At 72.1% G+C, this 229,247-nt stretch carries 201 protein-coding genes, 3 tRNA genes, 1 pseudogene and 1 riboswitch (1 of these 206 only partly in view); of the genes and pseudogenes, 84 read left to right on the top strand and 121 right to left on the bottom strand.

The features are described 5' to 3' along the window. Positions 1-79: 79 nt before the first annotated feature. From OG259_RS25520 to OG259_RS25510, 3 genes are all read right to left on the bottom strand, one after another. Positions 80-1,624, bottom strand: a complete 1,545-nt coding sequence (locus OG259_RS25520; RefSeq protein ID WP_328944385.1) for a DUF5719 family protein — start codon at positions 1,622-1,624, stop codon at positions 80-82. Further along, a complete protein-coding gene (locus OG259_RS25515) occupies positions 1,621-5,346 on the bottom strand; it encodes a glycosyltransferase family 2 protein (protein WP_328944384.1) in 3,726 nt (1,241 codons plus the stop codon). Before OG259_RS25515 ends, OG259_RS25520 begins: the two co-directional genes overlap by 4 nt. 264 nt (positions 5,347-5,610) lie before the next feature. Then, complete coding sequence (locus OG259_RS25510; RefSeq protein ID WP_015033978.1) at positions 5,611-5,874, bottom strand: WhiB family transcriptional regulator; 264 nt, start codon at positions 5,872-5,874, stop codon at positions 5,611-5,613. A 699-nt stretch (positions 5,875-6,573) separates the two neighbouring features. Here OG259_RS25510 and OG259_RS25505 point away from each other — a divergent pair. Genes OG259_RS25505 through OG259_RS25495 form a run of 3 tightly spaced genes read left to right on the top strand, consistent with a single transcriptional unit; the run spans position 6,574 to position 9,384 of the window. After that, positions 6,574-7,098: a cysteine dioxygenase gene (locus tag OG259_RS25505; RefSeq protein WP_328944383.1), complete on the top strand. Its 525-nt coding sequence runs from the start codon at positions 6,574-6,576 to the stop codon at positions 7,096-7,098. Between the two features lie 13 nt (positions 7,099-7,111). After that, the gene (gene cofD / locus OG259_RS25500; RefSeq protein ID WP_328944382.1) at positions 7,112-8,065 is read left to right on the top strand and encodes a 2-phospho-L-lactate transferase; all 954 of its coding nucleotides are present in this window, start codon (positions 7,112-7,114) and stop codon (positions 8,063-8,065) included. Then, positions 8,062-9,384 (top strand): coenzyme F420-0:L-glutamate ligase, encoded by a 1,323-nt coding sequence (locus OG259_RS25495; protein ID WP_328944381.1) that lies wholly within the window; start codon positions 8,062-8,064, stop codon positions 9,382-9,384. The genes cofD and OG259_RS25495 overlap by 4 nt, the downstream gene beginning before the upstream one ends. 44 nt (positions 9,385-9,428) lie before the next feature. Here OG259_RS25495 and OG259_RS25490 read toward each other — a convergent pair whose 3' ends face one another. From OG259_RS25490 to OG259_RS25480, 3 genes are all read right to left on the bottom strand, one after another. Continuing rightward, positions 9,429-10,400: a DNA-3-methyladenine glycosylase family protein gene (locus OG259_RS25490; RefSeq protein ID WP_328944380.1), complete on the bottom strand. Its 972-nt coding sequence runs from the start codon at positions 10,398-10,400 to the stop codon at positions 9,429-9,431. Between the two features lie 50 nt (positions 10,401-10,450). Continuing rightward, positions 10,451-11,533, bottom strand: a complete 1,083-nt coding sequence (locus OG259_RS25485; protein WP_328944379.1) for an NDP-sugar synthase — start codon at positions 11,531-11,533, stop codon at positions 10,451-10,453. Positions 11,534-11,637: 104 nt separating this feature from the next. Then, positions 11,638-13,128 carry a peptidoglycan recognition protein family protein gene (locus OG259_RS25480; RefSeq protein WP_328944378.1) on the bottom strand — a complete coding sequence of 497 codons (1,491 nt, stop codon included), beginning with the start codon at positions 13,126-13,128 and terminating at the stop codon, positions 11,638-11,640. A 137-nt stretch (positions 13,129-13,265) separates the two neighbouring features. On the opposite strand from OG259_RS25480, the gene OG259_RS25475 reads away from it, so the two are divergent. The 4 genes from OG259_RS25475 to OG259_RS25460 all read left to right on the top strand — a co-directional run bounded on the left by OG259_RS25475 (position 13,266) and on the right by OG259_RS25460 (position 19,300). Beyond that, the gene (locus tag OG259_RS25475; RefSeq protein WP_328944377.1) at positions 13,266-14,018 is read left to right on the top strand and encodes a TIGR03089 family protein; all 753 of its coding nucleotides are present in this window, start codon (positions 13,266-13,268) and stop codon (positions 14,016-14,018) included. A gap of 219 nt (positions 14,019-14,237) precedes the next feature. After that, positions 14,238-15,446 (top strand): LCP family protein, encoded by a 1,209-nt coding sequence (locus tag OG259_RS25470; RefSeq protein WP_328944376.1) that lies wholly within the window; start codon positions 14,238-14,240, stop codon positions 15,444-15,446. Positions 15,447-15,713: 267 nt separating this feature from the next. Next, positions 15,714-17,465 (top strand): LCP family protein, encoded by a 1,752-nt coding sequence (locus tag OG259_RS25465; RefSeq protein ID WP_328944375.1) that lies wholly within the window; start codon positions 15,714-15,716, stop codon positions 17,463-17,465. Positions 17,466-17,515: 50 nt separating this feature from the next. Beyond that, the gene (locus tag OG259_RS25460) at positions 17,516-19,300 is read left to right on the top strand and encodes an LCP family protein (RefSeq protein WP_328944374.1); all 1,785 of its coding nucleotides are present in this window, start codon (positions 17,516-17,518) and stop codon (positions 19,298-19,300) included. Between the two features lie 72 nt (positions 19,301-19,372). Here the strand turns inward: OG259_RS25460 and OG259_RS25455 are convergent, their stop codons facing one another. After that, the gene (locus OG259_RS25455) at positions 19,373-20,392 is read right to left on the bottom strand and encodes a glycosyltransferase family 2 protein (RefSeq protein ID WP_328944373.1); all 1,020 of its coding nucleotides are present in this window, start codon (positions 20,390-20,392) and stop codon (positions 19,373-19,375) included. Between the two features lie 170 nt (positions 20,393-20,562). On the opposite strand from OG259_RS25455, the gene OG259_RS25450 reads away from it, so the two are divergent. Beyond that, positions 20,563-22,035, top strand: a complete 1,473-nt coding sequence (locus tag OG259_RS25450) for an LCP family protein (protein WP_443052012.1) — start codon at positions 20,563-20,565, stop codon at positions 22,033-22,035. Continuing rightward, positions 22,032-23,528 (top strand): MFS transporter, encoded by a 1,497-nt coding sequence (locus OG259_RS25445; RefSeq protein ID WP_328944372.1) that lies wholly within the window; start codon positions 22,032-22,034, stop codon positions 23,526-23,528. The genes OG259_RS25450 and OG259_RS25445 overlap by 4 nt, the downstream gene beginning before the upstream one ends. Here OG259_RS25445 and OG259_RS25440 read toward each other — a convergent pair. After that, the gene (locus OG259_RS25440; RefSeq protein WP_328944371.1) at positions 23,516-24,049 is read right to left on the bottom strand and encodes an acyl-CoA thioesterase; all 534 of its coding nucleotides are present in this window, start codon (positions 24,047-24,049) and stop codon (positions 23,516-23,518) included. The genes OG259_RS25445 and OG259_RS25440 overlap by 13 nt on opposite strands. Positions 24,050-24,179: 130 nt before the next feature. On the opposite strand from OG259_RS25440, the gene OG259_RS25435 reads away from it, so the two are divergent. Next, entirely contained in the window at positions 24,180-25,442 is a 1,263-nt protein-coding gene (locus OG259_RS25435) for an LCP family protein (RefSeq protein WP_328944370.1), read from the top strand. A gap of 79 nt (positions 25,443-25,521) precedes the next feature. Here the strand turns inward: OG259_RS25435 and OG259_RS25430 are convergent, their stop codons facing one another. After that, positions 25,522-26,700, bottom strand: coding sequence for an acyl-CoA dehydrogenase family protein (locus tag OG259_RS25430; RefSeq protein WP_328944369.1), 1,179 nt, complete (start codon positions 26,698-26,700; stop codon positions 25,522-25,524). A 120-nt stretch (positions 26,701-26,820) separates the two neighbouring features. On the opposite strand from OG259_RS25430, the gene OG259_RS25425 reads away from it, so the two are divergent. Beyond that, positions 26,821-28,146 carry a UDP-glucose dehydrogenase family protein gene (locus OG259_RS25425; RefSeq protein ID WP_328944368.1) on the top strand — a complete coding sequence of 442 codons (1,326 nt, stop codon included), beginning with the start codon at positions 26,821-26,823 and terminating at the stop codon, positions 28,144-28,146. A 112-nt stretch (positions 28,147-28,258) separates the two neighbouring features. On the opposite strand, the gene OG259_RS25420 is transcribed toward OG259_RS25425, so the two are convergent. The 4 genes from OG259_RS25420 to OG259_RS25405 all read right to left on the bottom strand — a co-directional run bounded on the left by OG259_RS25420 (position 28,259) and on the right by OG259_RS25405 (position 32,251). Beyond that, on the bottom strand, positions 28,259-29,182 hold the full coding sequence (locus OG259_RS25420; protein ID WP_328944367.1) for a membrane dipeptidase: 924 nt from the start codon (positions 29,180-29,182) through the stop codon (positions 28,259-28,261). A gap of 149 nt (positions 29,183-29,331) precedes the next feature. After that, on the bottom strand, positions 29,332-30,558 hold the full coding sequence (locus tag OG259_RS25415; RefSeq protein WP_328944366.1) for a dipeptidase: 1,227 nt from the start codon (positions 30,556-30,558) through the stop codon (positions 29,332-29,334). Beyond that, positions 30,555-31,052, bottom strand: coding sequence for a 5-(carboxyamino)imidazole ribonucleotide mutase (purE, locus tag OG259_RS25410; RefSeq protein WP_328947171.1), 498 nt, complete (start codon positions 31,050-31,052; stop codon positions 30,555-30,557). Before purE ends, OG259_RS25415 begins: the two co-directional genes overlap by 4 nt. 59 nt (positions 31,053-31,111) lie before the next feature. Next, positions 31,112-32,251: a 5-(carboxyamino)imidazole ribonucleotide synthase gene (locus tag OG259_RS25405; protein WP_328944365.1), complete on the bottom strand. Its 1,140-nt coding sequence runs from the start codon at positions 32,249-32,251 to the stop codon at positions 31,112-31,114. Between the two features lie 188 nt (positions 32,252-32,439). Between OG259_RS25405 and OG259_RS25400 the strand changes: the two genes are divergently transcribed. After that, entirely contained in the window at positions 32,440-32,955 is a 516-nt protein-coding gene (locus tag OG259_RS25400; protein WP_328944364.1) for a GtrA family protein, read from the top strand. A 22-nt stretch (positions 32,956-32,977) separates the two neighbouring features. Here the strand turns inward: OG259_RS25400 and OG259_RS25395 are convergent, their stop codons facing one another. Beyond that, complete coding sequence (locus OG259_RS25395; protein ID WP_328944363.1) at positions 32,978-34,249, bottom strand: ATP-binding protein; 1,272 nt, start codon at positions 34,247-34,249, stop codon at positions 32,978-32,980. 108 nt (positions 34,250-34,357) lie between these two features. Beyond that, complete coding sequence (locus OG259_RS25390) at positions 34,358-35,035, bottom strand: response regulator transcription factor (RefSeq protein WP_030315177.1); 678 nt, start codon at positions 35,033-35,035, stop codon at positions 34,358-34,360. 427 nt (positions 35,036-35,462) lie between these two features. Here OG259_RS25390 and OG259_RS25385 point away from each other — a divergent pair, with 427 nt between their 5' ends. Next, positions 35,463-36,983: a peptide MFS transporter gene (locus OG259_RS25385; RefSeq protein ID WP_328944362.1), complete on the top strand. Its 1,521-nt coding sequence runs from the start codon at positions 35,463-35,465 to the stop codon at positions 36,981-36,983. 77 nt (positions 36,984-37,060) lie between these two features. On the opposite strand, the gene OG259_RS25380 is transcribed toward OG259_RS25385, so the two are convergent. From OG259_RS25380 to OG259_RS25355, 6 genes are all read right to left on the bottom strand, one after another. Then, on the bottom strand, positions 37,061-38,524 hold the full coding sequence (locus OG259_RS25380) for a hypothetical protein (RefSeq protein WP_328944361.1): 1,464 nt from the start codon (positions 38,522-38,524) through the stop codon (positions 37,061-37,063). Between the two features lie 14 nt (positions 38,525-38,538). Next, on the bottom strand, positions 38,539-39,603 hold the full coding sequence (locus OG259_RS25375) for a hypothetical protein (protein ID WP_328944360.1): 1,065 nt from the start codon (positions 39,601-39,603) through the stop codon (positions 38,539-38,541). Further along, a complete protein-coding gene (locus tag OG259_RS25370; protein ID WP_443052011.1) occupies positions 39,600-40,394 on the bottom strand; it encodes a COG1470 family protein in 795 nt (264 codons plus the stop codon). The genes OG259_RS25375 and OG259_RS25370 overlap by 4 nt, the downstream gene beginning before the upstream one ends. A 26-nt stretch (positions 40,395-40,420) precedes the next feature. Continuing rightward, positions 40,421-41,116 (bottom strand): peptidase, encoded by a 696-nt coding sequence (locus OG259_RS25365; protein WP_328944358.1) that lies wholly within the window; start codon positions 41,114-41,116, stop codon positions 40,421-40,423. A gap of 100 nt (positions 41,117-41,216) precedes the next feature. Then, positions 41,217-41,636, bottom strand: a complete 420-nt coding sequence (locus OG259_RS25360) for an ATP-binding protein (RefSeq protein ID WP_266892583.1) — start codon at positions 41,634-41,636, stop codon at positions 41,217-41,219. Between the two features lie 89 nt (positions 41,637-41,725). Continuing rightward, on the bottom strand, positions 41,726-42,094 hold the full coding sequence (locus tag OG259_RS25355) for an STAS domain-containing protein (RefSeq protein WP_266892584.1): 369 nt from the start codon (positions 42,092-42,094) through the stop codon (positions 41,726-41,728). Positions 42,095-42,315: 221 nt separating this feature from the next. Between OG259_RS25355 and OG259_RS25350 the strand changes: the two genes are divergently transcribed. From OG259_RS25350 to OG259_RS25340, 3 genes are all read left to right on the top strand, one after another. Then, complete coding sequence (locus OG259_RS25350) at positions 42,316-43,272, top strand: RNA polymerase sigma factor SigF (protein ID WP_328944357.1); 957 nt, start codon at positions 42,316-42,318, stop codon at positions 43,270-43,272. Positions 43,273-43,441: 169 nt separating this feature from the next. After that, the gene (locus OG259_RS25345) at positions 43,442-44,635 is read left to right on the top strand and encodes a DegT/DnrJ/EryC1/StrS family aminotransferase (protein WP_328944356.1); all 1,194 of its coding nucleotides are present in this window, start codon (positions 43,442-43,444) and stop codon (positions 44,633-44,635) included. Beyond that, positions 44,632-46,812 (top strand): lipopolysaccharide biosynthesis protein, encoded by a 2,181-nt coding sequence (locus tag OG259_RS25340; protein ID WP_443052010.1) that lies wholly within the window; start codon positions 44,632-44,634, stop codon positions 46,810-46,812. The genes OG259_RS25345 and OG259_RS25340 overlap by 4 nt, the downstream gene beginning before the upstream one ends. A gap of 4 nt (positions 46,813-46,816) precedes the next feature. On the opposite strand, the gene OG259_RS25335 is transcribed toward OG259_RS25340, so the two are convergent. The 6 genes from OG259_RS25335 to OG259_RS25310 all read right to left on the bottom strand — a co-directional run bounded on the left by OG259_RS25335 (position 46,817) and on the right by OG259_RS25310 (position 53,741). Further along, on the bottom strand, positions 46,817-47,878 hold the full coding sequence (locus OG259_RS25335) for a glycosyl hydrolase (protein WP_328944355.1): 1,062 nt from the start codon (positions 47,876-47,878) through the stop codon (positions 46,817-46,819). Then, positions 47,875-48,333, bottom strand: a complete 459-nt coding sequence (locus OG259_RS25330; protein ID WP_328944354.1) for a hypothetical protein — start codon at positions 48,331-48,333, stop codon at positions 47,875-47,877. The genes OG259_RS25335 and OG259_RS25330 overlap by 4 nt, the downstream gene beginning before the upstream one ends. A 78-nt stretch (positions 48,334-48,411) precedes the next feature. Then, complete coding sequence (locus OG259_RS25325; RefSeq protein ID WP_328944353.1) at positions 48,412-50,364, bottom strand: hypothetical protein; 1,953 nt, start codon at positions 50,362-50,364, stop codon at positions 48,412-48,414. A 117-nt stretch (positions 50,365-50,481) separates the two neighbouring features. Next, a complete protein-coding gene (locus tag OG259_RS25320) occupies positions 50,482-51,291 on the bottom strand; it encodes a polysaccharide deacetylase family protein (RefSeq protein ID WP_328944352.1) in 810 nt (269 codons plus the stop codon). Then, positions 51,288-52,577 carry a glycosyltransferase gene (locus OG259_RS25315; protein WP_328944351.1) on the bottom strand — a complete coding sequence of 430 codons (1,290 nt, stop codon included), beginning with the start codon at positions 52,575-52,577 and terminating at the stop codon, positions 51,288-51,290. Before OG259_RS25315 ends, OG259_RS25320 begins: the two co-directional genes overlap by 4 nt. An 81-nt stretch (positions 52,578-52,658) precedes the next feature. After that, complete coding sequence (locus OG259_RS25310; RefSeq protein WP_328944350.1) at positions 52,659-53,741, bottom strand: GNAT family N-acetyltransferase; 1,083 nt, start codon at positions 53,739-53,741, stop codon at positions 52,659-52,661. A 124-nt stretch (positions 53,742-53,865) separates the two neighbouring features. Here OG259_RS25310 and OG259_RS25305 point away from each other — a divergent pair, with 124 nt between their 5' ends. The 4 genes and pseudogenes from OG259_RS25305 to OG259_RS25290 all read left to right on the top strand — a co-directional run bounded on the left by OG259_RS25305 (position 53,866) and on the right by OG259_RS25290 (position 55,426). Then, positions 53,866-54,561 (top strand): phosphotransferase, encoded by a 696-nt coding sequence (locus OG259_RS25305; RefSeq protein ID WP_328944349.1) that lies wholly within the window; start codon positions 53,866-53,868, stop codon positions 54,559-54,561. Beyond that, positions 54,539-54,864 (top strand): annotated as a pseudogene (locus tag OG259_RS25300) (hypothetical protein); the annotation flags it as partial. The gene OG259_RS25305 and the pseudogene OG259_RS25300, both read left to right, overlap by 23 nt. A 23-nt stretch (positions 54,865-54,887) precedes the next feature. Further along, positions 54,888-55,013, top strand: a complete 126-nt coding sequence (locus tag OG259_RS25295) for a hypothetical protein (protein ID WP_328944348.1) — start codon at positions 54,888-54,890, stop codon at positions 55,011-55,013. Beyond that, positions 55,010-55,426, top strand: a complete 417-nt coding sequence (locus tag OG259_RS25290; protein ID WP_328944347.1) for a VOC family protein — start codon at positions 55,010-55,012, stop codon at positions 55,424-55,426. Before OG259_RS25295 ends, OG259_RS25290 begins: the two co-directional genes overlap by 4 nt. Here OG259_RS25290 and OG259_RS25285 read toward each other — a convergent pair. From OG259_RS25285 to hutU, 6 genes are all read right to left on the bottom strand, one after another. Further along, positions 55,386-56,024 (bottom strand): LysE family translocator, encoded by a 639-nt coding sequence (locus OG259_RS25285; RefSeq protein WP_328944346.1) that lies wholly within the window; start codon positions 56,022-56,024, stop codon positions 55,386-55,388. The genes OG259_RS25290 and OG259_RS25285 overlap by 41 nt on opposite strands. Before the next feature lie 46 nt (positions 56,025-56,070). Continuing rightward, positions 56,071-56,856 carry a hypothetical protein gene (locus OG259_RS25280; RefSeq protein WP_328944345.1) on the bottom strand — a complete coding sequence of 262 codons (786 nt, stop codon included), beginning with the start codon at positions 56,854-56,856 and terminating at the stop codon, positions 56,071-56,073. A gap of 108 nt (positions 56,857-56,964) precedes the next feature. After that, entirely contained in the window at positions 56,965-58,248 is a 1,284-nt protein-coding gene (hutI, locus tag OG259_RS25275; protein ID WP_328944344.1) for an imidazolonepropionase, read from the bottom strand. A 26-nt stretch (positions 58,249-58,274) separates the two neighbouring features. After that, positions 58,275-59,615 (bottom strand): formimidoylglutamate deiminase, encoded by a 1,341-nt coding sequence (locus tag OG259_RS25270; RefSeq protein ID WP_328944343.1) that lies wholly within the window; start codon positions 59,613-59,615, stop codon positions 58,275-58,277. Continuing rightward, positions 59,606-60,808 carry an allantoate amidohydrolase gene (locus tag OG259_RS25265; RefSeq protein WP_328947169.1) on the bottom strand — a complete coding sequence of 401 codons (1,203 nt, stop codon included), beginning with the start codon at positions 60,806-60,808 and terminating at the stop codon, positions 59,606-59,608. Before OG259_RS25265 ends, OG259_RS25270 begins: the two co-directional genes overlap by 10 nt. A gap of 17 nt (positions 60,809-60,825) precedes the next feature. Next, the gene (hutU, locus tag OG259_RS25260) at positions 60,826-62,490 is read right to left on the bottom strand and encodes a urocanate hydratase (RefSeq protein WP_328944342.1); all 1,665 of its coding nucleotides are present in this window, start codon (positions 62,488-62,490) and stop codon (positions 60,826-60,828) included. Positions 62,491-62,593: 103 nt separating this feature from the next. Here hutU and OG259_RS25255 point away from each other — a divergent pair, with 103 nt between their 5' ends. The 6 genes from OG259_RS25255 to OG259_RS25230 all read left to right on the top strand — a co-directional run bounded on the left by OG259_RS25255 (position 62,594) and on the right by OG259_RS25230 (position 66,689). Next, positions 62,594-63,934, top strand: a complete 1,341-nt coding sequence (locus tag OG259_RS25255) for a diaminopimelate decarboxylase (protein WP_328944341.1) — start codon at positions 62,594-62,596, stop codon at positions 63,932-63,934. Between the two features lie 32 nt (positions 63,935-63,966). Continuing rightward, complete coding sequence (locus tag OG259_RS25250; protein ID WP_328944340.1) at positions 63,967-64,452, top strand: SRPBCC family protein; 486 nt, start codon at positions 63,967-63,969, stop codon at positions 64,450-64,452. Positions 64,453-64,603: 151 nt separating this feature from the next. Further along, a complete protein-coding gene (locus OG259_RS25245) occupies positions 64,604-64,996 on the top strand; it encodes a hypothetical protein (RefSeq protein WP_328944339.1) in 393 nt (130 codons plus the stop codon). Then, positions 64,993-65,787, top strand: coding sequence for a transcriptional regulator (locus OG259_RS25240; RefSeq protein ID WP_328944338.1), 795 nt, complete (start codon positions 64,993-64,995; stop codon positions 65,785-65,787). Before OG259_RS25245 ends, OG259_RS25240 begins: the two co-directional genes overlap by 4 nt. A 41-nt stretch (positions 65,788-65,828) precedes the next feature. Further along, on the top strand, positions 65,829-66,221 hold the full coding sequence (locus tag OG259_RS25235) for a roadblock/LC7 domain-containing protein (protein ID WP_030315243.1): 393 nt from the start codon (positions 65,829-65,831) through the stop codon (positions 66,219-66,221). 96 nt (positions 66,222-66,317) lie between these two features. Next, the gene (locus tag OG259_RS25230; protein ID WP_328944337.1) at positions 66,318-66,689 is read left to right on the top strand and encodes a hypothetical protein; all 372 of its coding nucleotides are present in this window, start codon (positions 66,318-66,320) and stop codon (positions 66,687-66,689) included. A gap of 23 nt (positions 66,690-66,712) precedes the next feature. Here OG259_RS25230 and OG259_RS25225 read toward each other — a convergent pair whose 3' ends face one another. From OG259_RS25225 to OG259_RS25200, 6 genes are all read right to left on the bottom strand, one after another. Further along, entirely contained in the window at positions 66,713-67,558 is an 846-nt protein-coding gene (locus OG259_RS25225) for a MurR/RpiR family transcriptional regulator (protein WP_328944336.1), read from the bottom strand. Positions 67,559-67,638: 80 nt separating this feature from the next. Continuing rightward, positions 67,639-68,346 carry an ABC transporter ATP-binding protein gene (locus OG259_RS25220; RefSeq protein ID WP_328944335.1) on the bottom strand — a complete coding sequence of 236 codons (708 nt, stop codon included), beginning with the start codon at positions 68,344-68,346 and terminating at the stop codon, positions 67,639-67,641. A gap of 255 nt (positions 68,347-68,601) precedes the next feature. Further along, on the bottom strand, positions 68,602-69,207 hold the full coding sequence (locus OG259_RS25215; protein ID WP_328944334.1) for an SMI1/KNR4 family protein: 606 nt from the start codon (positions 69,205-69,207) through the stop codon (positions 68,602-68,604). A 123-nt stretch (positions 69,208-69,330) separates the two neighbouring features. Beyond that, complete coding sequence (locus OG259_RS25210) at positions 69,331-69,816, bottom strand: hypothetical protein (protein WP_328944333.1); 486 nt, start codon at positions 69,814-69,816, stop codon at positions 69,331-69,333. A gap of 12 nt (positions 69,817-69,828) precedes the next feature. Further along, entirely contained in the window at positions 69,829-73,872 is a 4,044-nt protein-coding gene (locus tag OG259_RS25205; RefSeq protein ID WP_328944332.1) for a golvesin C-terminal-like domain-containing protein, read from the bottom strand. Between the two features lie 435 nt (positions 73,873-74,307). Then, positions 74,308-75,696 carry a cystathionine beta-synthase gene (locus OG259_RS25200; protein WP_328944331.1) on the bottom strand — a complete coding sequence of 463 codons (1,389 nt, stop codon included), beginning with the start codon at positions 75,694-75,696 and terminating at the stop codon, positions 74,308-74,310. Positions 75,697-75,851: 155 nt separating this feature from the next. Here OG259_RS25200 and OG259_RS25195 point away from each other — a divergent pair, with 155 nt between their 5' ends. The 3 genes from OG259_RS25195 to OG259_RS25185 all read left to right on the top strand — a co-directional run bounded on the left by OG259_RS25195 (position 75,852) and on the right by OG259_RS25185 (position 79,306). Further along, entirely contained in the window at positions 75,852-76,874 is a 1,023-nt protein-coding gene (locus tag OG259_RS25195) for an SGNH/GDSL hydrolase family protein (RefSeq protein WP_328947168.1), read from the top strand. Positions 76,875-76,985: 111 nt separating this feature from the next. Then, positions 76,986-78,206 carry an acetyl-CoA C-acetyltransferase gene (locus tag OG259_RS25190; protein ID WP_328944330.1) on the top strand — a complete coding sequence of 407 codons (1,221 nt, stop codon included), beginning with the start codon at positions 76,986-76,988 and terminating at the stop codon, positions 78,204-78,206. Between the two features lie 257 nt (positions 78,207-78,463). Then, a complete protein-coding gene (locus OG259_RS25185) occupies positions 78,464-79,306 on the top strand; it encodes a hypothetical protein (protein ID WP_328944329.1) in 843 nt (280 codons plus the stop codon). Between the two features lie 15 nt (positions 79,307-79,321). Here the strand turns inward: OG259_RS25185 and OG259_RS25180 are convergent, their stop codons facing one another. Continuing rightward, positions 79,322-79,651, bottom strand: coding sequence for a hypothetical protein (locus OG259_RS25180; RefSeq protein WP_328944328.1), 330 nt, complete (start codon positions 79,649-79,651; stop codon positions 79,322-79,324). Between the two features lie 112 nt (positions 79,652-79,763). Between OG259_RS25180 and OG259_RS25175 the strand changes: the two genes are divergently transcribed. After that, positions 79,764-79,994 (top strand): DUF4287 domain-containing protein, encoded by a 231-nt coding sequence (locus tag OG259_RS25175; protein ID WP_328944327.1) that lies wholly within the window; start codon positions 79,764-79,766, stop codon positions 79,992-79,994. 88 nt (positions 79,995-80,082) lie between these two features. Here OG259_RS25175 and OG259_RS25170 read toward each other — a convergent pair whose 3' ends face one another. Together OG259_RS25170 and OG259_RS25165 are read right to left on the bottom strand one after the other, a co-directional pair. Next, on the bottom strand, positions 80,083-80,985 hold the full coding sequence (locus OG259_RS25170; protein ID WP_328944326.1) for a Bax inhibitor-1/YccA family protein: 903 nt from the start codon (positions 80,983-80,985) through the stop codon (positions 80,083-80,085). 188 nt (positions 80,986-81,173) lie between these two features. Beyond that, a tRNA-Leu gene (locus tag OG259_RS25165) sits at positions 81,174-81,258 on the bottom strand. Between the two features lie 375 nt (positions 81,259-81,633). Here OG259_RS25165 and OG259_RS25160 point away from each other — a divergent pair. After that, positions 81,634-82,404, top strand: coding sequence for an ABC transporter ATP-binding protein (locus tag OG259_RS25160; protein WP_229313737.1), 771 nt, complete (start codon positions 81,634-81,636; stop codon positions 82,402-82,404). Positions 82,405-82,457: 53 nt separating this feature from the next. Next, complete coding sequence (locus tag OG259_RS25155; RefSeq protein WP_328944325.1) at positions 82,458-84,989, top strand: ABC transporter permease; 2,532 nt, start codon at positions 82,458-82,460, stop codon at positions 84,987-84,989. A 62-nt stretch (positions 84,990-85,051) separates the two neighbouring features. Here the strand turns inward: OG259_RS25155 and OG259_RS25150 are convergent, their stop codons facing one another. From OG259_RS25150 to OG259_RS25110, 9 genes are all read right to left on the bottom strand, one after another. Then, positions 85,052-86,362 (bottom strand): cyclopropane-fatty-acyl-phospholipid synthase family protein, encoded by a 1,311-nt coding sequence (locus OG259_RS25150; protein WP_328944324.1) that lies wholly within the window; start codon positions 86,360-86,362, stop codon positions 85,052-85,054. A gap of 192 nt (positions 86,363-86,554) precedes the next feature. Continuing rightward, positions 86,555-87,934, bottom strand: a complete 1,380-nt coding sequence (locus tag OG259_RS25145; protein WP_015034097.1) for an NAD(P)/FAD-dependent oxidoreductase — start codon at positions 87,932-87,934, stop codon at positions 86,555-86,557. A 369-nt stretch (positions 87,935-88,303) separates the two neighbouring features. Next, complete coding sequence (locus tag OG259_RS25140) at positions 88,304-89,218, bottom strand: Ppx/GppA phosphatase family protein (RefSeq protein WP_328944323.1); 915 nt, start codon at positions 89,216-89,218, stop codon at positions 88,304-88,306. After that, a complete protein-coding gene (locus OG259_RS25135) occupies positions 89,215-89,754 on the bottom strand; it encodes a DUF501 domain-containing protein (RefSeq protein WP_266892652.1) in 540 nt (179 codons plus the stop codon). Before OG259_RS25135 ends, OG259_RS25140 begins: the two co-directional genes overlap by 4 nt. Positions 89,755-89,795: 41 nt before the next feature. Then, the gene (locus OG259_RS25130) at positions 89,796-90,266 is read right to left on the bottom strand and encodes an FtsB family cell division protein (protein ID WP_015034100.1); all 471 of its coding nucleotides are present in this window, start codon (positions 90,264-90,266) and stop codon (positions 89,796-89,798) included. 90 nt (positions 90,267-90,356) lie between these two features. Next, positions 90,357-91,643, bottom strand: a complete 1,287-nt coding sequence (gene eno / locus OG259_RS25125; protein ID WP_266892655.1) for a phosphopyruvate hydratase — start codon at positions 91,641-91,643, stop codon at positions 90,357-90,359. Positions 91,644-91,975: 332 nt separating this feature from the next. Continuing rightward, entirely contained in the window at positions 91,976-92,701 is a 726-nt protein-coding gene (locus tag OG259_RS25120) for a transglycosylase family protein (protein WP_328944322.1), read from the bottom strand. 3 nt (positions 92,702-92,704) lie between these two features. Continuing rightward, positions 92,705-92,878: riboswitch (cyclic di-AMP (ydaO/yuaA leader) on the bottom strand. Between the two features lie 258 nt (positions 92,879-93,136). Beyond that, positions 93,137-94,255, bottom strand: coding sequence for a transglycosylase family protein (locus OG259_RS25115; RefSeq protein ID WP_328944321.1), 1,119 nt, complete (start codon positions 94,253-94,255; stop codon positions 93,137-93,139). A gap of 150 nt (positions 94,256-94,405) precedes the next feature. After that, the gene (locus tag OG259_RS25110) at positions 94,406-95,761 is read right to left on the bottom strand and encodes a cytochrome P450 family protein (RefSeq protein WP_328944320.1); all 1,356 of its coding nucleotides are present in this window, start codon (positions 95,759-95,761) and stop codon (positions 94,406-94,408) included. Between the two features lie 95 nt (positions 95,762-95,856). Between OG259_RS25110 and OG259_RS25105 the strand changes: the two genes are divergently transcribed. Next, positions 95,857-97,056, top strand: coding sequence for a globin domain-containing protein (locus OG259_RS25105; protein ID WP_328944319.1), 1,200 nt, complete (start codon positions 95,857-95,859; stop codon positions 97,054-97,056). 89 nt (positions 97,057-97,145) lie between these two features. On the opposite strand, the gene OG259_RS25100 is transcribed toward OG259_RS25105, so the two are convergent. From OG259_RS25100 to OG259_RS25090, 3 genes are all read right to left on the bottom strand, one after another. Next, positions 97,146-98,111 (bottom strand): nucleoside triphosphate pyrophosphohydrolase, encoded by a 966-nt coding sequence (locus OG259_RS25100; RefSeq protein WP_328944318.1) that lies wholly within the window; start codon positions 98,109-98,111, stop codon positions 97,146-97,148. Between the two features lie 19 nt (positions 98,112-98,130). Beyond that, on the bottom strand, positions 98,131-98,775 hold the full coding sequence (locus OG259_RS25095) for a SurA N-terminal domain-containing protein (protein WP_328944317.1): 645 nt from the start codon (positions 98,773-98,775) through the stop codon (positions 98,131-98,133). Positions 98,776-98,855: 80 nt separating this feature from the next. After that, the gene (locus OG259_RS25090; protein ID WP_328944316.1) at positions 98,856-99,875 is read right to left on the bottom strand and encodes a glycosyltransferase family 2 protein; all 1,020 of its coding nucleotides are present in this window, start codon (positions 99,873-99,875) and stop codon (positions 98,856-98,858) included. A gap of 126 nt (positions 99,876-100,001) precedes the next feature. Here OG259_RS25090 and OG259_RS25085 point away from each other — a divergent pair, with 126 nt between their 5' ends. Further along, complete coding sequence (locus OG259_RS25085) at positions 100,002-102,407, top strand: YfhO family protein (RefSeq protein WP_328944315.1); 2,406 nt, start codon at positions 100,002-100,004, stop codon at positions 102,405-102,407. Here the strand turns inward: OG259_RS25085 and OG259_RS25080 are convergent. The 5 genes from OG259_RS25080 to OG259_RS25060 form a co-directional block, all read right to left on the bottom strand. Next, complete coding sequence (locus OG259_RS25080) at positions 102,397-102,885, bottom strand: hypothetical protein (RefSeq protein ID WP_328944314.1); 489 nt, start codon at positions 102,883-102,885, stop codon at positions 102,397-102,399. The genes OG259_RS25085 and OG259_RS25080 overlap by 11 nt on opposite strands. Positions 102,886-102,940: 55 nt before the next feature. After that, on the bottom strand, positions 102,941-103,495 hold the full coding sequence (locus tag OG259_RS25075) for a GNAT family N-acetyltransferase (protein WP_328944313.1): 555 nt from the start codon (positions 103,493-103,495) through the stop codon (positions 102,941-102,943). Further along, on the bottom strand, positions 103,492-104,226 hold the full coding sequence (locus tag OG259_RS25070) for a DUF2625 domain-containing protein (RefSeq protein WP_328944312.1): 735 nt from the start codon (positions 104,224-104,226) through the stop codon (positions 103,492-103,494). The genes OG259_RS25075 and OG259_RS25070 overlap by 4 nt, the downstream gene beginning before the upstream one ends. 131 nt (positions 104,227-104,357) lie before the next feature. Further along, positions 104,358-105,389, bottom strand: a complete 1,032-nt coding sequence (locus OG259_RS25065) for an AraC family transcriptional regulator (protein ID WP_328944311.1) — start codon at positions 105,387-105,389, stop codon at positions 104,358-104,360. Positions 105,390-105,709: 320 nt separating this feature from the next. After that, positions 105,710-106,336, bottom strand: a complete 627-nt coding sequence (locus OG259_RS25060; protein ID WP_328944310.1) for a TetR/AcrR family transcriptional regulator — start codon at positions 106,334-106,336, stop codon at positions 105,710-105,712. A 111-nt stretch (positions 106,337-106,447) separates the two neighbouring features. Between OG259_RS25060 and OG259_RS25055 the strand changes: the two genes are divergently transcribed. Next, complete coding sequence (locus tag OG259_RS25055) at positions 106,448-106,870, top strand: VOC family protein (RefSeq protein ID WP_328944309.1); 423 nt, start codon at positions 106,448-106,450, stop codon at positions 106,868-106,870. Between the two features lie 34 nt (positions 106,871-106,904). Here the strand turns inward: OG259_RS25055 and OG259_RS25050 are convergent, their stop codons facing one another. Next, positions 106,905-107,324 (bottom strand): PPOX class F420-dependent oxidoreductase, encoded by a 420-nt coding sequence (locus tag OG259_RS25050; protein ID WP_328944308.1) that lies wholly within the window; start codon positions 107,322-107,324, stop codon positions 106,905-106,907. Between the two features lie 392 nt (positions 107,325-107,716). On the opposite strand from OG259_RS25050, the gene OG259_RS25045 reads away from it, so the two are divergent. The 6 genes from OG259_RS25045 to OG259_RS25020 all read left to right on the top strand — a co-directional run bounded on the left by OG259_RS25045 (position 107,717) and on the right by OG259_RS25020 (position 115,141). Then, on the top strand, positions 107,717-108,409 hold the full coding sequence (locus tag OG259_RS25045) for an ABC transporter ATP-binding protein (RefSeq protein WP_328944307.1): 693 nt from the start codon (positions 107,717-107,719) through the stop codon (positions 108,407-108,409). Then, a complete protein-coding gene (locus OG259_RS25040) occupies positions 108,406-110,685 on the top strand; it encodes an ABC transporter permease (RefSeq protein ID WP_328944306.1) in 2,280 nt (759 codons plus the stop codon). The genes OG259_RS25045 and OG259_RS25040 overlap by 4 nt, the downstream gene beginning before the upstream one ends. 633 nt (positions 110,686-111,318) lie before the next feature. After that, on the top strand, positions 111,319-113,412 hold the full coding sequence (locus OG259_RS25035; RefSeq protein WP_328944305.1) for an eCIS core domain-containing protein: 2,094 nt from the start codon (positions 111,319-111,321) through the stop codon (positions 113,410-113,412). A 165-nt stretch (positions 113,413-113,577) separates the two neighbouring features. After that, on the top strand, positions 113,578-113,985 hold the full coding sequence (locus OG259_RS25030; RefSeq protein ID WP_328944304.1) for a hypothetical protein: 408 nt from the start codon (positions 113,578-113,580) through the stop codon (positions 113,983-113,985). A gap of 128 nt (positions 113,986-114,113) precedes the next feature. Continuing rightward, positions 114,114-114,791, top strand: coding sequence for an RNA polymerase sigma factor (locus OG259_RS25025; RefSeq protein WP_443052141.1), 678 nt, complete (start codon positions 114,114-114,116; stop codon positions 114,789-114,791). Next, positions 114,788-115,141, top strand: coding sequence for a hypothetical protein (locus tag OG259_RS25020; protein WP_328944302.1), 354 nt, complete (start codon positions 114,788-114,790; stop codon positions 115,139-115,141). Before OG259_RS25025 ends, OG259_RS25020 begins: the two co-directional genes overlap by 4 nt. Positions 115,142-115,214: 73 nt before the next feature. Here OG259_RS25020 and OG259_RS25015 read toward each other — a convergent pair whose 3' ends face one another. From OG259_RS25015 to OG259_RS25000, 4 genes are all read right to left on the bottom strand, one after another. Further along, a complete protein-coding gene (locus OG259_RS25015) occupies positions 115,215-115,613 on the bottom strand; it encodes an LppU/SCO3897 family protein (protein ID WP_266892696.1) in 399 nt (132 codons plus the stop codon). 121 nt (positions 115,614-115,734) lie between these two features. Then, positions 115,735-117,342 (bottom strand): protein kinase domain-containing protein, encoded by a 1,608-nt coding sequence (locus tag OG259_RS25010; protein ID WP_328944301.1) that lies wholly within the window; start codon positions 117,340-117,342, stop codon positions 115,735-115,737. After that, positions 117,339-117,941 (bottom strand): hypothetical protein, encoded by a 603-nt coding sequence (locus tag OG259_RS25005; RefSeq protein ID WP_328944300.1) that lies wholly within the window; start codon positions 117,939-117,941, stop codon positions 117,339-117,341. The genes OG259_RS25010 and OG259_RS25005 overlap by 4 nt, the downstream gene beginning before the upstream one ends. A gap of 152 nt (positions 117,942-118,093) precedes the next feature. Next, positions 118,094-120,280 carry an N-6 DNA methylase gene (locus tag OG259_RS25000; protein ID WP_443052140.1) on the bottom strand — a complete coding sequence of 729 codons (2,187 nt, stop codon included), beginning with the start codon at positions 120,278-120,280 and terminating at the stop codon, positions 118,094-118,096. A 225-nt stretch (positions 120,281-120,505) separates the two neighbouring features. Here OG259_RS25000 and OG259_RS24995 point away from each other — a divergent pair, with 225 nt between their 5' ends. Together OG259_RS24995 and OG259_RS24990 are read left to right on the top strand one after the other, a co-directional pair. After that, positions 120,506-121,312, top strand: coding sequence for a DUF4190 domain-containing protein (locus OG259_RS24995; protein ID WP_328944298.1), 807 nt, complete (start codon positions 120,506-120,508; stop codon positions 121,310-121,312). A 61-nt stretch (positions 121,313-121,373) separates the two neighbouring features. Then, complete coding sequence (locus OG259_RS24990) at positions 121,374-122,135, top strand: hypothetical protein (RefSeq protein ID WP_328944297.1); 762 nt, start codon at positions 121,374-121,376, stop codon at positions 122,133-122,135. Between the two features lie 120 nt (positions 122,136-122,255). Here the strand turns inward: OG259_RS24990 and OG259_RS24985 are convergent, their stop codons facing one another. From OG259_RS24985 to OG259_RS24975, 3 genes are all read right to left on the bottom strand, one after another. Further along, positions 122,256-123,002, bottom strand: coding sequence for an N-acetyltransferase (locus OG259_RS24985; RefSeq protein WP_328944296.1), 747 nt, complete (start codon positions 123,000-123,002; stop codon positions 122,256-122,258). A gap of 60 nt (positions 123,003-123,062) precedes the next feature. Further along, positions 123,063-123,749 carry an HNH endonuclease family protein gene (locus OG259_RS24980; protein ID WP_328944295.1) on the bottom strand — a complete coding sequence of 229 codons (687 nt, stop codon included), beginning with the start codon at positions 123,747-123,749 and terminating at the stop codon, positions 123,063-123,065. 86 nt (positions 123,750-123,835) lie between these two features. After that, a complete protein-coding gene (locus OG259_RS24975; RefSeq protein ID WP_328947167.1) occupies positions 123,836-124,690 on the bottom strand; it encodes an SCO6745 family protein in 855 nt (284 codons plus the stop codon). Positions 124,691-124,814: 124 nt separating this feature from the next. Between OG259_RS24975 and OG259_RS24970 the strand changes: the two genes are divergently transcribed. Both OG259_RS24970 and OG259_RS24965 read left to right on the top strand, forming a co-directional pair. Further along, positions 124,815-125,408, top strand: coding sequence for a TetR/AcrR family transcriptional regulator (locus OG259_RS24970; protein ID WP_328944294.1), 594 nt, complete (start codon positions 124,815-124,817; stop codon positions 125,406-125,408). Between the two features lie 29 nt (positions 125,409-125,437). After that, a complete protein-coding gene (locus tag OG259_RS24965) occupies positions 125,438-126,703 on the top strand; it encodes an SGNH/GDSL hydrolase family protein (RefSeq protein ID WP_328944293.1) in 1,266 nt (421 codons plus the stop codon). Between the two features lie 42 nt (positions 126,704-126,745). Here OG259_RS24965 and mfd read toward each other — a convergent pair whose 3' ends face one another. From mfd to OG259_RS24950, 3 genes are all read right to left on the bottom strand, one after another. Then, positions 126,746-130,285 carry a transcription-repair coupling factor gene (gene mfd, locus OG259_RS24960; RefSeq protein ID WP_328944292.1) on the bottom strand — a complete coding sequence of 1,180 codons (3,540 nt, stop codon included), beginning with the start codon at positions 130,283-130,285 and terminating at the stop codon, positions 126,746-126,748. Positions 130,286-130,536: 251 nt separating this feature from the next. Then, entirely contained in the window at positions 130,537-133,110 is a 2,574-nt protein-coding gene (locus tag OG259_RS24955) for an ABC transporter permease (RefSeq protein ID WP_328944291.1), read from the bottom strand. Beyond that, positions 133,107-133,895: an ABC transporter ATP-binding protein gene (locus OG259_RS24950; RefSeq protein WP_055601397.1), complete on the bottom strand. Its 789-nt coding sequence runs from the start codon at positions 133,893-133,895 to the stop codon at positions 133,107-133,109. The genes OG259_RS24955 and OG259_RS24950 overlap by 4 nt, the downstream gene beginning before the upstream one ends. 202 nt (positions 133,896-134,097) lie before the next feature. Here OG259_RS24950 and OG259_RS24945 point away from each other — a divergent pair, with 202 nt between their 5' ends. Continuing rightward, complete coding sequence (locus OG259_RS24945) at positions 134,098-135,657, top strand: MFS transporter (RefSeq protein WP_328944290.1); 1,560 nt, start codon at positions 134,098-134,100, stop codon at positions 135,655-135,657. A 321-nt stretch (positions 135,658-135,978) separates the two neighbouring features. On the opposite strand, the gene OG259_RS24935 is transcribed toward OG259_RS24945, so the two are convergent. Beyond that, positions 135,979-136,167, bottom strand: coding sequence for a DUF397 domain-containing protein (locus OG259_RS24935; RefSeq protein ID WP_328944289.1), 189 nt, complete (start codon positions 136,165-136,167; stop codon positions 135,979-135,981). Next, complete coding sequence (locus tag OG259_RS24930) at positions 136,164-137,039, bottom strand: helix-turn-helix domain-containing protein (protein ID WP_328944288.1); 876 nt, start codon at positions 137,037-137,039, stop codon at positions 136,164-136,166. Before OG259_RS24930 ends, OG259_RS24935 begins: the two co-directional genes overlap by 4 nt. A gap of 103 nt (positions 137,040-137,142) precedes the next feature. On the opposite strand from OG259_RS24930, the gene OG259_RS24925 reads away from it, so the two are divergent. Further along, positions 137,143-137,643, top strand: a complete 501-nt coding sequence (locus OG259_RS24925; RefSeq protein WP_328944287.1) for an ATP-binding protein — start codon at positions 137,143-137,145, stop codon at positions 137,641-137,643. Here OG259_RS24925 and OG259_RS24920 read toward each other — a convergent pair. From OG259_RS24920 to OG259_RS24910, 3 genes are all read right to left on the bottom strand, one after another. Beyond that, complete coding sequence (locus tag OG259_RS24920) at positions 137,640-139,910, bottom strand: N-acetylmuramoyl-L-alanine amidase (protein WP_328944286.1); 2,271 nt, start codon at positions 139,908-139,910, stop codon at positions 137,640-137,642. The two genes, OG259_RS24925 and OG259_RS24920, sit on opposite strands and share 4 nt — an antisense overlap. A gap of 70 nt (positions 139,911-139,980) precedes the next feature. After that, positions 139,981-140,364, bottom strand: coding sequence for a VOC family protein (locus OG259_RS24915; protein WP_328944285.1), 384 nt, complete (start codon positions 140,362-140,364; stop codon positions 139,981-139,983). Next, the gene (locus OG259_RS24910) at positions 140,358-141,131 is read right to left on the bottom strand and encodes an MmyB family transcriptional regulator (RefSeq protein WP_328944284.1); all 774 of its coding nucleotides are present in this window, start codon (positions 141,129-141,131) and stop codon (positions 140,358-140,360) included. Before OG259_RS24910 ends, OG259_RS24915 begins: the two co-directional genes overlap by 7 nt. Before the next feature lie 220 nt (positions 141,132-141,351). Here OG259_RS24910 and OG259_RS24905 point away from each other — a divergent pair, with 220 nt between their 5' ends. Next, complete coding sequence (locus OG259_RS24905) at positions 141,352-141,729, top strand: peptidase inhibitor family I36 protein (protein WP_328944283.1); 378 nt, start codon at positions 141,352-141,354, stop codon at positions 141,727-141,729. Between the two features lie 96 nt (positions 141,730-141,825). Here the strand turns inward: OG259_RS24905 and OG259_RS24900 are convergent, their stop codons facing one another. From OG259_RS24900 to OG259_RS24890, 3 genes are all read right to left on the bottom strand, one after another. Continuing rightward, positions 141,826-142,752 carry a cellulose-binding protein gene (locus OG259_RS24900; RefSeq protein ID WP_328944282.1) on the bottom strand — a complete coding sequence of 309 codons (927 nt, stop codon included), beginning with the start codon at positions 142,750-142,752 and terminating at the stop codon, positions 141,826-141,828. 158 nt (positions 142,753-142,910) lie between these two features. Beyond that, positions 142,911-145,481 carry an SUKH-4 family immunity protein gene (locus OG259_RS24895; RefSeq protein WP_328944281.1) on the bottom strand — a complete coding sequence of 857 codons (2,571 nt, stop codon included), beginning with the start codon at positions 145,479-145,481 and terminating at the stop codon, positions 142,911-142,913. Positions 145,482-145,488: 7 nt separating this feature from the next. Continuing rightward, on the bottom strand, positions 145,489-146,487 hold the full coding sequence (locus tag OG259_RS24890) for an SMI1/KNR4 family protein (protein ID WP_328944280.1): 999 nt from the start codon (positions 146,485-146,487) through the stop codon (positions 145,489-145,491). Between the two features lie 268 nt (positions 146,488-146,755). Here OG259_RS24890 and OG259_RS24885 point away from each other — a divergent pair, with 268 nt between their 5' ends. Together OG259_RS24885 and OG259_RS24880 are read left to right on the top strand one after the other, a co-directional pair. Next, complete coding sequence (locus OG259_RS24885; RefSeq protein WP_328944279.1) at positions 146,756-147,268, top strand: YwqJ-related putative deaminase; 513 nt, start codon at positions 146,756-146,758, stop codon at positions 147,266-147,268. Positions 147,269-147,278: 10 nt separating this feature from the next. Continuing rightward, a complete protein-coding gene (locus tag OG259_RS24880; RefSeq protein WP_266892741.1) occupies positions 147,279-147,770 on the top strand; it encodes an SUKH-3 domain-containing protein in 492 nt (163 codons plus the stop codon). A gap of 3 nt (positions 147,771-147,773) precedes the next feature. Here the strand turns inward: OG259_RS24880 and OG259_RS24875 are convergent, their stop codons facing one another. Then, complete coding sequence (locus tag OG259_RS24875) at positions 147,774-149,096, bottom strand: sensor histidine kinase (protein WP_328944278.1); 1,323 nt, start codon at positions 149,094-149,096, stop codon at positions 147,774-147,776. A gap of 129 nt (positions 149,097-149,225) precedes the next feature. Here OG259_RS24875 and OG259_RS24870 point away from each other — a divergent pair, with 129 nt between their 5' ends. The 8 genes from OG259_RS24870 to OG259_RS24835 all read left to right on the top strand — a co-directional run bounded on the left by OG259_RS24870 (position 149,226) and on the right by OG259_RS24835 (position 155,840). Next, positions 149,226-150,083, top strand: a complete 858-nt coding sequence (locus tag OG259_RS24870; protein WP_328944277.1) for a hypothetical protein — start codon at positions 149,226-149,228, stop codon at positions 150,081-150,083. 29 nt (positions 150,084-150,112) lie between these two features. Further along, positions 150,113-150,184 (top strand) — tRNA-Gln (locus OG259_RS24865). A gap of 109 nt (positions 150,185-150,293) precedes the next feature. Beyond that, the gene (glmU, locus tag OG259_RS24860) at positions 150,294-151,742 is read left to right on the top strand and encodes a bifunctional UDP-N-acetylglucosamine diphosphorylase/glucosamine-1-phosphate N-acetyltransferase GlmU (RefSeq protein WP_328944276.1); all 1,449 of its coding nucleotides are present in this window, start codon (positions 150,294-150,296) and stop codon (positions 151,740-151,742) included. 121 nt (positions 151,743-151,863) lie between these two features. Next, positions 151,864-152,838, top strand: a complete 975-nt coding sequence (locus tag OG259_RS24855) for a ribose-phosphate diphosphokinase (protein WP_266892749.1) — start codon at positions 151,864-151,866, stop codon at positions 152,836-152,838. 255 nt (positions 152,839-153,093) lie between these two features. After that, positions 153,094-153,681 carry a 50S ribosomal protein L25/general stress protein Ctc gene (locus OG259_RS24850; protein WP_328944275.1) on the top strand — a complete coding sequence of 196 codons (588 nt, stop codon included), beginning with the start codon at positions 153,094-153,096 and terminating at the stop codon, positions 153,679-153,681. A 116-nt stretch (positions 153,682-153,797) separates the two neighbouring features. After that, the gene (pth, locus tag OG259_RS24845) at positions 153,798-154,394 is read left to right on the top strand and encodes an aminoacyl-tRNA hydrolase (protein WP_328944274.1); all 597 of its coding nucleotides are present in this window, start codon (positions 153,798-153,800) and stop codon (positions 154,392-154,394) included. A 42-nt stretch (positions 154,395-154,436) separates the two neighbouring features. Then, the gene (locus OG259_RS24840; RefSeq protein WP_328944273.1) at positions 154,437-154,880 is read left to right on the top strand and encodes a hypothetical protein; all 444 of its coding nucleotides are present in this window, start codon (positions 154,437-154,439) and stop codon (positions 154,878-154,880) included. A gap of 192 nt (positions 154,881-155,072) precedes the next feature. Then, a complete protein-coding gene (locus tag OG259_RS24835; RefSeq protein ID WP_328944272.1) occupies positions 155,073-155,840 on the top strand; it encodes an LPXTG cell wall anchor domain-containing protein in 768 nt (255 codons plus the stop codon). 70 nt (positions 155,841-155,910) lie between these two features. On the opposite strand, the gene ppc is transcribed toward OG259_RS24835, so the two are convergent. Beyond that, entirely contained in the window at positions 155,911-158,640 is a 2,730-nt protein-coding gene (ppc, locus tag OG259_RS24830) for a phosphoenolpyruvate carboxylase (protein WP_328944271.1), read from the bottom strand. Between the two features lie 250 nt (positions 158,641-158,890). On the opposite strand from ppc, the gene OG259_RS24825 reads away from it, so the two are divergent. From OG259_RS24825 to OG259_RS24810, 4 genes are all read left to right on the top strand, one after another. Further along, positions 158,891-159,862 carry an acyl-CoA desaturase gene (locus tag OG259_RS24825; RefSeq protein ID WP_328944270.1) on the top strand — a complete coding sequence of 324 codons (972 nt, stop codon included), beginning with the start codon at positions 158,891-158,893 and terminating at the stop codon, positions 159,860-159,862. After that, entirely contained in the window at positions 159,862-160,545 is a 684-nt protein-coding gene (locus OG259_RS24820) for a TetR/AcrR family transcriptional regulator (protein WP_030315379.1), read from the top strand. Before OG259_RS24825 ends, OG259_RS24820 begins: the two co-directional genes overlap by 1 nt. Before the next feature lie 213 nt (positions 160,546-160,758). Then, on the top strand, positions 160,759-162,462 hold the full coding sequence (locus tag OG259_RS24815; protein WP_328944269.1) for an FG-GAP repeat domain-containing protein: 1,704 nt from the start codon (positions 160,759-160,761) through the stop codon (positions 162,460-162,462). A 215-nt stretch (positions 162,463-162,677) separates the two neighbouring features. Next, positions 162,678-164,402: an FG-GAP-like repeat-containing protein gene (locus OG259_RS24810; protein ID WP_328944268.1), complete on the top strand. Its 1,725-nt coding sequence runs from the start codon at positions 162,678-162,680 to the stop codon at positions 164,400-164,402. A gap of 72 nt (positions 164,403-164,474) precedes the next feature. Here the strand turns inward: OG259_RS24810 and OG259_RS24805 are convergent, their stop codons facing one another. Continuing rightward, positions 164,475-165,326 carry a trans-aconitate 2-methyltransferase gene (locus OG259_RS24805; RefSeq protein WP_328944267.1) on the bottom strand — a complete coding sequence of 284 codons (852 nt, stop codon included), beginning with the start codon at positions 165,324-165,326 and terminating at the stop codon, positions 164,475-164,477. A gap of 163 nt (positions 165,327-165,489) precedes the next feature. Between OG259_RS24805 and OG259_RS24800 the strand changes: the two genes are divergently transcribed. Continuing rightward, complete coding sequence (locus OG259_RS24800) at positions 165,490-165,987, top strand: MarR family winged helix-turn-helix transcriptional regulator (RefSeq protein ID WP_328944266.1); 498 nt, start codon at positions 165,490-165,492, stop codon at positions 165,985-165,987. Here OG259_RS24800 and OG259_RS24795 read toward each other — a convergent pair. The 8 genes from OG259_RS24795 to OG259_RS24760 form a co-directional block, all read right to left on the bottom strand. Continuing rightward, a complete protein-coding gene (locus OG259_RS24795) occupies positions 165,946-166,773 on the bottom strand; it encodes a LuxR C-terminal-related transcriptional regulator (RefSeq protein WP_443052009.1) in 828 nt (275 codons plus the stop codon). The genes OG259_RS24800 and OG259_RS24795 overlap by 42 nt on opposite strands. Before the next feature lie 265 nt (positions 166,774-167,038). Further along, a complete protein-coding gene (gene galK / locus OG259_RS24790) occupies positions 167,039-168,178 on the bottom strand; it encodes a galactokinase (protein WP_266892775.1) in 1,140 nt (379 codons plus the stop codon). Next, positions 168,175-169,173 carry a UDP-glucose 4-epimerase GalE gene (gene galE, locus OG259_RS24785; RefSeq protein WP_328944264.1) on the bottom strand — a complete coding sequence of 333 codons (999 nt, stop codon included), beginning with the start codon at positions 169,171-169,173 and terminating at the stop codon, positions 168,175-168,177. The genes galK and galE overlap by 4 nt, the downstream gene beginning before the upstream one ends. Further along, positions 169,170-170,213, bottom strand: a complete 1,044-nt coding sequence (galT, locus tag OG259_RS24780) for a galactose-1-phosphate uridylyltransferase (protein WP_328944263.1) — start codon at positions 170,211-170,213, stop codon at positions 169,170-169,172. Before galT ends, galE begins: the two co-directional genes overlap by 4 nt. A 134-nt stretch (positions 170,214-170,347) precedes the next feature. Further along, the gene (locus OG259_RS24775; RefSeq protein WP_266900801.1) at positions 170,348-171,031 is read right to left on the bottom strand and encodes a response regulator transcription factor; all 684 of its coding nucleotides are present in this window, start codon (positions 171,029-171,031) and stop codon (positions 170,348-170,350) included. A gap of 160 nt (positions 171,032-171,191) precedes the next feature. Further along, positions 171,192-173,069 (bottom strand): outer membrane protein assembly factor BamB family protein, encoded by a 1,878-nt coding sequence (locus tag OG259_RS24770; protein WP_328944262.1) that lies wholly within the window; start codon positions 173,067-173,069, stop codon positions 171,192-171,194. Between the two features lie 13 nt (positions 173,070-173,082). Further along, positions 173,083-174,966: an outer membrane protein assembly factor BamB family protein gene (locus OG259_RS24765; RefSeq protein ID WP_328944261.1), complete on the bottom strand. Its 1,884-nt coding sequence runs from the start codon at positions 174,964-174,966 to the stop codon at positions 173,083-173,085. 112 nt (positions 174,967-175,078) lie between these two features. Further along, on the bottom strand, positions 175,079-176,884 hold the full coding sequence (locus OG259_RS24760) for an ABC-F family ATP-binding cassette domain-containing protein (RefSeq protein ID WP_328944260.1): 1,806 nt from the start codon (positions 176,882-176,884) through the stop codon (positions 175,079-175,081). A 91-nt stretch (positions 176,885-176,975) separates the two neighbouring features. On the opposite strand from OG259_RS24760, the gene OG259_RS24755 reads away from it, so the two are divergent. Further along, positions 176,976-177,263: a hypothetical protein gene (locus OG259_RS24755; RefSeq protein ID WP_328944259.1), complete on the top strand. Its 288-nt coding sequence runs from the start codon at positions 176,976-176,978 to the stop codon at positions 177,261-177,263. After that, a complete protein-coding gene (locus tag OG259_RS24750) occupies positions 177,260-177,652 on the top strand; it encodes a hypothetical protein (protein ID WP_328944258.1) in 393 nt (130 codons plus the stop codon). Before OG259_RS24755 ends, OG259_RS24750 begins: the two co-directional genes overlap by 4 nt. A 9-nt stretch (positions 177,653-177,661) precedes the next feature. On the opposite strand, the gene OG259_RS24745 is transcribed toward OG259_RS24750, so the two are convergent. Continuing rightward, on the bottom strand, positions 177,662-178,957 hold the full coding sequence (locus OG259_RS24745) for an acyltransferase family protein (RefSeq protein WP_328944257.1): 1,296 nt from the start codon (positions 178,955-178,957) through the stop codon (positions 177,662-177,664). A 300-nt stretch (positions 178,958-179,257) separates the two neighbouring features. Here OG259_RS24745 and OG259_RS24740 point away from each other — a divergent pair, with 300 nt between their 5' ends. After that, a complete protein-coding gene (locus OG259_RS24740; RefSeq protein WP_328944256.1) occupies positions 179,258-180,232 on the top strand; it encodes a hypothetical protein in 975 nt (324 codons plus the stop codon). 17 nt (positions 180,233-180,249) lie between these two features. Here the strand turns inward: OG259_RS24740 and OG259_RS24735 are convergent, their stop codons facing one another. The 6 genes from OG259_RS24735 to rsmI form a co-directional block, all read right to left on the bottom strand. After that, a complete protein-coding gene (locus tag OG259_RS24735; RefSeq protein ID WP_328944255.1) occupies positions 180,250-181,155 on the bottom strand; it encodes a 4-(cytidine 5'-diphospho)-2-C-methyl-D-erythritol kinase in 906 nt (301 codons plus the stop codon). Next, on the bottom strand, positions 181,152-182,024 hold the full coding sequence (rsmA, locus tag OG259_RS24730; RefSeq protein ID WP_328944254.1) for a 16S rRNA (adenine(1518)-N(6)/adenine(1519)-N(6))-dimethyltransferase RsmA: 873 nt from the start codon (positions 182,022-182,024) through the stop codon (positions 181,152-181,154). Before rsmA ends, OG259_RS24735 begins: the two co-directional genes overlap by 4 nt. Positions 182,025-182,096: 72 nt before the next feature. Beyond that, positions 182,097-183,377, bottom strand: coding sequence for a ubiquitin-like domain-containing protein (locus OG259_RS24725; protein WP_328944253.1), 1,281 nt, complete (start codon positions 183,375-183,377; stop codon positions 182,097-182,099). A gap of 143 nt (positions 183,378-183,520) precedes the next feature. Further along, positions 183,521-184,390: a TatD family hydrolase gene (locus OG259_RS24720; protein ID WP_328944252.1), complete on the bottom strand. Its 870-nt coding sequence runs from the start codon at positions 184,388-184,390 to the stop codon at positions 183,521-183,523. A 73-nt stretch (positions 184,391-184,463) separates the two neighbouring features. Next, the gene (locus OG259_RS24715) at positions 184,464-184,883 is read right to left on the bottom strand and encodes a hypothetical protein (protein ID WP_328944251.1); all 420 of its coding nucleotides are present in this window, start codon (positions 184,881-184,883) and stop codon (positions 184,464-184,466) included. A 139-nt stretch (positions 184,884-185,022) separates the two neighbouring features. After that, the gene (rsmI, locus tag OG259_RS24710) at positions 185,023-185,910 is read right to left on the bottom strand and encodes a 16S rRNA (cytidine(1402)-2'-O)-methyltransferase (protein ID WP_266892807.1); all 888 of its coding nucleotides are present in this window, start codon (positions 185,908-185,910) and stop codon (positions 185,023-185,025) included. A gap of 52 nt (positions 185,911-185,962) precedes the next feature. On the opposite strand from rsmI, the gene OG259_RS24705 reads away from it, so the two are divergent. From OG259_RS24705 to OG259_RS24675, 7 genes are all read left to right on the top strand, one after another. Then, the gene (locus OG259_RS24705; protein WP_328944250.1) at positions 185,963-187,717 is read left to right on the top strand and encodes a dolichyl-phosphate-mannose--protein mannosyltransferase; all 1,755 of its coding nucleotides are present in this window, start codon (positions 185,963-185,965) and stop codon (positions 187,715-187,717) included. Between the two features lie 282 nt (positions 187,718-187,999). Further along, positions 188,000-188,923, top strand: coding sequence for a serine hydrolase (locus tag OG259_RS24700; protein WP_328944249.1), 924 nt, complete (start codon positions 188,000-188,002; stop codon positions 188,921-188,923). A 98-nt stretch (positions 188,924-189,021) separates the two neighbouring features. Continuing rightward, complete coding sequence (locus OG259_RS24695) at positions 189,022-190,668, top strand: penicillin-binding transpeptidase domain-containing protein (protein ID WP_328944248.1); 1,647 nt, start codon at positions 189,022-189,024, stop codon at positions 190,666-190,668. 73 nt (positions 190,669-190,741) lie between these two features. After that, complete coding sequence (locus OG259_RS24690; RefSeq protein ID WP_328944247.1) at positions 190,742-191,236, top strand: YbaK/EbsC family protein; 495 nt, start codon at positions 190,742-190,744, stop codon at positions 191,234-191,236. Then, positions 191,233-192,084, top strand: a complete 852-nt coding sequence (locus tag OG259_RS24685) for a DMT family transporter (protein WP_328944246.1) — start codon at positions 191,233-191,235, stop codon at positions 192,082-192,084. Before OG259_RS24690 ends, OG259_RS24685 begins: the two co-directional genes overlap by 4 nt. Before the next feature lie 142 nt (positions 192,085-192,226). Further along, entirely contained in the window at positions 192,227-192,634 is a 408-nt protein-coding gene (locus OG259_RS24680; protein ID WP_328944245.1) for a nuclear transport factor 2 family protein, read from the top strand. Between the two features lie 112 nt (positions 192,635-192,746). Next, complete coding sequence (locus OG259_RS24675) at positions 192,747-193,664, top strand: alpha/beta hydrolase family esterase (RefSeq protein WP_328944244.1); 918 nt, start codon at positions 192,747-192,749, stop codon at positions 193,662-193,664. A gap of 42 nt (positions 193,665-193,706) precedes the next feature. Here the strand turns inward: OG259_RS24675 and OG259_RS24670 are convergent, their stop codons facing one another. Continuing rightward, positions 193,707-194,222, bottom strand: coding sequence for a hypothetical protein (locus tag OG259_RS24670; RefSeq protein ID WP_328944243.1), 516 nt, complete (start codon positions 194,220-194,222; stop codon positions 193,707-193,709). Positions 194,223-194,267: 45 nt separating this feature from the next. Then, positions 194,268-195,050, bottom strand: coding sequence for an SDR family NAD(P)-dependent oxidoreductase (locus OG259_RS24665; protein ID WP_328944242.1), 783 nt, complete (start codon positions 195,048-195,050; stop codon positions 194,268-194,270). A gap of 196 nt (positions 195,051-195,246) precedes the next feature. Here OG259_RS24665 and OG259_RS24660 point away from each other — a divergent pair, with 196 nt between their 5' ends. Then, entirely contained in the window at positions 195,247-195,984 is a 738-nt protein-coding gene (locus OG259_RS24660) for a 2OG-Fe dioxygenase family protein (RefSeq protein WP_328944241.1), read from the top strand. Positions 195,985-196,093: 109 nt separating this feature from the next. After that, the gene (locus OG259_RS24655; RefSeq protein WP_266892825.1) at positions 196,094-196,711 is read left to right on the top strand and encodes a LysE family translocator; all 618 of its coding nucleotides are present in this window, start codon (positions 196,094-196,096) and stop codon (positions 196,709-196,711) included. A 17-nt stretch (positions 196,712-196,728) separates the two neighbouring features. Here OG259_RS24655 and OG259_RS24650 read toward each other — a convergent pair whose 3' ends face one another. The 6 genes from OG259_RS24650 to OG259_RS24625 all read right to left on the bottom strand — a co-directional run bounded on the left by OG259_RS24650 (position 196,729) and on the right by OG259_RS24625 (position 202,268). Then, positions 196,729-197,223 (bottom strand): YbaK/EbsC family protein, encoded by a 495-nt coding sequence (locus OG259_RS24650; RefSeq protein WP_266892827.1) that lies wholly within the window; start codon positions 197,221-197,223, stop codon positions 196,729-196,731. Positions 197,224-197,249: 26 nt separating this feature from the next. Further along, positions 197,250-198,314: a helix-turn-helix domain-containing protein gene (locus tag OG259_RS24645; protein WP_328944240.1), complete on the bottom strand. Its 1,065-nt coding sequence runs from the start codon at positions 198,312-198,314 to the stop codon at positions 197,250-197,252. Between the two features lie 133 nt (positions 198,315-198,447). Beyond that, positions 198,448-199,638 carry a serine hydrolase domain-containing protein gene (locus OG259_RS24640; RefSeq protein WP_328944239.1) on the bottom strand — a complete coding sequence of 397 codons (1,191 nt, stop codon included), beginning with the start codon at positions 199,636-199,638 and terminating at the stop codon, positions 198,448-198,450. 59 nt (positions 199,639-199,697) lie between these two features. Next, positions 199,698-200,447, bottom strand: a complete 750-nt coding sequence (locus OG259_RS24635) for an energy-coupling factor ABC transporter ATP-binding protein (protein ID WP_266892833.1) — start codon at positions 200,445-200,447, stop codon at positions 199,698-199,700. Next, complete coding sequence (gene cbiQ / locus OG259_RS24630) at positions 200,444-201,205, bottom strand: cobalt ECF transporter T component CbiQ (protein WP_328944238.1); 762 nt, start codon at positions 201,203-201,205, stop codon at positions 200,444-200,446. Before cbiQ ends, OG259_RS24635 begins: the two co-directional genes overlap by 4 nt. Position 201,206: 1 nt before the next feature. Beyond that, complete coding sequence (locus OG259_RS24625; protein WP_328944237.1) at positions 201,207-202,268, bottom strand: energy-coupling factor ABC transporter permease; 1,062 nt, start codon at positions 202,266-202,268, stop codon at positions 201,207-201,209. A gap of 135 nt (positions 202,269-202,403) precedes the next feature. Here OG259_RS24625 and OG259_RS24620 point away from each other — a divergent pair, with 135 nt between their 5' ends. After that, complete coding sequence (locus tag OG259_RS24620; RefSeq protein ID WP_328944236.1) at positions 202,404-202,814, top strand: SsgA family sporulation/cell division regulator; 411 nt, start codon at positions 202,404-202,406, stop codon at positions 202,812-202,814. 27 nt (positions 202,815-202,841) lie between these two features. Here OG259_RS24620 and OG259_RS24615 read toward each other — a convergent pair whose 3' ends face one another. Both OG259_RS24615 and OG259_RS24610 read right to left on the bottom strand, forming a co-directional pair. Further along, the gene (locus OG259_RS24615) at positions 202,842-205,046 is read right to left on the bottom strand and encodes an MMPL family transporter (protein ID WP_328944235.1); all 2,205 of its coding nucleotides are present in this window, start codon (positions 205,044-205,046) and stop codon (positions 202,842-202,844) included. A 128-nt stretch (positions 205,047-205,174) separates the two neighbouring features. After that, positions 205,175-205,747 carry a TetR/AcrR family transcriptional regulator gene (locus OG259_RS24610; protein WP_328944234.1) on the bottom strand — a complete coding sequence of 191 codons (573 nt, stop codon included), beginning with the start codon at positions 205,745-205,747 and terminating at the stop codon, positions 205,175-205,177. 175 nt (positions 205,748-205,922) lie between these two features. Between OG259_RS24610 and OG259_RS24605 the strand changes: the two genes are divergently transcribed. After that, a complete protein-coding gene (locus OG259_RS24605; protein WP_328944233.1) occupies positions 205,923-209,255 on the top strand; it encodes a S41 family peptidase in 3,333 nt (1,110 codons plus the stop codon). 121 nt (positions 209,256-209,376) lie between these two features. On the opposite strand, the gene OG259_RS24600 is transcribed toward OG259_RS24605, so the two are convergent. Continuing rightward, positions 209,377-209,883 carry a GNAT family N-acetyltransferase gene (locus OG259_RS24600; RefSeq protein ID WP_328944232.1) on the bottom strand — a complete coding sequence of 169 codons (507 nt, stop codon included), beginning with the start codon at positions 209,881-209,883 and terminating at the stop codon, positions 209,377-209,379. A gap of 141 nt (positions 209,884-210,024) precedes the next feature. Between OG259_RS24600 and OG259_RS24595 the strand changes: the two genes are divergently transcribed. Continuing rightward, positions 210,025-211,161 (top strand): hypothetical protein, encoded by a 1,137-nt coding sequence (locus OG259_RS24595; RefSeq protein WP_328944231.1) that lies wholly within the window; start codon positions 210,025-210,027, stop codon positions 211,159-211,161. Between the two features lie 78 nt (positions 211,162-211,239). Here OG259_RS24595 and OG259_RS24590 read toward each other — a convergent pair whose 3' ends face one another. The 4 genes from OG259_RS24590 to OG259_RS24575 form a co-directional block, all read right to left on the bottom strand. Continuing rightward, entirely contained in the window at positions 211,240-211,425 is a 186-nt protein-coding gene (locus OG259_RS24590; RefSeq protein ID WP_266892851.1) for a hypothetical protein, read from the bottom strand. Positions 211,426-211,580: 155 nt separating this feature from the next. Then, the gene (locus OG259_RS24585; RefSeq protein ID WP_328944230.1) at positions 211,581-212,471 is read right to left on the bottom strand and encodes an SDR family oxidoreductase; all 891 of its coding nucleotides are present in this window, start codon (positions 212,469-212,471) and stop codon (positions 211,581-211,583) included. Continuing rightward, complete coding sequence (locus tag OG259_RS24580) at positions 212,468-213,373, bottom strand: alpha/beta fold hydrolase (protein ID WP_328944229.1); 906 nt, start codon at positions 213,371-213,373, stop codon at positions 212,468-212,470. The genes OG259_RS24585 and OG259_RS24580 overlap by 4 nt, the downstream gene beginning before the upstream one ends. Next, complete coding sequence (locus OG259_RS24575; RefSeq protein ID WP_328944228.1) at positions 213,370-214,905, bottom strand: flavin-containing monooxygenase; 1,536 nt, start codon at positions 214,903-214,905, stop codon at positions 213,370-213,372. The genes OG259_RS24580 and OG259_RS24575 overlap by 4 nt, the downstream gene beginning before the upstream one ends. Before the next feature lie 284 nt (positions 214,906-215,189). On the opposite strand from OG259_RS24575, the gene OG259_RS24570 reads away from it, so the two are divergent. The 5 genes from OG259_RS24570 (at position 215,190) to OG259_RS24550 (ending at position 219,831) form a co-directional block, all read left to right on the top strand. Continuing rightward, entirely contained in the window at positions 215,190-215,828 is a 639-nt protein-coding gene (locus tag OG259_RS24570; protein ID WP_328947166.1) for a MerR family transcriptional regulator, read from the top strand. A gap of 85 nt (positions 215,829-215,913) precedes the next feature. After that, positions 215,914-216,534: a hypothetical protein gene (locus OG259_RS24565; protein ID WP_328944227.1), complete on the top strand. Its 621-nt coding sequence runs from the start codon at positions 215,914-215,916 to the stop codon at positions 216,532-216,534. A 2-nt stretch (positions 216,535-216,536) separates the two neighbouring features. Then, positions 216,537-217,823 (top strand): peptidoglycan-binding domain-containing protein, encoded by a 1,287-nt coding sequence (locus OG259_RS24560; protein ID WP_328944226.1) that lies wholly within the window; start codon positions 216,537-216,539, stop codon positions 217,821-217,823. After that, on the top strand, positions 217,820-218,530 hold the full coding sequence (locus tag OG259_RS24555; protein WP_328944225.1) for an ABC transporter ATP-binding protein: 711 nt from the start codon (positions 217,820-217,822) through the stop codon (positions 218,528-218,530). Before OG259_RS24560 ends, OG259_RS24555 begins: the two co-directional genes overlap by 4 nt. Continuing rightward, the gene (locus OG259_RS24550) at positions 218,527-219,831 is read left to right on the top strand and encodes an ABC transporter permease (RefSeq protein WP_328944224.1); all 1,305 of its coding nucleotides are present in this window, start codon (positions 218,527-218,529) and stop codon (positions 219,829-219,831) included. The genes OG259_RS24555 and OG259_RS24550 overlap by 4 nt, the downstream gene beginning before the upstream one ends. A gap of 49 nt (positions 219,832-219,880) precedes the next feature. On the opposite strand, the gene OG259_RS24545 is transcribed toward OG259_RS24550, so the two are convergent. The 3 genes from OG259_RS24545 to OG259_RS24535 form a co-directional block, all read right to left on the bottom strand. Next, positions 219,881-221,614, bottom strand: a complete 1,734-nt coding sequence (locus OG259_RS24545) for a sensor histidine kinase (RefSeq protein ID WP_328944223.1) — start codon at positions 221,612-221,614, stop codon at positions 219,881-219,883. Next, positions 221,611-222,366: a response regulator transcription factor gene (locus OG259_RS24540; protein WP_328944222.1), complete on the bottom strand. Its 756-nt coding sequence runs from the start codon at positions 222,364-222,366 to the stop codon at positions 221,611-221,613. Before OG259_RS24540 ends, OG259_RS24545 begins: the two co-directional genes overlap by 4 nt. Before the next feature lie 69 nt (positions 222,367-222,435). Then, the gene (locus OG259_RS24535; RefSeq protein ID WP_328944221.1) at positions 222,436-223,239 is read right to left on the bottom strand and encodes an exodeoxyribonuclease III; all 804 of its coding nucleotides are present in this window, start codon (positions 223,237-223,239) and stop codon (positions 222,436-222,438) included. Positions 223,240-223,289: 50 nt separating this feature from the next. On the opposite strand from OG259_RS24535, the gene OG259_RS24530 reads away from it, so the two are divergent. Further along, a complete protein-coding gene (locus OG259_RS24530; RefSeq protein ID WP_328944220.1) occupies positions 223,290-223,769 on the top strand; it encodes a GNAT family N-acetyltransferase in 480 nt (159 codons plus the stop codon). Positions 223,770-223,864: 95 nt separating this feature from the next. On the opposite strand, the gene OG259_RS24525 is transcribed toward OG259_RS24530, so the two are convergent. The 7 genes from OG259_RS24525 to galU form a co-directional block, all read right to left on the bottom strand. Next, a tRNA-Ala gene (locus OG259_RS24525) sits at positions 223,865-223,938 on the bottom strand. Between the two features lie 93 nt (positions 223,939-224,031). After that, positions 224,032-225,060 carry a divisome protein SepX/GlpR gene (gene sepX, locus OG259_RS24520; protein ID WP_328944219.1) on the bottom strand — a complete coding sequence of 343 codons (1,029 nt, stop codon included), beginning with the start codon at positions 225,058-225,060 and terminating at the stop codon, positions 224,032-224,034. A 137-nt stretch (positions 225,061-225,197) separates the two neighbouring features. Beyond that, entirely contained in the window at positions 225,198-225,809 is a 612-nt protein-coding gene (locus tag OG259_RS24515) for a GNAT family N-acetyltransferase (RefSeq protein ID WP_328944218.1), read from the bottom strand. Continuing rightward, a complete protein-coding gene (locus OG259_RS24510; protein ID WP_443052007.1) occupies positions 225,806-226,381 on the bottom strand; it encodes a MogA/MoaB family molybdenum cofactor biosynthesis protein in 576 nt (191 codons plus the stop codon). The genes OG259_RS24515 and OG259_RS24510 overlap by 4 nt, the downstream gene beginning before the upstream one ends. Further along, positions 226,378-226,863 carry a cyclic pyranopterin monophosphate synthase MoaC gene (gene moaC, locus OG259_RS24505; RefSeq protein WP_055600182.1) on the bottom strand — a complete coding sequence of 162 codons (486 nt, stop codon included), beginning with the start codon at positions 226,861-226,863 and terminating at the stop codon, positions 226,378-226,380. Before moaC ends, OG259_RS24510 begins: the two co-directional genes overlap by 4 nt. 57 nt (positions 226,864-226,920) lie before the next feature. Next, a complete protein-coding gene (glp, locus tag OG259_RS24500; protein WP_328947164.1) occupies positions 226,921-228,189 on the bottom strand; it encodes a molybdotransferase-like divisome protein Glp in 1,269 nt (422 codons plus the stop codon). A 184-nt stretch (positions 228,190-228,373) separates the two neighbouring features. Then, a protein-coding gene (galU, locus tag OG259_RS24495) for a UTP--glucose-1-phosphate uridylyltransferase GalU (protein WP_266892873.1) crosses the window boundary here: on the bottom strand, positions 228,374-229,247 show its 3' portion. 38 nt of this gene lie beyond the right edge of the window; 874 of the gene's 912 nt are visible here — the last part of the coding sequence; the start codon falls outside the window, past its right edge; it ends in the stop codon at positions 228,374-228,376.

Genomic DNA, 229,247 nt, shown 5'->3' with positions numbered 1-229,247 from the left:
GGATTGCTCCTTCGTGCGGGCGTGAGGACTGCTTCCCTCGTGCGGGCGGGGCCGGTACCCCGCCCGTGTCGCCGCGCGCCTAGTCCAGGACTCCCAGGTCCTGGTGGGCCGACGGGACCTCGACCGTGCCCCGGTCGTCGGTGAAGGTCTGGATCGTGAACATCGGGGTGCCGTCCAGCGGCACCGCGAGCGTCCGGGCCGCGTACACCTTGCCGCCCGAGACCGGTTCGACGGTCAGCGCGTAGGACCCCTTGAGACCCCCGGGGACCAGGTCGGTGAGGGCGGTCGTCGTGCCCCCCTTGACCGTGACCGTCTTCGACACGGGCGTCCCGCCGCCGGAACCGGCCGAGGCCGTGACCTTGACCTGCGCGTCGGCGCCGGGGGGAACGGTCAGGGCGAGCGTCGTGCCCTTGGCGCGGTTGTCGGCGACCGTCGCACGGGCGGCGATCGCCGGGGTCGCCGGTACGAAGGCGATCTCGGTGTCGTCGCCCTTGCCGCGGACCACCCGGAGGGCGGCCACGACCGGCGTGGGCTTCTTCGGGTCGCTCGGGGTGAGGAGCAGCGAGCCCACCTGGCCGCGGGTGAGGTCCGGGAGTTCGGCGGAGGCCGTCATCCCCGACTTCACGTGGAGGGAGCCGGCGCTCACCGGGACGATCGTGCCGTCCTTGGAGACCAGCTGGATCTTCAGGTCGGCGTCGTCCTCGCCCGGGACGAAGGCCACCAGGCGTACGGAGGTGGCGTCGGCCGGGATGCCGGGGAGCACGGCGGTGCTCGCCGGGTCGGCCGAGGCCGCGAGCCAGTCGCTGCCGAGCTTGTCGTCGGCGGAGCCGATGGCCGCGCCGACGCGTCCGCTGCGGGTGGTGACGTGGACAGTGACGGACTGCTGTGCGGCGGCGGCCGTGAGGGTGGAGAGCAGGACCGGGACGGTGGAGTGGGCGGGGACCGGGATGCCCTCGGTGAACTGGGACTTGAGGACGCCCTCGGGGCCGTACAGCTCGATGTCGGCGACGGCGGCCGTGTCGTCCGGGTTGGTGAGGTGGACGTAGTCCTGGCGTTCCTTGGCGGTGGAGGCCGCCGGGAACCAGAAGTCGGTGTCGGGGGCGCCGCAGGTGAGGCCGAGGAGGCCGCGTGCGCCGCCCGCCGGGACGACGGTGGTCTGCTGGACGGTCCAGCCGGGGGCGAGGGTGCCGGTGGCCGAGCCGGTGAGGGCGGGGGCGGTGGCGCCGTTCGCCTCGGCGGTGACGGGCTTGCCGGGGGCGGTGACGGTGGCCGGGGCCTTGGGGGCCTTGGGCTTCTTGCCGCCCTTGGCGGCGCCGCCGGAGGCCGTCGCGCTCGCGGCGGGGCGTAGCTGGGCGAGGGGGGTGGTGGGCTTCCCGGCCGTGCCGGCGCCGCCCTTCGCCGTGCCGGTACCGCTGCTGACCGGGGTGTACGAGGTGTAGAGGGTCTCGGCCACCTCGGAGGTGCTGGGCACCGGGCAGGCCAGGCCGGCGCGCTCGACCGGCAGCCGGGTGGGCGCCTTGGCCTCGGGGGCGGCGGTGCCGCCGGGGGCGGTCAGGGACGCGAAGCCGGTGACGGCGGCGAGGGCCGTGGCGCCCGCGATCAGGGAGAGGGTCGTGCGCTTCACTGGTTGCTGCTCCCGTCGGGACGCTGCTCGGTCTCGTGGCCCTGGGGGTGCCCGTAGCCGTAGGTGTACGGGTCGTACTGCTGCTGTTCGTAACCCTGCTGGTCGTACTGCTGCGGCTGCGGCTGCTGCGGGTCGTACTGCTGCTGGTCGTAGCCCTGTTCGGCGTACGGCTGCTGCTGGTCGTACTGCTGCGGCTGCTGTTCGTAGCCCTGCTGGGGGTATGCGTACGGCTGCTGCTGGTACGGGTCGGCCGCGTACTCCTGGTAGTAGCCCTGGTCTCCCTGGTCGGCGTACGCCTGGGGCTGGGGCTGCTCCTGGGCCTGGGCGTAGGCCGGGTCGTAGCCGCCGTTCCATTCCTGGGGCTCGTACGCCTGCTGCTCGGGGATCGGGGCGGGGGCGGGCTCCGGTTCGGGAACGGTCCCGGCGGCTTCCGCGCCCTCGGCCTCCGCCTCGGCGGCGGCGCGCAGACGGCGGGCCCGGCGGCCGTCGCCCTCGGTGGCCTGGGCGGGGATCGCGAGCTCCTCCTCGGGCAGGTCGTCGTCGATCTCGCGGCGGCGACCGGGCAGGGCGAGGACGAGCAGGACGACGGCGAGGCCTGCCTGGGCCCAGATCCACGCGGTGTGGGTGAGCGGCTGGTCGTACGTGAGGTCGAGGCGGCCGGCCGTGGCGGGGAGTTCGAAGCCCTGGGCCCAGCCGTCGACGGTGGTGCGGGTCAGCTCCTTGCCGTCGAGGGTGGCGGTCCAGCCCTCGTCGGCGCGGTCGGCGATGCGCAGGACGCGGCCGGTGGGGCCGGCCGGGATGTCGGTGTGCGCCTCGACGGGGCCGGCGGCGACGGCGACGGGGGCGGTCGGCGTCTTGGAGTCCGCGGTCCCCTGCGTCGTGCCTTCCGCGGTCTTCGCCGTCGGCGGGACGATCATGATGCGGGCGATCTCGCGGTCCACGCGCCAGAGCGCGCTGCCGTCGAGCTGGCTGAGGCGGCTGAGGCCGGGGGTGGAGTCGAGGACGCGGCTCATCTGGCGCGGTGCCCCGTCCCGTACGAGGACGTAGCGGATCGCGTAGCCGCTGAGCTCCTGGGTCTGGTCGGCGCCGGAGCCCGCGACCAGGTGGGCGACGACGTCGTCGAGGCGCGGGTCGGCCTCTGCGGTCGCGGTGAGTTCGCCGTCGCCGAGGCGGGCGCCGGAGCCGCGGACCAGGGTGTAGGCGACCTCGCCGGGCGAGGTGCCGCCGAGGACGAGGGTGCGGGGCTGGTCGCGGGTGCCGGACTCCTCGGCGACGAACGCCGGGACCTGGACCGGGTCGCGCCGGGTCAGCGGGCCGTCGGCGCCGCCGATCATCCAGCCGACGGCGGCGACGGCGGGGCCGAGGGCGCAGCCGAGGGCGATGAGGGCGGCGACGGGCTGGCGCCAGCCGAAGCCGTGGGCGGCGACGCGTGTGCGGCCGCCCTCGGCGCCGATCATGCCGGCGGCGATGAGGGCGGCGCCGTAGACGAGGGTGGCGGGTCCGGCCCAGCCGGTGCCGCCCGCGCCGTTGGACAGGGCGGCGAAGAGGAGGCCGGCGAGGCCGGCGGCCCAGGCGGCGCGGACCGCGAGCTGTCGCTCCTCGCGCAGGAGTCCGGCCAGGCCGGCGAGGACGAGGCCGGCCAGGAGGAGGCCGCCGGTGGTGCCGGGGCCGCCGGGGCTGGTGGCGAGCAGGTCGAGCGCGGTGGCCGTGCCCGTACGGACGTCGAGGCCGGCCTCGCGCAGGAACGCGGCCGGGTCGGTGAGCAGGGTCAGCGACCAGGGCGCGAGGACGAGGAGCGGGGTGCCGACGGCGGCCAGGAAGCGCAGCCCGTACGCGGTGATGTCGGAGCGGCGGACGACGAGCACGCCGAGGCCGAGGAGGACGGCGAGCGGCCAGACGACCGGGGTGAACGCGGTCGCGAAGGTCAGCAGGAAGGTGTACGCCCAGGTGGCGCGCCAGCTGCCCCGGTCGGGCCGGTTGAAGCCGTGGGCGGCGACGGCGGCGCGGGCCGTCAGCGGCAGCAGGATCGCGAGGACGGCGGTGCCGAGCCGGCCGGTGGCGAGGGCCCCGGTGGCGGCGGGCAGGAAGGCGTACGCGATGGCGCCCCACGCGCGCAGGAGCCGGGATTCGACGATGCCGCGGGCGGCGAAGTACGCGGTGAAGCCGGCGAGCGGGACCGAGCAGACGAGCAGCAGGGTCAGCGCGGTGGAGGTGGAGCCGAGGAACAGCGCGGAGAGCGCGGCCAGGACGGCGAGGTAGGGCGGGGCGGTCTGGGTGCCGCCGGTGCCGAGGGCGTGCCAGGAGTCGGCGTACCGCGACCAGAGTGCGGAGACGGTGTCGGGCGCGGGCAGCAGGGCGCCGCCGGCGAGGGAGCCGCCGGCGAAGAGGTTGCGGCAGGCGACCAGGGAGACGACGAGCAGCAGGGCGAAGAGGACCGGGCCCGGCTTGCGGGCGATCTTCTTGAGCCGGGCGAACTGCTCGATCTCCAGGTAGTCGGCGTCGTCGCCACCGGGTCCCGACTCGACGACGCCGCGGCGGGAGCCGCCGGAGTCGGCCTCGGAGCCGCCGAAGTCGGCGGTGAGCTGTTCGACGGCGGCGCGGACGGTGGCGCCGGGCGGCGGGAACAGCGGGCGGAGTTCGCTCGCCGGGACGACGGGGTTCTTGCGCCGCTTGCGGGCGGCGAGGATCTTCTCGGGGCGCAGCAGGGTGGCGAGGAGGCCCATGACCTCGTCGACGGCCTGGCCGGGGACCTTGCCGACGAGATAGGCGAGGGTGCGGAGCAGGGTGCTGACGACGAGGCGTGCGAAGACGTACGGGAGGGCGGCGCCGCGGGTGTTGACCAGGAGGGTGTAGACGGCGCCGGCCTTGTCGACGCGGTGCGGGTTGGCGGCGGTGCGGCCGGCGCAGTCGACGGTGCGGCGCTCGCGGGCGGAGGCCTCGGCGTGCCGGAGGACGGCGTCGGGGGCGATCAGGACGCGATGGCCGGCGGAGTGGGCGCGCCAGCACAGGTCGACGTCGTCGCGCATGAGGGGCAGACGGCGGTCGAAGCCGCCGAGCTCCTCGAAGACGTCGCGGCGGACGAGCATGCCGGCGGTGGAGACGGAGAGGACGGAGCGGACCTGGTCGTGCTGGCCCTGGTCCTGCTCGCGGCGGTCGAGTCCGGTCCAGCGGCGGCCGCTGCGGGCGATGGAGACGCCAGTCTCCAGGAGCTGCTTCCGGTCGTACCAGCCGCGCAGCTTGGGGCCGATGACGGCGGCGTCCGCGTCGGAGTCGGCGACGCGCAGGAGTTCGGCGAGGGCGCCGGGCTCGGGGGCGCAGTCGTCGTGGAGGAGCCAGAGCCACTGGACCGGTTCGCCGTGCGGGAGTTCGGGGAGGTCGTAGGCCTCGTCGTTCCAGCTGCGGCTGACCGGGTCCCAGCCGCTGGGGCGCTTCAGATAGGCGAGGTCCTCGGGTCCGAGCTCGGGCGCGGTGCGGGCGGCCTCCTCGACGGCGGCACCGAAGCCGGTGCGGCGCGCGAGGTGCAGGACGCGGTCGGCGCCGATGGCGTCGGCGAGGAGCTGCGCCGAGTCGTCGGCGCTGCCGGTGTCGGCCGCGACCACGTTCTGCACGGGGCGTTCCTGGGCGAGCAGCCCGGCGAGGGCGTCCGGCAGCCAGCGGGCGCCGTCGTGGGTGACGAGCACGGCGGTGACGACGTGTCGCGGAAACTCAGGAGTTGAGGACATCGAGCTACGGGCCCTCCGGCCGGGGTCGCCCGCGGGGGGCGTGGGGAGCGTCTCGGACGGAGGCCCACACTAACGGCTGCACGCGGAGCGGTCCGCCGCCCTGTGGACAGAGCGGGAGGAACGGGCCTGCTTGCCGTGGACGGTGGGGGCGGGGCGGTTTCGCGCCGGGGCACGCGAAACGGTCCGCCGCCTGTGGGTGAACCACAGGGGGCGGACCGTTCGTCGTGGTGTGGCGTGCGCGGGGCCCGGCCGGCTTCGCGCGGCTCAGACGGCGGCCTTCTTCAGGCGGCGTCGCTCGCGCTCGGAGAGGCCTCCCCAGATGCCGAACCGCTCGTCGTTCTGCAGGGCGTATTCGAGGCATTCGGAGCGGACCTCGCAGGCGAGGCAGACCTTCTTGGCCTCGCGGGTCGAGCCGCCCTTCTCGGGAAAGAAGGACTCGGGATCGGTCTGGGCGCACAGCGCGCGCTCCTGCCAGCCGAGTTCTTCGTCCGCGTCCTCGACCAGCAGTTCCTGGAACAACTCGGTCATGTGCGCCCCTCGTCTGTTCTGTGCGTCCCCGTGGTGTTGCCGTTGCGAACCCGGCCGAACGACACGAGTGAAATTACAAGTTCGTGCTCTGCGCGAGTCAAGCCGAGATCTGCTATTGGGCCTCGTATTCACTCTGCGGAACCAAGCCTATGCGGAAAGTGTTCAAATCACCAAAAAACGAGACACATGCCACCGGCCTGGGTGCACCGTGCGCGGCCCTCACGAGAGAGGACGTCCGAGACTTGGATCTTGTTGCGATCCAGCCATGGAAGCGATCCGGATCACAGTCCGATCACGGACCGGCCGGAGTCCACGTGGTGACCGAGCGTGGTCGATCACGCGGGCGCCGCCATGTTTACGGGCACGGTTGAAGCGCCATCTCTCCTGGTCCGCGGCTGAACAAACCTTTCTCCGCGCCATGTAACCGGATGAGGTGAAACATTACCCCCAAATCGGGCATTGGGTTGACAGTCGGGTGCCGTTCCGGCCACCTTTGGTGGCATGCCAGCGACCGCAGCGCTCTCCGCGACCCACAGCCGTGGGTTCCGCAGCGCTGTCCAGGCGCGCTGTTGCTGTTGCTGTCCCAGCTGTTGATGCCGTAGAGCTCCAGCTTTTCTCCCAGCGTCACCCTGCGTCACTCGCGTCACCTCTTCTCCGTGACCCCACCGCTTCTGTTTCTGCTGAGGAACCACCCCACCCATGAACATGGACAGCGACCTTCAGATCGCCGGCGACATCCTCGAGGTCCCGCACCTCCTCCAGCCCGAGCGCGCCCACCCCGAGACGGTGGCCGAGTTCGCCGGCCTCGCGCGCTCGATCGCCGACGACCGCGCCCAGTGGGCCCCGTACGTCGAGTACGACGCCACGACCCGCTGGTACCACCGGCTGCGCACCGGCCCCGGCTACGAGGTGTGGCTGCTCTCCTGGGTGCCCGGCCAGGGCAGCGGGCGCCACGACCACGGGCTCTCCTCCGGCGTACTGACCGTCCTGGAGGGCGAGTTGACGGAGCGTACGGACCGGGGCGCACGGACGCTCACGCCGGGCGCCGAGCGGGTCTTCGCGCCCGGGTACGTCCACGAGGTCGTCAACGACTCCCTCGAACCGGCCGTCAGCCTGCACGTCTACTTCCCGGGCCTCACCGAGATGCCCATGCACGAGTCGCTCCAGGCGCAGTGCGCCCCGGCCACCGCCGCCCCTGTCACCGCGGGTGTCGTCGTCGCCTGAGAGACTGCTGTGCATGCGCATTGTGGTTCTGGCCGGCGGCATCGGTGGTGCCCGTTTCCTTCGCGGCCTCAAGCAGGCCGCGCCGGACGCGGAGATCACGGTCATCGGCAACACCGGTGACGACATCCATCTCTTCGGGCTGAAGGTCTGCCCCGACCTGGACACGGTGATGTACACCCTCGGCGGTGGCATCAACGAGGAGCAGGGCTGGGGCAGGCTCGACGAGTCCTTCACCGTCAAGGAGGAGCTCGCGGCGTACGGCGTCGGACCCGAGTGGTTCGGCCTCGGCGACCGGGACTTCGCCACGCACATCGTCCGTACGCAGATGCTCGGCGCGGGCTACCCGCTGAGCGCCGTCACCGAGGCGCTGTGCGCCCGCTGGCAGCCGGGCGTTCGCCTCCTCCCCATGTCCGACGACCGCGTCGAGACGCATGTGGCGATCGAGGTCGACGGCGAGCAGCGCGCGGTGCACTTCCAGGAGTACTGGGTGAAGCTGCGCGCCTCCGTGGACGCCAAGGCGATCGTGCCGGTCGGCGCGGAGGCCGCGAAGCCGGCGCCGGGCGTCCTCGAGGCCGTCGCCGAGGCGGACGTCATCCTCTTCCCGCCGTCCAACCCCGTGGTGAGCGTCGGCACGATCCTGGCGGTGCCCGGGATCCGTGAGGCGATCGTCGCGGCCGAGGTGCCCGTCGTGGGCCTCTCCCCCATCGTCGGCGACGCGCCCGTGCGCGGCATGGCCGACAAGGTCCTGGCCGCGGTCGGCGTGGAGTCCACGGCGGCCGCGGTCGCCCGGAACTACGGTTCCGAGCTCGTCGACGGCTGGCTCGTCGACACCGTCGACGCGGGCGCGGTCGCGGACGTCGAGGCGGCGGGCATCCGCTGCCGGGCGGTCCCGCTGATGATGACCGACGTCGAGGCGACGGCCGCGATGGCGCGGGAGGCCCTGGCGCTCGCCGAGGAGCTGCGGTGACGTCGTCGGTGGACCCCGTGGAGGCTTCCTCGTACCGGGTCTGGGCGCTGCCCGGGCTCCCCGAGGTGACGGCCGGGGACGACCTGGCCAAGCTGATCGCCTCCGTCTCGCCCGAACTCGTCGACGGGGACGTCCTTCTCGTCACCTCCAAGATCGTGAGCAAGGCCGAGGGACGGGTGGTCGCCGCCGACGACCGCGAGGAGGCCATCGACGCCGAGACGGTACGGGTGGTGGCGCGGCGCGGGACCCTGCGCATCGTCGAGAACCGGCAGGGGCTCGTCATGGCCGCCGCCGGGGTCGATGCCTCCAACACACCCGCCGGGACCGTGCTGTTGCTCCCCGAGGACCCCGACGCCTCGGCGCGGCGCATCCGTTCGGGGCTGCGCGAGGCGCTCGGCGTCGACGTGGGCGTCGTCGTCACGGACACCTTCGGGCGGCCCTGGCGCGCCGGGCTCACCGACGTGGCGATCGGCGCGGCGGGGGTGCGGGTCCTCGACGATCTGCGCGGCGGGACCGACGCGTTCGGCAATCCGCTGAGCGCGACCGTGGTCGCCACCGCCGACGAACTCGCGGCCGCGGGCGACCTGGTGAAGGGCAAGGCGGCCGGTCTTCCGGTCGCCGTCGTGCGCGGCCTTCCGCACGTGGTGGGCGGGGACGAGGAGCCGGGGGCACGGGCGCTGGTGCGCTCCGCCGCGGACGACATGTTCCGGCTCGGCACCTCGGAGGCCGTACGGGAGGCGGTGACGCTGCGGCGGACCGTACGGGAGTTCACGGCGGAGCCGGTCGACCCGGGCGCGGTACGGCGGGCGGTCGCGGCGGCCGTGACGGCGCCGGCCCCGCACCACACCACGCCGTGGCGGTTCGTGCTCCTGGAGTCGGCGGGGTCGCGGGTACGGCTGCTCGACGCGATGCGCGACGCGTGGATCGCGGACCTGCGGCGGGACGGCAAGTCCGAGGAATCCGTCGCGAAGCGGGTCCGGCGCGGGGACGTCCTGCGCAACGCGCCGTACCTGGCGGTGCCCTGCCTCGTCATGGACGGCTCGCACCACTACGGCGACCCGCGCCGGGACGCGGCCGAGCGCGAGATGTTCGTGGTCGCGGCGGGCGCGGGCGTCCAGAACTTCCTGGTCGCGCTCGCCGGTGAGCGGCTGGGCTCGGCCTGGGTGTCCTCGACGATGTTCTGCCGGGACGTCGTACGGGAGGTCCTCGACCTGCCCGATACGTGGGACCCGCTGGGCGCGGTGGCGATCGGGCATCCGGCGTCGCCGCCCAGGGAGCGGGCGGCGCGGCCGGCTGCGGAGTTCGTCGCGGTGCGGTGAGCCTGCGGCGGGGGGCGTTCCGTGGTGCGGTCGGCCTTGTCGTACTAGAGCGCCGTGATGTCGCCCGGGGTCATGCGGGGTGCCCTGCGGGGCGGTACGCGGCCGCTGAGGAGGATCAGGCGGGCCGCTCGGTGGCGCTGGCCCGCGTAGGGGGCCAGGAGGTCCAGCATCGCCTCGTCGTCGGTCGTACGGTCGCCGGCGAGGGCCCAGCCGATGATGCCGGGGAGGTGGAGGTCGCCGGTGGTGACCTCGTCGGGGGCGCCGTTGCTCCGCTGGATCGTCTCCGCGCTCGTCCAGGGGCCGATGCCGGGGATCAGTTCCAGCCGCCTGCGGGCCGCCGGCGGGTCCATGTGCGCGGCCTCCTCCAGGCGCGCGGCCACCCGGGCGGCGCGGACGATGGTGGCCGAGCGCTTGCCGTCGACGTTCGCGCGGTGCCACTCCCAGGACGGGATCTGTGTCCACGTACGCGCGTCCGGCATCACGTACATGCCGTCCGGGACGGTCTCCGGGCCCGGCGCGGGCTCGCCGTACTTCCGTACGAGCAGCCGCCACGACCGGTAGGCCTCGTCCGCTGTGACCTTCTGCTCCAGGACGGACGGGATCAGCGACTCCATGACCAGACCCGTGCGGGTCAGGCGGAGGCCCTGGCGGCGACGGTGGGTGGCGAGGACCAGCTTGTGGCGGGGGACGAAGGCGGTGGGGTCGTCCTCGGCGCCGAGCAGCGCGGGGGCGTTGTCCAGGAGCCAGTGCGCGCCCGCGCCCCAGGCCTCGGCCTCGGGCCGGCCGTCGCGGACGGTGAGGCGGATCGTGCCGGGGCCGTCGGGGGTGCGGCTGGCCCGCCAGACGGAGCCGTCGGGGGTGACGCGGAAGGTGGGGTCGGCGGGGCCGCGGCGGAGGGGGCCGAGGGTGAGGCCCAGGTCCAGGGGGGCGGTGCCGTCCTGGCGGGGTACGGGGGTGTGGCCGCCGCGGACTGTGCTGCGCGTGGTGGGGGTGGGGGGTGTGAAGCGGCCGGCCATGCTCCGAGCGTAGCCGCCCGCTCCGTGTGCCCCGGGTGCCTCCGCGGGGGCTACTGGTCCGAGGAGAAGCGGACTGCGCCTGCGGGGAGGGTTGCTTCGCACCAGATTCTTATGCCGTCGCGGAGTTCGTTGTCCGGGCCCACCTGGGCGCCGTCGCCAATGACCGCGCCCGTCAGGACCGTGCGGGCGCCGATGCGGGCGCCCGCGCCTATCAGGGAGTCGGTGATCACCGCCCCCGGCTCGACGACCGCGCCGGCCAGGAGCGTGGAGCCCGTGATCCGGGCTCCCTCGCCGACCACCGCGTCCGCGCCGACGACCGTGCCGCCGGTCAGCTTGGCGTCCGGGGCGACGCGGGCCGACGGCAGGACCAGGCGGTCGCCGCAGCGGCCCGGGACGGCCGGGGAGGGGGCGCGGCCCAGGACCAGGTCGGCGGAGCCGCGGACGAAGGCCTGCGGGGTGCCGAGGTCCAGCCAGTACGTGGAGTCGACCATGCCCTGGAGGTGGGCGCCGGAGGCGAGGAGCTCCGGGAAGGTCTCGCGTTCGACCGAGACGGGGCGGCCGGTGGGGATCGTGTCGATGACCGAGCGGCGGAAGACGTACGCGCCCGCGTTGATCTGGTCGGTGACGATCTCCTCGGGCGTCTGCGGCTTCTCCAGGAAGGCCGTGACGCGGCCGGTGGAGTCCGTGGGGACCAGGCCGAAGGCGCGCGGGTCCTCGACCCGGGTGAGGTGGAGCGAGACGTCCGCGCCCGAGGAGGAGTGGGTGGCGACGAGGGCCTGGATGTCCAGGCCCGTCAGGATGTCCCCGTTGAAGATCAGAACCGGGTCGTCGGGGCCCGAACGCAGCCGCGAGGCGACGTTGCGTATCGCGCCGCCGGTGCCGAGCGGCTCCTCCTCGGTGACGTACTCCAGGCTCAGGCCGAGCGCGGAGCCGTCACCGAAGTGCGGCTCGAAGACCTCGGCCAGGTAGGAGGTGGCGAGCACGATGTGCTCGACGCCGGCGGCGCGGGCGCGGGCCAGCTGGTGCGTCAGGAAGGGGACGCCCGCCGCCGGAACCATGGGCTTGGGCGTGTTGACCGTGAGGGGTCGCAGCCTTGTTCCCTTGCCACCGACCAGGAGGATCGCTTCTGTCACCTTGTCGTCTCTGCTTCCTGTTCGGGGCCGGTCAGCTCGCCCGTCTCGGTCGTCCGTGCGATATGACCGGTCAGTTTAGGCAGATGGTTGCCCCGATGACCCCATCAGCTCCTCCCCTGGTACTTCGCCGAGCTCGTGCGGGCCGTTCCGAGCTTGCCGTACAGCCGTGCTCCGGGGCACTCCGTCGCGAACCCGTCGCGGTGTCCCGCGATGGCGTTGAACTTGACCGTGCTGCCCTTCTTGTACAGGTTTCCGCCACCGGAGACGAGGTAGGCCGCCCCCTTCGGATTGACCCCGTGGAGCCCGAGTTTCCAGGCCGTCAGACGGGCGACGGCGGTCACCACGGCGGCCGGCGGGGCGCTCTTGGTGAAGGTGCCGAGGACGGCGATGCCCATGCTGTTGGTGTTGAACCCGAGGGTGTGCGCGCCGAGGACGGGCTTCGCCACTCCCCCGGCCCGGCCTTCGTAGATGTTTCCGCACTTGTCGACGGCGAAGTTGTAGCCGAAGTCTCGCCATCCACTGCTCTGGACGTGGTAGCGGTAGATACTGCGCAGAACGGAGGGCGCCTGGCCGCAGGTGTAGTTGTTGCCGGTCGCGCTGTGATGGACGAAGGCCGCCTTGATCGTCTTGGTGTAGACGAAGCCCTTCTCGCGGATCCGCTCGTCCGCGCCCCAGCCCTTACGGGTGATGATCTTGGGGCGGGGGCCGATGTACGGCTTCGCGGCGGCCGCGGGCGCCTGGGCCTCGGCGGGGGCCTGCGGTTCGGCGGGGGCCTTCGCCTCCTGCGACCTCGGCAGGTACGGGAGTGTGAGCTCGGTCGCTTCCTTCGACAGGGCCGGGATCCAGGCCGCGCCGTAGGGGGCGAGCTGGGCGTTGACGCCGCTGACGGCCGCCTCCGCCGCGCCCAGTCCGGTCAGGGCGAGCGAGGCCGTCGCCGTACGCGTCGCGGTCATGGTCGCGGTCATGGCCGTGGTGGTGGTGGTCGTGGTGGTGGTGGCCGCCGTCTCGGTGGTGGCCTCCGTCTCGGTGGCCTCCGCCGGGGGCTCGCCCGGGTCGACCAGTTCGAGCCGCAGGCCCGTGGGGAGCGGCTCCTCCCCTCGCACCCGGATCTCCACGCCGTCCGAGTCGCCCACCCACAGCGGGGCCGTGGAGCCCTTGAGCGCGCGGCCGGCGCCCTCCGCGGTGTCCGGGTCGGCCCCGTGCTCCTCGTTGTGGGTCTCCACGTCCTGCCAGTCCGACCAGGCGTCGCCGCCGGTGGCCCGGGTGCGGACCTGCACGACGCCGTGCAGGGCGGCCGTCGGGTCGTCCCACACGACGCCGACGAGCGAGAAGGGCCTGACGTCGCGTCGGGTGAGTCCCTGGGCGCCGGTGTCGTCCGTCCCGCCGCCCAGGGCCCGGTCGCTGTCGCCCCATGGCTCCAGCGGCAGGGACTGGGTGGCGCCGGGCACTTCGGGCGCGGGTGGCTGTGCGGAAGCCGCTGGTGGCAGCCCGAGCGCCGAAGGCACCGCGGCCGCCGCGGGTGCGGCGAGAGAGACCGGCAGGGCGAGGACCGTCGCGCAGGTCACGGCGATCGAGGAGGCGAGTGAGGCACGCATAGGCCGATCGTGCGTACCCCGGGGCCGTTCCGCGCGTCGGGAACACGCCCGGAAACTGACACCTCGTCGGGCCGACCGGTGGACGGCGTCACCGGTACGGCGGACCCCCGTGCGGCGGCGCGCGTACGCTGTCCGGCGTGAACGCCAGCGACCGCACCCCCGCCGACCTGCTGCGATCCGCGCTCGCCGCGGACCCCGCCCGCCCCTTGGTCACCTTCTACGACGACGCCACCGGTGAGCGGGTGGAATTGTCCGTCGCCACCTTCGCCAATTGGGTGGCCAAGACGGCGAATCTGCTCCAGGGCGAACTGTCCGCCGCGCCGGGCGACCGGCTCGCGCTGCTGCTGCCCGCGCACTGGCAGACCGCCGTCTGGCTGCTCGCCTGCTCGTCCGTGGGGGTGACCGTGGAGCTCGGCGGCGACCCGGCCGACGCGGACCTCGTGGTCGCGGGGCCGGACGCCCTGGAGGCGGGTCTCGCCTGCTCCGGGGAGCGGATCGCGCTCTCCCTCGCCCCGCTGGGCCGCCGGTTCCCGGCCGCGCCCGCCGGGTACGCGGACTACGCGGTCGAGGTCCCGAGCCAGGGCGACCGGTTCGCCCCGTTCGTACCGGTGGATCCGGACGCTCCCGCGCTCGTCGTCGACGGTGCGGAACGCAGCGGCGCGCAGCTCGTGGACCAGGCCCGCGCGGACGCGGAGGCCCTCGGCCTCGCCCCCGGCGCACGGCTGCTCTCCGGACTCGGTTACGGGGACTGGAAGGGCGTCTCGACCGGCCTGTACGCCCCTCTCGCGTCCGGCGGCTCGGTGGTCCTCTGCCGGAACCTGGACCAGCTCGCCCCCGAGTCCCTCGCCAAGCGCGTGGAGAGCGAGCGAGTGACGGTCACCGCGGCCTGACGGGCCCGGCGTCCGCCCGACAGCCGTCCGTCTCGTCCCGACCCGACCCGTTCGGCCTACAGACGCGCCGAGTCCCCGGGTCCCCGCGCCCCGTCCGGTACATGATCGGCCGGGGGGAGTCGACTCCTTCCGCACAACCATGCGTGGGGTTCGGCCGTCTCCTTCTACGACCGGCGGCCGCCCGGCGCGCCGCCGACGCCATGAAGGACGGACTCAGACGTGACGGACCGTGCGGGTACGCCCGCCGAACCGGATCCCCCGGCAACGGAGGACGCGACTCCCGGGGCTCCGGAGGAACCGCACCGACGCCACTGGCTGCGGTGGACGGCACTCGGCGTCTCGCTCGTGGTGCTGGCCGCGGCCGGGGTCGGCTGGTGGTTCTACCGGAAGCTCGACGGCAACATCACCACCGACACCACCGCCGCCGCCGAGCTCCGGAGGTACGAGAAGGAGCGCCCGCCGGCGGGCGTCTCGGCCGCCCGGAACATCCTGCTCATCGGCTCGGACACCCGGTCCGGCGAGGGGAACCGCAAGTACGGCAAGGACCGGGGCACCCAGCGCTCGGACACGACGATCCTGCTGCACCTGTCGGCGGGGAAGAAGAGCGCGACGGCCATGTCGCTCCCCCGCGACCTGATGGTGACGATCCCGAGCTGTCGCAAGACCGACGGGACCCGGACCCGTGAGCAGTTCGCGCAGTTCAACTGGGCCTTCGAGTTCGGCGGTACGGCGTGCACGATCCGTACCGTCGAGAAGCTGACCGGGATCCGGGTGGACCACCACATGGTGATCGACTTCCGGGGCTTCAAGAAGATGGTGGACGCCGTCGACGGCGTGGAGGTCTGCCTCAAGGAGCCGGTGAACGACGCCGACGCGAAGCTGAAGCTGCCCGCGGGGCGCCAGACGCTCAACGGGGAGCAGGCCCTCGGCTTCGTGCGGGCCCGGAAGTCGATCGGCAACGGCAGCGACACGGAACGCATGGACCGCCAGCAGCAGTTCCTCGGCGCCCTGGTCAGCAAGGTGCAGAGCGACGGGGTGCTGCTGAACCCGACCAAGCTCTACCCGGTCCTGGACGCGGCCACCAAGGCGATCACCACCGACCCCGGGCTCGACTCGCTGCGGGACCTGTACGACCTGGCGCGCTCGATGCGGGCCATCCCGACCGAGAAGGTGCAGTTCCTCACGGTCCCCCGCCGCCCCTACACGTACAACGCGAACCGGGACGAACTGGTACAGCCGGCGGCGAGTCAACTCTTCAAGCAGCTACGGGAGGACAGGCCCGTCGCGGTGACCCCGGGCGAGGAGGAGAAGGCCGGGACGGACCGGAAGACCGGGGCGGACGGGAAGCCCGACGACGCGGACGCCCCGACGCCCACCGCCACTCCCACCTTCACGGGGCGGAACGCGGCCGAGGGAGCGTGCTCCTAGGAGGGCGCCGGAGGGGGCCGCGGGGGCGGTGAGTAAAGGGCACACCAAGGGGAGGGTCGCGAGCGATGAGGTTTGAGCAAATTGCCCGGTTGTAAGGGGCGTGGAATTTGTCACGCGCGTCGCCCCACGCTGAACTGGGCGGATAGTGTGACGCGATCCGGTGCACCCCGACCGCGTGGTCGCACTCACCGAGGATCGAACGACCGAGAGAGCGGCGCCCAGTGGGGGAGGCGCCTCGCGTGGCACCGACGGAGGACTCGAGTAACCGTGGACGCGCACAGCCGTGGACGGGCGGACGAGATCGACCCCGCCGACCAGTGGGTGCTCAACCCACAGACGGGCAACTACGAACTGCGACTGGACCGCTCCGCTGGGCAGTCGCGGCCGCAGACACCGTCCGGGGCCCGTAGATCCACCGTTCCCGCTCCCGCGTCGGGCGACACCTCCGCCGACGCCCCCGTCGAGGCACCCGTCCCCGGCCAGCGCCGCCGACGGGTCTCCGAGCCGGGCGACGGCCAGCAGACGCCCGCGAGCCGCCGCAAGCGCAAGCAGGGCGCGTCCCGCAAGAAGAAGGTCCTGCTGTGGACCGGCGGCACGATGGCGTTCGTCCTCGTCGGCGGCGCGACCGGCGCGTACATGCTCTACAAGAAGCTCGACGGCAACATCGGTTCGGTCGACGTCGGCAACGCCGCCGTCCAGACGGAGTCGATGAACGGGCCGCTCAACATCCTGATCATCGGCAACGACGTCCGTACCGGTGAGGGCAACGAGAGCTACGGCAACAAGACGAACGTCACCGGCCACGCCGACACCACGTTCCTCATCCACATCTCCGAGGACCGGACCAACGCCACGGCCCTGAGCATCCCTCGTGACCTCAAGATCGAGATCCCGGACTGCCCGACCAAGCAGCCCGACGGTTCGACCAAGGTCATCCCCGGTTCCGTCGGGACGACCAAGTTCAACGAGTCCTTCGGCGTCAACGGCCGTGACCCGGGCTGCACGATGCGCACCATCACGCAGATGACCGGCGGAGTGGGGATCAACCACTTCATGATGGTCGACTTCAACGCCGTCAAGACGCTCTCGACGGCCGTCGGAGGCGTGAAGGTCTGTCTGGCCAAGCCCATCCGGGACAAGAACTACTCCAAGCTCAACCTCTCCGAGGGAGAGCACCGGATCATGGGCGAGGACGCGCTCGCGTTCCTCCGCAACCGTCACGGTCTCGGCAACGAGAGCGACCTCGACCGCATCAAGATGCAGCAGCAGTTCCTCGCGTCGATGATGCGGCAGCTGAAGGAGGACACGCTCGACAGCCCGTCGCAGCTGATCGACGTCGCGAACGCGGCGACCGAGGCGCTCACCGTCGACAAGGGCATAGACAGCGTCATCAAGCTGACCACCCTGGCCAAGGAGATCGGGAAGGTCGACCTGAAGAACATCAGCTTCATGACCGTCCCGGTGGTGGACAACCCCGACGAGCCGCCGAACAAGCGGGCGACGGTCGTCCTCGACCAGACCAAGGCTCCCCAGGTGTTCGGGATGATCCAGAACGACGTCTCCTTCACCGAGGTGAAGAAGAAGCAGCAACAGGCGAAGAACGCCCAGGCGCAGGCCCAGGCGAAGCTCCTCCAGGGTGCCCGCGCCGAGGCCGTCGACGTCCGCGTCGACGTCTTCAACGGCAGCGGCATCCAGGGCGCGGCCCAGTCGACCATCAACTGGCTGCAGAACGACGAGGGCGTGACCCGCTCCACCAACAAGAGCAACGCCCCCGAGAAGGCGGCGAAGACCACGCTCGCCTACGCGCCGAACCAGGCCGATCAGGCCCGCAAGCTCGCGGACATGATGGGTCTTCCCGCCGCGGCCCTCAAGCCGGGCACTCAGGACGCGGGGGAACGCGAGCCCATGACGCTCGTCCTCGGCGCCGACTTCAAGGGCGCGGGGGTGCCCATCAACGGTCCGACGAAGGCGCCGGACGTCGAGAAGGTAGAAGCTGACAAGCAGGTGTGCGCCAAGTAGTCCGGAGACACCGGGACTTGGCGGGCTCCTGACTGACGAGGGGACCTGGGGTGGGACAGAACAAGGTGCGTGGGGAGGGAACGCGTGGACGCGTTCCGCGCGCCCGTGAACTGGGCTGGGACGACGAGCTGTACGACGCCGGTGCGGCCACCGGCGCCGGGCCCGACGCTCCCGAGGACAACGAGGCGACCGGGGAAGCCGGCGAGGCCGGGGCTTCCGGTGCCACGACCCGCGCCGAGCGTCGACGTGGCGCCGGAAGCGGCAGCGGCAGCGGTGCCGACGGGCGGGCGGGCCACCGTCGTGGCGGCTCGCGCCGGCGCGCCAAGAAGGCCGGCAAGCGCAAGGCGCTGCGCTGGGTCGCGATCACGCTCGCGGTGCTGATACTCGGCACGGCCGGCGCCGGATACCTGTACTACGAGCACCTCAACGGCAACATCCGCAGCGGCGGCCGCGCGGGCGGCGAGAGCGGCGTGAAGAAGGCCGCGCCCAACGCGCTGGGCGACACCCCGCTGAACATCCTGCTGATCGGCTCCGACAGCCGCCAGGACGACAAGAACATCGCGCTGGGCGGCGGCAAGAACGACAGGGACCGCAAGCCGCTCGCCGACGTGCAGATGCTGCTGCACGTCTCGGCGGACCGGGAGAACGCCTCGATCATCTCCATCCCGCGCGACACGGTCGTCCACATCCCCGAGTGCAAGGACAAGGACGGCACGCCCTACGCGGCCACCGACAACCGGCCCATCAACGAGTCGCTCCAGCGCGGCGGCCCCGGTTGCACCCTCACCACGTGGGAGAGCCTCACCGGGGTCTACATCGACCACTGGCTGATGGTCGACTTCGCCGGTGTGGTGGCCATGGCCGACGAGGTCGGCGGTGTTCCGGTCTGTGTGAAGACCGGCGTGCACGACAAGTCGACCAGGGGTGTGAAGGGCGGCTCCGGTCTGAAGCTGCCGCAGGGCACCACCGAGGTCCAGGGTGAGCAGGCGCTCCAGTGGCTGCGCACCCGGCATGCGTTCGGCAGCGACCAGAACCGTGCCAAGGCCCAGCACATGTACATGAACGGGATGATGAAGAAGCTCCAGAAGCAGAACGCCTGGAGCGACACCGGTCAGCTGATGGGGCTCGCCGAGACGGCCACCAGCGCACTGCAGGTCTCCGACGAACTCAAGTCGGTGAAGAAGCTCTTCGACCTGTCGATGCAGCTGAAGAACGTCAAGATCGACCGCCTGACGACGGCCACGATCCCGACCGTGCCCTACCCGCAGAACCCCGACGCGTGGCTCCTGCCCGTCCGGTCCTCCGCCGACAAGATGTGGTCGATGCTCCGGGACGACGTCGCCTTCGACAAGAACGGCGCCAAGTCCCCCGCCAAGCCGAAGGCCTCGGCCTCCGCGAAGCCGAAGACGGCCGCCGAGGCGCCGGGCTCCTTCGCCGTGACCGTCGCCAACGGCACCGCGGGCACCGACGAGGCACCCGTCGAGGGCCGCGCCAAGGAGATCGCCAAGGTCCTCTCGGGCAAGGGCTTCACGCAGGCCGACTCCTCCAAGGAGGCGCAGCCCCGCGAGGACACGGTCGTCCTGTACCCGAAGGACTCCGGCGACCAGGGCAAGGCGAACGCCCTGTCCGTGGCGAAGGCCCTCGGACTGCCCGACGCCAAGGTCCGGGCCGACGCCAAGGCCGAGGGCATCACCCTCGTCGTCGGAGCGGACTGGCGCGAGGGCAGCGTGTACAAGAGGCCGACGTCCGTCGCGGGCGACCTGCCCGAGGGCGCCTCCGACAAGGCGGACTGCATGGACGTCTACTCGGTCTACAAGTGGGACGGGAAGAGCTGACCCCTCCCCCGCGTGCGAGAACGGCGGCCGGATCCCTCTCGGGACCCGGCCGCCGTTCTCGCACGGGAGCCGTCAGACCGACTCGGACTCGCCGGCCAGGACCGCCGGGCGGCGGCTCGCGATGACCTTCTTCGCCAGGGAGCGGGGGCTCGTCAGGAAGCCGTACCCCCACGACATGTGCATCGTCGCGAGCGCCACCGGGATCTGGAGGCGGGCCTTGAGCGAGAGGCCCTTGCCCGCGGGCAGCGAGCCGGCCGTGATCGCGGCGAGGTAGCCGGCCGGGATCACGAAGCCGAGCGGGGTGAGGACGGCGCCCACGACCAGACCCGCGGCGATGGCGCACACGGCGGTCGGCGGGGCCAGGTAGCGGAGGTTGATGGAGCCCTCGTGGTAGCGCGCCACGACATGGCGCCACCGGCCGTAGTCCTTGTACTGCTTGGCGAGCGCGCGGACGCTGGGCCGCGGGCGGTACTGGACGCGCAGCTCCGGCGAGAACCAGATCAGGCCGCCGGCCTCGCGGATGCGGAAGTTCAGCTCCCAGTCCTGGGCGCGGATGAACTCCACGTTGTAGCCGTCCTGCTGCTCCAGCGCCTCGCGCCGGAACACCCCCAGGTAGACGGTCTCGGCGGGGCCCGCCTCGCCGCCCGTGTGGAAGGCGGCGTTGCCCACGCCGATCTTCGAGGTCATCGCGGCGGCGACCGCGTCCTCCCAGGCGTTCTCGCCCTCGGCGTGCATGACACCGCCGACGTTCTGCGCGCCGGTCTCCTCCAGGAGCCGGACGGCGGTGGCGATGTAGTTCGCGGAGAGCATGCCGTGGCCGTCCACACGCACCACGATCGGGTGACGCGAGGCCTTGATCGCCGCGTTGAGGGCGGCGGGCGTACGGCCCGTGGGGTTCGGCACGGTCTTGACGCGGGGGTCTTCCCGGACGAGCTCGGCGGCGATCTCGTCGGTGCGGTCCGTGGACGGGCCGAGCGCGATCACCACCTCCATCTCGCCGTCGTACTCCTGCTCCAGGATGTGACGAACCGAGGTGCGCAGATACCGCTCCTCGTTGAGGACCGGCATGATCACGGAGACGGGGGGCAGCATGGTTCCTCGGGGGTTCGGGGGTCGCCCCCCGGAAGACAGCGGTTTTGCCCGCCACGTTACCGCGAACGGGGGACAGCGGGCGTGGCGCCCGGGTGGTGCTGCCTTGCGCTGATCGTATGGGCCTACCGTGCTCACGGTTCCCTTTGTCACACCCGCGGAGGTGTCCGTCCGTGCCCACACCGCCCCGCACGCCCCGTCCCCGGCCCGCCGCCCGTTCCGCGCCGGTCCGCCGGCGGCGGAGGCGCCCCCGGTGGGGAGTGCGGATGGCGACGGCGCTCTCCGTGACGGTGCTCGCGGCCGGTGGGATCGGGCATGCCGTGGTGACCGGCCTCGACACCGGGATCACCCGGGTCGACCCCTTCAAGGACATGAAGAACCGGCCGCAGGCCGGGAACGGGATGAACGTCCTCGTCGTCGGCACCGACGGCCGGGACCGGATCACCCCCGAGGAGAGGGCGAAGTACCGGCTCGGCGGCGCGCCCTGCCATTGCACCGACACGGTGATGCTCGTCCACATCTCGGAGGACCGGGAGCGGGCGAGCGTGGTGAGCCTGCCCCGTGACTCGTACGCCGAGATGCCCGAGCACACCGATCTCACCAGCGGCAAGAAGCACCACGCGCATCCGGTGAAGCTGAACGCGGCGTACGCGGAGGGCGGGCCCGGGCTGACCGTACGGACCGTCGAGTCGATGACCGGCGTCAAGATCGACCACTATCTGGAGGTCGACTTCACCAGCTTCATGCGGACCGTGGACGCGGTCGGCGGGGTGCAGATCTGTACGACCCGGCCGGTCAAGGACTCCTACACCGGGCTCGACCTGCCGGCCGGCACCCACGAGCTCGACGGCGGGCAGGCCCTCCAGTACGTGCGCTCCCGGCACATCGACGGGGCCGCCGACATCGGGCGGATGCAGCGGCAGCAGCGGTTCCTGGCGGCGCTGATCGAGCGGATCACGAGTGGCGGGGTGCTGTTCAACCCGGTGCGGTTCCGTGAGGTCGCCACGACGATGCTGAGCTCCGTCCGGGCCGACGAGGACTTCGGTACGGATCAGCTGCTCGCCCTCTCCAAGGCGATGCGCGGCTTCACGCCGGCGTCGTCGGAGTTCGTGTCGGTGCCGATCGGGGACATGAGCTTCCCCGTGAAGGGGATCGGGTCGACGGTGAAGTGGGACGCCACGAAGGCGCAGAGGCTGTTCCGGGCGTTGCGGGAGGATCAGCCGCTGACCGCCGCTTCGTCCTCTTCCTCGGCCTCGGCCAAGGCGCCCGGGGCCGTGGTCGTCGACGTGGCGCCGCGGACCGTGCGGGTGCAGGTCTACAACGGGACCCGGACCGACGGGCTCGGCCGGAAGGTGGACGACGCGCTGCGCGGGACGGGCTTCGACACCACCCGGACGCCGAAGACGGGCGTGGGGAAGGAGCGGGCGCGGACGGTCGTCGAGTACGACCCGCGCTGGGACCGCTCGGCCAAGACGCTCGCGGCGTCGCTGCCGGGGGCGGAGCTTCGGGCGGTCGCGGGGCGCGGCGGGACGCTGCGGGTGACGGTGGGGGCGGACTACAAGGGTGTGACGGCGGTACGGAGCGAGGAGACGGGGCGGCGCGGGCCGTTCGAAGCGGTGACGGGTGACCGGGTGGTGTGCCCGTGACGGCGGAGGCCGTCGCGGCGGACGCCGGACGGTCGGCTTCGGCGGCCGTGCTGATCGTGACCTGTGTCTCCACCCTGATCGTCAACGCCAACACGTCGGCGGTGAGCATCCTGCTGCCGGCGATCAGCGAGGACACCGGGATGTCGCTGGACACCCTGCAGTGGGCCGTCACCGGCTATTCGCTGGTGGGCGCGGCGGTGATCGTCACCTCGGGGGCCCTCGGCGACGTGTTCGGACGCCGGCTGGTGTTCCTGGGCGGGCTGGCGCTGTTCATCGCCTCGTGCGTGCTCATCGCGCTGTCCACCGGTGGCGTGGGGGTGATCGTGGGCCGGGCGATCCAGGGGGCGTCGGGGGCGACGATCCTGGCGTGCGGGATGAGTCTGCTGTCCGTGGCCACCTCCGGTGCGGGGCAGGTGCGGGCGGTGACGCTGTGGGGCGGTGCGTCGGCGGTGGGCGCGGCGGCGGGGCCACTGGTCGGCGGTGTGCTGGTGGACGGTACGGGATGGCAGGGGCTGTTCTGGATCGACGCGGCGATCGCGCTCGTCTGTGTCCCGATCACGCTGAAGGGCGTCGCCGAATCCCGTGATCCCGAACGCAGCCGCTCGATCGACTTCGCGGGGACCGTGCTGATCGCCGCCGTGCTCGCCCCGGCGCTGCTCGCGCTGAGCGAGGGGTCGGACTGGGGATGGACGTCGGCCGCGGTGCTCGGGTGCTTCGCGGTGGCGCTGGCCTCGGCCGTGGGGTTCGTCGCGGTGGAGCGGCGGGTCGAGGCACCGCTGGTGGACCTCCGGCTGCTGCGCAACCGTGTGCTGATCGGGGCGACGGTCGGGATCCTGCTGAGCGCGGGTGTGATCAACGGCCTGATGTACCTGGTCAGCCTCTACTTCCAGAACCCCGCCACGCTCGGGTTGAGCCCGTTCCAGGCGGGCCTGGCCACGCTGCCCGCGACCGTGGGTCTGATCGCGGTCACGCCGCTCGTGCCCAGGGCGGTCCAGCGGCTGGGCATCGGACCCGTGATCGCGCTCGGCTTCGCGGCGGCGACGGCCGGCTGCGCGCTGCTGGTGTTCGTGCAGGGCGACTGGCGGTACGGGGCGTTCGTCCTGCCGCTCGTGCTGCTCGCCGTCGGCCTGGGACTCGTCAACGGCCCGGCGAGTTCGGCGTCCACGTCGGCGGTGTCCGCCGACGCGGTCGGCGCCGCGTCCGGCATCTCGAACATGGCGCGGTACATCGGTGCGGCCGCGTTCACGGCGGCCGTGGCGACGGTCAACACGACGGTGGGGGCGTCACGGACCGCTGACGGGGACGCGGCGGCCGACGCGCTGGCGGCGGGCCTCTCCGGTGCGTGCCTGCTGCTCACGGTGGCGTCCGGCGTGGGCATGCTGCTGTCCGTCCTGGCGGTGCGGGCCCGCCGCCACCGGGCCGCGCCCGGGGCCTACGGTGCGGCAGCGGCCTCGCACGCGCACACCGTCGCCGTCGGTTCTCAGTCCTCGTAGCCCTCGGCCGCCCGGCGCTCGCGGAGTTCCTTGATCGCCTGGCGGCGGGCCAGACGGTGGGTGCGGCGGATCTGGGCTTCCTGGTTGCGGCGCTTGTCCTGTTCCGTTTCCGGGACGACCTGGGGGACGGAGCGCGGCTTGCCGTCCGCGTCGACGGCGGCGAAGACCAGGTACGCGGAGCCGACCTGCGTGGCGGGCGTGGACTCGTTCCAGCGCTCCGCCATGACCCGTACGCCGACCTCCATGGACGACCGGCCGGTCCAGTTGACCTGGGCCTTCACATGCAGCAGGTCGCCGACCCGCACCGGCTCCAGGAAGGCCATCTCGTCCATCGAGGCGGTGACCGCCGGTCCGCCCGAGTGCCGGCCCGCGACGGCGCCCGCCGCGTCGTCCACCAGCTTCATGATCACGCCACCGTGCACGGTACCGAGGAGGTTGGTGTCGTGGCTGGTCATGATGTGGCTGAGAGTGGTGCGGGAGGCGGAGGTGGGCTTGCCCGGGATATCGCCCTGATCTGTCATGCCCTCCACCATATGCCGGGTCCCTCCGCCGTCGCCGTTCGGTCCCCTTTGCATCAGCTTGGCAACAGCACCGGTCCGATATTCCACCCGCCCTGTCGCGCGCAAAGGCATGCCCGGCACACTGGTCCGCATGAATGACTGGCCCGAAGACGGCGGCTACGGCCGTGGCAACGCGAACTCCCAGCCCGAGGGACCTCGCAGGATGAGCCATGTGCAGCGCCCGCAGGTTCCGCAGCAGCCGCCTCGGCACGACCAGGGCTACAACCCGAACTTCACCCAGGCGCAGGGCTCGGGATACGACTCCGGTTACAGCTCCGGCCAGGTGTACGGCGGCCCCCAGGGCGGCGGGCGCGGCAACGTGCCGCCGCAGTACTCGCCGGGCCCCGGCGCCGGTGGTCCGGGGCGTCCCGCGCCGGACTGGCGCAAGCGCATCAAGGTCGGCTCGATCGTCCTGGTCGTCGCCGTCCTCGCCTGGGGCATCGGCACCTACGCCTGGGCCAGCTCGCAGATGCGCAACGAGGTCGACCTCTCCAAGGTCATCGAGCGGCCGGCCGAGGGCGACTGCACGACCTATCTGATCGTCGGCTCCGACAGCCGTGAGGGCATGTCCGCCGAGGAGAAGAAGAAGCTCCACACCGGCTCCGCCGAGGGCAAGCGGACCGACTCGATGATGATCCTCGCGGCCTGCTCCAGCGGGAACACGATGGTCTCGCTCCCCCGTGACTCCTGGGTGACGATCCCGAGCTTCGTCGGCTCCGAGTCGGGCAAGTCGTACCCGGCGCGCGGCGGCTCCAAGCTGAACGCCGCGTACGCGATGGACGGCCCCGAGCTGCTCGTCCGGACCGTCGAGTTCAACACCGGGCTGCGCATCGACCACTACGCGGAGATCGGCTTCGCCGGCTTCGCGAACATCGTCGACGCGCTCGGCGGTGTCGAGCTGAACATCGACAAGGGCTTCAAGGACAAGAAGTCCGGCGCCGACTTCCAGGCCGGCACGCAGACGCTCAACGGCGAGCAGGCCCTGGCCTTCGTCCGCACCCGGTACGCCTTCGCCCAGTCGGACCTCCAGCGGACGAAGAACCAGCAGAAGTTCCTCTCCGCCCTGGCCAACCAGGCGGCGACGCCGGGCACGATCCTCAACCCGTTCGAGCTGTACCCGACGCTGGGCGCCGGTCTGGACACGCTGATCGTGGACAAGGACATGTCGCTGTACGACCTCGGGAAGATGTTCTTCGCCATGAAGGGCATCAGCAGCGGTGACGGCAAGTCCATGAACATGCCGATCTCGGGCAGGGCGCCGCAGAACTCCCTCAAGTGGGACATGCCGAAGGTGAAGCAGCTGGTCGAGCAGATCAAGAACGACGAGAAGGTCACCGTCGAGTCGAACCCCTGATCCGCTGATCCGCTGATCCGCTGACGTACGGGAAAGGGCGCCCCTCCTGCATCGGAGGGGCGCCCTTCTCGTACCTCCCTTACGGGAGGTTGCGGGCCATGACGATGCGCTGGACCTGGTTGGTGCCCTCGTAGATCTGGGTGATCTTGGCGTCGCGCATCATGCGCTCGACGGGGTAGTCGCGGGTGTAGCCGTAGCCGCCGAGGAGCTGGACGGCGTCGGTGGTGACCTCCATGGCGACGTCGGAGGCGAAGCACTTGGCGGCGGCGCCGAAGAAGGTGAGGTCTTCCTTGTCGCCGCCGGCGGACACGCGCTCGCTCTTGGCGGCGGCGGCGTAGGTGAGCTGGCGGGCGGCTTCGAGCTTCATGGCCATGTCGGCGAGCATGAACTGGACGCCCTGGAAGTCGGCGATGGGCTTGCCGAACTGCTTGCGCTCGGTGACGTAGCCCTTGGCGTAGTCGAGGGCGCCCTGGGCGATGCCGATGGCCTGGGCGGCGATGGTGATGCGGGTGTGGTCGAGGGTCTTCATCGCGGTGGCGAAGCCGGTGCCCTCGGCGCCGATCATGCGGTCGGCGGGGATGCGGACGTTGTCGAGGTAGACCTCGCGGGTCGGGGAGCCCTTGATGCCGAGCTTCTTCTCCGGGGCGCCGAAGGACACGCCCTCGTCGGACTTCTCCACGACGAAGGCGCTGATGCCCTTGGAGCGCTTGTCGGGGTCGGTGACGGCCATCACCGTGTAGTACTCGGAGACGCCGGCGTTGGTGATCCAGCGCTTGACGCCGTTGAGGACCCAGAAGTCCCCGTCCCGGACGGCACGCGTCTTCATGCCGGCGGCATCCGAACCTGCATCGGGCTCGGACAGGGCGTAGGAGAACATCGCGTCGCCCTTGGCCAGCGGGCCGAGGTACTTGTGCTTGAGCTCCTCGGAGCCGGACAGGATCACCGGCAGCGAGCCCAGCTTGTTGACCGCGGGGATCAGGGAGGAGCTGCCGCACGCGCGGGCGACCTCCTCGATCACGATCACCGTGGCCAGGGCGTCGGCGCCCGCGCCGCCGTAGGCCTCGGGGACGTGCACCGCGTGCAGGTCGTTGGCGACCAGCGCGTCCAGGGCCTCCTGCGGGAAGCGGCCCTCCTCGTCCACCGCGGCGGCGAACGGCACGATCTTCGCCTCCGCGAGCGCACGCACCGACTCCCGGAGCATGTCGTGCTCCTCGGAGGGCCGATACAGGTCGAAATCGGAAGAACCCACGACGCTCACTCACTCCCACGCTTGCTAACTACCGTTAAGTAACCCAAATGGTAGGGCGTGAACGGGTCCCGGACCAGGGCACGACTATGCTCGGGCAGGCATTCCGCCCGACGTTCACTGGAGACCCGCATGGCCCTCAAGATCACCGTGATCGGCACCGGCTACCTCGGCGCCACCCACGCCGCGGCCATGGCGGAACTGGGTTTCGAAGTCCTCGGTCTCGATGTCGTCCCCGAGAAGATCGAGCTGCTGTCCTCCGGCCGGGTCCCGATGTACGAGCCGGGCCTCGAAGAACTCCTGTCGAAGCACGTGGCCGGCATCGAGGGTTCGAGCGGGCGGCTGCGCTTCACCACCTCCTGGGAGGAGGTCGGCGCCTTCGGCGACGTGCACTTCGTCTGTGTGAACACCCCGCAGAAGCACGGCGAGTACGCCTGCGACATGAGCTACGTGGACGCCGCCTTCGCCTCCCTTGCCGAGGTCGTACGCGAAGGGGCCCTGGTCGTCGGCAAGTCGACCGTGCCCGTCGGCTCGGCCGAGCGGCTCGCCGGCCTGCTCCCGGAGGGCGTGGAGCTGGCCTGGAACCCCGAGTTCCTGCGCGAGGGCTTCGCCGTGAACGACACCCTGCACCCGGACCGGATCGTCGTCGGCGTGCAGGGCGAGCGGGCCGAGAAGCTGCTGCGCGAGGTGTACGCCGGACCGATCGGCGACGGCTCGCCCCTCGTGGTGACCGACTTCCCGACCTCTGAACTGGTGAAGACCTCCGCGAACTCCTTCCTCGCCACCAAGATCTCCTTCATCAACGCGATGGCCGAACTGTGCGAGGCCGCCGGCGGCGACGTCGCCAAGCTGGCCGAGGCCCTCGGCCACGACGACCGGATCGGCCCCAAGTTCCTGCGCGCCGGCATCGGCTTCGGCGGCGGCTGCCTCCCCAAGGACATCCGGGCCTTCATGGCCCGCGCCGGTGAGCTGGGCGCCGACCAGGCGCTGACCTTCCTCCGCGAGATCGACTCGATCAACATGCGGCGCCGCGGCCAGATGGTCGAGATGGCGCGGGAGGCCCTCGGCGGCAGCACCTTCCTGGGCCGCCGGGTCGCCGTCCTCGGCGCCACCTTCAAGCCGGACTCGGACGACGTCCGCGACTCCCCCGCGCTGAACGTGGCCGGTCAGATACACCTCCAGGGCGGCCAGGTCACCGTCTACGACCCGAAGGGCATGGACAACGCCCGCCGCCTCTTCCCGACCCTCGGATACGCCGATTCCGCCCTCGACGCGGTGCGCGGGGCGGACGTGGTGCTGCACCTGACGGAGTGGCGCGAGTTCCGCGAGCTCGACCCGGCGGCACTCGCCGAGGTCGCCGCGTCGCGGGTGATCCTGGACGGCCGCAACGCGCTGGACTCCGAGCGCTGGCGGGCCGCCGGCTGGACGTACCGGGCGATGGGCCGCCCGCGCGCCTGAGGACATCGGCACACGGGAAGAGGGGGCGCTTCTTCAGCGCCCCCTCTTCCCGTTTCGTACGGTCAGGCTGTTCGGACGTCAGGCCTTCCGTACGGTCGGGCCTCTCGTACGGTCAGGCCGCCGCCGGTCGGATGCGGTTCGTCCTCGCCAGGAACTCCGTCTCGCGCAGCGCCCTGGTGACGTTGGCGTGCGCGAGCCCGACCAGGTCCTGGGCCGGCCAGCCCCGGCGCAGCAGCTCCGCGAAGAGCGGGACGTAGCCGACGGCCGGAGCGGTGGTGTGGGAGACGCCCACGCAGTGCGCGCCCGCCTGCTCGCGCACCCGGTCCAGGACGTCGGCGACGGCGGCCGGGTCGTCCGTCACCGTGACCATGCAGACGGCGCCGTTCTCGCCGAGGAGGCCGAGGACGTCGTCGGGCAGGCCTTCCGGGGCCGCCCTGCTGAGCAAGGCCGGGGCGCGGGTGACCGCGAGGGTGCGGCGGACCGTGTCCTGATCGGCGCCGGAGAGGTCCACGGCCAGGCCGATGCGGTTCATCTCCCGTACCGCGTCGCGGGCGAAGCGGTCGAAGCGGGTGAGGCCGACGGCCCGTACGCCCAGGGCGTGATAGGCCCGCAGGGTCGCGGCGGAGCCGCCGAGCGCCGCCCAGCCGACCGGCCCGAGCAGGGCGGCGACGCGGCCGCAGTTGCGGGCGTGAACCATCTCGGAGGTCGTGTGGGCGAGGCGCAGGTCCTCGGGGCAGGCGGCGACGAGCGCGCGGACGGCGTCGATGCGCCGCAGGGTCCCGATGGCGCCTTCGTCGGCGTCGACGTGCAGCGACCAGAACTGGGCTCCGGTCTCCGCCGCGCGGACGGGCGGAAGGTCCTCCGGGTCGAGGGACCGGGGCAGTTCGGTGTGTCCCTCGACGACGGGCTGGGCGGCCAGGATGGCGCGGGCGCGGGACGGCTCGTCGAGCGGCGGGGGTGGTTCGGGGGGTGCGGGCTCCCCGGCGGCGGCAGGGACGGTGGAGAGGGTGGGATGGTCGTCTAGCAGTTCCGCCATGGTCTTACTCCAACTCGGTGATGCAGTACCGCCCCGCCGAGTTCGGCGGGGCAGTACCGTCCACCGTGCCACCGGGCCCGTTCGGGGGCTCGGTGGGCTGCGCCGTCCGGGTGAACGTACCGAGCCCGGGGCGAGGTGGTTCCGGGCCGTCAGGCCCCCTGCGCGTCCAGGGAGTCGATCGTCGCGTTCGACGGCGCCGTACGGCTCCGCAGGTCGCGCGCGACCGCCTCCGCGTCGCGGAGGACGCGGACCGCGTTGGACCAGGTCAGCTTGGCGAGGTCCGGGTGGGACCAGCCTCGGTGCAGGAGTTCCGCGACCAGGTTGGGGTAGCCGGCGACGTCGTCGAGGCCGGCCGGGGTGAAGGCGGTGCCGTCGTAGTCGCCGCCGATGCCGATGTGGTCGATGCCGGCGGCCTCGCGCATGTGGTCGAGGTGGTCGGCGACCGTCGCGGCGGTGGCGATCGGGCGCGGGTTCGCCTCCTCGAACGCGCGGTGCAGCTTCATGGCCTCGGCTGTGGTGTCGAGGTGGTCGAAGCCGTGCGCCCGGAGGTTGTCGTCGGCCCGCGCGGTCCACTCGACGGCCGCGGGGAGGATGAACTTGGGCACGAACGTGGCCATCGCGACGCCGCCGTTGGCGGGCAGCCGCTCCAGGACGTCGGTCGGGATGTTCCTCGGGTGGTCGCAGACGGCCAGGGCCGAGGAGTGCGAGAAGATCACCGGCGCCGCCGTGGCGTCGAGCGCGTCCCGCATGGTGGTGGCGGCGACGTGCGACAGGTCGACGAGCATGCCGGAGCGGTTCATCTCGCGGACGACGACACGGCCGAAGGCGGAGAGCCCTCCGACGCCGGGCGCGTCGGTCGCCGAGTCCGCCCAGTCGTTGTTGTCGTTGTGGGTGAGCGTCATGTATCGCACGCCGAGGGTGTGCAGGGCACGCAGGGTGGCGAGGGAGTTGTTGATCGAGTGGCCGCCCTCGGCGCCCTTGAGGGAGGCGATACGGCCCTCCTTGCGGGCCGCCTCCATGTCGTCCGCCGTCAGGGCCGGGGCGAGGTCGCCCGCGTACCGCTCCAGGAGCTGGTCGACGATGTCGATCTGCTCCAGGGTGGCGCTGACCGCGTCGTCGCCGGCGAGCCGGCAGGGCACGTACACCGACCAGAACTGGGCGCCGACGCCGCCGGCCCGCAGCCTCTTGAGGTCGGTGTGCAGCGCGCCCGTCTGGTCCGCGCCGATGTCCATGCGGTCCAGGTCGTAGCGGACGTGCTCGCGCAGCGCCCACGGCAGGTCGTTGTGGCCGTCCACCACGGGGTGGGCGGCGAGCAGTTCGCGGGCCTCGGCGAGGCGGTCGGCCGCGCCGCCGGAGGCCCTGTCCGCGGCGCTCACTTGCCGAAGCCGAACGACTCCGCGCCCTCGACCTTGGCCCGCAGGCGCTTGCCCTTCTCGGTCGCCTGGTCGTTCAGCTCCTGCTGGAACTCACGCATCCGGGCGAGCAGTTCGGGGTCGTGCGCGGCAAGGATGCGGGCCGCGAGCAGGCCCGCGTTCCGGGCGCCGCCGACGGAGACCGTGGCGACCGGCACACCGGCCGGCATCTGCACGATGGAGAGCAGCGAGTCCATGCCGTCGAGGTACTTCAGCGGCACCGGCACGCCGATGACCGGCAGTGGGGTGACGGAGGCGAGCATGCCGGGCAGGTGGGCGGCACCGCCCGCGCCCGCGATGATCGCCTTGATGCCGCGGCCCGCGGCCTCCTCGCCGTACGCGATCATCTCGCGCGGCATCCGGTGCGCCGAGACGACGTCGACCTCGTACGGGATCTCGAACTCGTCGAGGGCCTGCGCGGCGGCCTCCATGACGGGCCAGTCGGAGTCGGATCCCATGACGATGCCGATCACGGGGGCGGTGGAGGTGTCGGGGGCTGCGGCGGGGCTCGTGCTGCTCACTCGGTGATCGTTCCTCGCAGATAGCCGGCGGCGTGACGCGCGCGCTCCAGCACGTCGTCCAGGTCGTCGCCGTAGGTGTTGACGTGCCCCACCTTGCGGCCGGGCTTCACGTCCTTGCCATACATGTGGATCTTGAGCTGCGGGTCCCTGGCCATGCAGTGCAGGTACGCGGAGTACATGTCCGGGTAGTCGCCGCCCAGGACATTGCACATCACGGTCCACGTCGCGCGCGGGCGCGGATCGCCGAGGGGCAGGTCGAGAACCGCGCGGACGTGGTTGGCGAACTGCGAGGTGATCGCGCCGTCCTGGGTCCAGTGGCCGGAGTTGTGCGGGCGCATCGCCAGTTCGTTGACGAGGATGCGGCCGTCCGTGGTCTGGAACAGCTCGACGGCCAGGTGACCGACGACGCCGAGCTCCTTGGCGATGCGGAGGGCCAGCTCCTGGGCCTGTCCGGCGAGCTCGCCGTCGAGGTCCGGCGCCGGTGCGATCACCGTGTCGCAGACGCCGTCGACCTGACGGGACTCGACGACCGGGTAGGCGACGGCCTGGCCGTGCGGGGAGCGGACGATGTTCGCGGCGAGCTCGCGCGTGAAGTCGACCTTCTCCTCTGCGAGGACCGGCACACCCGCCAGGAAGGGATCGCGGGCGTCCTCCGGCGTACGGACGAACCAGACGCCCTTGCCGTCGTAGCCGCCGCGCACGGTCTTGAGGATGATCGGGAAGCCACCGACCTCGGCGGCGAAGGCCGCCGCGTCCTCGGGGTCCGCCACGATGCGGTGCCGGGGGCTGGGTGCGCCGATCTCGTCGAGCTTGGCGCGCATCACCCCCTTGTCCTGGGCGTGCACCAGCGCGTCGGGCCCCGGGCGGACGGGGATGCCGTCCGCCTCAAGGGCCCGCAGGTGCTCCGTGGGGACGTGCTCGTGATCGAAGGTGATCACGTCACATCCACGCGCGAAGTCACGCAGCGTAGCCAGGTCGCGATAGTCGCCGATGACGACCTCGCTCACCACCTGCGCCGCAGAGTCCTGCGGGGTGTCACTGAGGAGCTTGAACTTGATGCCGAGGGGGATGCCCGCCTCGTGGGTCATACGGGCGAGCTGACCGCCACCGACCATGCCGACTACCGGAAACGTCACCCTCTTAGGGTATCCGCACCATCCGTGAACACTCGTCCGGCTGTGGTTTGGCACAAGAACAGCGCTGGTGGGGAGCCGGTTCGCCGGGGGTTTCCGAGGTACACGGGCGGGTGACAGGAGCGCTGGTTAGCATGGTTGGGTTGACGTCGCCCGGACGTCATCCGGACGGACGGGACAGAGCCATCACCATGAGTGAACCCGGCGCGCTGCGCATGCGACTCGACCGGCTCGTCCGCGAGGTCGCCAAGTTCGGGGCAGTCGGGGCCGTGGGCGTCCTGGTGGACCTCGGGGTGTTCAACCTCGTACGCCACTTCTCGGACCTTCCGGTCGTGCGCGCGAGCATCATCGCCACCCTGGTCGCGATCGCGTTCAACTACGTGGGGTTCCGCTACTTCACGTACCGTGACCGGGACAAGAGCAGCCGCACCAAGGAGATGTCGCTCTTCCTCGTCTTCAGCCTGATCGGTCTGGTGATCCAGAACGGTCTGCTGTTCGCGGCGACGTACGGCTTCGGCTGGGACGGCCCGCTCGCGAGCAACTTCTTCAAGTTCTTCGGCATCGGCGTCGCGACCCTGTTCCGCTTCTGGTCGTACCGCACGTGGGTGTTCCGCGCGCTGCCCGCGAAGGAGGCGGTGCAGGCCGCCGAGTCGTTCCTCGAGCAGCCCCCGCGCCAGGCGACCCGCCGCCAGCCCGACCGCGTCTGACCCACCCCGCCGAACCGGGCTCCTATCGGACGGGGCGCTCCCGCTGCCCGTCCGAGACGCTGCGGACCTCCCGGCTCAGGAACAGCGCGAAGACCGGCGGCTGCTGCTGGAGCAGCTCCAGACGGCCGCCGTCCGCCTCCGCCAGGTCGCGGGCGACCGCCAGGCCGATGCCCGTGGAGCTGCGACCGCTGACGGCCCGCTCGAAGATCCGCGCGCCGAGGTCGGCCGGGACGCCCGGGCCCTCGTCCGTGACCTCGATCACCGACTGGTTGCCGGTGACGCGGGTCCGCAGGGCGACCGTGCCGCCGCCGTGCATCAGCGAGTTCTCGATCAGGGCCGCGAGGACCTGGGCGACCGCGCCCGGGGTGCCGACCGCCCGCATGCCCTGCTTGCCCGAGTGGACGATGGCCCGCCCCGCGCTGCGGTAGGCCGGCCGCCACTCCTCGATCTGCTGCTTGACGACCTCGTCGAGGTCGAAGGCGACGGCGGAGCCGGTCCGGGGGTCCCGGGAGTTCGTGAGCAGCCGCTCGACGACGTCGGTGAGCCGCTCGACCTGGGTGAGCGCGATCGTCGCCTCCTCCTTGACCGTGTCCAGGTCGTCGGCGAGCGCCACCTCCTCCAGGCGCATGGAGAGGGCCGTGAGGGGCGTACGGAGCTGGTGCGAGGCGTCTGCGGCGAGACGGCGCTCGGCGGTGAGCATCCGGGCGATGCGCTCGGCCGAGGCGTCGAGGACGTCCGCGACCCGGTCCAGCTCGGGCACCCCGTACCGCTTGTGCCGGGGGCGCGGGTCGCCGGAGCCGAGGCGCTCGGCGGTCTCCGCGAGGTCGGTGAGCGGGGACGTCAGCTTGTTGGCCTGCCGTACGGCGAGGAGGACGGCGGCGATGACGGCCAGCAGGGCCACCGCGCCGATGATCATGAGGGTTCGGCCGACCTCCGCCGTGACGGCGGAGCGGGACTCCTCGACGATCACCGTCTCGCCGCGCTCGCCCTCGGCGAGGCCGCGGGTGACGTCGCCCTCCGGGCGGGTGCCGATCTCGATCGTGTCGCGGCCGGGGATGTGGATCTGGGCGTACCGCTTGGCGCCGCTCTGCTCGGACAGGATGTCCGGGTTGACCGGCTCGCCGCCGATGAGCCGGCTGTCGACGATCGAGACGATGCGGAGTGCCTCCAGGTCGACGCTCTCCTGGGCGCTGCTGGAGATGGTGCGGGTCTCGACGATGACGAGGGAGACGCCGAAGACGGCGATGACGACGAGGACGACGGCGAGGGTGGAGTTGATGAGGCGGCGACGCACGGTTGCCCTCCGGGCGGGTACGGGAACGCTCCCGAGCGTACGGGCCCGACGGCCGGGCCCGCCGCCGCCCGCCGACGTGGCGGGGGCGTGGGCCGGGCCCGGTCTCCGTCAGCTCTTTTCGAAGCGGAAGCCGACGCCTCTCACCGTGGCGATGTAGCGGGGGTTCGCCGCGTCGTCGCCGAGTTTCTTGCGGAGCCAGGAGATGTGCATGTCGAGGGTCTTGGTGGAGGACCACCAGGTGGTGTCCCAGACCTCGCGCATCAGCTGGTCGCGGGTGACGACCCGGCCCGCGTCGCGGACCAGGACCCGCAGCAGGTCGAACTCCTTGGCCGTGAGCTGGAGCTCCTCGTCGCCCATCCAGGCGCGGTGCGACTCGACGTCGATCCGTACGCCGTGGGTCGAGGGGGCGACGACGGGCTCGGTGGAGCCGCGCCGGAGGAGGGCCCGGACGCGGGCGAGGAGTTCGGCGAGCCGGAAGGGCTTGGTGACGTAGTCGTCGGCTCCCGCGTCGAGCCCGACGACCGTGTCGACCTCGTCGGCGCGCGCGGTGAGCACCAGGATCGGGACCGTGTGGCCCTCGGCGCGCAGTCGCCGGGCGACCTCCAGACCGTCCATGCCGGGCAGTCCCAGGTCGAGCACGACCAGGTCGACACCGCCCTGGAGGCCGGCGTCGAGGGCGGTCGGGCCGTCCTCGCGGACCTCGACCTCGTACCCCTCTCTCCGCAGGGCGCGGGCCAGCGGTTCCGAGATGGATGCGTCGTCCTCGGCGAGCAGTACACGGGTCATGGGGTGATGGTAGTCCGCAGGGGTGGGAGGCCGGGGCATGATCCCCGGGGAGGCGGGGACGCCTGGGGATCTTGTGGGTATCTTGCACATGACCTTCGAATGACCCCGCGTGGTTGCATCCTCACCTGTGATCCATCTCTCAAGTCCTTCCATATCCGGCACTGTCGTGTCGTATGGTGTCTCGACGTCTGTAGCGGTAATCGGGGACCTTTGGCCAGCTTCGCGCGCCAAGGTCCTCTTCTGCGTGAGGCCGGCTCAGCCGAACCTCGATGACGGTGAACGACCTGTGGGCCGGGTCCCGGGACGCGCATACGCAACTCCGGGGCGTGGATCCCGGTGGAGTCCACTCCGACTCCGCCGGTGCCGGCCTCCCCCACCGGGCGCATCACGCTCACAAGGCGCGCGTCCCGACAGAGCAAGGATCGACATGGCGTCCAGCCTGACGAAGGACTCGGCCGAACCCCTCGGCTACGAGAAGACCTTCCTCGGCCACCCCCGTGGTCTGGCCACTCTCTTCATGACCGAGATGTGGGAGCGTTTCTCCTACTACGGCATGAGGGCCCTTCTCGTTCTGTACCTGGTCTCCGGCGGCGTGGACGCCGCTACGGGCAGCCAGGGCGGCGGTCTCGCGATGACCGCGGCGACGGCGACGGCGATCTACTCCGTCTACGTCTCGATGGTCTACCTGATGGCCATGCCCGGCGGCTGGTTCGGCGACCGCGTCTGGGGCGCCCGCAAGACCGTCGCGATCGCGGCCTCCGTGATCATGCTCGGCCACGTCTCGCTGGCCATTCCCGGCCAGGCGATGTTCTTCGTCGGCCTCGCGCTCGTCGCGGTCGGCTCCGGCCTCCTGAAGGCCAACATCTCGACGATGGTCGGCCACCTCTACAAGGGTGCGGACGACCCGCGCCGTGACGGTGGCTTCACGCTCTTCTACATCGGCATCAACCTCGGCGCCTTCTTCGCCCCGCTGGTCATCGGCACCGTCGGCGAGAAGGTCAACTGGCACCTGGGCTTCGCCCTCGCCGCCGTCGGCATGGGCCTCGGCCTGGCCGTCTTCCTGCTCTTCGGCAAGACGCTGAACCCGAAGAGCAGCGAGGTCCCGAACCCGCTGTCCGCCGCGGAGCGCAAGGCCGTCATCACCAAGGTCGCCGTCGTGGCCCTCGTGATCGCCGTGTTCTACGGCGCCGTCGTCGCCATGGGCATGTACACCCTGAACTGGGCGATGGTCCCGATCACCCTCGCCGGCCTGATCATCCCGGTCGCCGTCCTGGCGCGCATCAAGCGTGACAAGGACCTCGACTCGGGCGAGCGCTCGCGGGTCACCGGCTACATCTGGTTCTTCGTCGCCGCCGCCATCTTCTGGATGATCTACGACCAGGGCGGCTCGACGCTGTCGCTGTTCGCGGACGACAAGACCTCGGACACGATCTTCGGTCTCGGCTTCCCCGCCACCTGGTACCAGTCGCTGAACCCGCTGTTCGTGATGGCGCTCGCGCCGGTCTTCGCCTGGCTGTGGCTGTGGCTGGCCCGCAAGAACCAGGAGCCGAACACCATCGTGAAGTTCGCGATGGGTCTGGTCCTCGTCGGCGCCTCGTTCTTCGTCTTCATCGTCCCGATGAACATGGCGGGCGACGGCACCAAGGTCTCCCCGATGTGGCTGGTCACGATCTACATGATCCAGACCATCGGTGAGCTGTGCCTCTCCCCGGTCGGCCTCTCCGTCACGACGAAGATGGCGCCGAAGAAGTACGCCTCCCAGATGATGGGTGTCTGGTTCCTCGCCGTCACCGCAGGTGACTGCACCACGGGTCTGCTCTCCATCGCGGGTGTCGACCTGAACGGGACAGGGATCATCGCGATGCAGGCGACGCTCGCCGTCGCGGCGGGCTTCGCGATCTACATGTACCGCAAGAAGGTCCAGGGCCTCATGGGCAGCGTCCACTGACCTCCCCCGTACGGCCGTGAGGGCCGCCGCACCGATCCGGTGCGGCGGCCCTCCGCCGTTTCCGGCCCCGCCCCGCGTCAGCGCCTGAGGCGCGCCCACGGGGTGAACGTGAACACCGCGCCGCCGAGCAGGATCACCGTGCCGGCGACCAGGGCGAGGGCGCGCAGGGCGCCGTCGCTCTCGGCGCCGGTCTCGGCGAGGTTCCCGCCGTCGGAGCCGCCGGAGCCGCTACCGGAACCGGAGCCGCCGCCCGACCCGCTGCCCGAGCCCGAGCCGCTGCCGTCGCCGCCCGAGGCGCCGCCCGCCTGCTTGCTCGTGTCCAGTTCGAGGGATGCCTTCACGGCGCCCTTCACCTGGCACGGGATCTCCATCCCCGAGCTGCCGAGGGTGACCTTGATGGTCAGCGTGCCGGGGCTGAGCGTGGACTTGCCGGTCGCTCCGGGCTTGTACGTGCCCTTCATGTCCGGCAGGTTCACGGGGTCGCCCAGCTTCAGCGCGGTGGGGTTCGGGGGTCCCGAGACGTTCACCGTGCCGCTGTCGGATCCGCCGATCCTGACCGCCATGGAGGCCTTGAGGGCTCCCTTGGGGAGGGCTGCGGGGCTGTTCATGACGCCCTTGGCCGTCCTGACCGTGAGGTCGTACACACCGCCGTTCTTCTTGGCGTCGATCGTCACCTTGGAGTTGATGGGGTCCGGGCCGGGGGCCTGGCAGCCGAACGTGACGGAGACCTCCTTGCCGGGGAAGGACGTCTCGCCGCCACCGCCGCCCGTGGCGCCGCCCGTACCACCGCTGGATGATCCGCCGGAGGCCGAGCCGGAGCCGGAGGTGGAGGATCCTCCGGTGCCGCCGGAGGAGGTGGTCGAGGAGCCGCCGGTGTTGTTCGAGCCGCCGCCGGTGGTCGTGGTGGAGCCACCCGTCGTGCTGCCGCTCGCGTTGCCGCCCGACGTCGTGGTCGTACCGCCGGCGGTCGTGGTGGACCCGCCGTTCGTCCCGCCCGTCGTCGTACCGCCGCCGCCCGCCGTGACCTTGATCGTGGCGGCGACCGGGACCGTCTCCTTCGGCGCGCACTTCGTGTCCGTCGACAGCGGCTTGGACACGTTGATCGTGTACTTGTCGGGCGTGAGGGTGACCTCGCCCGCCTTGGTCAGCTTCAGCTTCCCCTTCATCTCGGGCAGCACCATCGGGCTGTTCTTGGGGATCGGCGGGTTCTGCCGGGGTCCCTCCATCGCGACGGTGCCGGTCGCCGCGCCGCCCACGGTGAGGGCGCCGGTCGGCTTGACCGTGTCCTGACCGAGGTCGAGCACGTCGGGGTTCTTCGACGCGGCCTGGACCGTCTTCCAGACGATCTCGACCTCGTCGCCGACCTTGGCCTCCGCCGGTGCCGTGATCAGCACCTTCGTCGTGCCCTGCACGGGCGGAAGCCCGGAGATGGGCGGCGGGATGCACTCCGTCTTGTACGAGACCTCGGCGGCCTGGGCGGGGCCGGCGGAAATCATGATCCCCGCGCCGCCGAGCATCAGCGCGACTCCGGCCGCGCTCATCCTCCGTTGCGTACTCACGCATGTCCCTTCGTCGTCGGGCTGCTCTCTGGGGCTGACGGTGCGGAGTCAGGACTGAACCACGGCAGGGCCGCGGTGGGTTCGTCGTCCCCCGGGTCCCGCCGCGCGGGGTCGCGCGGGGGGTCGGGGGCACGTGTACGGAGCCGGGCCAGGGGTGCGGTCCGGGGGCGCGCCCGCGGCCGGGGCCGGGCGGAGTTCGTCGCCGGGCGGGCGCGGTCCACCACGGCCATCCCGATCCGGAACAGCGCCGCCGGTACGACCACGGCGAGCAGCAGCCAGAAGAGCGTCACGCCCCAGGGTCGGCCGACCCCCCACGGCTGCTCGACCAGGACCTTGCCCGCGTACCGCACGGAGACCTGGTAGTCGCCGTGCGCGCCCGCCGTGAGTTCGACGGGGAGCCGGACGAGGGCCTTCTTGCCGGGCTGGATCGTGCCGCGCCACTGGCGTTCCTCGTACTGCGGCGCGAACACGCCGTGGCTGGTGCCGACCTGGAAGACGGGGTCCTTGACGGGGGCGGAGCCGAGGTTGCCGACGGTGAAGACGATCTCGCGGGACGGCGGCGCCCCGAACCAGGTGAGGAGGCCGCTGGAGCCGTCGAGGCGTACGGCGGCGAGGACGGCGAGCCGCCCGTCGCCCGAGGCCTCGGGGAGCGGTGCGACGGGATGTCCGGCGACGGTGAACTCCCGGTCGACGGCGTCCTGTTGGCCGGTGACCCCGGCGACGTGCACCACACAGGGGCAGGGCTTGGGCGGTTCGGCGACCGGGAGCTTCGCGCTGAACGCGCCCCGGGCGTCGACGGTGGCGGCCCGGCCCTCGGTGTTGGCGCAGGAGTTGGTGCCGCCGATGACGCCCTTGCCGGGGGCGCCCTGGCCGCAGATCAGCAGCATCAGCAGCGCGCCCGGTTTCCAGCCGCTGCCGCTGACGGTGATCTCACCGCCCTTGCCGCCCTCCGCCTGGGAGAGCTCGACGGCGGGGCCGGGGGCCGCCGACGCCGGGGCGGCGGGCAGGAGGGCGAGGGCGAGCACCACCAGAAGTGCCCCGGCCGTACGTGTCCACCTCATGTGTTGGCTCCCGCCGACGCTCGCTGGGTACGGGCCCTTCCGCGCCGCCGTACCGCGTATCCGCCGCCGACCGCCGCGAGGAGCAGTCCGGCCGCACCGGTGAGCGCCGGGCCCGAGGCGAAGGAGGCCTCGGTGCGGGCGGTGGCGGGGGCCGCGCCCGGGGCGGTGGCGGTCAGCCGGACGGTGACGGAGTCGAGGGCGGGCGGATCGGGCCAGGGTTCGGTACGGGTGGCCCGCTCGCCGGGCCTGAGGGTGAGCGGCAGGGCGCGGCCCGGCCGGTCGAGCACGGTGCCGAGGACGCCTTCGGCGTGCACCGCGAGGCGCGGGGCGAGGACCGTGGTGCCCCGGTTGACCAGGGTGTAGCGGAGGTCGCCGGTCGTGGTGTCGACGCGGACGTCCTCGACGGTGAGCGCGGCGAGCTTCGGGCCGCTGACCCGCAGCCGCAGGTCGACGCGGACCTCCCGGCCCGCCGCCGTGGCCCGTACCGCGCCCCGGTGGTCGCCCGGCGGGGTGTCCGCGGTGACGGTCACGGCGAAGGGGACGTCCGCCCGGGTCCTGGCGGGCACGGTCACGGTCCGGGCGGCGAAGGACACCGGTGCGCCCTGCCCGCTGAGCCGTACGGTGAGCGGCCGCGTCCCCGGGTTGGTCAGCGACAGGGAGTCCTGGAGGACGCTGCCGGCGGGCCCCTCCAGATAGGCGTACGGCCGTCCGGCGGCGGGCGCCGCCGTCCAGCCCTGGGCGCCGGGGGGTGCCGCCGCGACCGCGCCGAGGAGGGCGGTCGCGGCGGCCACGAGCCCGGAGCGTGCCGCCGCCCGCATCAGCGTGCCGTGCGCCGCGTGAGCCAGAGGACTCCGGCGGCGCCGGTGAGGAGGACGGTGCCGCCGAGGGTGCCGAGGGCCAGGGCGGAGTCGAGCGGGCCGGTCTTGGGCAGTTCGGTGCCCTGGTCTTCCTCGTCGTCGGCGGGGGGCGGGGTGTCGGCGCCGCCGGAGAGCCCCGTCACCTCCAGTTCGAGGGCGGGCTTCGGGTTGTTCTTCGGGGTGCAGACGGCCGCGTCCATCCCGAGGGCGTGCACGGTGAGCGTCCCGGCCGTGAAGGTGACCTTGCCGTTCTTCTTCGGGGTGTACGTGCCCGTCAGGGTGCCGATCTTGATGGGGGTGTCGGGCGGGATGGCGGCGGTGTTCGGCGTTCCCTTGACCTTGACGGTGCCGGAGTCGGCGCCGCCGAGGACGAGTTCGGCGCGCGGGGTCATGACGCCCTTGGGGAGCTCGATCGGGCTGTCGGAGACGCCCTTCTCGAACGACATGGTGATCGTGTACGCGCTGCCGTTCTTGACGGCCTTGATGTCGACGGGCGAGACGGCGCCCTTGGGCCCGATCTTCGTCTCGCAGGCGTAGTCGACGTCGACGACGGCCGCCTGGGCGGCCGGTGCGCCGGCGAGCACGGCCGCGCCCGCCACCGCGACCGCCGCCGTGAGCGCGGCGGTCGTTCTCCTCCGGTTCGGCTCCTTGGACACCCCGAGCACCCCTCACCGCAACGTAACTGACGGTCTTTCAGATTGGGCGTCAAGGTACGCCTGAGGCCTTACGGAGGGAAGAAGAGGGACGGTGAAAGTCCTAGGCGGGTGCGGCGAGTTCCGCCCAGACCGTCTTGCCGGGGGCGCCGGGGGTGCGCTCGATGCCCCAGTCGAGGCAGAGGCGCTGCACGATGAACATGCCGTGGCCGCCCGGGCGGCCGGACCGGTGCGGGGTGCGGGGCGCGGGCGCGCCCGCACCCCGGTCGGTGACTTCGAGGCGCAGGACCTTGGGCAGGCGAAGCACGCGGAGCCGCTCGGGGCCCTCGGCGTGCAGACAGGCGTTGGTGACGAGTTCGGAGACGACGAGCAGGACGTCCTCCGCGGCGGCCCTGCGGTCGGCGGTGGCGGCCGGCAGCCAGCCCCATTCATGGAGCGCGGTCCGCGTGAAGTCGCGGGCGAGCGGCACGGTGCCGCTGGTCTCGCCGAGGGCGAGCGTACGGACGTCGGAAGCTTGGTCCATCAGCGCTTCACCTCACCGATCGACGGGACAGAGGGCGGGACGTGCGGGGCGGAGCCGGAAGCGTGGGGGCGGGCCCGGCCGGGGCGGGGTCAGCCGGGAAGAGCTGTGGCGAGTGTCTCGTGCACGGTGAAGACGGCCTCCGCGCCCGTGATGTGGAACACCCGGGCCACCGCGGGCCGCATCCCCACGAGATGGACGCCACCACCGGCGGCGTCCGCCCTCAGCCGGGCACCGAGGAGCACGTTGAGCCCGGTCGAGTCGCAGAACTCCAGGCCCGAGCAGTCGACGACGAGCCGCGAACGGCCCGCGTCCAGCGCCTGGTCCAGAGGGGAACGCAGCAGTTCGGCGGTGTAGTGATCCAGCTCACCGACCGGGGCGAGGAGTTCGCTCGTGTCCACGGTCCGGACCTCGACCCGCAACCGCGCGGGCGGTGCGCTGCCGATGTTCTCGCGGTCCATGGCCGTGCCTCTTCTCGCTCTCGCGGATGCCGACTGACGTGCCACGAACCCTACAAGCGGGGCGCCCTCCTCTGCACACGAGGTCCACCACATAACGGGTCAAAGCGGATTATCGACACTTGCGACCTTCGGCGTCGAGCAGGTAGGGCTAGTAGGGAACACCCGACACGACCGGCCACGGAGGCGCCGCAAACCGCAGCAGAAGAACACGAAGGAGACTCATGTCACCCCGGCTCGACGCCCCGCGTACCCCCGACGCGCCGTCGGCAGCAGTCCCCCTGGACCATCCCGCCGACCGTCCCGTCGGCCTCCCCCTCGACCCTCCCGTCGACACCGTCGACCACTCCGGCACCCGTGCCGTCCGGCTCCCGGAGCAGCTCACCGACCGACCCCTCGACCACATCGGCCCGGTCGACGCGCGCGCCCTGTCGAAGCAGCTCTTCGCGCGGCTCGCGGAGCTCGAAGAGGGCACCCACGACCACGCGTACGTCCGCAACACCCTCGTCGAACTCAACCTGGCCCTGGTCAAGTTCGCCGCCGCCCGCTTCGGCACCCGCAGCGAGCCGATGGAGGACATCGTCCAGGTCGGCACCATCGGCCTCATCAAGGCGATCGACCGCTTCGAACTCACCCGCGGCGTGGAGTTCCCCACCTTCGCGATGCCGACGATCATCGGTGAGATCAAGCGCTTCTTCCGCGACACGTCGTGGTCCGTGCATGTGCCGCGCAGGCTCCAGGAGTTGCGGCTCGACCTCGCCAAGGCCGGTGACGCCCTCGCGCAGCGCCTCGACCGCGCGCCGACCGTCGCCGAGCTCGCCGAGGAACTCGGCATCTCCCCCGAGGAGGTCGTCGAGGGCATGGCCGCGAGCAACGCGTACACCGCGAGCTCGCTCGACGCGCAGCCCGACGAGGAGGAGGGCGGCGGCGGTGAGGCCACGCTCGCCGACCGGCTCGGCTACGAGGACCACGGCCTCACCGGGATCGAGTACATCGCCTCCCTGAAGCCGATGATCGCCTCCCTCCCCGCCCGCGAGCGGCACATCCTCTCGCTCCGGTTCGTCTCCGGCATGACCCAGTCGGAGATCGGCACGGAGCTCGGCATCTCGCAGATGCACGTGTCCCGGCTGCTCGCCCGCATCCTCGCCAGGCTGCGCCGGGGTCTCACTCTGGAGGAATGACCTCCACCGGCTTCCCCGAGCCGCCAAGATGGCTGCGGAAAGGGCCCGTTCACGGTCTTTCGACCCGTGACGGGCCCTTCCGCGTGGCGCTTTCGCGGTGCCGGAGGGCCTTGTTGACGCGGCGTCCGGATTGGGCCACATTGAGCCCGGGGGTTCAGGGGGGAATCACATGTTTTCTGCGTACGCGGAACTCGAAGGACGCATGCGCGGCCGGCTCGGGGGCAGGGAGTGCCTCTACGTGCCGTCGTGCCGCTTCGGTCTCTATCTCGCGCTGCGCCACTGGTGCAGACCGGGCGGCCGGGTGCTGATGTCACCGGTCAACGACGACGTCATCTTCTTCGTCGTCCTGGCCGCCGGGCTCCGCCCCGTGCAGGCGCCGCTCGACCCCGGGAACGGGTCGATCGACACGGCCGCCGTGCCCGAGTCCGTCTGGCAGGGCCTCTCCGCCGTCCTCACGACCAATCTGTACGGGAACCCCGACCCGGCTCCGGAGCTGCGGGGCCACTGCGACCGGCTCGGCATCCCGCTGATCGAGGACGCGGCCCACGCGATCGGCTCCACCGTCGACGGCCGCCCGGTCGGCACGTACGGCGAGGCGTCCGTCTTCAGCCTGTCGAAGCACACCGGCGCCAAGACCGGCGGCTTCCTCGCCCTCGCCGACCCGGCGCTGCGCGCGGAACTCGCCGACGCCCGCGACGCGTTGTTGCACCCGACCCGCACCACCGCCGAACTCGCCTACCTGGTACGGCCGTACGCCGAGTCGACCCTGCGCGGACTGCGCCTGGTCGGGGCCGCGCGCGCGGCGGTCCGGCGGCTCGGCCTGGAGGAGCGGGAGGAGATACGCATGCCGCTCCGCGCCGAGGAGCTGAAGCGGGCCCTGCCGGCGGCGCCCGCGCTCGAACCCTTCCACTCCTGGGTCCGGGTCGACATGCACGACTACCGGCTGCGGCCGGGCGCCGGGCGGCTCCGACGCACCACCCGCAGGTTCGCCCGGCTCGACGACGTCCTCGACGCGCACCGGGCGGGCACCGAACGGCTCCTGGCGAGCGAGTACGAGGCGCCGACGCCCTCGGGGCCGGCCCAGCCGCTGTACCGGGTGCCGCTGCTCGTCGAGGACCGGGACGCGGCCGTCGCCGCCCTCGCCCGGCGCCGGATCACCACCGGCTACCTCTACGACCCGCCGCTCGACGGCTACGCGGGCGAGGCCTTCACCGACCTCTCCCCCGCGCCGGAGCCGGCCGCCTGGTTCGCCCGGCACGCGCTGCCCGTGGACCCGCGCCGCGCGGACGAGGCCCTCGCGGTGCTGCGCGGCGCCGGGATCCGCCCGGCTCGCCCGTCGATGGTCCCCGGCGGCGCCCGGTGACGGAGTCGGTACGGCTGCGGGGTCCGGAGCAGACGGGTCCGGACCCGGCGGACGAGGCCTCCGCGCACACGGAGGCGAAGAAGGGCGACGGCCCCGGACACGGCTCCGGCTCGGATTCCGGCTCGGATTCCGCCGCCGACTCGGGTTCCGGCGACAACTCCATGTTCCGCAACGCCTATGCCCTGATGCTCTCCACCGGCGTCTCGGCGGCCCTCGGGCTCGGCTTCTGGCTGATCGCCGCCCGCTACTACTCGGAGGAGGCCGTCGGGCAGGGCTCCGCCGCCATCGCCGCACAGCGGATGCTCGCCTCGATCACGGCGACGACCCTGTCCGGCGCGGTCGTCCGGTACGTGCCCCGGGCGGGCCGGGCCACCGGCCCGCTGGTCGTCCGCCTGTACCTGGTCAGCAGTGTCGTCGTCGCCGTCGCCTGCGGTGTCTTCCTGCTCACCCTCGACCTGTGGGGGCCTTCGTACGCCCCGCTCGGCACCGTCTCCGCCGGGATCTTCTTCACCGCCTCCGCCGTCGGCTGGGCCCTGCTCACCCTCCAGGACGGGGTGCTCACCGGGCTGAGACGGGCGATCTGGGTCCCCGTCGGCAACGCCGTCTTCTCGCTCGGCAAGCTCGTCCTGCTCGTCCTGCTCGCGGCCGCCGTGCCGGTCCTCGGCGTCTTCGTCTCCTGGGCGGCGGCGATCGTGCTCTCCGTGCTGCCGCTCGGCTGGCTCGTCTTCCGCCGGCTCATCCCCCAGCAGGCCCGCGCCGACCGGGACCGCGAACCGCCGAGCATGCGGGAGATCGGCCGGTTCATCGCCGGGGACTCCGTCGGCGCGTTCTTCAGCCTCGTCATGATCAGCCTGCTGCCGGTGATGGTCGCCGTCCGCTTCGACTCCGCCCACAACGCCTTCTTCTACACGGCGTACACCGTCGGCGGCACGATGGAGTTCATGGCCATCAACATGGCCTCCTCGCTCACCGCGCACGCCTCGCACAGCCCCGAGTCCCTCGCCGAGGGCGTACGGGGCGCGCTGCGCCGCATGGTGCTGCTGCTCGTCCCCGTCGTCCTCGTCCTGGTCGTCTTCGCGCCGCTGATCCTGGCGCCCTTCGGCCAGGGGTACCAGGACAACGGCTCCACCGTGCTGCGCCTCCTCGCCGCCGCCGCGCTCCCCCGGGTCGCCGTGGAGCTCTACATCGGCGTGCTGCGGGTCCAGGGCCGTACGGGCATGCTCGCCGCCGTCCAGGGCGCGATGTGCCTCCTCGTGCTCGGCAGCGCGGCCGTGCTGCTCGGCCCGTACGGCATCAGCGGGGCCGGGATCGCCGTCCTCGGCGGGATGACCCTGATGGCGATCGCCTCCGCACCGGGCCTGCGGGCCACCCTCAAGGGACAGGCACCGGCCGAACGCCCCCGGGCGGCGGCGCGGGTGAAGGAGCGCGCGGAGGACGGGTACGGCACCAACTGGGCACGGGAGAGCGCCTATCTGCGCGGGGCTCACGAGTCGGTGACGCCCGCGTTCGGCATCCCCGTGTACGTGCCCCGGCAGCCTGCCGACGAACCCGCGGGCCCCCTCGCGAGGCCGCTGCCACGTCCGGCGTCACGGACGGCGGCGCCGGACACCCCGGACCGTACGGTGACCTGGCTGTGGCTGCTGCTCGGCCTCGCGGCCGGGCTGTTCTGGTTCCCGCTCGCCCGGTCCGGCGAGCTGGACGTGGCGACGCTCTCCGGCACCGGGCTGCTCGCCGCGCTGCCCCCGGTCACGCTCCTCGCCGGGCTGATCCTGGTCGCCCTCCAGGGCGCCGCCGTCGGACTCCGGGGCTTCCGGCCCTCGTTCGCCGGAACGGTCCTGCTCGCGACCTTCCTCGCCCTGCACACCGCGCCGCCCCTGCTCGGCCTGCGTCCGGCCGACGCGGCGGGTCCGGGTGCGGCGCTCCTGGGCGACGGGGTGGAGCGGGCCGTCGCCCCCATCGCGCTCCAGGCGCTGAGCCTGCTGCTCACGGCCGTGCTGCTCCGGGTGGTCGGGGTGGGCGCGCGGGTCACGGCCGGTGTGGTGTGGGTGCTCGTCTGGGCGGGCTGGGCGGGGCAGCAGGCCTTCGCCACCGCCCCGCTCCCGCTCTTCCTGGGCCTGGCGGGCGGCACGATGGCGGTGTGCGCCTTCCGCGGTCTGACGTCGGGCCGCCGCCCTTAGGTCGCTACCGGTTCGGTACGTCCTGCCGGAAGTACGGGTCGCGGCCGGCCGTCCGGTAGCCCTCGAGTCCTGGGCCGGAGTCGATGGTCAGGTCGCAGCCGGGCCCGGGAACGGCCCGGTTCCAGTGCACGTACGCGCGTGCCTTCGGCAGGGTCGGCGCCACCTTCGGGATCGCGGTGTACCAGTCGCGCTGCCGCTCGGGGTCCTTCGGGTCGGGGGCGGTGGAGAACTCGGAGAGCATGATCGGCTTGTCGGCGGAGATGTTCTTCCGGAGCCAGTCGTAGCTCGGCCGCTGGCTCCGGTCGAAGTCGAGCCAGTCCGGCGACTTGTGGCAGAGGTAGTAGTTGTACTGGTCCATGCCGATCCAGTCGACGTACTCGTCGCCGGGGTAGAGCGCCTTCATCCGCTCGGCGTTGCCGAGATAGCCGGAGACGGTCCACACCCACACCACATTGGTGACGCCCAGCTCCTCGAAGCGGTCGCGGAGGTGGCGGTAGGCGGCGACGTACTCCTCGGGGGTCCCGGCGCCCTCGGGGATGCGGAAGTCGGCCTCCTGGTCGAAGGAGAAGAAGACCCGCTTGCCGTACTCCTTGAGGCGCAGGGCCTGCGGGTCGATGACGGAGGCGTCGTACTTCCCGGAGGCGATGTTCTTCCAGCCGAGCTGCTTCTCGGTCCAGTTGGCGTGGTGTTCCTCGGTCCACACCGTGGACTCCCAGGCCAGCATGAGGAGCCGCTCGCGGCCGAGTTCCCGCTCGTCGGGGGTGAGCAGTTCGCCGTCGGCCTTGCTCCCCGACATGTCGTGGTACGTGTAGACGAGGTCGACCTTGCGGCCGATCTTCTTCTCGAAGGCGTACACGGGCCGGGTGAGCGAACTGTCCTCGTCGTGCGGGATGTACGCGCCCCACCATGCCCCGCACGGGGCGACGAGGGCGGCGTCGGGAGTGCAGCGGTCGTCGCCCTCGGCGAGGGTCGACCAGACCCCTATGCCGGCGGTCAGCGCTCCGACGGCGGCGAACGCGATCGCCAGCCGGGCCCAGGGGCCGCCCTTGCCGTGGCCGCCGGTCACCCGCCCCCACCGGCCCCGTCGGTCCCTCGTCGGCGGAACCGGGGCGTGCGGATCCGGGACGGCCGGGCGCTGTCGCGCTCCACGGCTCCGCGCGTGGCGGCCGGCAGCGGCACCCCGGGCAGGATGGCGACGACGCTCACGAAGACGGCGAGGACGACCAGGAAGACGGTGAGCGAGAAGGACTTCGTCAGGAACAGCGTGGTCGCGACGAGGGTGGCCACGGACAGGCTGACGGGCGCGGCGAGCGCCAGGGCCTCCAGGCGGGCGCCGGGGCGCAGTCCGAGCGGCTGCGGGAGCAGCAGGGCGAGGCCGGGTGCGAGGACGACGAAGGCGAGGACCGGGATCCAGCGCACCGGGGAGCCGCCGGGGAACGCGGTCGCCGCGAGGGCGACCCATCCGGAGGCCGCGAGGGCGGCTCTGCGCTGGACGCGTGGGGTCAGGCGTGGGTGGGCCATGGCGTACCTGCTCCTCGTACGGGTGGACCGACGGGCGTGTCGTCGGAGGGGTGTTCGGCCGGTGGTGGGCGGGTGTGTTCAGCCGCCGGTGGTGGGCCGGTAGCGCAGGACGAGCCCGTACCGGCTCTCCTCCACGACCGCGAACAGCGGCGATGCCTTGAGCGCCGTGCCGAGGCGGTCGAAGCCGCCCTCGGGGAGGTAGCCCTCGCCGATGACGGCCTCGCCCTGGGTGGGGGTGAGGATCACATAGGCCGGGCGGCCCGCGGGGATGCCGCCGGCGAGATAGCCGGCCGGGTCCTTCAGCATGCGGAGGTTCTCGTCGACCTCCTGCTCGGTGAAGAACCAGCGCTCGTAGTGGTCGTAGCGGTAGTACGAGTCGGCGAAGGCGCCGGTCGCGGCGAGGATCAGCGCCCCCTCGGGCGCCCGGTCGAAGGCGCGGCGGGTGAGCGCGGTCTCGCCGGGCGGCGCGTAGTGCATGCCCTCCTTGCCGTAGTACGAGGGCAGGAATCCGGCGAGCATGGCGACGAGGGTGACGGGCAGGGCGACGGCGGCCGTGCGGCGGGCGATCGCGGCGGCGCGGCTCGCGGCCCCGGCGGCGGGGACGAGCGCGGCGGCGGCGAAGAAGGCGGCGCCGGGAAGTCCGAAGAGATAGACCCGGAAGATCATCTCGCCGCCGTAGTCGTTGACGGCGAACATCGGGAGGGGCGCCGCCGCCGCCAGCAGGAGCGGCAGCGCGCTGCGGACCAGCTTGCGGCGGAGGAGCACGGCGGCGGCGGCGAGGCCGCCGAGGGCGAGCACCATCAGGATGTTGGCGCTGCCGACGAGTTCGGGGCCCGGCCCGGTGGGGTCGCCCGCGAAGCCGGGGCGGCTGTTGCCGAGCAGGTCGCCGGCCTTCTCCCGCAGGGTGCCGAGGGTCTCCAGGAACAGCTCCCGGCCCATGGTGAGGTTCCAGACCAGCATGATCAGGCCGGTGGTGGCGAGGAGCCCGAGGTTGCGGTAGCGGCGGGTGAGGCAGAGGGCGAAGAGGCTCGCGCACAGCATCACGGGGGTGAGCTGGTGCGAGGCGTTGATGGTGGCGATGATCGGGACGAGGAAGAGGACCGCGATCGCGCGCTGCCGGGTGGTCGTGGGCGGCGGTACGGCCGCGGCGGCCGGGTCGAGCGCGGAGCGGTCGCGGAGCGCGCCCGCCGAGCCGGGCAGGACGAAGTGCCGGACGACGACGGCGAAGACGGTGAGGTAGAGCAGGTACGAGAAGCCCTGCGGGGAGAGGTAGTCCTGGCCCACCCAGTTCGCGAGCTGGAAGATCCACACGCCGGTCCACACGAGGCGCCAGTCGTCGCTGAACGTGCGGTAGACGAGTATCAGGACGGGAACGGTCAGCAGACCGAGCGCGACCGGTGCCCAGTTGATGAAGGAGGCGGCGGCGTCCACGCCGAAGGCCCGGACCAGGGCCGCGTCCAGCGAGAAGAAGCCGGGCCACTGGTCGTAGGCGGACATGCCGCCGGAGATCTCGCGCCCGGGGTGGACCGTGCCCTCGGTGAGGAGCCGGCTGATGATCGCGTCGTGCTTGGACGCCCAGGCGTAGCGGACCGTGTCGTAGAGGATCGCCGGCGGTGCCTTGAGGGCGACGAGCATCGCCGCGCAGTAGGTGGCCGGCCAGAGGGGCGCGGTGCCGGCGCGGCGCAGGGTGAGGACGAAGCCGCCGGTCAGGACGGCGAGGGCGGCGTAGAAGCCGAGGGGGAAGCGGTCGAGGAGGCCGAACTCGTCCATGCTGCGGAAGTCGATGCCGGGCAGGGCCCAGAGCCAGAGGGCCCCTGCGACGACGAGGGGGACGAGGTTGAGGGCGTCGGGGGAACGGAGGGCGCCGACGAGACGGGCTCGGCCGTCCCCGCGGGCGGGGCGGGGTGCCTTGACCTCCCGCCCTCCTGCCCGTCGCTCCTCCGGCTGCCCGTCGTCCGCCTCCCGGTCGGTGGTGGTGGGCTGCGGCGGCACGCCGCTCCCGGTCACCGGTGTGGGCCCCTGACGCTGCACGGCCTCTCCCCCCACGAACTGTCCCTTTCGGCGAAGTACAGGAAGGTACTTCGGTTTTGTTCGGGCTTTCAACTCCAGGGCGGATCGCCGGAGTTGTCGATCTTCGGCCGGGTCGGCTCAGCCGGCGAACTCGGGCCCCTTGAGCAGGGCGCGGGCCCTGCGGTACATCCGCCAGCCGACCGTGGGCAGCGAGTCCGGGTACGGCGCCGCCTTCGCGCCGCGCCCCTCCATCCACTGCTCGATGTCGGCGACGGTGTGGCTGTGGCGCAGGATGAGCCGGGCGATGCGGTAGATCTCGTCGGTCCCGGAGCTGAGCGCGTGCCGGACGGCGACGGCCGAGGTGTATCCGGCGGCCGCGGCGGCCCGCCGTACGGCCGGACTGTTGTAGCCGTGCGGGTAGGCGAGATGCCGCACCTCATGCCCGAGCACATCCTCCAACACGGCTTTGGACACGCGTAGTTCGCGCCGCAGTGCACTCGGCGCGAGGGTGTCGAGCTGGGGGTGGGTGGCGGTGTGCGCGCCGACCTCCATGCCGTACTGCTCCAGGAGCGGCGCCTGGGCGAGGGTCATCATCGGCGCGGGCGGCAGCAGACAGGGGCGGCCGCGGGTGATGGCCCCGGTGGTGAGGTACGCGGTGGACGGCAGGCCGCGGGCGGCGAGCGCCTCGGCGGTCGGCCCGACCAGATCGGCGAAGCCGTCGTCGAAGGTGAGGACGACGGGGCGGGGCGGCAGCGGGGCGCCGGTGGCGAAGTGCGCGGCGAGGGTGCCGAGGGTGACGGCGGTACGGCCGCTGGCCACGATCGCGTCGAGCTGGGAGGCGAACTCCTTGGGGGAGACGGTGAATTCGGCGATCCAGTCCGGGGGGTCGTCCATCACGGCGTGGTAGAGGAGGACGGGTATGCGGGTGCGGAGCGGGGCGCTGTTCATCGGGCGTCCGCCTTCCGCAGCCGGGCCTTCGCGTAGCCGATCGGGCCGTAGAGCATGCCGCGGCGCTCCAGTCGGGAGAGGGAGGCGGGCCAGGGGTGGTGGTGGGTGCCGTGCTCGCCGGGGACTCCGCCGTCCCCCTCCCCGCGCTGGGCGGTCATGGTCCGGGCGTGCGCGAGGCCGCGCGGCAGCCGGGCGAGGAGGGCGGGCAGCAGGCGGGGGCTGCGCACCAGGGTCGCGGTGAGGTACGCGGTGAGGCCGGCGCCGTAGCCGTACGCCTGGTTCCGCAGGTCCTGCCAGGTGTCGCGGTGGTGGTGCCAGACGAGGGCCTCGGCGGTGTAGCGGAGCCGGAAGCCGGCGGAGAGGACGGCCACGAAGGCGTACAGGTCGTCGCCGCCCTTGGCCGGGGTCCCGGTGCCGGTCGCCGGGTCGAAGCCGCCGGCCCGGCGGAGGGCGTCGGCGCGGAAGGCCATGTTGGCGCCGGAGCCGAAGCTGCCGGCGGTGAACGGGAAGAGCGGCTCGTCGGCGGGCGGCTGCTCCGGGTCGTACAGACGGGGCGCGAAGCCCTTGGCGAAGCCGCCGTGCGATTCGAGGAGGATCTGGGCGGGGGTGCCGAGCCGGGCGGGCAGGATCAGTCCGGTGACGCAGCCGAGGCCGGGGTCGGCGGCGAAGGGCGTGGTGAGCGCGCTCAGCCAGCGCGGGTCGGCGATCACGTCGTCGTCGGTGAAGGCGACGACGGCGCCGTCGGCCGCGGCGAGGCCGGTGTTGTGGGCGGTGGCGAGACCGGGGACGTCCTCGCGGACGTACCGGACGCGGTCGGCGTACGCGCGGGTGACCAGCTCGTGGGTGTCGGTGGTGCGGGGCGCGTTGTCGACGACGACGAGCTCGAAGTCCGGGTGGTCCTGGACGAGGAGCGAGTCGAGGGCGCGGGCGAGCTGCTCGGGCCGCTCGCGGGTGGCGACGACGACGGAGGCACGGGGCGGGGTGAGCGGGTCGGGGGCGTCCCCCCGGGCGGCGGCGAGGCGTTCGGCGTCGGTCCCCGGCTTCGTCGCCCCGGTGAGCCGCGGCCGGGCGAGGGCGGCGAGCACCTCGGCGGGGTCCTCGCCGGCGGCGACGGTACCGACGACGGTGGCGGCGGGCCGGCCCCGGAGCCGTACCAGCGCGTAGACGTCACCGGGCACGACGGCCGGACCGCCCGGCGCGGGCCGGAAGCCGAGGACGGGCCCGTCGGGAGCGCCGAGATCGAGCTCGGCGACGGAGAGGGGCCGGGGGACGGGGGGGCTGCTCATCGAGGGTCTCCCCAGAAACGGACGAGGGCGGGTGCGGCGGGCAGGGCGGCGAGTACGGAGGGGGCAGGGGTGCGACGGGGGCTAACGGTGGCCCCGCAGACGGGCGAGACCGTTGAGGGCGGCGCGCCCGCGGGCCGCGAGGGCCGGGCGGGTCCGGACGAAGCGGTGTACGCGCAGCGGGGGCTCCCGCCGCAGCCAGTGCAGGGCCCCCAGCGCCCCCGGGCGGACGACGGCCCCCTCGTACACCGTCACCTCCCCGGTCTTCAGGGCGTCCTTGTACTCGGCGTCGCCGCGCCCCAGGTCCAGCATCCCGACCCCGGCGGCGGCGGCCGCCTCGGCCATCCGCAGATGGAGGACGAGCCCCGGCGAGTACTTCGCGAACTCGGGGTCGTACGCCGGGAACCAGCAGGACAGGACGGTCGCCGAACGCAGCCCGAAGTGCGCGGCGATCGGACGCTCCCCCACGTACAGCACGGACAGCACGCCGGAGCAGCCGGGCGTGCGGAGTTCGTGGAGGCGGCGGACCAGGGTGTTGATCCACTCCTTGGCGAAGCGGTCCCCTCGGCCGGTCCTGCGGTACTGGGCGGACTTCCACTCCATGAGGGTGCGCAGGGCCGCGGGATCGCGCTCGTCGAAGACGAAACGCACCTCGCCGTCGGCCTGGCGCCCGAGCTTGCGCTCCTTGGCGAGGGTGGTCCTGAGGAACTTGGGCGACTGGACGCGGAGCAGGGCCTCGTAGGCCGCGTACCCCTCGCCGACGTCGATCACGGGTGAGCCGAACGACTCGGTGGCGGCGCCCTCGAAGACCGGCTGTCCGGCCTCCAGGTTGTCGAACTCCCAGACGGCGAGACCGCAGGCACGCAGCAACGCCCGGGCGCCCGGGCGCAGTCCGGACCGCAGGACGGCTCCCTGACTGTCGGAGACCCCGAAGCCGATGGCACGGCCCCCGCCGAACAGCCCCTTCTCGTGCGGGAAGAAGCCGACCGGCTCGTCGCCCTCCCACCAGACGGCGACGCGCGACCGCGGGCGCACCTCGGCGACAGCGCGGGTGAACTCCGGCTCCATGAAGGGGTTCGCGGGCCCGCCGGCCTTGGCTCGCAGCTCTCGCCAGGCCTCGATCTCGCGCTCGCCCAGCTCCCCCGGCCGCACGACGCGCACGCTCACAGCACTCACCTGCCGACCCCCCGGTCTACCCCCTGAGCACTACCAGGACAGGACGGTACCGGTCCGTGGTCACCCGCGGCAGGGATACTGGGGCTTTCCGTGACCAACCCGTGAAGGAGGGGACATGACGGGGATCCGTGGTGATCAAGAGGCCCGCGGGGTGGACGAGTTGGAGATCATCGGCTGGGGCAGGACCGCGGACGTGTACGCGCTGCCCGGAGACGACGCGTGGGTGCTGCGGCGCAACCGGGACGGTGGCGGCACGGCCCGGGAGGCCGAGGTCATGACGCGGCTGGCGCGCCAGGGTTACCCGGTTCCGGCGGTGCTGCGCGCGGAGGGGCCCGATCTGGTGATGGAGCGCCTCGCGGGGCCCTCGCTCCTGGACGCCCTGCTGGCCGGCACGTACGAACCGGAACCGGCGGGCGTGCTGATGGCGGAGCTCCTGGCGAGGCTGCACGCGCTGCCGGGATCGCCGCCGGCGCATCTGGACCTGCACCCCGGAAACGTCCTCCTGACGGCCGACCGGGGGCCCGTCGTCATCGACTGGGAGACGGCCGAGGAAGGGCACCCGCCCGGCCTCGACCACGCGATGTCGGCGCTGCTCCTCGCGGAGGTGGCGGTCTCCCCGGCGCCGTACGCCCCGGGCGCCCGGGCGGGCCTGGCCGCGCTCCTGTCGGCCGCGACGGCCCCGGTCCTGCCGCACATCGGCACGGCCCGGCTCCGCCGCGCGGCGGACCCGAACCTGACGGACGGGGAGGTGGCCGCGCTGGGCGCGGCGGCGGACCTGGTGACGGAGCTGGCGGCGTCCCGGGCCGCCTGAGCGCTGGACCTCGTGCGGCAGCTGGGGTGGGGGGCCTGGCCGCCGCGACTGCCCGAGCAGCCGATCTTCCACCCGGTGCTCGACGAGGAGTACGCGGTGAAGATCGCGCGCGACTGGAACGCCGGGCACGACGGCGCGGGCTTCGTCACGCGCTTCCAGGTCGACACGGAGTTCCTGCGCAGGTACCCGGTCAGGCAGGCGGGCGGCCGGACGATCCTGGAGCTGTGGGTGCCGACCGAGGAGCTCGACGAGTTCAACGCGCACATCGTGGGCGAGATCGAGCTGGTTCACGAGTTCCGCTGACCCGCGCTCGCTAGGGTGCGGTCATGGGAGCACTGCCGACCACCGTCCGCGAACCCGAGGAAGTCGCCCGGTTCCTCGCCCGGCCGGGCGACTTCGAGCCCGGGAACGAACCCGACGCACCGCGCCTGCCGTCCGGGAGCCCCCGATGACGATCCGCCGCGCCGTCCCCAACCTCCACACCGCCTCCCCCGAGGAGAACCGCGACTTCTACGGGCTGCTCGGGTTCGAGGCGGTCATGGACCACGGCTGGATCACCACCCTCGCCTCCCCGTCGGCCCCCACGGCTCAGATCAGCCTGATGACCCACGACCTGACTGCTCCGGTCACCCCGGACCTGAGCGTCGAGGTCGACGACGTGGACGCGGCGTACGCGGCGGTCCGTGCGTCGGGCGCCGAGATCGTCCACCCGCTGACCGACGAACCCTGGGGCGTGCGCCGCTTCTTCACCCGCGACCCGGACGGCCGGGTGATCAACGTCCTGAGCCACCGGTCCCAGCGGCCCGACGCGGCCGCCGGTGCCGCTAGTTCGAAAGCGCCAGGCGGACGCCGAAGGCCGCGATGACCGTGCCCGTGAGCCGGTCCAGGTAGCGGCGGGCCCTGGGCCTGCGGAGCTGGTCGCGGAGGAGGCGGGCGAAGGCGATCAGGACCGTGGACCAGAGGAGGCCGAGGAGGATGTGCTCGCCGGTCAGGAGAAGGCCCATGGTGAAGTGGTCGCCGCCCGTCGGCAGGAACTGGGGGAGAACCGCGACGTAGAAGGCGCCGACCTTCGGGTTCAGGAGGTTCGTGAGCGTTCCCTGGCGCCAGCCGGCGGCCACGGAGTCCTCGGCCGTCGCGTGGCCCTCGTCCGCCTCTCCCGCCGCCGGGAGGCCCCGGAAGGTGTTGCGGAGCATCTGCGCGCCGATCCAGACCAGGTACGCCGCGCCCGCCCAGCGCAGGATGTCGTACGCCAGCTGCGAGGCCGTGAGGAGCGCGGTGACGCCCAGCGAAGTGAGCGCGCCCCACAGCAGCGTGCCGGTCTGGATGCCGAGGACGACTCCCCAGGCCCGCGCGCGGTGGCCGAGGGCGGAGGTGCGCAGGATCAGCGCGGTGTCGAGGCCGGGGGTGAGGGTGAGCAGCCCTACGACGAGGGCGAAGGACCAGAGAGCCGTGGTGGGTTCCATGGAGTCTCAGGATATCCCGGGGCACCCTCGCGCCCGGCGGTGGCCGTCAGGCGGCGGGGGATCGCCGGTTCGGCTTCCGCTGCACCTCAGTGACGTCCGCATACGGCTCCACGGGGGCTCCGAAGGGTTCGGCGGTCACCCCGCGGACAGTGGCGGTGACGTCCACGGCCAGATCGCCGCTGATGCTCTGCTCCCGGAAGTCGATCCGTGCCTGGGGCCTGCCCCCGCGGTCCGGCATCCGGTGAATGCTCCACGGCAGATAGTCCAGGGCCGTCAGCCTCTTTCGCAGCTCCGCGTAGTCGTCCGGGCTCGCGCCGTCGAGCGCCTTCCGGATGCGCTCGGCGTGCGCGTCCCCGACGCACCTGCCGAGGGAGGACAGCGGGACTTCCTCGACCGGCCCGGTCCGCGTGGGCTCGGAGGAGGGCGGCTCGGGGGCGTCCGTGGGGAGCGGGAGCGGCTCGGGGCCCTTGGTCGGCGGCTCTTCCGGCCCCACCGGCTCGGGGCCCCTTGTCGGCTGCTCTTCCGGCTCCACCGGCTCGGAGATGTCGTCGACCGGCGGGAGTGCGGGCAACTCGGGCATGGTGCCCGGCGCGCACTCGTTCGTGAGGCGGGTTTCCAGCGCCAGGAACCGGACCTCCGGGTCGGGGTGCCTCGCCAAGGCATCCGACGGGACCGTCCGCGTCGGGTCCGGTTTCGCCGAGGCGGTGGCGCCGGCGGCGGACACCTTCCCGGGGGCCTTACCCGTGGAGTTCTCGGTGCCGCAGGCGGTCAGGGCCATGCTGCCGAGTGCGGCTGCCAGGACGATCTTCGTCAAGCGGGTCGGTTTCCTCATGCGGGAATCATGCGAGCGGACGGCGCCCGCCCACATGAGTACCCGTACTCACCGCATCCTGTGATCAACCGGACTGCCGGGCATCACTTCTGATGCCACGTCATGCCCTCATGCCACCCGCACGCCCGCCCGCCAGACCTCCGTCACCAGCGGGACCCCCGGGCGGTAGGCGAGGTGGACGTGGGACGGGGCGTCCAGGACGGTGAGGTCCGCGCGGGCGCCCACCGTCAGCCGGCCGATGTCCGTGCGGCGCAGGGCCGCCGCGCCGCCCGCCGTGGCCGACCAGACCGCCTCGTCGGGGGTCATGCCCATGTCCCGTACCGCGAGCGCGATGCAGAAGGGGACGGAGGAGGTGAAGGACGAGCCCGGGTTGCAGTCCGTGGACAGGGCCACCGTCACGCCCGCGTCCAGGAGCCGGCGGGCGTTCGGCCACTCCGCCCGGGTGGAGAACTCGGCGCCGGGGAGGAGGGTCGCGACCGTCGAGCCGTTCGCCAGCGCGTCCACGTCGGCGTCCGTGAGGTGGGTGCAGTGGTCGGCGCTCGCCGCGTCCAGTTCCACCGCCAGCTGGACGCCGGGGCCGTACGTGAGCTGGTTGGCGTGCACCCGGGGGTGGAGGCCCTTCGCCATGCCGGCGGTGAGGATCGCGCGGGCCTGGTCGCCGTCGAAGGCGCCCTTCTCGCAGAAGACGTCGACCCAACGGGCGTACGGGGCGCAGGCCTCCAGCATCTCGCCCGTCACCAGCTCCACGTACGCGGCCGGGTCGTCGGCGTAGTCCGGGGAGACGATGTGCGCGCCGAGGTACGTGACCTCGTCGGTGTGCTCGGCCGCGATGCGGAGGGCGCGGGCCTCGTCCTCGACCGTGAGGCCGTAGCCGGACTTGGTCTCGAAGGTCGTCGTGCCCTGGCGGAGGGCTTCGCGGAGGTAGCGGGCGACGTTCGCCGAGAGCTCGGCGTCGGTCGCCGCGCGCGTCGCCGCGACCGTCGTGCGGATGCCGCCCGCCGCGTACGCCTGGCCGGACATGCGGGCGTTGAACTCGGCCGTGCGGTCGCCCGCGAAGACGAGGTGGGAGTGGGAGTCGACGAAGCCGGGGATCACCGCCCGTCCACCGGCGTCGACCCGGTTGTCAGTGGCCGGTGCTTTGCTGGATTCACCGACCCAGACCACGCGGTCGCCGTCCATGACGACGGCCGCGTCCTGGATCAGGCCCAGGGGACTTCCTCCCCCACTCTCGAACTTGCTCGAACGGGGGGACCCCCATCCGAGGGAGGGATCGTTCGTGACGAGGTTGGCGATGTTGACGATGGCGGTGGCGGCCTTCGCCACGGCGCTGTTCGCGCTCGTGGGGGCGGAGCTCGCCACCGGGTTGTTCGTCGCCGCGGGGCCGGTGTTCATGGTGAGTGGTGTCTCCTTCAGGCGCTTCAGCCGCGCAGTGCGGCGATCGAGTCCGCGAGGGTCCGGGGCACGTCCGGCACGGACTGGTGGACCCCGTCCCGTACGACGTGACGTCCGCCCACGACCGTGTGCCGGACGTCCGCTGCCGACGCTGCGAATACCGCCGTCTCGGCTGCCAGACGCGGCACCGGTCCCGCTGTCCTGACCGAGTCCAGGCTGATCGTCGTGAAGTCGGCCAGGGCGCCGGTCTCCAGGGTGCCCGCGTCCGTCCAGCCGAGGGCCGCGTGGCCGTCCGTCGTGGCCGCGCGGAGCAGCGCCGCCGCCGTCCAGTGACCTCGGGTGCGGGTGCGGAGGCGTTCGTTCAGCTCCATGGCCCGCGCCTCTTCCAGGAGGTCGATGACGGCGTGGCTGTCGCTGCCCAGAGACAGCGGGGAGCCGGCCTGCTGGAGGGCGACGGCCGGGCCGATGCCGTCGGCCAGGTCCCGTTCCGTGGTGGGGCACATGCAGGTGCCGGTGGACGTCGAGCCGATCAGGGCGATGTCGGCGTCCGTCATGTGGGTGTTGTGGACGCCCGTCGTCCGGGCGCCGAGCACCCCGTGGTCGGCGAGGAGCTGCGTGGGGGTGCGGCCGTGGGCGGCGAGGCAGGCGTCGTTCTCGGCGGTCTGCTCGGAGAGGTGGACGTGGAGGGGGGCCTGCCGGTCCTGGGCCCAGCGGGCCACCGTCGACAGCTGGTCGGCCGGGACCGCGCGTACGGAGTGGATCGCCGCCCCGATCCGGACGCCTTCCCTCTCCTTGAGCCCGCTCACCCGCTCGGCCCAGGCTTCCGCCGTGCCGTCGGAGAAGCGGAGCTGGTGCTGGTCGGGGGCGGCGCCGAAGCCGGCGGAGAGGTACGCCGTGTCGAGGAGGGTGATGCGGATGCCCGCCTCCCCCGCCGCGGCGATCAGGGCCTCACCCATGGCGTTGGGGTCGGCGTACGGGGTGCCGCCGGGCGCGTGGTGGAGGTAGTGGAACTCGCCGACGGCCGTGATGCCCGCGAGCGCCATCTCCGCGTACACGGCGCGGGCGAGGGCGAAGTAGCTCTCGGGGGTGAGGCGTTGGGCGACGTTGTACATGACCTCGCGCCAGGTCCAGAAGGTGCCGGAGCCGACCTGGACGGTGCCGCGCAGGGCGCGGTGGAAGGCGTGCGAGTGGGCGTTGGCGAGACCCGGGATCGTCAGGCCGCGCAGCGCCACCGCGCCGGGGGGTGGGGCGTCGACCCCCGTCCGTACGGCCGTGATCCGGCCCGCGGAGTCCACGTCCAGGGCCACGCCCGGCTCGACGTTGGTGTCGAGCCAGGCGTGTTCCAGCCAGTACGTCGTCAGCGGCACGCCAGCTCCTCCAGTACGTCGGCGAGTGCGAGGACCCCGGCCACGCAGTCGTCCTCGGCCGCGAACTCGGCCGGGGAGTGCGAGACCCCGGTGGGGTTCCGTACGAACAGCATGGCGGTCGGGATCGATTCGGACAAAATACCCGCGTCGTGGCCCGCGCCCGTGCCGAGGACCGGCACCTTCCCCGCGGCCCCGTCGCCGAGGATCCGGGACAGCTCGTCGCGCAGGGCGTGCGAGAAGTCCACGATCGGGGTGAAGGACTCCCGGACGACCGTGAGGTCGATGCCGTGCCGCCGGGCGTAGTCGCGGGCCGCCGTCTCGACGCCCGCGACGACCGTGTCGAGCGAGTCCTGGTCGGCGGCGCGCGCGTCGAGCCAGCCGCGGACCAGGGAGGGGATGGCGTTGACGCCGTTCGGCTCGACCGCGATCTTGCCGAAGGTGGCGACGGCGCCGGCCAGCTCGGCCTCACGGCGGGCGGCGAGGACCGTCTCCGCGTACGTCAGCATCGGGTCGCGGCGGTCGACCAGGCGGGTGGTGCCCGCGTGGTTGGCCTCGCCGGCGAAGTCGTACCGCCAGCGGCCGTGCGGCCAGATGGAGGAGGCGATGCCGACGGAGTCGCCGGACAGGTCGAGGGCGCGGCCCTGCTCGACGTGGAGCTCGACGAACGCGCCGACGCGGGCGAGCCGCTCGGGGTCCGAGCCGATGGTCGAGGGGTCGTACCCGGCCGCCTCCATGGCCTGCGGAAGGCTGGTCCCGGAGGCGTCGCGGAGCTCGTACGCCTGCTCCTTCGTCAGCCGGCCCGCGGTGAGACGGGAGCCGACGCAGGCGAGGCCGAAGCGGGCGCCTTCCTCGTCACCGAAGTTGGTGATGGCGAGGGGGCGCTTGAACACGACTCCGCGGGAGCGCAGTTCGTCGAGGGCGGCGAAGGCGGAGACGACGCCGAGGGGGCCGTCGAAGGCGCCGCCGTCCGGGACGGAGTCCAGGTGGGAGCCGGTGACGACCGCGTCGCCGGCGGTCGGGTCGCCGAGCCAGGCCCACTGGTTGCCGTTGCGGTCGGTCTCGACGTCCATGCGGCGGGCCTCGGCCTGCATCCGGAACCAGAGCCGGCAGTCGGCGTCGGCCTCGGTCCAGGCGTAGCGGCGGTAGCCACCGGAGGCGGCGCTGCGACCGATGGGCCGCAGCGACCGCCACATGGCGTGAAACGTGTCGCTCACGCGTCGTCGCCCTCGCGCATCGGGATCCGTACGCCCTTCTCGTCCGCGACCCGCTCCGCGATGTCGTAGCCCGCGTCGACGTGGCGGATGACGCCCATGCCGGGGTCGTTGGTCAGGACGCGGCGGATCTTCTCGCCCGCGAGGGCCGTGCCGTCCGCGACGGAGACCTGACCCGCGTGGATGGAGCGGCCCATGCCGACGCCGCCGCCGTGGTGGATGGAGACCCAGGACGCGCCGGAGGCGACGTTCACCATGGCGTTGAGGAGCGGCCAGTCGGCGATGGCGTCGGAGCCGTCGAGCATGGCTTCGGTCTCGCGGTACGGGGAGGCCACCGAGCCGCAGTCGAGGTGGTCGCGGCCGATCGCGAGGGGCGCGGCGAGGGTGCCGTTGCCGACCATGTCGTTGAACATGTCGCCGGCCTTGTCGCGCTCGCCCTGGCCGAGCCAGCAGATGCGGGCGGGCAGGCCCTGGAAGTGGACGCGCTCGCCGGCCATCTTGATCCAGCGGTGGAGGGACTCGTTCTCCGGGAAGAGGTCGAGGAGCGCCTTGTCGGTCTTGTGGATGTCGCTCGCCTCGCCCGAGAGCGCGGCCCAGCGGAACGGGCCCTTGCCCTCGCAGAACAGCGGGCGGATGTACGCCGGGACGAAGCCGGGGAAGGCGAACGCCCGGTCGTAGCCGGCCAGCTGGGCCTCGCCGCGGATCGAGTTGCCGTAGTCGAAGACCTCGGCGCCCGCGTCCATGAAGCCGACCATGGCCTCGACGTGCTTGGCCATCGACTCGCGCGACCGCTGGGTGAACCCGGCCGGGTCCTTCGCCGCCGCGTCGGCCATGTCGTCGAAGGCGACGCCGATCGGGAGGTAGGCCAGCGGGTCGTGGGCCGAGGTCTGGTCCGTCACGATGTCGATCGGGGCGCCCTCGGCGAGCATCTGCGGGAGCAGTTCGGCGGCGTTGCCGAGGAGGCCGATGGAGAGCGGGCGGCGGGCGTCGCGCGCCTCGGTGGCCAGCTGGAGGGCGTGGGCGAGGTTGTCGGCCCTCACGTCCAGGTAGCGGTGCTCGATGCGGCGCTCGATGGCGCGCGGGTCGACGTCGATGCAGATCGCGACGCCGTCGTTCATCGTCACGGCGAGGGGCTGGGCGCCGCCCATGCCGCCGAGGCCGGCGGTGAGGGTGATGGTGCCCGCGAGGGTGCCGTTGAACTTCTTGGCGGCGACGGCGGCGAAGGTCTCGTACGTGCCCTGGAGGATGCCCTGGGTGCCGATGTAGATCCAGGACCCGGCGGTCATCTGGCCGTACATGGTGAGGCCGAGGTGCTCCAGGCGGCGGAACTCCTCCCAGTTGGCCCAGTCGCCGACCAGGTTGGAGTTGGCGAGGAGGACGCGCGGGGCCCACTCGTGGGTCTGCATGACGCCGACGGGGCGGCCGGACTGGACGAGCATCGTCTCGTCCTGCTTCAGCGTCCGGAGCGTGCGGACCATGGCGTCGAAGGAGCGCCAGTCGCGGGCGGCCTTGCCGGTGCCGCCGTAGACGACGAGCTTGTCGGGGTGCTCGGCGACCTCGGGGTCGAGGTTGTTCTGGAGCATCCGGAGGGCGGCTTCCTGCTGCCATCCCAGGGCGCTCAGTTCCGTACCGCGAGCCGCTCGTACGGGGCGGGGTCCTGACATGGGGGTGCCTCCTCGAATGTCGTTCAGATATTCACATCCTCGCGCCATGAATAGTTGTAGTCAACAGCTGCGGGGCCGACCATCCCGGTGATGGGATGGATCCATGGCCTCCTCCCGCCGCGATCTCGCCGTCCGAGCCTCCGTCGACCAAGGACTCCTCTCCCCCGCCGAACCGGTCGTCGCCCTCCTCGACACCGCCGGCATCCGCGCCTCCGCCACCGCTCTGACCAGCGCTTTCGCCGCCGTCACCGACGCGCCCGTGCTGCACGCCTTCGCCGTCAAGGCCGCCCCCCTCGTCCCCGTGCTCCGCCTCCTGCACGAGTCCGGGCTCGGCGTCGAGGTCGCGAGCCCCGGCGAGCTGGCCCTCGCGCGCGCCGCCGGGATCCCGCCCACCCACACCGTGCTCGACTCCCCCGCCAAGACCCCCGCCGAGCTCCGCCAGGCCCTCGCGCTCGGCATCGCCGTCAACGCCGACAACCTCCAGGAGCTGGCCCGCCTCGACGCGCTCGTCGCCTCCGCACCGACCTCCTCACCCCTGGGAATCAGGGTGAACCCGCAGGTCGGGGCCGGTTCCATCGACGCTCTCTCGACCGCGACGGCCACCTCGAAGTTCGGCGTGGCGCTCCGCGACGAGGGCGCCCGCAAGACCGTCGTCCAGGCCTACCTGGAGCGACCCTGGCTGACCCGGCTGCACACCCACACCGGCTCCCAGGGCGTCCCGCTCGCACTGATGGCCGAGGGCGTCGGGGAGACGTACGCGCTCGCCGAGGAGATCAACCACGCGGCCGGCCGGCAGCAGATCGACACCCTCGACATCGGCGGCGGCCTGCCGGTGAACTTCACCTCCGACGAGGAGACGCCGACGTACGCGGAGTACGCCCGGCTGCTCGCCGACACCGTCCCCGGGCTCTTCGACGGCCGCTACGGCCTGGTGACCGAGTTCGGCCGCTCGCTGCTCGCCAAGCACGGCACGGTCCTCGCCCGGGTGGAGTACACCAAGACCTCCGGCGGCCGCCCCATCGCCGTCACCCACGCGGGCGTACAGCTGGCCACCCGGACGGTCTACGCCCCCGACGCCTGGCCGCTGCGCGTCCTCGCGTACGACTCCGAGGGCCGCCCCCGCACGGGCGAGGTCACCGTCCAGGACGTGGCGGGCCCCGCCTGCTTCGCCGGGGACCTGCTCGCCACCGGCCGCGAGCTGCCGCTGCTGCACCCGGGAGACGTGGTGGCCGTCCCGGACACCGGCGCGTACTACTTCGCCCACCACTACGCGTACAACAGCCTGCCCCGGCCGGGCATCCACGGCTTCACGGTGACGGAGAACGGGGGCGGCGACGGGGGCGGCGAAGGGGTGGTCGCCTTCACGACCGTACGGAAGCCCCAGACGCTCGCGGAGATCGTCGCCGAGTCGGGCGGGGCGCACGCGGACGCCCTCGTCGGGTAGCGCGGGCCGTGCGTCGCGGTTTCGATGAACCCATGACTGGAACGGGAACCGGCTCGAACACCACGACCGTCGTCGTCGAGCGGCGGGTCGACGCCTCCCCCGGGCGGGTCTGGGAGTCGATCACCGACCTGCCGGACATGCCCCGCGTCCTCTCGGGCGTCGAGCGGGTCGAGGTGCTCACCGAGGGCGGCTTCGCCGTGGGCACCCGCTGGCGCGAGACCCGGCGGATGCTCGGCAAGGAGGCCACCGAGGAGATGCTGGTGACGGAGTGCGAGCCGCCCGACCGGTACGTCACGGTGGCCGACTCGCACGGCATGCACTACGTCTCCGAGATCACCCTCACCCCCGACGGGACCGGGGCGACCACCCTGCGGATGACGTTCTCCGCCCGGCCCTCCCGCGGCCGAAGGCAGGGCTTCCTGGGACGGCTGATCGCCCGCTTCGGCGCGAAGGCGGTCGCCAAGGCGCTCACGAAGGACCTGTCCGAGATCGCGAACGCGGTCGAATCGAAGACCTGACGGTCGACCTGACACACATCCGAGCCCGATTGCCGTCGAGTGCTGGCATGTTCCGATGGAAAATGCCAGAACACCCCCCTGAGGCCGCTGCGTTCAGTAACGTCACCGTCACTGCCGCACGTTCGCACGCCGCATCGGGAGGGGAATCCGCGTGCCCGGAATCGACGAGTGCCTTCTGGAGGCCATGGCCCTGCCGGGCGCTCGCGGAGCCTCCCTGGTCGACTGGACCAGCGGGCTCGCCCTCGGGACGGCGGGCGACTCACCGGTCGGCGACCATGAGACGACCGCCGCCGAGACCGCCGAACTCGCCCGTGCCGCCGCCGAGTTCGACTCCTTCGCCGCCGCGGGTGAGGACCCCGGCGACGAACCGCCCGTCGAGGACCTGATCGTCACCACCCGCGCCGGCTACCACGTCCTGCGCTTCGTCGAGACGACCTTCGACAGCAGCGTCTTCCTCCACCTCTGGCTCGACCGCGACACCGGCAACCTCGCCCTGGCCCGCATACGCCTCCGCGACCTCGCCGAACGGCTGGTCCTGGGATGAGCGCGCCCGGAGCGACCGTCGCCGCCACCCCCGTCTCCCCGATGCTGGTCCGGCTCGCCGCCGAGAAGGCCACCGGCGCCCTGCTCCGCGACCACGGCACGCTCTACCTCGTCGACGGCCGCGTCGTACACGCCGAGAGCCCCGCCGCCCCCGGCGTCGACGTCCTCCTCACCACCGGCGGGCGGCTGCCCCGCGAGGGCTGGGACGAGGCCGTCGACCGGGCCGGCGCCCACCGCGCCGTCGGCCGCTTCCTCGTCGACAGCGGCCGGCTCCACGACGGCGAGCTGGAGATCTGCCACCTCGGCGCCGTCTTCGACGCGGCCTTCTTCGCCCTCTCCCCCACCAGCGGACCGACCCGGTTCCGGTACGGGGTCGGGCACTGGTTCGGGGCGGTGCGGCCCGTGTCGGCCGAGGCCGTCGAGCGCGAGACGGTACGCCGCCGCGAACTCCTCGACGCCGTCTGGCCGTACGCCGCCGTGGACACCTCCCCCGTCGTACCGCGCCGCGCCGCCCCCGGCCAGACCGTCGGGGCGCGCCAGCGGGCCCTGCTCGCCGCCGCGGACGGGCGGCGGACCCCGGCGGAGCTCGCCCTGGCGCTCGGCCGCCCCGCCTTCCACACCCTCCTCGACGTCCGGCGGCTCGCGGCCGCCGGGCTCGTCGAGACGCCGCTCGACCCCGCCCCGCTACCGCTGCCACCGCCCTTGCCTGCCCTGTTACCGGCCCTGCCGGTGGCCGATCCCGACATCGCCCTGCTGCGCCGGCTCCGTGACGCCCTGGAGGCACACCTGTGATGAGGCGTGCCCTGCGCCTGCGCGCCGAAAGGAAACAGCTCATGACGGCAGAAGCCGAGGTCCTCGGCGAGCTCAGACGGCTACGGGCCCGGCTGCCCCAGCTGACCGGCGCGCTCGCGGCCAGTGCCGACGGGCTCGTCCTGGCCCACGACACCGTGGACGGCGAGGCGGAGAGCGTGGCCGCGCTGACCGCGGCGGCGCTCGGCGTCGGCCAGCGGCTGACCGACAGCACCGGCCAGGGCCGGTTCCGGGAGCTGCTGGTGCGCGGCGAGAACGGCTACGTGGCGACGTACGCGGCGGGCGGCTCGGCCGTTCTGACACTGCTCGCCGAGCCCCGCATCAACGTCGGGCGGCTCCATCTGGAGGCCCGCAGGTCCAGCGTCCGGATAGGCGAACTCGTCGACGGCGCGCTGGAGCGCAGAGACCTGAACTGACGCACCGCACCACGCACGACAGGCACCGCAGAACGAGCACCCCGCACCACGAACACCGCTGAGAAGACCCGTACACGAAAAGGAAGTGCGACACCCATGGCGAACACCGAGACCTCCCTCAAGGAAGCGGCCTCCATCGAAGGCGCCATCGGCGCAGCCCTCGTCGACTACACCAGCGGCATGGCGCTCGGCACCATCGGCGGCGGCAAGGACCTCGACCTCAACATGGCGGCGGCCGGCAACACCGACGTCGTCCGGGCCAAGGTCCGGACGATGGAGATGCTGGGCCTCGGCGACGAGATCGAGGACATCCTGATCACCCTCGGCCGGCAGTACCACATGATCCGGCTGCTCAAGGGGCAGGGCAAGAACGGCCTGTTCCTGTACCTCGCCCTGGACAAGGACCGGGCGAACCTGGCGATGGCGCGCCACCAGCTGAAGAAGATCGAGGCCGATCTGGACGTCTGACCCGGCTGCGCGGGCGCGAGGGCCTATTCGACGAACAGGCCCCGCGCCGCCGCCTTCGCGTCGAACTCCTCCAGCCGCGCCTGCGCGTCCGGGAGTTCGTCCGCCATGGCCTCCAGGAGGACCCGGCCGAGCATCATCGGCGCGCAGGCGGTGTCGAAGGCGAGCCCGGTGCCGACGGCGGCCGGGATGAGCAGATCGCTGTGGGCGGCGACGGGCGCGAACGCCGACTCGGCGACGGTCACGACCGTGAGCCCGGCCGCCCGCGCGTACTCCAGGGCCTCGACGACCTCCCGTGGATGCCGGGGCAGCGCGAAGCACAGCAGGGCCGTGGCCCCGGCCCGTACGGCCGCGTCGACGCGGTCCGTGAGCATCGACCCGGCCTCGTCGAGGAGCCGGACGTCGGGGTGCACCTTGGCGGCGAAGTAGGCGAAGCCACGCGCCTGCGACGAGGCGGCCCGCAGTCCGAGCACGGGCAGCGGGCGGGAGCGGGCGAGCAGCCGCCCGGCCCGCTCGACGGGCGCGGGGTCGGCGAGCAGTCCGGCGAGGTGCTGGAGGTTCTCGATCTCGGCGAGCACGGCCTGCTGGTACTCGTTGACCGCCTCGCCCTCCCCTTCGCCGGCGCCGGGCTCGGGGGGCGCGACCTCGCGCAGATGGCGGCGGAGCGCCGGGTACCCGTCGAAGCCGAGGGCGACGGCGAAGCGGGTGACGGACGGCTGGCTGACCCCGGCGAGCTCGGCGAGCTCGACGCTGGACAGGAACGGCACGTCGCCGGAGCGCCGCACCATGCAGTGCGCGATCCGCCGCTGCGTCGGTGTCAGCCGGTGCCCCTCGAAGAGCGCCTGCAGCCGGCCTGCCGGGCTGTCGCTCATGCCACCCCCTCCTACTTATTCACTCGCGAAGAATATGCATAAGGATATGCATACACGGTGGGGTGCGGGGCGCCGTCCGGTCACGGGACGGCCGCTCCCCGCTCGTCCATGACCCCGTCCCGGATGGTGAGGGTGCGGTCCCCGCAGGCGGCGACGGCCTGGTCGTGAGTGATCACCAGAACCGTCATGCCGTCCGCGTGCAGCTCGCCGAGCAACGTCAGTACGGACTCCGCGTTCCGGGTGTCCAGGTTGCCCGTGGGTTCGTCGCAGAGCAGCAGCGAGGGCCGCCCCGCCACGGCTCGCGCGATGGCGACCCGCTGGCGTTCTCCGCCGGAGAGCCGAGTGGGCACCGAGTCCAGGCGGTGGGAGAGCCCGACCCGTACCAACGCCTGCCGGGCCCGGTCGGCGCGCTCGGCGCGCGGGACACCGTTGTAGGTCATGCCCAGCACCACGTTCTCCAGGGCCGTGCGGTGCGGCAGCAGGTGGAAGGACTGGAACACGAACCCGATCCTCCGTCCGCGCAGGGCGGTGCGCTCCGCGTCCTTCAGTGCCCCGGTGTCGATGCCGTCCAGGAGGTACGTGCCACCGGTGGGGCTGTCCAGCAGCCCCACGATGTTCAGAAAGGTCGACTTGCCCGATCCGGAGGGCCCGACCACACTCACGAATTCACCGCGCTCGATGAGGACGCCGCAGGGCTTGAGCGCCTCCACCGGGGGTGGGCCGGGATAGGTGAGGGCCACGCCCCTGAACTCGATCACCGCCGGCGCGTGATCCTGCCGTGCCGTCACCTTCGCGCCCCCGCGGTGCTCTTCACTCCGGTGATCACCTTGTCGCCCGCGACCAGATCGCCGATCGCCGATCGGCGCATCGTCACCACATCGGGCGGGCTCCGCAAGGTGATCATTTCAGTAGGGCTTCACCGTAGACGTGAAAAGCGGGCCGACGATAGGGGTGGTGACCGGCAAGCTCAGCGGCGACAGGAGGAACGCGAGGGGGAGTCGGAAGTCGTGACTCCGAGGTCCTTCCGGCGACGGAGGGGAGCCTCAGACCGTGGGCCACTCCAGCATCCGGCCCTCGTGGACCGCGGGACGGCGGCCCACCGCGGCCGACACGGTCCCGTGCTCCATCGCGTCGGCGAGGTCGTCGAGCATGGCCCCGAGGCCGGGCCACGGCCGCTGGTGGTCCGGGTCGCCGAACGAGATCTCGCCGACCGTCCCGTACGCGCCCTCCTCGTCCTCGCGGTGGTCGACGAAGAGCAGATCGCCGGTGAGGGCCTGCGCGAACGGCACCCAGCGCGCGTGCGAGGTCCGCCCGACCTCGTCCTCGTACCCCTCCTCGACCGCCTCCTCGGCCCGGCGGGCGAGGTAGCGCTGCCACTCCAGGACCTCCACGGTGCCGAGGAGGCCGTACCCGACGAGGAACGCCCCCGCCTCGCCGCTCGCCCGACGCGGCACGACCCCGTCGCAGACCGCGAGCAGCGACCGCAGGCCGGGATGCGGCGCGAAGCCGAGTCCGTCCCGGAGCGCGGCGAGGGCGGCCTCGGAGGCGCCGGGGCGCAGCGCCGCGTGGTCGCCCGGGGCGTGCTTCTCCAGCCAGCGGGTGATCCTGGACCAGGCTGCGGGAACGACGTCGGCATCGGGCACGGGCACGGTGGCTGCTCCTGTTCGCGAAGGCAAGGGACTCGAAGGCCAGGGACTCGGAAGTCGGGCTCGACGGCGAGGGGCTCGGAGGCCGGGCTCGAAGGCGAGGGGCTCGGAGGCCGGGCTCGAAGGTCAGGGGGAGGGAAGGCGGCCGGCCACGTCCGCGCAGGAGTCCTCGGGCCCGTGGGCGGTGACCTCGGCCCGGGGCGGACCGGATGCCGGGGAGGGCAGGCCGACGGTGAAGCAGCGGTCGGCCATCGCGTCGGCCGGGCCGAAGAGGGCGACGCCCCGCTCGTACGGGCGGGAGAACTGGACGAGGACCCGGGTGCCGTCGGCGGTGGCCCGTACCTCGTAGAGCACACCACGGCGGCCCGCGGCGCCGGTGTCGAGGACGTCCCGGACGTCCTGGTCGGTGGGAGTGACGCCCTTGGCGGCGACGAGGGCGTCGGCGAAGCTTCGCGCGTCCGCGCGGGTGGCGTCGAAGGCGTCCCGTTCCCGGGCGGCCTCGCGGAACCGGCCGACGGCGTACAGGGCGACGAGCACCAGAACAGGAACGAGCAGGACCGCACCCAGGGCCTTCGCCCAGGGTGCGGTCCCGCCGCGTTGATCAGCTTTCACGGATTCCTGACGCTACTTGGGGAGTTTGTCCAGCGCCCGTCGGAAGGCGACGGAGTACGCCGAGGTTCCGGTGTTGTTGGGATGGTAGCTCTCGCGACTGACGCACCAGGTGCCACCGACCTCGCACTTGAAGTCGCCGGGCCCCTTCCCCGCGGTCACGATCTTGTTGATGCCTTCGGGGCTGTCGCACGCCCGCCTGCCCTCGAAGTCCCCGTCGGGGGACTCGAAGAAGATCGGCTTGCCCTCCGCCTTGAGCTTGTCGACGACGGCCCGCTGCTTCGCCTCCATGTACTCCGCGTTGTCGTTGATGCGGATCATGCCGGCGCCACCCACACCGCTCACGCAGGTGAGCGAGTTCTCGTTGAAGATCTTGGGGTAGCCGAGCAGGACGATCTTCGCGCCGCCCGCCGCGGTGTGGATGTCCCGCAGCAGGCTTTCGATCTTGGGCATGGCTTCGTCGATGTCCTTGTGGACGTCCTCCTCCGCCGGGCAGCCGAGCGTGACGCAGTCCTGCATCACGGTCGGGAAGCCCGCGTCGTTGCCGCCGATGGTGAGCGTCACCAGATCGGTGTCACCGCTGAGGACACCGGAGTCGATCTGGAACCTCTCGTGGAAGTTGCCGTCGAAGCCCCACTTCTCGTTGCCGCTCTGGTCGACGGGGTAGCCCGTCTTCAGCTGGAAGCTCTGGGCGCCCGAGCAGGAGACGTTCTGGAACTCCAGCTCGCTGGAGAAGCCGTCGGCGAGGGTGCCGATGGACGCGGACCGGCCGGGCAGGGTGGTCTTGCGTGCCCAGGAGTTGGCGCTGCGGCGGCAGGCGTTCCAGCGGGCCTTGTCGTCGATGTCGTTGTCGGAGTCCTTGGCGTACGAGCCCGCCCCCTCACCGGAGGAGTACGAGTCGCCCATCTGCACGACCTGCTGGGGCTTGCCCGGCAGCGGCTGGAAGGCGACGGCGTCGAAGGCGACGTCGTCGTCCCCGGTGCCGTCCTCGGTCTCGGTGGTGAGCTGGACGCGGGGCACGCCGTTCATCTGGTACGCGCCCAGGGACATCCAGCCGTTGGATCCGCGCTTCTGGTTGACGTACCGGTGGCGGGTGAAGCTGCCGCCGCCGGTGTCGATGTCGTACCGGGCCTGCTGGGTGTGCGCACCGTGGTCGGGCAGGTGCACCAGGACGCGCATCCAGTCGGTCCGGCCCTGGTTCAGGGTCCAGGTTCCGGTGAAGTTGAGGCGGTCGCCCTTCGCGTCGACGGTGTCGTCCCGGGTGTGGCCGAAGTAGAAGTGGCCGCCGAAGCCCGCGCCGAGCTGGTGCATGTCGACCTTGCCGGGGTACACCGTCGTGGCGGTGCCGTCATGGGCGATTCCGGACTCGCCGGGGAAGTCGGCCGTGAACGTACCGGAGTTGCTCCAGGCGCTGTTGGCACATCCCGGCCGGATCGACGGGGTGCCTCCGGGGAGGTCGTCGACGACGAGCGCGCCGGCGGGCAGGCCGGAGCGGGTGCAGTTCGGCGGGTAGGCGGTGCCGTCCGCCTGCTCGGCGTCGTAGTCCGGCGAGGTGAAGCGGTAGAGCTCGTTGCCGCAGGAGTACGAGCAGTCGGTCTTCCACTGGACGGAGAGGTGGAACCAGCACTTGAAGTCGTCACGGGTGCAGGGTCCCGCTCCGGGCTCGTTCTTCGCGCCGTCGGAGATCTTCGAGGGCTCGCACCAGTTGTAGACGCCGCAGAACAGGTCCTCCGGCGGCTTCATCTGCGCGCGGTTGTACTTCGCGGAGCCCTTGACGGTGGCGTCCTCGGTGGTGCCGTTCCACCAGGCGGGGCGGAACGCCGCCACCAGCGTGCCCGGGGACTCCAGGAACGACGGCGGGTGGGCGGCGAAGCCGAGGACCTTCTCGGGGTACGGCCAGTGCTGCGGACGGGCCGCTGCGGAGGCGTCCTCGCCGCCGAGGCGGGTCTCCATGAACGGCAGCCGGCCGGCGTCCCACTCGGGGTTGGCGGGGTTGTTCGCCCAGCCCACGCCCCAGGGCCCGTTGGCGTTGACGTTCTCGTAGAAGCCGCTGTTGTAGGCCCACAGCGCGAAGAACCAGTTCTCCAGCTTGGCCGGGTTGCCGTCGTGCACCTGGATTCCGGCGCGCTTGGTCTGGTTCCACTTCTCGACCAGGATGCCGAGGCCGGCGGCGACGTTCGCCGCGTAGTCCAGGGCTACGGCGCGCTGCTTCTGGTAGTCCCAGGCGGCGCCGCCCTTGTCGTGCTCGCGGCCGGCGAGCCGCATGTGGTCGGTGACCTGGGTGATGCCGTAACCGCAGTCGGCCTTGGACCAGTTGACGTCCCAGTCGTTGGCCGTGTTGCCGTCGTAGTAGTCGACACCGTAGTAGTTCCCGATCAGCGGGCTGCCGGTGACACCGGGCACCGCGGAGCGGGAGGCCTGCCACATGTTCGACTCCTGCGCGGTGATGCCGAGCAGCACCTGCGCGGGGACGCGGCCGCCGCCGTCGAGGACCGGGTTCGGGAAGAGGGACTGCGGCGAGTACGCCGGCATCCCGAGGTTCTTCCAGTTCGCCGGGCGCGAGGCGCCGAAGTCGAGATTGCCCGTGACGGCCTTGTCGACGGCCCACTCGACCTGGCGCGGCTTGGGCTGCATGGCCTGGTTGCGGGGGTCGTTGCGGGGCACGGAGCAGGTGCGATCCGACTCGACGATCTCACCGGCGTCGCCGGCCGCCGCCGTGGTGGCGGTCAGCGCGCGGGTGCCCGCGGTCCGGGTCTGCACGCCGCCCTTGGCGGTGTCCGCGGCGCCCTTGGCGGCGCTCTTGGCGGCGCCCTTGGCGGTGCCCTTGGCGGTGCCGAGCAGCGGCGACGGAGTGCGGGAGCTCTCCCACTTCGCGGACGTGGCCGCCATGGGGGTGACGGTGAAGCCGACGCTCTTGCCTGTGTCGCGCAGGGTGGTGTCGATCTTCACCGGGCGGGCGTCGGTGGCCTTGTCCCGCTGGAGGTACTTCGGGGATCCGACGCCGTCCGCCCAGACCGTGTGCTGGACGATCGCGGCGCCCTTGGTGGAGAGCGTGGCGTCCTTGTGGACTCCGGACAGCCGTGTGACCGACTTCGGCAGGCTCGCCTCGGTGGTGACGTCGCCGGTCAGGTAGACCTGTCCGCCGACGCGGGCGAGGCCGGCGGCCGCGAGCGGTCCGTGGCCCAGCCTGGTGACCTTCTTGGCCGCCCAGCGGCTGACGAGCGCGGTCTCCGTCTCCTTGACGCTGTCGCGCTGGACGCGCTCCATGAAGACGTAACCGCCGTCGTCGTCCTTGCTGATGCGGTACGGGACGGTGCCCGTCGTCGCGAGCTTCTTCTTGGCGCCCCTGCCGTCGATCTCGACGAGGGTGCGACCGGAGGCCGCGGCTATCTTCCCGCCGGTGACCGGCACCGAGGAGGTGATCTGCCCGTCGACCACGACGGGCTCGCTGACCTGGCCCGTGGCGGTGTTCACCCGGAACAGGCGGGTCTGCCGCTTGTCCTCGCCCGGGGACTGGGTCAGGACGGCCTCTTCGTCCGCGCCGCAGCCGGGGTTGTAGTACGACAGCGAGGCGTTGACCTTCAGCTTGGTGACGGCGCCGCTGGTCAGGTCCACGATGGCGGTGAAGCCGCCGCGTGCCATCAGCCGGGTGTCGTTGGTGAAGGTGCGCGGGGCGTAGACGACGACCGCGCGCTTGCCGGAGCCGGTGACGCAGGCGTTTCCGATCCACTGGTCCACGTCGAAGCCGGGTTCGGCGAGGGACGCGAGGGTCTTCCAGGCGTAGCCGCTCTGTTCGGTGGCGGTCAGCAGGTGGAAGCCCTGGGCGTCACCGGTGGTGGTCCAGGCGATGTCGGCGGACTTCTGCCAGTCCTCGCCGAGGACCTCGGCCCGGTCTCGGGCCGGGACGCGGTCCTGCTGTGGGGCGGTGTCGGTGGTGACGGGCGCCGGCGGGGCGCCGGGCCCGGGTCCGGCCCAGGCCGTGGCCTGGGTCAGTCCCGCGAGCAGCGCACCGGCAGCCACCGCTGCCAGGGGTGCTCGCGTCGTACGGAGGAATCTCAACTGCGTTCTCCTTAGAGGCTCGTACGGCGCGGAAGCCTCCCCCCGTGCGGTGGGCGTATGCCCGCGCCACGCGCGAGCATGATCATGACCCCGGGGGCCGTCAAGGCAATTGATCGGGGTCCGGGCGTCCCTGGACGCCACGTTCCGGGGACCCCTGCACGTCACAGGGCCCCTCGCCGAAGCGAGGGGCCCTGTGGGTGTTGTGACGGAGTGTTCGGCGCGGGGACCGCCGCACCCCCGAGACGGGGGGCGGGACGACGGCGGTCCCCGCGAGGACACGGGCCCGGGTCAGGGCCGGTCTCCGCGTCCGGCGGCGTCGTCAGGAGTCCGGGAGCCGCTCCGGAAGTCCGTGACGCCGACAACCACCAATGTGCCGGACGCGTGTTAAGCGGGTGCTGCGCGTACGTGTCGCCCTCGTACCAGTTGCGCGAACTGCTACTTCGCGCCGCCGTTGGCCAGGAAGGCCAGCAGGTCCTGGCGGCTGACGACGCCGGTCGGCTTGCCCTCGACCAGGACGATCGCCGCGTCGGAGGACTCGCCGAGGACGGCCATCAGGTCGGCGACCGGCTCGCCGGAGCCGACCTGCGGCAGCGGCGCGCTCATGTGCTGCTCCAGCGGGTCGTCCAGGGAGGCCTTCTTGGTGAAGAGGTGGTCGAGGAGCTCCCGCTCGACGACCGAGCCGACGACCTCGGCGGCCATCACGTCGGGGTGGCCGGCGCCGGGCTTCACGATGGGCATCTGGGAGACGCCGTACTCGCGCAGCACCTCGATGGCCTGACCGACCGTCTCGTCCGGGTGCATGTGGACGAGCGAGGGCAGGACGCCCTCCTTGTGGCGCAGGACGTCGGCGACGGTGGCGGTGGAGGTGTCCTCCAGGAAGCCGTGTCCGGCCATCCACTCGTCGCTGAAGATCTTGGACATGTAGCCGCGGCCCGAGTCCGGCAGCAGCACGACGACGACGTCGTCGGGGCCGAGCTCCTTGGCGACCTCCAGGGCCGCCACGACGGCCATGCCGCAGGAGCCGCCGACGAGGAGGCCCTCCTCCTTGGCGAGGCGGCGGGTCATCTGGAACGAGTCCTTGTCGGACACGGCGACGATCCGGTCCGTGACGTTCCGGTCGTACGCGGTCGGCCAGAAGTCCTCGCCGACGCCCTCGACGAGGTACGGGCGTCCGGAGCCGCCGGAGTACACGGAACCCTCGGGGTCGGCGCCGATGACCTTCACGGAGCCGCCGCTGGCCTCCTTGAGGTAGTTGCCGGTGCCGGAGATGGTGCCGCCGGTGCCGACGCCCGCGACGAAGTGGGTGATCTTCCCGTCCGTCTGCTCCCAGAGCTCGGGACCGGTGGTCTCGTAGTGGGAGCGCGGGTTGTTCGGGTTGGAGTACTGGTCGGGCTTCCAGGCACCGGGCGTCTCACGGACGAGCCGGTCCGAGACGTTGTAGTACGAGTCCGGGTGCTCCGGGTCGACCGCGGTCGGGCAGACGACGACGTCGGCGCCGTACGCCCGCAGCACGTTGATCTTGTCGAGGGACACCTTGTCCGGGCAGACGAAGATGCACTTGTAGCCCTTCTGCTGGGCCACGATCGCCAGGCCGACGCCGGTGTTGCCGGACGTGGGCTCGACGATGGTGCCGCCGGGCTTGAGCTCACCGCTCTGCTCGGCCGCCTCGATCATCCGCACGGCGATCCGGTCCTTGACCGAGCCTCCGGGGTTGAAGTACTCGACCTTGGCCAGGACGGTCGCCTGGATACCCGCTGTGACGTTGTTGAGCTTCACCAGCGGGGTGTTGCCGACGAGGCTGATCATCGAGTCGTGGAATTGCACCGTAATCTCCGGGGTCTCCGTAATGGTGTGGCCAGCGTATGCGTAGTCGGAGCGGGTTACGGGGCAGTTAGACCCTGAACGGCTTGAAGGGCCTCCACGGTCCGGACGGCCTCTACGGCTCGGAGGAGGTGACGGCCCCCATGTCGAGGGCGAGGGTGGCACGCCGGATCGCGGCGGGAGCGGCGTACGGCGGCGGGAGCATCGGGCTGCTGGGTGTGGCGGCGGTGGGCGTCCTGCTGGCCGAGATGCAGATCGCGAAGCGGACGGTCGGCGGCGGAGCGGCCCCGCTCCCGCCGGGAGCGGACGGCCTCTACGGCCGCGCGTTCGGCACGGAGGACCCGCTGAGACTGGCCCTTCTGGGTGATTCCACGGCGGCGGGTCAGGGGGTGCGCCGCTCGGGTCAGACACCGGGCGCACTGCTCGCCTCGGGGCTCGCGGCGGTGGCGGAGCGGCCGGTGGTGCTGCGGAACGTGGCCCTGTCCGGGGCGCGCTCGGACGATCTGGAGCGGCAGGTGTCGCTGTTGCTCGCGCAGCCCCTGGGGCCGCCGGACGTCTGCGTGATCATGATCGGCGCGAACGACGTGACGCACCGGATGCCGCCGACCGAGTCGGTACGGCTCCTGGCCTCGGCGGTCCGGCGGCTGCGGACGGCCGGCGCGGAGGTGGTCGTCGGGACCTGCCCCGACCTGGGGACGATCGAGCCGGTCTACCAGCCGCTGCGCTGGCTGGCCCGGCGGGCCTCCCGGCAGCTCGCCGCGGCGCAGACGATCGTGGTGATCGAGCAGGGCGGGCGGACGGTGTCGCTCGGCGACCTGCTGGGCCCCGAGTTCGCGGCGAACCCGCGCGAGATGTTCGGAGTGGACAACTTCCACCCCTCGGCGGAGGGGTACGCGACGGCGGCGATGGCCGTGCTTCCGACCATGTGCGCGGTGCTCGGCGTATGGCCGGAGACCGACCGTCTCGAACCGGCCCGGCGGGAGAACATGCTGCCGGTCGCGAAGGCGGCGGCCGAGGCGGCGAAGGAGGCGGGCACCGAGGTGACGGGCGCGCGGGCGCCGTGGGCCCTGCTGAAGCACCGCCGCAGGCGCCGCTTGCCGGTGCCCGCCGAGGGCGGCCCGGAGGGGGCGGCCGAAGGGCCGGCCTCGACCACCGCGTCGGCCGACCCCGCCACCAACTGAGCGTACGCTTAGAAAAGAGGCCCTCATCACACACCCAGGCCGGTGACCCATGCGGTACGTACGGGTAACTTCCCTTTCAGTCCGCCCACTCCGCACCCTCATGGAGCCGTGATGCCCGAAGCCGTCATCGTCTCGACCGCCCGTTCCCCGATCGGCCGGGCCTTCAAGGGCTCCCTGAAGGACCTGCGTCCCGACGACCTCACCGCCACGATCATCCAGGCCGCGCTCGCCAAGGTCCCCGAGCTGGACCCGCGGGACATCGACGACCTGATGCTCGGCTGCGGCCTCCCCGGCGGCGAGCAGGGCAACAACCTGGGCCGGATCGTCGCCGTGCGGATGGGCATGGACCACCTGCCGGGCTGCACGATCACCCGCTACTGCTCCTCCTCGCTGCAGACCTCCCGGATGGCGCTGCACGCGATCAAGGCGGGCGAGGGCGACGTCTTCATCTCGGCCGGTGTCGAGATGGTCTCCAGCTTCGCCAAGGGCAACTCGGACTCCCTGCCCGACACGCACAACCCGTACTTCGCCGAGGCCGAGGCCCGTACCGCCGCCGTCGCCGCCTCCGAGGGCTCCACCTGGCACGACCCGCGCGAGGACGGCATCGTCCCGGACGCGTACATCGCCATGGGTCAGACCGCCGAGAACCTGGCCCGCCTCAAGGGCATCAGCCGCCAGGAGATGGACGAGTTCGGCGTCCGGTCGCAGAACCTCGCCGAGCAGGCCATCAAGAACGGCTTCTGGGAGCGCGAGATCACCCCGGTGACGACCCCGGACGGCACCGTGGTCTCCACCGACGACGGCCCGCGCGCCGGCGTCACCCTGGAGGGCGTGCAGGGCCTCAAGCCCGTCTTCCGCCCCGACGGCCTGGTCACCGCCGCCAACTGCTGCCCGCTGAACGACGGCGCCGCCGCGCTCGTCATCATGTCGGACACGAAGGCCCGCGAGCTCGGCCTGACCCCGCTCGCCCGCATCGTCTCCACCGGCGTCTCCGGCCTCTCCCCCGAGATCATGGGCCTCGGCCCGGTCGAGGCGTCGAAGCAGGCCCTCAAGCGCGCCGGCCTGACCGTCGGCGACATCGACCTGGCCGAGATCAACGAGGCCTTCGCGGCCCAGGTGATCCCGTCCTACCAGGACCTCGGCCTGGACCTGGACAAGGTGAACATCAACGGTGGCGCCATCGCCGTCGGCCACCCCTTCGGCATGACCGGCGCCCGCATCACCGGCACGCTGATCAACAGCCTCCAGTTCCACGACAAGCAGTTCGGCCTGGAGACCATGTGCGTCGGCGGCGGCCAGGGCATGGCCATGGTCATCGAGCGCCTCAGCTGAGGCCGGGAAGCGAGCGCCCGAGCTAACCAGCGGGCGGGGGCGTCAACCGCTCCGCGTCCGAGCCGTGACCGAATCTCCCCCAGGATGTGACCTACGTCCCGGGGGAGTTCGTTTTCGCAGGTCAGAGGTGTTTCGGGACTAAACACCTGGCTGAAATACCTGTCCAATTCGTGACGTAATGCACTGACAGCGGGCCCCACCCCAGGACAAGCTGATGTAGGAAGTCGGGGGATCGACTCGGAATCGGGAGTACGTCAGTGAGCGCCATGCCTCTTGCCCTGCTGCTGACCACGGCCGCTGCCACGGCCGTGGGCGCTGCCGCCCTGCACGCCGTCCACGGTCTCCGCAAGCAGGTCACCGACCTGCGGAGCGAGCTGGCGGCCGGGCGCGGCGTCACCGTCCCCGCCGCCCGTGCCACGCCCGCCGCCGAGATACGGGCCGCGGTCGCGGAGGCGCTGGCCGAGGAGCGCGAGCGCGAGCTGGCCGAGGCGCGGGCCTTCTGGGCCGCGCAGGAGGCCCGGGACGCGGCCGACGCCCCGTCCCTGCTCGGCGGTCTCGGCGGCCCGGTCGACGACGGCACCTTCTTCGTCCCCCGCCAGGCCGACTTCGTGGGCCTTGAGGCGATGGCCCTGGAGGCCATGGAGGCGGAGGCGGCGGCGCTCGACGGTTCCGACGCGCTGGACGCCTTCGACTCCCTGGAGGAGTACCCGGAGGACTCGGCCGAGCTGGCCGCGGCCCGCCGCCGGCACCCCTCGCACCCGGACTTCGTGCCGGTGCAGACCCCCGTCGTCACCGACCACGAGCGGACGGTGGCCCGGCTCGAAGAGCTGGCCGACACCGCCACGGCGCTGACCGACGTGCGTCCGGGCCCGCTCGGCACGCTCGACGTGTACGTCTTCGCGGACGGCACGACGCTCTGTATGACCCCGGGGCACCGCGAGACCGCGGAGCGCCTGGCGGAGGCCCTGCGCTCCGGCCGTACGCCGGTGCTGCTCGGCGGCTCGGGCGTCTCGGGCGCCTTCGCCCTCACCTTCTCGTACGGCGAGTCCGACGAGGAGAACGTCTACATCCTGGCGGACCGCGTCATCGCCTCGCTGTAAGCCCCCTGGAGGGCCTTACAGCCCCGAGCGCTCCGCCGCCTCACGTACCAGTTCCACGGCCTCTGCCAGTTCCCCCTCGCGGGAGTCGGCCGGGGCCGTTCGCAGGATCTCGGCCAGATCGTTCCCGGCGACGGCCAGCTGGTCGGCCACGGTGAAGACCCCCGCGTCCGGCATGGTCCTCGGCTCCCGCTCCGGGTCCTCGGCGCGCTGTGCGCGCACCGCGAGCTCGCGGGCGAGGGCAAGTCCTTCGGCCGCCGCGCCGCGCTGGAGACGGCTGTGCGGGGCGGCCCGCAGCCGGTCGGCGAAGCGTTCGACGGCAGCGGTCAGTTCACTCGTATCGCGCACCCCGTGACCCTACGCGCCGTCCCGGGCCTCTTGCCAACGGGCGAAGGCTTCGGCACGGTGACGTGAAGGAGTACGAGGAGCAGCACACGGTACGACGCGTCCGGAGGCGCCGATGTCCCATACATTCTCCGAAGAGACCCACCGCAACATGCTGGCCCGGATCCCGCGCCGCACCGGTCGTGAGATCGCCGACTGGATGCGCACCGTCGAGGAGGGGCCTTCGCTCATCCGCTTCGAGGAGCGGGTGAGCTGGCTCCGCGGGGCGCACGACCTGGCGTACGGCCACGCGAAGGCGATCCTGCACGAGTACGACCTGCGGCGGGCGGCCCGGAGACTGCTCTGAGGTCGGAGCACCGCCCGTCCCGACGGGAACGCGGAAGGGCCCGCCCGGCACGAAGCCGGACGGGCCCTTCCCCCCGAGTCGGGACGCGTCAGTCGTCGCCCTGCAGGATCGACAGCAGACGCAGCATCTCCAGGTAGATCCACACCAGGGTCATGGTGAGACCGAAGGCGGCCAGCCAGGCCTCCTCGCGCGGCGCGCCGTAGGTCACGCCGTCCTCGACCTGCTTGAAGTCGAGGGCGAGGAAGCAGGCGCCCAGGATGATGCCGATGACACCGAAGAGGATGCCGAGGCCACCGCTGCGGAAGCCGAGGCCGTCACCGCCGGCGAAGACGGCGAACAGCAGGTTGGTCACCATGAGGAGCATGAAGCCCATCGCGGCGGCCATCACGAAGCCGTAGAAGCGGCGGTTGACCCGGATCCAGCCCATCTTGTAGGCGATCAGGACGCCGGCGAAGACCGCCATCGTGCCCAGGACCGCCTGGATGACCACGCCGTCGGCGATGTACGTCGAGACGGCGGCCGAGATCACTCCGAGGAAGACACCCTCGAAGGCCGCGTAGCCCAGGATCAGCGCGGGCGACGGCTTGCGCTTGAAGGACTGCACGAGCGACAGCACGAGGGCGACCAGGGCGGCGCCGATGGCGATGCCGTAGGACTTGCCCAGGTTGGCGGGGTCGACCGGCAGGAGCAGCCAGGACAGGACGGCGGTGAGCACGACCGTGCCGAGCGTCATGGCCGTACGGCTCACGACGTCGTCGATCGTCATCACATTGCCGCGGGCCTGCTGCGGGGCGCCGAGCTGTGTGTCCTGCGGGGCGTACGGGTTGGTCGCGTACGGGTTCGTCGCGCCCTCGGCATACGGGGTGCCGGTGGCGTACGGGTTGGTTCCGACGGCGGGGCCCCCGGCCTGCGGCTGCTGGCCGTTGAAGCCCGCGGTGCCGTTGTCGCGGCTGAACCCCCGTCGCGAGAAGACCGGGTTGCTGCTCCTCATCTCACTCCTCCATGGCGTGCCGCATGCGCGCGGCCTCGCGTCAAGAGTAATGCGTAGGCAAAAGAAACTCTCTAGTGCTCGGGGAGGATCTTTTCCCGTACGTTCTCGATCTTCGTGCACGTCGGGAGGGCGTCACCCGAGGGGGCGGCCCCACGGCCGCCGGACCGCCTGTCGCACCGGCGAAACCGTGGTGCCCGGAACCGGACTCGAACCGGTACGGCCCGAAGGCCAGCGAGGTTTAAGCTCGCCGTGTCTGCATTCCACCATCCGGGCGTCGCGGAGCTCCGCGTTGGCACATGAGCCTATCCGGGGCGCTTCCCCCGTTCAGCGGAACACCCTCCCGATGTTGTCTTATTTTATTGACGTCTGAGGGTGCGTCAGTGCAGGTGGGGGCCGTTTCGCCGAACTGTGACAGGGGTCGCAGGCGCAAAGCCGCACCCCCTGGAATGACGAAAAGTCGTCGCACGTGTGTCACGTCGGCGCGAACCCGGCTCTCAGGGACACCGTCATACCTCAGGAGGAGAATCGGGCCCCCCGGTCCGACTCGAGACTGCCTTGGGAACGGGCACGTGGGCGGACGATCCGAGCCCGAACGCTCGACACGATGGAGGGGTTCCCGCAGCAGCCCCGTAGTGACAGGAGTCCCTCGTGACCACCACCCCCACCGTGTCCCGTGCCACCGCGGTGGCCGCCCGCGCCACGGATCTCTCCAAGGTCTACGGACACGGCGAGACCCAGGTGGTCGCCCTCGACCATGTCACCGTGGACTTCCGCCAGGGCGAGTTCACCGCGATCATGGGCCCCTCCGGCTCCGGCAAGTCGACGCTCATGCACTGCGTCGCCGGCCTGGACTCCTTCTCCTCCGGCTCGGTCCGGATCGGCGAGACCGAGCTCTCCACCCTGAAGGACAAGCAGCTCACCCAGCTGCGCCGGGACAAGATCGGCTTCATCTTCCAGGCCTTCAACCTGCTGCCGACGCTGACGGCCCTGGAGAACATCACGCTGCCGATGGACATCGCGGGCCGCAAGCCCGACAAGCAGTGGGTCCAGCAGGTCATCGACATGCTCGGGATCTCCGCCCGCCTCAGCCACCGCCCCACCGAGCTCTCCGGCGGCCAGCAGCAGCGCGTGGCCGTGGCCCGCGCCCTCGCCTCCCGCCCCGAGATCATCTTCGGTGACGAGCCGACCGGAAACCTGGACTCCCGCTCGGGCGCCGAGGTCCTCGGCTTCCTGCGCAACTCGGTGCGGGAGCTCGGCCAGACCGTCGTCATGGTCACCCACGACGCGGTGGCCGCCTCCTACGCGGACCGCGTCATCTTCCTCGCCGACGGCCGGATCGTCGACGAGATGCTGCACCCGACGGCGGACGGCGTGCTCGACCGCATGAAGGCCTTCGACGCCAAGGGCCGTACGAGCTGACGCCGTAGCTCAGCCCCGCCCGACCGCCGTCCCTCCTCCTCCAGGACACACCCATGTTCCGTACCGCCCTGCGCAACGTCCTCGCGCACAAGGCGAGACTGCTGATGACCGTCCTCGCCGTGATGCTCGGCGTGGCCTTCGTCTCCGGCACCCTCGTCTTCACCGACACCCTCGGCCAGGCCTTCCGCAACCAGTCGGCCAAGAGCTACGACGACGTCGCCGTCGCCGTCGAGATGTACCCGTCCGCCGAGGACGCCCGGAAGACCCCCGGCCTCTCCCAGCAGGACGTCGACAAGGTCGCGAAGCTCGACGGGGTCGCCTCCGTCACCCCCCGCGTCGACGGCTTCGCCGGCGTGCCCGACAAGAACGGCAAGCTGATCGGCGTCGGCTGGTCCAACAAGGGCACCAACTTCGCCCCCGGCAAGGACGGCAAGGACCGCGCGTACGCCTTCACCTCCGGGAACGGCCCGGCCGCCGCCGGCCAGATCGCGCTCGACAAGGACACCGCCGACAAGGGCGGCTACAAGGTCGGCGACACCGTCCGCGTCGCGACCACGGGCCCGGTGAAGGAGTACGAGCTCTCCGGCGTCTTCACCACCGAGGACGGCGCCGTCAACGCGGGCGGCAGCCTCGTCGTCTTCGACACCGCCGTCGCGCAGAAGCTCTACCTCAAGCCCGGCTACTACCGGGACCTGGCCGTGAGCGCCACGCCCGGCACGGACGACGAGAAGCTCCTCTCCGAGGTCCTGAAGGTCGTCCCGAAGGCGGCCACCGCGCAGACCGGCGAAGCCCTCGCCGAGCAGCAGGCCAAGGACATCGAGGCCGGTCTCGGCGCGCTCAACCAGGTGCTCCTCGGCTTCGCGGGCATCGCGCTCTTCGTCGGGATCTTCCTGATCTCGAACACCTTCACCATGCTGGTCGCCCAGCGCACCAAGGAACTGGCGCTGATGCGCGCCGTCGGCGCCTCGCGCAAGCAGATCACCCGCTCCGTCCTCGCCGAGGCCGGTCTGGTCGGCCTGCTCGCCTCCGCCGTCGGCTACGTGCTCGGCATCGGCCTGGCCGTCTCGCTCCGCTCGGCCATGAGCGCCTTCGAGATGAAGGTCCCCGGCGGCGGCCTCGTCCTCACCGCCACCCCGGCCGTCAGCGCCTTCGCCGTCGGCGTCCTGATCACGATGCTCGCCGCCTGGCTGCCCGGCCGCCGCGCCGCGAAGATCCCGCCGGTCGCCGCCATGAGCAGCGTCCACGCCACCGCGAGCACCAAGTCGCTCGTCGTGCGGAACTCCATCGGTGCGGCGTTCAGCGCGCTCGGCGCGGTCCTGATCGTGCTCGGCGCCGGCCAGGGCGGCGACGAGGGCCGCATGCTCATCGCGGGCGGTGCCTTCCTCGCCCTCATCGGCGTGATCGTGCTGATCCCGTTCCTGTCCCGGCCCGTGATCGCCCTGATCCGCCCCGTCTTCGTCAACCTCTTCGGGGTCTCCGGCAAGCTCGCCGGCCTGAACGCGGTCCGCAACCCGCGCCGCACCGGCGCCACCGCCTCCGCGCTCGCCATCGGCCTGACGCTCGTCACCGGTCTCTCGGTGCTCGGCGCCACGGTCGGCACGGCCCTCGACAAGGCCACGACGGACCAGATCAAGGCCGACTACATGGTCACCATGGCCAGCGGCAACAGCCTGAGCCCGGAGGCACTGACCGCCCTGGAGAAGGCGCCGGGCGTCACCGCGATCTCCCCGCAGCAGGCGGGCGCCCTGGAGATCAAGGGCTCGTACGTCTCGGCCTCCGGCGTCACCCCCGGCGACATCGACAAGGTCCTCAACCTCACCGTCGTGAAGGGCTCGCTGTCCTCCCTCGACAAGGGCGCGATCGCCGTCGACGAGAAGACCGCCGCGAAGCGCGGCCTGAAGGTCGGCGACACCGTCCCGGTCGAGTACCTCGACAAGCAGAAGGCCAAGCTGACGGTCGGCGCGGTCTTCGAGCCCAGCGAGTTCGTCTCGCCGGTCCTCATCGACCACAAGCTGGTCACCGCGCACGAGGAGCGGGCGGAGATCCGTCAGATCTTCGTCTCGACCGAGGGCGGCGCGAGCGCCGCCAACGAGCGGGCCCTGGCGAAGGCCATGGGCGACAACCCCGACATCACGGTGATGGACCACAAGGGCATCCGTGACTCCTTCGGCGGCCCGATCAACCTGATGCTCAACATCATGTACGGCCTGCTCGGCATGGCCCTGATCATCGCGGTCCTCGGCGTCGTCAACACCCTCGCGATGTCCGTCTTCGAGCGTCAGCAGGAGATCGGCATGCTGCGGGCGATCGGCCTCGACCGGCGCCGGGTGAAGCGGATGGTCCGTCTGGAGGCCGTGGTCATCTCGGTGTTCGGCGCGGTCGTCGGCATCGGCCTCGGCTCGTTCCTCGGCTGGGCGATCGGCGAGACCATCCGGGAGCAGATCCCGGGCTACGCCCTGGTCCTGCCCTGGGACCGGATCGGGATCTTCCTGGTCCTGGCCGCCCTGGTCGGCGTCCTCGCCTCCCTGTGGCCGGCCCGGAGCGCGGCCAAGCTGAACATGCTCGCCGCCATCAAGGCCGAGTAGGAACAGCCGCGGTACGGGAAAGGGCCGGTCCCCCACCAGGGGGACCGGCCCTTCGGCGTACGTCAGTCCGTCCGCTCGTTCCAGACGCGCGGCCGCAGCGCCGTGCCGCTCTTCCCCGACACCGGGGTCTTCACGGCGAGGAACTGGTTCACGCCGATCCTGTTGCGCTCGAAGGAGACCGCGGAGGCCGCCATGTAGAGCCGCCAGATCCTTGCCCGGCCGGGTGAGGTGAGCCGGACCGCCCGGGCCCAGTCCCGCTCCAGGTTGGCCACCCAGCGGCGCAGGGTGAGGGCGTAGTGCTCGCGGATCGCCTCCACGTCCCTGACCTCGAAGCCGGCGTCCTCCAGGGTGCTCAGCGTGCGTCCCATGGGGGCGAGTTCACCGTCGGGGAAGACGTACGCGTCGATGAAGACGTCGACCTCGTACGCCTCCTCGTCGGGCTCGGGGCGCCGGGAGATCTGGTGGTTGAGGAGCCGTCCGCCGGGCTTGAGGAGCCCGTACAGGATGTCGGCGTACTCCCGGTACCGGACGGCGCCGACGTGCTCGGCCATGCCGATCGAGGAGATCGCGTCGTACGGGCCGTCCGTGACGTCCCGGTAGTCCTGGACGCGGATCTCGATCAGGTCGGTCAGGCCCTCGTCCGCGATCCGCTTGCGGGCGAACGCGGCCTGCTCGCGGGAGAGGGTGATGCCGACGACCCTGGCCCCGTACTCGCGGGCGGCGTGGATGGCCATGGAGCCCCAGCCGCAGCCCACGTCGAGGAGCCGGTCGCCCTCCTTGAGGTTCAGCTTGCGGGCGATGAGGTCCAGCTTGTCGCGCTGGGCGTCCTCCAGGGTCGCGTCCGGGCCGTCGGAGGCCCAGTACGCGCACGAGTAGACCATCGACGGGCCGAGGACCAGCTCGTAGAAGTCGTTGCCCACGTCGTAGTGGTGACTGATCGCCTGCTTGTCGCGGCGCCGGGTGTGCCGGCCGCCGCTGCGGCCGCGCATCTCCTCGGCCGGCGGCTGCGGCGGCGGCAGCGGCCCGGCGAGCCGCAGCAGGGCGGCGGCAGCGGCGCGCAGCCGGGGGTCGCGCGCGGACGCGATCAGGCCCCTGGTGTCCTCTTCGCGGTCCCAGAGCAGGCCCGAGAGCGCGTCGAGGAGCTCGTAGAGGTCTCCCTCGACGTCGAGTTCCCCGGCCACCCAGGCGCGGGCCAGGCCCAGTTCGCCCGGCTTCCAGATCATCCTCCGCAGGGCGCGGCGGTCGCGGACGATCAGGACGGGGCCACCGACGGGCCCGGCCTCGCTGCCGTCCCAGGCTCGCAGTCGGACCGGGAGCGGTCCCCCGAGGAGTTCCTCGGCAAGAGTCGTCAGCCGCGACGCGGCGTCGGCCATGGTGCACACCTCCGTGATCTCGTGCCCCAGAAATGCTCGTCACCAAGGGAACACCGTCAGTAGGCGTTTACAGTCCCGCCGCAGCGCAATCAGTCGGCAAAACACGCGAAGGGCCGTCCGCACCACGGATGGCGGACGGCCCTTTTACGGCCTTGCGTGTACTGCTGGTCCTGCTGGTGCTGCGTGTACCGCTTAGGAGGCCTTGGCCTTCTCCTGCGCCGGGGCGGCCGGCGCAGGGGCGGGCTTGGCCGCCTCGTAGAACTCCTCGCGCGGCGTCTCGATGGCGCCCAGCGAGACGACCTCACGCTTGAGGAACATCGCGAGGGTCCAGTCGGCGAAGACGCGGATCTTGCGGTTCCAGGTCGGCATCGCCATGCCGTGGTAGCCACGGTGCATGTACCAGGCGAGACGGCCCTTGAGCTTGATCTTCACCTTGCCCATGACGATCATCGCGACGCCCTTGTGCAGACCGAGGCCGGCCACGGCGCCCTTGTTGGCGTGGCTGTACTCCTTCTGCGGGAAGCCGCGCATGCCGGCCACCACGTTGTCGCCGAGGACCTTGGCCTGGCGCAGCGCGTGCTGGGCGTTCGGCGGGCACCAGGCGTTCGGGTTGCCCGCCTTGCGGCCGACCATGTCCGGGACCTGGGCGTTGTCGCCCGCGGCCCAGGCGTAGTCGAGGCCGTTGATCTGGAGCTTCTCGTTGCAGTCCACGTGGCCGCGGGGGCCGAGCGGCAGACCGAAGCGGGAGAGCGCCGGGTTCGGCTTCACGCCGGCGGTCCACACGATCGTGTTGGAGTCGACCTCGAGGCCGTTCTTCAGCACGACGTGGCCGTCGACGCAGGAGTCCATGGAGGTCTCGAGGTAGATCTCGATCCCGCGGCTCTCCAGGTGCTCCTTGCCGTACTGGCCGAGCTTGGGGCCGACCTCGGGAAGGATCTTGTCGGCCGCGTCGACCAGGACGAAGCGCATGTCCTCGCGCGACACGTTCTGGTAGTACTTCGCGGCGTCACGGGCCAGGTCCTCGACCTCGCCGATGGTCTCCGCGCCGGCGAAGCCGCCGCCCACGAAGACGAAGGTCAGCGCCTTGCGGCGGACCTCCTCGTCGGTGGTCGAGTCGGCCTTGTCGAGCTGCTCGAGGACGTGGTTGCGCAGGCCGATGGCCTCCTCGATGCCCTTCATGCCGATGCCCTGCTCGGCGAGGCCGGGGATCGGGAAGGTACGGGAGACGGCGCCCATCGCGATGACGAGGTAGTCGAAAGGCAGCTCGTACGCCTCGCCGACGAGCGGCGCGATCGTGGCGACCTTGCGGTCCTGGTCGATGGTGGTGACCCGGCCGGTGAGCACCTCGGCTCCGCGCACGACGCGTCGCAGCGGGACGACGACGTGGCGCGGCGAGATGCTGCCGGCGGCGGCTTCGGGGAGGAAGGGCTGGTAGGTCATGTACGACCGCGGGTCGACGACCGTGACGGTCGCCTCCGCGTAGCGCATCTTCTTGAGGATGCGCCGAGCTGCGTACAGGCCTACGTACCCGCCGCCTACTACGAGGATCCTGGGACGCTCCGTGGTGCTCATGAGATCGAGTATCCACCCCTCCTGAGGGGGGTGCTCGTGCGCCCCTTCACAAGGTCTCCGGGTACCTCTGCTACACTCCGCCGCCCACGTGATCCATGTCATGGTGCTGCAAAGGAACCGGGGTGCGGGGGCGAACGTTGTTCACCCCTTGTGAACTGGCCCGGAGAGCCTTCGTTAACGCCGAACCACGGGGGCCGTTCACGCGATGGAAACAACGAGCGAATCGGCCCCCGCGCCTGCGAAAGGGCCCTGAGGCGCCCCCCGGAGGGCCTAAAGACCCCCTTCGGGCGCCACCAGGGCCCTTTTCCTTGTGAAGAACTTCACGAACTTTCCCGACGACGTGTCGCCGGGGGCGTCGATAGATGCCCGCTATGCCACGGATAGGGCGATCCCATCGAGGATGTCGTGCTCACTCACGACGACCTCGTGGGCTCCGACGCGCTCGACGATCTCCCTCAGGACGAGCGCCCCGGCGATGATCACGTCGACCCGGCCGGGGTGGATGACGGGGATCGCGGCGCGCTCGGCATGGGTGGAGGCGAGCAGCCGCTCGGTCACCTCGGCGACCTGGGCGGCGGAGATCCGGGCGTGGTGGATCTTCTCGGAGTCGTACTCCGGGAGCCCGAGGGCGATCGCGGCGACCGTGGTGACCGAGCCGGCGAGCCCGACGAGGGTCTCGGCGGTGCCGATCGGCACGGTCTCGGCGGCCAGGTCGAGCGCGGCCCGGACGTCGGCGCGGATCGCGTCGGCCTCCTCGGCGGTCGGCGGGTCGTGCCGGACGTGCCGCTCGGTGAGCCGGACGCAGCCGATGTCGACGGAGCGCGCGGCCTCGACGTGCTTGTTGCCGGTGACGAACTCGGTGGAGCCGCCGCCGATGTCCACGACGAGGTACGTCTCGGTGCCGTGCAGCTCGCCGGTGGCGCCGGTGAAGGAGAACTCGGCCTCCTGGTCGCCGGTGATCACCTCGGGCTCGACGCCCAGGATCTCCACGACCCCGTTCACGAAGTCCGCGCGGTTCTCGGCGTCCCGGGAGGCGGAGGTGGCGACGAAGCGGAGCTTCTCGGCGCCCAGCTCCTCGATGACCTCGGCGTACTCGCGGCAGGCGGCGAAGGTCCGCTCCAGGGCCTCGGGGGCGAGCCGGCCCGTCTTGTCGACGCCCTGCCCGAGCCGGACGATCGTCATCCGGCGGTCGAGCTCGACCAGTCCACCGGTCTCGGGGTGGACGTCGGCGACGAGCAGGCGGATGGAGTTCGTACCGCAGTCGATTCCGGCGACCCTGGTCATTCGGCGGACTTCCCCTCGTCGGTGCACGGCGTGACGCAGGGGCCCTTCGCCCACCACTCCGGCAGCATCGCGAGCGCCTCGTCGCCGAACGGGTTCACACCGGGTCCCGCGACCAGCGAGTGGCCGACGAGGACGTGCAGGCACTTGACGCGGTCCGGCATGCCGCCGGCGCTCGGGAAGCCCTCCAGGACCTCGATGGCGTCACGGCGCGCGAGGTAGTCCTCGTGCGCGGCCCGGTAGGCGGCGGCGAGCTCCGGGTCGGTGGCGAGCCGGGCCTGCATCTCCTTCATGACCCCGTTGGCCTCCAGGGTCCCGATGGCCGAGGCCGCCCGGGGGCAGGTCAGGTAGTACGTGGTCGGGAACGGCGTGCCGTCGGGCAGCCGGGGCGCGGTCTCGACGACGTCCGGGTTGCCGCAGGGGCAGCGGTGCGCGATGGCGCGCAGGCCGCGGGGCGGCCGCCCGAGCTGCAGCTCGAAGGCGGCGATGTCCTTCTCGGTGGGCTCGGTGGATTCGGTCTGCGGAGGGGGCGTTTCCATGTCTGCCTTGCTCGTCTGTTGCGGAGGAGGAGGGGTCAGGGTCAGGGGCGGTCGGCGTGGTCGACGCCGTCCCAGAGGTTGTCGTACCAGGGGCGGTCCGCCGCGCCCTGGTCGCCGCGGGGCCGTTGCTCCGCGTCGGGGTCGTTCACGGTGAAGCCGGTCTCGCCGGGCAGCACGTAGTGGAGGTGCTCGCGGGCGAGGCGGCGGACGTAGGCCGGGTCCTGGAGGCGGGCCTTCTCGTCCCTGAGTTCCTCGACCCGCCGGGCGGCCTCGGCGGCCCTGCGCTCCTGCTCGGCGATCTCGCCCTGCTGGGAGACGTAGCTCCGCATCGGGTAGGCGAGCGCCACGACGAGGGAGCAGACGACCAGGGCGAGGAAGGCCGCGCGGCCGGTGAGCCGCGAGCGGCGGGCCTGGCGGCGGGTCTGGGAGCGGTAGACACGGGCGGCGGTCTGCTCGCCGAGCAGTCTGATCCGGGTCGCGGTGGAGAACCGGTCCCGGTCCTTCGCGGCCATGTCGTGTCGCCTCCCCTGTTCACGCGGACGTCCCCGCACACGGTACGGGACCGAGTACGGGGACGTACGGAAGCTGCCCTACGGAGAGGCTCAGCCCTTGAAGCGCGGGAAGGCGCTGCGGCCGGCGTAGACCGCGGCGTCGTCGAGGATCTCCTCGATGCGCAGCAGCTGGTTGTACTTGGCGACGCGGTCCGAGCGGGCCGGGGCGCCGGTCTTGATCTGGCCGCAGTTCACGGCGACCGCGAGGTCGGCGATGGTGACGTCCTCGGTCTCGCCGGAGCGGTGGGACATCATGCACTTGAAGCCGTTGCGCTGGGCCAGCTCGACGGCGTCCAGCGTCTCGGTCAGCGAGCCGATCTGGTTGACCTTGACCAGGAGGGCGTTCGCGGTGCCCTCCTCGATGCCGCGGGCCAGACGCTCCGGGTTGGTGACGAAGAGGTCGTCGCCGACGATCTGGACCTTGGAGCCCAGCTTGTCGGTGAGGACCTTCCAGCCGGCCCAGTCGTCCTCGTACAGCGGGTCCTCGATGGAGACCATCGGGTACGCGGAGACGAGCTCCTCGTAGTACTCGGTCATCTCGGCGGCCGAGCGGGACTTGCCCTCGAACTCGTACTTGCCGTCCTTGTAGAACTCGGACGCGGCGACGTCGAGCGCGAGCGCCACGTCGGTGCCCGGGGTGTAGCCGGCCTCCTTGATGGCCTCGACGATGAGGTCCAGGGCGGCGCGGTTCGACTCCAGGTTCGGGGCGAAGCCGCCCTCGTCGCCGAGGCCGGTGGAGAGGCCCTTGCGCTTCAGCACGCCCTTGAGCGTGTGGTAGATCTCGGCACCCCAGCGCAGCGCCTCGGAGAAGGACTCCGCGCCGATCGGGGCGATCATGAACTCCTGGATGTCGACGTTGGAGTCGGCGTGCGACCCACCGTTGAGGATGTTCATCATCGGAACGGGCAGCAGGTGCGCGTTCGGGCCGCCGAGGTAGCGGAAGAGGGGGAGGTCCGAGGCCTCGGAGGCGGCGTGCGCGACGGCGAGGGAGACGCCGAGGATGGCGTTGGCGCCGAGCGAGCCCTTGTTCTCCGTGGCGTCCAGGTCGAACATGGCCTGGTCGATCAGGCGCTGCTCGGTGGCGTCGTAGCCGACGAGCTCCGGGCCGATCTGCTCGATGACGGCGAGGACGGCCTTCTCGACACCCTTGCCCAGGTAACGGTTGGGGTCACCGTCGCGAAGCTCGATGGCCTCGAAGGCACCGGTGGAGGCGCCGGACGGAACAGCAGCACGACCGGTGCTGCCGTCGTCGAGGCCGACCTCGACCTCGACCGTGGGGTTGCCTCGGGAGTCCAGGATTTCCCGGGCTACGACGACGTCGATGGACGGCACGAGCATCTCCTTTTTGGGATGTGACGCTGGATGTGACGCATGGCCGGTGCAGGGTCGCTCGGCCTTGCGACAAGAGCCTAACCGGCTCGGAGGCTCCGGCCGGCCGGGCGCCCGCCCCCTGGGACGAAAAAGGACCCAAGGGCATGCATCTCGGGACGAAGGGTCCCAGATCTACTGGACGGTAACCGCTGTCACCGTCAGGTCCTCCCGGAAGTCCCGCACAAAAGGGGGAACCCCGGCCCGACGCGCACGGGGGATGGGCGCGTCGGGCCGGGGTGGTCACCGCGGGAGGGTCGGAGGGGCCGCGTGAGCCGCCGGACTCACGCGAGCCGCCGGGCTCACTTCAGGTGAAGCTGCTGGCCCGGGTAGATGAGGTCGGCGTTCTCGACGACGTCCTTGTTCAGCTCGAAGAGCTTGGCCCAGCCGCCCTTGACGCCGTGCGCCTGGGCGATCTTGCTGAGGGTGTCACCGGCGACGACCTTGTACTCGCCGTCACCCTTCTTGACCTTCTTGCCGGTCGGGGTGGTGACCGTCTTCTTCGCGGCGGCCTTCGGCGCGGCCTGCTGCTGCGTGGCCTGCTTGGGGGCCTTGCGCTGCTCGCTGCGGGTGGTCGGCTGCTCGGCCTTCCGCTCCTGCTGCGGCTGCTGCTGGGTGCTCTGCTGCGGCGCGCTCTCGACGGCGCCGGCCGGCGAGGCGCCGGAGAGGCCCACGCCACAGGACGGCCAGGCGCCCTTGCCCTGGCCCGCGAGGACCTTCTCGGCGATGGCGATCTGCTGGGACTTCGACGCCTGGTTGGCGGTCGAGGCGTAGGCGGTGCCGCCGTACGCGGCCCAGGTGGAGGCGGAGAACTGCAGGCCGCCGTAGTAGCCGTTGCCCGTGTTGATGGACCAGTTGCCGCCGGACTCGCACGCGGCGACGGTGTCCCACTCGGAGACCGTGGCGGCCGAGGCGGTGCCCGCGGTCATCAGCGGGGCGGCGACGGCGACACCGGTGACGCCGACGAGCGTGACGACCTGGGTGGCCTTGGAGGGACGGCGGTGTTTGCCCTTACCGGAAAACAGCATGGAGATTCTCCTCACCGACGCCTGTGAGGTGAGCTGTCGGGTTCGGGCCGGAAAGTTGCCCGGCCGCGTGTCCTAGCACGCGGCTTCACCCCAAGCCGTTCACCGGCCGTCTGTCTCAACGGCCGGGACCGGCACTTACCTTGGGTCCCCCACTCCTGCCTTCGGCGCTTGCGCGACGACTGTTCCCATCGGCCGACGGCAGGATTCGGCGTTTCGGTCGACGGGGCCCGCGGTGGCGAGCGGTGACGACCGTAGACACAGACCCACCGGAAGTTCAAAGAGGCGTATTGCGGAAATAACGCCCCTACTTGCCTTCCGGTGGGGGTTGTTTGTGCAGGTGAGAGGTGACGGGAGCAAAGTTTGCGGGCGGAACACGCCAGTTGGGACGAAGAGACCCATGTCTCACTTGCCCAGAACCGGACATACGCCCCCGAATCACTCCGCCTTCTTGCTCGAACCGTTCGTCAGGTCGAGGCTCTGACCAGGAAGGATGAGGTCCGGATCGATGCCCACGGTCTGCCGGTTGGCGTCGTAGAGGGCGGTCCAGCCTCCAGGGAGTTCGTTCTCCTGTGCAATGTCGGACAGGTTGTCGCCCGGCTGCACGAGATACGAGTCCGGGTTGCCCTGACTGTCCGTTGCGTCCGATTTCTTCGAAGCGTCAGCCGCCGGGAGCTTCGCGGGCTTTTCGGCCAGCTCGTCGCCAGATGAAGCGTGTCGACCGGATTCAGTAGAAGTGTCCGGCTTGCCGCTTTCCTCCGGGGCGGCGTCACCCCGGTGCTTCCCGGTTCCGGGAGCGGCCGACGACACGTCATCGTTCGGCGCGCCGGGCGTGGTGGGCGCACCGGGCTCGGTGGGCGCCCCCGGCGTACCGGGCATACCCGGCGTAACGGACGCATCGGGCGCGCCCGGAGTGGTCGGCGTGGTCCCGTCGGTGGGAGCGGACGGGGTCCCCGGGGTCACCGACGTGACGGGAGCGGTCGGTGAGACGGGCGTGGCGGGCGCGGTGGGCGACACGGGAGCGGTCGGCGAGGCCGTCCCCGTGGCCTTCTTCGCGGCCCCGTGGGAGGCGGCGGAGCCCTTGGAGGCCTCCGGGAGCCCCGAGGTCCGGTTCGACTCGACGACCGGGCCCGTGGGGGCCTTCGGGATGCTCGTGGGGCCGGGATCCACACCGGTGGCCGTGCCGTCGTTCGTCAGGCCGGCGATCGGTGCGCAGGTGGCCCACTCGGTGGAGCCCTTGGCAAGAGCCTTCTCGGCCACCGCGATCTGCTGGGCGCGGCTCGCCAGGTCGGCGCTGGGCGCGTACGCGAGGCCGCCGTTCCGCTCCCAGCTGTCCTGGGTGAACTGGAGCCCGCCGTACATGCCGTTGCCGAAGTTGGCGCTCCACTGCCCGCCGGACTCGCACTCGGCGACCCGGTCCCAGGTGGCGGCGTCGGCGGCGGAGGCGGACCCGGTGGCGAGCAGCGGCAGCGCCATGGCGGATCCGGTCACGCCCGCGGCGACGACGATGGCGGGGGCCTGACGGGGGCGACGGTGTCGTCCGTTCCCGGAACGCATAGGGGCGCCTTTCGCGTGACGGCTGTGATGACGGCCCGAGTTGTCGGACCTGGTCGAGTTGCTCGACCAGGTTGACGAACCGAGCTGACGGGGAAGGTAGCCGTATTCGAACGCTCATCACAAGTCGATGCACCCGCGATCACGTGAAGATCACAGTTCTGATGGATCGTCACTTTGTGATGGTCGTACGGAAGGGGAGAACTCCACCGGAAGCGTGCGCAAACCACGCATGATGAGCCCCCCGCGCCACCGCAGTTCGGCCGGATCGGCGGCAAGTCGCAGGTCCGGCAGCCGGGTGAGGAGGGTGGCCAGCGCGGTCTGTCCTTCGAGGCGGGCGAGCGGCGCGCCGAGGCAGTAGTGGATGCCGTGCCCGTACCCGAGGTGCTGGTTGTCGCGGCGGGCGAGGTCGAGCGTGTCCGGCCCGTCGAACCGCTCGGGGTCCCGGTCGGCGGCGGCGAGCACCACGAGGACGGGGTCCCCCGCCGGGATGTCCTGCCCGCCGATGGTCAGCGGCTCGGTCGCGTACCGCCAGGTGGCCATCTCCACCGGCCCGTCGTACCGCAGCAGTTCCTCGATCCCGGTCTCCAGGAGCCCGGTCTCGCCCGCCGCGATCGAGGCCTGGAGCAGCTCGCGCTGCTCGGGGTGGCGCAGGAGCTGGTACATCCCGTTGCCGATGAGGTTGACGGTGGTCTCGAAGCCGGCGAAGAGGAGGATGAAGGCCATGGCGGCCGCCTCGTTCTCGGTGAGGTGCTCGCCGTGGTCCGAGGCCTTGATGAGCCCCGAGATGAGGTCGTCCCCGGGCTCCTCGCGCTTGCGGTGGATCAGCTCGGCGAGATAGCCGCGCATCTTCTTCACCGAGCGCGCGACCCCGCCGCGCGGGCCGCCGCCGTGCCGGATCATCATCCCGGCCCAGTCGCGGAAGTCGTCCTGGTCCTCCTCGGGTACGCCGAGCAGGTCGCAGATGGCGTAGATGGGCAGGGGGAAGGCGAACTCGTGGATGAGGTCCGCGCTCCCCTTCTCCGCGAAGGAGTCGATGAGCCGGTCGGTCAGCTCCTGCACGCGCGGGGTGAACTCGGCGACCCGGCGCGGGGTGAAGGCCTTCGAGACGAGCCGCCGCAGCCGGGTGTGGTCCGGCGGGTCGATGTTGAGCAGATGCGTCATCAGCTCGGCCTTGCGCTCGCCCGGGATGCCCGTCTTCCCCTTGGCGTGCGGGGACTCGTCGTGGTGCGCCGGGTTCTTGGAGAGCCGCTGGTCGGCCAGGGCCTGCCGGGCGTCCCCGTACCTGGTCACGAGCCAGGCCTCGACCCCGCTGGGGAGCGTCGTCCGGTGCACGGGCGCGTGCTCGCGGAGCCAGGCGTACGCGGGGTACGGATCGCTCGCGAACTCCCAGGTGAAGAGCTCGGGCGCGGGCTCGGGCGCCGGGGTCGGTGCGGGGCCGGAAACGGGGCCGGAAGAGAGGCCGGAGACAGGGCAGGAAGAGGGGCCGGTGCCGGGGGTGGTGCTCACCCCCCGACGGTACAGGGGGTCCGGAACGTGCGGTCTGTCAGATCATGTGATCAAGAACGGTGACGTGCCCTAGATTCTTGTCGGTGGATCCTCAGATGCTCAGAAGCACGTTCGCGGTCGTCGAGAGACGGGCCGAACACGCCGTCACCTTCTTCTACTCGCATCTTTTCTGGAACAACCCCGCCATGCGCGAGCTGTTCCCCGAGGACATGCAGCCCCAGCGGGACCGGCTCTTCGCCGCGCTCACCCATGTGGTGACCCACCTGGAGGACCCGGGCCTCGCGGAGTACCTGGGGCAGCTGGGCCGCGACCACCGCAAGTTCCTCGCCTCCCCCGCGCTCTACGCCGCCGTCGGGGCGAGCCTGCTCGCCGCCTTCGCGCACGCCGCCGGGGCCGCCTGGACCCTGGAGGCCGAGAAGGCCTGGACCGAGGCGTACGGACATGTCGCCGACCTGATGCTGGCGGGCGCCGAGGAGGCCGCCGGGGCCGGGGAGCCCGCCTGGTGGGACGCGGACGTCGTCCGGCACGAGCGGTACGGCGACGACCTGGCCGTCCTCACCCTGCGGCCCCGGCAGCCCCTCCCCTTCCGCCCCGGGCAGTACGTCAGTGTCAGCTCGCTGCGCGTCCCGCGCGTCTGGCGCACCTACTCCCTCGCGGACGCGCCCCGCCCCGACGGCACGGTCGAGCTGCATGTGAGCCGGATCCCGGGCGGCGCGATGAGCACGGCCCTCGTCGAACAGACGGGCCCGGGCGAGACCCTGCGGCTCAGCGCGCCGGGCGGCGGCCTGACCGCGCGGACGGAGCCGGGCGGACTCCGCACCTATATATGCGCGGGTACGGGCTGGGCCCCGGTGCGGGCCCTCCTCGCGGAGGCGGCGGAGACCGAGCCGGAGCTGAAGGGCCGGCTGTTCGTCGTGGCGCGCGCCAAGGGACATCTGTACGGGCGGCAGGACGCGGAGCGCCTCAAGGAACGCCTCTCCGGGCTCAGCGTCACCTACATCACCTCGGCCCCCGGCCACCGCAGGGACCAGGCGACCGAGCGGCTCCTCCAGGCGCTGCGGGCCTGCGTCCACTGGCCCTCGCACGACGTCTACCTCGCCGGACCGCCGGGCTTCCTGACCGAGGTCGCCGAGGCGCTGGTGGAGCTGGGCACCGATCCGGACCGGATCCACCACGACACCCTGCAGCCCGTGGGCCGCTTCACCGTCCGCCCGAACACCGCGGCCGAGCGCCTTCTGGGCCCGCCCGCACCGCTCTGGCACAACCCGGGCGCCCGCGCACCGCGCGAGCGCTGAACCGCCGGGGCCGCCGGGGTTCGACCCCGACGACCGCCCGCCGCGCGAGCTTCGGCGAGAGCCGCCCCTCCGGGGCCGGCCCCGGGCTCCTACGCCTTCACGCCCTCCGCCGCGCGGATCGCGTCCCGATACGTCCGGGCCGCCGCGCGCAGGGCCGCCTCCGGGTCCACGCCCTCCGCCTCCGCCCGTACCGCGAGGGCGAGCAGTTCGTACCCGATGCCCTCCTCGGCCGGGACGGGCACGTCGAGTCCCGCGGTCCGCACCCGGCCGCCGAGCTTCGCGCCGAGTGCCAGACCCGGCTGTCCGAGCGGCACGCCGTCGGTGACGGACTCCCGCTGCTTCTCGATCGCCTTGGTGCGCAGCCAGGTGGCCCGTACGTCCTCCGGCGTCTCCGCCTTCTCGTCCCCGAAGACGTGCGGGTGCCGGTGGATCAGCTTCTCGACGAGGGTCCCGGCGACGTCGTCCACGGAGAAGGGCTCCTCCGGGTCGTCCTCGGCGATCCGGGCGTGGAAGATCACCTGGAGGAGGACGTCCCCGAGCTCCTCGCGCAGCTCGTCCCGGTCGCCGTCCTCGATCGCCTCGACGAGTTCGTACGCCTCCTCGATGCCGTACTTGGTGAGCCCCTTGTGGGTCTGCTGGGAGGACCACGGGCATTCACGGCGGATGCGGTCCATGATCTGCACGAGGTCGAGGAGCCGGGCGCCGGGCAGGTCGTAGGAGCCGGGCAGCAGCTCCAGGTCGGGCATCGTGAGGCGGCCCGAGCCGGCCAGCCGGGCCAGGCCGTCGGTCAGCGCCCGGTCGCCCTCGCCGGAGGGCAGCAGCAGCACCGTACGGCCGCCGGCGCACGCCTCGACGAGTTCCTCCGCGGTGGGCCGGAGGTGCTCGACGGCGACCCCGGCCTCCCGCAGGTACGGCAGCTGGGGGTGGTGCTCGTCGGGGCAGAGCACCCGGTCCGCGGCGCGCAGCGCCTGCCAGGCGGGCCAGGACAGCAGTCCGGGCGCCACACGGTGGCTGGCGGTGAGCAGAACGATGCGGCCGGGGCTCTCAGAAGTCACCCCTTGAACTTACTCCGACTCACGCACCGGCCGGGACGGCGCCGGGGTCCTGGCTGATCTGCCGCAGCCAGGGCGCGGTGCTGCCGGTGAGCCGGACCTGGGCGTCGTCCCAGGCGCCGTAGCGCGGGTTCACGTCGATGGCGAGGTCCTTGGAGGCGGCGGAGAAGACCTCCGTCAGCTTCCTCTGGCCCTCGGGGGTGTCCGTGACGCCCAGCTTGGCGGCGATCTTGTTCATGAGGACGTTGCGGCGGACGACGTCGTCGATCTCGCCGGGCGCCACGCCCTGCTCCTGGAGGAGGACGGTGGCGAGCTGGTCCTCGCCGCCGCTCTCGCGGACGAAGGCGGTCTTCGTCTGCTGGAGCTCGGCGCGGGTGACCGTGACGCCGTTGTCCGCGGCGACCTTGTCGACGACCCGGTCGAAGATCATGCCGTTGAGCTTGCGGCGGGGCAGGTCGCCGGTGGCCTGGACGAGCTGGACGGCCTGCGGGGAGCGCTCCTGGGCGGTGCGCACGTCCTTCACCTGTGCCTGCAGGCTGGAGACGTCGATCCGTTCGCCGCCGACGACGGCCGCCGCTCCTGGGTGGGCGTCACTGCCGCAGGCGGTGAGCAGCGGGGCCGCGGCGAGAAGCGCGGCGGAGACGGTGAGCGCAGTGCGGCGGTGCAAAGGAGCCTCCCGGGCTGGTCGTGCGTCAGTTGAACGACCTTGCGGTGATCGATGTTAGGGAGTCGCCCGGGCCGGAGCCACTACTTCGGTGCGACTGTTTCCCACAACGACTCACCCGCACGCCGGGTGTCGGCCGATACCCGTCCGGTCTCGGCCCCCTCCGGCGTCCCGCCGTGCGGCCCCTCGTGGGTCTCCTGCACCAGGTAGTGGGGCCGTCGCTTGACCTCGTAGTAGATGCGGCCGACGTACTCGCCGATCAGTCCGACCATCACCATCTGCACGCCGGCGAGGGCGGTGACGGCGACGAGGAGGGTGACGTAACCGGGGGTGTCGACGCCGTTGACCAGCGCGTCGCCGACGATCCAGGCCGCGTAGCCGAGGGCGACGAGGACCAGTAGGAAGCCGAGGTGGACGGCGGCGCGGAGCGGCTTGTTGTTGAAGGAGAGGAGGCCGTCGAGGCCGTAGTTGAGGAGCTTGCCGAAGGTCCACTTGGAGCGGCCCTGCTCGCGGACGGCGTTCTCGTACGAGAACGTCGTCGTCCGGAAGCCGACCCAGGAGAAGAGGCCCTTGGAGAAGCGGTTGTACTCGCCGAGGCCGAGGATCGCGTCGACGGTACGGCGGGACAGCAGCCGGAAGTCCCCGACGCCGTCGACGAGCTCGACGTCGACGAGTCGGTTGATCGCCCAGTAGTAGACGCGGGCGGTCAGGGTGCGGGTGACGCGGTCGCCCTCGCGGGTGCGGCGGGCGACAACCTGGTCGTACCCCTCGGAGTGCAGCGCGACCATGCGGTGCACCAGCTCGGGCGGGTGCTGGAGGTCGGCGTCCATGATCACGACGGCGTCGCCCGCGGCGTCGCGGAGCCCGGCCAGCATCGCCGCCTCCTTGCCGAAGTTACGGCTGAAGGAGACGTACCGGACGTGGTGGGGGTCGCGCGCGGCGAGCTTCTGGAGGAGCGGGAGCGTCCCGTCCCGGCTTCCGTCGTCCACGTAGACGATCTCGAACTCGCCGTCCAGCTTGGCGAGTTCATCGGTCACATGGTCGTGGAAACGGGCGAGGACGTCTTCCTCGTTGAAGCACGGGACGACGATCGAGAGCAGCACGCGGACCACGACAACGGAGCCCGGTGTCCCGGCCGGTCCGCGTGGATGGCCTTCAGGCGACCATTGAATGAACTGGGTGGCGGGGCCACGCTCTTCCCGGTCGGGCGCTGGCATATTCGAACCGTCATGTCGAACAACAAACGCCCGTGCCTCCTCGCCGCGCTCCTCACCGTGCTCGCCGTCTGCGGCGGCGACGCCGTCGCCCGGGTATTCCCCTTCGGGCCGCGCCACCGGGCCGTCAACGACCTCGCCAACCAGTTCGTGCCGTTCCACGCGCACCTGTGGGACCTGCTGCGCGGCCGGGCGGACGGCGGTCTCCTGCTCGACTGGCAGGCCGGCTGGGGCACCGCCTTCCTCCCCGACTACGGCACCTACCTGTCGAGTCCCTTCGCCCCACTGGTCGCGCTCTTCCCGCGCGGGGACGTCGAGTACGCGGTGTACGCGATCACCGTCCTGAAGACGGCGGTCGCGGCGGCGGCCATGACGTACCTGCTGCGCCGCCTCGGCCCCGGCACCTGGTGGTGGGCGTCGGTCCTGGGCGCCTCGTACGCGCTCTGCGGCTGGTCGCTCGCGGAGGGCACGTACAACCCGATGTGGCTGGACGGCCTGATCGCGTTCCCGCTGCTCTGTCTGGTGGGCGAGTGGGCACGGGAGGGCAGACGGCCCCTGCTCGGCCCGCTGGTGGTCGCGGTCTGCTGGGTCGCCAACTTCTACACGGCGTACATGGCGACGCTCGGCGCGGCCCTCGTCCTCCTCGTCAGGCTGGCGGCGACGGACTCCTTCCGGACGCGCACGGCGCCGACGGACTCCTTCCGGACCCGTGCGGCGGTCCGGGCGCTGGTCCGGGCGACGGTGACGACCGGGATCGGGATCGCCCTCGCGGCCCCCGTCCTGATCCCCGTCCTCCTCGGCTCGCGCCACGCCCACCCGGGCCTGGTCAGGGAGTTCGACCCGGCGCCCGCCACCGACGTGCTCGCCCGGCTGCTCCCGGTGACGTACAGCTTCGCGACCCCGGCGGCCTTCGTCTCCACGGCGGTACTGCTGCTCGTGGGCGCGCTGCTCTTCCGCCGGGACGTCCCCGGCCGGGAGCGGTGGCTGTGGGCGGGCCTGTGCGGGGCGGTCCTGGCCTCGATGCAGTGGGGCCCGACGCACCTCCTGTGGCACGCCTTCGCCACCCCGAACGGCAGCCCGTACCGGCAGACCTTCGTCCTCTCGGGCGTCCTCGTCCTCGCCTCGTGGACGGGCTTCGCCCACGGCCTCCCCGACCGCCGGGCGCTGCTCGGCGGAACGGCGGTCGTGGTGGCCCTGACGGCGGGGGCGCTCCCGAGCCCCTTCCTGACCTCCTGGGCGGTGCTGCTCACGGCGGCGGGCCTGGCGGCGGTGACGGGCGCGCTGCTGCTGCCGGGGCGCGGCCGGTACGGGGTGCTCGCGGCGCTCCTGGTGATGGGCACCCTCGTCGGCCAGGCGTCGGCGACGACGGCGTACGCGGACCGGGAACGCCTGGTCCGGCTCGACGACTACCCGCCGTGGGGCGCCGAGCAGGAACGTCGGGCGGCGGCGCTCGCGCAGGCCGACGGCTGGCCGGCGTACCGCACGGACGCGGGTCTGCCCCGGGTGGCGGGCAACGATCCGCTGCTCCTGGGCGGCCAGGGCGCCGCGTACTACAGCAGCCACACCCCGGCGGTCCTGACGGAGACGCTGACGGCACTGGGCGGCGGCTGGACCTCGCGGGGCCGGAACCTGCTGAGCCTGGACAACCCGGTGACGGACGCGCTGTTCGGGGTGGGGGCGAGGTGGCGGGAGGGTCGGGTGGTCCGCTCGGATCCGCTGCCTCTGGTGACGGTACGACCGCCGGGCCCGTCCCCGGCCTACGGCGCGTCCCCCTTCCGCAACCAGGAACTCCTCCTCGGCACGCGGGTGTACGAGGCTCCGGGGGCCGGCGGTGCGTGCCCGGTCGGCACGGAGGTCTTCCTCTGGGCGCCCGACGCGACGGGCACGGCCCGCCTGGGCACGTACGAGACCCGTCTGCTGGGCGGCCGGCCGAAGCGCCGGGCGGCGATGACGTCGCTGGGCGTGCAGGAGAGGGCGGGATTGGTGGCGCAGGTCCCGCGCGGCGGCGGCGCCGAGATCGGCTGCCTGGACCACGACCGCCTGCGGACGGCCCTGACGGCGCTCCGCGCCCGGGCGGCGACGTCGGTCGAGGTCACGTCCGACGGCCTGACGGCCACGCTGCCACCCGGCACGACGGGCACCGTGGTGGTGGCGGCCCCGAGGATCGCGGGCTGGCGCTGCGGGAACGCGAAGGCCGGTTCGTACGGCGGCCTGCTCGCGATCGGGGCCGGACCGGGGACGACAAGCGTGACCTGCGAGTTCCGCCCTCCGGGCCTCCGCGCGGGCCTCGCGGCGGGGGCGACGGGCGCGCTGCTGCTCGCCGCGCACCTGTGGCTCGGTGTCCGGACCCGCCGGAGGACGCGGACCCCGGCCGCCCGGACCCTCCCGGGGGCCGAGGATCCGGCCTCGCTCAGCTCGTGACGGCGACGATGCGCCAGCCCACGGCGCCGGCGGCGCCGGGCCGTCCCGGGACGGTGAGCGAGAGCACGGCGGGCGCGCCGGCGATCCGGTGCGTCACGGGAACGCCGTCGCACGGCACGGCCCGGATCTCCTCACCGCCGAGGGTGGGCACGACGGCCCCCTCGCCGGAGCAGACGAGAGCCAGCTGGTAGGCGGCCCCCTTCTTCAGCGGGGTGCGGAGAGACACCCCGTCCTCCACCCGCTCGGTCCCGGACGCCACGAAGGCGGGATCGTCGGGGGAGACGGTGTCCAGGGCAGCCTTGACACGCTTCTCCTGCGCTGCCGCCGCCGTACCGCGCTGCGTCGGCGCGGATGTGGCGGGTGAGGTGGCCGAGGTGGCCGCCGGGGCGGGCGCTTGGTCGGTGCACCCCACACCCCCGACCCCGAGAAGCCCGAGCGCGGCCCCCGTCAACAGATACGTGCGCAGCCTGGTCGTCAACTGATCTCCCCGTGGTGTGGTTAGGACGTCCCCCGAACCACGACGCTAGGTCACCTCACGCGGGCGCCGGACCGCAATGCGGCTTCTCTGAGGAAGACTTGAGGTCGGGAACCCTCCGCTCCCAGCGGATCTCGCCGTCCTCCACCCGGTCCGTGGGCGTGAGGCCGGCCGCTCGGGCGACCGTCGCCGAGGCCGTGTGGTCCGGGTGGACGTGGGCCACGATCGTGTGGGCGCCACGCTCCGTCAGAAGGGCGATCAGGGCCTCGGCCGCCTCCCGGGCGATGCCCCGCCCCTGCCACGCCGTGCCGGTCACCCAGGCGACCTCCGCGACCCGGCCGTCCTCCGTGAGCGTCGCCTGTACGGTTCCGGTCAGCCGGTTCTCGGCGCGGAGCCGGACGACCCAGTTGCACCAGCGCGTCGCCGGGTCCGGCGAGCCGGCCGCCAACCGCTCGTATCGCGCCCGCAGTTCGGGCGCGGTCAGCGGGGCGCCGCCGATGAAGGCGTGCAGGGCCGGGTCGGCGAGGACCCCCGCCATCTCCTCGGCGTGCGCGACCGTGAGCGGCACGAGGTCGAGGCGGCGGGTCCGTACGGTCCCTCCGTCCGTGCTCATACGTTCCCCAGGAAGCCGGGGTCCGTCTCGCCGAGCCCCAGGCTCGTCTCCCGCTCGAACTCCAGGAGTTCCGCCGTCGTCACGACGCGTCGGCTGGTCGCGGCCAGGTCGCTGTGCGCCTCCTTCGACCACAGCGGCGGGTAGAGGGTGAGCCCCCGGTCGGCGTCCAGCGAGCGGACCTCGTCCTGCCAGCCGGGCCAGCGCAGCCCCTCGTAGAACTCCCCGGTGCCGCCGGACAGCATCCACGACAGCCAGGCCGCGTACCCGGCGCCCAGCGCCTCCCAGCTCAGCGAGTCCGGCGCGAAGTACACCATCTCGCCGGGCTGCCCCGGCAGCCCGACCTCGTCCGCGGTCCCGCCCTGGATGACGAACACCCCGCCGAGGACGTCGTGCGCCACGACGAGCCCCGCCCCGGGCCGCCACCCCGGGTCGGTCCGCGCGTCGGCGGGGTAGTCGTTGACCCGCGCGAGCGACGGCATCCGCCGGTCGTTGTCGTCGGCGGGGCTGCCGTACACCCGCAGCCAGCCGTCGTCGACGAACGCCCCGCCGCTGTGCAGGACGAACGCCCCCAGGAACGACCGCACGGTCACCTGCGTCCGCAGCAGCGTGTCCGCGCCCCGCACCGCGTCGGGGTCCAGCACCTCGACGGGCACGGATGCCGTCCGCAGCTTCTCACCGAGGGCCGGCCACGCCGGGTCCTCGACCTCGATCAACTCGCTCAGTTCACGCACCGGAGCATGCTCGCACGCCCGCCGCCGCCGTCCATGTCCCAGACTCCCTGACCGTTTCGCTTCCCCATGAGACGTCCCCCGTCTTCGTGTGTGCACTCGAACGAACGGCTCCGAGCCTAGGAAGACCATGATCAGCGGGCTGTGCGCCCGGCGCACGATTCTTTGACGCTCGGCGCACGCCCCGACCGGCTCCCCAGCGTCCACGCGCGGAACTCGGTCGGGCTCACCCCGTACGCCTCCCGGAACGACCGGCTGAACACCGCCGGGCCGCTGAACCCCCATCGCGCCGCGATCGCGTGCACCGGATGCGTGAGCAGCTCGGGCCGTTCGAGGTCCGCCCGGCACCGTTCGAGCCGCCGCCGCCGGATGCGGGTCTGGACGGTCTCGCCGTCGCCCCTGAAGAGCTGGTGGAGGGTGCGGACCGAGAGGTTGTGGTGGGCCGCCACGGCGACCGGGGTCAGGTCCGGATCACCGAGGTTGTACTCGATGAACACGTGGATCCGGCGGAGCAGCGCCCGCGCCCGCACCTCGGCGGGGAGCTGCTTCCCGGCGTCCGTGTTCTGTGCCAGGCAGGCCGCCGCGAGATCGATCGCGGTGGCCCCGATCCGGCTCAGTTCGTCCGGCGTGCACGCGCCGCCGTGCGCGACGAGCGAGCGCAGGAAGTCGGCGAGGATCGCCCCCAGTCCGCTGCCGCCCGGCATCCGGCGGGCGAGCAGCCGGTCGAGCCGGTCGGCACGCAAGGGCAGGAGGTCTCGCGGGAGTTGGAGGATCACCAGCTGTCCGGGGTCGCCGTCGGAGACGTACCGCGCGTCGGAGGGCCGTGAGGTGTCCCAGAAGACGAGGTCCCCGGCCTCGGCCTCGCAGCTGTTCCCGTTCTGGACGAGGGTCATGGCGCCCTTGGTCACGAGCCCCAGCTGGTACTGCTCGGGGTCGCCCCGTCTGATCAGCGCGGGCGTGCGCTGCGAACGCAGCGGCGAGTAGGCGACCTTGGACACCTGGAGCTCCCCCAGGTCGAGGAGGGCCGCCTCGGCCGTGAAGCCGGCGGGCCGCTCGCCGCCGAGCATGGTCAGCCTGGTGGGCATGACCTCCCGCGCGATCGTGTCCGCGAACCACTCGAACCGCTCCCCGCCGGGCAGCTCCCCCGACGACACCACCGACCACATCGACCGATTCCCCCGATCCCCCGACTCGACTCGACCACGACGGTCAAGACGATCAAGACTCCCAAGATGACGTTGGCCAGAATGCAGTGGCGCGAACGCAATCGCCGCAGGGTTTCACCACCGGCGTGGCGCGCCGGCCCTCCGGCGCTTCGGTGATCCGCTCGTCGCCATCGGCTGCCGGAACGCCCCCGGACCTCTTCGGCCGGCTGGACCACTTCCTGTGCCGGCTGGACCACTTCCTGTACGTACGCACCCGTGGACGGAACGCCCGCAGACCGGGTCCGCACCCTCACCCGCACCCGCACCCTCACCCGCGAGCTCTACGACCGCCGACCACCCCGGGCCCCGCCCCGGATCCCGCTCAGCAACCCGTCCAGCGCCCCCACCGCCTGCTCCAGGGACTCCGCCGGGGTACCGCTCCGTGCCAGCCACAGCGCGGCCTCGTTCATCGCGCCCGACAGCAACCGTGCCAGCGGTTCCACCGGCTGTTCGGTGACGATGCCCGCCTCCACCAGGCCCGTCAGCGCCTCCGACAGGTGTCGCGCCGAGGACTCCTCGTCGAGGGCTCGCCACTCCTCCCACCCCAGTACCGTCGGCGCGTCGACCAGCACGATCTGCCGTACGGCCGGGTCCGATCCGGCCGCCAGGAAGGCCCGGCAGCCGGCGCGCAGCTGCTCCCAGGGGTCGGTCTGTTCGTCCGCCGCGGCGGCGACCCGCTCCCCCAGCTCCCCCTGGACCTCGGCGACCACCGCCCGGAACAGCCCCTCCTTGCTCTCGAAGTGGTGGTAGGCGGCCCCCTTGGTGACGCCCACCGCCCGGGCCACCTCCGCGAGGACCACGCCGTGGTAGCCGCCCTCGGCGAACCGTCGGCGCCCCTCGGCCAGGAGGGCCCGTCGGGTCGCCGCCCGTTGCTCCGCCCGATTGCCCGCCGTCCGCTCGTCCGGCACAGCCGCACCACCCTTCCCATTTCGCATACCCGGGGTATGTTAGCTCCGACAGTTCACATACCCTGGGTATGCGAAAGCGGCGCCCGCGCCGAAGACGAAGAGGAGTCATCCATGAAGACCGGACTCACCGGCTTCTACCCCGTGATCTGCACCCGCGACGTCGCCGCCTCACGCGACTTCTACACCCGCCACCTCGGCTTCGCCCCGACCTTCGAGGCCGACTGGTACGTGAGCCTCCACCGCCCCGACGCGCCGCACTACGAGCTCGCCCTGCTCGACCACAGCCACCCGACCCTCCCCGAGGGCCACCGCACGCCCGTCCGGGGCGGCCTGCTGCTCAACTTCGAGGTCGAGGACGTGGACGCGGAACACCGCCGTCTGATCGGCGAGGCCGGGCTCCCCGAACTCCTCCCCCTGCGCACCGAGGACTTCGGCCAGCGCCACTTCATCCTCGGCGCCCCGGACGGCGTACTGGTCGACGTCATCACCACGACTCCGCCGACCGAGGAGTACGCCGCCCGGTACACCCTCTAGGAGAGGGCCTCGGCGCTCAGCGCGGCGAGGCGCCTCAGAAGGGCGCCCTGGTGGCGCTACCGAGGATCTTGGTCGGCGTGATGCGGGCGACCACACGGACGTGTTCCGGCGGAGCCTCCTCGTACTCCTTGCCGCCGCCCGGACCGAGGTACTCCTCGGCGATGCGGACGGCCACCGCCCGGCCGGTGTCCTCGGCGAGGGTGGCCGTGCCGCGTATCTCGACGTACAGATCGGGGTCGGCGGGGTCGAAGACGGTCAGGCCGACGCGGGGGTCCCGGAGCATGTTCAGCGCCTTGCGTCGGCTCTGCTCCGTGGAGATCAGCAGCTCGCCGCCGTCCCGGCTGACCCAGACCACCGAACTCTGCGGGGCGCCGTCGGGGTTGAGGGTGGCCAGGACGGCCATGTGCGGGGCGTCGAGCAGGCCACGCACGGTTTCGTTCATCTCAATGGTCATGCCGGGAAGGCTATTCGGGACCTCCGGGAGGTGCACCGGAATACCTGTCCGCTGTCCGAGGCCGACGGCAATCGGACGGCGTGGCCGGGCGACGGCTCGTGCCCAAGCCGGCCTTCGGAACCACCCGTGAGGCGTTCTCGGCCGGTTCGACGAGTTTCGACATCGCCCATCAAGCCAATCGGCCGAGAAAACCCCCAGAAAATCCGACGCTTGAAAACATAAAATCGAACGAAGCTTTGCATCTGCCATCGGATGGGTCGGCTTGGTCGGCCAGGTCGGATCGGATCGAGCAACACGGCGGAGGCAAGGGCCGATTCCGTCACGTGACCCACGTGGCCGCCCGGACCACCGCGGTCCCGGCGGCTGCCCGGGCAGCAGAGTGAGGACAGCAAATGGGCACCGAAACCATGCGACCCGTCCTGGAGATCGAAGGACTGGCACACTCTCTCGGCGCGCGAACTCTCTTCGCCGAACTTTCACTGACCTTGCGGAGCGGCGAGTCCGTCGCCGTGACCGGCCCCAGCGGATCGGGCAAGAGCACGCTGCTGTCCTGCGTACTGGGCCTGATCACACCGACCGCGGGATCGGTGAAGGTGGCGGGCACCGACATCGTCGGGCTGCGACCCGCCGGCCTGGCCCGACTGCGCGCCCGGACGGTCGGCATGGTCTTCCAGTTCGGGGAACTGCTCCCCGAGTTGAGCCCCTTGGACAACGTGATGCTCGCGGCCCTGCTGGCCCGTACCGACCGCCTCGGGGCCCGGGACAGGGCCCGGCGACTCCTCGACGAGCTCGGCGTGCCCCCGGCGGCGACGAGCGACGAGCTGTCCGGCGGCGAGCGCCAGCGGACCGCGGTGGCCCGTGCCCTGATCAACGAACCCGCTCTGCTGCTCGCCGACGAACCGACCGGCGCGCTGGACACGGAGACGCGCGACCGCACGGCCGAGCTGCTCTTCGACCTGCCCCGGCGCTACGCGTGCGGGCTGCTCGTGGTCACCCACGACCCGGTCATCGCCGCACGGGCCGACCGCATACTGCGCCTCGAAGCGGGCGTCCTGCGGCCGATGACCTCCGGCGCGTCCGCATGACCGCCGCGACACGCGCGAACCCGGTGACACGCGTCGGGGACGGCCTGGCGCTCGCGCGTCGGCTCCTCGCCATCGGGCGGGTGGCGGGCCGGCGCGCCGAGGCGGGCGGCGTACGCTTCACCGCCCTGCTCCTCGCGACGCTGACCCTCGCTCTCGGCCTGGGGAGCCTCGTCGCCGTCCACGCCGTGTACGCGGGCAAGGAGGAGCGCCGGGCGGCCAGGACTCCCGTCGCCCCCGACGAGGCCCTGAAGGAGACGTCAGACGCCACGGCCTGGCTGGTGGGGTCCGACTCGCTCGACGGCGAACGCCGGTTCAGCGTCGTGTACTTGTCCCCGCTGAAGGGGGACGCGCCCCTGCCGCCGGGGCTCGACCGCTGGCCGGCGCCGGGCGAAGCGGTCCTGTCCCCGGCCCTGCGGAGAGCGGGCGCCGGTGAGGACATCGACCACCGCTACGGCCCACTGGCCGGCACGATCGGCGAGCGGGGACTGGACGAGCCGTCCGAGTGGCTCGCGTACGTACGGCCCCGCGACCCCCTGGACGCCGAGCGGCCCCATGCGGTCGTCACCGGGTTCGGCCCGGCTGCCGGGCGGGTGTCGGGCAGCCTGGAGCCCGGCTCGGGCCGGATGGACGAGAAACCCGAGTGGATGTTCCAGGCCGCGGTCCTCGGCATGCTCGGCCTGCCGGCCGTCGCCCTGTTGGTCGTGGCGGCGCGCACCGGTGCTCACGCCCGTGACCGCAGGACCGCGCTCGTCGCCGCGCTCGGCGGACGGCGGCGGGACCGGGCGCTGATCGCGAGCGGCGAGGCCGGGCCTCCGGCCCTGCTCGGCACAGGTGTCGGGGCCGTGGCGGTCGCCGTGGCCGTCCTGTACGACGTCCGTATCCCCTACACCGAATACGTCCTTTCCTCCGCCCATCTGCGTCCGTACGGCTGGGCGGCCGCACTCACCCCGCTCGCGGCGCTCCTGGTCGTCCTGACGGCCGTGGTCCTCGCCGACCTGGCGCCCCGTGGGAGCGCGTCCGGAACACGGCCGCGCGGCGCGTCCCGCAGCACCTGGCTGCCCCGCCTCGCCGTGCTGTGCCCCCTCATGATCGTCCTGGCGGTGTGGGGCCCCGAGTTCTTCCCACCGGACACCCCGACGCGCACGCTCGCGAGCTGGGCGGGCATCGCCGGCACGATCCTGACCCTTCCCGCGGCCATCGCGACCGTCACCGCCAAGGCCGGGAACCTGCTCGCCCGGCAGGGACGGAAGCACGACCTGCCCGGAACGCTCATCGCGGGCCGGCGCACCAGCGCCCATCCCGGCGGGACGGCCCGGCTCGTCAGCGGTGTCTCGATCGCGCTCATCCTGCTCATGCAGGCCATCGCCTGGCAGGGGCTGTTCGGGGCGCAGGCCACCGAGGCACGGCAGACCCTCGACCGCATCGGCCACGGCATGGTCGTCGTCGGCGCCCGCGGGGAGGTGTCCGCCTCCGCCATGGCCGCGTTCCTCACCCGCGCCGAGGGGGCCGAGGCCGTCCTGACCACGCTTCAGCGCGACGGCCGGGACACGCGCATGACCCTGGACGGCGACTGCGCCGCCCTGACCGCACTGGGGCTGCCCTGTCCGGCACGCGAGAGACGTCTCGACGCGCTACCGACGGACCCGCGACTGCGGGAGCTGGTCCGCCGGACCCCTCGACCGGATCCGAAGCTCCTCGTCCGTCGCACCGACACCCGGACGCTGGCGGAACGCGCCGCTCCCTATGCCGCCGGTGCGACCCTCGTCCTCGTGCGCCCGGACGGACGGTCGCTCTCCGTGCCCGCCCTCAAGCGCCTGTCGTACGAGGTGTTCCCACGCGGCGCGGCCATCAGGGCCCCGGGCGAGGATCAGCTCACCGCGGGCGTCCCCAACCGTGACCAGGGGCGCTGGAGCGCCCTGTTCGGCATGTTCGGCATCGCCGTGCTCGCCACGACGGCGGGCCTCGGCGCGATGGCGGAGTTCCTGCGGCAGGGCCGCGCGCTCGCGCCCCTGTCCGTACTCACCGGCGGGCTACGGGTCTTCCGTACCAGCGCGGCATGGTCGGTCCTCGCCCCGCTGGCCCTCGCCGGATCCGCGGGCACCGCCGTGGCGACCGCACTCGCGGCGCCGGTCTCCGCCGGCGGCGAGTCGTACATCACCGGAGGGCTGATCGTTTCGGCGACCGGCGTCGTCCTGGTGGTCAGCGTGCTCCTGTGGACCTGGGCCTCGCGGGTCGCCGTCCGGCAGGCGCGGGAGTGGCGCCCGAGCGGGGACTGACTCACGCGCCCGTACGGCGAAGCTCCGCCGCGTCCGCCTCGCAGTACGGGCACCGGCCGGGGTCCGGGGCGCGGAAGGCCGTCTCGTCGCGCGTGACGCCACGGAGAGCAGCATGCGGGCTTCGTGGCGCCGCAGGCCGAGGCAGGAACTCGACGTACTTGAAGGGACGTCGGGACGGACCACGTCGTGGCCCCGAACGATCCGGTCGTCGGTGACCGATGTCTGCCCCGATGTCTGCCCCGGCGGACCTGCCGGCCGGGGCGTCGAGCAGGTCTCGTGGGGCTGTCCACACCGTCGGCGAAAGACACCAAGACGATGCAGCACGATCACGGCCCCGAGCACACCACCGACAGACAGCCCTCAGCACCCAGGAAGTCGGAGCCACCGAGCGGGGCAGGACTCGCCGCGCTCCAGCGAACCGCGGGCAACGCCGCGGTCGTACGGTTTCTGCAGCGCGCCGGCCACCCCTATGCCGAGCCACCCGCACCGGAATCGGAACAGCACCGGCACGGGGCGGGCTGCGGCCATCCGCAGACGGCGGAACAGCCCCGCCCGCCCTCCGTGCAGCGGTCCGCCGTCCACGACGTCCTGAAGGGCGCCGGGCGCCCTCTGGACACCCCGGTCCGTGAGGACATGGAGGCCCGGCTCGGCGCCGACTTCTCCGACGTCCGCGTCCACGACGACAGCGCCGCCCGCACCTCGGCCACCGAGGTCGGCGCCCGCGCCTACACCAGCGGCAACCACATCGTCATCGGCGACGGCGGAGGCGACAAGCACACCCTCGCCCACGAGCTCACCCACGTCATCCAGCAGCGCCAAGGCCCCGTCGCCGGCACCGACAACGGCTCCGGCCTCGCCGTCAGCGACCCCTCGGACCGCTTCGAGCGGGCGGCCGAGGCCAACGCCACCCGGGTGATGCGAAGCGCCGCGCCCCTGCGCGACGACACCGCCGACCCCCGCCGCGGCGCGTCGGAGACTCCGACCGGGCCGGTCGCCGTGCAGCGGATGGACTGGGAACCGGCGCGGCTGCCCCGGCTCACGCGTGAGCGCTCGTTCAACCTCACCGGACCTGGCCCCACGAGCGGTTTCATGGCCGACGTCCCGGTGCACGGGGAACACGCGCAAGCGGTCCGCATGGCCGACGTCCTGGTGGGCCAGATACAGCTGAGCGACAACGAAAGGCCGCCGACCCAGTTCGGCACCCAGGAAGACCACATCGTCGCATGGACGCTCATCAGAGAGACACTGAAGGCCTTCTCCCACCGCCCCGCACGCGCTTTGATCGAGTACATCCGAAGCGGGACCCAGAAACTTTCCCAGCAATCCACAGAAAGAGGTCTCTATACGCAATCAGCCCTGCCTCAGGCTCCGGCAGACTTTTCGGAGAAGATAACGGAAACCCAGGACCTCATTCGCCAGATGATGAACAACCCGGCCCCTCTGACCGAGTGGAGGACCGGTCTTTCCAGGCTCATCAGGCTGTATGTGGAGGCTTATCAGCTCAGCCCTCTCGCCACGCAGAAGGGAAATTCCGGGGGTCACGGCGAGGGCAGCACCATGGCCTACCTCCGCGGTCAGGAGAGGCTGGCCGCGAACCAGAGGGAGCCCGCGCAGACGCTGGAGAGTTATGTGAACTCCCTCCACGAGACGCCGAGGAATCAGCAGCTGACGGCGCGCACCCAGGCCGAGCTCTGGGAGAACATCGGAGTGGCCTTCCCCGGCGTCGCGGGCTCGGCGGGTCGACAGCCGTACGCGCTGCCCCAGCAGCAGCAGCCCACCTATGCGGATGCGATCATCCAGGGCCTGATCGAACCCCTGCACTTCGGCAAGCTGGACTCGGGCTTCACCGTCATGCTGTCGGTCGAGACCTACAGCGACGGACGGCAGTACGTCGACGAGGCACTCATGAGCCAAAGGGAGCGACCTCCGACCCAGTACGGCGGAACGACACAGAGATCACACACGATCGCCTGGAAACTCACCCACGAAGCGGCTGTCAATTCCCTCAGCGGAAAGCCTGTCGGCAACGTACTGGAATGGGCGGCAAGCACACTTCAATACTGCGTACGGTCCGGCGCCCCGAAGGGTGAGAATTCGGACTGGATGAGGCTCGGCGCCCAACTGGAGAACAAACTCGCAGCGTGCCGCACCGCACTTGCATCCAGAGTTCCGGACCATGTCTGGGCAACCGCACTCAGCAATCTCGTCCGCGGCTGCCTCACCCTGGAGAATTCCAGCCGCATGGCCACGGGCGGTGGCGCCGCAGATGAGCTGGGAGCCGCTCTGGGACATGGAGAGGGCGCGCTCCACGCGACATTGCGCCGATACGATTCCAGGCAGGAGAATTACACCCGGGAAGAAGCCAGGGAACGAGCCGTCGGATTCCTCGACACCGGCGCGGTGCGCTCGCGACTGGTGCGCCAGGTGTCCGAGATGATGGAACAGGGCGCCACCGGCAGGCGATCCCAGAGACACCAGAAGTCCACGGACGTCCTCGCGGACGAGGTCGCCCGCCGGTTCAACGAGCTGCTCGACGGCCAAGCCGCCACTCCCATCCTCGATCGTTGGGTGGCAAGCAGCCGGGAGGCCTACCCGAACGTCGACTACGGGTCCGAGGCCGACCTCCGCAACACGGCACTCGCGCAGCTCCTGGTACCCCGCCAGGGCCAGAACCTCGGTCGCCCTTTCACCGACGCGGAGAGGAGCCTGTTCCCCAACCGCTACTGACACGGTCGCCGGCCGGGTCGCCCCGCGCCGAGACCCGGCGGCGACCCCGCGGAAGATTTCCGGACCCGGATCGCAACCTCGGGGGGTGACGCACGTCTGGTGGGTTGAAGGCGCCCTTCAGCTGATCCACCAGACCGTGTCCGTCCCCTTCCTCGGGAGAACCCCATGTCCAGCCACAGCAAGCGGACCTTCCGCCCCCGCCCCCGGATCCTGGGCGTCGTCGCCGGTGCCGCGCTCCTCCTCGGCGGCGGCTTCGCCGCTCAGGCCATCGCCGACTCCGGTCCGCGGCCCGCCCCGGCCACGCCGAAGGTGACCGCCCCGGACGCCGCCCCCGAGGCCGCCCCGGCCCCGGCCGACGCCCCGAAGCCCGCCACGCCGAAGGCCGAGGCCCCGAAGCCCGCCGCGCCCGAGGCCGCCCCCAAGGTCGTCGACGCCGCCACGCCCGCCCCGGCCCCGGCCGCCAAGCCGGCGGTCAAGCCGGCGGCCGATCCCAGCGCCACTCCCGCCCCGGCTCCCGCCCCCGCCGAGGCCGCACCCCGCGTGATCAAGCCCGGCACCGGCGTCCGGAAGTAGGCATCGGGAAGTAGGCATCAGGAAGTAGCCGCGCCCAGCGGTGGACCGCGGGGCGGGCGACCGGGTCGGGCTTGCGCAGGTCCCGGTCCGGTCGCCCGTCCTCCCGCAACGGATCGAGGACCGTGCACTTGTCGTACGCCGTACCCGCAGCCGTACCCGTGCCCATGGCCGTACCCATGGCCGTACCCACGGACCGGCCGCCGCCCTGGTGGGCCCGGCTGCTCGCCAGGGTGTCCCGGACCCGGGCCGACGACGCTCCGGGGGCGGTACGCGGGCGGCATCTGCACGCGGTGGGCACCTCGTACGCCTCCGAACCGCCGCCGCCCACCCTCACCGAGCTGTACCGGGCCCGGCGGCTCGACATGGTGCGGCTCGCACTCTTCCTGGTCGACGACCTGCACAGCGCCGAGGACGTCGTCCAGGACGCGTTCGCCGCCGTGTACCGGACGTACGGCACCTCCCTCCACGGGCTCCAGGACCCGGGCGCGTACCTGCACACCGCCGTGGTCAACGCGGCCCGCTCCGTGCTGCGCAGGCGCCGCACCGCGCGCGCGTACACCCCGCCCCACCCGGTCGCCGGGGCACCCGTCGACGAGGGACTGCTGCTCGCCGAGGAGCACCGGCAGGTGCTCGACGCGCTCGCGGAGCTGACCCGGCGCCAGCGCGAGGTCCTCGTCCTGCGCTACTGGTCGGAACTGACCGAGGCACAGATCGCGCAGACGCTCGGGATCTCGCGCGGCACGGTGAAGTCCACCGCGAGCCGCGCGCTCGACGCCCTGGAGAAGAAGCTGGAGGCGGACCGATGAGACCGCATGCCGAGGAGCCCCGCACCGCCACCGAGGAGCGGCTGCGCGCCGCGTTCGCCGCCCGCGCCGACCTCGTCACGTACCGGGACCTGCGGTGCGACGCACCTCCGCGGGGGCGGACTTGGGGGCTGCGGCGGGTGCGCGGGGTCGCCTTCGCGGGGCTCGGCGCCGCCGCCGCCGTGGCAGCCGCGTATCTGCTCGTCCTGCTGCCCGGTGGGCCGGTCGCGCCGACTCCGGCGCCGCCCGCCCGTCCCCCGGGCGTCAGCGAACCCCCGCTGACGCCCACGCCCGCCCCGGCCGACCCGTCCGTCGCCGATCCGGGGGCGGTCCCGCAGCCCGCCGAGCCGTGACCGGCGAACATGCGCGAAGGGCCGGAACCCCGGTGGGGGTTCCGGCCCTTCGCGGAAGGCGTGTTCGCGCGAACTACTTCGCGGGGACCTCTTCCAGGCACAGCACGAACTTGTCCGACTCCAGCTGCTGCGCGAGCGCCGACAGCTCCTCGCCGCACTTGTTGACGTCGAAGGTGTCGTCGATGACCTTGACGACCTTGAACAGGTCGGCCTTGCCCGAGGAGCAGTCCGTGGTGTCGACCTTGGGGTCGTTGTCCGGGCCCGTCACGGTGACGCACTCGCCGGCCTTGGCGTGCACCGGGGCGTCGCCGGTGAGGTAGGGCAGGCCGAGCTTCACGGCGAGGGCGACGGCGATCGCGACGACGACACCGCCGACCTTCTTGAGGATGCGGCTGCCCTTCTTCGCGGGCGCGGCGGGCTGCTCGGGAGCGGCGGGCTGCTCGGGGGTGAAGGGCGCGGGCGGCGTCGTCATGAGGGATTCCTTGGGGACGCGGACATGATCAGACGCGAACGTTACATGCGCTAAAAAGGATAAAAAGGATCATCAAGATCCACTGACCGATCAGTTGCCGAGTCGTGATCCTGTCGCTCCGTCAGGAGCGCGGTCCCAGCTGCCGCTGGTGCTCCAGCGCCCGCCGCAACTCCGCCGGAAGCGGGTGATACGGCCCGTACGCGCGCTCCGCGTCGAACAGCAGCCGCTGGAGCTGGTCCTGCCCGGCCGCGTGCTCACCCGTCGCCACGAGCAGCAGCGCGATCCGCTGCCGGATGTCGAAGGCGCGGGCCGGATCACCCTCGTAGTACGGCAGGACCGCACGGAACTCGGCGAGCGCGGCGGCCGTCTCCCCCAGCTGCTCCAGGCACAGGGCGGCGTCATAACGGAATTGAAGGGCCTGCGGATCCGCCGGGCCCGCCTCCGCGTCGCGGTCCGCCGCGAGGCGGCGCAGCTCCGGCAGCGCGCGCCGGTACTGGCCGTCGTCCATGAGCGTGGACGCGAACTGCTTGCGCAGGATGCGGACGACCGGCGACCGCTCGCCGTGCTCGGCCGCGGCGGCGGGCAGGATGCCGCCGAGCATGTCCACGGCCTGCGTGAGCGCCCCCTCCCCCAGCAGCCTCTTGACCTCTTCGACGGCGGCGGCGACGTCGGGACGGGCGGCCCCGGCGGAGGGGGGCGGCGGCTGCGGCGGCGCGTACGGCGCCCTCGGGTCGGTCCGGGGGGCGGTGGGCGGCAGGGGCGGCGGAACGGGCGGCGCAGGAACGGCCGGAGCGGCCTGCGGCCCGGCGGTCACCGCCGGACGGTCCGGCCAGGGCGCGTGCGGGCGGAGGAACGGCCGGGTCGGGTCCATCGGGCCCGCCGGGGCCCCGCGCGCGGGGAGCAGCGGCAGCAGGTGCTCGTACACCTCGTGCGCGCCGGAGGGCCGTTCCCTCGGGTCCTTGGCGAGCAGCCGGAGGACGAGTGCTTCGAGGACCTCGGGGACTTCGGGCCGCAGCTGACGGATCGCCACGGGAGGCTCGTACAGATGCCGGTGCAGGACCCCGAGCGCGGTGGATCCGGCGAACGGCACGTTCCCGCTCAGGAGTTCGTGGAGGAGCACCCCGAGCGCGTACAGGTCGGTGCAGGGTCCCACCGCGCCGCCCATGGCCTGCTCGGGCGCCATGTAGGCCGGGCTGCCGATGGGGGAACCGGTGTGGGTGAGGCGGGTGGTGTCACTGTCCAGGACGGAGGCGACGCCGAGGTCGAGGACGATGACGGACCCGTCGGGGCGGACCATCACGTTCCGCGGCTTGAGGTCGCGGTGCACGATCGGCACGGCGTGGACGGCGGCGAGGACCGCGCACAGCTGCGCGGCGACGCTGACCGCCCACTCCCAGGGGTACGGGTCGTGCTCGGCGAGATGGTCGGCGAGGTCGGCGCCCGCCACGTACTGCATGACGAGATACAGGTCCTCGCCCTCGCTGCCCGCGTCGTGGACGGTGACCAGACCGGGGTGGTCGACGCGCGCGGTCACCCGGCACTCCCGCACGAAGCGGCGGCGCAGCTCGTCGGCGGCGGTGGCCGGGCCCGTCATGGTGGCCGGCCGGAGCAGCTTCACCGCGACCCGGCGGTCGAGCCTCCGGTCGTACGCCGTCCAGACCTGGCCCATGCCGCCCTGCCCGATGACGGTGGCGAGCTCGTAACGCCCGCCGATGACCCGCCCGTTCATGCCCGACCGTCGTCTTCTCCGGTGTGCCGGAGCAGCTCGCTCAGTTCGTCGAGCTCGGCACGGACCTGGTCGATGCGGGGGGCGCTGCGGGGAGCGTGGGGGGTGGCGGGACCGGGGAAGGCGCCGGACGGGGGTTCGCCCGCGTACGGGTTCTGGGCGACGGGCCCGCTGGGCGTGGTGACGGCGGTGCCGTACGCGTAGCCGAGCGGCCGGTGCTGCGGCTGCGTGCGGAGCGGGTCGAAGTGGCGGATCTCCGCGACCAGGTAGTACGTGATCGAGCCGGCCGACAGGAGCACGATCGCGCCGATCCCGAGGAAGGCCTCCAGATCGCCGCTCTCCTTCTCCGCCGTCACGACGATGTACGTGAAGAGCGCGGCCGACCCGAGCAGGGCCAGTACGAACAGCGCCCAGTCCCGCGCCTTACGGGTGATGATCGCGAGCCGCAGCAACGGCGCCCAGCCGAGAAAACCGCAGCTGAGCAGGGAAAGCGCGCAGAACAGCACGCGCAGGGCGACGAGCCCGCCGGGGACGGGGGCCTTCGGCGGCTGCGCCGGCTGAGGCGACTGCGGGGCGTGCGGGGCCTGGGGAGGGCCGTACATTCCTGCTGCTCCTGCTCGAACGGATCGGGTGCGGAGACGAGCGTATACACCGATTCGGACAGCGGATCCGGGATACCCCGAACCGTTGCCGAGAGGAGCCCCCGCGAGGTGCCGCGCGAGCCGCCGGGCGGACGTGACGGATCAGGTGGTCGTCAGGGCGCCACCGTGCCGTCGGCCAGTCCGTCGTACAGGCCCTGGACCAGCTGGTCGCCGAGGCGGGAGGTCTCGCGCAGGGCGTCCTCGAAGGCGGCCAGGGCGCGGAAGCGGTCGCCGAAGCGGCGCTGTTCGGACAGCGGCAGGCGGGGGAGCTGGAGGCGGCGGACGTCCACGCGGGTCGCGGTGGAGGCGTAGCTGCTGGCCTGGCGGGTGTTGGCGGTGGCCCGGAGGAAGCCCGCCAGGAACCAGGGGTCGAGGGCCGCCGGATCGGGGCGCAACAGCTGGAGGTTGCGGCCGAGCGCGGCGCCCTCCGCCGAGTCCTCGACGACCCGGATCATCGCGCCGCCGCCCAGGACCGGGACGACCACGTCACCGGCGGCCAGGAGGACGGGCTCCTCGGGCGGGCCGTCGGGCAGCGCGCCCGACGGCGGCTGCGCGGAAAGGACGTCGTGGTCGGTGAGGACGGCGACCGGGGCGTCGGCCGGGGTCGTGCCCGCACCGCCCGCGCGGAGCGTCAGGGCCCCGGCGCGCGCGAGTTCGCCGACCGTCGTGGTGGGCCGGCCGACGCCGACGGCGCCCGCCGGGTCGGTCACGGGCGGCGGCGTCAGTTCCCGCGTACGGCGCAGGGTCTCCGTCAGCCGCTCCCGTACGCCCGTCAGCTGGGCCGCGCCCTCGGCGGCGGCGGGTGGCGGCAGGTGCCGGGCCGGAGCAAGGTCCACGTCGTCGTCCAGAAGCTCGATGACGGGGACGGAGCGGCTCGCTCCCGGCGCCCCGGCCACGGTCCCGTCCCGGTCGAACGGCGTCCAGGCCTCCAGGACGGCGGTGTGCACGGCGGCCCAGTCGAGCCGGTCCCGGCCCTGACCGTCCCTGGACGGACCGGTGTGCTCGGAGGCGGTGTCGACGAGGAGGAGTTCGGCGGTGTGGCGCTCGCCCGGGACCGGCTTGCGCAGCACCCACAGGTGGAGCGGGACGCCGTACGGGGGTGCGGCGCCCGCGGGCAGCGCGACGACGGCCCGCAGGGCGCCGCGGCGGAGCAGATCGGCGCGGATCCGGCGGCCCGAACGGCGGGAGGCGGCGGCCGGCGGCATGAGGAGGACGGCGGTCCCGCCGGGGCGGAGCCGGGCGAGGGCGTGCTGCACCCAGGCCAGTTCGGACTCCGTGCGGGCCGGGAAGCCGTACTCCCAGCGCGGGTCGTAGGCGAGCTCGTCGTGGCCCCAGTTGCGCTCGTTGAACGGCGGGTGGCACAGGACGGCGTCCGCGGCCAGCGTCGGGAAGGCGTCGGCACGAAGGCTGTCACCGGTCCGGACCCGGATGTCGGCGTCGGTGGAGAGTGCCAGGCGCAGGGCGGTCAGCGCGGCGAGATCGGGGTCGGCGTCCTGGCCGCAGACGGCACCGGGGTGTTCGACGGCACTCAGCAGGCTTCCGGTGCCGGAGGCGGGGTCGAGGACGGTGAGGGGGGTGAAGGCCCCCTCTTGCGTACGGGTTCCGGCTCCGGCTTCCGTACGGGTTCCGGCTCCGGCCTCCGTACGGGTTCCGGCTCCGGCCTCCGTACGGGTTCCGGCTCCGGCTTCCGTACGGGTTCCGGCTCCGGCTTCCTTACGGGTTCCGGCTCCGGCGAGTGCCGCCATGAGGGACGCGGGCCCGGGTGGCGTCAGTGTGTACTGGCGCGGATTGGCGTCGAGGTGACGGCCGAGCAGGAACTCGAAGGCCTCCTGGACGCCCGTCCCGGCCGCGAGTTCGGCGGCTCCCCGCAGAAGGGGCACGGAGGGCTTCAACGCGGTCGCGGTGGGGGTGAGGACGGCCCGCTCCGGACCGATGCGCTCGGTGAGCGTCTCCTCCAGCGCGACCGGCAGCACCTCCACGAGCCGCTCGTCCGGGAGCTCGGCCAGCGACGGCCAGGCCGCCGACCGGTCCCGTACGAGAAGGAGCGCGCAGCCCGCGTGCACGAGGGCGGTGACCGCGCCGGCCGGATGGCCCGCGATCTGCTGCCAGACGCGCTCTCGGAGCGGGACCTCGGCCAGTTTGCCCTGGTCGCGCAGCCATCGCTCGACCTCGGCGAGGGCGAAGGACGGACTGGTCTCCGTGCCGCCCACGGGTTTGGGGAAATCGGGATGGCGGCGGCGCCAATTGCTGACGGCGGCCCGTCCGACCCCGGCGAGCCGGGCGATCCCGGCGGCGGTCACCTCTGTTGCGCCCGACTCTCCTGCGCTCTCCGGCACCCGACCCATCTCCCTGGCTCACCCGCTGACGCGTCCTCGTGTGACTCCGATCTTACTGACGAACGTCCACAGCACCACTTCACAGCGTGAGTCGACCCGTCTCTCGTGAACCGTGTTGACTCGGTTCACAGGCTCTGGTCTGATTGACCCATCGCGCCAGACATCTTCTCTGTCCGGGAGGACACACCCATGTCGTACGACACCCAGGTTCCGCCTGCCGCGCCCCACACGCACATGCGCAACGGACTCGGCACCGCCGCCCTGATCCTCGGCATCATCGGCACGCTCTCCGGGCTGATCCCGCTCCTCTTCTGGCTGGCCGGCATCCTCGGCCTGATCGCCCTGATCCTGGGCCTCGTCGGCAAGGGCCGCGTGAAGCGCGGCGAGGCGAACAACAAGGGAGTGACGCTCACCGGCGCCATCCTGGGCCTCGTGTCCCTGGTCCTCTCGGTCGTCGGCCTGGTCATCACGGTCACGGCCGTCAGCGAGGCGGTCGACGAGCTCGACAAGAGCATCAAGGAGACGGCTCCGAAGGACCCGTCGAGCACCCCGAACGGCAAGGCCCCCGCGGACTCCGCGTCGAAGCCCCCGGCCGACAAGAGCGGCAGCCTGGCGGCCGGCGACACCCAGGTCTACGAGGACGACGTCGAGGTCACGGTCTCGAACCCCAAGCCGTTCACCCCCAGCGAGTACGCGGCCGGCCACACCAAGGGCAACAAGGCCTACCAGGTCACCGTCGTCGTCAAGAACGCCGGCAAGGAGAAGTTCGACGCCGTGGCCGTCATGGTGAACGCGCGGGCGGGCCAGGACGGCGTCGAGGCCGAGCAGGTCTTCGACGAGAAGGCCGGCACGGGCTTCGAAGGCACCGTCCTGCCCGGCAAGAAGGCCACCGTCACCTACGTCTTCGACGCCCCGAAGGACGCCAAGAACCTGACCGTCGAGGTCGCCCCGGGCTTCGCCTACGACGCCACCCAGTGGGACCTGAAGATCGGCTGACCCGAGCCGGTCCGGCCCCCCGCCCTCCCCTCGCACTCCCCCTCTCGGAGACACCACCACCATGCGCGCACACGCCCACCCCCGCCCCCGGACCCGCCGGACCGCCGTCGCCGCCCTGCTGTGCGCGACCGTCGCGCTCGGCGCCGCGGCCTGCGGCCCGTTCGGCGAGGACGAGAAGCCGGCGGGCGCGTTCGGGGACCTGACGGGGTCGCAGATCGTCGACAAGGCCTTCGCGGCGACGAAGACCGCGAAGTCCGTGACCGTGCGCGTCGACCTGAGATCCGCCGACGAGCCGACGAGCGGCTTTCTCGCCCTCGACACCCGGGGGAAGTGCGCCGGCACGCTGACCCTGGGAGCGACCAGCACGGCCGAGCTCGTCAAGGCCGACGGCAAGAGCGTGTACATGCGCTTCGACGAGGCCTACCTGCGCGAGCAGGTCCAGGAGGAGAGCCCGGAGGTCCAGGAGGCCACGCTCAAGGAGCTCAGGGGCCGCTGGCTGGAGGCGCCGCTCTCCGACCCCGACGCGAAGGACATGCTGGAGCTCTGCGACCTGAAGTCGCTCCTCGGCGGGTTCGAGCAGGGGGCGAGCGGCATCGTGAAGGGCGAGGAGACCACCGTCGACGGGCAGAAGGCCCTGAAGCTGACGGAGCCGGGGGACGACGGCGAGTCGTCCACGCTGTACGTGGCCACGGAGGGCACGCCGTACGTCCTGAAGATGGTCACGGTGGGCGGCGACGAGCCGGGGACGATCGCCTTCTCGCAGTACGGGAAGCCGGTCGTGGCGAAGATCCCGGCGGCCGACGACATCGTCAAGACCGACTGACCACATGACCCACGCGGAGGACACGCGTGCGGGTGAGGGGCCGCTCCCGGGGGGGAATGCGGCCCCTCACGCGTACGTACGTACGTACGCGAACGTTCAGAGACTGTCGTGCGCGAACGTTCAGAGACTGTGCCGGACCCAGACGTTGGGCTCGACGTAGACCGCGTAACCGCGCGAGGCCTCGCAGTGGACGGGGACGAGCGCGCCCTCGACCTCGACCGGGCCGTCCACGTCGAAGGGGAGGCCGGTCCACTTGCGCCACTGCTCGACGGACCCGGAGACCGTCATCGAGGCCGGGGCCACCGCCTCGATGACACCGCCCGCGCGGACGTGGACGCGCAGCCACGCGTCGTGCGGCAGCCCGTCGGCCTCGCGGGTCCGGAAGGCGTACTCGTGGATGGAGGCCTCGGCCTCCAGGTGCTTGCCGTTGGGGCGGACCGGGGCGACCAGCTCGGCGAAGCCGCGCCCGGCGACGTGCTCGCGCATGGCGGCCAGCATCCGGTGCGAGAGGCCCTGGCCCAGGGCGCTCGTGTCGATCGTGATCTCGATGGCGCTGACGGTGTCGGCCTCCCGGCCGTGCTTCAGGTCGGAGAACGCCCAGAGCATCACCTCGTCCCAGCCACGGGCCGGCAGCTCGCGGCGGCCGTCGACGTCCAGGCGGAACGGGACGCAGAAGCCGCGGGCGACGACCTTGCCCTCCGTGTCGGTGGCCACGAGCACGAACTCCGGGAGCTCGCGCGCGATCCGCCCCATGTTCGCCCAGCCCACCGGGTCGTACATCATGAACTCGGGCCAGAGGTCGCTCATGCCCCACATCGGCCCTTCCAGTTCGGGGCGCTCGGCGAGGGTCGATATGTTCAGGTCCATACGAGCAGGCTAAAGATCATTTCCGGCCATGCCAATCGGATTTCCGGGATCCGGCACCCGCTACGGAAGTTTCTGCTGCGGACACCCGCCGAGGACCCGCTTCATCGCGTCCCGCTCGCCGCCCGTCACCCACACCCCGTACTTCTTCTTCACCGCGATCTGCCGGGCCACATAGGTGCAGCGGTAGGCCTTGTTCGGCGGCAGCCAGGTCGCCGCGTCGCCGTCGGACTTGCGGCGGTTGGTGGAGGCGTCGACGGCGAGCAGGTTGAGCGGGTCGTTGGCGAACCGGCGCCGGGTCTCCCCGTCCCACTTCTGCGCCCCCTTCTGCCAGGCGTCGGAGAGCGCGACGACATGGTCGATGTCGACCTTGCTGCGGCCCCGGACGTAGCGGACGCTGGTGCCGGTGTACGGGTCGTCGGCGAGGGTGCCGGAGGCGACCTTGCAACGGCCGTCCGTGAACCGGACGCCGGCCAGGTCGCGCTTGAGGATGTCGTCGCGGGTGCCGCAGCCGTTGCCGTCGACGTCCACCCAGGCGCGACCGAACTTCTCCCGCTCGTAACCGGTCTTCGGGGCGCGGCCCTTCACGGTGAGCGTGTCCACGGCGGCGAGGGCGGTCCCGCGCGCGGCGGGCTTTCCGCCCGCGCCCCCGCCGGATTCCGGGCTGTCAGCTCCGGGCGAGCAGGCGGTGGTTATGAGCGCGGCGACGGCAAGTGCCGAGGCGGCCAGGGTCCTTCGATACGTCAACACCCTGGAATCCTAGGCCGAGCGATACGGGGGCCTTCGCACCCTTGGTCCCGAATCGGACGGGTCGAAGGCCCCACGGACCGCACGGTTCACACCTTGCCGATGCCGAGGGTGTTCTCGGAGGGCAGCAGGCCGGAGCCGATCGCGGCCAGCCAGGGGCCGCCGAGCAGCTCGGCGAGCCGGGCGGTGCCGTCCGGGCCGAGGGCGGCCCAGGGGGCGGCGGCGAGCTCGTCCGTACGCCGCTCGACCTCGGCGCGCAGGGTGCGGCCCGCCTCGGTGGCGGCCCCGTCCGCGTCCAGGAGGCCCCGGGCGGTGAGGCGGTCGCGTGCCGCCGCCCACTCCTCGGCGCTCCAGCCCCGGCTCTCGAAGACGGGCTCGGGTGCGGCGCCGATCGCCGCGAAGGAGACGAGCGCCTCGACGGGGTCGAGCCCCGCGTCGACGAGGGCGTCGAGGTGCCCGTCGCCCCGGTGCTCGCGCAGGATCGTCGCGGCCTGCCAGAGGACCAGGTGCGGGGCCTCGGGCCGGGGCAGGGCGGCGTTGGCGACGGCGAGCGGGCGCGCGACGGCGGGGTCGGCGGTCGCCGTCGCCCCGTCGGCGGCCGCGCGGGCGAGGGCGGCGGCCTCGGCGAGTTCGGGGCTCGCGAGGAGCTCCTCGCCCAGGACGGCCCGGTACGTGCGGTCGACGGCCCGGAGCCGCGCGGCGAGGACGTCGGCCGGGGCGGCGGTCTCCCAGACGGCGGGGACGTACCGGGCGATCATCGCGGGGCTGAAGCTGTAGAAGGCGCCGGCCACCCGGTCCGGGCCGGCGGCTCCGAGGGGCGCGATGCGCCAGGCGAAGTACGAGGGCCAGCGCTCGGAGGTGTCGTAGCCGAGGGCGGCGGCCTCGTCGAAGGCCTCGGGGGCGTAGTAGAGCAGGGCGTGCAGGGGTTCGAGCAGGTGCCACATCTGACGTACGCGTCCGGATTCCACGGCAGGCTCCTCTTCGCTCACTCACTATCTAGTCAGTGACTAGATAGTGCTCCGCGACCCCCGAACTTGTCAATGACTAGATGACCGCTAGGCTCCTCCCATGACGAGCACGAGCCGGAGTTCCTACCACCACGGCGACCTGCGGCAGGCGGTCCTCGCCGCCGCCCTCGACGTCATCGCCGCCGACGGCCCCGCGGCGCTCAGCCTGCGCGACCTCGCGCGCCGCGCGGGCGTCTCGCACGCCGCGCCCGCCCACCACTTCAAGGACCGCACCGGGCTCCTCACCGCCCTCGCCACCGAGGGGTACGGGCTCCTCGCCGAGGCCCTCGCCTCCGCGCCCGAGCTGCGCGAACGCGGGGTGCGGTACGTGCGGTTCGCGGTCGAGCACCCGGCCCACTTCCAGGTCATGTTCCAGCCGGAACTGCTGCGCGCCGACGACCCGGACCTGCTCGCCGCCAAGGAACGCGCCTCGGCCGAACTCCGCGCGGGCGTCGCCGACCTGACGGACGTCCCCGACGCCCGTACGGCGGGCATCGCGGCCTGGTCGCTCGCCCACGGTTTCGCGACGCTGCTCCTCACCCACAACGTGACGGGCGCACTGGGCGACCGGGACCCGGAGGAGTACTTCCGCTCCCTCACCGGCCTGCTCTTCACCGGCCAACTCCCGCCCGGCGAACCGGAAGACGGGGAATAGCCCGCGTCGGTCAGCAATTGACGGAGAACATGAGAACCTCGAACACCCTCCGTCGCACCGCGACAGCCCTGCTCACCACGGCGACCGTCGCCTTGGCGCCGACCGCCCTCGCCACCCCCGACCACACGGGAGCGGGTGCCTCCTGGCGCGGCGCCTGGGCCGCGTCCCCGCAGGCACCGACCGCGCCGTTCGCCCCCAACTGGTCGCAGCAGGGCTTCGACAACCACACCGTGCGACAGACCGTCCGCGTCACCGCCTCCGGTACGCGGGCCCGCATCGAGCTGAGCAACCGCTACGGCACCACCCCGCTGCGCGTCACCGGCGCCACCGTCGCCCGCACGGACAAGGGCGGCGCGGTGCGGGCGGGTTCGGTCCGCACCCTGCGCTTCGACGGCCGTCCGTCCACGACGATCCCGGTCGGCGGGACCCTTCTCAGCGACGGAACACCGTTCCCGGTCAAGGCCTTCGAGTCGCTGACCGTCACCCTCTACCTGGCGGGCCGGACCGGCCCCGCCACCTTCCACCACATCGCCGGCGCCACCAGCTACCGGGCCGACGGCGACCACCGCGCGGACGTCGACGGCTCGGCCTTCAAGGAGTCCGGCACCTCCTGGTACTTCCTCTCCGGCGTCGAGGTCACCGGGGGCCGTGACACCGCCCGCCGCGACGGCATCGTCACCTTCGGCGACTCGATCACCGACGGCGTGGGCTCCACGACGGACGCGGACAACCGCTACCCGGACGAACTCGCCGAACGCCTGGCCGCGGCCGGCCGGCCGCGCGCCGTCCTCAACCAGGGGATCGCCGGCAACCAGGTCGTCAACGACACGACCTGGGCGGGCGAGAAGGCCCTGACCCGCTTCCGCCAGGACGTCCTGAACGAGCGGGGAGTCCGTACGGTCATCCTCCTCGAAGGCCTCAACGACATCGGCGGCAGCACCGTGACCTTCCCGGCCGCGCCCACCCCCGACGTCTCCGTGGCCGAACTGATCAAGGGCCACCGCACCCTGGTCCGCCAGGCCCACGCGAAGGGCCTGAAGGTCATCGGCGCGACCCTGACCCCGGTCAAGGGCTCCTTCTACGACACCCCCGCCAACGAGGCCAAGCGCGACGCCTTCAACGACTGGGTCCGCACCTCGGGCACGTACGACGCGATCGTCGACCTCGACCGCGCGGTCGCCGACCCGACGGACCCCGACCGCATCCTCCCCGCCTACGACTCGGGCGACGGCCTCCACCCGAACGACGCGGGCTACCGCGCGATGGCCGGGGCACTGGACCTGAACGAGCTGTAGTTCCCGGTCGGGGGTGCGCCCTGGGCGCACCCCCGGCTTCCCCTACGAGCCGAGGATCGTCGTCAGGAACTCCCCGGTCCACGCCAGCAGTTCGCGTCCGACCACCGGCTTTCCACCGATCTTGCCCGTCGTCGGGCGCGGCACCAGGATCTGGTGGACCGCCGGCTTGATCACCGTGCGCGGGTACAGCCGCTTCAGGCGCAGTTCCTGCGACTCGCGCAGCTCCACCGGGGCGAAGCGGATGTTCGCGCCCTGGAGGACGATCTCGCCGACGCCGCACGCGCGGGCCAGCATGCGCAGGCCGGCCACCAGGAGGAGGTTCTCGACCGGCTCCGGCAACTTGCCGTAGCGGTCGGTGAGTTCCTCGCGGACCGCCCTGATGTCCTCCTCCGAGTTCGCGGAGGCGATCGAGCGGTACGCCTGGAGGCGGAGCCGCTCGCCCGGTGCGTAGTCGTGCGGCATGTGGGCGTCGACCGGAAGCTCGATCTTGACCTCCAGCGGGGCCTCCTCCTCCACCCCGCCCTCCATCTGCGCCCGGTAGTCCGCGACCGCCTCGCCGACCATCCGCACGTACAGGTCGAAGCCGACGCCCGCGATGTGGCCGGACTGCTCGCCGCCGAGCAGGTTGCCCGCGCCGCGGATCTCCAGGTCCTTCATCGCCACGTACATGCCGGCACCCATCTCGGTGTGCTGGGCGATCGTCGCGAGCCGCTCGTGCGCGGTCTCCGTCAGCGGCTTCTCCGGCGGGTACAGGAAGTACGCGTAACCCCGCTCCCGGCCTCGGCCGACACGGCCGCGCAGCTGATGGAGCTGCGAGAGGCCGAAGTTGTCGCCGCGCTCCACGATCAGGGTGTTGGCGTTGGAGATGTCGATGCCGGACTCGACGATCGTCGTGGAGACGAGCACGTCGAACTTCTTCTCCCAGAAGTCGACGACGACCTGCTCCAGGGCGGTCTCGCTCATCTGGCCGTGCGCCGTCGCGATCCGCGCCTCCGGCACGATCTCGCGCAGCCGCGCCGCCGCCCGGTCGATGGAGTCGACCCGGTTGTGGATGTAGAAGACCTGGCCCTCGCGCAGCAGTTCACGCCGGATCGCGGCGCCGATCTGCTTCTCCTCGTACGGGCCGACGAAGGTGAGGACCGGGTGCCGCTCCTCCGGCGGGGTGGTGATCGTCGACATCTCGCGGATGCCCGTCACCGCCATTTCGAGCGTACGGGGGATGGGCGTGGCCGACATGGTGAGCACGTCGACGTTGGCGCGGAGCTTCTTCAGCTGCTCCTTGTGCTCGACGCCGAACCGCTGCTCCTCGTCGACGATGACCAGGCCCAGGTCCTTGAACTTGGTCTCGGAGGCGAAGAGGCGGTGGGTGCCGATGACGACGTCGACCGAGCCCTCCCGCATGCCCTCCAGGGTCGCCTTCGCCTCGGTGTCCGTCTGGAAGCGGGACAACGCCCGTACCTTCACCGGGAACTGGGAGTAGCGCTCGCTGAACGTGCCGAAGTGCTGCTGCACGAGCAGTGTCGTCGGGACGAGGACCGCGACCTGCTTGCCGTCCTGGACCGCCTTGAAGGCGGCCCGTACCGCGATCTCCGTCTTGCCGTAGCCGACGTCGCCGCAGATCAGACGGTCCATGGGGACGGTCTTCTCCATGTCCTCCTTCACCTCGGCGATGGTGGACAGCTGGTCGGGCGTCTCCGCGTACGGGAAGGCGTCCTCCAGCTCGCGCTGCCACGGGGTGTCGGAGCCGAAGGCGTGCCCGGGGGCGGCCATGCGCGCGGAGTACAGCTTGATCAGGTCGGCCGCGATCTCCTTGACGGCCTTCTTCGCGCGCGCCTTCGTCTTCGTCCAGTCCGCGCCGCCGAGCCGGTGCAGGGTCGGTGCCTCGCCGCCGACGTACTTGGTGACCTGCTCCAGCTGGTCGGTCGGGATGTACAGCCGGTCGCCGGGCTGGCCCCGCTTGGCGGGGGCGTACTCGACGAGGAGGTACTCGCGGGTCGCGCCCTGCACGGTCCGCTGGACCATCTCCACGTACCGGCCGACACCGTGCTGCTCGTGCACGATGTAGTCGCCGACCTCCAGGGTCAGCGGGTCGATGGTCTTGCGGCGCTTGGCCGGCATCCGCTGGCCGTCCTTGCCGGCCGCCTTCTGGCCGGACAGGTCGGTCTCGGTGAGGACGGCGAGCTTGAGGGCCGCGTCGACGAAGCCGTAGTCGATGGAGCCGGTCGCCACGTGCACGACCGACGCGGAGATCTCCGCCAGGTCGGCGTCGAGGCGGGCGGCGATGCCCTCGCCGCCGAGGACCTCGACCGTACGGGTCGCGGGGCCGTGGGCCTCCGTGACGTAGACCGTGCGCCAGCCGTCGGCCAGCCAGCCCTTGGTGTCGGCGAGGGCGCGGGCGGTGTCGCCGCGGTACGACTCGGGGGCGTGCATGCCGAGGGTGAGGGTGTCCCCGCCGGAGCCGTCGGCCGTCGCGTCCGCCGCGAACGGCGACACCGACCACCAGGACATCCCCAGCTCGCGCGCCCGGTCCCGGACGTCCGCGATGCCCCACAGCGAGGCCGCGCCGACGTCGATCGGGGCCTCGCCGCCGCCCGCCGTGGCCGCCCACGAGGCCTGGAGGAACTCCTGGGAGGTCGCCACCAGGTCCGAGGCCCGGGTCCGCACCCGCTCCGGGTCGCAGACCACGGCCATGGACCCCTCGGGGAGGACGTCGAGCAGCAGTTCCATGTCGTCGACGAGGACCGGCGCGAGGGACTCCATGCCCTCGACCGCGATCCCCTCCGCGATCTTGTTCAGGAGTTCGCCCAGCTCCGGGTGGGCCTCGGCGAGCGCCGCCGCCCGCTCCCGTACGTCCGCGGTGAGCAGCAGCTCACGGCAGGGCGGCGCCCAGAGTCCGTGCTCGGCCACTTCGAGGGACCGCTGGTCGGCGACCTTGAAGTAACGGATCTCCTCGACGTCGTCGCCCCAGAACTCGATCCGGAGGGGGTGCTCCTCGGTCGGCGGGAAGACGTCCAGGATGCCGCCGCGCACGGCGAACTCGCCGCGCTTCTCGACCAGCTCCACGCGCGAGTACGCGGCGGCCGCGAGGCCCTCCACGATCTCGTTCAGGTCCGCCGTCTGCCCCGAGCGCAGCGCCACCGGCTCCAGGTCCCCGAGGCCCTTGACCTGCGGCTGGAGCACGGAACGGATCGGTGCGACGACGACGCTGACGGGGCCGGCCGCCGGGTCGTCGTCCCGGGGGTGCGCGAGCCGACGCAGTACGGCGAGACGGCGGCCGACGGTGTCGGAGCGGGGCGAGAGCCGCTCGTGCGGCAGGGTCTCCCAGGAGGGGTACTCGACGACCCTGTCCGGGTCGAGCAGCGACCGCAGCGCGGCGGCGAGGTCCTCGGCCTCCCGTCCGGTCGCGGTCACCGCGAGCACCGGCCGCCCCGAGTCCCGGGCGAGCGCGGCGACGGCGAAGGGCCGCGCGGCCGCCGGGCCGACCAGGTCCACGTGCGGGCGGTTCCCGTCGGCGGCGGCCTTCACGGCCTCGGCGAGGGCGGTGTCCTTGACGACTACATCGAGCAGGCCGTGCAGGCTCATGAAGCTTTCCATCCCGGTGGGTGACGGGGGCGGGCAACGCGAACAGCCCGACACGTCTCACGGGCCGGGGTGGTACCGGACGCGTACGGCCCGGCAAGTGACCAGCCTACGACGTGCCACTGTCAGTCGCCCGAAGGAAGGGCGCCGGCGGTCCGAACGCCGGAACGGCAGAACGTCCGGACAGCCGTACGGCCCCGGTGCGTGTGCACCGGGGCCGTACTCCCCCGTTCCCCCGTTCCCTCCCGCGACCGCTACTCGCTCGCGATCGCGTTCAGGACGTTCATCCGGCCCGCCCGGAAGGCCGGGACCAGGGCCGCGAAGAGGCCCACGAAGGCCGATCCGACGAAGACGGTCAGGATCGTCGACCAGGGGATCTCCAGGACCCCGAGGCCTTCCAGGGCCAGGAGCTTCTGGGCGGCGGTGCCCCAGCCCATGCCCAGGCCGAGGCCGAGCAGCGCGCCGAACAGGGCGATCACCACCGACTCCAGGCGGATCATGCGGCGCAGCTGGCGGCGGGAGAGGCCGATGGCCCGCATGAGGCCGATCTCCCGGGTCCGCTCGACGACCGACAGGGCCAGGGTGTTCACGACGCCCAGGACCGCGACGACGATCGCCAGGGCGAGGAGCCCGTACACGATGTTGAGCAGCTGCCCGACCTGGTTCTGCAGCTCCTCCTTGTAGTCGGCCTGGTTGCTCACCTTGTACTGCGGGTAGGGCGCGAGCGCGTCCTTGAGGGCCTGGTAGGCCTGGGTCTCCTGGCCGTCCTTGGCGCTGGCGAGGACCAGCAGGCTCTGCGGCATCCGCTCGGCGGGGACGTACTCGGCGAGGGTGGTGACGTTGGTGTACATCGCCCCCTTGTCGACCTGGCCGGTGTCGGCGGTGATCGCCGCGACCTTCAGCTTCGCCTTCTCGCCGCCCTTGAAGGCGACGGTCAGGACGTCGCCGACCTTCACGCCGTGCTCGGTGGCGTAGTCGCTGCCGACCGACATGGCGCCCTTGCCGTAGGCGTCGGCGAGGGTGCCGGCGGTGGTCTCCCGGCGCAGGTCCTTCATGTACGACGGGTCGGTGGCGGCCAGGTCGGCGGTCGTGGTCTTGCCGCGGGGGTCGGTGACGGTGGCGTCGACCCACTTGTACTCGCTGACGTGGTCCAGGCCCGGGGTCTTCTCCATGGCGGCCTGGGCCTGCGGCACGATCGGCTGCCCGGTGCCGGACTGCACGATGAAGTCGGCGCCGACGGACCGGTCCAGCTCGTCGGTGGCCGAGGCGACCATCGAGGAGCCGACGACCGACAGGGCGGCGACGAGCGCGAGGCCGATCATCAGGGCCGCGGCCGTGGCGCCGGTGCGGCGCGGGTTGCGGAGCGCGTTCCGCTCGGCCATCCGGCCGACCGGGCCGAAGATCCGCAGGACGACGACGCCCAGGGCGCGGACGACTCCGCCCGCGAGGAGCGGGCCGATGACGACGAAGCCGAGGAGGGAGAGGACGACGCCGAGACCGAGCCAGAGGGAACCGGGACCGGCCTCCGCGGCACGGGAAGCCGCCACGAGCGCGGCCGCTCCGGCGCCGGTGAGGGCGAGACCGATCCCGCCGCGCACCCAGCCGGCCTTGCCGTCGGCGGGGGTGCCCGCGTCACGGAGGGCGGCCATCGGGGAGACCTTCCCGGCGCGACGGGCCGGGATGTAGGCGGCGAGGACGGTGACGACGATGCCGAGGGCGAGACCGACGGCCGGGGTCGTCCACTTGACGGTGAGGTCGTCGGTGGAGAGCTCCATGCCGATCGAGGACATGAGCTTCATCAGTCCGACGGCGAGCCCGACGCCCGCGCCGACACCGGCGACCGAGCCGAAGAAGCCGAGGAGCAGCGCCTCGACGAGGACGGAACGGTTCACCTGCTTGCGGCTGGAGCCGATGGCCCGCATGAGGCCGATCTCGCGGGTGCGCTGGGCGACCAGCATCGAGAAGGTGTTGACGATGAGGAAGATGCCGACGAGGAAGGCGATTCCGGCGAAGCCGAGCATCGCGTACTTCATGACGTCGAGGAAGCCGGCGACGTCCTCGCGGCCCGCGTCGGCGGCCTCGGCGGCGGTCTGCAGCTTGTAGCCGCCGCCGATCGAGGCGGCGATGTTCCTCTTGAGGGCGTCGTCGCTGACACCGGGCTTCGCGTCGGCCGTGATCTGGGTGAACAGGCCTTCCTTGCCGAGGAGTTCGCGCTGCGCGGTGGCGGTGTCGAAGTAGACGACGGTGGCGCCCGGGTTGGTGACCTTGAACTCGACGATGCCGGAGATCTTCGCGGTGAAGTCACCGGTGACGGAGACCGTCCGCAGCTCGTCGCCGAGCTTCAGACCGTGCTTCTCGGCGGTGGCGCCGTCGACGATCACCTCGGTGGGGCCGCGCGGCTCGTGGCCGGAGGCGATGTCCACCGAACGCAGCTCGTTGGGGCTCCAGTTGACGGCGATGGTCGGAGCACCGCTGGTGGGCCCGACGTTCTTGTTCTTCGCGTCGACGACGGTGACGCTGGTCGAGATGACCGAGCCCTGCGCGGCCTGGACACCCTCGGTCTTCCGGACCCGCTCGACGAGCGAGGCGGGGAAGGACTCGGGGCGGCCGGACTGCGGGGCCCCGTCCTCGACCGCCGCACCCTTGGGGCTGACGGTCACGTCGGAGGCGGTCGACGCGAAGAGCTTGTCGAACGTCGTGTTCATGGTGTCGGTGAACACGAGGGTGCCGCTGACGAAGGCGACGGAGAGCAGGACGGCGATGGCGGAGAGCGCCATCCGCCCCTTGTGCGCGAAGAAGTTGCGCAGCGAGGTCTTCATGACACTCATGACGTCCGCCCGCGCGCGTCGAAGTCCTTCATGCGGTCGAGGACGGCGTCGGCGGTCGGCCGGAGCATCTCGTCCACGATCCGCCCGTCGGCGAGGTAGAGGACCCGGTCCGCGTAGGAGGCGGCGACCGGGTCGTGGGTGACCATGACGATCGTCTGACCCAGTTCGTCGACCGAGGTGCGGAGGAAGCCGAGGACTTCGGCACCCGCCCGCGAGTCCAGGTTTCCGGTCGGCTCGTCCCCGAAGATGATCTCGGGCCGGGCGGCGAGCGCGCGGGCCACGGCCACACGCTGCTGCTGACCGCCGGAGAGCTCGTTGGGCCGGTGCTTGAGCCGCTCGGAGAGGCCGACGGTGTCGACGACCCGGCGCAGCCACTCGGCGTCGGGCTTGCGGCCGGCGATGTCCATCGGCAGCGTGATGTTCTCGATGGCGCTCAGGGTCGGCAGCAGGTTGAACGCCTGGAAGATGAAGCCGATCCGGTCCCGGCGCAGCTGCGTGAGCTTCTTGTCCTTGAGCCGGGTGATCTCGGTCTCGTCGAGGAAGATCTCGCCGCTGGTGACGGTGTCGAGCCCGGCGAGGCAGTGCATCAGGGTCGATTTACCGGAACCCGAGGGTCCCATGATCGCGGTGAACTGTCCGCGGGCGATGTCGACGTCGACGGAGTCCAGCGCGACGACCCGGGTCTCCCCGGAGCCGTACGCCTTGACGACCTGACGCGCCCGCGCGGCGACGGCCGTACGCCCTCCAGTACCCCCGTGCCTGGGGATGGTCACAGCCGTGGTCACGGTTTTCTCCTCGGAGCGGTGAGTGGAGCAGTGGGTGGTTTGTAAGTTCAAGTTAAGAACCGCGAAGGCCGGTTCTCCTCCTCCGCCGGGACGAAGCGCCCCTGGCCCGTATGGGGGAGATGCCCCTAGGGGTTCCTCCACCCGTGGTCCTGGTGGGACCCTGACCCCGAACATTTAGGTGTACGAAGAAAGGAACGCCGCGGTGACGGAGCCGTACGTGAAGGGGGTCGCGCAAGCGGTTCCGACCACCCCAGCCGCCCGCCGCGGTCCCGTAGTGGCCGCCCTGATGCTCGGCATGGGGCTCGCCGCCATCGACGGCACGATCGTGTCCACCGCCGTCCCCCAGATCGTCGGCGACCTCGGCGGACTCGCCGTCTTCTCCTGGCTGTTCTCCGGCTATCTGCTCGCCGTGACCGTCACCCTGCCCGTGTACGGGAAGCTCAGCGACACCTTCGGCCGCAAGCCGGTCCTGATCGCCGGGGTGGTCTTCTTCCTCATCGGCTCCCTGCTGTGCGCGGCCGCCTGGAACATGGCCTCCCTCATCGCCTTCCGCGTCGTCCAGGGCCTCGGCGGCGGCGCGCTCCAGGGCACGATCCAGACGATCGCCGCCGACCTGTACCCGCTGAAGGAACGCCCCAAGATCCAGGCGAAGCTCTCCTCCGTCTGGGCCGCCTCCTCGGTCGCGGGCCCGGCGGCCGGCGGCCTCCTCGCGGGGTACGCGGACTGGCGCTGGATCTTCCTGATCAACCTGCCGGTGGGCCTGGTGGCGCTGTGGCTGATCGTCAGGCACCTGAAGGAACCGAAGCGCACCGCGCCACGCGAACGCGTCCGGATCGACTGGGCCGGCGCGCTCGCGATCTTCGCCACGGGAACGCTGCTCCTGACCGCGCTCGTCCAGGGCGGCGTGGCCTGGCCCTGGCTGTCGGCCCCGTCCCTCGGCCTCTTCGCCGGAGCGGCCGTCCTGGGCGCGGTGACGGTGGTCGTCGAGCGGCGCGCGGCGGACCCGATCATCCCCGGCTGGGTCTGGCGCCGCCGCACGATATCCGCCGTCAACCTCGCCCTGGGCGCGCTGGGCCTGCTCATGGTCGCGCCGACGGTCTTCCTGCCGACGTACGCCCAGTCGGTCCTGGGCCTCGGGCCGATAGCGGCCGGCTTCGTGCTGTCGGTGATGACCCTGAGCTGGCCGATCAGCGCGGCGTTCTCGAACCGGGTCTACGGCCGGATCGGCTTCCGCCTCACCGCCGTCATCGGCATCTCGCTCGCGCTGGTCCTGCTGCTGGCGTTCCCGTTCCTGCCGTTCCCCGGGGAGCCCTGGCAGCCCGCACTGATCATGCTGCTCCTGGGCGCGGCCCTCGGTCTCTTCCAACTGCCGCTGATCGTGGGCGTCCAGTCGACGGTCCCGTACGAGGAGAGGGGCACGACCACGGCCTCGGTCCTCTTCTGCCGACAGGTCGGCCAGAGCGTGGGCGCGGCGCTGTTCGGCGCCGTGGCGAACGGCGTCCTCGCCGCCCGCCTCGGCGGCGGCGACCTGGACTCCCTGTCCCGCGCCCTGGACGCCCCCGACTCCCTGACGGCCGAGGCCATGGACCAACTGCGCCGGGCGGTCGACGCGGCGGTGGACTACGTCTTCGTGGGCGCGGCGGCCGCGGCCGCCCTCGCGCTCCTGGTCCTGCTGACGCTGGCACCGCGCCGCTTCCCGGTCCTGCGGGAAGTCGCGGGCGGCGACCGGAACGAGGAGACGCACGACCAGGGGGCGTCCTGATCGGAGGTCGCCCCGATCAGAGGTCGCCCCGGACCAGGGCGTGCAGATGCTCGTCGTGCCATCCGTCGGCGTGCAACAGCGCGCTGCGCATGGTGCCTTCGAAGGAGTGCCGCGCCTTCTCCGCCACGACAGGAGGCCGTGTCGGCCACCGAGTGACAGAGCCGTAGCTCCCACCCACCGGGCAGGTCGAGTACGGGCTGCTCCATCGCGGCCGGACGGCCGGTGGTGATGTCTGAGCCTGCATCCTTCCCCGTAACGCGAGTGCCCTGCCGGCCCGTTTCGGACAAGCAGGGCACTCCCGCGTACAACCGCCGCATGTACCTACTCCGCCGAGGCGAGCCCGACGAAGCCGGCCCAGGCGTCGCGCGAGACCCGGAGGGCCGGGCGGGCCACGTCCTTGGAGTCCCGGACGTGGACGGCACCCGCGCCGGTCGCGACCTCGATGCACTGGCCGCCCTCGGCGCCGCTGTAGCTGCTCTTGAACCAGGCGAGGGGCTCAGCGTTGTTCATAGCTCTCCCAACAACTTCTCGATGAACGCCAGCGACTCTCGCGGGGTGAGAGCCTGCGAGCGGATGATCCCATAGCGGGCGGCGGCGAGGACCGCTGGTTTGGGGTCGGTCTCCAGGACACTGGCGCCCTGCGCCTCGGCATAGACGAACCTCTTGCCGTCCTCGCGAGTGATGACGGTGAACGGACCGTCCACGCCGGTGTTCTCCTCACAGGCCAGCGGCATGACCTGGAGTTCGACGTTCCTCCGCTGACCGACGAGAAGCAGTTGTTCCAGCTGCCCGCGCCACACCTGACTCCCGCCGAACTTCCGTCGCAGCACCGACTCGCACATGACGAAACTCAGGAACGGCGCGGGGTACCGGTCGAAGATCTCCTGTCGGGCCAATCGGGCCGTCACGCGCTGCTCGATGGTCTCCACGTCGAGCGGCGGTCGCCGGTTGTTCAGCAGCGCCCGCGTGTACCCCTCGGTCTGGAGCAGACCGTTGACCACCAGAGTGTCGTACGCCAGCAGCTCTATCGCCTGCTTCTCCAGCTGAGCCATCCCCTGGAAGAACGCCGGATACTGAGCCTTCTCCAGCTGGTCCTTCCAGACCGTCAGCAGCCCGCCCGCGTCGAGGATCTCGTCCGACCGGTCGATCGCGCGCGGCGGCGGGATCCTCCTGCCCTGCTCGAACGAGGCGATGGTCGACGCCGAGTAGCCCAGCCGCTTGCCGAACTCCTCCCGTTCCATCCCCGCCCGCGTCCGCAGCGTCTTCAGGCTCTGCCCGAACGCCGCCACCACACCCTGCCCGGACTTGTCCGCCGACCGGCCCGCGTCCACCCCGGGCCCCGACTCCGGCTCCGGCTCCGCGCCCGCCCGCTCTTCCGCCACCGCGCCCCGCCTCTCGTACCGGCACCGACACGGCACGTACAAGCTCATCGCGTCGGTGCGTCACCCCTGGTCACGCTACGCCACCAAGAGGAGCTTGGTGGGCATGACGAGCAACAACCTCAGCCCCACCGTCACCACCCAACTCTCCACGGCCTCTCCTTACTTGGGGAGCCGGGTCTTCGCCCTGCGGTTCACGTCCACCGCCCGGGGCGCCCGGCTCGCGCGGCGCCTCGTCGCCGTTCGGCTGGACGAGTGGGGTGTCCCGTACGGGACAGAGGCGCACGAGACCACCGTGCTCGTCGCCGCCGAGCTGGCGACGAACGCCGTGCGGCACGGGCACGTGCCGGGGCGGGATTTCCGGCTCTCCCTGCGCGTCGCCGGCGGGGTCGCCCGGGTCGAGGTGAGTGACACGCGGGCGGAGCGCGTACCTCCCCGGCCCGGAGAATCCCCCGGCCCCCGTCCGGAACTTGCGGACGGGGGCCGGGGGTTGCTGCTCGTCGACGCGCTCGCCGAGCGGTGGGGCTGGTGCCCGAGGAGCGGGGCGCCGGGGAAGACGGTGTGGGCGGAGTGCGCCCTCACCCCGGACGATCGGGCGCGGGACTAGAACGCGATGTCGTTGTCGTGGACCCAGCCCGCGACGTCGGTCTTCACCCCGCCCTTGAGCGGCGCGTTCCAGCTCCCCGTACCGGCGTAGAACGTCATGTCGGAGGCGACGGCCATGAGGTCGGCGTACCCGTCGGCGTTGGCGTCGCCGACGCCGACGAGGCTCCTGAAGCCGCCCCAGCCACCGCCGACCCGGGTGCGGGCGGCGAAGGTGCCGTCGCCCTTGCCGAGGTACTGCCAGAGGACACCATCCTTGTCCCGGGCCAGCAGGTCACCGGCCGGGGCTCCGGCGAAGTTCCCCACGGCGACCAGCTCGTTGTAGACACCCCAGCCGCCGCCCATCGCCTTGCGGGCGGAGAAGGGGGCGGTGGCGTTCCCGGTGCCCGGGTAGAGCCACAGGACACCGGACTTGTCCGTGGCCAGGAGGTCCGGACGGCCGTCGCCGGTGACGTCGCTGCCGGCCGCGATCCGGTCGTACGTCTGCCAGCCGCCGCCGATCCGGGTCTTGCCGGAGAGCGGCTTGTGCCGGTCGCCGGTGCCCTGGTACAGCCACAGGACGCCCGTCGTGTCCCGGGCGAGGACGTCGGGCCAGGACGATCCCGCGATGTTCCCCGCCGTCTCCAGCCGGTCGAAGGTCTGCCAGCCGCCACCGACGTCTTCCCAGCCGAGGCTCTTGACCGATCCGCCCACCGTGACGGGCTCGCTCCGGAAGGACCGCAGGAGACCGCCGGGGTTCCGGCCGAAGAGGTCGGCGGTGCCGTCGCCGTCGAAGTCGTGCGGCGCCACCGGCCGGTTCACGGCGAGGCGGCCGGTGGTGACCAGCTCGGGACCGATCCCCTCGTCGGGCGTGGCGACGATCTTCCACTCGTACTCACCCGCGCGGGCCGGGCTCAGCCGCCCGTCCGGGCGTTCCAGGTCCTTGCCGTCCCAGTGCCAGGTGAACGTGCGCGGTGTCCCGTCGACGAGGTCGGCGGGAGCGGGGGCGGGCCACGTCTTGACGAGCGACTGCCCACTGCGGATGTGCTTCAGGGTGAGCGTGACGGTCGCGTCCCCCCGCGACAGGTCCCAGCCGAAGTCGACCCCGCGCGCGAGCTGGTCGCCGGAGAGCGTCTGCGGAACGCTGGAGCCGTTGAGGGTGATGACGGTCGACTGCCCCGTGGACGCGACCAGTTCGATCTCCGGCCGGCCGCCGTCCGCGCGCGGCGAGATCCGGTAGAGGCCCTCGCCCTGCTCGGGGTTGCCGCCGCGCACCAGCAGCGAGCCGTCGGGGCCGGCGACGGCGGAGGAGAAGGCGGTGAGCAGGACGGCCTTCTCGTCGGTCTCGGCCGACCGGACGGTGAAGGGCCGCTTCGTCGGGTGCGGCCGGCCGTCGTCGGACCAGTCGATGTGGGCCTTCTGCCCGTACGCCAGCCAGCCGCCGACGAGGTACAGCGGGTCGTCCTCGTCGGGCGTCGGAATCCACTTGGGCTCGGTCGTGGCACCGCGGCGGGCGACGACGATCCCCTTGCCCGAGAGCCTCGACTCGCGCCAGGCGACGTGCGTCGCGGAGACGGCGCCCTGCCCGGCGTACTCGTTCTCGACCTGCAGGTACGTGGGCCTGTTGTCCGAGGCGAGGTCGACGAGGACCTTGGCGGACATCGGCCTGTCGCCGATCCAGCAGTCGTAGAGCATGGAACCGGTGTCGGACCAGCCCTCCTCGCCGGGGTAGCACTCGTGGCCGGGCCCCCCGACGAGCCAGCGGACCTTCGCCGTGCCGCCCTCGATCGTGGCGGCGTACTCGCGCCAGATACCGGCTTCCTCCCGCGTGAGGAGGAGGGTCCTGCCCGCCATGCCGGAGAGGTGGTAGCCGCCGAGGGCGTCGAGATCGACCTCCACCGGGGCCGCGGCGGCCGTGGCGGGCGTCGACATGTCGTGGACCGTCAGCCGTCGGCTGGTGTAGTCGAGGGACTGGTCGCCGGTGACGACGAGGTCCGTGCCGCCGCCGACGGCGTAGGCGCCGGGCAGGACGGTCGAGGAGCCGTCCGCGTACCAGGTCCAGCGGTACTCGGGCGCGCTGCCGCGGGTCTTCGACAGGAAGCCGCTCGGGCCCGCGCCGACGACGTCCGCGTCACGCGGGAACGGCACGGTGGTCTGCTGGTCCTGCTGCGTGGCTCCCGGCACGGGTGCGGCCGTGGCCGGGAGTGCGGTGAGCGTGCCGCCCGTGGCGGCGAGGACGATGGTGACGGCGGCGGCCGCGAGACGGCGGCCGCGCGTGCGTGTGACGTGCATGTTCGTGTTCCCTCCCCTGGGAAGTTGGGAGGGTAGCGGACGGTCGTTCTCCCGCCGTCACCGGCCTCCGTCAGGCGCCGCCGGGCCGCTTCCGGGGCGAGACGCAGAACGGGTGCCCCGCCGGGTCCAGGACCACCCGCCACAGATCGGGACGGGGCTGCTGGTCCGGCACCGTGGCGCCCCACTCCACGAGCCGGTCCACCGCCTCGTCCAGGTCGTCGACGTCGAAGTCCAGGTGCAGCTGCTGCGGCACGCCCTGGCCGGGCCAGGTCGGCGGGCGGTAGTCGTCGACCCGCTGGAAACCGATCAGCGGCCCGTCCCCACCGCCGCCGAGCCCCGCGAAGTCCCCGTCCGAGCGCCCGTGGAGCGGGAGTCCGGTGGCCCGGCGGTAGAAGTCGGCGAGGGCCAGGGGGTCGGCGCAGTCGAGGTTGACCGCCGTCAGCTTCATCAGCATGACGGGAAGCCTAGGGCTCCGGCGGGAACGAAGAAACTGACATTGATACGGGCTCCGGGCGCGGTGACGGGCTCGGCGAGGCAGGTCGCGAGCCGGCCGGGGCCGTACACGGCGTGCCGGGCGGGGAGTTCGGAGCCGTCGAAGTGGGGCACGGGGACGGAGGCGCAGCCCCGGTAGAGCGGGCCGGCCACCGGGTCGGCGAGGACGTCCTGTTCGAGACGGACGAGCGCGGGATTGTCCGGACGCAGCTCCACTGCCTGCTTGAGGTTGGGCATGATGGCCGGCGCCCAGAGGGCCTCCCAGTCGATCAGGACCTCGGTACGGGCTTCGGGATCCAGGAGCAGCCAGCGCATCATGTTGGCCGGGCCCTGCCCGCGCGGGAAGAAGCTGCGGAACTCCTCGTTGTGGGCGATGACGTCGAACTCGGCGTCGCTGACGTACGCCAGCGCCCCACCGATCTGCTCGACGACCCGCTGCCACACCCCGGCCACGGACGTCCCCGCGGTGCTGTGCAGCGGGCGGGGCGGGGCCTCCTTGCGGGTCAGCTGCCACAGGAACGTCCACTCCGGCTCGCTCAAGCCGAGAATCTTCGCGATCGCAGCGAGGAAATTGCGGTGCGGATTGGGGAGTTGGCCGTTCTCGAAGCGGTTGTACGTCCCCGGGGTACGCATGAGCAGCTCGTCCATCTGCTCCTGGCACAGACCGGGGGCCCGTCGCCCCGGGCCCGGCAGCCTCTTGGGGAAACCCACGGTCACAGGGTCGATCACGGCCCGGCGCTCCTGAAGGACCTTCTTCAGGGCGCTCCGGTCACTGGCGGGAAGTCGCATGTGAAGTACCCATCGATCGGGCTGCGGCGCGCGCAGCCGGCGGAAAGTACCCGGACGCTCGTGCTTATTATCTGCAACTTCCCGCCCTGGAAAGGGAGATCACCGAAAGAAAGACTCTTGTCACGCAAGAACGCACCGCTCGACCGACCAGGAGGAACCAATGAAGCTGAAGCGCAAGCTCGCGACGATCGCCCTCACCGGAGGGCTGGCCCTGACAGGGATGGCGGCGACGGCGCCGTCCGCCTCGGCGGCGGAGAAATGCGACTCGAACCAGGTGTGCCTCTACCGGGCGACCGGCTTCGTCCGCATGGGCCTGGAGACCACCGACAAGAACGGTTGCTTCGACCTGTACTCGCTCGGGTTCAGCCAGGGCGTCAAGTCGTACATCAACAACCTGCCGGTGAAGGTCGACATCTACCACTGGAACGGCAACACCCACGTGTACGACGGGACGATCCGGCCCGGCGGTTCCAGCTCCAACACCGGCATCAGGGTCTTCGGCACCAACGGCATGGCCTGCACGGGCAGCGCCGGCTAGGGCGGGCCCAGGTCACGCCCGCCCCGTACCCCTGGGTCGTGTCCGGGAAGCAGCACCGTCCGCCCGCCGGGCCGGACGGGACCTTCCGGACACGATCTAGGAGGGGTCGGCGTCCGACTCCGGCGCCGGCCCCTCCCGCTCGTCCCGCCGCTCCGGCGCGGGATCCGCGCCCACCCGCCCCGTCAGCGCCGCCAGCGAGTTGCGGATGTGCTCCATGTGGCCGTGGATCTCGTCCCGGGCCTCCTCGTGCTCCCGCAGCACCCGCTCCGTCTCCCGCTCGGCCCGCTCCGCCTTCATCCGGGCCTCCGCGAGCAACTCCCCCGCCCTCGCCTCGGCGTCCTCCTGACCGTGCCGGGCCTGCTCCTCGGTCTCCGCAAGGGACCGCTGCGCCTCGGCGAGCCGGGCCTCCGCCCGGGTCAGCAGCTCCTCGTGGCGGGCGTCCAGGGCTGCCGCCTCGCCCTCCGCCGTACGCTCCGCCTCGTCCCGTGCCGCCGACTGCTTCGCGCCCTGCTTCTCCAGCAGCTCCGCCGCGCGCCGCTCGGTCTCCTCGAAAACCTGCCGCGCCCCGGTCGACCGCTCCTCCGCCTCGCGGCCCGCCTCCGTCGTCAGCTCCTCGGCCCGCCCCCGCGCCGCCTCCAGGGTCGCGCGGGCCGCCGCCTCGGCAGCCGCCCGGACGCCCTCCGCATACGCCCGCGCGGACTCCGCCGCCTCCCGGGCCGCCGCCTCGGCGGCCTCCGCGAGGGACTGCGCCTCGGCCTCGGCCGCCCGTACGAGCGTCTCGTCCTCCTGCTCGGCGAGCTCCAGGATCTTCCGCGCCCGGTCGCCGAGCACCTCGTAGCGGTGCGGCACGAGCGCCTCGACGGCCTCGCGCAGCCTCGCCGCCTCGGCCTCCATCTCCTTCGCGAGGACGGTGAGCCGCGCGGCCCGCTCCCAGGCTCCGTCACGGTCCTCGGAGAGCGCGGCGAGATGGCGGTCGACCTGCTCGGGCCGGTACCCGCGCCCCCGTCCGACAGCGAAACTCATCCCTGGCGCCCCTTCCCTGTGCCCGACCCGAACATCCAGGATGCTGCATCAGAACGGACAAAAGGCGCCCAACGTGCATACACGTCGAGCGCCTTTCATCACATTCTGTCCAGCACAGTCTGTCCAGCGGCGTCAGCGGGAAACCCCGGCCACTCCCCCTACAGCAGGCCGTCCCACATCTGCTCCAGGAGCACCGACCACCAGTTCTCCGGCGACGACAGCGCCGCCGGATCCAGCATCGCCAACTGCGCCTGGAAATCGACCGTCCAGCGACCGGCCTGCTCGGGGTTGAGCCCGAACCGCAGCCGCCACATCCGCCCGAGCAGCGCCATCGCCCGCGTGAACTCCGGCAGCCCGGTGTTCACGAACTGCGGCGGCACCGACTGCCCGCCCGGGCCGGCCTCCACCGGCACCGCCACGATGTGCGCGGTCCCGTACTGGACACAGATCGCCCGGCCGAAGTCCGAACCGAGCACCAGGTACGAACTCGCGTCCGGCGCCGACTGAACCTGCCGCTGCGCCGCCAGCTCGGCCAGCGTCGGCACCACCGGCATCGCGGGCTGCGCCCAGAAGAACGGCCCGAAGTCGGCCGGCAGACCCGCCCACACCAGCGTCCGCGCCACCAGCTCCGGCACACCCTGCCGGGACACCGCGCGCTGGTCGAAACGGAGGACCCCCGGACCGAACGCCCCGGCCAGCTCCTGCGCGATCGCCTCCGGCGGAACCGGCGGCGCCGGCTGCACCTGCGGCAGCGGCGCCCGCACCGGGGCGGGCCGTGCGGGACCGTCCGCGACCTGATGCAACTCGCCCTGATGGGTGATGAGCTGCTGCATGCCCTGCTGACGGCCCGCGTGATCGCGACCGTACGGGGCGATGCTGGTGATCCGCGCCTGCGGCCAGGTCTCCCGGATCATCCGCGCGCAGTAACCACCCGGCAGCTCACAGGACTCCAGCTCCGTGTGCAGTTCGAGCACCTGCTGCGGCGGCACGTTCATCGCGCGCAGCTCGTGCAGGATCTGCCACTCCGGATGCGGGGTGCCCGGCGCCGAACGCCGGATGATCTGCGTCTCGGAACCGTCGGGCGCGCGATAACGCAACACCGCCTGGTAGCCGGGACCGACCGTCGGCTGCCCCGCGGGCTGCGGATACCCGTACGCGGGAGGTACGGGACCGGGGACGGGCGCGGGAGCGGGAGCGGGCGGTCCCGCGTACGCCTGACCCCCTTGCATCGGCCGCACCGGACCCGGCGGGGCCGGAGGCTGCGGCGCCGCCGGACCGGCCGGACCCGGGTGGGCCAGCATCGTCGCGGCATGCTCGATACCGCCCGCGGGCGTGCCGGGCACACCCGGCGGCGGCGGGGGCGGCGGAGGCGCGCCCGGACCGCCCTGGTTCGGATGCGCCAGCATCGTCGCCGCGTGGTGCACGGGCTGCGGCGGCGTCGGCGAACCGGGCGGCGTCGGAGCGGGCGGCGGACCGGGAGGACCCGGCGGCGCGGGCGCGGGCGGCCGGAGCCCCTCGGGCCCGAGCTGCGACACCAGCTGCGTGGGGATGTACGCCCCCGCACCCGACGAGCCACCCGGAACACCCGGGGCGCCCGGCGGCGGAGGCGGCGCCGCAGGACCGCGGCCGCTCTTCGGCGGCAGCGCGGCCTTGCTGGTCGCGGCGTCGGCGATGTCCCCGCCTCCCGGCGCCGAGGGCGCGGGCGGCGGAGGAGGCAGCGGCGCTCCAGGGCCGGCCGGAGGAGCGGGCGGAGCCGTCTGAACACCCGCCGGCGGCGGCGCGGCCGGGTCGAGCCGGGGCGCCACGGCGGTCGGCGGCAGCGCGCTGCCGCCCTTCATCAGGGCGGTCGGCGCGTCGGCGCCCACCTGCGGCGGCGGGGTGTCCTCGTCGTCCGTCCCCGACAGCGCGGGCGCGAACACGGTCGCGGGCAACGGCACCGCCCCGTCCGCACCACCGGAACTCGCATTGGCGTCGGCCCACGGACTGGGCGCGGGCGCGGGAGTCGGCGCGGACGTCGCCACGGGAGCCGGGGCAGGCGCCGGGGCCGGCGTCGGGGCGGGCGGGGTCGGAGTCGCAACCGGAGCAACCGGAGCAACCGGAGCCGGAGCCACGGACACCGGAGCCGGAGCCGGAGCCACGGACACCGCCGCCGGCGTCTCCGCCGGAACCCCGTCCATCGCGGTCGGCTCGTACGCGACGCCACCCCCCGCTTCTCCCCCGCCCAGGGAAGAGGACGAGGAAGACGAAGCGACCGAGACCGAAGGCCCGGTCTCGCCCGCCGCCACCGGCTCCGACACGTCGTCCACCGACGCCGACGAACTCGCACTCTCCTGCGACGCGTTCGGCTGCTTCGGCAGCCCGATCCGATCCGCCGCGTCCTGCAGCCACTCCGGCGGACTCAACAGGAACGACGTCTGGTTCAGATCGATCCGGGCCGCCGGAACGGCCGCCTGCGCCGGAACGTCCTCCGCGGCCCCGTACTCCTCCTCGTACCGGCGGATCACCTCGCCCACCGGCAGCCCCGGCCACAGCGTCGCCTCACCGCTGTCGCGGGCGATCACCAGCCGCTGACGGCCGCCGTCCGAGGTCGGACCGCCCTCGCGGTCCTCGGCCCACACCACGAAACCCAGTTCGAACTCCCGTACCCGCACCTCACGGTGCTGGTACGACGGCAGCTCGCCGTTGATCCATTCCTCGGCGCGCTCCTGCGCCTGCGCGAACGTCACCACAGCCCACTCACTCCCCCACCGGGACCACGGGCACCGCACGCGCGAAGCCACCGTCCACCATCAGGTTCGCCACCGTCTCGAGCTCCGGCGGATTGCCCGCCAGCCGCTGCAAGAACACGTCGAAGTCCGCACCACAGGGCAGCAGCAGACGCTCCACCCGCTCACCCACCGACCAGCCGGCCGCCACCTCGCCGGAGTCCCGGGCGTCGTCGTACGCGCAGAACCACACCGAACCGACCCCCTCACCCCGCACCTTCAGCGCGATCAGACCGCCCTGGACGAACGCGACGCCCAGATAGTCCTTGGTCAGATGGTCACGCAGGCACTTGTTGACGTAGACGAGGTCATTGACGCCCGCCTCCTCCCGCACCGTGAAGAACGGCTGGTCGACCAGGAGCCCCAGCTCCGCGTCGAGCGCCGCACCCACCGGAGCGCAACCGCCCGCCGCCTTCAGGAACGAGCGGTACGCCCCCGGAAGCCGGTAGCCGAGATCCTCCTCGACACCCTGGAGCTGCTGCTCCGACACCGACACCAGACCCTTCGGCAGCCCGAAGTGCGCCGGCCGGGTCTCCTGCAACGGGCGCGTACCCCGCTTCGTGTGGTCGACGGCAGCCGTCGCCACCCCACCGTGATGGCGCAGCAAGGCCTTCACCTCGACCGGGACCAACTCCATCCGGCGACTGCGCGCCACATGGTGCCAGGTCCAGCCGTGCGGAGTCGCCACCGCCGGAATCGTGTCCCACAGCTCATGACCGGTCGCCGCCATCGCCGCGTTCGCCGACACGTAGTCCGTGAGCCTCAGCTCGTCGACACCGAAACCCTCCGGCGGATCGGCGATCTCCGCCGCCGCACGCGCGTACGGCGAGAAGTCCGGATGACCGAACTCGTCCACCCGTACCCCTCTCGGGTGACGGGAAGCACGGACCGGGTCCGGGAAGTGCACGACCTGCCCGGCATAGGCCGCGTTCGGTGGCGCGGTGTCCTGCCCGAGCCGACCTGTCGTCATGGCGGTTGCCCCCTGCACTGGCGTCGCTGACTGCTACTACCCGCAGCCGCTGGCTGCATCCTGACTGATGCCGCACAGCCTATGCGCTGCCACAAGAGCCCGAACCGGCCCGATCCGACGGTGACCAACTGTCACGACGCCATGACAGGTGCACCATGATTCCGACACACCGAAGCCACGTTTCGGCGCCCCAGCTTCCCCATATGGCTCCCTATTTGGCAGGCTGTCCACGCAACTCGGGGGATTGCAGGAGGGGAAGAACCGCACCATGCAAACAGCACCTACGCCCACACAGGGTGACCCACGCCTCAACTGGAGCAGCAGCGCCGAAGCCACGCGCGCGCCCTTACTGCGACAGCGCCGCGACGGCATCCTTCCCACCGTCGGGGCCGCCCTCTCCGTACGCGGCGAGACGACCCTCACGTGCACCGCCGGCCGCGGCGACCGGCCGCCCGCCCTGCACGCCCTCGTCCAGGACTTCCTGGACACCCTCACCAGCGGCCAGCGCGAACGCTTCACCGGCCGATGTCCCGAGGCGATCCTGCTCTCCCGGCACCTCACCGCCACCGAGAACGCCCGCTCCAAGCGCGCCCAGCGCAAACCGCTCACCCACGGCGAGGCCCGCCGCTCCCTCAAGCACGCCAAGCTCACCGCGCGGCGCATCCGCGAGGACGGCGACCCGCTGCACGGCAGCTACGCCGCACCCTGCCGCTCCTGCACGGCGATGCTCGCCCACTTCGGTGTCCGCACCGTCGACCCCACCACTGTCGAGAACGGCTGACCGCTCACCCATGCCCGACCACCTCAGCACCACCCGGTTCCCGGTCAACGTCGACGCCGCCCTCCGCGAGGCCGGCTGGCAGCCCGGCCGCTGGGACATCAAGCTCGCCGAAGAATGGGCCGACACCCTGCGCGCCCACATCTCCCCCGCCGGACACCGGCACAGCGTGTTCCCCGCGGCCGTCGAGGCCTGGGCCGAATTCGGCGGCCTGCGGATCACCGCACCCGGCCACGGACGCCAGATAGCTCCGGCGGCCGTACGCTTCGACCCGCTCGCCGGACTCCACCTCTCCCGCACCCTCGCGGACCTCGGCCGCGCCCTGGACACGGAGCTCGCACCACTCGGCGAGGAGGGCGACCACCAGGCGATCCTCGCCATGGACATGGAGGGACGGGTCTACAGCCTCGACCACGCGGGCGACTGGTACCTCGGCAAGGACATCGACGCGGCGCTCTCCACCCTGATCACCGGGGCACAGCCGCCCCGGCTGACGGCGGGGTGACCATCACTCCCCGGTGACCGTGGGCAGCACCGCCGACACCTTGAACCCACCGGCGTCGGTCGCCCCGGAGACGAACACCCCGCCGAGCCGCAGCACCCGCTCCCGCATGCCCACGAGCCCGTTCCCGCCGCTCGGCAGCCGTACGTCGGCGACGCCCGCGTCCGTGGGGCAGGGGCCGTTCTCCACCTGCATCGCGACCTCGGCGTCCCGGTGCGCGAGCCGCACCACGACCTCGGCACCCGCCGCATGCTTGTGAACGTTGGTCAGCGCCTCCTGCACGACCCGGTACGCCGTCCGCTCCACCTCCGGCGGATACGCGCGCGCCTCACCGATCACCACGAACTCCACGGCCGCCCCGGCCAGCCGCGACTGCTCGCACAGGGCCTCCAGAGCGTCCAGACAAGGCCCGTCCTCGGCAGCCGCCTCGGCGGCAGCGGCGGCGGCCCGCCCCACCGCGGCCAGCGGCACCGGGGCAGGACCCACGGGAGCGGACCCCTCCCGCAGCACACCCACCATCTCCCGCAACTCGGTCAGCGCCTGCCGCCCCATGTCCCCCACCAGCGCGGCGTTGCGCACGGCCTTCTGCGGATCCTTCAACGCCACCGCCTGCAGCGCCGCCGCGTGCACCACCATCAACGACACCCGGTGCGCCACCACGTCGTGCATCTCCCGGGCGATCCGCGTCCGCTCCTCCTGCCGCGCCCACTGCGCCCGCTGCTCCGCCCGGTCGGCGAGCAGCGACAGCTCCTGCTCCAGACTGTCCGCCCGCTCCCGCAGGCTCTCCATGAGCCGGCGGCGCGCCCCTATGTAGAGGCCGAAGAGCATCGGCGGCGCGTTGAGCCCGAGGGTCATGAAGAGCGCGACGACCGTCACGTACCAGCCGCTCGGGTCGATGTCCGGCTGCCCGACATCGGCCTGGGCGACGTCCTGCCGCATCCGCACCACGGTCACGACGAACACGGCGACCGTCGACATGCCGGTGAGCAGCGCGGTGATCCGCCGGGGCACCTCGGAGGCGGCGAGCGAGTACAGCCCGACGATCCCCATGAGGAAGCCCATCTCGGCGGGCGTCACGGCGATGGAGACGAGCACGACCCAGATGGGCCACCGGCGCCGCACGAGCAGCACCGACCCGACCATGAGTCCGAACAGCACCCCCAGCGGAACGGGCAACGAGGCCTGCTCGGCGAACCGCACCCCTTCGAGCCCGCACTCGACGGCGGACACGAGGGCAAGCCCCACGTCGAGGACGGCACTCCGCCGTCTCCCCCACCACCACCAATTCCCGACGCCCACGGCGTCCCGGTCTGCCCCCGTTGTGGTCATACCCACCACCCTACGGGCGAGCCCCACCCGCGAACGCGCGCCGTCAACACTCTGCACACCAGTCCCTCGAACTGTTGAATCGACAGCACTTTCGACCTGGACGTCCGCATTCCGGACGAGGGTGTTCGTATGACAGCGGAAACCAGCCGGTACGCCGACTTCGACAACCTCCGGGAACAGGCCGTCGCCCTCCGCCGCGAGGGCCTCAGCCTCCGCCAGATCCGCGACCGCCTACAGGTCCACAACAACGACCTCCTCCACCGCCTGGTGAAGGGCGAGCCCCCACCGGAGTGGACGAAGCGCCCGAACGCCAAGGACGACCTCCGTGACAGGGCCCGCGCTCTACGCCTCGAAGGCATGACCTACGACCAGATCCAGGTGGAGCTGGGCTGCTCGAAGAGCTCGATCTCGCTGTGGGTGAGAGACCTGCCGAAGCCGGAGCCTCGCTACACGGACGAGGAACGGCGGGCCCGAATGAACGCCGGCCTGGCCCGCCTCCGCGCCACGCGGGACGAGCAGCGGGAGGAGACGAAGCGGCTGGCGCGGGAATCCATCGGCGCCCTGTCGGACCGGGAGCTGTTCGTCGCCGGAGTCGCGCTCTACTGGGCCGAGGGCGCCAAGGACAAGACGTACAGCCGCCGCGAGTCCCTTCAGTTCATCAATAGCGACCCGACCGTCATCGCCCTCTACCTGCGATGGCTGGACCTCCTCGGCGTGACCCGGGATCGTCTGCGCTTGCGCGTCAGCATCCACGAGAGCGCCGACGTCGCGGGAGCCGAACGGTTCTGGGCCGACGTGACCGGCATCGAAAGCTCGACGTTCCGGAAGGCCACCCTGAAGCGCCACAACCCCCGAACCGTTCGAAAGAATACGACGGAGGCCTACCGAGGGTGCCTCGTCATCTACGTCACGGGAAGCGCGGAGCTATACCGTCGCATGGAAGGTGCCTGGTACGGCATAGTGGATGCCGCCGGGGCACAGGACTGATGGCATGTCCGTTTTGGCCCTATAAGTAATCCCCTGTGGTGTAATTGGCAGCACTGAGGCTTTTGGTGCCTTATGTCCGGGTTCGAGTCCTGGCGGGGGAGCTTCTTCACTCGGGTCCTGACCGTCACGGTCAGGACCCGCACTCATGTCCGCCCCCTTGCCCCCCGGTATCCTTCGTGCGTCCACCACCCAAAGCCGAAGGGCATTCCCGTGAGCGCCAATCGCCCGGCAGCCGTCGTCGTCCTCGCAGCGGGTGAGGGCACCCGCATGAAGTCGAAGACCCCCAAGGTCCTCCACGAGATCGCCGGGCGGTCGCTCGTCGGGCATGTCGTCTCCGCCGCCCGGGAGTTGGAGCCCGAGCACCTCGTCGTGGTCGTCGGGCACGCCCGCGAGCTGGTGCGGGGGCACCTGGAGGAGCACTACGCCGGGACCCGCACCGCCGTCCAGGAGGAGCAGAACGGCACCGGACACGCGGTGCGGATGGCCCTGGAGGAGCTCGGGCAGGCGCCCGACGGGACCGTGATCGTCGTCTGCGGCGACACCCCGCTGCTCTCCGGCGAGACGCTGCGCGCCCTCGCCGACACGCACGCCGCCGACGGCAACGCCGTCACCGTGCTGAGCGCCGAGGTCCCGGACTCCACCGGGTACGGGCGGATCGTGCGGGACCAGGTGACCGGCGCCGTGACCAAGATCGTCGAGCACAAGGACGCCTCCGACGCCCAGCTCGCCATCCGTGAGATCAACTCCGGCGTCTTCGCGTTCGACGGGCAGCTGCTCGCCGACGCCCTCGGCAAGGTGCGGACGGACAACAGCCAGGGCGAGGAGTACCTCACCGACGTGCTGGCGATCCTCCGCGAGGCCGGGCACCGGGTCGGCGCCTCCGTCGCCGGTGACCACCGCGAGATCCTCGGGATCAACAACCGCGTGCAGCTCGCCGAGGCCCGCGCCCTGCTGAACCAGCGGCTGATCGAGCAGGCCATGCTCGCCGGTGTGACCGTGATCGACCCCGCGTCCGTGTTCGTGGACGTCACGGTGACCTTCGAGGCCGACGCCGTCGTCCTGCCCGGTACGCAGCTGACCGGTGCCACGCACATCGGCGAGGACGCCGTGGTCGGGCCGAACACGCGCCTGAAGGACACCCGCGTCGGCAACGGCGCCCGGGTGGACAACACCGTCGCCGACTCCGCCGTCATCGGCGAGCGCGCCTCCGTGGGGCCGTTCGCGTACCTCCGTCCGGGCACGAACCTGGGCGCGAAGTCCAAGGCGGGCACGTACGTCGAGATGAAGAACGCGACGGTCGGCGAGGGCACCAAGGTCCCCCATCTGTCGTACGTCGGTGACGCCACGATCGGCGAGTACACGAACATCGGCGCGGCGAGCGTCTTCGTGAACTACGACGGCGAGGCGAAGCACCACACCACGATCGGGTCGCACTGCCGGACCGGGTCGGACAACATGTTTGTGGCTCCCATCACGATCGGGGACGGTGCGTACACCGCCGCCGGGTCCGTGATCACGAAGGACGTGCCGGCGGGTTCGCTCGCCGTCGCCCGGGGCCAGCAGCGGAATATCGAGGGTTGGGTCGCCCGGAAGCGTCCCGGCAGTGCCGCCGCACAGGCCGCTCAGGCCGCGGCCGAGGACTCCGCCGGCGCAAGCTGACCGGAAACGGGTACGTCGAACTCGGCGTACCGTGATACGTGCACACAAATTCGGCTGGCTCGCACACGCGCACGACAGCTCGTGGAATGCGGCCAGACAACACGTCTGAGGAGACAGTGCTGTGACCGGGATCAAGACGACCGGCGAGAAGAAGCTGATGCTCTTCTCCGGCCGCGCCCACCCCGAGCTGGCCGAGGAGGTCGCGCACCAGCTGGGCGTCGGCCTCGTTCCGACCAAGGCGTTCGACTTCGCCAACGGTGAGATCTACGTCCGCTTCCAGGAGTCGGCCCGTGGCGCGGACTGCTTCCTGATCCAGAGCCACACGGCTCCGATCAACAAGTGGATCATGGAACAGCTGATCATGATCGATGCTCTCAAGCGGGCCTCGGCCCGGAGCATCACCGTGATCATCCCGTCGTACGGCTACGCCCGTCAGGACAAGAAGCACCGCGGCCGCGAGCCGATCTCGGCGCGTCTGGTGGCGGACATGCTGAAGACGGCCGGTGCGGACCGCATCCTGACGGTGGACCTGCACACGGACCAGATCCAGGGCTTCTTCGACGGCCCGGTGGACCACCTGTCGGCGCTGCCGGTGCTGGCGGACTACGTGGGTGCGAAGGTCGACCGCGCCAAGCTGACGATCGTCTCCCCGGACGCGGGCCGCGTGCGGGTCGCCGACCGCTGGTGCGACCGTCTGGACGCGCCGCTGGCGATCGTGCACAAGCGCCGTGACAAGGACGTCGCCAACCAGGTCACCGTCCACGAGGTCGTCGGTGACGTGAAGGGCCGCGTCTGCGTCCTGGTCGACGACATGGTCGACACCGGTGGCACGATCTGCGCCGCCGCGGACGCCCTGTTCGCGCACGGTGCGGAGGACGTCATCGTGACGGCCACGCACGGCATCCTCTCCGGTCCGGCCGCGGACCGGCTCAAGAACTCCAAGGTCAGCGAGTTCGTGTTCACGGACACGCTGCCGGTGCCGGGCGCCCTGGAGCTCGACAAGATCACGGTGCTGTCGATCGCGCCGACGATCGCGCGTGCGGTGCGCGAGGTGTTCGAGGACGGTTCGGTGACGAGCCTCTTCGAGGAGCACTGAGCCGTAGCCGCTCGATGGACATGAGGGCCGCTTCCCCGTTCGGGGGAGCGGCCCTCGGTCGTGTTTCGGTGATCGAATTGGGTGGTAGGGCGGTGGGCCGGTAGACTGCCGTAGTTGCTCGGCGAGGGAGGCCGTACCCGTACGGATGTACAGGGTCACGGCGGTCCGTTATCGACGCGCTCTTCGTAGCAGGCCATCGCCAGTCGTGGCCGGGTGACCACATTTTCGTCGTCACCTTTCTACGAGGAGTGCACCATGTCCGAGGTCAAGCTCGCCGCTGTCGTCCGTACCGAGTTCGGCAAGGGCGCCGCCCGTGCGATCCGCCGCAACAACCAGGTTCCCGCGGTCGTCTACGGCCACGGCTCCGAGCCGGCGCACGTGACCCTCCCGGCCCACGACCTGGCCCTCGCCCTGCGTACGCCGAACGTCCTGCTCTCCCTGGACGTGGACGGCAAGAACGAGCTGGCGATCCCGAAGGCCGTCCAGCGTGACGCCATCAAGGGCTTCCTCGTCCACGTCGACCTGCTCCTCGTCAAGCGCGGCGAGAAGGTCACCGTCGAGATCCCCGTCCAGGCCGAGGGCGAGCTCGCCGCCGGTGGCAACCTGCTGGAGCACGTGCTCAGCACCCTCTCCATCGAGGCCGAGGCCACCCACATCCCCGAGGCCGTCACGGTCTCCGTGGAGGGCCTGGAGGCCGGTGCCTCCATCCTCGCCAAGGACATCACCCTCCCCAAGGGCTCGGCCCTGGTGACCGACGCCGACGCCGTGGTCCTGCAGGTCCTGGCCGCGCAGGCCGAGGAGCCGGCCGCCGAGGCCGAGGCCACCGAGGGCGAAGAGGCCTGAGCCGTAGGCTCTGCTTGACGTGACGGGGTGATGGGCCGCACGGCCCGTCACCCCGTTTTTTCGCATGTGGACGCATTTCGTATGTGGACGTATCTGGACGAGGAGACCCGACGCACATGACCGACGACGCGAACGCGCCCTGGCTGATCGTCGGCCTCGGCAACCCCGGGCCCGAGTACGCGGCCAACCGGCACAACATCGGGTTCATGGTGGTGGACCTGCTGGCCGAGCGGATGCGCGGCTCGTTCAAGCGGGCGGGGAAGGCGCAGGCGCAGGTCGTCGAGGGCCGGATGGGGCCGCCGGGGCCGGCGAGCCGCAGGGTGATCCTCGCGAAGCCGATGTCGTACATGAACCTGTCGGGCGGTCCGGTGACGGCGCTGCGCGACTTCTACAAGGTGCCGACGGCGCACATCGTGGCGATCCATGACGAGCTGGACATCGACTACTCGGTGCTGCGGCTGAAGATCGGCGGCGGCGACAACGGGCACAACGGTCTGAAGTCGATGACGAAGGCGATGGGTGCGGAGTACCACCGGGTGCGGTGCGGGATCGGGCGTCCGCCGGGCCGGATGCAGGTGGCGGACTTCGTCCTGAAGGACTTCTCCTCGGCGGAGCGCAAGGACCTGGACTGGTTCGTGGACCGGGCGGCTGATTCGGTGGAGTGCCTGGTGGCGGAGGGTCTGGAGCGGGCCCAGTCGGCGTACAACTCCTGAGGCCGGCGGGGCTCTCGCGGTACGACTGTACGATCCCGGGTCATGACGCACGTCCGTAACGCCGCCATGGCCCTGGTCGCCCTCCTTCTCGTGGTCGCGGGCGCCTGGACCTCCTGGAACTCGGCCCAGCACGTCCTGCTCGCCAAGGGGCGGGAGCACGGGACGCTGACCGTCACCGGCTGCACCGAGGAGACGTGCAGCGGTCGCTACACCCCGGAGGACCCCTCCTCGACCCGCCGGACGCTGACGATCGCGCGTTCGGTCGCGGCGGAGCGGGGCGCGACGATCCCGGTGGTGGTGAAGCCGGGTACGGACGAGGGCGTACGGACGGGCTGGGGCGGTGGGCTGCACGCGTGGCTGCCGCTGGGCGGGGCGCTGCTGCTGGCCGCGCCGCTGATCGGTGGCGGGCTGCGGCTGCGGAGGACGGCGTGGTCGGCGGCGGGTGTGGGCGGGGTTCTTCTTGTGGCGGCGTTCTTCGCGCTCTGAGGGTGTGGGCACCTGGGGTTGTGGCCGGATGTCACCAGTTCCTGGCGCGATCGTTATAGAGCTCTGACTTAAGGCTGACTTAAAGCGACGGATAGGCTGCCCCCTGCCACCCCCCACGGCATCCCTCATCCCATAGATGGACGACTGCACATGCGACGTTCTCTCATACCTGCCGCCACGCTTGTCGCGACCATGGCAGGTTCTCTCGCGCTGGCGCCGGTGGCCTTCGCGTCGGAGGCCCCCAAGCCCGCGCCGCTCCCCCTCCACCAGGTCGAAGACCTTCCGCTGACCGCCAAGGAGTTCGGCGAGAAGGGCGAGTGCCCGCCCGTGCCGGCCGGCAAGGACGGCTGGCACTTCGTGCTTCCGGGCAGCGGCAAGGGCGACTCCGCCGTCTTCACCAAGCTGACGGTGGAGTTCCAGCCGGGTGGTGTCCAGACCATCACCACGTTCGGTCCGCCGAGCGACAAGCACGCCTACGCGACCTCCGAGCCGGGCGCCAAGCTGGTCGCCGCCTCGGCCGAGGTCTCCGCCCCGGTCAAGCAGGGCTGGTTCAACCTGTCCCACACCTGCCCGGCCACCCCGGTCTCCGAGACCACCCCTCCCGTCACGGAGACGCCCGGTACCGAGACCCCGGGCACCGAGACCCCGGGCACGGAGACCCCCGGTACCGAGACCCCCGGCACGGAGACCCCCGGCACCGAGAGCCCCTCGCCGTCGGAGACCACTCCGGGTTCCTCCGAGAGCCCCGGTTCCTCCGAGACCCCCGGTGGCACCGAGTCGCCCTCCGCGACCGCCCCCGCGGGTGAGACCGGCGGCACCGGTGGCACGGGCAGCACGGGCGGCGGCCTCGCCGAGACCGGCTCCAGCGCCCCCGTCGGCGTCCTCGCCGCCGTGGCCGTGGCCCTCGCGGGTGCCGGCGCGTTCCTGGTGACCCGCCGCCGCAAGGCCCAGCAGCACTGACGTACCCCGCACATGACGGTGCCCCCGTGGAAGGAATCCACGGGGGCACCGTCATGTGTCCGGGCAGGCGTCAGCCGGTGTTGCGCAGGCCCGCCGCGACGCCGTTCACGGTGAGGAGCAGGGCCCGTGCGAGCAGCGGGTCCGGGTCCTCGCCGCGCTCGGCGGCACCGCGCTGGCGGGCGAGGAGGGCGACCTGGAGGTAGGAGATCGGGTCCAGGTAGGCGTCGCGGATGGCGAAGGTCTGCTGGAGGACCGGGTTGGAGTCCAGGAGCTTCTCGCCGCCGGTGACCTTGAGGACCTCGGCGACGGTCAGCGCGTGCTCGGCCTCGATGGCGTCGAAGACGTGCTTGAGGTCGTCGGGGACCAGGGTGTCGACGTAGTGGCGGGCGATCCGCAGGTCGGTCTTCGCGAGCGTCATCTCGACGTTGGCGAGGAAGTTGCGGAAGAAGTGCCAGCGCTCGTACATCTCGCCGAGGACCGGGTCGAGGCCGGCCTCGCGCAGCGCCTTGAGGCCGGAGCCGACGCCGTACCAGCCGGGGACGATCTGGCGGGACTGGGTCCAGCCGAACACCCAGGGGATGGCGCGGAGTCCGTCGAGGGAGACGCCTGAGCCGGGGCGGCGGGAGGGCCGTGAGCCCAGGTGCAGGTCGGCGAGCTGGTCGACGGGGGTGGAGGCGAGGAAGTACGCCGGCAGGCCGGGGTCCTCGACCAGCTTGCGGTACGCGGTGTGGGCGGCGTCCGAGACGGTGTCCATGGCCGCGTCCCAGCGGGCGAGGGCCTCGTCGGACTGGCGCGGCGCGGTGTGCAGGGCGGAGGCCTGCAGGGTGGCGGCGACGGTCAGTTCGAGGTTCTCCCGGGCGAGGGACGGGATCAGGTACTTGTCGGAGATGACCTCGCCCTGCTCGGTCACCTTGATCTCGCCCTCCAGGGTGCCCCAGGGCTGGGCGAGGATCGCGTCGTGCGAGGGGCCGCCGCCGCGGCCGACGGTGCCGCCTCGGCCGTGGAAGAGCCGGAGGCGTACGCCGTAGCGGTGGGCGACGTCGCGGAGGCGACGCTGGGCGCGGTGGATCTCCCACTGGCTCGTGGTGATGCCGCCGAACTTGGAGGAGTCCGAGTAGCCGAGCATGACCTCCTGGACGTCGCCGCGGAGCGAGACGAGGCGCCGGTAGGAGGGGTCGGCGAGCATGCCGTCGAGGATGACGTCGGCGGCCTTGAGCTCGTCGGTGGTCTCCAGGAGCGGCACGATGCCGATCTTGGCCCAGCCGCCGTGGAGGTCGACGAGGCCGGCCTCGCGGGCGAGGACGGCGGCGGCGAAGACGTCGTCGGCGCCCTGGCACATCGAGATGATGTACGACTCGATGACCTCCGGGCCGAAGCGCTCGAAGGCCTCCTTGATGGTGTGGAAGACGCCGAGGGTCTTCTCGCCCGCGGCGTCCAGCGGGGCCGGGGTCGGGGCGAGCGGGCGGCGCGAGCGCAGCTCCTTGGCGAGCAGCTTCTGCCGGTAGTCGCGGGGCATGTCGGCGTACCGCCAGGACTCCTCGCCGAGGCGGTCGAAGAGCTGCCCGAGGGCGTGGTGGTGGGCGTCGGCGTGCTCGCGGACGTCCATGGTGGCGAGCTGCAGGCCGAAGGCCGACAGGGTGCGGATGGTGCGGTCCATCCTGCCGTCGGCGAAGAGCGCGCCGCGGTGCTCGCGCAGCGAGGTCTGGATCAGGGTGAGGTCGTGGACGAGCTCGGCGGTGCCGAGGTAGTCGCGGCCGTCCTGGTGGGGGGTGCCGGAGGCGAGGCGCTCGCGGGTGTTGACGAGCTTCTGCCGGATGCAGGTGGCCTTGAGCCGGTACGGCTCCTCGGCGTTGAGGCGCTTGTAGCGGGGGCTGATCTCCGGGAGGAGCTCCAGGTCGCGCTGGAGGGAGTCCAGGAGTTCCTGGGTGGCTCCGGCGTAGCGGATGGAGTTGGAGAGGAGTCCGCGCAGGTAGTCGACGAGTTCGAGGGCGTCGGTGATGCCGTGCTCGTGCTGGAGGATCAGGATGTCCCGGGTCACCTGGGGGGTGACGTTGGGGTTGCCGTCGCGGTCGCCGCCGATCCAGGTGCCGAAGGTGAGCGGGCGGGTGCCGGCGGGCAGTTCGACGCCGACGCGCTCCAGCTCGGCGGCGAGGTCCTCCAGGACGTCGCCGACGGCGCCGGCGTGCAGCTCGTCGAGGTAGTAGATGGCGTTGCGGGCCTCGTCGGCGGGCTCGGGGCGGACGACCCGGAGTTCGTCGGTCTGCCAGATGAGGTCGATGTTCTCGGCGAGCCGCAGGTCGTGGCGGCGCCGGTCGGCCTCGATGACCGGGGTCTCCAGGAGGGCGGCGATCCGGCGCAGCTTGTTGAGGACCGAGCGGCGGGCGGCTTCGGTGGGGTGCGCGGTGAAGACGGGCCGTACGTTGAGGTTCTTGACCGTCTCGCGGACGTGCTCGGGGTCGCCGTCCTTGAGCATGTCGGCCGTGCGGGCGAGGAGGCCGCCCTCGGCGGCGCGCTTCTCGCGCATCTCGCGGCCACGGTGAACCTGCTCGGTGACATTCGCGAGGTGGAAGTACGTGGAGAAGGCGCGCACCAGCTTCGCGGCCGTCTCCAGTTCGACGCCGCGGAGCAGCTCGGCGGCGTCCTCGCCGTTCTCGCGGGTGAGGCTGCGGACCCGCTCGACGAGGTCGAGGAGCTCGTGGCCCTCCTGGCGGACGAGGGTCTCGCCGAGGAGATCGCCCAGTCGGCGGATGTCGGCGCGCAGCTCGGCGCTGGCGGTGGGGGTCTGGTCGGCACTGCTCACAGGTGCGGCTCCTTGCAGTGTTTGAGCACGTCTGGAGGGGTTCTGGAGGCTTGCGGACCGCGCTGTCCGACGCCCCCAGGATAGGTGTCCACATTGTGGTCGGCGGGCAGGGCCCTCTTGCGCCCCCTTGCCGCGCGCCCCGGCGCTGCCATACTTACGACGCCGTAGGTTACGGAAGCGTAGCCTCGCGCTCTTTTCATACCGTTCCGCTCCCTTTTCATCCTCATCCCTTCATCCCCAGGGGACACCCATGACCACAAGTACCGAGATGCCCGAGACCGAACAGGACGTGCTGCCCTCCGGCACGCTCGGCGGGGACAAGAAGCGGTCGATCGAGCAGATCACGCTGCTGCTGTTCATCACGGTGCCGTTCGTCGCCCTGATCGCCGCGGTTCCGCTGGCCTGGAGTTGGGGCGGCGTGTCCTGGCTCGATCTGGGGCTGCTCGTGGCGATGTACTACATCGGCTGTCACGGCATCACGATCGGCTACCACCGTTACTTCACCCATGGTTCGTTCAAGGCCAAGCGGCCGCTGCGGATCGCGCTGGCGATCATGGGTTCGCTGGCGGTGGAGGGCCCGCTGGTGCGCTGGGTGGCGGACCACCGCAAGCACCACAAGTTCTCGGACGCGGAGGGCGACCCGCACTCGCCGTGGCGTTTCGGTGAGACGGTGCCGGCCCTGATGAAGGGGCTGTGGTGGGCGCACATCGGCTGGATGTTCGACGAGGAGCGGACGCCGCAGGCCAAGTACGCGCCCGACCTGATCAAGGACCCGGCGATCCGGCGGATCTCCCGTGACTTCATCTTCTGGACGATGCTGTCGCTCGCGATCCCGCCGCTGGTGGGCGGTCTGGTGACGATGTCCTGGTGGGGCGCGTTCACCGCCTTCTTCTGGGGTTCGCTGGTGCGTGTCGCGCTGCTGCACCACGTGACCTGGTCGATCAACTCGATCTGTCACGCGGTGGGCAAGCGGCCGTTCAAGTCGCGGGACCGTTCGGGCAACGTGTGGTGGCTGGCGGTGCTGTCCTGCGGCGAGTCCTGGCACAACCTGCACCACGCGGACCCGACGTCGGCGCGGCACGGGGTGCTGCGCGGTCAGGTCGACTCCAGCGCGCGGCTGATCCGCTGGTTCGAGCTGGCGGGCTGGGCGAGCGACGTGCGCTGGCCGGCGAAGGAGCGCATCGAAGCCCGCCGCCAGAGCGCGCCCGCAGACGCGGCATGATGGAAGACGTGGCGATCGACGGCAGGACCAGTGGCACCGGCAGCGGCGAGCAGAAGCCCCGGCGGGGCCGCCGGGTGCGGATGACGGGCGCGGAGCGCCGGGAGCAGCTGCTGGACATCGGCCGGACGCTGTTCGCCGAGAAGGGTTTCGAGGGCACGTCGGTGGAGGAGATCGCGGCGAAGGCCGGGGTTTCCAAGCCGGTGGTGTACGAGCACTTCGGCGGCAAGGAGGGGCTGTACGCGGTCGTGGTCGACCGGGAGATGCGCCAGCTCCTCGACGGGGTGACGGGCGCGCTGACGGCGGGGCATCCGCGGGAGCTCCTGGAGCAGGCGGCGTTCGCGCTGCTCGACTACATCGAGAACTACACGGACGGGTTCCGGATTCTCGTACGGGACTCCCCGGTGGCGCAGTCGACGGGGACGTTCGCGTCGCTGATCAGTGACATCGCCACGCAGGTGGAGGACATCCTGGGCCTGGAGTTCAAGGCCCGCGGCTTCGACCCGAAGCTGGCGCCGCTGTACGCGCAGGCCCTTGTGGGCAGTGTGGCGCTGACGGGTCAGTGGTGGCTGGACGTCCGCAAGCCGAAGAAGGCGGAGGTCGCGGCGCATCTGGTGAACCTGGCGTGGCACGGTCTGGACGGTCTGGAGCCGAAGCCGCGGTTGATAGGGCACCGGAAGAACTGACGGCCGCGGAGGGTCCGATCCCGGCAGCGTGGGCGGGTCCCCGGTTGCCGGGATATCTCGTTGATCGGCTGTCACCCCCCGGGGTTATGCTCCGCTCACACCCGGGGGGGGTGTTCGCCCTTCGTGCGCGCGTTCTTCCGCGCGTTCTTCCGTGCGGAGGCGTCGCGGACCCCCCTTCCGGTCCATCGAAGTCTGATCCCTGGGGGGGATCTCTTGCTTTTCACGCACTCCACGCACGCCCGCCGTGTCGCCGCCTGCACCGCGCTCGCCCTCTCGGCCGGCATGCTCCTCGCGGGTCCGGCGTCCGCCGACTCGCCGGCGCCGGTTCCCTCGGTCGAGAGGCCCGCGTCCTCCTTCACGCCGCCGAAGCTGGCGCTCCCGAAGAAGGACGGCGCCCGTGCGGGCGTCGCCGCGGCCGCGGCCGTCTCCGCGCCGCTGTCCGACCTGGACGGCGACGGCGTCGACGACCAGATCGTCCGTGCCGCCGACGGGGATCTCTTCGCCCTCCTGTCCGACGCGACCGTCGACCTGTTCGACCTCCACCGCGTCGACGACATCGCGAAGGACATCGTCCCGATCGGCAACCAGGTCGGCAACGCGGCCAAGCCCGAGGTGCTCGTCCTCTCGGAGAACGGCACGCTCACCCTGCACACGGACGCCGGTCCCACGGGTACCTCCACCAAGTCGGTGGTGGGCGGTGGCTGGCAGGTCTACAACAAGCTCTCGTCGCCCGGCGACGTGAACGGCGACGGCCGCGCCGACGTGATCGCCCGCACCCAGGACGGCGCCCTCTACCTGTACCTGGGCACCGGCAGCCCGTCCCAGCCGCTCGGCACCCGGATCTCGGTCGGCGGCGGCTGGGGCGTCTACGACCAGCTCGTGGGCCTCGGTGACGGCACCGGCGACGGCAAGGGCGACCTGTACGCCCGCGACACCAACGGCACGCTGTGGTTCTACGCCGGCACGGGCGACAAGAACAAGCCGTTCGGCACCCGCAAGTCCATCGGCGGCGGCTGGGGCACCTACAACCAGATCATGCCCGGCGGTGGCGGCGCCCTCCTGGCCCGGGACAACTCGGGCGCGCTCTACCTGTACGGCGCCAACGGCAACGGCACGCTGGCCGGACGCGAGCAGGTCGGCGCCGCGGGCGACTTCGCGGGCATCACGCAGTTCGCCGGCGCCGGGAACAACCCGTACACGGGCAAGGAGGGCACCCTGGCGTTCACCCCCGGTGGCGCCAGCTACTGGTACCGCAACAGCACCACCGGCACGGTGGAGCCGCGCGTGGAGGTCAGTGGCAACGGCGGCTGGGACGGCCTGGTCCCCACCCACCTGTCCTCGATGAACTCGGACGGAATCTCCGACATCGCCCTCCAGTTCGCGGACGACCGCAGCGACCTGTACATCGAGGGCGAGCACATCGGCAGCGGCTGGGGCGTCTACAACACCCTCCTCGCCCCGGGCGACCTGAGCGGCGACGGCAAGGCCGACCTGCTGGCCCGCGACCGCTCCGGCGTCCTGTACCTGTACAAGGGCAACGGCAAGGGCACGGCGTTCGCGTCGCGCATCAAGGTCGGCACCGGCTGGGGCGCGTACAACAAGATCGTCGGCGCCGGTGACTTCACGGGTGACGGCCGTACGGACATCGCGGCCCGCACCTCGGGCGGCGACCTGTACGTGTACCCGGGCACGGGTGTCGCGACGTCCGCGTTCAAGACGCGGGTGAAGGTCGGCAGCGGCTGGAACACCTACTCCAAGGTGATCGCCCCGGGCGACCTGAACGCCGACGGCAAGGCCGACCTGCTGGGTGTCACCGCGGGCGGCGACCTGTACCGCTACCTGAACACGGCTCCGAACAAGTTCTCCGTGCGGACCAGGCTCGGCGGCGGCTACCAGGTCTACAGCAGCATCCAGTAACACCGCCCCACGCGCGCGCGGGAACGCCCCGCACCGGAGTTCCGGTGCGGGGCGTTCCCCGTCCGCCGGGAGTCGTGTCACTCCCGGGCGATATGCTCCCCGGACACCCGGGTGGGTGTTTCGCCCTCCGTACGCGCTCCTGCCGCACGAGGTGCCGCGAACCCCGTTCCCGGTCCGACGACATTCTGATCCCTGGGGGGGATCTCTTGCGTTCTGTGCACTCCACGCGTGCCCGCCTCGCGGCCTGCACCGCTCTCGTCCTGTCTGCGGGCATGCTGCTCGCAGCCCCGGCCTCGGCCGGGGAGCCCGCGCCGCTCCCCGCGGTCGAGCGTCCGTCGGCCGACTTCACCCCGCCGACGCTGACGCGTCCGTCGGCCGGCGCGGCCCGGGCGGGTTCCGGCCCGGCCCGGGCGGGTGCCGCCGCGGCCGAGGGGTCCAGGGTCGCCGATCCGCTGTCGGACTTCGACGGCGACGGGGTGAGCGACCTGATCTACCGCGCCTGGACCGGCGACGTCTACACCGCGACGACCACGGGCGATGGCGGTCTCTTCAACGGCACCGCCGACCAGCCCCCGAAGGACGTCGTTCCGATCGGCAACCAGGACGCGACCGGCGGCGGTCCCGAGGTCCTGATGCTCTCGGAGCAGGGCGCGCTCACGATGTACGCGGACGCGACGTCCACCGCCGCGACGTACGCGTGGCGGGGCTACGGCTGGCAGATCTACAACAAGCTCGTCTCGCCCGGCGACGTGAACGACGACAACCGGGCGGACCTGCTCGCCCGCGACAACAGCGGCAACCTGTACCTGTACTACGCCACCGGCAACCGCACCGCGCCGTTCTCGGCGCGGGTGAAGCTCGGCCCCGGCTGGAACGCCTACGACCAGATCGTGGGCTTCGGCGACAACAACGGCGACGGCTGGGCCGATCTGTACGCCCGCGACACCGCCGGCACCCTGTGGTTCTACGCCGGCCGCGGCGACAAGAGCGGGCCGTTCGCCGGCCGGGTGAAGGTCGGCTCCGGCTGGGGCGCCTACAACCAGATCATTCCCGTCGGCGACGACAACGGCGACGGCGCGGGCGAGATGCTCGCCCGCGACACCAAGGGCACCTTCTGGTACTACAGCGGCAAGGGCGACGGCACCCTCGCGCCCCGCATGCAGTCCGGCGACGCGGGCTACTGGCACTTCGTCCCGCAGTTCGGCGGGGCGAGCAACAGCCCGGTCGCCGCCACCAAGGAAGGCGTCCTGGCGCGGGACGCGTCCGGCACGATGTACTTCTACGGCGCCCGGACCAACGGTCTGCTCACCACCCGCAGCCAGTTCGGCCCGGCGAACGGCTGGCAGGGCGCGGACTTCACGCACCTGTCCTCGCTGGACCCGGACGGCGAGTCCGACATCGCGCAGCTCTTCGACAACGGCCTCTACATCGACGGCACCTACGTCGGCTCGGGCTGGGGCGTCTACAACGCCCTGGCCGGCCCCGGTGACCTGACGGGCGACGGCAAGGGCGACCTGCTGGCCCGCGACCGCTCCGGCAACCTGTACCTGTACAAGGGCAACGGCCAGAGCACGGGCTTCGCGTCGCGCATCAAGGTCGGCGGCGGCTGGGGCGCCTTCAACAAGATCCTCGGCGCGGGCGACTACACCGGCGACGGCCGCGCGGACGTCGTGGCCCGCACCTCGGGCGGCGACCTGTACGTGTACCCGGGCACGGGTATCGCGGCCACGCCGTTCGGTGCGCGGCTGAGCGTCGGCGGCGGCTGGAACACGTACACCAAGCTGGTCACGCCGGGCGACCTGAACGCCGACGGCAAGGCCGACCTGCTGGGTGTCACCTCGTCGGGCGACCTCTACGACTACCTGAACACGGCCCCGGGCAAGTTCGGCACGCGGACCAAGACCGGCTCCGGCTTCCAGATCTACAACGCCATGTCGTAGCACCGTCCCGTACCCGCGGACGCCCCGCACCGGAGTTCCGGTGCGGGGCGTCCGCGCGTCCTGCCCCACCGGTCAGGACGGCTTGCGCGCGACGGCGAAGATCCGGCGGAACGGGAACACGGTGCCGTGCGGACCTTGGGGGTAGGCCTCGCGCAGGAGGTCGCGGTACTGGCCGAGGAAGGCGTCGATCGCTTCCTGGTCGTCGCCCAGGGTGGTGAGGACGGGCCGCAGGGCCGTGCCCTTGACCCAGTCGAGCACGGGGTCCTCGCCCTGGAGCAGCTGGCAGTACGTGGTCTCCCAGACATCCGTCTCGCAACCCAGGTCGGTGAGGCGGGTGAGGTAGTCGGAGGCGTCGAGGATGTGGACGAAGCGGCGGCCCTGGTCGCCGAGGCGGTGGCGCCACTCGGGGGTGTCGCAGAGTTCGCCGAGCAGGGCGTGGCTGGGCGAGGTGAAGTTGCCGGGGACCTGGAAGGCGAGGGTGCCCCCGGGGCGGAGTCCGTCGATCCAGCCGGCGAAGGACTCGGGGTGGTTGGGCACCCATTGGAGGGCCGCGTTGGAGACGATCAGGTCGTAGGGCTCGGCGGGGGTCCAGTGGGCGGCGTCGGCGGGCCGGAAGTCGATCCAGCCGCCGCCCCGGGTGGTGCCGGACCAGTCCTTCTCGGCCTGTTCCAGCATGTCGGGCGAGAGGTCGAAGCCGGTGATGTGGGCGTCGGCCCAGCGGTCGGCGAGGAGGACCGTCACGTTGCCGGGTCCGCAGCCGAGATCGGCGATGCGGGCGGGCCGGTCCTGGGCGGGCAGGTGCGGTATTCGGGTGAGCAGGTCGAGGAAGGGCCGGGTGCGGTGCCCGGAGTGCCGGAGGTACTGCTGCGGATCCCATGTCGGTGCGGTTGGTGCGGTTGGTGCGGCGGATTCCACGGAATGCATGTTCGAAGCCCCCTTGCTGGAACGAGTTGCCGAAGCGGAACGGAGTTCCGGCCGGGTCCCTTCCCCATAGTCCAGGGAAATATATCTTGAATCCAAGATACTCGATATCAAGAAACTTGACCCCAAGAGACTTTATGTCAACAGACCCTCTACACTGATCGACATGGAGGACGAGGTCGACCGACTGGTCGCAGCATGGCGCCGCGAGCGCCCCGACCTCGACGTGGAACCGCTCGAGGTGCTCAGCCGCGTCTCACGGCTCGCCCGGCACCTCGACCGCGCCCGTCGGCTCGCCTTCTCGGAGCACCAGCTGGAGCCCTGGGAGTTCGACGTCCTCACCTCCCTGCGCCGCGCCGGAGCGCCCTACCAGCTCTCCCCCGGTCAGCTCCTGACCCAGACCCTGGTCACCTCCGGCACCATGACCAACCGCATCGACCGGCTCACCAAGAAGGGCCTCGTCGAGCGGCTCCCCGACCCCAGCGACCGGCGCGGCGTCCTGGTCCGGCTCACCCCCGAGGGCCGCGACCGCGCCGACGAGGCGCTCGCCGGACTGCTCGCCCAGGAGCGTGCCATCCTGGCCCAGCTCTCCCGGGCCCAGCGCGGCGAACTGGCCGGGCTGCTACGCCAGCTGACCGCCCCGTTCGACAACGTCCCCGGATAGCCCGGCCCCCGGGAGCCCGGCCCCGGAGAGTCCGGACAGCGGCGCCTCGCCCAGCTGGGCCGGCCCCACCCCTGCCCGCCTGGCCAGGGCCACCGCCGCCAGGGTCGAGTGCACGCCCAGCTTCCCCAGCACGTTCTGCATGTGCGTACGGACGGTGTGCGGGGACAGGAAGAGGCGCTCGGCGACCGCCTTGCGGCCCAGGCCCGCGACCATGCAGCGCAGCACCTCCCGCTCGCGCGGGGTCAGCGACTCCACCAGCCGCTCGCTGTCCGTCCGGTGCTTGCGCGCCGCGGTCAGCTCCCGCAGGACACCCGTGAGCAGCGCCGGCGGCAGATGCGTCTCGTCCCGCAGCACCCCCCGGACCACCGCGAGGAGCCGCTGGAGCGAGCAGTCCTTCGCCACCCAGCCGGACGCCCCGGCCTGCAGCGCGAGGGCGGCCCGCTGCGGGTCGTCCTTCTCCGCGAGGACGACGGTGCGGACCGCGGGCTGGACCGCGCGCACCCCGGCGACCAGGGAGATCCCGTCGACGGCGCCCTCCGCGTCGTCCGGCACCGCGCGGGCCACGGCCCCCGGGGGCCCGGCGCCGAGCTCGGCGTCGACGAGCAGCACATCGAACCTGCGGCCCTCCGAGGCGCCGCGCTCCAGGCAGCGCAGGGCGGCCGGGCCGCTTCCCGCGGCGGCGACGTCGACATCGGGCTCGGCCGCGAGTGCGGCGGCCAGCGATTCGGCGAAGACGCGGTGGTCGTCCACCACGAGGACACGGATACGTGCCACGGGCACCCCCAAGTGTCGAGGAACGGAACCGACGCGGGCACGGCGCCGGAGGCGGGTCCGTCATACGCGCGGCCGCCGCCGTGCGTTGACTGTTACCCCGCTACCGGCGCCGTACCCGACCGGGTCTCGCCCCCTGAACAGCACCGGCCCCCACCGGCGCTGCCCCTCAGAGTAGGGGCGGGGCGTCGCGGTGGGGGCCGATTCACGGAACTGTCCGAAGTCGTACGGGAGTACGGGGGGTGTCGGAGGCTCCGCACGGAGGGTGTCGGCGGGGGTGTCAGAGTCGGCGGGCGCCTGCCGAGGGGATGGCCGGGAAGATGCCGGGGGCCGCGTATCCGGCCCCGGCGAAGGCCTTCTCGACGGCGGCGGCGACCGCGTCCGCCCGGTCGGTGTCGACCAGGACCAGGGCCGAACCGCCGAAGCCGCCGCCGGTCATCCGGGCGCCGAGCGCCCCGGCGGCGTTCGCCGCCTCGACGACTAGGTCCAGCTCGGGGCAGGAGACCCGCAGATCGTCCCGGAGGGAGGCGTGCCCCTCGGTGAGGACGGGACCGACGGCCCGGGTGTCCCCGGCGTCCAGCAACGCGATCGTCCGCTCCACGCGGGCGTTGTCGGTGACGACGTGCCGCACGTAACGCAGAATCGTCTCGTCGCCCAGGAGTGCGAGGGATTCGGATAGATGCGCGGCGCTCACGTCGCGCAGGGCCCGGGCGCCGAGCGCCCGCGCACCTGCTTCGCACCCGGCGCGCCGCTCGGCGTACGCGCCGTCCCCGAGCGCGTGCTTCACCCGGGTGTCGACGACGAGCAGCCGCAGCCCCTCCCGGGCCAGGTCGAAGGGGACCTGACGGTACGAGAGGTCCCGGGTGTCCAGATGGAGGGCGTGGCCCTCCTCGGCGCAGGCGGAGGCCATCTGGTCCATCACACCGCAGGGGACGCCGACGAAGGCGTTCTCGGCGCGCTGGGCGAGCTCGGCGAGTTCGGGCCGGGAGAGCCCGAGGCCGAACAGGTCGTTCAGGGCGAGCGCGGTGACGACCTCCAGGGCCGCCGAGGAGGACAGCCCGGCGCCGGTCGGCACGGTCGAGGTGAGGTGGACGTCCGCGCCCGCCACCGGGTGCCCGGCCTCCCGCAGCGCCCAGACGACACCGGCCGGGTAGGCCGCCCAGCCGCCGCCGGAGAGCGGTTCGAGGGAGTCGACCGCCAGCTGGACGATGCCGCCGTCGATGTCGGCGGAGTGCAGGCGCAGCACCCCGTCGTCACGGCGGGAGACGGCGGCGACGGTGGTGTGCGGCAGGGCGAGCGGCAGCACGAAGCCGTCGTTGAAGTCGGTGTACTCCCCGATGAGGTTGACCCGCCCGGGGGCGGCCCAGACACCGTCGGGGGCGGCGCCGTACAGCGCCTCGAAGTCGGCGGCGACGCTCATGCGCGTCCCCCCTCGTGCTGCTGCCGGGCGAAGGCCCAGGCGGCGGCGACGACGTCGGCGAGGTCCGGGCGGGACGGCGTCCAGCCGAGCCGTTCGCGGGCGGCCCCGGCGGAGGCGACGAGGACGGCGGGGTCGCCGGCCCGGCGGGGGGCGGTGATCTCCGGGATCGGGTGCCCGGTGACCTTCCGTACGGTCTCGACGACCTCACGGACGGAGAAGCCGTTGCCGTTGCCCAGGTTGCAGATCAGGTGCTCGCCGGCCGGCACGGTGTCCGCGGTCATGGCGTCGAGCGCGAGGAGGTGGGCCTCGGCGAGGTCGGCGACGTGGATGTAGTCGCGGACGCAGGTGCCGTCGGGGGTCGGGTAGTCCTCGCCGTACACGGAGATCGCCTCGCGCCGGCCGAGGGCGACCTGGAGGACGAGCGGGATCAGGTGCGACTCGGGCTCGTGCCGCTCGCCGAGGGAGCCGTACGCCCCCGCCACGTTGAAGTAGCGCAGCGAGACGGCGGCCAGGCCGTGGGCGGTGCACTCCCCGCCGATCATGTGGTCGACGGCGAGCTTGCTCGCCCCGTACGGGCTGGTGGGGGCGGTCGGCGCGGTCTCGGTGATCGGCACCGTCTCCGGCTCGCCGTAGGTGGCGGCGGTGGAGGAGAAGACCAGCTTGCGGACCCCGGCGGAGCGCAGGGCGGCGAGCAGGGCCATGGTGCCGCCGACGTTGTTCTCCCAGTACTTCCCGGGATCGGCGACGGACTCGCCGACCTGGGAGAAGGCGGCGAAGTGCAGGACGCCGTCGTAGGAGTCGTCGAGCCACTTCGCGGCGTCCTGGACGCGGCCCTCGATGAACTCGGCACCTGCCGGGACGGCTTCGGCGAAGCCGGTGGAGAGGTCGTCGAGGACGGTGACCCGGTGGCCCCGCTCCAGGAGGTGGGCGGCGACGACGCTGCCCACGTATCCGGCCCCTCCGGTCACCAGGTACTTCTTCACGGCCTCGGTCACTTGCTTGCCACCTCTCGGAGTCGCCGGGCCGCCGTCTCCGGCGGTACGTCGTTGCTGAACGCGCTCATGCCGGACTCCGTGCCCGCGAGGTACTTGAGCCTGCCGGCCGTCCGACGGACGGTGAAGAGTTCCAGGTGGAGCCCGAACTCCTCGCGGTCCTCGCCGGTGAACGGCGCCTGGTGCCAGGCGGAGATGTACGGCGTGGGCGGCTCCCCCGGTCCGAAGATCCGGTCGAAGCGCCTCAAGAGTTCCAGATAGATCTGTGGGAACTCTGTGCGGGCCGCCTCGTCGAGCGCGCGCAGGTCGGGCACCCGGCGGGTCGGGTAGAGGTGGACCTCGTACGGCCAGTGGGCGGCGTACGGCACGAAGGCGATCCAGTGCTCGGTCTCCAGGACGATCCGCTCGGCGTCGGCGCGTTCCCGGGCGAGGACGTCGTCGAAGAGGTTGCCGCCGGTGCGGGCCCGGTGCTCGGCCGCGCGGCGCCGCATGAGGGCGGTCCGGGGCGTGGCGGACGGGTAGGCGTAGATCTGCCCGTGCGGGTGGGCGAGGGTGACGCCGATCTCCGCGCCGCGGTTCTCGAAGCAGTACACCTGCTCGACGCCGGGCCGCTCGGCGAGTTCGGTGGTCCGGTCGATCCAGGCGTCGAGCACCAGCGCGGCGCGCTCGGGGCTGAGGTCGGCGAAGGAGGCCTCGTGGTCGGCGGTGAAGCAGACGACCTCGCAGCGGCCGGACTCCCCGGCGAGGGTGGGGAAGCGGTTCTCGAAGACGGCGACCTCGTAGTCGGGGGCCGGGATCTCGCTCTGCCGTCCGTCGGCGGACGGGCAGAGGGGGCACTCCCCCACGGGCGGGTGGTACGTCCGGCCCTGGCGGTGCGAGGCGACGGCGACGGAGTCCCCGAGGAGCTCGTCGTACCGGAGCTCGGTGGCCGAGGCGACGGGGTCGAGCGGCCGGGTGTCGACGGCGGTGCGGACGGCGTCGTCACGCGTGTCGTAGTAGATCAGCTCGCGCCCGTCGGCGAGCGTGGTGACGGTCTTCTTCACGGGGTGCCCTCCGGCGGGATCAAACATAACCACGCACAAGGAATCACATTCAAACATCACCGTCAACGCCGAAGCCCGGCCCCACCTCCAGGAGGGGCCGGACGGGGAGATTTCTCAGGTCGGAGGGGAAGCGATCAGGAGGATCGCCGCGGCCCCGGCAGCGCGCGGTCGAGCAGCCCCGTGCGGGCCGCGAGGGCCGCCGCCTCAAGGCGCGACCCCACCCCCAGCTTCATCAGGACCCGCTGCACATGCGTCCGGGCGGTGCTCGGCGCGATCCTCATGCCCTCCGCGATCAGCCGGGTGTCCTCCCCCTCCGCGACCCGGACGAGGACCTCCACCTCCCGCTGGGTCAGCAGCCGCAGCAGCCGCTGACCCTCGTCGTCCGGCTGCACCGAGGGGTGGAGCAGCTCCGCGAAGGCCGACTGGAGCAGCTGCGGGGCCACCGCCGACTCCCCCGCCCTGGCCTTCACCAGGGCGCGCTCGACGCCCTCGATGCGCTCGTCGTGCCGGACGTATCCCGAGGCCCCGGCCGCGAAGGCCGCCGCGATACCGCGCGGCGAGGGCACCGGCCCGAGGACGACCACCGCCACCTGCGGCCGCTCCCGCTTGATCCGGACGACCACGTCGAAGGCCCCCGGCTCGGCCGGGGCCGCCGTGCCCAGGAGGCAGACCTCCGGCGCCCGGCTCACCACCAGCTCCGCCGCCCCGGCCACCGGCGCGGCCGCCGCGAGCACCCGGTGCCCGCGCAGCTTCAGTGCCGAGGCGAGCGCCTCCGCGAGCAGGCGGTGGTCGTCCACCACCACGAGCCGTACGCCCATCCCGGTCATCCCCCATCCTCCGGGCCGCCGTCCGCCGGCCACCCGCTCGACCCCGAATTCCTCACCCACCGGCACCCTGCGCAAACGGCCCGGCGCGTCGGGGTGAACCGACGCGCCGGGCCGCGCGAACCTCACGAACATCCGTGCGATGTCAACGAGTTCAGCGATTGCTGAACGACACCGCCAGATACTCCTTGTCGGTCGGCGAAGCCGACGCCCGCGGCTTGGAGAGCATCATGTCGGACATGAACAGCCGCCCGTCGCCGTACAGGATCTCCGAGTAGTCCGGGGAGAAGGCCTTCTCCAGGCTCCGGATGGTGGAGTTCGACGGGTTCTCCAGGAGGAGCGTCTCCTTCATCGTGCCGCCGTCGACCGAGACGATCTGCCCGCCCTTGTCGTAGGGCGGTTCCTTGTACGCGATGATGTTGCCGCCGTCCATGCGGAGCGGGACCAGGGTGTACTTGTCGCCCGCGTCCGCCTTCTCCGGCGCCGTCTTCCCCGTCGCCAGGTCGAAGGCGATCAGCTCGTTCGTCTCGTCGCCGAACTCGCCGGTGGAGCCCTCGTGATCCTCGGTCGGCACGTACAGCCGGCCGTTGCCGACGAGCGCCTGCGTGCAGGACTCGACCTTGGTCGACCGGCAGCGGGCCCCGTACTGTTCGGCGTCCGCCGTGATCTTCACCTTCAGCTTCCCGGTCTTCTCGTCGAGGGAGAAGAAGTCCGAGATGCCACTGCCGTCGCCGGCGCTCTCGCCGACGTCGGCCGCGACGACCAGCGGCTTGGTGGAGACGATCGACGCGTACTTCACACCGGTCGGCATCTTGAACTGCGAGACCGGGGCGCCCGTCATCGGGTCGAGGTTCTGGATCATCACGTACTGGGCCTCGTACGGGCCGCACTTGCGGACCGCGACGAGACCCGCGCCGCCGCCGTACCCCAGGTCGAAGCAGTTCTGGTCGTTGGCCTGCGGCTTCCAGCGCGGATTGCCGTTGGCGATGTCGAAGGCTGCGCCGCCGTCACCGCCGCCGGCCGCGACCGTCTTCCCGCTGACCGTGACCTCGCCGAACCGGACCTTCTCGTCCCCGCCGGTGCCGCCGGTGACCGAGGTGGACCACAGCAGCTTGCCCGTGTTCAGGTCGACCAGGCCGACCTCGGTGCACTGCTGGTAGTAGCGCGGCGCGACCCGCTTCTTGGCCTCGAAGAGGATCGCCAGCTTGTTGTCCTCGGTCAGATGACGCGAGCTGCCGCAGACCTGACCGGTCAGGGGCAGCGTCCACAGGACGGTGCCCTTGTCACGGTCGTGGGCGACGACCGAGTTGACGCCCGTCTTCACGTACGCCGTGTCGGTGAGCCAGGAACCCGAGACATCGGTGATGTCCGGGACCACCGGCGGCTCCAGCTGGAAGGCCTTCTTCGCCTTGGTGTTCGCCGGCGCCTTCTCCTTGCCGCCGCCACCGATGCCCTTGGTGTCACCGGAACCACCGTCGCCGGTGGCGCCCTGCGAGGTGCCGGCCGTGCCCTTGGCCTCGTCGTCCTTGCCCCCGCCGTCACCGGAGTTGGCGTACCAGATGCCGACACCGACGATCAGGACGACGGCGACGACCGCCGCGATGACGATCTGGAGCTGTGCCGACAGCTTCCTGCCGCCGCCCGCCACGGCCGGGACCGCGGCCGTGGCGGGCTGCTGGTACCCGCCGTAGGGCTGCTGCGGCTGGGGCGGATAGCCGTACGGGGGCTGGGCCGGCTGCTGGTATCCGGCGGCCCCGTAGGGCTGCTGCGGCTGCGTGGGCGGCTGCGCCGGGTATCCGTAGCCCTGGTCCGGCTGCTGCTGCGGCTGACCGTACGGCTGCTGCGGATAGCCGTAACCCTGGTCCGGTGCCTGCTGCGGGTACCCGTACCCCTGGTCCGGCTGCTGCGGCTGCTGCGGCTGCGGGTAGCCGTAGCCGGGCTCCGGCTGCTGCGCCGGGGGCGGCGTCGGCGCGCCGAAGCCGCCCTGCGGGTCCGGGGGCTGGTTCGGTGGAGGAGGGGGTGGCTGCGTCATCGGTCCGTGTACCTCACTTGCTGAAGGCCATCATCGTCTTGACCAGCTTTTCTTCCTTGTCGTTCGACGCGGAGACGCGCCCGGCCGCCACGACGAAGGTGCCGGCGCCGTACGCGTAGCCCGGGCTGTAGAAGTTGTTCTCGACCTGGGCCGTCGACGCCGGGTGCTGGAGCACGATCTTCGGCGCACCGCCGGTCGGGGCGATCGTCGCGACGGCGCCGCCCTTGTCGTACGACGGGTCCACGTACACCAGGACCTGGCCGCCCTCCATGCGGAGCGGGAGCATGGACTGCTCATCGGGCGCCTTGGAGCGCCACTTGGCCTTGCCGTTCTTCAGGTCGAAGGCGACGACCTCGTTGGGCGTGCCGTACGAGGTCTCGGTGGCCATGTAGAAGGTGTTCGCGTCGGCGGCGACACCCGTGCAGCCCTGGAGGTTCTTGCCGAAGATGACGAACCCGCCGCCGCAGGAGGGGGCGAACTTGTCCTTGCCGCCCTGGATCTGCGAGCGGAGCGAACCGTTGGCGTTGAGCGCGAAGATGGTCCACTTCTTCTGCTCGCGCTGGGTGGCGGAGACGACCAGCGGGTCGATCGAGTAGACCCGGTCCACCTCCCAGTCGGCCTCCAGCTTGAAGGTCCACTTGGCCTTGCCGGTGTTCGGGTCGACCTGGCTGACGCCCTGGATCTTCTTGGTGGTGCTGCCCGACGGGCAGTCCACGGCGGCGATCAGCTTGCTGCCGCCGGCGTACGCGAAGGGCTTGCAGCCGGTCGTCGCGCCGGTGAAGAGCTGCTTGCCGTCGGTCAGCGAGAAGCCGTAGGAGCTGCTGGTGCCGGAGACGGTCACCGTGTTGCCGCTGATGGACAGCGTGTTGTCCGAGAAGGCGAAGAGGCCCTTGGGCTTCGGTACGGCCTTCTTCCAGCCGGCCTTGCCGGTCTTCAGGTCGATCTGCTGGAGCGAGGTGCACTTGGCGCCGTCCTTGGCGCTCTCGGCGTAGGCGAAGACCATGACGCCGCTCGGCGAGGGGTCCGCGGGCGCGGCGCACAGCTCGAACGGCACGTCGACGTGCCACTTCGGGGAGCCGTCGCTCAGGTTGTAGCCGGAGACGCCCTTGTACATGGCCTTGACGACGGTGTCGCCGACGATCCACGGGCCGTAGACGTCGGCGCCGTTGCGGGGCAGGTCGACGTCGTTCTGGAGGAGCCAGTTGACCTTGGCCTCGCCGTCCTGGCGGCCGGCGTTGAGGTCGTCGTCGCCGCCCTTGTCCCCGTCACCCGTTCCGTCACCCTTGTCCACCGACTCGGTGGGCTTGGGAGCGGCGGAGGAGGAGGCGGTGGTGGTCGGACCGGCGATCGGCTTCTCGTCGTCACCACCGCCGACGACGGCCCAGGTGGTGACGGCGGCCACCAGGACGGCCCCGGCGGCCACGGCGGCGACGAGACCGGTACGGCCCTTGAGGCCGCCGCCCGAGGGCGGCGGGGTGGGGGCGCCCTGGTACATCGGCTGGGTGGGGTACCCGCCGTAGGGGTTCTGCTGCTGGCCGTACGGGCCCGGCTGCTGCTGGCCGTAGCCGGGCTGCTGGCCCTGCTGCGGGTAGCCGTACGGCTGCTGCGGAGGCTGCTGCCCGTACGGGCCGGGGGCGCCGGGCTGGCCCTGCTGGCCGTAACCGGGCTGGCCGGGCTGGCCCTGCTGCGGGTACCCGTAACCGGGCTGCGGCTGCTGCCCGTACGGTCCGGGCGCGGCCGGCGGCGCGGTCGGCGGCGGGCCTGCGGGCGGCGGCGGGGTCTGCGGTGCCTGCGGCGGGACGGGCGGCACGGGCGGCGTGCCCTGGTGGGGGCCCTGGTTCGGATCCTGGGGAGCTCCGAAGCCCCCCGGCGGCTGGTTGCTGGGCGGCTGGGTCATCAGCAGTTCCCCCTTGACGTGAGCGGGTTTTCTTTCTACCACTCACGCACTGGCGCAAAAGCGACTGGTCCGCCCCTTGTACCCAAGGGAGGACCGGCCTGTGATGCCCTCGTTATGCGTCCTCGGCCAGTTCGAGCCAGCGCATCTCCAATTCCTCGCGCTCACCCACGAGTTCCCGGAGCTCCGCGTCGAGCTTCGCGACCTTCTCGAAATCGGTGGCGTTGTCGGCGATCTGGGCGTGCAGTTTGGCCTCCTTCTGGGAGACCTTGTCGAGCTGTCGCTCGACCTTCTGCAGCTCCTTCTTGGCGGCGCGGGAGTCCGCGGCGGAGACGCCGGGCTTGGTCTGCGCGGGCGCGGCGGCGGGCGTCGGGACGGACGCCTCGATCATCTTGCGGCGGCGCTCCAGGTACTCGTCGATGCCGCGCGGCAGCATCCGGAGGGTCTGGTCGCCGAGCAGCGCGAGCGTCCGGTCGGTGGTGCGCTCGATGAAGAACCGGTCGTGGGAGATGACGACCATGGAGCCCGGCCAGCCGTCGAGGAGGTCCTCCAGCTGGGTCAGGGTCTCGATGTCGAGGTCGTTGGTGGGCTCGTCGAGGAAGAGGACGTTCGGCTCGTCCATCAGCAGACGGAGCAGCTGGAGACGGCGGCGCTCACCGCCGGAGAGGTCGCCGACCGGCGTCCACTGCTTCTCCTTGGAGAAGCCGAACTGCTCGCAGAGCTGTCCGGCCGTCATCTCGCGGCCCTTGCCGAGGTCGACCCGGTCGCGGATCTGCTGGACGGCCTCCAGGACCCGCAGGGTGGCGGGGAGTTCGGTGACGTCCTGGGAGAGGTAGGCGAGCCGGACGGTCTTGCCGACGGTGATGCTGCCGGCCGCGGGCTGCGTCTCGCCCTGGGTGACGGCCGCATCCGCGAGGGCGCGCAGGAGTGAGGTCTTGCCCGCGCCGTTGACGCCGACGAGGCCGATGCGGTCGCCGGGGCCGAGCTGCCAGGTGAGGTGCTGGAGAAGGGTCTTGGGACCGGCGGTGACGGTCACGTCCTCCAGGTCGAAGACGGTCTTGCCGAGCCGGGCGTTGGCGAACTTCATCAGCTCGGAGGTGTCGCGCGGCGGCGGCACGTCGGCGATCAGCTCGTTGGCGGCCTCGATGCGGTAGCGGGGCTTGGAGGTACGGGCGGGGGCGCCGCGCCGCAGCCAGGCCAGCTCCTTGCGCATCAGGTTCTGCCGCTTGGTCTCCTCGGTGGCGGCGATGCGCTCACGCTCGGCGCGGGCGAAGACGTAGTCGGAGTAGCCGCCCTCGTACTCGTGGACGTCACCGCGCTGCACGTCCCACATGCGGGTGCAGACCTGGTCGAGGAACCAGCGGTCGTGGGTGACGCAGACGAGCGCGGAGCGGCGCTCCTGGAGGTGCTTGGCGAGCCAGGAGATGCCCTCGACGTCGAGGTGGTTGGTGGGCTCGTCGAGGACGATCAGGTCCTGGTCGTCGATGAGGAGCTTGGCGAGCGCGATCCGGCGGCGCTCGCCACCGGAGAGCGGGCCGATGACGGTGTCGAGGCCGTTCTCGAAGCCGGGCAGGCCGAGCCCGCCGAAGAGCCCGGTGAGCACGTCGCGGATCTTGGCGCTGCCGGCCCACTCGTGGTCGGCCATGACGCCGATGACCTCGTGCCGGATGGTGGCCTTCGGGTCCAGCGAGTCGTGCTGGGTGAGCACGCCGAGGCGGAGCCCGCCGCTGTGGGTGACGCGGCCGGTGTCGGCCTCCTCCAGCTTGGCGAGCATCCGGATGAGGGTCGTCTTGCCGTCGCCGTTGCGGCCCACGACGCCGATCCGGTCCCCCTCGGAGACGCCGAGCGAGACGCCGTCGAGCAGTGCACGGGTGCCGTACACCTTGCTGACAGCCTCGACATTGACCAGATTGACGGCCACTTTGACTCCTGTACGGGGGATCGATCGATCTCCCAGAGTACGTTGCCGCCACGAGTACACTCCCGGTGTACCTGCGGTGTACCGTGGCTGTATGGCCGACTCCACCATCAAGGTCCCGGACACCACCCGCGATCACCTCGCCACGCTGGCCCGCGAGCGGGGCACGACGATAGGAGCACTCGTCACCGAGCTGGCAGCCTCCCAGCTCACCGCGGTACAGGCACAGGAGAAGGTCGCCGAGAGTCGGCGGATCATGCGCGAGCGCATGCACTCCACGCTCACCGACGAAGAGTTCGACGCGACTCCGAACGCACTGGACAAGGTCTACGAAGTCGCCGCCGCAAATGCCCGCCGGGCGCTCGGAGACACCGCGGCGTGATCATCCTCGACACCTCCGCGGTGCTGGCCCTCGCACGCGGGCACCGCAAGATCCAGCGTGTCGCCGACAACGCGGCGGCCTCGCCGTTCCGCCATCTCCAGGTGCCCGCCCTGTGTCTGCTCCAGGCCGAGACCGACGACGAAGGCGCGGGTGACGCGGCCCTGGCGCTCCCCGGCATTGATGTCGCCCCTCTCGACACGGTCGCGTCCGTGACCGTCGCCCGGATGGTTCGTGGCGGTTTCGGCGGGCCCGACGTCTGCCACGCGCTCTACACCGCACTGCCCTCGCCCCACCGCCCGACCATGGATCTGATCCTGACGGACCGCGAGGACCTCTACCCCCCGGGCACCGTGACCGTGAACATCGACGACGAGCGCCTCGACGACTGACCCTGCCCATCAGCCGGTCCGCCGGCCCCGCCCCGCCCGCTCCACCAGGAGCCAGCCCACGAGGGCGAGGCCGACGGCCGCCGGGGCCGTGACCGGGACGGCGATCAGGGTGGCCGAGTGACCGTCGAGGAGTCCCGCGAAGCCCGTCAGGGAGAGGCCCAGGACTCCGAGGAGCGCGAGCGTGATGCCGACCGCCGCCACCGGGCCGCCCTCACCGGTCGCCGGGACCGCCGGGACCGGGGCCTCGAAGCGGCGGAACGCGGCCACGAGCAGCGCCGTGAGAAGGCCCGCCGCGAGGAAGCGGAGGGGGACCTGCGCCCACCAGGCGCCCGTCGCCGGGGCGGGCAGCTCCACACCGAGGCCGAGCATCGCCCCGTACACCCCGAGCATCGCCGTCAGGTGCCAGAGGAACGCCGTCATCGCGATTCCGTTGGCAGCGACCACCGCGCGCCACACCCCGGCGCGGGCGACGAGCCGCGCCCCCGGGCCCCTGAGCAGCTCGACCGCGCCGACCAGCCACAGTCCGTGGCAGAGCAGGGCGAGCGTCGGCGGGGCCATGTTGGAGACCTTCTCGCCGGGCATCCCCACCATCGACAGCGGATACGGCCCCAGGGCGACGAGCGCGGTCGCGCCGAGCAGGCCGCCGCCCGCGAGCAGGGCCGGGCGGCGGATCATGCCGTCGGCGCGCAGGAAGCCGAGCTGGTGGACCGCGAGCCACACGAAGGCGAAGTTGAGGAACTCGACGAACGGGACGTCCACGGCGAACCGCAGCACGTCCACCGCGACCGCGCCGCCCGCGAGCGCCGCGAACGCGCCCCACCCCCACCGCTCGTGCAGCCTCAGCAGCGGCGGTGTGAACGCGACCATCGCCAGATAGATCCCGATGAACCAGAGCGGCTGCGTGACGAGTCGCAGCGCGACCCCGGTGAGGCCCCCGTCCGCCCCCGACAGCTGCAGTACGAGCGCGGCGGCGCCCCAGACGCCCACGAACACCATCGTCGGCCGCAGCAGCCGCTGGAGCCGGGCCCGCAGGAAGGCCGCGTACTGCGGGCGGGAGCGGTGGGCGAGGGCGTGCGAGAAGCCCCCGACGAAGAAGAACACCGGCATCACCTGGAACACCCAGGTCACCACCTGGAGTTCGGGCACGACGGCGAGCAGGTTGCCGACCTGCCCGTCGCCGGTGACGGCCGCCATCAGCCAGTGTCCGAGCACCACGACGCCGAGCGAGGCGACCCGAAGCAGATCGACGTACCGGTCCCGGCTCGCCGGCGTGGCGGCGGCGAGCTCACGCGCGCTGATTCCCATGTCCGTACGGTCCCGCGGGGGCCCGGCCGGACGACAGGGTGCGGGTACTCAACTGCCGGGTGAGTACGGCCCTGTGGTCCGCCGGGCGCCGCGGCGGCGCGTCCGTTGGACGTTCAGGCTCCGGAGCCCGGGTCCGACGGAGGACGCCGGTCGCGCCACTCCAGGGCACAGTGCCAACCGGCCCCATGCCGTCGGCCACGCGGGCGACCCCTCGGCCACGGCTGCCGGACCCCACGACCGGCGACCCGTCATGTTCTCCTCGGGCCACCGCCCCCAAGCCGCCTCGAAGGAGAGCCCCCCATGCCGAGACACCCACGCCTCGCCGCCGTCGCCACCGCCACCGCCGCCCTCGCCGTACTCGCGGCGGGCCCCGCGTCGGCCGGCGATCCGACGGTGACCGACCCCCGCGTCGTCGCCCACTTCGACTTCGCCGCCGGGCAGACAGCGGAGAACATCGCCCTCGAACCCGACGGCTCCGCCGACATCACCTTCGCCTTCGCCCGTCAGGTCGCCCGCGTCACCGAGGAGGGCGGGACGACGATCCTCGCCACCCTGCCCGAGGTGCCGGACGCGCAGACGCCCGTCGGCGGGGCCGTGGTCCTGGGCATCGCCCGCGCCCACGACGGCACCCTGTACGTCACCTACGTCACCGGCACGAAGGAGACCGGCGTCTGGCGCATCGCGCCCGGCGGTGGCGAGCCGGAGCAGATCGGGTTCTTCCCGGCGGACGCCTTCCCCAACGGGCTCGCCCTCGACGAGAAGTGCGGCACCCTCTACACCGCCGACTCGGGGCTCGGCACGGTGTGGTCCCTCCCCGTGACCGGCGGCACGCCCACGGCCTGGGCCACCGGGGCCGCGCTCGAACCCACCGAGCAGATCGCGTTCGGCGCCAACGGCCTCAAGGTCCACGACGATGCCGTCTGGGTGTCCAACACCGCCCGCGCGACCCTGCTGCGCATCCCGATCGGGTCCGGTCCCGACCACGCGGCCGGCCCGATCGAGACCCGGTCGACCGGCCTCACGTCCATCGACGACTTCGCCTTCACCGGACACGGCGACACGGTCCTCGCCGCGCTGAACCAGGTCGACGAGCTGGAGCTCGTACGGCCCGACGGCACCCACAAGACCGTCCTCACCGGCGCGGACGGCCTCGACAACCCCACCTCCGTGGCGGTGCGCGCCAAGACCGTCTACGTGAACAGCGCGGCCTTCTTCAACACGCAGGACCCGGACCCGAACCTGCTCCTGGCCCGGATCTCCAAGAACAAGCTCTAGATCTCCAGGAACAAGCTCTAGAGGACCGCGGCGCCCGGCGCCGGCGACGTCGCCACGCGCGCCGTGCGGCAGGTTCCCGAGGCGATCAGGGCGGCGGCGACCGTCTCGGCGGCCTCCGCGTCCTTCACCAGGAACGCCGTCGTCGGGCCCGAGCCGGAGACCAGGGCCGCGAGCGCGCCCGCCTCCGTGCCCGCCGTCAGGGTCTCGGCGAGCGACGGGCGCAGGGAGAGCGCCGCCGCCTGGAGGTCGTTGGCCAGGGCGCCCGCGAGCGCGGTCGTGTCGCCGGTGCGCAGGGCGTCCAGGAGGACCGGGGAGGCGGCCGGCTCGGGGACCTCGACGTCCGAGGTGAGCCGGTCGAACTCGCCGTACACCGCCGGGGTCGAGAGCCCGCCGTCGGCGACGGCGAACACCCAGTGGAAGCCGCCGCCGACCGGCAGCTCCGTCAGCTTCTCGCCGCGCCCGGTGCCGAGCGCCGCCCCGCCGACCAGGCTGAACGGCACGTCGCTGCCGAGCTCCGCGCAGATCTCCAGGAGTTCCTCGCGGGAGGAGTCCAGACCCCACAGCGCGTCGCAGGCGAGCAGGGCGCCCGCGCCGTCCGCGCTGCCGCCGGCCATGCCGCCGGCGACCGGGATGTCCTTGGCGATGTGCAGGTGCACGTCCGGGGAGATGCCGTGCCGGGCGGCGAGCAGCTCGGCGGCCCGCGCGGCCAGGTTGGTGCGGTCGAGCGGCACCTTGTCGGCGTCGGGGCCCTCACAGGTGACGGTCAGCCCGTCGGCCGGGGTCGCGGTGACCTCGTCGTGGAGGGAGACCGCGAGGAAGACGTTGGCCAGGTCGTGGAAGCCGTCGGGGCGGGCCGCGCCCACCGCCAGCTGGACGTTGACCTTGGCGGGGACGCGGACGGTGACGCTTCCCGTGGCGGTCATGCCTTGGCCTCCGCGATCCGGGCGAACTCCTCCACCGTCAGCGCCTCGCCGCGCGCCTGCGGCGAGATCCCGGCCTTCACCAGGGCCTCCTCCGCCGCCGCGGGCGAGCCCGCCCAGGTGGCGAGGGCCGCGCGCAGGGTCTTGCGGCGCTGCGCGAAGGCCGCGTCGACGACCGCGAAGACCTCCTGCCGGGTGGCGGTGGTCGCGAGCGGCTCGCTGCGGCGGACCAGGGAGACGAGCCCGGAGTCGACGTTCGGCGCGGGCCAGAACACGTTGCGGCCGATGGACCCGGCGCGCTTGACCTCCGCGTACCAGTTGGCCTTCACCGACGGCACGCCGTACACCTTGTTGCCCGGCTTGGCGGCCAGCCGGTCGGCGACCTCGGCCTGGACCATGACGAGGGTCCGCTCGATGCTCGGGAACCGCTCCAGCATGTGGAGCAGGACCGGTACGGCGACGTTGTACGGCAGGTTGGCGACGAGCGCGGTCGGCGCCGGGCCCGGCAGCTCCTGGACGTGCATGGCGTCGGAGTGCACGAGCGCGAAGCGGTCGGCGCGCGCGGGCATGCGGGCGGCGATCGTGGCGGGCAGCGCCGCGGCGAGCACGTCGTCGATCTCGACGGCCGTCACCCGGTCCGCGGCCTCCAGGAGGGCCAGGGTGAGGGAGCCGAGTCCGGGCCCCACCTCCACGACGACGTCGTCGGGCCGCACCTCGGCCGTGCGGACGATCCGCCGGACGGTGTTGGCGTCGATGACGAAGTTCTGGCCCTTCTGCTTCGTGGGGCGCACGCCGAGGGCGGCGGCCAGTTCACGGATGTCGGCGGGGCCGAGGAGGGCGTCGGGGCTTTCGGGGCCGGTGGTGGTGCTCACCGGTACAGCCTACGGGGCACCGGTGGGGCCGACCTACGGCTCACCGGCACAGCCGGGCCCCGCCCGGTGTGCTCACCGGTACAGCCGCCGCCCGCAATGGGGCCAGGGACTCGCCCCCCGCTGCACGTACAGCTTCTTCGCCCGGAACGTCTGCTCGGCGGCGGGCGCGTTCTGCGCGGTGCCGCTGCCGCCGAGGGAGCGCCAGGTGCCGGGGTCGAACTGGTAGAGCCCGCCGTACGTCCCCGAGGGGTCGACGGCGTTGGGGCGGCCGCCCGACTCGCAGGCGGCGAGCGCGCCCCAGTCGAGGCCGTCGGCGCCGGCGACGGAGGTGGGCATCGGTTTCGTGCCGACCCGGACCCGGCGGCTGACGGGTTCGCGGACGATCTCCTCGCCGATCCGGCGGGGCCTCTGCTTGACGCCGTTGACCGTGCGCAGGCTGTACGTGACACGGCGGACGCCGGCCGCGCCCTGCCGTTCGACGACCTCGGTGCCGGTGAACAGCTCCGGGTCGCGGGTCCGCTCGACGGCGTACGGGATCGCCTCCTCCCGCACCTGCCGGGAGCCGGTGATGCGCAGCACGTTCACCGTCTGGCCGTCGCGCGGGAAGGAGCCGGGGGCGACGGAGGTGGCGTCCTGCGCGGAGAGGGTGATCCCGGCCTCGGCGAGGGCCTCCCGGACGGTGGCGGCGTTCGTGCGGACGGACCGCTCGCGCCCGTCGGCGAGGAAGGTCACCGTCCGCTCGGTCCGTACGTCGAGGGCGAGGCCCTGACGGGAGATGGGGGCGCCGCGGGAGACCGACAGGTACGCGCCCTCCGCGCGGACCCCGAGCTGGCGCAGCGCGCCCTCGACGGTCCGGGCGGTCGTCCACACCTGGCGGCGCTGCCCGTCGAGGGTGAGGGCGACGGGCCGCCCGTACCGGACGACGATCTCGTCGCCGCTGGCCAGGGCCTCCGCGGGGGCGGGGGCGACGATGTCGTGGTCACCGACGGCCACGCCCTCGTCGGCGAGCAGTTCGTCGACCTCGTCGGCGAAGGTGTGGAGGGTGCGCGGGACACCGTCGACGGAGAGCCGGACGGCCTTGTCGTCGGCGACGAAGGCGCTGGTGCCGCCGGCGAGGAAGGCGACGACGAGGGCCTGCGGGACGAGCCTGCGCAGCCCCTCCCCGGCGGGCCCGGACGCCTTGCGGCGGCGGGCGGCGCGCCGGGACCCGGCCCGGGTGCCCTGCTCGGGGACGAGGCCGGGCGCGGCGCCCGGGGCGGGGGCGACGAGGGGCGCCACCTGGGTGGGCTGTTCGTGGACGGGGACGGCCGCGCCCCGCCGTCCGGCGCGGTGACTGCCCTGGGAAGTGCTCACGAGGCCGGGACACTAGCCCCGGCGACGGTCACCCTGCCGATCGACGCGACTACTACACGTAATCGTTATGGATCACGGGACCGCCCGTGCCGACCGGTTCACCGTCTTCGGTGTCCTCGGTGTCCTCGGTGTCCTCGGTGTCCTCAGTAGTCGAAGGCGCGGGCCGTGTTCACGGCGATCGCCTCGGCCAGCTCGTTCTCCCCGATGCCGCGGACCTCCGCCATCGCCCGGAGGGTGACCGGGATCAGGTACGGGGCGTTGGGGCGGCCCCGGTAGGGCGCCGGGGTGAGGAAGGGGGCGTCGGTCTCGACGAGGACGAGGTCGAGCGGGGCGACGGCGAGCGCGTCGCGCAGGTGCTGGGCGTTCTTGAAGGTGACGTTGCCGGCGAAGGACATGTAGTAGCCCTTGGCGGCGCAGATCTCGGCCATGGCGGCGTCGCCGGAGTAGCAGTGGAAGACGGTCCGCTCGGGGGCGCCCTCCTCGTCCAGGACGCGCAGCACGTCGGCGTGGGCCTCGCGGTCGTGGATGACGAGCGCCTTGCCGTGCCGCTTGGCGATCTCGATGTGGGCGCGGAAGGAACGCTCCTGCGCGGCGATGCCCTCGGGGCCCGTACGGAAGAAGTCCAGGCCGGTCTCGCCCACGCCGCGGACGTACGGGAGGGCGGCGAGCCGGTCGATCTCGGCGAGCGCGTCGTCGAGGGCCGCGTCTCCGCCGCCCTCGCGGGCGCCCTGCCGGGACCAGCCGTCGGGATCTCCCAGGACGATCCGCGGGGCTTCGTTGGGGTGCAGGGCGACGGCGGCGTGCACGTGCTCGTGGGCGGCGGCGGTCTCCGCGGCCCACTGGGAGCCCTTCACGTCACAGCCGACCTGCACGACCGTGGTCACTCCGACGGCGGCGGCCTTGACCAGCGCCTCCTCGACGGTCCCGGACTGGAGGTCCAGGTGGGTGTGCGAGTCCGCGACCTCCACGAGGAGGGGTTCGGGCAGCGGCGGCGGGGCGTCCTTGGCACTCATGCCCCCGATCGTACGAGGGTCACGAGTGCGGGCGCGCGGGGTGTCGCGGGGCCGTGGATCCCCGTGGGCGGCGCTACTGGCGGCGCCTGAAGGGGTGCAGGAGGTCGGACAGGTGCCAGTGGTGCGGCACCGGGGGCTGCTCGGAGGCGTCCTCGGTCAGCTCCTGACCGATGGGACCGGCCATCGAGACGGGCTTGGTGGCCCGCGCCCCCTGCTGGTGCTTCTCCGTCGCGGCGATCAGGTCGAGCACCGACGACACCTGCCCCGCGCGCATGATGCGGACGACGTGGCCGCCGCAGTTCATGCAGGTGGGACTGGACAGCGGGGACGGGACCCGCTCCCCGTCGGCCTTGTAGACGATGAATTCGTGGCCGGCGGCGTCGACGTGGTGCTCGATGTCGTACGCCTGCTCCCAGCCGTATCCACAGCGCATGCAGGCGAAGGCGTACGCCTCATGAGCGACGGAAATGCCGGTGCCGGTGATCTCGGTCATGCCAGCTCCTCTCCACTGATCCAGTGGACGCCTTTTCGGGCCGGAGCGCATCAGCGCGGGTCGAACCATGGAAGGCTTTTGGCTCTTCCCTTGCCAAGGGCCCTGCGAAGAGTCCCGGCGCCGGGTTCGGCTTTGCCTTTCAGATTAGTCCTTTACCGTTTCCGGGGCCCGGTCCAGCCGCATTCTTTGCCGCCACGACGGCATCGAACACCTCCCGTTTGGGAAGCCCCGCGTCGGCGGCGACGGCGGCGATCGCCTCCTTGCGCCGCTCCCCCGCCTCCTCGCGCACCCGCACCCTGCGCACCAGCTCCTCGGCGTCGAGTTCGGCGGGTCCGGTCTCCGGGGCGCCCTCGACGACGACGGTGATCTCGCCGCGTACGCCCTCGGCCGCCCAGGCCGCGAGCTCGGCCAGCGGGCCGCGCTTGACCTCCTCGTACGTCTTGGTCAGCTCGCGGCAGACGGCGGCCCGGCGCTCGGCGCCGAAGACCTCGGCCATCGCGGCGAGGGTGTCGTCGAGCCGGTGCGGGGCCTCGAAGTAGACGAGGGTGCGGCGCTCGTCGGCGACCTCGCGCAGCCGGCCGAGGCGCTCGCCCGCCTTCCTGGGCAGGAAGCCCTCGAAGCAGAAGCGGTCCACGGGCAGGCCGGAGAGGGCGAGCGCGGTGAGGACGGCGGACGGGCCGGGGACGGCCGTCACCTTGATGTCCTGCTCGACGGCGGCGGCGACGAGCCGGTAGCCGGGGTCCGAGACGGACGGCATGCCCGCGTCGGTCACGAGCAGCACCCGGGCGCCGCCGACCAGGGCCTCGACCAGCTCCGGCGTACGGGCGGATTCGTTGCCCTCGAAGTAGGAGACGACCTTGCCCGTCGTGTGGATGCCCAGGGCGCGGGTCAGTCCGCGCAGCCTCCGGGTGTCCTCGGCGGCCACGATGTCCGCGTTCTCCAGTTCGGTGGCGAGTCGGGGCGGAGCGTCCGCGATGTCACCGATGGGGGTCCCTGCGAGTACCAGCGTTCCTGTCACACGGCCCATCCTCCCAGCCCGGAGAGGCGACGCGCACAGGCGCGTTCCCTACGATGGCGCGGTGACCAGTACCGCACCCGAGGCCCTGGAAGGCCAGCACCCCATGGCAGAGCCCGTGGCAGAGCCCTCTTCGTGGCAGAAGCGGCTGCGGCGTTTCGGCTATGTGCCGCCCGCCGGAAGCGCCGCGCCCATCGGGCTGCGCGAGCGGCTCGTCCCCTCGTACACCCGCCCGTCCGAGCGTGTGATGTCCCTCCTCGGCATCGGCCCCGACCGGTCCGAGCGGCTGTGGCGGCTGATGGCCTGGGGCGGTCCGCTCCTGGTCACGGCGGTCGCGGGGCTGCTGAGGTTCTGGAACCTCGGCAAGCCGAACGCGGTGATATTCGACGAGACGTACTACGCCAAGGACTCCTGGGCCCTGATCAACCAGGGGTACGAGGGGGCGTGGCCGAAGGACATCGACAAGACGGTCCTCAGCGACCCCGGCTCGGTGCTCGTGCCGACCGACCCCGGCTATGTCGTGCATCCCCCGATGGGCAAGTGGGTCATCGGTCTCGGCGAGAAGCTGATCGGCTTCGAGCCGCTCGGCTGGCGCTTCATGGTGGCGCTGCTCGGCACGCTGTCGGTCCTGATGCTGTGCCGGATCGGCCGGCGCCTGTTCCGTTCCACCTTCCTGGGCTGTCTGGCGGGTCTGCTGCTCGCCGTCGACGGACTGCACTTCGTGATGAGCCGCACGGCGCTCCTCGACCAGGTGCTGATGCTCTTCGTGCTCGCGGCCTTCTGCTGTCTGGTCCTCGACCGCGACCGGACCCGGAAGCGGCTCGCGGGCGCGCTCCCGGAGGACGAGGAGGGCGTGCTCCGCCCCGACGCGGAGATCGCGGAGTCGCTGCGGCTCGGGTGGCGGCCGTGGCGGATCGCGGCCGGTGTGATGCTGGGCCTGGCGGCGGCGACCAAGTGGAACGGCCTGTACGTCATGGTGGGCTTCGGCCTGATGACGGTGCTGTGGGACGTCGGCGGTCGCCGTACGGCCGGCGCGGTCCGCCCGTACCTCGCGGTGATCAAGAAGGATCTGGTCCCGGCGTTCGTGTCGGTGGTCCCGGTGGCGATCGTCACCTATCTGGTGACCTGGACCGGCTGGATCGTCAGCGACAAGGGCTACTTCCGGAACTGGGCCGCCGACCAGGACAAGCTGGACGGCAGCGGGACCTGGGGCTGGCTGCCGCAGTGGCTGCGCAGCCTCTGGCACTACGAGTCCGAGGTGTACAGCTTCCACGTGGGCCTGACCTCGCCCCACACGTACGAGTCGAACCCCTGGTCCTGGATCGTCCTCGGCCGCCCGGTCTCCTACTTCTACGAGTCGCCCGCGCCCGGCACCGCCGGCTGCCCGGCGAGCGCGAAGGAGAAGTGCGCGGCGGAGGTCCTGGCCCTCGGCACCCCGCTCCTCTGGTGGGCCGCCTGCTTCGCGATCCTGTACATCCTCTGGCGCTGGGCCTTCCGCCGCGACTGGCGTGCGGGCGCGATCGCCTGCGGCATCGCGGCCGGCTGGGTCCCCTGGTTCCTCTACCAGGAACGCACCATCTTCCTTTTCTACGCGGTGGTCTTCGTTCCGTTCCTGTGTCTGGCGGTGGCGATGATGCTGGGCGCGATCATCGGCCCAGCGGGCTCCTCGGAAAGGCGCCGCACATTCGGCGCGGTGGCGGCGGGCTGCATCGTCCTCCTCATCGTCTGGAATTTCATCTATTTCTGGCCCATCTACACGGGGACTCCGATTCCGCTGGACCAATGGCGCAACCGGATGTGGCTCGACACCTGGGTGTAGCGGGGGAATTGCGGCGAGAGGGCGCGGCCGGTGGCCGCGCCCTCTCGGTCGTTGTCGGTGGCACGGGCCGTGAGCGGCGGAAGGGCGGTCGGCACCGGCCGAGCGGGGCGCGCCCCTCGGGCCGCGGCCGCGCGCCGCGTCCCGGCGGGCGGGCACGCGGGCGGCCACGCGGGGCGCTCCCTTCCCCGGTTCCGCTGGATTCGTACAACCATCCGCACGCTCACGAGTCGTACAAGGCGAGAGCGCCGTAGGTGTGTTCGTTTCGTTTCCAGGGGGACCCGCATGAATCACCGCATATCTCTGCGTGCCCGCGTGCTTCCGGTCGTGGCTGCCGCCGGGATGCTCGTGCCCGTCGTCGCGGGCGCGTCACCGGCTTCCGCCGCTGCCGCGCCGCAGGTCAGCTGTACGTCCGGCACGGCCGGGCTCGCCGCCAAGCTGCAGAGGGACATCACCGCCGCCCTCGCCACGCGCGCCGGTACCGTTGCCGTCGGCCTGCGCGACCGCACCACGAACACCACCTGCACCCTGCGCGCGACGACCGCCTACGACTCGGCCAGCGTCGTGAAGGTGACCGTCCTCGCCACGCTCCTCTGGGACGCCAAGAAGACCAACCGGTACCTGACCTCGCGCGAGACCGGCCTGGCCACCGCCATGATCACCAAGTCCGACAACGCGGCCACCACCACCCTGTGGAACCAGCTCGGCATCACGAAGGTGAAGGGCTTCCTGACGGCCGCCGGCATGACGCGGACGGTGCCGGGGTCCGGCGGCTACTGGGGGCTCACCCGGATCAACGTCACCGACGAGCAGCGGCTGCTCTCGCTGATCACCGCCAGGAACACCGTCCTGAGCGACAACTCCCGCGCCTACATCCAGAAGCTCATGGGCCAGGTCGTCACCTCGCAGAAATGGGGGACCCCCGCCGGCGCGCCCTCCTCCGTGGCCGTGCACGTCAAGAACGGCTGGCTGCAGCGCGCCACGCGCGGCTGGCGTGTGCACAGCATCGGCACCTTCCAGGGCCTCGGCCACGACTACACCATCACCGTGCTCACCGACGGCAACAGCACGATGAACTACGGCGTGACCACGATCCAGGCCGTCTCCAAGGTGATCCACCGGGATCTGATCCCGACGGCGCCCGCCGCGACTCGGTACGCCCCGACCATCAGGCCCCAGGAGGCATACGTAGCGGTCCCCCAGCTCTGACGCCCGCCTCTCCGTGTGACAGAGAAGCCGGAAGTGGCTCGACACGCGCATGGGGCGCTGCTTGACTCGTGGGTCCACCTGGGGAGGGGAACGCAGTCATGCGCAGTGGGGCCAAGGTCGCGATAGCCGGAAGCGTGTTCGTCGTCGTGGCGGGCGGGGTCGGCTACGGGGGCTACAACCTCTGGAACGGCGTCATGGGTGGGGACGCGTCCCCGGACCCCCGGTCCGCATCCGCCTCCTCGCCCAGAACCGGGCCCGTCACGGGCGAGGAGATCACGACCACCGCGCGGGACTTCCTGGCCGCCTGGGCCGCCGGGGAGTCGGACAAGGCGGCGCAGCTGACGAACGACCCGGTCACCGCCGGGACCGCGGTCCTCTCGTACCGGGAGGGCGCGAAGGTCGCCAAGGCGGTGATCACGCCGGGGGCGGCGGTCGGGGCGACGGTGCCGTTCACCGTGAAGGCGACGATCTCGTACGAGGGCGTGACCAAGGACCTGTCGTACGCGTCCGAACTGACCGTGGTCCGGGGGCAGACCACCGGCCGGCCGCTGGTGAAGTGGCAGCCGGCCGTCCTCCACCCCAAGCTCACGGCGGGCGCCACCTTGCGCACGGGCCCGGCGAAGACCGCCACCATCAAGGCGGTCGACCACAACGGCGTCGAGCTGACGGCGGAGAAGTACCCCTCGCTGCGACCGGTCCTCGCCACCCTGCGCGAGCGGTACGGCTCCAAGGTCGGCGGCTCCACCGGTGTCGAGACCTGGATCGACTCGGGCAGCGAGGCCGTCCCCGACACCACGCTCCTGGTCCTGTCGAAGGGCAGGCCGGGCACCCTGAAGACCACCATCGACGCGGGCGTCCAGGCCGCGGCCGAGAAGGCGGTCAAGTCCTACGACCGGACCTCGGTGACGGCGATCGAACCGTCGACGGGTGCGATACGGGCGGTCGCGAACAACCCGGTGACCGAGTTCAACACCGCCTTGAGCGGCGGGCAGGCCCCCGGCTCGACGATGAAGATCGTGACGGCGACGATGATGATGCAGCACGGCCTGGCCAAGCCTGACAGCCGCGTCGAGTGCCCGCCCACGGTCACCTGGTACGGCTATCTCTTCCAGAACCTCAAGAAGTTCAAGATCGACAACGGCACCCTCACCGATGCCTTCAGTCAGTCCTGCAACACCACCTTCATCAAGGCGATCGGCCCCCTCGACAAGAAGGACCTCGCGGACACCGCCCTCGGCGAGACCGCCCGACGCTCCTTCGGCATCGGCGAGGAGTGGAACATCGGCGTCCCGGCGTCGAACGGCTCCGTGCCCGAGTCGACGGGCACCGAGTCCGCCGCCTCGTACATCGGCCAGGGCAAGATCACGATGAGCGCCCTGAACGTCGCCTCGCTCTCCGCGACCGCCAAGAACGGCCGATTCCTCCAGCCGTACCTGGTGGCCAAGGAGCTCGACGACCGGGAGTTCGCCACGGCCGAGCCGCTCTCCGAAGAGGTCGCCTCGGGGCTGCGCACGCTGATGAAGGCGGCGACGACCGGGAACGGCACCGCGGCCGAGGCGATGGCGGGGGTGCCGTCCCCGAAGGGCGCGAAGACCGGCTCGGCCGAGGTCGGCGACCAGGCCACGTCCAACAGCTGGTTCACCGGCTACTCGGGCGATCTCGCGGCGGCGGCGATCGTCGAGGGAGGCGGCCACGGCGGCGACGCGGCGGGGCCGGTGGTGGCGCGGGTGCTGAAGGCGGGCTAGACGGACGGGGTTCCGTGCCCAAGGGGCGGAAGTCGGTCGCATGCCCCCTACACGGACCGCTAGCGTGCGGGCCATGACCGCTGACGACATCACGTCCCTCGCCCACCCCCTGTTCGCCGCCGCACTCCACGAACTGGGCCTCGACGTCGAGATCCGCCGCTTCCCGGACGAGACCCGCACGGCTCAGCAGGCCGCCGAGGCCATCGGCTGCGAGGTGTCGGAGATCGTGAAGTCGCTGATCTTCGCGGCCGACGGGGTGCCGGTCCTCGTGCTGATGGACGGCGCCTCACGGGTGGACGTCGAGCGGGTACGGGAGGAGCTGGGCGCCGAGAAGGTGACCCGGGCGGACGCGAGGGTGGTCCGGGAGACCACGGGGTACGCGATCGGAGGCGTCCCTCCGTTCGGGCACCGCACCGAGACGCGGGTCCTCGCGGACCGGGGCCTGCTCGACCACGCGCTGGTGTGGGCGGCGGCGGGCAATCCGCACACGGTCTTCGCCCTCGACCCGAAGACGCTGGTCTCCCACGCCGGCGGCACCGTGGTGGACGTCCGCGAGCCCTCGGCGTGACCCCGCTCGTCACCCTCGCCGTCCTGATCGCCGCCGTCACCCACGCGAGCTGGAACGCGCTGGCGCACCACATCAAGGACCAACTGCTCTCGTTCACGCTGATATCCGGCGGCGGCGCCCTCATCGGCATGGCCGCGGCCTTCTTCGTACCGCTGCCGGCGGCGGGAGCGTGGCCGTACCTGGTGGTGTCGGCGCTGCTGCACGTGGGCTACATGGTGCTGCTCATGCGCTCGTTCACGCTGGGCGACTTCGGGCAGATGTACCCGATCGCGCGCGGTACGGCCCCGCTGGCCGTGACGGCCCTGGCGGCGGTCTTCGTCGACGAGATACCGGACGGCTGGCAGCTGCTCGGCGTCGCGGTGGCGTGCGCGGGCCTGACGGGCCTCGCGGTGTGGGGCATCCGGGGCAAGGGGGCCCAGCCGCAGTGGCCCGCGCTGCTGGCGGCGGGAGCGACGGGCCTGTCGATCGCCCTCTACACGGTGGTGGACGGCGTCGGCGTCCGCGCCTCGGGCACCCCGCTCGGCTACATCGCGTGGCTGATGCTCCTGGAGGGCCTGGCGATCCCGGCGTACGCCCTGTGGACCCGCCGCGCGGCCCTCCTCCCCCAACTCCGCCCGTACGCGGGCCGGGGCCTCCTGGGCGCGGCCCTGTCGGTGGCCGCGTACAGCCTGGTCCTCTGGGCCCAGACGAAGGCCCCACTGGCCCCGATCGCGGCCCTCCGGGAGTCCTCGATCATCGTGGGCGCGGCCATCGGGGCGGTCTTCTTCAAGGAACGCTTCGGCGGCCCGAGGGTCGCGGCGGCGGGCCTGATGGTGGCGGGCATCGGGCTGATGCTGCACGCGGGTTGAGACGGGAAGGGTCACGTACGCACGGTGGGGCGTCGTCGGCACGGGCCGACGGCGCCCCACTTCCGGCCGAGGGTGTCGGCCCGCCGCGTACGGCCGGCTCCGGGATGATGGGGACTTCCGTGTCCGAGACGAGGAGGGCCCCGTGTCCCGAACGCCGCAGCAGATCTTCGAGAGGTACGTCTACGCCGGCGCCATCACGAGGAACGCCGACGCCCTCGCCGAGACCTTCACCGAGGACGGCGTCTTCGAGGCGCCGCTCATGTCCGCCGGTGCCGACTTCCCCAGAAGGATGGTGGGTCGCGAGGAGATCCGCAGCGTGATGGCGGCGTACTACGCGCGGCAGGCGAGTGACAACCGCGCGCCCGACCGCGAGAAGTCGGGATACGTGCTGCACACCACCTCCGATCCCGATGTGTTCATCGCCGAGGTCGACACGGTCTTCGACGGCGACCGGGAGGACGTGTCCGTCTCGCTGGTGCAGATCTTCCGGATCCGCGACGGGAGGATCGCCCGACTGCGTGACTACTTCGCGCCGGATCTGGTGAGCTGAGGGCAGCGGAGCACCGCGCCCCGCCCGCTCTCCGGGGCGCCGGGCGCCCGGACGCCCGGTGAACGCTCCATTCCTCTGGACCGCCCCTCGCGCCGCTGCCACCATGCCCCCCATGCGATTAGGCCCCTTGCGGATCGCCGCCCTGGCCCTGCTCCTCCCGCTGGTCGGCTGCGGCTCGAACACAGATGACGGCAGCGGCCGGAGGGAGACGCCCCCGAGCCCCTCGGCGAAGCGGCCGGCCACGGTGAAGGAAGTGCCGCGTCCCGGCGATCAGAGGGTCACCATGACCTGGAAGGGGCAGGAGCGCGTCTACACGGTCCACGCGCCACCCGGCTACACGCCGGGCAAGCCGCTCCCCCTGGTCGTCGTCATGCACCCCTACCCGGCCGACGGCGCGTACGCCGCCCGGCTGACGGGCTTCGACGCCAAGGCCGACGCGGAAGGTTTCCTCGTCGCCTATCCGAACGGGGTGAACCAGGGCTACAACGCCCTCGTCTGCTGTGGCAGCGAGGACGACGTCGGCTTCATCGGGGCGATGACGAAGCGTCTGGTCGGCACGTGGAAGGCCGACCCTCGGCGCGTCTACGCCACGGGCATCTCCAACGGCGCGGACATGTCCTTCAGACTCGCCGTCGAGCTCCCGGGCACGCTGGCCGCGATCGCCCCGGTCAGCGGCGGCTACATCGGCACGGCCGCGCAGAATCCCGCGTACGTGCCGAAGACCCCGGTGTCCGTGGCCACCTTCGTCGGCGGTCGCGACGCGTACTACGAGCAGTTCGAGCAGGGGATCAAGTCCTGGTCAGCACGCCTGGGTTGCAGATCGGGCAGACCTCAGGCGGTCAAGGGCGCCAACACGCGCACGCGGGCGACGTGCCGCGACACGTCGGAGGTCCTGACGTACCGCCTCCCGGACATGGGCCACAACTGGCCGGGCAGCAAGGACCCGAGGATGGGCGAGGAAGCGACCGGGGTCACCGCGACCGATCTCATCTGGGAGTTCTTCGCCGCACACGCCAGGAAGTCGTCCTGAAGGATCGCGCGTGGACCGTCGGAGAGGCGTCGCGTCGGCGGGTCACCTCCCGGCACCCTCCGTCCGGAGCCAGTCGTCGACGGCCGCGAGGTCGGCGGACGTGAGGCCCGTCGTCGAGTTCACGCGGTGGAGGAGTGCCGGGCCCTTGTGGTGGGCCGACACCCACGTGCGGTCGAGGTCGCCGATCTCGTCGTCCACCCAGACGAAGGGGCGGCCGGCCGCCAGCTCGACCAGTGCGCGGGTCTTCCAGTGCAGGACGCCCGGATCGTCCTCCTCCGGGGCGGCCGGCAGCGGGACCACGGGCAGCTCCGGGATGCCGAGCAGTGGTGCCATCACCTTGTTGGCGTCGTGCATCCACGCGGTGGCCCACATCGGTTCGCAGGGAAGGGCGGACAGCCGTGGGCCGTGTTCGCGTGCGACCTTGGCCAGTTGGGGGTTGGTCGGGCGTTGCCACCGGTCCCACTCTTCGAGTGTCGACGGCAACTGCGCGCCGCCGTAGGGAAGAAGCGTTCCGTCGACGTCCAGGAAGAGCAGCGGGCGCTGTGCCGGGTCGGTCATGGCGCCACCGTAGCGGCGCCCCTGGTGACCACGCCGGACGGGGCCTCAGTCCCCCAGCACCTCCGCGAAGTGCGTGTTCACCGCCAGCAGGCCGCCGTCCACGCGGAGCACCGTGCCGGTGATCCAGGACGCGTCCGGCGAGGCCAGGAAGGCGACCGCCGCCGCCACGTCCTCCGGGGTGCCCACCCGGGACAGGGGGTAGACCCGGTCGGCCAGGGACCTCAGTTCGCGGTCCTTGCCCGACCAGGCCGTCGTCGCGATCGTCCCCGGGTTGATCTGGTTCACCCGGACCCCGCGCGGCGCCGCGTCGCCCGCGAGCGTGCGCGTCAGGGACGCCAGGCCCGCCTTCGCCGCGCTGTAGGCGTGGTTGCCGAAGTCCGTCTCGGCGTTGACCGAGCCGATGTTCACGATCGCCCCGCGCCCGCCGGCCGCCGCCAGGTGCGGCAGCGCCGCCCGGGAGCAGCGGACCGCGCCCATGAAGGTGACGTCCTGCTGGACGGTGAACACGGCGTCCGGCTCGTCCTCGAAGCGGTCCCGGTCGGCCTCGACCGGGCCGAGCGCGTTGTTGACGAGGACGTCCAGCCGTCCGAAGGTCCGCACGGCGTACGCCGTCGCCTCGTCCACCGAGGACTGGTCGCTCACGTCGCAGTACCGGTACTCCGCGCCGGGGATCTCCGCCGCCGTCTTCCGCGCCGCCTCCTCGTCCACGTCCGTGACCAGGACCTTCGCCCCCTCCGCCGTCAGCCGTCGTGCCGTCGCCGCGCCGATGCCGCGCGCCGCGCCCGTGATCAGTACCGCGTATCCGCCGAAGCGTTCCCTGAGGTCCATGGGACCGATCTCAGCATCGGGGTCCCGTCCCGCGCCAGCCGTGCGTAACATCCCGTTCATCAATTACCCCCGGCCAAAAGCGAAGAGAAACCCTCCGGTGAACAATTCGGCCAGGGCCGAAAGGCTTTGACACACCCCTGGCGCGAATACCACGATCTAGTTCGCCGACGACCACGCTTTCATCAGGGGGAGAACCATGTCTTCGTATCAGTCCGGCGTCGAGGAAATAGCCGAGTCCCTTTCCTCCCGGAGCTTCGATCTGATCTCCGGCGAGAAGGTGAAGAAGCTTCTCCTTCAGCGGTCCGAGACCGCCCTCGACGATCTGGAGCCGTTCCGCGACAGCTGGACGCGGATGCCGCTCGACAGCTACATGGCGGACGGCGGCCGTTACCGCCGTCGCCGGCACGCCACGCTGAGCGCGCCGCGGGCGAGCGTCGACTACCGCGTCGAGGAGCACCAGCCGCACTACCAGGGCCTCGACTACAACAACCTCAACGGCGGCGTGGCCCGGCACTACGAGCCGTTCGAGGAGCAGATCCTGCGCGGCCGCACGATGGACAGCCTGCTCACCCTCGGATGTGACATATTCGGCCGCCTCGCCCCGTACTCGGGCTGGCACATCGAGGCCCACCAGTTCCGCATCGAGGTAGACGGCGAGGAGGTCGGCCTGCCCACGCCGGAGGGCGTGCACCGCGACGGTGTCACCTTCGTCCTGATGGCGATGGTCGGCCGTTCGAACGCCACCGGCGGCGAGAGCACCGTCTTCAACCTGGACAAGCAGCCGGTCGAGAAGTTCTCCCTGACCGACCCGCTCGACCTGGCCCTCGTCAACGACGAGCGGGTCTACCACGGCGTCTCGCCGATCGAGCAGATCGATCCCGCCTCCGCGGCCTCGCGCGACGTGCTGGTCATCACCTACCGTCACAAGCCCTGATGTCAGGTGCGGGTGCGGGGGTGGCGGCGGTGTCTGCGAAGGCCCGCCTCCCCCGCGCCCGTTCACCCCTTGAGTGAGTACGTGAGCGAGAAGGCGGGAAGTCGGGTACATGGGTCAGCTCATCGCCGTGGCGGTCATCACCATTCTGGCTGTCATCAGCCCCGGCGCGGATTTCGCGATGACCGTCCGCAACAGTTATCTGTACGGACGGACCGCCGGAGTTCTCGCGGCCGTCGGAATTGCGCTGGGCGTTCTCGTCCACGTCACCTACACGATGCTGGGCGTGGGACTTCTGGTCTCCCGGACCCCGATGCTCTTCACGGCGATGAAACTGATCGGCGCCGCCTATCTCGTGTACATCGGATACAAGACGTTCGTCACCAAGGCGCAGGTCGACATCGACCTTTCGGAGGGCGCCGGCCTTTCGAAGGCCGGCGCGCTGCGCACCGGATTTCTGACGAACGCGCTCAACCCGAAGACGATGCTTTTCGTGCTGAGCACGTACACACAGGTGGTCAGCGCCGACACCCCCGTCTTCCAGCAGGTGGGCTACGGACTCTTCATGTCGTTCGCCCACCTGGTCTGGTTCGCCCTCGCCGCGCTCCTCTTCTCCAACCAGAGCCTGCGGTCCCGGCTGTTGAAGCGGCAGACCGTGCTCAACAAGGTCATCGGGACCGTGCTCGTCGGTCTGGGGATGGTGCTCGCGCTGACGCCCTCCATGGCCTGATCCCGGTCGGGGAGAGGTCAGTCTGTGGAGACGCGCTCCACGCGGGGCTCGGCGATCGCCTTGTAGTCCTCCGCCGACAGGGCGATCGAGCGGTCGAGCCTCGCCGCGTTGAAGTAGAACTCCGGGTGCGCCAACAGGTCGGGGTCGACGAGGAGTTCGAGCCGCTCGTCGAAGGCGAACGGCAGGATCGTGCCGCTCGGCGAACCGGCGAGCTCCTCCGCGATCTCCGGGGAGGCGAAGGAGACGTAGGTGCCGCCGTACAGGGCCTTCACCGCGTTCAGGTCGATCCGCCGGTCACCGGGGACGACGACCAGCGCGAAGCGCTTCTCCTTCTTGCCGATCTTCACCATCGCGATGATGCACTTGGCCGCCTCGGCGAGCGTGTGACCCCGCAGCGCGCTGACCGCCTCGGTGGCGCCCTCGGGGGCGTGCTCGATCACCCGGTAGGCGGCCCCGCGCTCGTCGAGCAGGGCGAGCAGCTTCTCGTACGTCTCATGTCCGGCGTCGGTCATGTGGTTCCTCCTCGTTACGGCACTTTTCACGTGGTTTCGTAGGACGGCGCGTCGACCCTATTCCTGTTGTCCAGGTGCCTGAGCAACGCGACGCCGGAGCCGTCCAGTTCGTACAGCACCCGCACGCCGGCCCGGCGCCGGCGCACCACGCCCGCGGCCACCAGCAGCGTGAGGTGTTCGGAGACGGTGCTCGGGGCGAGTCCGAGCGTCGTCGCCAGGTCGGAGGTCGTGGTCGGCGCGGCGAGAGCGCGGACGACGGCGGCCCGGCTGCGGCCGAGCAGGATCTCCAGCCGGTCGCCGCGCGCGGGTTCGTCCGCCCGGCCTTCGGCCCGTCGGCCGGACCGCGGCTCACCGGCGAGTACGGCGGCTCCCTCGGCCTGGTACGACACGGCCGTCACCCCGTTCGGAGCGGAGCTGAGGAGGGTCGCCCCGCGGCCGAACACCAGGGGTACGAGGACGAGCCGGGAGGCGTCGGCCGCCGCCGCGAGCCCGCCGGGCGTCCCGGCGTACGGCCTCGGGACGTCACCGCGCCGGGAGAGGCCCCCGCGCAGGGTGCCGAGGAGGCGGTCCGGGCCCTGGGTGGCGAGCACCCGGGCGCGGAGCAGGATGTCGTCCTCCGTGACGGCCCGCAGGGACGCCTCGTACGGGACGAGGGCGGCCCGTACGTAGCGCGGGAGGAAGGCGCACAGGTCGGCGATCCGCGCCGCCGGATCCGCGTGCAGCGGGCGCACTTCGACGGGGACGCCCTGCGGGAACCACCGGTCGAGCTCCTCGCGCACGCGGGCCGGGGGCACGGCGCGGAGGAGGGCGATCTCGTCCGCCAGGCCGGCCTGTCCGGCCGAGGAGGGGACGGGGAGGAGGAACGACGGCAGGCTTCCGCCGCCGACCCGACAGAGGTGAACGAGCCATCCCGGGACGGTCACGTCGGCCCGCATCAGCGAACGGCGTGCGGCCCGGCCCCAGTCGGTGTACGGCCAGGGTGCGAGTCCCCGGTGCGAGGACAGCAGTCCGATGCTGCCGAACGTCTCCCAGAGCCGGCTGTCGGCGATCCGAACGGCTCGGGCATGGGCCCCGCGTTCGGATGTCGTCAACGGAATCTCGGTCACATGCGCCCCCGTGCGCCTGGTCCACCGAACGGTGGAGCGGGCACACGGTAGCGCTCGGATGATCACCGATCCGCGCGCCGGGCGCGCAGAATGTCAGGTCCGGGATGGCTCGATCCGGTCAGTGGGCGGCGTCCATGACCGACCTGACGGCCCTCACCAGCGACTGCGCCCGCGGGTCCGCCGTGACCGTCTTGCGCATGCCGTTCGTCACGTACCCGAAGGCGATCCCGGAGTCGGGGTCGGCGAAGCCGAGCGAGCCGCCGCGGCCCGGGTGGCCGAAGGACGACGGGCCGTACAGCGGGGAGGCCGGGCCGTGCAGCATGTGGCCGAGGCCGAAGCGGGTGCCGACGAGCAGCACCTTGTCCGCGCCCGCCGACTCCTCGGTCCGCGCCAGCGTGAGGGTGTCGGGGGTGAAGAGGCGCTCGGCGCCGTCCACGGGGCCGAGGGTCGCCGCGTAGAAGCGGGCGAGGGCGCGGGCGGTCGCCACCCCGGCCGAGCCGGGGAGTTCGGCGGCCCGGTAGGCCGGGTCGTTCTCGTCGGGCTTGGGGTCGATGACCCCGAAGGCGCGCCGGGTCAGGGAGTCCGGGTCCTGGTACGCCTCGGTGACGGAGCGCTTGGGGCGGAGCTTGAGGGCGCCGCTGCCGGGCGGTTCGATCTCCTCGACGGGGCCGAGCCGGCCGACCCGGTGGGCCTCCGTCTCCGGGAGTCCGATCCACAGGTCGAGGCCGAGGGGGCCGGTGATCTCCTCGGCGGCCCAGCGGCCGATGGTGCGGCCGGTGACCCGGTGGACCAGTCCGGAGAGCAGCCAGCTGAAGGTGTGGGCGTGGTAGCCGTGCGCGGTGCCGGGCTCCCAGACGGGGGCCTGCGCGGCTATCGCGCGGGTCGCGGTCTCCAGGTCGACGGCCTCGGCGAGGGTGAGCGGCCGGTCCAGGACGGGGACGCCCGCCCGGTGGCCGAGGAGCTGCCGTACGGTCACGCGGTCCTTGCCCGCCGCCTTGAACTCGGGCCAGTACGCGGCGACCGGGGCGTCCAGGTCGAGCAGGCCGCGCTGGTGGAGGAGCAGGGGTACGGCGGCGGCGACGCCCTTGGTGGCCGAGCGGACGACCTGGGCGGTGTCCTCGGCCCACGGCGCCTCGCCCTCGACGTCCTTGGTGCCCGCCCACAGGTCGACGACCGGAGCGCCGTCGTGGTGGACGGCGACGGCCGCGCCGCGCTCACCGCGCTGCTCGAAGTTGCGCAGGAACGCGTCCCTGACCGGCTCCCAGCCCGCCGCCACCGTGCCCTGGACGTCCACGTCCCACTCCTCCATCGCCGATCCGACCCCCCATGGTGCAACGCGGAGGGAGGGGGACCGATTCCGGGGGCGCCTCAGGCCACCGACTGCGGCACGAAGCCGAACGGCAGCTCCAGGCGGTGCGCGGCCATCAGCTCCTCGTCGGCGAGGATCTCGCCGGTCCGTCCGTCGGCGGCGATGACGCCCTCGCTGAGGATCACCGCCCGCGGGCAGAGCTCCAGGGCGTAGGGCAGGTCGTGGGTGACCATGAGGACGGTGACGTCGAGCGAGCGGAGGATGTCGGCGAGCTCGCGGCGCGAGGCCGGGTCCAGGTTGGAGGACGGCTCGTCGAGGACGAGGATCTCCGGCTCCATGGCGAGGACGGTCGCGACGGCGACCCGGCGGCGCTGCCCGAAGGACAGGTGGTGCGGCGGCCGGTCCGCGTACTCCGCCATCCCGACCCGGTCGAGGGCCTTCCGTACGACGGCCTCCAGTTCGGCGCCCCGCAGGCCCGCCGCCGCCGGGCCGAAGGCGACGTCCTCGCGGACGGTCGGCATGAACAGCTGGTCGTCGGGGTCCTGGAAGACGATGCCGACCTTGCGCCTGATCTCGGCGAGGTGCTTCTTGCCGACCGGAAGCCCGGCGACGGTGACGCCGCCCGCGCCGCCGGTGAGGATGCCGTTGAGGTGGAGGACCAGGGTGGTCTTGCCGGCTCCGTTGGGGCCGAGGAGGGCGACGCGCTCGCCGCGCCCGACGGTCAGATCGACGCCGAAGAGGGCCTGGTGGCCGTCGGGGTACGCGTACGCGAGCCCGCGTACGTCGAGGGAGGGAGGAGGAGTCGTCATAGCGTCCATCCGAGGAGGCGGATCAGCAGTGCGGTGAGGGGGAGCGCGGCGGCGTACGTCCACTGGGCGCGGGTCGCGGTCACCTCGTCGATGACCGGCATCGTGCCCGTGTAGCCACGGCTGACCATGGCGAGATGTACCCGCTCCCCGCGCTCGTACGAGCGGATGAAGAGCGCGCCCGCCGACTTGGCGAGGACGCCCCAGTGGCGGACGCCCCGCGCCTCGAAGCCGCGCGAGCGGCGGGCGACGGACATCCTGCGCATCTCGTCGGTGATGACGTCCCCGTATCGGATCATGAACGAGGCGATCTGGACGAGCAACGGGGGCAGCTTCAGCCGCTGGAGGCCGAGGAGCAGCTCGCGCAGTTCGGTGGTGGAGGCGAGGAGCACGGAGGCGGCGACGCCGAGGGTGCCCTTGGCGAGGACGTTCCACGCGCCCCACAGTCCGGGGACGCTCAGCGACACCCCGAGGACGGTCGTCTGCTCGCCGGGGACCACGAAGGGCATGAGCAGCGCGAACGCGACGAACGGCACCTCGATGAGCAGCCGCTTCAGCAGGAAGCCGGCCGGGACGCGGGCCTTCGCCGCCACGACCGCGAGGAGCAGGGCGTAGAGGGCGAAGGCCCAGACGGCCTCGCGGGGCGTCGAGACGACGACCACGACGAAGCCCAGGACCGCGGCGAGCTTGGTGTGCGGGGGCAGCTCGTGGACGGGCGAGTGAGCGTGCCGATAGAGCTTGTGGGCGTGCCCCGATCCCATGTCAGACGGCTTCCGTACGGGGTTCCCCGTGCGTACGGCGGCGGCGGACGACCCAGAACGTTCCCGTGCCGACGGCGAGGGTCGCGCCCACGCCGATCGCGCCGGCGAGGCCGCCGGAGAGGCGGGCGGTCTCGATGCCCTTGACGCCGTAGTCGGCGAGCGGGGAGTCGGCGGCCGCGTGGTCCTCGACCTTGCTGTCGATGCCCTTGTCGGCGGCGACCTTCTCCAGGCCGTCGGGGCTGGCGGAGGCGTAGAAGGAGACGAAGCCGGCGAGGACGAGCGCGGTGACGACGCCGCCGATCCACAGTTTCCTCGGGGAGCGGGCGGGCGCGGCGGCCGGGGCCGCGTCGACCAGTTCGCCGCCGACGCGGAGCTTGAGCGGGGCGGTCAGGCCGCGGGCGCCGTAGACCAGGTCGGGGCGGACGGCGACGACCGCGCCGACGGTCAGCATGGTGATGACGGCCTCGCCGATGCCGATGAGGACGTGCACGCCGACCATGGCCGTGAGGACCTTGGAGACCGGGACGTCGGTGGTGCCGCCGAGGGCGTAGAGGACGGTGAAGGCGGCGGCCGCGGCCGGTACGGAGACGAGCGCGGCGACGAAGGAGGCCGCGGTCACCGAGGCGCGGGTGCGGGGCAGCAGCAGGACGAGGCCGCGGAAGACCGCGTAGGCGACGACGACCGTGACGACGCCCATGACGGTGATGTTCACGCCGAGGGCGGTGAGGCCGCCGTCGGCGAAGAGGATGCCCTGCATGAGCAGGACGACGGCTATGCACAGCACACCGGTCCATGGCCCCACGAGGATCGCCGCGAGCGCGCCGCCGAGCAGATGTCCGCTGGTCCCGGCGGCGACCGGGAAGTTCAGCATCTGGACGGCGAAGATGAAGGCCGCGACGAGCCCGGCGAGCGGAGCGGTCCGCTCTCCCCCGTAGCCTCCGGAACGGGAGGTGCCCCCGAGTTCGCGCCGTGCCCCGCGCAGGCTCACGGCGACGGCGCCGGCGGCGACGACACCGGCGGCGACCGATACGGGGGCGTTGATGAATCCGTCAGGTACATGCACGCCCTGAATGATGAGCGCTCCTGCAAAGCAGTTGCAAGAGCGCACAGGTCACAGAAAAGCGGCGCATGGTTCGTGCGCACGCCGGGAAGGAGTGGGACATTAGTCGATAAGAGGACAAACTGTGAGGAGCCCCCGATGGCCGCCGCAGACGATCGCGAACCCGACCACGAAGCCGACCGCTCAGTCGACCGCGACACCGACCTCGCAGTCGAGGACCACGCCAGGGGGCGGATCATCAGCGACGCCCCGCTCTCCCGCCCCGTCCCCGTCGACCTCCGCTACGACCCCGGCTTCTCCCCCGCGACCGTCCGCTTCGTCTTCCCCGGCGACGTCGAGTGGTCCTTCCCCCGCGTCCTCCTGGAGACCGGCCTGCGCGCCCCGACCCGCCGCGGCGACATCGGGGTCTGGCCCTGCGGCCGGGTGCAGACGGTCGTCGAACTCCACAAGGACGACGGCCTCGTCACGGTCGTCCAGTTCGACACCACGGCGCTGACCCGCTTCCTGAAACACACGTACGCCGCCGGCCCGTCGATGACGACGAGCTGACGGCGCACGGGGCGAGCGACCTCGGGATCAGACCTTCACGAGGTCCGGCTTCGGGCCGGAGGGCCCGCCGTCCGCCTCGTCCGCGGGCGCGGCCTTGGCGAGACCCTCGCCCTCCACGTCCACGTTCGGCAGGATCCGGTCCAGCCACTTCGGCAGCCACCAGGCCTTGTGGCCGAGCAGCGCGAGGACGGCCGGGACGATCGCCATCCGGACCACGAAGGCGTCGAAGAGGACCGCGACGGCCAGGCCGAAGCCGATCATCTTGATCATCTGGTCCGTCATGCCGATGAAGCCGGAGAAGACCGCGATCATGATCACCGCGGCGGCGGTGACCACCCGGGCGCTGTGCCGGAAGCCGGTCACGATCGCCTCGCCGGGCCGCTCCCCGTGGACGTACGCCTCACGCATCCGGGTGACGAGGAAGACCTCGTAGTCCATCGCGAGACCGAAGACGACACCCACCATGAAGATCGGCATCATCGACATGATCGGGCCGGTCTGCTCGACCCCGAAGAGGCTTCCGAGCCAGCCCCACTGGAAGACCGCGACGACCGCGCCGAGGGCCGCGACCACCGAGAGCAGGAAGCCGAGGGCCGCCTTCAGCGGGACGAGGATCGAGCGGAAGACCAGGGTCAGGAGCAGGAAGGCCAGGCCGACGACGAGGGCCAGGTACGGCACCAGGGCGTCGTTCATCTTCTGCGAGAAGTCGATGTTCATCGCGGTGGCGCCGGTGACGAGGACGTCGTCGCCGGTGGCGTTCCGGATGTCGTGGACGAGACTCTCGGTGGCCTCCGAGGACGGACGGTCCTTCGGGACCACCGTGATCATCGCGGCGTCGCCGGCCTTGTTCGGGGTCGCCGGGGTGACGGCGGCCCATCCTTCGAGGCCCTTGATCGTGGAGACCGTCTTGTCGGCGGTCGCCTTGTCGCCGTCGACGACGACGAGCAGCGGGCCGTTGAAGCCGGGGCCGAAGCCGTCCGACAGCGTGTCGTACGCCCGGCGCTCGGTGGTGGAGGTCGGCTTGACGCCGTCGTCCGGGAGGCCCATCTCCAGGGAGGCGGCGGGCAGCGCGATCGCGCCGAGGCCGAGGACGCCGATCAGCAGCACCATCACGGGGCGGCGGATGACGAAGCGGGCCCAGCGGGTGCCGCCGTTCGGCTTCGCGGCCTTCGGGTCGCCCGTCGGGGCGGCACCGCCGGCCTTCGCGGCCTTGCGCTGCTTGCGTCCGATGACCTTGTCGCCCGCGAAGCCCAGCAGCGCCGGGATCAGGGTGAGCGCGATCAGTACGGCGATCACGACCGTGCCGGCGGCGGCGAAGCCCATCTTCGTCAGCATCGGGATGTTGACGACGGCCAGGCCGACCAGGGCGATGACGACGGTGAGTCCGGCGAAGACGACGGCGGAGCCCGCCGTGCCGACGGCACGGCCCGCGGCATCCTCCTTGTCGCGGCCCTCGGCCAGCTCCGCGCGGTAGCGGGAGACGATGAAGAGGGCGTAGTCGATGCCGACCGCGAGGCCGATCATCATCGCGAGGGTGGAGGTGGTGGAGCCGAGGTCCAGGACGTTCGCGAGCGCGGCGATCGACGAGACGCCGATGCCGACGCCGATGATCGCCGTGAGCAGCGGGAGTCCGGCGGCGACGAGCGAGCCGAAGGTGAGGACCAGGACGATGCCGGCGATGACGACGCCGACGATCTCGCCCGAGCCGGTCTCCGGCATCGTCTGCAGGGCGTCACCGCCGACCTCGACGGTGAGTCCCTTGCCCTGCGCGTTGTGTCCGGCCTGGGTCAGCGCCTCACGCGTCTCGTCGGTCAGCTCCATCGCGTTGACCTTGTAGGCGACGGAGACGTAGGCGGTGGAGCCGTTCTGGGAGACGGCCTGCGCGGTGTACGGGTCGGTGACCGAGACGATCTGGTCCGAGCCGGACTTCAGCGCGGAGACGGTCTCCTCGACGACGGCCTTGTGCGCCGGGTCGGTCATCTTCTGGCCCTCGGGGGCCTTGAAGACGACGCGGGCGGTGGCCCCGTCGGCTCCGGCACCCGGGAAGCGCTCTTCGAGCAGGTCGAAGGCGCGCTGGGCCTCGGTGCCGGGGATCGAGAAGGAGCCGGAGGTCGGCGCGGGTGCGGTGGCGGCGCCGATCCCGGCGACCGCCAGGAGGGCCACCCAGAGGAGGGCGACGAGCCGTCGGCGCCGGAAGGCGGAACGGCCCAGCTTGTACAGGAACGTGGCCACGGGGGCGTACTCCCATTTCGTGGTGGGACAGGGCATGGGGAGCCGGCCCGACGGCGTGAGCGGTTCGACGTCAGGTGGTGCGGGTGATGCGAGTGGTGCGGATGGTGCAGGCCGTGCTGCGGGGAATGTCAGACGCCGAGTGAGGGGAGCACGACGGCGTTGACGTAGTCGGTGATGAAGGCATGGTCGATCGGCTGGTCCTCGACCAGCGGACGGGCGACGAACGCCCCGATGATCATGTGCGGGACGTACTTCAGTGCCGGATTGTCGGCGCTGACCTCACCCCGTTCCACCGCTCGTTCCAGAGTGTCGCGCATGCTGCTGATCTCGGGTTCGATGAGCAGTTCGCGCAGTGCCTGGAGCAGTTCGGGGTGGGTGTGGACAGCGTGGGCGAGGCCGCGCATCAGCGCGGTGTCCTTCTCCATCTGACAGTCGTCGGTCAGCGCCATCATCGCCTGGAAGTCGCCACGCAAGGTGCCCGTGTCGATCTCCGTGAGCCTGATGGGCTTGTTGTGCCGCAGAGCCTTGGCGACCAGCTCGGGCTTGCTCCCCCACTGGCGGTAGAGGGTGGCCTTGCTGGAGTGGGTGCGGGCGGCGACGGCGTCCATGGTGAGGGCGTCGTAGCCGACCTCGCGCAGGAGGTCGAGCACGGCTCCGTACAGCTCGGACTCACGCTCTGGGGTGAGCCTGCTGCGGGCCATAACCGGACTCCTGTCGAACGAAACGGTTTCGTACAGTAAGAAGATACCCCCGCCCTCAGCGAAACGAAACCGTTTCGTACGTGTCCTGGGCCACACCGAAGCCGGACCCGACCACGAAGACGCCCGCAAACACGTACGAGTTGCCGCACCCCCTCCGCGCGGAAAGCATGAGGAGGTGAGTGACGACGTCGCGTATCTCCGTTTTCCGCACCTCCACGACGACCTGCTGTGCTTCGCCGCCGAGGACGATCTGTGGATCGCCCCGCTCGTCCCCGGAGGCCGACGCCCCGGCCGGGCCTGGCGGCTCACCGTCGACCGGACGCGGGTCGGACACCCGCGCTTCTCGCCGGACGGCCGGCAGATCGCGTACACGAACTGGCGCAGCCTCGACCCAGAGATCCATCTCGTCCCCATCGAAGGCGGGTCCGCCCGGCGGCTCACCTACTGGGGCTCCACCGACACCCGCGTCTGCGGCTGGACACCCCCCGACAAGGACGGCCGCTCCGACATCCTCGCCGTCTCCTCGCACGGGCAGCCCTTCTCGTACTACTCCTGGGCCTACACCGTCCACACCGACGGCTCCCCCGGCAGCCGCCTGCCCTGGGGCCCGGTCTCCGACATCGCCGTCACCGAGGACGGCGGCGAGCACGAGGGCGAGCGCCGCACCCTCCTCCTCACCGGAAAGCCGCCGCACGAACCGGCCGCCTGGAAGCGCTACCTCGGCGGCGCCACCGGCCGCCTCTGGCTGCACGGGAAGCGGCTGCTGCCCGACATCGGCGGCCACCTCGACTCCCCGATGCCCGTCGACGGCCGGGTCGCGTTCCTCTCCGACCACGAGGGCGTCGGCAACCTCTACTCCTGCCTGCCGGACGGCACCGACCTGCTCCGGCACACCGACCACGACGAGTTCTACGCCCGGCACGCCTCCAGCGACGGACGCCGGGTCGTCTACCAGTGCGCCGGCGAGCTGTGGATCGTCGACGCGCTCACCCCCGACTCCCGCCCCCGGAAACTGGAGGTGCGGCTCGGCGGCCAGCGCGTCGGCCGCCGCTGCTACCAGGTGCCCGCCGCCCACCACGTCGACGCGGTATCCGTCGACGAGACCGGCCGGGCCAGCGCCGTCTCCGTACGCGGCAGCCTCTACTGGCTGACCCACCGCGACGGCCCGGCCCGCACGATCGTCGACACCCCGGGCGTCCGGGTCAGGCTGCCCGAGATGCTCGGCAGCGGCGGCCAGGTCGCCTACGTCACCGACGCCGAGGGCGAGGACGCCGTCGAGGTCGCCTATCTGCCGCGGGCCAGCGGCGACCGGCCGCCGCGCCGCCTCGCCTCGGGCGATCTCGGCCGGGTCGAGGAACTCGTCGCCGACCCGGACGGCGAGCGGCTCGCCATCGCCTCCCACGACGGCCGGCTGCTCCTGCTCGACGCCACGGAGGACTCCGGGGACACCTCCCGGACGGAGTCTGGGGGAGGCGAGGTCACCGAACTCATCCGGTCCGTCAACGGCCCCGTCCGCGACCTGGCCTTCTCCCCCGACGGCGACTGGCTCACCTGGTCCCACCCGGGCATCGGCCGCTCCCTGCGCTCCATCAAGATGGCCCGGATCTCCGGCCCCGGCGCCCGGACCGTCGTCGACGTCACCAACGGGCGCTTCGAGGACGAGAACCCCGTCTTCACCCGGGACGGCCGCTACCTCGCCTTCCTCTCCTGGCGCGGCTTCGACCCGGTGTACGACGTGCACACCGGCGACCTGTCCTTCCCGCTCGGCTGCCGCCCCTACCTCGTCCCGCTCTCCTCCGCGACGCCGTCCCCGTTCGCGCTGCTCCCCGACGGGCGGCCGGCGGCCGGCGGTCTCGACCCCGCCGACGACGACACGGAGGCGACCACCGACGGCACCGTCACCGTCGAGATCGAGGGGCTCCCCGACCGGGTCACCCCCTTCCCCGTCGCCGCCTCCAAGTACTCCGCCCTGCATCCGGTCAGCGGCGGCGGTCTGGTCTGGCTGCGCTGGCCCATCTCGGGCGCGCTCGGCGAGACCTTCGCCAACCCGACCGACACCTCGGGCAAGCCCACCCTGGAGCACTTCTCCATCACCAAGGCCCGCAAGAGCGAACTCGCCAAGGACCTCGACTGGTTCTCGGTCAGCGGCGACGGCACCCGGCTCGTCGTCGCCGACGACGGCGAGCTGCGGGCCGTGCCCGCCACCGAGTCGGGGGACGGCGACTCCACCGTCTACCTGGACCTGCGGCGCATCCTCCACGAGGTCGACCCGGGAGCCGAGTGGCGGCAGGCCTTCGACGAGGCCGGCCGGATCGTCCGCGCCTACTTCTGGGAGCCCGGCATGGGCGGGGTCGACTGGACGGCCGTCCTCGACCAGTACCGGCCGCTCGTCGAACGGGTCGCCTCCCCCGACGAGTTCGCCGACCTGCTCCGCGAGGTCGCCGGCGAACTGGGCACCTCCCACGCGTACGTCACCCCCGCCCGCCGCAACGAGGGCCCGCCGCACTACCAGCGGCCCATGGGACTCCTCGGCGCGAACCTGGTGCCCCGCGAGTCCGGCTGGACGGTGAAGCGCATCCTGCCCGGCGAGTCCTCCGACTCCAAGGCCCGCTCCCCGCTCGCCGGCACCGGCATCCGCGAGGGCGCCGTCCTCACCCATGTCGACGGCCGTCCGGTGGACCCGGTCACCGGCCCGTACCCGCTGCTCTCCGGCACCGGCGGCACCACCGTCGAGCTCACCTTCACACCCGCCGAGGGCGAGGGCCGGGCCCGCCGCGTCGCCGTCGTCCCGCTCGTCGACGAACGTCCGCTGCGGTACCAGGACTGGGTGGCCAAACGCCGGGCGGTGGTACGGGAGCTCAGCGGCGGCCGCTGCGGCTACCTCCACATCCCCGACATGGGCGGCTCGGGCTGGGCCCAGTTCAACCGCGACCTGCGCATGGAGGTCTCCCGGCCGGCCCTCATCGTCGACGTACGGGGCAACGCCGGCGGCAACATCAGCGAGCTCGTCATGGAGAAGCTCACCCGCAGCATCCTCGGCTGGGACCTCACCCGCAACGCTCAGCCCGTCTCGTACGCCTCCAACGCCCCACGGGGCCCTATCGTCGCCCTCGCCGACGAAGCGACCTCCTCCGACGGAGACATGATCACCGCCGCGTTCAAACTCCTCGGCCTGGGGCCCGTCGTCGGCCAGCGCACCTGGGGCGGAGTCGTCGGCATGACCGGCCGCCACCGGCTCGGCGACGGCACCCAGATCACGGTCCCGATGAACGCGGCCTGGTTCCCCGAGTACGGCTGGTCCCTGGAGAACCACGGCGTCGAACCGGACCTCGCGATCCTGCGCACCCCGCTCGACTGGGCGGAGGGCCGGCACGCCCAGCTCGACGACGCGGTCGAGGTGGCCCTCGAACTCCTCGCGGAAACCCCGGCGGCGAGCCCCCCGGGCTACGAGGGCCTCCCGGACCGCTCCCGCCCGAAGCTGCCGCCGCGCGCGACGGCCGAGGAGTAGCGCCCCAGAGGGTGTCCGGCCCTGGGGGCGGACCCGCCGGGAATCGCCGGACGCCCGCCAGGTCGTGTCCGGCGAGTCCCGCCCGGCCCGCGGGCAGACGGCGCTGCTTCCCGGACACGACCTAGGCGGCGCTCCGCCCCACGCCGTCGGCCAGATCCAGCTCGTACGACGTCCCCGCCTGCCCGTCGAGCGTCACGCTCCCGACCGCGCCGAAGCCGACCCGCCCGAGCACGACCCTCGACCCGTCGTTGTCGAGGGTCGTGACGGCGGTCAGCCGGCTCAGCCCGTACTCCTCGCGCGCCAGCCGGCACACCTCCCGGACCCCGGCCGTCGCCACGCCCCGCCCGGTCGCCCTCTCGGCCACCCGGTACCCCAGTTCGGCGGCCCCGTCGGCGACGTCGACGAGATTGAACCGCCCGAGGATCTCGCCGCCCTCCCCCACGAGGACGTGGAAGTGGATCGTCCCGGTCTCCTGCTCGTCGAGCAGCGCCCGGTGCCGCTCCTCGAAGTCGGTGAAGTACGCGTCCCCCCGGTCGGGCACGGACGCGGCGAAGTACTCCCGGTTCTCCCGCTCGAAGGCGAGCAGGGCGGGGGCGTGATCGGATCGCAGTCGCTCAAGTACGGCCATGGGCGCCACCGTACGAAGATCCTGCGCCCGGTGCGTACAACTTTTCGGCCCTCTGAAGGTCTGACCAGCTGCGGCGCGCTCTGCCCCGGCCCTCCGGGAGGAGAGGAACGTGCCGTACGCCACCTTCGCCCGAGGAACGACATGACCGTGGAACGACGCCCCTCGCCCGCCCCCTTCTCCCTGGTCAGGGAGGAGGACGGCCACGTCTGGGGTGACTTCGCCGAGGTGGAGGGCCTCTTCGGCGAGCCCCGGAGCGGGATGTACGAGCTGTTCGGCTGGGTCCCGGAGACGGCCGGAGCCCCGGCTCCTGCCCCGGCTCCTGCCCCGGCTCCTGCCCCGGCTCCGGCCCCGGCCCCTGAGTGGCTCGGCAGCACCGTCTGGCTGGTCCCCGAGGACGGGACGCCCGACGCCTGGCGCCTGACGGACGTCGAGGTCGTCGACCTCCGGGCGGCTACGGAAAGTCTCGTCCTCCTCGGGGAGGACGACCACGACGGTCCGCCCGAGGGCCACCGCGGCCCCGTACGGATCCACGACGGGACCCGATGGCTGGGCTCCTGCCGGGAGTTCGCCGCCGTCCTGCCCGCGGAGCCGGCCGCGCCTCCGCTCGTCCTGCGCGGCCTCGCGCCGAGCGAGGAGCTGCGGCGGGCGCTCGCGACCGGGACGCGGAAGGCTCTGGAACTGGAGACGGCCGTCCTGGAACTCCGGGACGCGCACGGCGCACCCCTCACCGAGCGGCGCCTGTGGGCAAGGGTCACCGCATGGCGCCTCTCCGCGCTCGGCCCCGAACTGCTCGACGTGGAGTGCGACGGCTCCTTCGTCGACCCCGTCCCCGAGTTCGCCCGCCCGGTCTGGGAACGGTGGCTCGCCGGGCCGCCGACCACGCCCGGCGCCTGGGCCGGGCTCGACACCCGGCGGCGCGGGGCCTGGCACGACCTCGTCCGGGAGCGGGCCTGCCGCCGCACGCACGAGGACCGGCCGGCGGGGACCGCGTACACGCTCGACGGGCGGCACGTCACCGACGAGCCGGGTCTCTGGCTCGCGCTCGGCGAGGCGGTGAACGGGCCCGGCGGCTACCTCGGCGGATGCTTCCAGGCACTCCACGACTGCCTGGGCGGCGGCTTCGGTTTCACCGCCCCGTCCACCCTGACCTGGCGGAACTCCGACGTCGCCCGCGCACACCTCTCCCGTGCCCTGTCCCCGGACGGCGATCCGTACGACCTCTTCGCGGTGATGCTCCGAGCCCTGGAGGAGGACGGGATGCGCGTCGTACCGGCGTGAAGGCGCCGTACACACGTGAAGGCGCACCCGGCGTCGCCGGGTGCGCCTCCTCGACACAGCACGCGAGGGAACGACGTGTCAGGCGTCGTAGTCCTGGTCGAGACGGTCCTGGGCCTCCTGTTGGGCCCTGCGCGTCTCGTCGTCGGAGCGCTCGCGGCCCTTGGACGCGCGTTCGGACGCCTCGTCCTTCGCCTTGCCCATGGCCTGCTTGGCCTTCTCGCCGAGCTGCTGCGACTTGTCCTTGAACTGGTCTGCCATGCCCATGAAAGTTCACTCCTAGAAGGGTGTGAGGGAGACAGGGACGGTGGGCCCCTTGGGCCTCGACCAGCCTTGCACGAGCGAACATTCGACGCATTTCGATCAGTTACGGACGGCTACCGCGCGGCGATCCCCCCGGCCGCCGCGCGGCAACAGCCCCGTCAGCGTCCGGCCCGGCCCGCCGTCCTCTCCTCCTCGTCGGCCGCGCCGCCCGCGCCCACGAGACCCTTGGAGACCGAACCGAGGCGGGGCTCGAAGCGCTTCATCTCGCGCTGCCCGACGGTCGCGATCATCCCGGGCAGGTAGCCGCGGACCGACTGCATCCCGCGCAGCCACCACTGCGCGTACACGTGCGGGGAGCGCCGCTCGATGCCCGCCACGATCCGGTCGACGGCCGGGCCGAGGGGGTACGTGCGGTTCGCCGGCCACGGCAGTCGCTGCCGCAGCTCCTTCATCACGTCGTCCTGGTCGGCGCCCCGCACCATGTCGGTGTCGGTCCAGGAGAGGTAGCCCACGCCGACCTTCACGCCCTTGTACGCGACCTCGGCGCGCAGGCTGTGCGCGAAGGCCTCGACGCCCGACTTGGAGGCGCAGTACGCCGTCATCATCGGGGCGGGGGTCAGGGCGGCGAGCGAGGCGATCTGGAGGAAGTACCCCCGCGACTCCATGAGGACCGGCAGGAACGCCCGGCCGGTGACCGCTCCGCCGATCAGATTGACCTCGATGACCCGCCGCCAGGCGTCCGGGTCCGACTCGACGAACGGACCGCCCGCCGCGACACCGGCGTTGGCGACGACGATGTCGACCTTCCCGAACCGTTCCTTCACCTCGGCCGCGACCTTGGCCATGGCCTCGTGGTCGGTGACGTCGGCGTGCCACCAGTCGGCCTCGGTGTGCAGCCGCCCCGCGACCTCCTTGAGCTGCTCCGGCTCCAGGCCGACGAGCGCGATCTTCGCGCCGCGCGCCGACAGCTTGCGGGCGAGGAGCTCCCCGACGCCGCGGGCACCTCCGGTGACGACCGCGACCTGTCCTTCCAGGCTCACCCGGCTCATGCCTTCTCCTTCACTTCCAGGTACGTGTCGGTCAGTTCGCGGATCCGCGCGGTGACGGCCTCGGGGGCCTCCACGGGTGTCATATGCCCCATACCCGCCAGTTCGAGCAGCCCCACGCACTGCGGGAGCGCCTCGGCCATGGCGCGGGAGTGGACGGGCGGGGTGAGCCGGTCGGCGGTGCCGACGACGACCGCGACCGGCAGGTCGAGCGCCCGCAGGCCCGCTTCGAGGTCGAGCTCGGAGAGCACCCTGGACCAGCCGACACGTGCCCCGCGCGGGCAGGCGTGCACGATCCGGGCGCAGGCGTCGACCCGCTGGGGGGCCGAACCGGGTCCCATCGTCGCGTACTTGAGGATCTTCCTGGAGACGGCGTTGACCGGCCCGAGCGGGGCCTTCGCGCCGAGGACGCCCCGGGTGAGCCGGGTCCGCCGGTCACTCGGCCGGCCCGGTACGACGGTGGCCTCGGCGGTCAGCCGCGAGGGCCCGGTGGAGCAGAGCAGCGCGGCCGCCGCGTGCTCCCGGAAGCCCGGCCGGTCGGCCGCCGCCATGAGGGTCATGCCGCCCATCGAGTGTCCGGCGAGGACGGCCTTCTCGCCGGGGGCGAGGGTGCTCGCGAGGACCGCTTCGAGGTCGTCGGCGAGCGCCCGGGTGGCGTATCCGGAGGGCCCGGCCGGGGCCGGGGACCTGCCGTGGCCGCGCTGGTCGTAGGCGATGACCCGGTGGTCGGCGGCGAGGGCCCGTATCTGCTCCGCCCAGAAGGCGATCGAGCAGGTCCAGCCGTGGGCGAGGACCACGGCGGGCGCGCCCTCGGGGCCGTACACCTCGACGTGGATCCGGGCGCCGTCGGCGGAGACGGCGGTGAGTTCGCGGGAGGTGGGGAGCGAGGTCAGGTGCCGGCTCACTGGGCGGCCTCCTTCTTTCGGGAGGTGGTGCGGGCCTTCGCGGGAACGGACTTCGCGGGCTTGGGCGCGCGGATGACCTCGTACTCGGAGAGGTCGACCTGGCGGGTCTCGCGCCGGAACTCGCCCGTCGTGCCCGGCCACAGCGTGGTGTTGCGGCCGTTGGCGTCGAGGTACCAGCTCTCGCAGCCGCCGGCCTTCCAGACGGTCCGCTCCATCCGGGCCTGCACCTTGCGGTTCCAGGCGCCGACGGCGGAGGGCCGGACGGCGAGGGCGGCACGCCCGCCCAGCACGTTCAGTTGGCGCAGGTAGTCGGCCATGTAGTTCAGCTGGGACTCGATCATCAGGATCATCGAGGAGTTCCCGAGGCCCGTGTTGGGGCCGATGACCGTCATGAAGTTGGGGAAGCCGGCGGCGGTGGCGCCGCGCAGCGCCTCCATGCCGCCCTTCCAGGTCTCGGCGAGCGTCTTGCCCTCGGCGCCGACGACCCGCTCGGCGATCGGCATGTCCGTGACGTGGAAGCCGGTGCCGAAGATGATCGCGTCGACCTCGGTCTCGGTGCCGTCGGCGGCGACCACGGTCGAGCCGCGGACCTCGCGCAGACCGGAGGCGACGACGTCGACGTTGGGCTGCGCGACCGCCGGGTAGTACGTGCTGGAGAGCAGGATGCGCTTGCAGCCGATGCGGTACGAGGGCGTCAGCTTGGCCCGCAGGACGGGGTCCTTGACGGCCTTGGCGATGTTGGCCTTGGCCAGCTTCTCGATGAGTCCGAGTTCGTTCGGGTGCTTGGTGAAGGCGCCGACCTGCAGTTCGCGGATGCCCCAGAGGAGACCGCGGCGCAGGGTGCCGGTGACGGGCACGGCCCGGTGCAGCCAGCGCTCGGGGCCGCTGATGGCGCGGTCCATCCGGCGCATGACCCACGGGGGCGTGCGCTGGAAGAGGGTCAGCTTCCCGACCTGCGGCTGGATCGCGGGCACGATCTGGATGGCGGAGGCGCCGGTGCCGATCATGGCGACGCGCTTGCCGGTGAGGTCGTAGTCGTGGTCCCAGCGGGCCGAGTGGAAGACCTTGCCGGGGAAGTCGGCGATACCGGGGATGTCGGGGATCTTGGGGTCGGAGAGCGGCCCGGTGGCGGAGACGACGACTTCGGCGCTGAAGGTGCCCTGACTGGTCTCGATCTCCCAGCGGAGCGCCTCGGCGTCCCACTCCATCCGCCGCACCTCGTGGTCGAGCCGGAGGTGGGGGCGGATCCCGAAGGTGTCCGTGACATGCTCCAGGTACGCGCGGATGTGGCGCTGTCCGGAGAAGGTCCGCGGCCAGTCGGGGTTGGGCGCGAAGGAGAAGGAGTAGAGGTGGGAGGGGACGTCGCAGGCGCAGCCGGGGTAGCTGTTGTCCCGCCACGTGCCGCCCACGGAGTCGGCCCGCTCCAGGACCACGAAGTCGGTGATTCCCTCGCGGCGCAGCCGGACGGCGGCGCCGAGGCCACCGAATCCCGATCCGATCACCGCCACACGTACCTGCTCGTGCTTCGCCATGCCGCCTCCCGCGCGCCCGGCCAATTCCGCCAGCAATCACTGGCACAGTCGGGACTGTAGAGCAGCTCCATACCGAGCGGTAGGGGTCGGGCGAGGGAAAGTTACCGGCGGTACAACATAGGCTGGCGTGCGTGGCAGAAGGATCAGGCGAAGGATCGGGACCCGGCACCGTGACACCCGAGGGCGCACGCGGGGGTCGGCGGTCGGGCGCGGGCGAGCCCGAAGGCGTACGCGAGGGCCGACGGTCCGCCACGGGCGAGCCCGAAGGCGTACGCGAGTACCGCATGGACGAGTTGGCGGCCGCCGCCGGAATCACCGTGCGCACCCTGCGCTTCTACCGCGAGCGCGGTCTGATCCCCCCGCCCCGCCGCGAGGGCCGGATCGCCTGGTACGACGAGCAGCACCTGGCCCGGCTGCGCACCATCGCCGCCCTCCTGGAGCGCGGCCACACCCTCAACGGCATCGCCGACCTCACCACCGCCTTCGAGAGCGGCCGCAACGTCCGCGAGGTCCTCGCCCTCGGCGCCCCCAGCGAGGAGGAGCCGGTCCGCCTCACACCGGAGGAGCTCGCCGACCACTTCGCGGGCGAGGTCACCCCGGAGAACCTCGCCGCCGCCCTCGACCTCGGCTACCTCGTCACCGACGGCGAGGAGATCATCCACATCAGCCGCCGTCTGCTCGACGTCTCCGCCGCCCTCGTCCGCGAGGGCGTCCCGCTCGCCGAGGTCCTCAAGGCCGGCGCCCGCGTCCGCGAGCACGCCGACGCCCTCGCCGAACTCTTCACCGACCTGCTGCGCACCCACGCGGCCGAGGACGACCTGTGGCGGCTGCGCCCGCTCGCGAAGAGCGTGGTGGAGGCCGAACTGTCGATGGCACTCGACCGCCGGCTGCACCGGGAAGGACCGGCGGAACCGGCCTCATGATCGCCTGACAGGTTCTTCGAAAGTTCTTCATCACTTCCCTCCTACGGTCGGGGTCCACCCCACCCACCGAGGAACGGGAGAACCGATGAGGACGAACCGGGTACTGCTGGCCGCGACGGCGTCGGTCCTCGCCTTCGCGCTGACCGGCTGCGGCGGCGACGAGGGCGGCGCGAACGTCCCGACCGCGAACGGTGGCGGTCCGTCCGCCCCGACACGGACCACGGGCGGCGGCGGTCCGACGGCCGGCAAGGACGTGATCGCGGCGTACGTCGAGGGCAAGCGCGCGTGGGTGACGTGCATACGCGAGAACGGGATCGAGCTCAACGACCCGGACGACAAGGGCCAGATCGACTTCGGTGGCGGCGACGCCGTACGGGGCATGAAGAAGAACCCGAAGTTCGTGGCGGCCACCAAGAAGTGCCGATCGGTCGACCCGCCCATGCCCGAGGGGTACGAAGAGGCGATCAACCCCCGGCCCAAGCTCACCCCGGAACAGATCGAGGCCGCACGCGACTACGCCGCCTGCATGCAGAAGAACGGCGCCCCCGACTACCCCGACCCCGGCCCCGACGGCCACGAGAAGAACGACGACTCGGGTACTCCCGCGTGGGACCAGAGCACGGCCGGGGCGAAGAACGCGATACGCGTCTGCGCGCCGATCAGCGGCAACGTGGTCCCGTCCGACGCTCCCCCCGCCCAGGGCTGACCGTGGCGGAGACGGTGACGCACGCCGACGACGCACCCGACGCGGACCTCACACCACCACCGCGACGCGGCCGGCGTACGGCGCTGATCGCGGCGGCCGTGGCCGTCGTCGCGGCGGTCGCCGTGAGCGGCGCGCTGGAGCTGGGCGGCGGCGGGAACGAGCGTCCGGGCGCACCGCCCCGGGCCGGCTCCGTCGTCCCGGTGACCCGGGCGACGCTGACCGAGCGCACCACGGTGGAGGGCCGGTGGGGATACGGCACCGAACTGCCGTTGCCGGTCAAGGCGACCGGAACCGTGACCTGGCTGCCCGAGCAGGGCGCGATCGTCGCGCGCGGCGAGGAACTGCTCAGGGTCGACGACCGTCCGGTGACCCTGATGTACGGAACCCTCCCGATGTACCGGCCCCTCGGGCTGACTCCCCCGGAGGACAGCGGGAACCCGGCCGATGACGGTTCGGGCGGCGAACAGGAGACGCCGGAGAAACCGGAGAGGAACAGGGACGGCACGTCTCCGAACCCTTCCGGGTCACCGGCGCCGCACGGCGCCGGAACGCGAAGGGACACCGGCTCCTCGCCGCTGCCTCGCGAGATGCGCGGCATGGACGTCATGCAGTTCGAGACCAACCTCGCCGCCCTGGGCTACACCGGTTTCACGGTGGACGAGAGGTTCACCACCAGCACCGCCCGTGCGGTCGAACGCTGGCAGAAGTCGCTCGGAATCGCCCCGACCGGCACGGTCGGCGTCGGGGACGTCATCTACTCGGCGGGAAGGGTACGGATCGGGCAGCCGGGCACCCGGCTCGGCTCGACGGTCGGGGAGAACACCCTCACGTACACCGGCACGGCCCGGAAGGTGACCGTCGACGCCTCCGCCCCGGACGCCTCCTGGGCCGTGCGCGGCGCGAAGGTCACGGTCGAGCTGCCCGACGGCACCCCCGTACCGGGAGAGGTGGCGTCGATCGGCAAGCAGGCGACCACCGCCGAGGGCGGCGGCGGAGGGGACGGCTCGGGGCGGCCCGCCACCGTCCCCGTGACCATCACCGTCGAGGACCAGAAATCCGTGGGACAGCTGGAGAGCGGCCCGGTCACGGTCGAGTACGTGGGCCGTGAGGTCAAGGACGTCCTGGCGGTCCCCGTGGCCGCGCTGGTGGCCCTCGCCGAGGGCGGGCACGGGCTGGAGACCGAGGCGGGCGAGTTCGTCGCCGTGAGGACGGGCCTCTTCGCCGACGGCGACGTGGAAGTGAGCGGCCCCGCGGTCCGCGAGGGCATGAGGGTGAGGATCCCCGAGTGAGCGGCGGCACAACGGCGGTCGTGGAGTTCGACGCGGTCTCCAGGACGTACCCCGGCGGCGTGGAGGCGGTCCGGGACGTGAGCCTGCGCATCGGACGCGGCGAACTGATCGCGATCGTCGGCCCGTCGGGCTCGGGCAAGTCGAGCATGCTCCACCTCATGGGCAGTCTCGACCGCCCCTCCGCCGGCCGGGTCCTGGTCGACGGCCACGACGTGGCGGCCCTGTCGGACCGGGAGGTCTCCGCCCTGCGGGCCACCCGGATCGGCTTCGTCTTCCAGCAGTTCCACCTCGCGGTGGGCGTCCCCGTGCTCGACTCGGTCGCGGACGGCCTGCTCTACGCGGGCGTGCCCCTACGCCGGCGACGGGCGAAGGCGGCGGCGGCGCTGGAGCGGGTCGGGCTCAGCCACCGCGTCCACCATCTGCCCCACCAGCTGTCCGGCGGCGAGCGCCAGCGCGTCGCCGTGGCCCGCGCGGTGGTCGGCGAACCGTCGGTGCTGCTGGCCGACGAGCCCACCGGAAACCTCGACTCGACATCGGGCGCGGCCGTCCTCGCCCTGCTGCGCGAGCTGAACGCCGCCGGCACGACCGTCGTCGTCATCACCCACGACCGGGAGATCGCCGCCGAGCTGCCGCGCCGCATCGAGATGCGCGACGGCCGGCTGGTCGCCGACACGGCACGCACCACGACGATCGGGGCGCCACGATGACGGACGGCACGACGAACTCCCCTCGGGCCGGACGGGGTTCGGACCCCGAGACGGTGCAGATCCGTGTGGTGACGACCGCGCACCCGGCCACGGCGACCGCGCCGCCTCGCCGGTCACGGCTCCGCGCCGCACGCCTCGGGCCCGCCGACGTCGTACGCCTCGGCGGGACGGGCCTGCGGACCCGCCCCCTGCGTGCCTTCCTCTCCGCTCTCGGCATCGCCATCGGCGTCGCCGCCATGATCGCGGTGGTCGGCATCTCCGGCTCCGGGCAGGCGGAGGTGGACCGGCGGCTCGACGCCCTCGGCACGAACCTGCTCCGGGTCGCCCCGGGCCAGACCGCCGACGGCGGCAAGGCCTCGCTCCCGCCGGAGTCCGTGGCGATGATCCGCCGCGTGCCCCCCGTGCGACAGGTCGCCGCCACCGGCGCCACCGGCGCCCACGTCTATCGCAACGAACACATCGCCGTCGGACGCACGAGCTCGCTCGCCGTCCTCGCGGCGGGCTCCGACCTGCTGCCGGCCGTCGGAGGCCACGTCCGCACGGGCCGCTGGCTGGACTCGACGACGGAGAAGTACCCGGCCGTCGTACTGGGAGCGACCGCCGCCCAGCGGCTCGACGTGTACACCCCGGGGACCCGGGTCTGGATCGGTGGACACTGGTTCTCCCTGATCGGCGTCCTCGACCCCGTGCCACTCGCACCGGAAGTCGACGGCGCCGCCCTGGTCGGCTGGCCGGTGGCCCGGTCCCAGCTGCGCTTCGACGGTCGTCCGTCGACGGTCTACGTCCGCGCCGAGGACAGCCGGATCGCCTCGGTGCGGGCCGTCCTGGCGGCCACGGCCTCCCCCGAGAAGCCGGGTGAGGTGGCGATCTCCCGTCCCTCCGACGCGCTCGCGGCCCGGGAGGCCACCGAGTCGACGCTCACCGGACTGCTCCTCGGGCTCGGCGGGGTCGCGCTCCTGGTCGGCGGGGTCGGCGTCGGCAACACCATGGTCATCTCGGTCCTCGAACGCCGCCCCGAGATCGGCCTGCGCCGGGCCCTCGGGGCGACGAAGGGCCAGATCCGGACCCAGTTCGTGACGGAGTCGCTGCTGCTCTCGCTGATCGGCGGCCTCGGCGGCACGGTCCTGGGGACGCTGATCACGGCGGCGTACGCGCTGAGCCGGGGGTGGCCGACGGTGGTCCCGGTCTGGGCGACGGCGGCGGGCGTGGCGTCCACGCTGGTGATCGGAATGATTGCGGGCCTCTATCCGGCGGTAAGGGCGAGCCGCCTGGCCCCGACGGTGGCCCTGGCGGGAACGTGATTCCGGAGGGAATTCACGCCCATCGAGGCAATGCGGGCCATGCCCCGACTCACCGAGGAAGTTCACTCCCCGGCAATTCAAGGGCCGTCGGTTCAGAGGCCGTCGATTCACGGGCCGTCGATTCACGGGCCGTCGATTCACGGGCCGGAAGCACCACCGTGAATACCGAGCCCACCCCCACCTCGGACGCCACCTCGACGGCCCCGTGGTGGTCCGCCACGATCTGCCGGGCGATCGACAGCCCGAGACCGCTGCCGCCGGTGGCCCTTCCACGGGCCGCGTCCGCCCGCCAGAACCGGTCGAAGAGGTGCGGCACATCGGCGGCCGGGATTCCGCTGCCGGTGTCCGCGACCGCGATCCGCACGCTCTCGCCCCGCTCGCTCAGCTCCAGCCGGACGCCGCCGCCGGGAGCCGTGTGCCGCACGGCGTTGCCGACGAGGTTGCCGAGGGCCTGGCGCAGCCGGTCCGGGTCCCCGTGCAGCCGTACGGTGCCGGGGCCCGCGCCGACCACGTCCAGGGTCACCCCGGCGGCCGCGGCACGCGCGCTGTGCGCGGTCCGGCAGGCCTCGACCAGCTCCCGGGCGTCCAGCGTCCTGCGGTGGTACGTGAGGGCGCCCGCCTCCGCGAGGGCCAGGTCCTGGAGGTCGTCCACGATCCGCTGCTGGAGCAGCACCTCCTCGTGGAGCGATTCGAGCAGCTCGGTGTCGGCGGCGAGGACGCCGTCGCGCAGCGCCTCCAGATAGCCGCGGAGGTTGGCGAGCGGGGTGCGCAGCTCGTGGGCGATGTCCCCGACGAGGCGGCGCTGCCGCTCCTCGCTGTCCTGCAGCGAGCCGGCCATCCGGTTGAACGACCGGCCGAGTTCGGCGATCTCGTCCCGGCCGGAGGCGGGCACCCGGCGCGCCAGATCGCCCTCGCCGAGTCCCCGGGAGGCGGCCGTGAGGGCGCGTACGGGACGGAGTACGGCCCGGCTGAGCAGCAGCGCGCAGGCGAGCGCGGCAGCGGCGACCCCGGCCGCGACGACGACGGTGGGGCCGACCGCGAGGGTCTGTCCGGCGTCGTCGACGGCGCCGAGGCGCACGGTGAGCGGCTGGGGGCCGACGGCGGCGGTCCGTTCGGTGAAGACGCGCTGGAGGCAGCTGTGCAGGGCGGCGGTCTGCCGGGAGCGGCAGACGGCGGTGGCGGCGTGGTTCTCCTGGGTGACGGCTGCCGAGGCGAACCCGGCCGGCGCGCAGGAGGCGGAGCCGCCGCCGCTCCCGGGGGTCTTCCCGCCGTCCCTGAAGATCGGCACCGCGTACTTGCCGCGCTCGACGGTGACCGTGTGCCCGGCGCGGGTGAGGCAGGCGGCGTACGTCACGCCCGCCGAGTAGTCGTGGATCATGGAGCCCGTCACCTTGCGCAGGGAGCCGGGGGCGAAGGTCTCGGGCAGGTCGAGGGTCGGCCGGGGGTCGACGAGCAGCGGGGGTGCGGTGCCGCCGGGGCGCGGGTCCCGGCCGGTGAGCGGGTCGGAGTCGGCGATCTGGCCCTGGCTGCCGGTGCTGATCCGGATGCGCTGCCCGGTCTCCTCGGCGAGGTCGCGGACGGTGCCGGCGACGCCCTCCCAGGTGCCGCGGGTCGCCCCGTAGGCGCGCAGTGTCTCGGTGATCCGGGTGATGGACTGCCGGTCGGCGGCGGCGGACTCGCGGAGCTGGCCGGTGACCTGGCGCAGGGTCAGCCAGGCGGTGGCGGAGGTGGCGGCGACGGCGACGAGCAGCACGATCCCGAACACCCGCAGCCGAAAGCTCACGACTCCGGCCCCGCGTCGGCCGGGAGCCCCTCCGCCGTCCCCTCCGAGGGTCTCTCCGGGTGGCTCTCCGAGAGGCGGTACCCGCGCCCGTACACGGTCTCCAGGTGGCGGGGTCGGGCCGGGTCGGGCTCCAGTTTCAGCCGCAGGTTGCGGACGTGGGCGTCGACGGTGCGTTCCAGGACGTCGCTGTCGAAGCCGAAGACGCGCTCGATGATCTGCGCGCGGCTGAAGACTCGGCCCGGTTCGCGGGCGAGGACTTCGAGGAGGGAGAACTCCTTGGAGGTGAGGGCGACCGGGCGGCCGGCGACCCGGACCTCGAAGCGGGCGGTGTCGAGTTCGACCTCGCCCACCCGCAGCAGCTCGTCCCGGGCGGCCGCGCCGCTCGCCCGGGACCGGCGCAGGAGGGCGCGGACCCGGGCGGTCAGCTCGCGGGGGCTGTACGGCTTGGTGAGGTAGTCGTCGGCGCCGAGGTCGAGGCCGAGGAGCATGTCCTCCTCGGTGCTGCGCGCGGTGAGCAGCAGGATCGGCACGTCGGATCCCTCGGAGCGCAGGATGCGGCACACGTCGAGGCCGTCGACGAAGGGCAGCATCACATCGAGGACGACGAGATCCGGGCGTACGGAACGGATCCGGTCCAATGCGGAGCGCCCGTCGGCGACCACCTGGACGGTATTTCCTTCCCGCTCCAGATAGATGCGTATGAGACGTGACTGCTTTTCGTCGTCCTCGGCGATCAGAATGCGCGCGCTCAACAATTCCCCCCACCCGGTCCCGTGGTACGGCAGCACGGTACCGCGCGGGAAAGGAGCGGCGGAAAGGAACTACATCTCGTAGACGGCGGTCACGGGTGCGTGGTCGCTCCACCGCTCGGCGTGGGTCGCGGCCCGCTCGACGTAGGCCTTGACGGCCTTGGCGGCGAGTCCGGGGGTGGCGATCTGGTAGTCGATGCGCCAGCCGCTGTCGTTGTCGAAGGCGCGCCCGCGGTAGGACCACCAGGAGTAGGGCCCTTCCTGCTCGGGATGAAGCGCCCGCACGACGTCGACGTACCCGCCGTCTCCCTCGTCGAGCACCTGCCCCAGCCACTCCCGCTCCTCGGGCAGGAAGCCGGCGTTCTTCTTGTTGGCCTTCCAGTTCTTGAGGTCGGCCTCGTGGTGGGCGATGTTCCAGTCGCCGCAGACGACGACCTCGCGCCCGTCGGCGGCGGACCGCTCCCGGAGCTCCTTCAGATACGGCAGGAACTCCCCCATGAACCGGTACTTCTCGTCCTGGCGCTCGGTGCCGACCTCGCCGGAGGGCAGGTAGAGGCTGGCGACGGTCACGCCGGGCAGGTCGGCCTCGACGTACCGGCCGCTGTCGTCGAACTCGCTCGACCCGAAGCCCACGCGCACCCGGTCGGGCTCGCGCCGCGTGTAGAGGGAGACCCCGGCGCGCCCCTTGGCGGCGGCGGGCGCGTGGACGGTGAACCAGCCCTCGGGCGCCCGCACCTCCTCGGGCAGCTGCGCCTCCTCGGCGCGCACCTCCTGGAGGCAGACGGCGTCGGCGGAGGTACCGCCGAGCCACTCGACGAACCCCTTCTTGGCGGCTGCACGAAGACCATTGACATTCACGGACGTCACAGTGAGCATCCCGGGAGAATACCGACACCCAGGCACCGCATACATGTACGATACTCCGCATGAACATCCAGCCCACGCCCTATGACCACCCCGACGCCGTCAAACTCAACGACGCGGTCCAGGCGGAGTACGCCGTCCGCTACGACGACGAGGGCGATGTCACACCGCTGGACGCCGGAATGTTCGTCCCTCCCCGCGGCCTCTACCTCCTCGCGTACGACCCTGAGGGCAACCCGGTCGCCACGGGCGGCTGGCGCACCCAGGACAAGAACGCCGAGGGCTACGAGAACGGCGACGCCGAACTCAAGCGCATGTACGTGATCCCCGACGCCCGCGGCCTCGGCCTGGCCCGCCGCATCCTGGGCGCCCTGGAATCCGACGCCCGCGAGGCCGGCCGCACCCGCATGGTCCTGGAAACGGGCACCGCCCAACCGGAGGCGATAGCCCTCTACACGTCGAGCGGCTACGAACCCTGCGCCAAGTTCGGCCACTACCGCGACTACCCCAACAGCCGCTGCTTCGCGAAGCCGCTGATCTGAGAAGGTCCGGGTCCCGGCAGACCGGGACCCCACCCGACCCCGGAAAAGCGGAAATCCCGCCCGATCTTGCGATCGGACGGGATTTCCGGTGTCTGTGGACCTGTGGGGATTTGAACCCCAGACCCCCTCGATGCGAACGAGGTGCGCTACCAGACTGCGCCACAGGCCCTTGCGACGTGTGAAACATTAGCATCCCGACCGGCTCAGGCAAAAATCCATTCCCTCGCAGGTCAGCCGGGGGCCGTCGCGGGCCCCCGGCGGGTCATTCGTTGGCCGCCCGGGGGCGGTCGTCGTCCGCGTACTGGTCGAAGAGCGGGGTGCGGCCGTGGTCGCGGTTGCGGCGGGGCTGGGCGGTGCGCTGGCGGGGGGCCGGGGACGGGGCGGGGGTCGGGTCGGCCGCCGTGGAGGAGCGGGCCGCGCTCCAGGTCTCCGGGTCCGTGATGTCGATGCCGCTCGTGGCGCGCGGGGCGACCGGGGCGGTGACGTACGTCGGGAGCGGGACCGGGACCGGGTCCCAGCTGTCGCCGCGGGCCGGGCCGCGGTCGCGCTGCTGGTCCACCCACTCCGCGTGGTCGGTCTGCTCGACCAGGGCGCGCCGGTCCGCCTCCTGCGGGGAGGGAGCCGAGGCGGAGTCGGGCTGCGGTTCGGGCGTCGGCGCGGGGCGCCGGCTCTCGCGCAGCCGGGCCGCCGCCGCTTCGGCGCGCCGCCGGTCCATCACGTAGACGAAGCGGCGGCGTTCCTGGACCCGCAGATGCACGATGTACGCGCTGAGGAGCAGTGCGGGCACGGCCGGCGCCCACAGGAAGGCGACCCCGCCGACGGCCGCGACGACCGCGCCGAGGGTGAAGCCGGCGAAGAGGAGCGTCGTGGTGCGGCGGCGCCGCGCGAGGACCTTGCCCCGGCGGGCGCGCTCGGCGGCGGCGCCCGTGGCCGCGCGGACCTGGGCGGGATGCGGCGCCTTCTCCCGTTCGGGTTCCGGGAGTTCCAGGCGCGCTTCCGTTCTGGCCGCGGGCGCGGAGAACGCCCGGACGTCGACCGAGCTCAAATGCTCGGTTTCCGCGTCCGGGTCCACGTCGGGCGTCGGACCCTCCGCCGTACGGTCCCGCTCCTTGAGCTCCTTGGCGTACCGGCGCTCCATGCCCGCCCGTCCGGAAAGCAGCCGGATGGCGGTGCTGAAGCGTTCCGTCGGACGGGCTTCGTTCAGCTCGTCCTGCCTGCGGAGCCACATCGGCACCAAGTAGGCGGCCCAGGCCCCGACGATGACTGCGTAGATGAGGCCGCTGCTGCTCACGCCTCACACGGTAGAGGGGTTCGCGGGACGGCATCGGCCAATTGGCCCGGTGTGTCGCACGATCTGGCTGATATCACTGAACTTTTTTGTGATTGTTCCGATCGATTGACTGCCAACTACCGATTGAATTCGAACACTTATTTTATTCTTGCCTGGTGCCAGCGGCGCAGCAGCCCCTCCGGCACCTCCTCCGCCGTCAGTGCGAAGACCAGATGGTCCCGCCACGCGCCGTCGATGTGGAGGTACCGGGGCCGCAGCCCCTCCTCACGGAATCCCAGTTTCTCCACGACCCGGCGAGAAGGCCCGTTCTCCGGGCGGATGCAGACCTCCATCCGGTGCAGCCCCACCGCGCGGAAGCAGTGGTCGACGGCGAGCGCGACCGCCGTCGGCATCACTCCGCGCCCGGCCACCTCGCTGTCCACCCAGTAGCCCACGTGCCCCGAGCACATCGAGCCCCAGGTGATCCCGGCGACCGTCAACTGGCCGACGAGCCGCCCCCGGTACTCGATCACGAACGGCAGCATCCGGCCCGCGTTCGCCTCCGACCGCAGATGACGGACCATCTGACGGTACGTCGGCCGATGCGCCACCGGCCCGCCCGGGGGCGGCGGCGGAACCGTCGCCTCCCAGGGCCGCAGCCACTCCCGGTTGCGCCGGTTCACCTCGCGCCAGGCCGCGTGGTCACGCATCTTTATCGGACGGAGCACCACCTCACCGTCCACGAGCACCACGGGCCAGGTCGGGATCACGACGGTCTCGGGTGGTCGCCGCCGCGGATCTGGTCGACGGCGTGCCGCAGGACCGGCTCCAGGACGGCCAGCCCGTCCCGTACCCCGCCGGGCGACCCCGGCAGGTTCACGATCAGCGTGCCGCCCGCGACGCCCGCGAGGCCCCGCGAGAGCGCCGCCGTCGGCACCTTCTCCCGGCCGTACGCCCGGATCGCCTCCGGGATGCCCGGGATCTCCCGCTCCAGGACCCGGCGGGTCACCTCGGGCGTCTCGTCGGTGGGCGAGATGCCCGTACCGCCGGTGGTCACGATCGCGTCGTACCCGGCGGCGACCCCGGCCCGCAGCACCGCCTCGACCGGCGCCCCGTCCGGAACGACCTGCGGGCCGTCCACGGCGAAGCCCATCCGGGTCAGGCCCTCGACGATCAGCGGACCGCCCTTGTCCTCGTACACCCCGGCCGCCGCCCGGTTTGAGGCGGTGACGACGAGTGCGGAGTAGGGGGCGACGAGCGCGCCGCCGATGTCGTCGCCGAGCGCCGCCGGGGGCGGCTCCTCGTGCTCGTGGACGCCCGACACCCGGCCCCCGCGCGTCACGACTCGCTCCGCGTCCAGTGACCCGACTTTCCGCCCGTCTTCTCCTCCACCCGCACGTCGGAGATGACCGCGCCCTTGTCGACCGCCTTCACCATGTCGACCACCGTCAGGGCCGCCACGGAGACCGCCGTCAGGGCCTCCATCTCGACGCCCGTGCGGTCCGTGGTCTTCACCGTCGCCAGGATCTCGACCGCGTCGTCGGTGACCGCCAGGTCCAGGGTCACGCCCGAGACCGCGAGCGGGTGGCAGAGCGGGATGAGGTCCGGGGTCTTCTTGGCGCCCATGATCCCGGCGATCCGGGCGGTGGCGAGCGCGTCGCCCTTCGGGACGCCCTCGCCGCGCAGCAGCTCGATCACGCGCGGCGAGACGAGCACCCGCCCGCTGGCGCGCGCCGTGCGGGACGTGACGTCCTTCGCCGATACGTCGACCATGCGGGCCGCGCCCGCCTCGTCGATGTGGGTGAGACCTTGCTGCGTGCTCATCGCCGTGACACTCCCGGTCGCTGTGTGGGACGACACCGTACCCCCACCCTCGCCCCCTCAGCCGAGGAGGACCACTTCCAGGACGGCGCCCGGCTCCACGCTCTCCGTCTCCTCCGGGACCACGAGCAGGCAGTCCGCGTGCGCGAGGGCCGCGATCAGATGGGAGCCCGCACCGCCCACCGGAGTGACGGTGCCCGCCTCCGGGTCGTACGTCCCCCGGAGGAACTGCCTCCGCCCGGCCGGCGAGGACAGCGCCTTGTCGGCGACCAGCTCGGCCCGCACCCGGGGCCGATGCAGATCCTCGACGCCCATCAGAGACCGGATCGCGGGCCGGACGAACAGCTCGAAGGAGACGTACGAGGAGACCGGGTTGCCCGGCAGGGCGAGCAGCGGGATCTGCTCGGCGCCGATCGCGCCGAAGCCCTGCGGCTTGCCCGGCTGCATGGCCAGCTTGCGGAAGTCGACCTGCCCGTCGGCGGTCAGCGCCTCCTTCACCACGTCGTACGCGCCGACGCTCACCCCGCCCGTGGTCACGATCAGATCGGCCCGGATGAGCTGGTCCTCGATGGTGGCGCGCAGCGACTCCGCGTCGTCGGCGACGGCCCCCACCCGGTACGCGAGGGCGCCCGCGTCCCGCGCGGCCGCGGCCAGCGCGAAGCTGTTCGAGTCGTGGATCTGGCCCTCGCCCAGCGGTTCGCCGGGCTGCACCAGCTCGCTGCCGGTGGACATGACGACCACCCGGGGGCGGGGCCGCACCCGGACGGTGCCGCGGCCGATCGCGGCGAGCAGCCCGATCTGCGGCGGTCCGAGGACGGTGCCCGCCGCCAGGGCCAGCTCCCCGGCCCGGACGTCGCTGCCCCGCTCGCGGACGTGCGCGCCGGCCTCGGCGGCGCGGTGCACCCGGACCTCGCCGGCCGCTCCCTCGGGGGCGGCGCTCGCGGCGGTCATGCCGGTGGCCGCGCCGCCGCCCGTACCGCCGTCGGTCCACTCGACGGGGACGACGGCCTCGGCGCCGGGCGGCAGCGGGGCGCCGGTCATGATCCGGGCGGCCTGGCCGGGGCCGACCTCGGGCAGGCCGCCGGCGCCCGCCGCGACATCGCCGATGACGGTGAGGACGGCGGGGAACTCCTCGGTGGCACCGGCGACATCGGCGATCCGGACCGCGTACCCGTCCATGGAGCTGTTGTCGAAGGGGGGCAGCGCGACCGGCACCGTCACGTCCTCGACGAGGACACAGCCCTGCGCGTCGAGGAGTTGCAGCTCGATGGGGTCGAGCGGGCCGACCGTCGCGAGGATGTCGGCCAGGTGCTCGTCCACCGTCCACAGCCCGCGCGCGGGACCCGCGCAGGGGTCGACCGCGCCCGCCTCGTCACCATGGCCGTGATCACCGTGATCACCGTGATCATGGTCGCCGTGCACGTGGTCCCCGTGTCCCTGGTCGCCGTGATCCTGGTGGCCGTGATCCTGGTCGTCGTGGGACGGCGACGGTGCCGCGCTGCTGCTCAAGGTGCTACATCTCCTCGCTGACGTATCTCCGGAGCCAGGCCCGGAAGTCCGGTCCCAGATCTTCACGTTCGCACGCGAGTCTGACAATGGCACGCAGATAGTCACCGCGGTCACCGGTGTCATAGCGGCGCCCCTTGAACACGACGCCGTGCACCGGGCCACCGATCTTCTCGTCCGAGGCGAGCTTCTGCAGGGCGTCGGTGAGCTGGATCTCCCCACCGCGGCCCGGCTCGGTCTCCCGCAGCGTCTCGAAGACGGCCGGATCCAGCACATAACGGCCGATGATCGCGTAGTTGCTGGGCGCCTCGTCCGCGTCCGGCTTCTCGACCAGGTCCGTCACCTTCACGACGTCCGAGTCGACGGTCGCCTCGACCGCCGCGCAGCCGTAGAGGTGGATCTGCGAGGGCTCGACCTCCATGAGGGCGATCACGCTGCCGCCCTCCCGCTCCTGGACCTCCACCATCCGCGCGAGCAACGGGTCGCGCGGATCGATCAGGTCGTCGCCGAGGAGCACCGCGAAGGGCTGGTCGCCGACGTGCGGGGCGGCGCAGAGCACGGCGTGGCCGAGGCCGCGCGGGGCTCCCTGGCGCACGTAGTGCATGGTGGCGAGGTCACTGGACTCCTGGACCTTGGAGAGGCGTTCCGCGTCGCCCTTCCGGCTCAGGGCCTCCTCCAGCTCGTAGTTCCGGTCGAAGTGGTCCTCCAGGGGACGCTTGTTCCGGCCGGTGATCATCAGGACGTCGGAGAGGCCGGCCGCGACGGCCTCCTCGACGACGTACTGGATGGCCGGCTTGTCGACGACCGGCAGCATCTCCTTCGGCGTCGCCTTGGTCGCCGGGAGGAAGCGGGTGCCGAGGCCGGCGGCCGGGATGACAGCC

The organism is Streptomyces sp. NBC_00250, assembly GCF_036192275.1.
Classification (GTDB): Bacteria; Actinomycetota; Actinomycetes; order Streptomycetales; family Streptomycetaceae; genus Streptomyces.
The sequence above is the reverse complement of the archived record's forward strand: the minus strand, read 5'-3'. Positions and strand labels throughout refer to the sequence as shown.

What these genes read in the sequence shown, in the direction of transcription:
- OG259_RS25515 (WP_328944384.1), bottom strand. Translation starts at nt 5,346, where the DNA reads ATGTCCTCAACTCCTGAGTTTCCGCGACACGTCGTCACCGCCGTGCTC.
- OG259_RS25510 (WP_015033978.1), bottom strand. Translation starts at nt 5,874, where the DNA reads ATGACCGAGTTGTTCCAGGAACTGCTGGTCGAGGACGCGGACGAAGAA.
- OG259_RS25505 (WP_328944383.1), top strand. Translation starts at nt 6,574, where the DNA reads ATGAACATGGACAGCGACCTTCAGATCGCCGGCGACATCCTCGAGGTC.
- cofD (WP_328944382.1), top strand. Translation starts at nt 7,112, where the DNA reads ATGCGCATTGTGGTTCTGGCCGGCGGCATCGGTGGTGCCCGTTTCCTT.
- OG259_RS25490 (WP_328944380.1), bottom strand. Translation starts at nt 10,400, where the DNA reads ATGGCCGGCCGCTTCACACCCCCCACCCCCACCACGCGCAGCACAGTC.
- OG259_RS25480 (WP_328944378.1), bottom strand. Translation starts at nt 13,128, where the DNA reads ATGCGTGCCTCACTCGCCTCCTCGATCGCCGTGACCTGCGCGACGGTC.
- OG259_RS25455 (WP_328944373.1), bottom strand. Translation starts at nt 20,392, where the DNA reads ATGCTGCCCCCCGTCTCCGTGATCATGCCGGTCCTCAACGAGGAGCGG.
- OG259_RS25440 (WP_328944371.1), bottom strand. Translation starts at nt 24,049, where the DNA reads ATGACAGATCAGGGCGATATCCCGGGCAAGCCCACCTCCGCCTCCCGC.
- OG259_RS25435 (WP_328944370.1), top strand. Translation starts at nt 24,180, where the DNA reads ATGAATGACTGGCCCGAAGACGGCGGCTACGGCCGTGGCAACGCGAAC.
- OG259_RS25425 (WP_328944368.1), top strand. Translation starts at nt 26,821, where the DNA reads ATGGCCCTCAAGATCACCGTGATCGGCACCGGCTACCTCGGCGCCACC.
- OG259_RS25420 (WP_328944367.1), bottom strand. Translation starts at nt 29,182, where the DNA reads ATGGCGGAACTGCTAGACGACCATCCCACCCTCTCCACCGTCCCTGCC.
- purE (WP_328947171.1), bottom strand. Translation starts at nt 31,052, where the DNA reads ATGGGATCCGACTCCGACTGGCCCGTCATGGAGGCCGCCGCGCAGGCC.
- OG259_RS25400 (WP_328944364.1), top strand. Translation starts at nt 32,440, where the DNA reads ATGAGTGAACCCGGCGCGCTGCGCATGCGACTCGACCGGCTCGTCCGC.
- OG259_RS25390 (WP_030315177.1), bottom strand. Translation starts at nt 35,035, where the DNA reads ATGACCCGTGTACTGCTCGCCGAGGACGACGCATCCATCTCGGAACCG.
- OG259_RS25385 (WP_328944362.1), top strand. Translation starts at nt 35,463, where the DNA reads ATGGCGTCCAGCCTGACGAAGGACTCGGCCGAACCCCTCGGCTACGAG.
- OG259_RS25380 (WP_328944361.1), bottom strand. Translation starts at nt 38,524, where the DNA reads ATGAGCGCGGCCGGAGTCGCGCTGATGCTCGGCGGCGCGGGGATCATG.
- OG259_RS25375 (WP_328944360.1), bottom strand. Translation starts at nt 39,603, where the DNA reads ATGAGGTGGACACGTACGGCCGGGGCACTTCTGGTGGTGCTCGCCCTC.
- OG259_RS25360 (WP_266892583.1), bottom strand. Translation starts at nt 41,636, where the DNA reads ATGGACCAAGCTTCCGACGTCCGTACGCTCGCCCTCGGCGAGACCAGC.
- OG259_RS25355 (WP_266892584.1), bottom strand. Translation starts at nt 42,094, where the DNA reads ATGGACCGCGAGAACATCGGCAGCGCACCGCCCGCGCGGTTGCGGGTC.
- OG259_RS25350 (WP_328944357.1), top strand. Translation starts at nt 42,316, where the DNA reads ATGTCACCCCGGCTCGACGCCCCGCGTACCCCCGACGCGCCGTCGGCA.
- OG259_RS25345 (WP_328944356.1), top strand. Translation starts at nt 43,442, where the DNA reads ATGTTTTCTGCGTACGCGGAACTCGAAGGACGCATGCGCGGCCGGCTC.
- OG259_RS25330 (WP_328944354.1), bottom strand. Translation starts at nt 48,333, where the DNA reads ATGGCCCACCCACGCCTGACCCCACGCGTCCAGCGCAGAGCCGCCCTC.
- OG259_RS25320 (WP_328944352.1), bottom strand. Translation starts at nt 51,291, where the DNA reads ATGAACAGCGCCCCGCTCCGCACCCGCATACCCGTCCTCCTCTACCAC.
- OG259_RS25315 (WP_328944351.1), bottom strand. Translation starts at nt 52,577, where the DNA reads ATGAGCAGCCCCCCCGTCCCCCGGCCCCTCTCCGTCGCCGAGCTCGAT.
- OG259_RS25305 (WP_328944349.1), top strand. Translation starts at nt 53,866, where the DNA reads ATGACGGGGATCCGTGGTGATCAAGAGGCCCGCGGGGTGGACGAGTTG.
- OG259_RS25295 (WP_328944348.1), top strand. Translation starts at nt 54,888, where the DNA reads ATGGGAGCACTGCCGACCACCGTCCGCGAACCCGAGGAAGTCGCCCGG.
- OG259_RS25290 (WP_328944347.1), top strand. Translation starts at nt 55,010, where the DNA reads ATGACGATCCGCCGCGCCGTCCCCAACCTCCACACCGCCTCCCCCGAG.
- OG259_RS25285 (WP_328944346.1), bottom strand. Translation starts at nt 56,024, where the DNA reads ATGGAACCCACCACGGCTCTCTGGTCCTTCGCCCTCGTCGTAGGGCTG.
- OG259_RS25280 (WP_328944345.1), bottom strand. Translation starts at nt 56,856, where the DNA reads ATGAGGAAACCGACCCGCTTGACGAAGATCGTCCTGGCAGCCGCACTC.
- hutI (WP_328944344.1), bottom strand. Translation starts at nt 58,248, where the DNA reads ATGAACACCGGCCCCGCGGCGACGAACAACCCGGTGGCGAGCTCCGCC.
- OG259_RS25265 (WP_328947169.1), bottom strand. Translation starts at nt 60,808, where the DNA reads ATGTGGCGGTCGCTGCGGCCCATCGGTCGCAGCGCCGCCTCCGGTGGC.
- hutU (WP_328944342.1), bottom strand. Translation starts at nt 62,490, where the DNA reads ATGTCAGGACCCCGCCCCGTACGAGCGGCTCGCGGTACGGAACTGAGC.
- OG259_RS25255 (WP_328944341.1), top strand. Translation starts at nt 62,594, where the DNA reads ATGGCCTCCTCCCGCCGCGATCTCGCCGTCCGAGCCTCCGTCGACCAA.
- OG259_RS25250 (WP_328944340.1), top strand. Translation starts at nt 63,967, where the DNA reads ATGACTGGAACGGGAACCGGCTCGAACACCACGACCGTCGTCGTCGAG.
- OG259_RS25240 (WP_328944338.1), top strand. Translation starts at nt 64,993, where the DNA reads ATGAGCGCGCCCGGAGCGACCGTCGCCGCCACCCCCGTCTCCCCGATG.
- OG259_RS25235 (WP_030315243.1), top strand. Translation starts at nt 65,829, where the DNA reads ATGACGGCAGAAGCCGAGGTCCTCGGCGAGCTCAGACGGCTACGGGCC.
- OG259_RS25230 (WP_328944337.1), top strand. Translation starts at nt 66,318, where the DNA reads ATGGCGAACACCGAGACCTCCCTCAAGGAAGCGGCCTCCATCGAAGGC.
- OG259_RS25225 (WP_328944336.1), bottom strand. Translation starts at nt 67,558, where the DNA reads ATGAGCGACAGCCCGGCAGGCCGGCTGCAGGCGCTCTTCGAGGGGCAC.
- OG259_RS25190 (WP_328944330.1), top strand. Translation starts at nt 76,986, where the DNA reads ATGCCCGAAGCCGTCATCGTCTCGACCGCCCGTTCCCCGATCGGCCGG.
- OG259_RS25175 (WP_328944327.1), top strand. Translation starts at nt 79,764, where the DNA reads ATGTCCCATACATTCTCCGAAGAGACCCACCGCAACATGCTGGCCCGG.
- OG259_RS25170 (WP_328944326.1), bottom strand. Translation starts at nt 80,985, where the DNA reads ATGAGGAGCAGCAACCCGGTCTTCTCGCGACGGGGGTTCAGCCGCGAC.
- OG259_RS25155 (WP_328944325.1), top strand. Translation starts at nt 82,458, where the DNA reads ATGTTCCGTACCGCCCTGCGCAACGTCCTCGCGCACAAGGCGAGACTG.
- OG259_RS25150 (WP_328944324.1), bottom strand. Translation starts at nt 86,362, where the DNA reads ATGGCCGACGCCGCGTCGCGGCTGACGACTCTTGCCGAGGAACTCCTC.
- OG259_RS25145 (WP_015034097.1), bottom strand. Translation starts at nt 87,934, where the DNA reads ATGAGCACCACGGAGCGTCCCAGGATCCTCGTAGTAGGCGGCGGGTAC.
- OG259_RS25140 (WP_328944323.1), bottom strand. Translation starts at nt 89,218, where the DNA reads ATGACCAGGGTCGCCGGAATCGACTGCGGTACGAACTCCATCCGCCTG.
- OG259_RS25135 (WP_266892652.1), bottom strand. Translation starts at nt 89,754, where the DNA reads ATGGAAACGCCCCCTCCGCAGACCGAATCCACCGAGCCCACCGAGAAG.
- OG259_RS25130 (WP_015034100.1), bottom strand. Translation starts at nt 90,266, where the DNA reads ATGGCCGCGAAGGACCGGGACCGGTTCTCCACCGCGACCCGGATCAGA.
- eno (WP_266892655.1), bottom strand. Translation starts at nt 91,643, where the DNA reads ATGCTCGTGCCGTCCATCGACGTCGTCGTAGCCCGGGAAATCCTGGAC.
- OG259_RS25120 (WP_328944322.1), bottom strand. Translation starts at nt 92,701, where the DNA reads ATGCTGTTTTCCGGTAAGGGCAAACACCGCCGTCCCTCCAAGGCCACC.
- OG259_RS25115 (WP_328944321.1), bottom strand. Translation starts at nt 94,255, where the DNA reads ATGCGTTCCGGGAACGGACGACACCGTCGCCCCCGTCAGGCCCCCGCC.
- OG259_RS25105 (WP_328944319.1), top strand. Translation starts at nt 95,857, where the DNA reads ATGCTCAGAAGCACGTTCGCGGTCGTCGAGAGACGGGCCGAACACGCC.
- OG259_RS25085 (WP_328944315.1), top strand. Translation starts at nt 100,002, where the DNA reads ATGTCGAACAACAAACGCCCGTGCCTCCTCGCCGCGCTCCTCACCGTG.
- OG259_RS25075 (WP_328944313.1), bottom strand. Translation starts at nt 103,495, where the DNA reads ATGAGCACGGACGGAGGGACCGTACGGACCCGCCGCCTCGACCTCGTG.
- OG259_RS25065 (WP_328944311.1), bottom strand. Translation starts at nt 105,389, where the DNA reads ATGTGGTCGGTGGTGTCGTCGGGGGAGCTGCCCGGCGGGGAGCGGTTC.
- OG259_RS25055 (WP_328944309.1), top strand. Translation starts at nt 106,448, where the DNA reads ATGAAGACCGGACTCACCGGCTTCTACCCCGTGATCTGCACCCGCGAC.
- OG259_RS25050 (WP_328944308.1), bottom strand. Translation starts at nt 107,324, where the DNA reads ATGACCATTGAGATGAACGAAACCGTGCGTGGCCTGCTCGACGCCCCG.
- OG259_RS25045 (WP_328944307.1), top strand. Translation starts at nt 107,717, where the DNA reads ATGGGCACCGAAACCATGCGACCCGTCCTGGAGATCGAAGGACTGGCA.
- OG259_RS25040 (WP_328944306.1), top strand. Translation starts at nt 108,406, where the DNA reads ATGACCGCCGCGACACGCGCGAACCCGGTGACACGCGTCGGGGACGGC.
- OG259_RS25035 (WP_328944305.1), top strand. Translation starts at nt 111,319, where the DNA reads ATGGAGGCCCGGCTCGGCGCCGACTTCTCCGACGTCCGCGTCCACGAC.
- OG259_RS25030 (WP_328944304.1), top strand. Translation starts at nt 113,578, where the DNA reads ATGTCCAGCCACAGCAAGCGGACCTTCCGCCCCCGCCCCCGGATCCTG.
- OG259_RS25020 (WP_328944302.1), top strand. Translation starts at nt 114,788, where the DNA reads ATGAGACCGCATGCCGAGGAGCCCCGCACCGCCACCGAGGAGCGGCTG.
- OG259_RS25015 (WP_266892696.1), bottom strand. Translation starts at nt 115,613, where the DNA reads ATGACGACGCCGCCCGCGCCCTTCACCCCCGAGCAGCCCGCCGCTCCC.
- OG259_RS25010 (WP_328944301.1), bottom strand. Translation starts at nt 117,342, where the DNA reads ATGAACGGGCGGGTCATCGGCGGGCGTTACGAGCTCGCCACCGTCATC.
- OG259_RS25005 (WP_328944300.1), bottom strand. Translation starts at nt 117,941, where the DNA reads ATGTACGGCCCTCCCCAGGCCCCGCACGCCCCGCAGTCGCCTCAGCCG.
- OG259_RS24995 (WP_328944298.1), top strand. Translation starts at nt 120,506, where the DNA reads ATGTCGTACGACACCCAGGTTCCGCCTGCCGCGCCCCACACGCACATG.
- OG259_RS24990 (WP_328944297.1), top strand. Translation starts at nt 121,374, where the DNA reads ATGCGCGCACACGCCCACCCCCGCCCCCGGACCCGCCGGACCGCCGTC.
- OG259_RS24985 (WP_328944296.1), bottom strand. Translation starts at nt 123,002, where the DNA reads ATGGACCTGAACATATCGACCCTCGCCGAGCGCCCCGAACTGGAAGGG.
- OG259_RS24975 (WP_328947167.1), bottom strand. Translation starts at nt 124,690, where the DNA reads ATGTGGCACCTGCTCGAACCCCTGCACGCCCTGCTCTACTACGCCCCC.
- OG259_RS24970 (WP_328944294.1), top strand. Translation starts at nt 124,815, where the DNA reads ATGACGAGCACGAGCCGGAGTTCCTACCACCACGGCGACCTGCGGCAG.
- OG259_RS24965 (WP_328944293.1), top strand. Translation starts at nt 125,438, where the DNA reads ATGAGAACCTCGAACACCCTCCGTCGCACCGCGACAGCCCTGCTCACC.
- mfd (WP_328944292.1), bottom strand. Translation starts at nt 130,285, where the DNA reads ATGAGCCTGCACGGCCTGCTCGATGTAGTCGTCAAGGACACCGCCCTC.
- OG259_RS24955 (WP_328944291.1), bottom strand. Translation starts at nt 133,110, where the DNA reads ATGAGTGTCATGAAGACCTCGCTGCGCAACTTCTTCGCGCACAAGGGG.
- OG259_RS24935 (WP_328944289.1), bottom strand. Translation starts at nt 136,167, where the DNA reads ATGAACAACGCTGAGCCCCTCGCCTGGTTCAAGAGCAGCTACAGCGGC.
- OG259_RS24925 (WP_328944287.1), top strand. Translation starts at nt 137,143, where the DNA reads ATGACGAGCAACAACCTCAGCCCCACCGTCACCACCCAACTCTCCACG.
- OG259_RS24920 (WP_328944286.1), bottom strand. Translation starts at nt 139,910, where the DNA reads ATGCACGTCACACGCACGCGCGGCCGCCGTCTCGCGGCCGCCGCCGTC.
- OG259_RS24915 (WP_328944285.1), bottom strand. Translation starts at nt 140,364, where the DNA reads ATGCTGATGAAGCTGACGGCGGTCAACCTCGACTGCGCCGACCCCCTG.
- OG259_RS24905 (WP_328944283.1), top strand. Translation starts at nt 141,352, where the DNA reads ATGAAGCTGAAGCGCAAGCTCGCGACGATCGCCCTCACCGGAGGGCTG.
- OG259_RS24900 (WP_328944282.1), bottom strand. Translation starts at nt 142,752, where the DNA reads ATGAGTTTCGCTGTCGGACGGGGGCGCGGGTACCGGCCCGAGCAGGTC.
- OG259_RS24890 (WP_328944280.1), bottom strand. Translation starts at nt 146,487, where the DNA reads ATGACGACAGGTCGGCTCGGGCAGGACACCGCGCCACCGAACGCGGCC.
- OG259_RS24885 (WP_328944279.1), top strand. Translation starts at nt 146,756, where the DNA reads ATGCAAACAGCACCTACGCCCACACAGGGTGACCCACGCCTCAACTGG.
- OG259_RS24880 (WP_266892741.1), top strand. Translation starts at nt 147,279, where the DNA reads ATGCCCGACCACCTCAGCACCACCCGGTTCCCGGTCAACGTCGACGCC.
- OG259_RS24875 (WP_328944278.1), bottom strand. Translation starts at nt 149,096, where the DNA reads ATGACCACAACGGGGGCAGACCGGGACGCCGTGGGCGTCGGGAATTGG.
- OG259_RS24870 (WP_328944277.1), top strand. Translation starts at nt 149,226, where the DNA reads ATGACAGCGGAAACCAGCCGGTACGCCGACTTCGACAACCTCCGGGAA.
- OG259_RS24850 (WP_328944275.1), top strand. Translation starts at nt 153,094, where the DNA reads ATGTCCGAGGTCAAGCTCGCCGCTGTCGTCCGTACCGAGTTCGGCAAG.
- pth (WP_328944274.1), top strand. Translation starts at nt 153,798, where the DNA reads ATGACCGACGACGCGAACGCGCCCTGGCTGATCGTCGGCCTCGGCAAC.
- OG259_RS24840 (WP_328944273.1), top strand. Translation starts at nt 154,437, where the DNA reads ATGACGCACGTCCGTAACGCCGCCATGGCCCTGGTCGCCCTCCTTCTC.
- OG259_RS24835 (WP_328944272.1), top strand. Translation starts at nt 155,073, where the DNA reads ATGGCAGGTTCTCTCGCGCTGGCGCCGGTGGCCTTCGCGTCGGAGGCC.
- OG259_RS24825 (WP_328944270.1), top strand. Translation starts at nt 158,891, where the DNA reads ATGACCACAAGTACCGAGATGCCCGAGACCGAACAGGACGTGCTGCCC.
- OG259_RS24820 (WP_030315379.1), top strand. Translation starts at nt 159,862, where the DNA reads ATGGAAGACGTGGCGATCGACGGCAGGACCAGTGGCACCGGCAGCGGC.
- OG259_RS24805 (WP_328944267.1), bottom strand. Translation starts at nt 165,326, where the DNA reads ATGCATTCCGTGGAATCCGCCGCACCAACCGCACCAACCGCACCGACA.
- OG259_RS24800 (WP_328944266.1), top strand. Translation starts at nt 165,490, where the DNA reads ATGGAGGACGAGGTCGACCGACTGGTCGCAGCATGGCGCCGCGAGCGC.
- galK (WP_266892775.1), bottom strand. Translation starts at nt 168,178, where the DNA reads ATGAGCGTCGCCGCCGACTTCGAGGCGCTGTACGGCGCCGCCCCCGAC.
- OG259_RS24775 (WP_266900801.1), bottom strand. Translation starts at nt 171,031, where the DNA reads ATGGGCGTACGGCTCGTGGTGGTGGACGACCACCGCCTGCTCGCGGAG.
- OG259_RS24770 (WP_328944262.1), bottom strand. Translation starts at nt 173,069, where the DNA reads ATGACGCAGCCACCCCCTCCTCCACCGAACCAGCCCCCGGACCCGCAG.
- OG259_RS24765 (WP_328944261.1), bottom strand. Translation starts at nt 174,966, where the DNA reads ATGACCCAGCCGCCCAGCAACCAGCCGCCGGGGGGCTTCGGAGCTCCC.
- OG259_RS24755 (WP_328944259.1), top strand. Translation starts at nt 176,976, where the DNA reads ATGGCCGACTCCACCATCAAGGTCCCGGACACCACCCGCGATCACCTC.
- OG259_RS24745 (WP_328944257.1), bottom strand. Translation starts at nt 178,957, where the DNA reads ATGGGAATCAGCGCGCGTGAGCTCGCCGCCGCCACGCCGGCGAGCCGG.
- OG259_RS24740 (WP_328944256.1), top strand. Translation starts at nt 179,258, where the DNA reads ATGCCGAGACACCCACGCCTCGCCGCCGTCGCCACCGCCACCGCCGCC.
- OG259_RS24735 (WP_328944255.1), bottom strand. Translation starts at nt 181,155, where the DNA reads ATGACCGCCACGGGAAGCGTCACCGTCCGCGTCCCCGCCAAGGTCAAC.
- OG259_RS24720 (WP_328944252.1), bottom strand. Translation starts at nt 184,390, where the DNA reads ATGAGTGCCAAGGACGCCCCGCCGCCGCTGCCCGAACCCCTCCTCGTG.
- OG259_RS24715 (WP_328944251.1), bottom strand. Translation starts at nt 184,883, where the DNA reads ATGACCGAGATCACCGGCACCGGCATTTCCGTCGCTCATGAGGCGTAC.
- rsmI (WP_266892807.1), bottom strand. Translation starts at nt 185,910, where the DNA reads ATGGGCCGTGTGACAGGAACGCTGGTACTCGCAGGGACCCCCATCGGT.
- OG259_RS24700 (WP_328944249.1), top strand. Translation starts at nt 188,000, where the DNA reads ATGAATCACCGCATATCTCTGCGTGCCCGCGTGCTTCCGGTCGTGGCT.
- OG259_RS24695 (WP_328944248.1), top strand. Translation starts at nt 189,022, where the DNA reads ATGCGCAGTGGGGCCAAGGTCGCGATAGCCGGAAGCGTGTTCGTCGTC.
- OG259_RS24690 (WP_328944247.1), top strand. Translation starts at nt 190,742, where the DNA reads ATGACCGCTGACGACATCACGTCCCTCGCCCACCCCCTGTTCGCCGCC.
- OG259_RS24675 (WP_328944244.1), top strand. Translation starts at nt 192,747, where the DNA reads ATGCGATTAGGCCCCTTGCGGATCGCCGCCCTGGCCCTGCTCCTCCCG.
- OG259_RS24670 (WP_328944243.1), bottom strand. Translation starts at nt 194,222, where the DNA reads ATGACCGACCCGGCACAGCGCCCGCTGCTCTTCCTGGACGTCGACGGA.
- OG259_RS24665 (WP_328944242.1), bottom strand. Translation starts at nt 195,050, where the DNA reads ATGGACCTCAGGGAACGCTTCGGCGGATACGCGGTACTGATCACGGGC.
- OG259_RS24660 (WP_328944241.1), top strand. Translation starts at nt 195,247, where the DNA reads ATGTCTTCGTATCAGTCCGGCGTCGAGGAAATAGCCGAGTCCCTTTCC.
- OG259_RS24655 (WP_266892825.1), top strand. Translation starts at nt 196,094, where the DNA reads ATGGGTCAGCTCATCGCCGTGGCGGTCATCACCATTCTGGCTGTCATC.
- OG259_RS24650 (WP_266892827.1), bottom strand. Translation starts at nt 197,223, where the DNA reads ATGACCGACGCCGGACATGAGACGTACGAGAAGCTGCTCGCCCTGCTC.
- OG259_RS24640 (WP_328944239.1), bottom strand. Translation starts at nt 199,638, where the DNA reads ATGGAGGAGTGGGACGTGGACGTCCAGGGCACGGTGGCGGCGGGCTGG.
- OG259_RS24635 (WP_266892833.1), bottom strand. Translation starts at nt 200,447, where the DNA reads ATGACGACTCCTCCTCCCTCCCTCGACGTACGCGGGCTCGCGTACGCG.
- cbiQ (WP_328944238.1), bottom strand. Translation starts at nt 201,205, where the DNA reads ATGGGATCGGGGCACGCCCACAAGCTCTATCGGCACGCTCACTCGCCC.
- OG259_RS24620 (WP_328944236.1), top strand. Translation starts at nt 202,404, where the DNA reads ATGGCCGCCGCAGACGATCGCGAACCCGACCACGAAGCCGACCGCTCA.
- OG259_RS24610 (WP_328944234.1), bottom strand. Translation starts at nt 205,747, where the DNA reads ATGGCCCGCAGCAGGCTCACCCCAGAGCGTGAGTCCGAGCTGTACGGA.
- OG259_RS24600 (WP_328944232.1), bottom strand. Translation starts at nt 209,883, where the DNA reads ATGGCCGTACTTGAGCGACTGCGATCCGATCACGCCCCCGCCCTGCTC.
- OG259_RS24595 (WP_328944231.1), top strand. Translation starts at nt 210,025, where the DNA reads ATGACCGTGGAACGACGCCCCTCGCCCGCCCCCTTCTCCCTGGTCAGG.
- OG259_RS24590 (WP_266892851.1), bottom strand. Translation starts at nt 211,425, where the DNA reads ATGGGCATGGCAGACCAGTTCAAGGACAAGTCGCAGCAGCTCGGCGAG.
- OG259_RS24585 (WP_328944230.1), bottom strand. Translation starts at nt 212,471, where the DNA reads ATGAGCCGGGTGAGCCTGGAAGGACAGGTCGCGGTCGTCACCGGAGGT.
- OG259_RS24575 (WP_328944228.1), bottom strand. Translation starts at nt 214,905, where the DNA reads ATGGCGAAGCACGAGCAGGTACGTGTGGCGGTGATCGGATCGGGATTC.
- OG259_RS24570 (WP_328947166.1), top strand. Translation starts at nt 215,190, where the DNA reads ATGGACGAGTTGGCGGCCGCCGCCGGAATCACCGTGCGCACCCTGCGC.
- OG259_RS24565 (WP_328944227.1), top strand. Translation starts at nt 215,914, where the DNA reads ATGAGGACGAACCGGGTACTGCTGGCCGCGACGGCGTCGGTCCTCGCC.
- OG259_RS24550 (WP_328944224.1), top strand. Translation starts at nt 218,527, where the DNA reads ATGACGGACGGCACGACGAACTCCCCTCGGGCCGGACGGGGTTCGGAC.
- OG259_RS24535 (WP_328944221.1), bottom strand. Translation starts at nt 223,239, where the DNA reads ATGCTCACTGTGACGTCCGTGAATGTCAATGGTCTTCGTGCAGCCGCC.
- OG259_RS24530 (WP_328944220.1), top strand. Translation starts at nt 223,290, where the DNA reads ATGAACATCCAGCCCACGCCCTATGACCACCCCGACGCCGTCAAACTC.
- moaC (WP_055600182.1), bottom strand. Translation starts at nt 226,863, where the DNA reads ATGAGCACGCAGCAAGGTCTCACCCACATCGACGAGGCGGGCGCGGCC.